Origin of the sequence: Pseudomonas songnenensis (assembly GCF_003696315.1) — a bacterium.
In the GTDB taxonomy this organism is placed as follows: Bacteria; Pseudomonadota; Gammaproteobacteria; order Pseudomonadales; family Pseudomonadaceae; genus Stutzerimonas; species Stutzerimonas songnenensis.
In genome coordinates this window covers 112,233-320,723 of the sequence record NZ_RFFN01000005.1, presented here as the reverse complement: position 1 = coordinate 320,723, position 208,491 = coordinate 112,233, and the positions used below count along the sequence as shown (strand labels likewise).

General features: G+C 62.0%; 213 protein-coding genes, 1 other RNA gene, 1 pseudogene and 1 riboswitch (1 of these 216 cut by a window edge). Of the genes and pseudogenes, 88 read left to right on the top strand and 127 right to left on the bottom strand.

Features of this window, described 5'->3' with window-relative positions:
* A partial coding sequence (locus EA798_RS21005) for a hypothetical protein (RefSeq protein WP_167462964.1) occupies nucleotides 1-140 on the bottom strand: 140 nt, incomplete at its 3' end.
* Between the two features lie 209 nt (nucleotides 141-349).
* On the bottom strand, nucleotides 350-2,371 hold the full coding sequence (locus EA798_RS15565; protein ID WP_122099501.1) for a TonB-dependent receptor: 2,022 nt from the start codon (nucleotides 2,369-2,371) through the stop codon (nucleotides 350-352).
* A gap of 227 nt (nucleotides 2,372-2,598) precedes the next feature.
* Between EA798_RS15565 and EA798_RS15560 the strand changes: the two genes are divergently transcribed.
* Nucleotides 2,599-2,823: a DUF3203 family protein gene (locus tag EA798_RS15560; RefSeq protein ID WP_014819536.1), complete on the top strand. Its 225-nt coding sequence runs from the start codon at nucleotides 2,599-2,601 to the stop codon at nucleotides 2,821-2,823.
* Between the two features lie 173 nt (nucleotides 2,824-2,996).
* On the opposite strand, the gene putP is transcribed toward EA798_RS15560, so the two are convergent.
* The 3 genes from putP to EA798_RS15545 all read right to left on the bottom strand — a co-directional run bounded on the left by putP (nucleotide 2,997) and on the right by EA798_RS15545 (nucleotide 8,861).
* On the bottom strand, nucleotides 2,997-4,481 hold the full coding sequence (putP, locus tag EA798_RS15555; RefSeq protein ID WP_122099500.1) for a sodium/proline symporter PutP: 1,485 nt from the start codon (nucleotides 4,479-4,481) through the stop codon (nucleotides 2,997-2,999).
* A gap of 199 nt (nucleotides 4,482-4,680) precedes the next feature.
* Nucleotides 4,681-7,842 (bottom strand): bifunctional proline dehydrogenase/L-glutamate gamma-semialdehyde dehydrogenase PutA, encoded by a 3,162-nt coding sequence (gene putA, locus EA798_RS15550; protein WP_122099499.1) that lies wholly within the window; start codon nucleotides 7,840-7,842, stop codon nucleotides 4,681-4,683.
* A gap of 263 nt (nucleotides 7,843-8,105) precedes the next feature.
* Nucleotides 8,106-8,861 carry a helix-turn-helix domain-containing protein gene (locus tag EA798_RS15545; RefSeq protein ID WP_122099498.1) on the bottom strand — a complete coding sequence of 252 codons (756 nt, stop codon included), beginning with the start codon at nucleotides 8,859-8,861 and terminating at the stop codon, nucleotides 8,106-8,108.
* A gap of 125 nt (nucleotides 8,862-8,986) precedes the next feature.
* Between EA798_RS15545 and lon the strand changes: the two genes are divergently transcribed.
* The 5 genes from lon (at nucleotide 8,987) to cmoB (ending at nucleotide 14,343) form a co-directional block, all read left to right on the top strand.
* The gene (lon, locus tag EA798_RS15540) at nucleotides 8,987-11,374 is read left to right on the top strand and encodes an endopeptidase La (RefSeq protein ID WP_122099497.1); all 2,388 of its coding nucleotides are present in this window, start codon (nucleotides 8,987-8,989) and stop codon (nucleotides 11,372-11,374) included.
* Nucleotides 11,375-11,521: 147 nt separating this feature from the next.
* A complete protein-coding gene (locus tag EA798_RS15535) occupies nucleotides 11,522-11,923 on the top strand; it encodes a protease inhibitor I42 family protein (protein ID WP_106155560.1) in 402 nt (133 codons plus the stop codon).
* 86 nt (nucleotides 11,924-12,009) lie between these two features.
* On the top strand, nucleotides 12,010-12,579 hold the full coding sequence (locus tag EA798_RS15530) for a hypothetical protein (protein WP_106155561.1): 570 nt from the start codon (nucleotides 12,010-12,012) through the stop codon (nucleotides 12,577-12,579).
* Between the two features lie 61 nt (nucleotides 12,580-12,640).
* A complete protein-coding gene (cmoA, locus tag EA798_RS15525; RefSeq protein ID WP_106155562.1) occupies nucleotides 12,641-13,384 on the top strand; it encodes a carboxy-S-adenosyl-L-methionine synthase CmoA in 744 nt (247 codons plus the stop codon).
* Nucleotides 13,381-14,343: a tRNA 5-methoxyuridine(34)/uridine 5-oxyacetic acid(34) synthase CmoB gene (gene cmoB / locus EA798_RS15520; protein ID WP_122099496.1), complete on the top strand. Its 963-nt coding sequence runs from the start codon at nucleotides 13,381-13,383 to the stop codon at nucleotides 14,341-14,343. Before cmoA ends, cmoB begins: the two co-directional genes overlap by 4 nt.
* A 12-nt stretch (nucleotides 14,344-14,355) precedes the next feature.
* Here the strand turns inward: cmoB and EA798_RS15515 are convergent, their stop codons facing one another.
* Nucleotides 14,356-14,631 (bottom strand): hypothetical protein, encoded by a 276-nt coding sequence (locus tag EA798_RS15515; RefSeq protein WP_204156829.1) that lies wholly within the window; start codon nucleotides 14,629-14,631, stop codon nucleotides 14,356-14,358.
* Between the two features lie 136 nt (nucleotides 14,632-14,767).
* On the opposite strand from EA798_RS15515, the gene EA798_RS15510 reads away from it, so the two are divergent.
* Both EA798_RS15510 and EA798_RS15505 read left to right on the top strand, forming a co-directional pair.
* Nucleotides 14,768-15,724 carry a LysR substrate-binding domain-containing protein gene (locus EA798_RS15510; protein ID WP_122099495.1) on the top strand — a complete coding sequence of 319 codons (957 nt, stop codon included), beginning with the start codon at nucleotides 14,768-14,770 and terminating at the stop codon, nucleotides 15,722-15,724.
* The gene (locus EA798_RS15505) at nucleotides 15,709-15,915 is read left to right on the top strand and encodes a DUF2905 domain-containing protein (protein ID WP_106155565.1); all 207 of its coding nucleotides are present in this window, start codon (nucleotides 15,709-15,711) and stop codon (nucleotides 15,913-15,915) included. Before EA798_RS15510 ends, EA798_RS15505 begins: the two co-directional genes overlap by 16 nt.
* Nucleotides 15,916-16,013: 98 nt before the next feature.
* Here the strand turns inward: EA798_RS15505 and pdxJ are convergent, their stop codons facing one another.
* The 12 genes from pdxJ to rpoE form a co-directional block, all read right to left on the bottom strand.
* Nucleotides 16,014-16,760, bottom strand: coding sequence for a pyridoxine 5'-phosphate synthase (gene pdxJ / locus EA798_RS15500; protein WP_122099494.1), 747 nt, complete (start codon nucleotides 16,758-16,760; stop codon nucleotides 16,014-16,016).
* Nucleotides 16,753-17,442, bottom strand: a complete 690-nt coding sequence (recO, locus tag EA798_RS15495) for a DNA repair protein RecO (protein WP_122099493.1) — start codon at nucleotides 17,440-17,442, stop codon at nucleotides 16,753-16,755. The genes pdxJ and recO overlap by 8 nt, the downstream gene beginning before the upstream one ends.
* 48 nt (nucleotides 17,443-17,490) lie before the next feature.
* Nucleotides 17,491-18,402, bottom strand: coding sequence for a GTPase Era (gene era / locus EA798_RS15490; RefSeq protein WP_106155568.1), 912 nt, complete (start codon nucleotides 18,400-18,402; stop codon nucleotides 17,491-17,493).
* Nucleotides 18,395-19,084 (bottom strand): ribonuclease III, encoded by a 690-nt coding sequence (gene rnc / locus EA798_RS15485; protein ID WP_003302298.1) that lies wholly within the window; start codon nucleotides 19,082-19,084, stop codon nucleotides 18,395-18,397. The genes era and rnc overlap by 8 nt, the downstream gene beginning before the upstream one ends.
* Nucleotides 19,081-19,458 (bottom strand): DUF4845 domain-containing protein, encoded by a 378-nt coding sequence (locus EA798_RS15480; RefSeq protein WP_106155569.1) that lies wholly within the window; start codon nucleotides 19,456-19,458, stop codon nucleotides 19,081-19,083. Before EA798_RS15480 ends, rnc begins: the two co-directional genes overlap by 4 nt.
* Nucleotides 19,459-19,549: 91 nt before the next feature.
* Complete coding sequence (gene lepB / locus EA798_RS15475; protein WP_106155570.1) at nucleotides 19,550-20,404, bottom strand: signal peptidase I; 855 nt, start codon at nucleotides 20,402-20,404, stop codon at nucleotides 19,550-19,552.
* A gap of 1 nt (nucleotide 20,405) precedes the next feature.
* Nucleotides 20,406-22,205: a translation elongation factor 4 gene (lepA, locus tag EA798_RS15470; RefSeq protein ID WP_015277831.1), complete on the bottom strand. Its 1,800-nt coding sequence runs from the start codon at nucleotides 22,203-22,205 to the stop codon at nucleotides 20,406-20,408.
* A 190-nt stretch (nucleotides 22,206-22,395) separates the two neighbouring features.
* Nucleotides 22,396-23,811 (bottom strand): DegQ family serine endoprotease, encoded by a 1,416-nt coding sequence (locus EA798_RS15465; protein ID WP_106155571.1) that lies wholly within the window; start codon nucleotides 23,809-23,811, stop codon nucleotides 22,396-22,398.
* 34 nt (nucleotides 23,812-23,845) lie between these two features.
* Complete coding sequence (locus tag EA798_RS15460) at nucleotides 23,846-24,298, bottom strand: SoxR reducing system RseC family protein (RefSeq protein WP_106155572.1); 453 nt, start codon at nucleotides 24,296-24,298, stop codon at nucleotides 23,846-23,848.
* Nucleotides 24,295-25,236, bottom strand: a complete 942-nt coding sequence (locus tag EA798_RS15455) for a MucB/RseB C-terminal domain-containing protein (protein WP_106155573.1) — start codon at nucleotides 25,234-25,236, stop codon at nucleotides 24,295-24,297. Before EA798_RS15455 ends, EA798_RS15460 begins: the two co-directional genes overlap by 4 nt.
* Before the next feature lie 8 nt (nucleotides 25,237-25,244).
* On the bottom strand, nucleotides 25,245-25,832 hold the full coding sequence (locus EA798_RS15450; protein WP_122099492.1) for a sigma-E factor negative regulatory protein: 588 nt from the start codon (nucleotides 25,830-25,832) through the stop codon (nucleotides 25,245-25,247).
* 31 nt (nucleotides 25,833-25,863) lie between these two features.
* Entirely contained in the window at nucleotides 25,864-26,445 is a 582-nt protein-coding gene (rpoE, locus tag EA798_RS15445) for an RNA polymerase sigma factor RpoE/AlgU (RefSeq protein ID WP_003282114.1), read from the bottom strand.
* A 349-nt stretch (nucleotides 26,446-26,794) separates the two neighbouring features.
* Here rpoE and nadB point away from each other — a divergent pair, with 349 nt between their 5' ends.
* The gene (gene nadB, locus EA798_RS15440) at nucleotides 26,795-28,411 is read left to right on the top strand and encodes an L-aspartate oxidase (RefSeq protein WP_106155575.1); all 1,617 of its coding nucleotides are present in this window, start codon (nucleotides 26,795-26,797) and stop codon (nucleotides 28,409-28,411) included.
* Here nadB and EA798_RS15435 read toward each other — a convergent pair.
* Together EA798_RS15435 and EA798_RS15430 are read right to left on the bottom strand one after the other, a co-directional pair.
* Nucleotides 28,380-28,835: a protein YgfX gene (locus tag EA798_RS15435; RefSeq protein WP_122099491.1), complete on the bottom strand. Its 456-nt coding sequence runs from the start codon at nucleotides 28,833-28,835 to the stop codon at nucleotides 28,380-28,382. The genes nadB and EA798_RS15435 overlap by 32 nt on opposite strands.
* Nucleotides 28,819-29,073, bottom strand: a complete 255-nt coding sequence (locus tag EA798_RS15430; RefSeq protein ID WP_015277838.1) for an FAD assembly factor SdhE — start codon at nucleotides 29,071-29,073, stop codon at nucleotides 28,819-28,821. Before EA798_RS15430 ends, EA798_RS15435 begins: the two co-directional genes overlap by 17 nt.
* Before the next feature lie 148 nt (nucleotides 29,074-29,221).
* Here EA798_RS15430 and ygfZ point away from each other — a divergent pair, with 148 nt between their 5' ends.
* The 3 genes from ygfZ to EA798_RS15415 all read left to right on the top strand — a co-directional run bounded on the left by ygfZ (nucleotide 29,222) and on the right by EA798_RS15415 (nucleotide 31,775).
* The gene (gene ygfZ / locus EA798_RS15425; RefSeq protein WP_122099490.1) at nucleotides 29,222-30,169 is read left to right on the top strand and encodes a CAF17-like 4Fe-4S cluster assembly/insertion protein YgfZ; all 948 of its coding nucleotides are present in this window, start codon (nucleotides 29,222-29,224) and stop codon (nucleotides 30,167-30,169) included.
* 111 nt (nucleotides 30,170-30,280) lie between these two features.
* Entirely contained in the window at nucleotides 30,281-31,117 is an 837-nt protein-coding gene (locus EA798_RS15420; RefSeq protein WP_122099489.1) for an HDOD domain-containing protein, read from the top strand.
* A 142-nt stretch (nucleotides 31,118-31,259) separates the two neighbouring features.
* On the top strand, nucleotides 31,260-31,775 hold the full coding sequence (locus EA798_RS15415; protein ID WP_106155579.1) for a DUF4142 domain-containing protein: 516 nt from the start codon (nucleotides 31,260-31,262) through the stop codon (nucleotides 31,773-31,775).
* Nucleotides 31,776-31,809: 34 nt separating this feature from the next.
* Here the strand turns inward: EA798_RS15415 and ung are convergent, their stop codons facing one another.
* Entirely contained in the window at nucleotides 31,810-32,505 is a 696-nt protein-coding gene (gene ung / locus EA798_RS15410; protein WP_106155580.1) for a uracil-DNA glycosylase, read from the bottom strand.
* Between the two features lie 250 nt (nucleotides 32,506-32,755).
* On the opposite strand from ung, the gene EA798_RS15405 reads away from it, so the two are divergent.
* The 3 genes from EA798_RS15405 (at nucleotide 32,756) to EA798_RS15395 (ending at nucleotide 36,126) form a co-directional block, all read left to right on the top strand.
* On the top strand, nucleotides 32,756-34,000 hold the full coding sequence (locus EA798_RS15405; protein WP_106155581.1) for an ABC transporter substrate-binding protein: 1,245 nt from the start codon (nucleotides 32,756-32,758) through the stop codon (nucleotides 33,998-34,000).
* 155 nt (nucleotides 34,001-34,155) lie between these two features.
* On the top strand, nucleotides 34,156-34,974 hold the full coding sequence (locus tag EA798_RS15400) for an enoyl-CoA hydratase (protein WP_122099488.1): 819 nt from the start codon (nucleotides 34,156-34,158) through the stop codon (nucleotides 34,972-34,974).
* A 48-nt stretch (nucleotides 34,975-35,022) separates the two neighbouring features.
* A complete protein-coding gene (locus tag EA798_RS15395) occupies nucleotides 35,023-36,126 on the top strand; it encodes an enoyl-CoA hydratase/isomerase family protein (protein WP_122099487.1) in 1,104 nt (367 codons plus the stop codon).
* Nucleotides 36,127-36,129: 3 nt separating this feature from the next.
* On the opposite strand, the gene EA798_RS15390 is transcribed toward EA798_RS15395, so the two are convergent.
* The gene (locus tag EA798_RS15390) at nucleotides 36,130-36,552 is read right to left on the bottom strand and encodes a hypothetical protein (RefSeq protein ID WP_122099486.1); all 423 of its coding nucleotides are present in this window, start codon (nucleotides 36,550-36,552) and stop codon (nucleotides 36,130-36,132) included.
* Nucleotides 36,553-36,784: 232 nt separating this feature from the next.
* Between EA798_RS15390 and rsxA the strand changes: the two genes are divergently transcribed.
* The 8 genes from rsxA (at nucleotide 36,785) to EA798_RS15350 (ending at nucleotide 44,368) form a co-directional block, all read left to right on the top strand.
* Nucleotides 36,785-37,369, top strand: a complete 585-nt coding sequence (gene rsxA / locus EA798_RS15385; RefSeq protein WP_003282096.1) for an electron transport complex subunit RsxA — start codon at nucleotides 36,785-36,787, stop codon at nucleotides 37,367-37,369.
* On the top strand, nucleotides 37,366-37,941 hold the full coding sequence (gene rsxB, locus EA798_RS15380; protein WP_003282093.1) for an electron transport complex subunit RsxB: 576 nt from the start codon (nucleotides 37,366-37,368) through the stop codon (nucleotides 37,939-37,941). Before rsxA ends, rsxB begins: the two co-directional genes overlap by 4 nt.
* Nucleotides 37,938-40,811 (top strand): electron transport complex subunit RsxC, encoded by a 2,874-nt coding sequence (gene rsxC / locus EA798_RS15375; protein WP_122099485.1) that lies wholly within the window; start codon nucleotides 37,938-37,940, stop codon nucleotides 40,809-40,811. The genes rsxB and rsxC overlap by 4 nt, the downstream gene beginning before the upstream one ends.
* A 105-nt stretch (nucleotides 40,812-40,916) precedes the next feature.
* Nucleotides 40,917-41,945: an RnfABCDGE type electron transport complex subunit D gene (locus tag EA798_RS15370; RefSeq protein ID WP_122099484.1), complete on the top strand. Its 1,029-nt coding sequence runs from the start codon at nucleotides 40,917-40,919 to the stop codon at nucleotides 41,943-41,945.
* A 2-nt stretch (nucleotides 41,946-41,947) separates the two neighbouring features.
* Nucleotides 41,948-42,721 (top strand): electron transport complex subunit RsxG, encoded by a 774-nt coding sequence (gene rsxG, locus EA798_RS15365; protein ID WP_122099513.1) that lies wholly within the window; start codon nucleotides 41,948-41,950, stop codon nucleotides 42,719-42,721.
* Nucleotides 42,718-43,431, top strand: a complete 714-nt coding sequence (locus EA798_RS15360; protein WP_106155588.1) for an electron transport complex subunit E — start codon at nucleotides 42,718-42,720, stop codon at nucleotides 43,429-43,431. Before rsxG ends, EA798_RS15360 begins: the two co-directional genes overlap by 4 nt.
* A gap of 10 nt (nucleotides 43,432-43,441) precedes the next feature.
* Complete coding sequence (gene nth, locus EA798_RS15355; protein WP_122099483.1) at nucleotides 43,442-44,080, top strand: endonuclease III; 639 nt, start codon at nucleotides 43,442-43,444, stop codon at nucleotides 44,078-44,080.
* A gap of 108 nt (nucleotides 44,081-44,188) precedes the next feature.
* Nucleotides 44,189-44,368 carry a PA3496 family putative envelope integrity protein gene (locus EA798_RS15350; RefSeq protein ID WP_003282969.1) on the top strand — a complete coding sequence of 60 codons (180 nt, stop codon included), beginning with the start codon at nucleotides 44,189-44,191 and terminating at the stop codon, nucleotides 44,366-44,368.
* Between the two features lie 53 nt (nucleotides 44,369-44,421).
* Here the strand turns inward: EA798_RS15350 and gloA are convergent, their stop codons facing one another.
* The 3 genes from gloA to EA798_RS15335 all read right to left on the bottom strand — a co-directional run bounded on the left by gloA (nucleotide 44,422) and on the right by EA798_RS15335 (nucleotide 47,105).
* Entirely contained in the window at nucleotides 44,422-44,814 is a 393-nt protein-coding gene (gloA, locus tag EA798_RS15345) for a lactoylglutathione lyase (RefSeq protein WP_003282968.1), read from the bottom strand.
* A gap of 95 nt (nucleotides 44,815-44,909) precedes the next feature.
* A complete protein-coding gene (locus EA798_RS15340) occupies nucleotides 44,910-46,127 on the bottom strand; it encodes an argininosuccinate synthase (RefSeq protein ID WP_106155590.1) in 1,218 nt (405 codons plus the stop codon).
* Between the two features lie 60 nt (nucleotides 46,128-46,187).
* Nucleotides 46,188-47,105, bottom strand: a complete 918-nt coding sequence (locus tag EA798_RS15335) for an OmpA family protein (RefSeq protein ID WP_122099482.1) — start codon at nucleotides 47,103-47,105, stop codon at nucleotides 46,188-46,190.
* 163 nt (nucleotides 47,106-47,268) lie between these two features.
* Between EA798_RS15335 and pyrC the strand changes: the two genes are divergently transcribed.
* Both pyrC and rnt read left to right on the top strand, forming a co-directional pair.
* On the top strand, nucleotides 47,269-48,312 hold the full coding sequence (pyrC, locus tag EA798_RS15330; RefSeq protein WP_122099481.1) for a dihydroorotase: 1,044 nt from the start codon (nucleotides 47,269-47,271) through the stop codon (nucleotides 48,310-48,312).
* Nucleotides 48,309-48,983, top strand: a complete 675-nt coding sequence (gene rnt, locus EA798_RS15325; protein ID WP_015277856.1) for a ribonuclease T — start codon at nucleotides 48,309-48,311, stop codon at nucleotides 48,981-48,983. Before pyrC ends, rnt begins: the two co-directional genes overlap by 4 nt.
* Nucleotides 48,984-49,092: 109 nt before the next feature.
* On the opposite strand, the gene thrC is transcribed toward rnt, so the two are convergent.
* The 10 genes from thrC to ffh form a co-directional block, all read right to left on the bottom strand.
* Complete coding sequence (thrC, locus tag EA798_RS15320; RefSeq protein ID WP_122099480.1) at nucleotides 49,093-50,502, bottom strand: threonine synthase; 1,410 nt, start codon at nucleotides 50,500-50,502, stop codon at nucleotides 49,093-49,095.
* Between the two features lie 74 nt (nucleotides 50,503-50,576).
* Nucleotides 50,577-51,881, bottom strand: coding sequence for a homoserine dehydrogenase (locus EA798_RS15315; protein ID WP_122099479.1), 1,305 nt, complete (start codon nucleotides 51,879-51,881; stop codon nucleotides 50,577-50,579).
* A 111-nt stretch (nucleotides 51,882-51,992) separates the two neighbouring features.
* Nucleotides 51,993-52,481: a GFA family protein gene (locus tag EA798_RS15310; RefSeq protein ID WP_122099478.1), complete on the bottom strand. Its 489-nt coding sequence runs from the start codon at nucleotides 52,479-52,481 to the stop codon at nucleotides 51,993-51,995.
* A 101-nt stretch (nucleotides 52,482-52,582) separates the two neighbouring features.
* Entirely contained in the window at nucleotides 52,583-53,308 is a 726-nt protein-coding gene (gene dsbC, locus EA798_RS15305; protein WP_106155596.1) for a bifunctional protein-disulfide isomerase/oxidoreductase DsbC, read from the bottom strand.
* A 130-nt stretch (nucleotides 53,309-53,438) separates the two neighbouring features.
* The gene (gene xerD / locus EA798_RS15300; RefSeq protein ID WP_122099477.1) at nucleotides 53,439-54,335 is read right to left on the bottom strand and encodes a site-specific tyrosine recombinase XerD; all 897 of its coding nucleotides are present in this window, start codon (nucleotides 54,333-54,335) and stop codon (nucleotides 53,439-53,441) included.
* A 176-nt stretch (nucleotides 54,336-54,511) separates the two neighbouring features.
* On the bottom strand, nucleotides 54,512-54,862 hold the full coding sequence (gene rplS / locus EA798_RS15295) for a 50S ribosomal protein L19 (protein WP_015277862.1): 351 nt from the start codon (nucleotides 54,860-54,862) through the stop codon (nucleotides 54,512-54,514).
* 42 nt (nucleotides 54,863-54,904) lie between these two features.
* On the bottom strand, nucleotides 54,905-55,657 hold the full coding sequence (trmD, locus tag EA798_RS15290) for a tRNA (guanosine(37)-N1)-methyltransferase TrmD (protein WP_106155598.1): 753 nt from the start codon (nucleotides 55,655-55,657) through the stop codon (nucleotides 54,905-54,907).
* A gap of 5 nt (nucleotides 55,658-55,662) precedes the next feature.
* Nucleotides 55,663-56,199 carry a ribosome maturation factor RimM gene (rimM, locus tag EA798_RS15285; protein ID WP_106155599.1) on the bottom strand — a complete coding sequence of 179 codons (537 nt, stop codon included), beginning with the start codon at nucleotides 56,197-56,199 and terminating at the stop codon, nucleotides 55,663-55,665.
* Nucleotides 56,200-56,204: 5 nt separating this feature from the next.
* Nucleotides 56,205-56,456, bottom strand: a complete 252-nt coding sequence (gene rpsP, locus EA798_RS15280) for a 30S ribosomal protein S16 (RefSeq protein ID WP_106155600.1) — start codon at nucleotides 56,454-56,456, stop codon at nucleotides 56,205-56,207.
* A gap of 199 nt (nucleotides 56,457-56,655) precedes the next feature.
* A complete protein-coding gene (ffh, locus tag EA798_RS15275) occupies nucleotides 56,656-58,032 on the bottom strand; it encodes a signal recognition particle protein (RefSeq protein ID WP_003282952.1) in 1,377 nt (458 codons plus the stop codon).
* Nucleotides 58,033-58,278: 246 nt separating this feature from the next.
* Here ffh and EA798_RS15270 point away from each other — a divergent pair, with 246 nt between their 5' ends.
* Entirely contained in the window at nucleotides 58,279-59,079 is an 801-nt protein-coding gene (locus tag EA798_RS15270) for a cytochrome C assembly family protein (protein WP_106155601.1), read from the top strand.
* A 16-nt stretch (nucleotides 59,080-59,095) separates the two neighbouring features.
* Nucleotides 59,096-60,382: an HlyC/CorC family transporter gene (locus EA798_RS15265; protein WP_122099476.1), complete on the top strand. Its 1,287-nt coding sequence runs from the start codon at nucleotides 59,096-59,098 to the stop codon at nucleotides 60,380-60,382.
* Between the two features lie 30 nt (nucleotides 60,383-60,412).
* Here the strand turns inward: EA798_RS15265 and purT are convergent, their stop codons facing one another.
* Genes purT through EA798_RS15245 form a run of 4 tightly spaced genes read right to left on the bottom strand, consistent with a single transcriptional unit; the run spans nucleotide 60,413 to nucleotide 63,013 of the window.
* On the bottom strand, nucleotides 60,413-61,594 hold the full coding sequence (gene purT, locus EA798_RS15260) for a formate-dependent phosphoribosylglycinamide formyltransferase (protein WP_122099475.1): 1,182 nt from the start codon (nucleotides 61,592-61,594) through the stop codon (nucleotides 60,413-60,415).
* Nucleotides 61,595-61,637: 43 nt separating this feature from the next.
* The gene (locus tag EA798_RS15255; protein WP_106155604.1) at nucleotides 61,638-61,829 is read right to left on the bottom strand and encodes a DUF1289 domain-containing protein; all 192 of its coding nucleotides are present in this window, start codon (nucleotides 61,827-61,829) and stop codon (nucleotides 61,638-61,640) included.
* Complete coding sequence (locus EA798_RS15250; protein WP_015277870.1) at nucleotides 61,826-62,347, bottom strand: gamma carbonic anhydrase family protein; 522 nt, start codon at nucleotides 62,345-62,347, stop codon at nucleotides 61,826-61,828. The genes EA798_RS15255 and EA798_RS15250 overlap by 4 nt, the downstream gene beginning before the upstream one ends.
* A 48-nt stretch (nucleotides 62,348-62,395) precedes the next feature.
* Nucleotides 62,396-63,013, bottom strand: a complete 618-nt coding sequence (locus EA798_RS15245; protein WP_041757041.1) for a CoA pyrophosphatase — start codon at nucleotides 63,011-63,013, stop codon at nucleotides 62,396-62,398.
* A 215-nt stretch (nucleotides 63,014-63,228) separates the two neighbouring features.
* Between EA798_RS15245 and EA798_RS15240 the strand changes: the two genes are divergently transcribed.
* Nucleotides 63,229-63,792 (top strand): NUDIX hydrolase, encoded by a 564-nt coding sequence (locus EA798_RS15240; protein WP_106155605.1) that lies wholly within the window; start codon nucleotides 63,229-63,231, stop codon nucleotides 63,790-63,792.
* A 60-nt stretch (nucleotides 63,793-63,852) separates the two neighbouring features.
* A complete protein-coding gene (locus EA798_RS15235; protein WP_122099474.1) occupies nucleotides 63,853-64,356 on the top strand; it encodes a L,D-transpeptidase family protein in 504 nt (167 codons plus the stop codon).
* Nucleotides 64,357-64,407: 51 nt separating this feature from the next.
* Here EA798_RS15235 and EA798_RS15230 read toward each other — a convergent pair whose 3' ends face one another.
* The 6 genes from EA798_RS15230 to EA798_RS15205 all read right to left on the bottom strand — a co-directional run bounded on the left by EA798_RS15230 (nucleotide 64,408) and on the right by EA798_RS15205 (nucleotide 73,126).
* Nucleotides 64,408-64,725 (bottom strand): YqfO family protein, encoded by a 318-nt coding sequence (locus tag EA798_RS15230; protein WP_122099512.1) that lies wholly within the window; start codon nucleotides 64,723-64,725, stop codon nucleotides 64,408-64,410.
* A gap of 201 nt (nucleotides 64,726-64,926) precedes the next feature.
* On the bottom strand, nucleotides 64,927-68,823 hold the full coding sequence (gene purL, locus EA798_RS15225) for a phosphoribosylformylglycinamidine synthase (RefSeq protein ID WP_122099473.1): 3,897 nt from the start codon (nucleotides 68,821-68,823) through the stop codon (nucleotides 64,927-64,929).
* 124 nt (nucleotides 68,824-68,947) lie between these two features.
* A complete protein-coding gene (locus tag EA798_RS15220; RefSeq protein ID WP_106155608.1) occupies nucleotides 68,948-69,715 on the bottom strand; it encodes an amino acid ABC transporter ATP-binding protein in 768 nt (255 codons plus the stop codon).
* A gap of 9 nt (nucleotides 69,716-69,724) precedes the next feature.
* Entirely contained in the window at nucleotides 69,725-70,822 is a 1,098-nt protein-coding gene (locus EA798_RS15215) for an amino acid ABC transporter permease (RefSeq protein WP_106155609.1), read from the bottom strand.
* 4 nt (nucleotides 70,823-70,826) lie between these two features.
* Nucleotides 70,827-72,011: an amino acid ABC transporter permease gene (locus EA798_RS15210; protein WP_106155610.1), complete on the bottom strand. Its 1,185-nt coding sequence runs from the start codon at nucleotides 72,009-72,011 to the stop codon at nucleotides 70,827-70,829.
* Nucleotides 72,012-72,097: 86 nt separating this feature from the next.
* The gene (locus EA798_RS15205; protein WP_122099472.1) at nucleotides 72,098-73,126 is read right to left on the bottom strand and encodes an amino acid ABC transporter substrate-binding protein; all 1,029 of its coding nucleotides are present in this window, start codon (nucleotides 73,124-73,126) and stop codon (nucleotides 72,098-72,100) included.
* Between the two features lie 341 nt (nucleotides 73,127-73,467).
* On the opposite strand from EA798_RS15205, the gene EA798_RS15200 reads away from it, so the two are divergent.
* The 4 genes from EA798_RS15200 (at nucleotide 73,468) to EA798_RS20640 (ending at nucleotide 77,037) form a co-directional block, all read left to right on the top strand.
* On the top strand, nucleotides 73,468-74,124 hold the full coding sequence (locus tag EA798_RS15200; RefSeq protein WP_122099471.1) for an alpha/beta hydrolase: 657 nt from the start codon (nucleotides 73,468-73,470) through the stop codon (nucleotides 74,122-74,124).
* 155 nt (nucleotides 74,125-74,279) lie between these two features.
* Nucleotides 74,280-75,215, top strand: a complete 936-nt coding sequence (locus tag EA798_RS15195) for a GGDEF domain-containing protein (RefSeq protein WP_244221279.1) — start codon at nucleotides 74,280-74,282, stop codon at nucleotides 75,213-75,215.
* Between the two features lie 94 nt (nucleotides 75,216-75,309).
* Nucleotides 75,310-76,743 carry an ATP-dependent RNA helicase RhlB gene (gene rhlB, locus EA798_RS15190; protein ID WP_122099470.1) on the top strand — a complete coding sequence of 478 codons (1,434 nt, stop codon included), beginning with the start codon at nucleotides 75,310-75,312 and terminating at the stop codon, nucleotides 76,741-76,743.
* 129 nt (nucleotides 76,744-76,872) lie between these two features.
* A complete protein-coding gene (locus tag EA798_RS20640; RefSeq protein WP_165362517.1) occupies nucleotides 76,873-77,037 on the top strand; it encodes a hypothetical protein in 165 nt (54 codons plus the stop codon).
* A 4-nt stretch (nucleotides 77,038-77,041) separates the two neighbouring features.
* Here the strand turns inward: EA798_RS20640 and moaE are convergent, their stop codons facing one another.
* The 5 genes from moaE to dmeF all read right to left on the bottom strand — a co-directional run bounded on the left by moaE (nucleotide 77,042) and on the right by dmeF (nucleotide 80,946).
* A complete protein-coding gene (moaE, locus tag EA798_RS15185; protein ID WP_122099469.1) occupies nucleotides 77,042-77,500 on the bottom strand; it encodes a molybdopterin synthase catalytic subunit MoaE in 459 nt (152 codons plus the stop codon).
* 2 nt (nucleotides 77,501-77,502) lie between these two features.
* The gene (locus EA798_RS15180; RefSeq protein WP_106155615.1) at nucleotides 77,503-77,751 is read right to left on the bottom strand and encodes a MoaD/ThiS family protein; all 249 of its coding nucleotides are present in this window, start codon (nucleotides 77,749-77,751) and stop codon (nucleotides 77,503-77,505) included.
* A complete protein-coding gene (gene moaC / locus EA798_RS15175) occupies nucleotides 77,748-78,218 on the bottom strand; it encodes a cyclic pyranopterin monophosphate synthase MoaC (RefSeq protein WP_122099468.1) in 471 nt (156 codons plus the stop codon). Before moaC ends, EA798_RS15180 begins: the two co-directional genes overlap by 4 nt.
* Before the next feature lie 99 nt (nucleotides 78,219-78,317).
* Entirely contained in the window at nucleotides 78,318-79,706 is a 1,389-nt protein-coding gene (locus EA798_RS15170) for a PhoH family protein (RefSeq protein WP_106155617.1), read from the bottom strand.
* Nucleotides 79,707-79,965: 259 nt separating this feature from the next.
* On the bottom strand, nucleotides 79,966-80,946 hold the full coding sequence (dmeF, locus tag EA798_RS15165) for a CDF family Co(II)/Ni(II) efflux transporter DmeF (RefSeq protein ID WP_122099467.1): 981 nt from the start codon (nucleotides 80,944-80,946) through the stop codon (nucleotides 79,966-79,968).
* A gap of 137 nt (nucleotides 80,947-81,083) precedes the next feature.
* Between dmeF and yaaA the strand changes: the two genes are divergently transcribed.
* The 3 genes from yaaA to EA798_RS15150 all read left to right on the top strand — a co-directional run bounded on the left by yaaA (nucleotide 81,084) and on the right by EA798_RS15150 (nucleotide 84,589).
* Nucleotides 81,084-81,863, top strand: a complete 780-nt coding sequence (yaaA, locus tag EA798_RS15160; protein ID WP_122099466.1) for a peroxide stress protein YaaA — start codon at nucleotides 81,084-81,086, stop codon at nucleotides 81,861-81,863.
* 741 nt (nucleotides 81,864-82,604) lie between these two features.
* Nucleotides 82,605-84,050 (top strand): mannose-1-phosphate guanylyltransferase/mannose-6-phosphate isomerase, encoded by a 1,446-nt coding sequence (locus EA798_RS15155; protein WP_122099465.1) that lies wholly within the window; start codon nucleotides 82,605-82,607, stop codon nucleotides 84,048-84,050.
* 317 nt (nucleotides 84,051-84,367) lie between these two features.
* A complete protein-coding gene (locus EA798_RS15150) occupies nucleotides 84,368-84,589 on the top strand; it encodes a hypothetical protein (RefSeq protein WP_106155621.1) in 222 nt (73 codons plus the stop codon).
* A 77-nt stretch (nucleotides 84,590-84,666) separates the two neighbouring features.
* Here EA798_RS15150 and EA798_RS15145 read toward each other — a convergent pair whose 3' ends face one another.
* Genes EA798_RS15145 through purU form a run of 3 tightly spaced genes read right to left on the bottom strand, consistent with a single transcriptional unit; the run spans nucleotide 84,667 to nucleotide 87,215 of the window.
* On the bottom strand, nucleotides 84,667-86,118 hold the full coding sequence (locus EA798_RS15145) for a helicase HerA-like domain-containing protein (protein WP_420849559.1): 1,452 nt from the start codon (nucleotides 86,116-86,118) through the stop codon (nucleotides 84,667-84,669).
* 20 nt (nucleotides 86,119-86,138) lie between these two features.
* Complete coding sequence (locus EA798_RS15140; protein WP_122099463.1) at nucleotides 86,139-86,348, bottom strand: hypothetical protein; 210 nt, start codon at nucleotides 86,346-86,348, stop codon at nucleotides 86,139-86,141.
* A 15-nt stretch (nucleotides 86,349-86,363) separates the two neighbouring features.
* Nucleotides 86,364-87,215, bottom strand: a complete 852-nt coding sequence (gene purU / locus EA798_RS15135) for a formyltetrahydrofolate deformylase (protein ID WP_015277908.1) — start codon at nucleotides 87,213-87,215, stop codon at nucleotides 86,364-86,366.
* Nucleotides 87,216-87,568: 353 nt separating this feature from the next.
* Here purU and mvaT point away from each other — a divergent pair, with 353 nt between their 5' ends.
* Nucleotides 87,569-87,949 (top strand): histone-like nucleoid-structuring protein MvaT, encoded by a 381-nt coding sequence (gene mvaT, locus EA798_RS15130; protein ID WP_015277909.1) that lies wholly within the window; start codon nucleotides 87,569-87,571, stop codon nucleotides 87,947-87,949.
* A gap of 139 nt (nucleotides 87,950-88,088) precedes the next feature.
* Here mvaT and sbcB read toward each other — a convergent pair whose 3' ends face one another.
* Complete coding sequence (gene sbcB / locus EA798_RS15125) at nucleotides 88,089-89,525, bottom strand: exodeoxyribonuclease I (protein ID WP_122099510.1); 1,437 nt, start codon at nucleotides 89,523-89,525, stop codon at nucleotides 88,089-88,091.
* Between the two features lie 264 nt (nucleotides 89,526-89,789).
* On the opposite strand from sbcB, the gene EA798_RS15120 reads away from it, so the two are divergent.
* From EA798_RS15120 to EA798_RS15095, 6 genes are read left to right on the top strand one after another with little or no spacing between them, the layout of a single operon-like run.
* Nucleotides 89,790-90,497, top strand: coding sequence for an RDD family protein (locus tag EA798_RS15120; RefSeq protein WP_122099462.1), 708 nt, complete (start codon nucleotides 89,790-89,792; stop codon nucleotides 90,495-90,497).
* On the top strand, nucleotides 90,494-91,474 hold the full coding sequence (locus EA798_RS15115; protein WP_122099461.1) for a stage II sporulation protein M: 981 nt from the start codon (nucleotides 90,494-90,496) through the stop codon (nucleotides 91,472-91,474). Before EA798_RS15120 ends, EA798_RS15115 begins: the two co-directional genes overlap by 4 nt.
* Nucleotides 91,461-93,005, top strand: a complete 1,545-nt coding sequence (locus EA798_RS15110) for a DUF4129 domain-containing protein (RefSeq protein ID WP_122099460.1) — start codon at nucleotides 91,461-91,463, stop codon at nucleotides 93,003-93,005. Before EA798_RS15115 ends, EA798_RS15110 begins: the two co-directional genes overlap by 14 nt.
* The gene (locus EA798_RS15105; RefSeq protein ID WP_122099459.1) at nucleotides 93,002-94,174 is read left to right on the top strand and encodes a DUF4350 domain-containing protein; all 1,173 of its coding nucleotides are present in this window, start codon (nucleotides 93,002-93,004) and stop codon (nucleotides 94,172-94,174) included. Before EA798_RS15110 ends, EA798_RS15105 begins: the two co-directional genes overlap by 4 nt.
* Nucleotides 94,171-95,184, top strand: coding sequence for an AAA family ATPase (locus EA798_RS15100; RefSeq protein WP_106155627.1), 1,014 nt, complete (start codon nucleotides 94,171-94,173; stop codon nucleotides 95,182-95,184). Before EA798_RS15105 ends, EA798_RS15100 begins: the two co-directional genes overlap by 4 nt.
* Nucleotides 95,181-96,509 carry a DUF58 domain-containing protein gene (locus EA798_RS15095; protein WP_122099458.1) on the top strand — a complete coding sequence of 443 codons (1,329 nt, stop codon included), beginning with the start codon at nucleotides 95,181-95,183 and terminating at the stop codon, nucleotides 96,507-96,509. The genes EA798_RS15100 and EA798_RS15095 overlap by 4 nt, the downstream gene beginning before the upstream one ends.
* A 5-nt stretch (nucleotides 96,510-96,514) precedes the next feature.
* Here EA798_RS15095 and EA798_RS15090 read toward each other — a convergent pair whose 3' ends face one another.
* Genes EA798_RS15090 through EA798_RS15080 form a run of 3 tightly spaced genes read right to left on the bottom strand, consistent with a single transcriptional unit; the run spans nucleotide 96,515 to nucleotide 97,815 of the window.
* Nucleotides 96,515-96,943, bottom strand: coding sequence for a PilZ domain-containing protein (locus EA798_RS15090; RefSeq protein ID WP_122099457.1), 429 nt, complete (start codon nucleotides 96,941-96,943; stop codon nucleotides 96,515-96,517).
* A 47-nt stretch (nucleotides 96,944-96,990) separates the two neighbouring features.
* The gene (locus tag EA798_RS15085; protein WP_106155630.1) at nucleotides 96,991-97,413 is read right to left on the bottom strand and encodes a DUF4124 domain-containing protein; all 423 of its coding nucleotides are present in this window, start codon (nucleotides 97,411-97,413) and stop codon (nucleotides 96,991-96,993) included.
* 24 nt (nucleotides 97,414-97,437) lie between these two features.
* Nucleotides 97,438-97,815 (bottom strand): tetratricopeptide repeat protein, encoded by a 378-nt coding sequence (locus tag EA798_RS15080; protein ID WP_122099456.1) that lies wholly within the window; start codon nucleotides 97,813-97,815, stop codon nucleotides 97,438-97,440.
* A 149-nt stretch (nucleotides 97,816-97,964) separates the two neighbouring features.
* Here EA798_RS15080 and pyk point away from each other — a divergent pair, with 149 nt between their 5' ends.
* Nucleotides 97,965-99,413 (top strand): pyruvate kinase, encoded by a 1,449-nt coding sequence (gene pyk / locus EA798_RS15075; protein WP_106155631.1) that lies wholly within the window; start codon nucleotides 97,965-97,967, stop codon nucleotides 99,411-99,413.
* 70 nt (nucleotides 99,414-99,483) lie between these two features.
* Here the strand turns inward: pyk and EA798_RS15070 are convergent, their stop codons facing one another.
* Complete coding sequence (locus EA798_RS15070; RefSeq protein ID WP_122099455.1) at nucleotides 99,484-100,425, bottom strand: iron-sulfur-binding ferredoxin reductase; 942 nt, start codon at nucleotides 100,423-100,425, stop codon at nucleotides 99,484-99,486.
* Entirely contained in the window at nucleotides 100,418-101,548 is a 1,131-nt protein-coding gene (locus EA798_RS15065) for a GGDEF domain-containing protein (RefSeq protein WP_122099454.1), read from the bottom strand. The genes EA798_RS15070 and EA798_RS15065 overlap by 8 nt, the downstream gene beginning before the upstream one ends.
* 195 nt (nucleotides 101,549-101,743) lie before the next feature.
* On the opposite strand from EA798_RS15065, the gene EA798_RS15060 reads away from it, so the two are divergent.
* Nucleotides 101,744-103,267 carry a fumarate hydratase gene (locus tag EA798_RS15060; RefSeq protein WP_106155634.1) on the top strand — a complete coding sequence of 508 codons (1,524 nt, stop codon included), beginning with the start codon at nucleotides 101,744-101,746 and terminating at the stop codon, nucleotides 103,265-103,267.
* A 69-nt stretch (nucleotides 103,268-103,336) separates the two neighbouring features.
* Here the strand turns inward: EA798_RS15060 and EA798_RS15055 are convergent, their stop codons facing one another.
* The 4 genes from EA798_RS15055 to EA798_RS15040 all read right to left on the bottom strand — a co-directional run bounded on the left by EA798_RS15055 (nucleotide 103,337) and on the right by EA798_RS15040 (nucleotide 106,628).
* Entirely contained in the window at nucleotides 103,337-103,558 is a 222-nt protein-coding gene (locus EA798_RS15055; RefSeq protein WP_106155635.1) for a VF530 family protein, read from the bottom strand.
* Nucleotides 103,559-103,645: 87 nt separating this feature from the next.
* Nucleotides 103,646-104,227 carry a DJ-1/PfpI family protein gene (locus EA798_RS15050; protein ID WP_122099453.1) on the bottom strand — a complete coding sequence of 194 codons (582 nt, stop codon included), beginning with the start codon at nucleotides 104,225-104,227 and terminating at the stop codon, nucleotides 103,646-103,648.
* 52 nt (nucleotides 104,228-104,279) lie between these two features.
* Nucleotides 104,280-105,437 (bottom strand): phospholipase D-like domain-containing protein, encoded by a 1,158-nt coding sequence (locus EA798_RS15045; RefSeq protein ID WP_122099452.1) that lies wholly within the window; start codon nucleotides 105,435-105,437, stop codon nucleotides 104,280-104,282.
* A gap of 288 nt (nucleotides 105,438-105,725) precedes the next feature.
* The gene (locus tag EA798_RS15040) at nucleotides 105,726-106,628 is read right to left on the bottom strand and encodes an acyl-CoA dehydrogenase family protein (RefSeq protein WP_167462962.1); all 903 of its coding nucleotides are present in this window, start codon (nucleotides 106,626-106,628) and stop codon (nucleotides 105,726-105,728) included.
* A gap of 183 nt (nucleotides 106,629-106,811) precedes the next feature.
* On the opposite strand from EA798_RS15040, the gene olsB reads away from it, so the two are divergent.
* The 3 genes from olsB to EA798_RS15025 are packed head-to-tail and all read left to right on the top strand — an operon-like array spanning nucleotide 106,812 to nucleotide 108,939.
* Entirely contained in the window at nucleotides 106,812-107,558 is a 747-nt protein-coding gene (gene olsB / locus EA798_RS15035; protein WP_106155639.1) for an L-ornithine N(alpha)-acyltransferase, read from the top strand.
* Nucleotides 107,559-108,332, top strand: a complete 774-nt coding sequence (locus EA798_RS15030; protein WP_106155640.1) for a lysophospholipid acyltransferase family protein — start codon at nucleotides 107,559-107,561, stop codon at nucleotides 108,330-108,332.
* A gap of 34 nt (nucleotides 108,333-108,366) precedes the next feature.
* On the top strand, nucleotides 108,367-108,939 hold the full coding sequence (locus tag EA798_RS15025) for an acyl carrier protein phosphodiesterase (RefSeq protein ID WP_122099450.1): 573 nt from the start codon (nucleotides 108,367-108,369) through the stop codon (nucleotides 108,937-108,939).
* Between the two features lie 15 nt (nucleotides 108,940-108,954).
* On the opposite strand, the gene EA798_RS15020 is transcribed toward EA798_RS15025, so the two are convergent.
* Nucleotides 108,955-109,731 (bottom strand): class II aldolase/adducin family protein, encoded by a 777-nt coding sequence (locus tag EA798_RS15020; RefSeq protein ID WP_122099449.1) that lies wholly within the window; start codon nucleotides 109,729-109,731, stop codon nucleotides 108,955-108,957.
* A 104-nt stretch (nucleotides 109,732-109,835) separates the two neighbouring features.
* Nucleotides 109,836-110,288 (bottom strand): flavodoxin, encoded by a 453-nt coding sequence (locus tag EA798_RS15015; protein WP_106155643.1) that lies wholly within the window; start codon nucleotides 110,286-110,288, stop codon nucleotides 109,836-109,838.
* Between the two features lie 229 nt (nucleotides 110,289-110,517).
* On the opposite strand from EA798_RS15015, the gene EA798_RS15010 reads away from it, so the two are divergent.
* From EA798_RS15010 to cysZ, 6 genes are all read left to right on the top strand, one after another.
* Entirely contained in the window at nucleotides 110,518-111,144 is a 627-nt protein-coding gene (locus EA798_RS15010) for a PilZ domain-containing protein (RefSeq protein WP_106155644.1), read from the top strand.
* 65 nt (nucleotides 111,145-111,209) lie between these two features.
* Nucleotides 111,210-111,914 carry a dihydromonapterin reductase gene (gene folM / locus EA798_RS15005; protein WP_106155645.1) on the top strand — a complete coding sequence of 235 codons (705 nt, stop codon included), beginning with the start codon at nucleotides 111,210-111,212 and terminating at the stop codon, nucleotides 111,912-111,914.
* Nucleotides 111,915-111,932: 18 nt separating this feature from the next.
* Nucleotides 111,933-112,307: a dihydroneopterin triphosphate 2'-epimerase gene (gene folX, locus EA798_RS15000; RefSeq protein ID WP_003285881.1), complete on the top strand. Its 375-nt coding sequence runs from the start codon at nucleotides 111,933-111,935 to the stop codon at nucleotides 112,305-112,307.
* Nucleotides 112,308-112,383: 76 nt separating this feature from the next.
* Entirely contained in the window at nucleotides 112,384-112,677 is a 294-nt protein-coding gene (locus EA798_RS14995; RefSeq protein ID WP_106158747.1) for a DUF1244 domain-containing protein, read from the top strand.
* A complete protein-coding gene (locus tag EA798_RS14990) occupies nucleotides 112,674-113,012 on the top strand; it encodes a HopJ type III effector protein (RefSeq protein WP_106155646.1) in 339 nt (112 codons plus the stop codon). Before EA798_RS14995 ends, EA798_RS14990 begins: the two co-directional genes overlap by 4 nt.
* A gap of 225 nt (nucleotides 113,013-113,237) precedes the next feature.
* Nucleotides 113,238-113,993, top strand: a complete 756-nt coding sequence (gene cysZ / locus EA798_RS14985) for a sulfate transporter CysZ (RefSeq protein ID WP_106155647.1) — start codon at nucleotides 113,238-113,240, stop codon at nucleotides 113,991-113,993.
* Nucleotides 113,994-114,204: 211 nt separating this feature from the next.
* Here the strand turns inward: cysZ and EA798_RS14980 are convergent, their stop codons facing one another.
* The 4 genes from EA798_RS14980 to EA798_RS14965 all read right to left on the bottom strand — a co-directional run bounded on the left by EA798_RS14980 (nucleotide 114,205) and on the right by EA798_RS14965 (nucleotide 117,191).
* Entirely contained in the window at nucleotides 114,205-115,314 is a 1,110-nt protein-coding gene (locus EA798_RS14980; protein WP_122099448.1) for an NADH:flavin oxidoreductase, read from the bottom strand.
* Nucleotides 115,311-115,970 (bottom strand): TetR/AcrR family transcriptional regulator, encoded by a 660-nt coding sequence (locus EA798_RS14975; RefSeq protein ID WP_122099447.1) that lies wholly within the window; start codon nucleotides 115,968-115,970, stop codon nucleotides 115,311-115,313. The genes EA798_RS14980 and EA798_RS14975 overlap by 4 nt, the downstream gene beginning before the upstream one ends.
* 138 nt (nucleotides 115,971-116,108) lie before the next feature.
* The gene (locus tag EA798_RS14970) at nucleotides 116,109-116,591 is read right to left on the bottom strand and encodes a glutathione peroxidase (RefSeq protein ID WP_106155650.1); all 483 of its coding nucleotides are present in this window, start codon (nucleotides 116,589-116,591) and stop codon (nucleotides 116,109-116,111) included.
* A 114-nt stretch (nucleotides 116,592-116,705) separates the two neighbouring features.
* Nucleotides 116,706-117,191, bottom strand: coding sequence for an FKBP-type peptidyl-prolyl cis-trans isomerase (locus tag EA798_RS14965; protein WP_003302716.1), 486 nt, complete (start codon nucleotides 117,189-117,191; stop codon nucleotides 116,706-116,708).
* 237 nt (nucleotides 117,192-117,428) lie between these two features.
* On the opposite strand from EA798_RS14965, the gene EA798_RS14960 reads away from it, so the two are divergent.
* The 3 genes from EA798_RS14960 (at nucleotide 117,429) to EA798_RS14950 (ending at nucleotide 121,917) form a co-directional block, all read left to right on the top strand.
* Nucleotides 117,429-118,616: an acetate kinase gene (locus tag EA798_RS14960; RefSeq protein ID WP_106155651.1), complete on the top strand. Its 1,188-nt coding sequence runs from the start codon at nucleotides 117,429-117,431 to the stop codon at nucleotides 118,614-118,616.
* A 163-nt stretch (nucleotides 118,617-118,779) separates the two neighbouring features.
* Nucleotides 118,780-120,876 (top strand): phosphate acetyltransferase, encoded by a 2,097-nt coding sequence (gene pta / locus EA798_RS14955; RefSeq protein WP_122099446.1) that lies wholly within the window; start codon nucleotides 118,780-118,782, stop codon nucleotides 120,874-120,876.
* Nucleotides 120,877-121,008: 132 nt separating this feature from the next.
* Nucleotides 121,009-121,917 carry an acyltransferase gene (locus EA798_RS14950; RefSeq protein ID WP_122099445.1) on the top strand — a complete coding sequence of 303 codons (909 nt, stop codon included), beginning with the start codon at nucleotides 121,009-121,011 and terminating at the stop codon, nucleotides 121,915-121,917.
* 25 nt (nucleotides 121,918-121,942) lie between these two features.
* On the opposite strand, the gene EA798_RS14945 is transcribed toward EA798_RS14950, so the two are convergent.
* The 6 genes from EA798_RS14945 to EA798_RS14915 form a co-directional block, all read right to left on the bottom strand.
* The gene (locus EA798_RS14945) at nucleotides 121,943-124,057 is read right to left on the bottom strand and encodes a two-component system response regulator (protein ID WP_122099509.1); all 2,115 of its coding nucleotides are present in this window, start codon (nucleotides 124,055-124,057) and stop codon (nucleotides 121,943-121,945) included.
* Nucleotides 124,058-124,181: 124 nt separating this feature from the next.
* Nucleotides 124,182-127,901, bottom strand: a complete 3,720-nt coding sequence (locus tag EA798_RS14940) for a CHASE domain-containing protein (protein ID WP_122099444.1) — start codon at nucleotides 127,899-127,901, stop codon at nucleotides 124,182-124,184.
* Nucleotides 127,902-128,049: 148 nt separating this feature from the next.
* Entirely contained in the window at nucleotides 128,050-128,703 is a 654-nt protein-coding gene (locus EA798_RS14935; protein ID WP_106155655.1) for a YiaD family glycine zipper/OmpA-like lipoprotein, read from the bottom strand.
* A gap of 130 nt (nucleotides 128,704-128,833) precedes the next feature.
* Nucleotides 128,834-129,484: an MBL fold metallo-hydrolase gene (locus EA798_RS14930; RefSeq protein WP_122099443.1), complete on the bottom strand. Its 651-nt coding sequence runs from the start codon at nucleotides 129,482-129,484 to the stop codon at nucleotides 128,834-128,836.
* A 371-nt stretch (nucleotides 129,485-129,855) separates the two neighbouring features.
* The gene (locus EA798_RS14920; RefSeq protein WP_106155658.1) at nucleotides 129,856-131,541 is read right to left on the bottom strand and encodes a fatty acid--CoA ligase; all 1,686 of its coding nucleotides are present in this window, start codon (nucleotides 131,539-131,541) and stop codon (nucleotides 129,856-129,858) included.
* A 105-nt stretch (nucleotides 131,542-131,646) separates the two neighbouring features.
* On the bottom strand, nucleotides 131,647-132,276 hold the full coding sequence (locus EA798_RS14915) for a LysE family translocator (protein ID WP_106155659.1): 630 nt from the start codon (nucleotides 132,274-132,276) through the stop codon (nucleotides 131,647-131,649).
* Between the two features lie 68 nt (nucleotides 132,277-132,344).
* Here EA798_RS14915 and EA798_RS14910 point away from each other — a divergent pair, with 68 nt between their 5' ends.
* The 4 genes from EA798_RS14910 to EA798_RS14895 all read left to right on the top strand — a co-directional run bounded on the left by EA798_RS14910 (nucleotide 132,345) and on the right by EA798_RS14895 (nucleotide 135,774).
* Nucleotides 132,345-133,304, top strand: a complete 960-nt coding sequence (locus EA798_RS14910) for a 2-hydroxyacid dehydrogenase (protein ID WP_122099442.1) — start codon at nucleotides 132,345-132,347, stop codon at nucleotides 133,302-133,304.
* A gap of 93 nt (nucleotides 133,305-133,397) precedes the next feature.
* The gene (locus EA798_RS14905; RefSeq protein WP_106155661.1) at nucleotides 133,398-134,396 is read left to right on the top strand and encodes a class I SAM-dependent methyltransferase; all 999 of its coding nucleotides are present in this window, start codon (nucleotides 133,398-133,400) and stop codon (nucleotides 134,394-134,396) included.
* Between the two features lie 54 nt (nucleotides 134,397-134,450).
* A riboswitch (yybP-ykoY riboswitch) is annotated at nucleotides 134,451-134,567 on the top strand.
* 90 nt (nucleotides 134,568-134,657) lie between these two features.
* Entirely contained in the window at nucleotides 134,658-135,245 is a 588-nt protein-coding gene (locus EA798_RS14900) for a TMEM165/GDT1 family protein (RefSeq protein ID WP_106155662.1), read from the top strand.
* 85 nt (nucleotides 135,246-135,330) lie between these two features.
* Nucleotides 135,331-135,774 carry an ester cyclase gene (locus tag EA798_RS14895; RefSeq protein WP_106155663.1) on the top strand — a complete coding sequence of 148 codons (444 nt, stop codon included), beginning with the start codon at nucleotides 135,331-135,333 and terminating at the stop codon, nucleotides 135,772-135,774.
* A gap of 22 nt (nucleotides 135,775-135,796) precedes the next feature.
* Here the strand turns inward: EA798_RS14895 and EA798_RS14890 are convergent, their stop codons facing one another.
* Nucleotides 135,797-136,615, bottom strand: coding sequence for a M48 family metallopeptidase (locus tag EA798_RS14890; RefSeq protein ID WP_106155664.1), 819 nt, complete (start codon nucleotides 136,613-136,615; stop codon nucleotides 135,797-135,799).
* A gap of 129 nt (nucleotides 136,616-136,744) precedes the next feature.
* On the opposite strand from EA798_RS14890, the pseudogene EA798_RS21000 reads away from it, so the two are divergent.
* Both EA798_RS21000 and EA798_RS20995 read left to right on the top strand, forming a co-directional pair.
* Nucleotides 136,745-138,016, top strand: a pseudogene (locus EA798_RS21000) (methyl-accepting chemotaxis protein); the annotation flags it as partial.
* Nucleotides 138,017-138,031: 15 nt separating this feature from the next.
* Nucleotides 138,032-138,874 (top strand): methyl-accepting chemotaxis protein, encoded by an 843-nt coding sequence (locus tag EA798_RS20995; RefSeq protein WP_376780569.1) that lies wholly within the window; start codon nucleotides 138,032-138,034, stop codon nucleotides 138,872-138,874.
* A gap of 31 nt (nucleotides 138,875-138,905) precedes the next feature.
* On the opposite strand, the gene EA798_RS14880 is transcribed toward EA798_RS20995, so the two are convergent.
* From EA798_RS14880 to EA798_RS14870, 3 genes are read right to left on the bottom strand one after another with little or no spacing between them, the layout of a single operon-like run.
* Nucleotides 138,906-139,523, bottom strand: coding sequence for an SOS response-associated peptidase (locus EA798_RS14880; protein WP_122099440.1), 618 nt, complete (start codon nucleotides 139,521-139,523; stop codon nucleotides 138,906-138,908).
* Nucleotides 139,524-139,535: 12 nt separating this feature from the next.
* Nucleotides 139,536-139,796 carry a putative signal transducing protein gene (locus EA798_RS14875; protein WP_015277957.1) on the bottom strand — a complete coding sequence of 87 codons (261 nt, stop codon included), beginning with the start codon at nucleotides 139,794-139,796 and terminating at the stop codon, nucleotides 139,536-139,538.
* Nucleotides 139,796-139,978, bottom strand: coding sequence for a CPXCG motif-containing cysteine-rich protein (locus tag EA798_RS14870; RefSeq protein WP_106155667.1), 183 nt, complete (start codon nucleotides 139,976-139,978; stop codon nucleotides 139,796-139,798). Before EA798_RS14870 ends, EA798_RS14875 begins: the two co-directional genes overlap by 1 nt.
* Nucleotides 139,979-140,218: 240 nt before the next feature.
* Between EA798_RS14870 and EA798_RS14865 the strand changes: the two genes are divergently transcribed.
* A complete protein-coding gene (locus EA798_RS14865) occupies nucleotides 140,219-141,385 on the top strand; it encodes a 1-acyl-sn-glycerol-3-phosphate acyltransferase (RefSeq protein WP_122099508.1) in 1,167 nt (388 codons plus the stop codon).
* 61 nt (nucleotides 141,386-141,446) lie between these two features.
* On the opposite strand, the gene EA798_RS20990 is transcribed toward EA798_RS14865, so the two are convergent.
* A complete protein-coding gene (locus tag EA798_RS20990; protein ID WP_122099439.1) occupies nucleotides 141,447-141,722 on the bottom strand; it encodes a hypothetical protein in 276 nt (91 codons plus the stop codon).
* Between the two features lie 391 nt (nucleotides 141,723-142,113).
* Between EA798_RS20990 and EA798_RS14855 the strand changes: the two genes are divergently transcribed.
* Nucleotides 142,114-143,463, top strand: a complete 1,350-nt coding sequence (locus EA798_RS14855; protein ID WP_122099438.1) for a DUF1329 domain-containing protein — start codon at nucleotides 142,114-142,116, stop codon at nucleotides 143,461-143,463.
* A 140-nt stretch (nucleotides 143,464-143,603) separates the two neighbouring features.
* Here EA798_RS14855 and EA798_RS14850 read toward each other — a convergent pair whose 3' ends face one another.
* Nucleotides 143,604-144,188 carry a YajG family lipoprotein gene (locus EA798_RS14850; protein ID WP_106155670.1) on the bottom strand — a complete coding sequence of 195 codons (585 nt, stop codon included), beginning with the start codon at nucleotides 144,186-144,188 and terminating at the stop codon, nucleotides 143,604-143,606.
* A 169-nt stretch (nucleotides 144,189-144,357) separates the two neighbouring features.
* Here EA798_RS14850 and EA798_RS14845 point away from each other — a divergent pair, with 169 nt between their 5' ends.
* A complete protein-coding gene (locus EA798_RS14845) occupies nucleotides 144,358-144,549 on the top strand; it encodes a hypothetical protein (protein WP_122099437.1) in 192 nt (63 codons plus the stop codon).
* 89 nt (nucleotides 144,550-144,638) lie between these two features.
* Here the strand turns inward: EA798_RS14845 and mqo are convergent, their stop codons facing one another.
* Nucleotides 144,639-146,144 carry a malate dehydrogenase (quinone) gene (mqo, locus tag EA798_RS14840; protein WP_256075813.1) on the bottom strand — a complete coding sequence of 502 codons (1,506 nt, stop codon included), beginning with the start codon at nucleotides 146,142-146,144 and terminating at the stop codon, nucleotides 144,639-144,641.
* Nucleotides 146,145-146,482: 338 nt separating this feature from the next.
* Complete coding sequence (locus EA798_RS14835) at nucleotides 146,483-146,770, bottom strand: PA4642 family protein (protein WP_106155673.1); 288 nt, start codon at nucleotides 146,768-146,770, stop codon at nucleotides 146,483-146,485.
* A gap of 190 nt (nucleotides 146,771-146,960) precedes the next feature.
* Between EA798_RS14835 and dauA the strand changes: the two genes are divergently transcribed.
* Nucleotides 146,961-148,691: a C4-dicarboxylic acid transporter DauA gene (gene dauA / locus EA798_RS14830; protein WP_122099436.1), complete on the top strand. Its 1,731-nt coding sequence runs from the start codon at nucleotides 146,961-146,963 to the stop codon at nucleotides 148,689-148,691.
* A gap of 44 nt (nucleotides 148,692-148,735) precedes the next feature.
* On the opposite strand, the gene EA798_RS14825 is transcribed toward dauA, so the two are convergent.
* The gene (locus EA798_RS14825; RefSeq protein ID WP_122099435.1) at nucleotides 148,736-149,647 is read right to left on the bottom strand and encodes an SDR family oxidoreductase; all 912 of its coding nucleotides are present in this window, start codon (nucleotides 149,645-149,647) and stop codon (nucleotides 148,736-148,738) included.
* 692 nt (nucleotides 149,648-150,339) lie between these two features.
* Here EA798_RS14825 and EA798_RS14820 point away from each other — a divergent pair.
* The 10 genes from EA798_RS14820 to EA798_RS14780 all read left to right on the top strand — a co-directional run bounded on the left by EA798_RS14820 (nucleotide 150,340) and on the right by EA798_RS14780 (nucleotide 157,201).
* Nucleotides 150,340-150,927, top strand: coding sequence for an LOG family protein (locus tag EA798_RS14820; protein ID WP_106155676.1), 588 nt, complete (start codon nucleotides 150,340-150,342; stop codon nucleotides 150,925-150,927).
* Between the two features lie 408 nt (nucleotides 150,928-151,335).
* A complete protein-coding gene (locus EA798_RS14815) occupies nucleotides 151,336-151,812 on the top strand; it encodes a DUF2726 domain-containing protein (protein ID WP_122099434.1) in 477 nt (158 codons plus the stop codon).
* A 119-nt stretch (nucleotides 151,813-151,931) separates the two neighbouring features.
* Nucleotides 151,932-152,414, top strand: a complete 483-nt coding sequence (locus EA798_RS14810) for an SgcJ/EcaC family oxidoreductase (RefSeq protein WP_106155678.1) — start codon at nucleotides 151,932-151,934, stop codon at nucleotides 152,412-152,414.
* A 160-nt stretch (nucleotides 152,415-152,574) separates the two neighbouring features.
* Nucleotides 152,575-153,597 carry a DUF5924 family protein gene (locus tag EA798_RS14805; protein WP_122099433.1) on the top strand — a complete coding sequence of 341 codons (1,023 nt, stop codon included), beginning with the start codon at nucleotides 152,575-152,577 and terminating at the stop codon, nucleotides 153,595-153,597.
* A gap of 59 nt (nucleotides 153,598-153,656) precedes the next feature.
* Nucleotides 153,657-154,175, top strand: a complete 519-nt coding sequence (locus EA798_RS14800; RefSeq protein ID WP_106155680.1) for an MgtC/SapB family protein — start codon at nucleotides 153,657-153,659, stop codon at nucleotides 154,173-154,175.
* A gap of 32 nt (nucleotides 154,176-154,207) precedes the next feature.
* A complete protein-coding gene (locus tag EA798_RS14795; RefSeq protein WP_122099432.1) occupies nucleotides 154,208-155,521 on the top strand; it encodes a PQQ-dependent sugar dehydrogenase in 1,314 nt (437 codons plus the stop codon).
* Between the two features lie 120 nt (nucleotides 155,522-155,641).
* The gene (gene osmE / locus EA798_RS14790) at nucleotides 155,642-155,983 is read left to right on the top strand and encodes an osmotically-inducible lipoprotein OsmE (RefSeq protein ID WP_106155682.1); all 342 of its coding nucleotides are present in this window, start codon (nucleotides 155,642-155,644) and stop codon (nucleotides 155,981-155,983) included.
* Between the two features lie 59 nt (nucleotides 155,984-156,042).
* Complete coding sequence (locus tag EA798_RS14785) at nucleotides 156,043-156,441, top strand: Rho termination factor N-terminal domain-containing protein (protein WP_122099431.1); 399 nt, start codon at nucleotides 156,043-156,045, stop codon at nucleotides 156,439-156,441.
* Nucleotides 156,442-156,450: 9 nt separating this feature from the next.
* Nucleotides 156,451-156,588, top strand: coding sequence for a hypothetical protein (locus tag EA798_RS20635; protein WP_167462960.1), 138 nt, complete (start codon nucleotides 156,451-156,453; stop codon nucleotides 156,586-156,588).
* A gap of 79 nt (nucleotides 156,589-156,667) precedes the next feature.
* Nucleotides 156,668-157,201 carry a ferritin-like domain-containing protein gene (locus tag EA798_RS14780; protein ID WP_122099430.1) on the top strand — a complete coding sequence of 178 codons (534 nt, stop codon included), beginning with the start codon at nucleotides 156,668-156,670 and terminating at the stop codon, nucleotides 157,199-157,201.
* Between the two features lie 116 nt (nucleotides 157,202-157,317).
* On the opposite strand, the gene lpxC is transcribed toward EA798_RS14780, so the two are convergent.
* The 18 genes from lpxC to rsmI form a co-directional block, all read right to left on the bottom strand.
* A complete protein-coding gene (gene lpxC / locus EA798_RS14775) occupies nucleotides 157,318-158,229 on the bottom strand; it encodes a UDP-3-O-acyl-N-acetylglucosamine deacetylase (RefSeq protein WP_003302766.1) in 912 nt (303 codons plus the stop codon).
* Between the two features lie 115 nt (nucleotides 158,230-158,344).
* On the bottom strand, nucleotides 158,345-159,535 hold the full coding sequence (gene ftsZ / locus EA798_RS14770; protein WP_106155685.1) for a cell division protein FtsZ: 1,191 nt from the start codon (nucleotides 159,533-159,535) through the stop codon (nucleotides 158,345-158,347).
* A 48-nt stretch (nucleotides 159,536-159,583) separates the two neighbouring features.
* Nucleotides 159,584-160,831, bottom strand: coding sequence for a cell division protein FtsA (gene ftsA, locus EA798_RS14765; protein WP_122099507.1), 1,248 nt, complete (start codon nucleotides 160,829-160,831; stop codon nucleotides 159,584-159,586).
* 12 nt (nucleotides 160,832-160,843) lie between these two features.
* On the bottom strand, nucleotides 160,844-161,701 hold the full coding sequence (locus tag EA798_RS14760) for a cell division protein FtsQ/DivIB (protein WP_106155686.1): 858 nt from the start codon (nucleotides 161,699-161,701) through the stop codon (nucleotides 160,844-160,846).
* Between the two features lie 3 nt (nucleotides 161,702-161,704).
* The gene (locus tag EA798_RS14755) at nucleotides 161,705-162,649 is read right to left on the bottom strand and encodes a D-alanine--D-alanine ligase (RefSeq protein ID WP_106155687.1); all 945 of its coding nucleotides are present in this window, start codon (nucleotides 162,647-162,649) and stop codon (nucleotides 161,705-161,707) included.
* Nucleotides 162,646-164,103 carry a UDP-N-acetylmuramate--L-alanine ligase gene (gene murC, locus EA798_RS14750; RefSeq protein WP_122099429.1) on the bottom strand — a complete coding sequence of 486 codons (1,458 nt, stop codon included), beginning with the start codon at nucleotides 164,101-164,103 and terminating at the stop codon, nucleotides 162,646-162,648. Before murC ends, EA798_RS14755 begins: the two co-directional genes overlap by 4 nt.
* Complete coding sequence (murG, locus tag EA798_RS14745; RefSeq protein ID WP_122099428.1) at nucleotides 164,096-165,166, bottom strand: undecaprenyldiphospho-muramoylpentapeptide beta-N-acetylglucosaminyltransferase; 1,071 nt, start codon at nucleotides 165,164-165,166, stop codon at nucleotides 164,096-164,098. The genes murC and murG overlap by 8 nt, the downstream gene beginning before the upstream one ends.
* Nucleotides 165,156-166,379, bottom strand: coding sequence for a putative lipid II flippase FtsW (gene ftsW / locus EA798_RS14740; protein WP_106155690.1), 1,224 nt, complete (start codon nucleotides 166,377-166,379; stop codon nucleotides 165,156-165,158). The genes murG and ftsW overlap by 11 nt, the downstream gene beginning before the upstream one ends.
* Nucleotides 166,379-167,722, bottom strand: a complete 1,344-nt coding sequence (gene murD / locus EA798_RS14735; protein WP_122099427.1) for a UDP-N-acetylmuramoyl-L-alanine--D-glutamate ligase — start codon at nucleotides 167,720-167,722, stop codon at nucleotides 166,379-166,381. Before murD ends, ftsW begins: the two co-directional genes overlap by 1 nt.
* Nucleotides 167,723-167,728: 6 nt before the next feature.
* On the bottom strand, nucleotides 167,729-168,811 hold the full coding sequence (gene mraY, locus EA798_RS14730; protein WP_015277986.1) for a phospho-N-acetylmuramoyl-pentapeptide-transferase: 1,083 nt from the start codon (nucleotides 168,809-168,811) through the stop codon (nucleotides 167,729-167,731).
* The gene (locus EA798_RS14725; RefSeq protein ID WP_122099426.1) at nucleotides 168,811-170,187 is read right to left on the bottom strand and encodes a UDP-N-acetylmuramoyl-tripeptide--D-alanyl-D-alanine ligase; all 1,377 of its coding nucleotides are present in this window, start codon (nucleotides 170,185-170,187) and stop codon (nucleotides 168,811-168,813) included. Before EA798_RS14725 ends, mraY begins: the two co-directional genes overlap by 1 nt.
* A complete protein-coding gene (locus tag EA798_RS14720; RefSeq protein ID WP_122099425.1) occupies nucleotides 170,180-171,643 on the bottom strand; it encodes a UDP-N-acetylmuramoyl-L-alanyl-D-glutamate--2,6-diaminopimelate ligase in 1,464 nt (487 codons plus the stop codon). The genes EA798_RS14725 and EA798_RS14720 overlap by 8 nt, the downstream gene beginning before the upstream one ends.
* Nucleotides 171,643-173,370: a peptidoglycan D,D-transpeptidase FtsI family protein gene (locus EA798_RS14715; protein WP_122099424.1), complete on the bottom strand. Its 1,728-nt coding sequence runs from the start codon at nucleotides 173,368-173,370 to the stop codon at nucleotides 171,643-171,645. The genes EA798_RS14720 and EA798_RS14715 overlap by 1 nt, the downstream gene beginning before the upstream one ends.
* Entirely contained in the window at nucleotides 173,370-173,651 is a 282-nt protein-coding gene (gene ftsL, locus EA798_RS14710) for a cell division protein FtsL (protein WP_276539382.1), read from the bottom strand. Before ftsL ends, EA798_RS14715 begins: the two co-directional genes overlap by 1 nt.
* Nucleotides 173,652-173,656: 5 nt before the next feature.
* Nucleotides 173,657-174,604, bottom strand: coding sequence for a 16S rRNA (cytosine(1402)-N(4))-methyltransferase RsmH (gene rsmH / locus EA798_RS14705; protein ID WP_122099423.1), 948 nt, complete (start codon nucleotides 174,602-174,604; stop codon nucleotides 173,657-173,659).
* Nucleotides 174,601-175,056 carry a division/cell wall cluster transcriptional repressor MraZ gene (gene mraZ / locus EA798_RS14700; protein WP_003281171.1) on the bottom strand — a complete coding sequence of 152 codons (456 nt, stop codon included), beginning with the start codon at nucleotides 175,054-175,056 and terminating at the stop codon, nucleotides 174,601-174,603. The genes rsmH and mraZ overlap by 4 nt, the downstream gene beginning before the upstream one ends.
* 295 nt (nucleotides 175,057-175,351) lie before the next feature.
* Nucleotides 175,352-175,711: RNase P RNA component class A (rnpB, locus tag EA798_RS14695), an RNA gene on the bottom strand.
* A gap of 72 nt (nucleotides 175,712-175,783) precedes the next feature.
* A complete protein-coding gene (gene rsmI / locus EA798_RS14690) occupies nucleotides 175,784-176,647 on the bottom strand; it encodes a 16S rRNA (cytidine(1402)-2'-O)-methyltransferase (protein ID WP_122099422.1) in 864 nt (287 codons plus the stop codon).
* Nucleotides 176,648-176,764: 117 nt separating this feature from the next.
* On the opposite strand from rsmI, the gene EA798_RS14685 reads away from it, so the two are divergent.
* The 4 genes from EA798_RS14685 (at nucleotide 176,765) to EA798_RS14670 (ending at nucleotide 180,202) form a co-directional block, all read left to right on the top strand.
* Nucleotides 176,765-178,567: a penicillin-binding protein activator gene (locus EA798_RS14685; RefSeq protein ID WP_122099421.1), complete on the top strand. Its 1,803-nt coding sequence runs from the start codon at nucleotides 176,765-176,767 to the stop codon at nucleotides 178,565-178,567.
* Nucleotides 178,567-178,929: a YraN family protein gene (locus EA798_RS14680; RefSeq protein WP_122099420.1), complete on the top strand. Its 363-nt coding sequence runs from the start codon at nucleotides 178,567-178,569 to the stop codon at nucleotides 178,927-178,929. Before EA798_RS14685 ends, EA798_RS14680 begins: the two co-directional genes overlap by 1 nt.
* Before the next feature lie 107 nt (nucleotides 178,930-179,036).
* On the top strand, nucleotides 179,037-179,630 hold the full coding sequence (locus EA798_RS14675) for a phosphoheptose isomerase (protein ID WP_122099419.1): 594 nt from the start codon (nucleotides 179,037-179,039) through the stop codon (nucleotides 179,628-179,630).
* Nucleotides 179,627-180,202, top strand: a complete 576-nt coding sequence (locus tag EA798_RS14670) for a BON domain-containing protein (protein WP_122099418.1) — start codon at nucleotides 179,627-179,629, stop codon at nucleotides 180,200-180,202. The genes EA798_RS14675 and EA798_RS14670 overlap by 4 nt, the downstream gene beginning before the upstream one ends.
* Nucleotides 180,203-180,252: 50 nt before the next feature.
* Here EA798_RS14670 and EA798_RS14665 read toward each other — a convergent pair whose 3' ends face one another.
* The 7 genes from EA798_RS14665 to rplM all read right to left on the bottom strand — a co-directional run bounded on the left by EA798_RS14665 (nucleotide 180,253) and on the right by rplM (nucleotide 185,052).
* Nucleotides 180,253-180,657: a ClpXP protease specificity-enhancing factor gene (locus EA798_RS14665; RefSeq protein ID WP_106155701.1), complete on the bottom strand. Its 405-nt coding sequence runs from the start codon at nucleotides 180,655-180,657 to the stop codon at nucleotides 180,253-180,255.
* Nucleotides 180,658-180,671: 14 nt separating this feature from the next.
* Entirely contained in the window at nucleotides 180,672-181,289 is a 618-nt protein-coding gene (locus EA798_RS14660; RefSeq protein ID WP_122099417.1) for a glutathione S-transferase N-terminal domain-containing protein, read from the bottom strand.
* An 88-nt stretch (nucleotides 181,290-181,377) separates the two neighbouring features.
* The gene (locus tag EA798_RS14655; protein ID WP_122099416.1) at nucleotides 181,378-182,157 is read right to left on the bottom strand and encodes a cytochrome c1; all 780 of its coding nucleotides are present in this window, start codon (nucleotides 182,155-182,157) and stop codon (nucleotides 181,378-181,380) included.
* A complete protein-coding gene (locus EA798_RS14650) occupies nucleotides 182,157-183,368 on the bottom strand; it encodes a cytochrome b (RefSeq protein WP_106155704.1) in 1,212 nt (403 codons plus the stop codon). Before EA798_RS14650 ends, EA798_RS14655 begins: the two co-directional genes overlap by 1 nt.
* Nucleotides 183,368-183,961 (bottom strand): ubiquinol-cytochrome c reductase iron-sulfur subunit, encoded by a 594-nt coding sequence (gene petA / locus EA798_RS14645; RefSeq protein ID WP_106155705.1) that lies wholly within the window; start codon nucleotides 183,959-183,961, stop codon nucleotides 183,368-183,370. The genes EA798_RS14650 and petA overlap by 1 nt, the downstream gene beginning before the upstream one ends.
* 255 nt (nucleotides 183,962-184,216) lie before the next feature.
* Nucleotides 184,217-184,609, bottom strand: a complete 393-nt coding sequence (rpsI, locus tag EA798_RS14640) for a 30S ribosomal protein S9 (protein WP_003302797.1) — start codon at nucleotides 184,607-184,609, stop codon at nucleotides 184,217-184,219.
* Between the two features lie 14 nt (nucleotides 184,610-184,623).
* Nucleotides 184,624-185,052 (bottom strand): 50S ribosomal protein L13, encoded by a 429-nt coding sequence (rplM, locus tag EA798_RS14635; protein ID WP_015278003.1) that lies wholly within the window; start codon nucleotides 185,050-185,052, stop codon nucleotides 184,624-184,626.
* Between the two features lie 435 nt (nucleotides 185,053-185,487).
* Between rplM and EA798_RS14630 the strand changes: the two genes are divergently transcribed.
* Nucleotides 185,488-186,525, top strand: a complete 1,038-nt coding sequence (locus EA798_RS14630) for an NADP(H)-dependent aldo-keto reductase (RefSeq protein ID WP_122099415.1) — start codon at nucleotides 185,488-185,490, stop codon at nucleotides 186,523-186,525.
* 69 nt (nucleotides 186,526-186,594) lie between these two features.
* Nucleotides 186,595-187,272 (top strand): energy-coupling factor ABC transporter permease, encoded by a 678-nt coding sequence (locus EA798_RS14625; protein ID WP_106155707.1) that lies wholly within the window; start codon nucleotides 186,595-186,597, stop codon nucleotides 187,270-187,272.
* Nucleotides 187,273-187,305: 33 nt separating this feature from the next.
* Here EA798_RS14625 and yacG read toward each other — a convergent pair whose 3' ends face one another.
* The 5 genes from yacG to pilB form a co-directional block, all read right to left on the bottom strand.
* On the bottom strand, nucleotides 187,306-187,500 hold the full coding sequence (gene yacG / locus EA798_RS14620) for a DNA gyrase inhibitor YacG (RefSeq protein WP_122099414.1): 195 nt from the start codon (nucleotides 187,498-187,500) through the stop codon (nucleotides 187,306-187,308).
* Complete coding sequence (gene coaE, locus EA798_RS14615; protein ID WP_122099413.1) at nucleotides 187,497-188,105, bottom strand: dephospho-CoA kinase; 609 nt, start codon at nucleotides 188,103-188,105, stop codon at nucleotides 187,497-187,499. Before coaE ends, yacG begins: the two co-directional genes overlap by 4 nt.
* A 143-nt stretch (nucleotides 188,106-188,248) precedes the next feature.
* Nucleotides 188,249-189,118, bottom strand: a complete 870-nt coding sequence (locus tag EA798_RS14610) for a prepilin peptidase (protein WP_122099412.1) — start codon at nucleotides 189,116-189,118, stop codon at nucleotides 188,249-188,251.
* A gap of 2 nt (nucleotides 189,119-189,120) precedes the next feature.
* Nucleotides 189,121-190,338 carry a type II secretion system F family protein gene (locus tag EA798_RS14605; protein WP_122099411.1) on the bottom strand — a complete coding sequence of 406 codons (1,218 nt, stop codon included), beginning with the start codon at nucleotides 190,336-190,338 and terminating at the stop codon, nucleotides 189,121-189,123.
* 2 nt (nucleotides 190,339-190,340) lie between these two features.
* Nucleotides 190,341-192,044, bottom strand: a complete 1,704-nt coding sequence (gene pilB / locus EA798_RS14600) for a type IV-A pilus assembly ATPase PilB (protein WP_122099410.1) — start codon at nucleotides 192,042-192,044, stop codon at nucleotides 190,341-190,343.
* A 310-nt stretch (nucleotides 192,045-192,354) separates the two neighbouring features.
* On the opposite strand from pilB, the gene EA798_RS14595 reads away from it, so the two are divergent.
* The 4 genes from EA798_RS14595 to EA798_RS14580 all read left to right on the top strand — a co-directional run bounded on the left by EA798_RS14595 (nucleotide 192,355) and on the right by EA798_RS14580 (nucleotide 195,575).
* Nucleotides 192,355-192,834, top strand: a complete 480-nt coding sequence (locus tag EA798_RS14595; RefSeq protein WP_122099409.1) for a pilin — start codon at nucleotides 192,355-192,357, stop codon at nucleotides 192,832-192,834.
* 90 nt (nucleotides 192,835-192,924) lie between these two features.
* A complete protein-coding gene (locus tag EA798_RS14590) occupies nucleotides 192,925-194,109 on the top strand; it encodes a serine hydrolase domain-containing protein (RefSeq protein ID WP_167462958.1) in 1,185 nt (394 codons plus the stop codon).
* On the top strand, nucleotides 194,106-195,104 hold the full coding sequence (locus tag EA798_RS14585; RefSeq protein WP_122099407.1) for an acyltransferase family protein: 999 nt from the start codon (nucleotides 194,106-194,108) through the stop codon (nucleotides 195,102-195,104). Before EA798_RS14590 ends, EA798_RS14585 begins: the two co-directional genes overlap by 4 nt.
* Nucleotides 195,105-195,137: 33 nt before the next feature.
* Nucleotides 195,138-195,575, top strand: coding sequence for a pilin (locus EA798_RS14580; protein ID WP_122099406.1), 438 nt, complete (start codon nucleotides 195,138-195,140; stop codon nucleotides 195,573-195,575).
* Between the two features lie 77 nt (nucleotides 195,576-195,652).
* Here the strand turns inward: EA798_RS14580 and cysN are convergent, their stop codons facing one another.
* The 3 genes from cysN to EA798_RS14565 form a co-directional block, all read right to left on the bottom strand.
* Nucleotides 195,653-197,551 carry a sulfate adenylyltransferase subunit CysN gene (gene cysN / locus EA798_RS14575; RefSeq protein ID WP_122099405.1) on the bottom strand — a complete coding sequence of 633 codons (1,899 nt, stop codon included), beginning with the start codon at nucleotides 197,549-197,551 and terminating at the stop codon, nucleotides 195,653-195,655.
* Nucleotides 197,552-197,562: 11 nt separating this feature from the next.
* Nucleotides 197,563-198,480 (bottom strand): sulfate adenylyltransferase subunit CysD, encoded by a 918-nt coding sequence (gene cysD, locus EA798_RS14570; RefSeq protein WP_015278016.1) that lies wholly within the window; start codon nucleotides 198,478-198,480, stop codon nucleotides 197,563-197,565.
* A gap of 175 nt (nucleotides 198,481-198,655) precedes the next feature.
* Nucleotides 198,656-199,414 carry a Nif3-like dinuclear metal center hexameric protein gene (locus EA798_RS14565; RefSeq protein ID WP_122099404.1) on the bottom strand — a complete coding sequence of 253 codons (759 nt, stop codon included), beginning with the start codon at nucleotides 199,412-199,414 and terminating at the stop codon, nucleotides 198,656-198,658.
* A gap of 160 nt (nucleotides 199,415-199,574) precedes the next feature.
* Between EA798_RS14565 and algW the strand changes: the two genes are divergently transcribed.
* Nucleotides 199,575-200,732, top strand: a complete 1,158-nt coding sequence (algW, locus tag EA798_RS14560) for a Do family serine endopeptidase AlgW (RefSeq protein WP_106155717.1) — start codon at nucleotides 199,575-199,577, stop codon at nucleotides 200,730-200,732.
* A 94-nt stretch (nucleotides 200,733-200,826) separates the two neighbouring features.
* Here the strand turns inward: algW and hisC are convergent, their stop codons facing one another.
* The 10 genes from hisC to mlaE form a co-directional block, all read right to left on the bottom strand.
* Nucleotides 200,827-201,873: a histidinol-phosphate transaminase gene (hisC, locus tag EA798_RS14555; protein ID WP_122099403.1), complete on the bottom strand. Its 1,047-nt coding sequence runs from the start codon at nucleotides 201,871-201,873 to the stop codon at nucleotides 200,827-200,829.
* 110 nt (nucleotides 201,874-201,983) lie between these two features.
* Nucleotides 201,984-203,294, bottom strand: coding sequence for a histidinol dehydrogenase (gene hisD, locus EA798_RS14550; protein WP_122099402.1), 1,311 nt, complete (start codon nucleotides 203,292-203,294; stop codon nucleotides 201,984-201,986).
* 169 nt (nucleotides 203,295-203,463) lie between these two features.
* Nucleotides 203,464-204,096: an ATP phosphoribosyltransferase gene (hisG, locus tag EA798_RS14545; protein ID WP_045666718.1), complete on the bottom strand. Its 633-nt coding sequence runs from the start codon at nucleotides 204,094-204,096 to the stop codon at nucleotides 203,464-203,466.
* A gap of 74 nt (nucleotides 204,097-204,170) precedes the next feature.
* Nucleotides 204,171-205,436 carry a UDP-N-acetylglucosamine 1-carboxyvinyltransferase gene (gene murA / locus EA798_RS14540; RefSeq protein WP_015278022.1) on the bottom strand — a complete coding sequence of 422 codons (1,266 nt, stop codon included), beginning with the start codon at nucleotides 205,434-205,436 and terminating at the stop codon, nucleotides 204,171-204,173.
* A 103-nt stretch (nucleotides 205,437-205,539) separates the two neighbouring features.
* On the bottom strand, nucleotides 205,540-205,779 hold the full coding sequence (locus tag EA798_RS14535; RefSeq protein ID WP_106155721.1) for a BolA family protein: 240 nt from the start codon (nucleotides 205,777-205,779) through the stop codon (nucleotides 205,540-205,542).
* A 99-nt stretch (nucleotides 205,780-205,878) separates the two neighbouring features.
* Nucleotides 205,879-206,370, bottom strand: coding sequence for a phosphate-starvation-inducible protein PsiE (locus tag EA798_RS14530; RefSeq protein WP_106155722.1), 492 nt, complete (start codon nucleotides 206,368-206,370; stop codon nucleotides 205,879-205,881).
* A gap of 13 nt (nucleotides 206,371-206,383) precedes the next feature.
* Nucleotides 206,384-206,698, bottom strand: coding sequence for an STAS domain-containing protein (locus tag EA798_RS14525; protein WP_122099401.1), 315 nt, complete (start codon nucleotides 206,696-206,698; stop codon nucleotides 206,384-206,386).
* Nucleotides 206,691-207,338, bottom strand: a complete 648-nt coding sequence (locus tag EA798_RS14520; protein ID WP_106155724.1) for an MlaC/ttg2D family ABC transporter substrate-binding protein — start codon at nucleotides 207,336-207,338, stop codon at nucleotides 206,691-206,693. The genes EA798_RS14525 and EA798_RS14520 overlap by 8 nt, the downstream gene beginning before the upstream one ends.
* Before the next feature lie 11 nt (nucleotides 207,339-207,349).
* Nucleotides 207,350-207,808, bottom strand: a complete 459-nt coding sequence (mlaD, locus tag EA798_RS14515; protein ID WP_106155725.1) for an outer membrane lipid asymmetry maintenance protein MlaD — start codon at nucleotides 207,806-207,808, stop codon at nucleotides 207,350-207,352.
* A protein-coding gene (gene mlaE / locus EA798_RS14510; protein WP_106155726.1) for a lipid asymmetry maintenance ABC transporter permease subunit MlaE crosses the window boundary here: on the bottom strand, nucleotides 207,808-208,491 show its 3' portion. 114 nt of this gene lie beyond the right edge of the window; the window shows 684 of its 798 coding nt (coding positions 115-798); its start codon lies beyond the right edge, outside the window; its stop codon occupies nucleotides 207,808-207,810. Before mlaE ends, mlaD begins: the two co-directional genes overlap by 1 nt.

The following is a 208,491-nucleotide window of genomic DNA, read 5'->3' as shown; positions in this document are numbered from 1 at the left end:
GTGACGAAGCTGCCGAGGCTGCGGCCGCCGAGGATGTAGTCGGAGAAGTTCTTGGTGGCGCGGTAGGCGATGAAGCCGATCAGAATCATCGCCGCAATGTAGATCACGAAGGTGATCAGAGTGGGAGTGCTGACGTTCATGGGACTTGTTTTCCTTGTTGGTCCTGACGTTCCGCCACAGCCCGGGATGCGACCGGCACCCGCAACGGAGCAATCGAGGGGCGCAAGAATAGCGCGTCGCTGACATCCGCGCCCGTGACTGCGAAGTTCTCCCTCGCAGGGTCTGGCCTCTGCAAACGAAAAAGGGCCGGCAACCGGTGCCGACCCTTGCGCCGTGGCAATCAGCCGGATCAGAACGCCAGGCGCATGCCTACGGTCAGGTTGCGCCCGGGCAGCAGCACGTCGTCCTTGATGAAGGACGTGTGCTGGCGGGCCTTCTCGTCCAGCAGGTTGTTAGCCTTGAGGTAGAGCAGGTAATCGGTCTGGTTCAGCGAGCCGCTGTAACCCAGGCTGGCACCGAGCATGTTGTAGCCGCCGGTCTCGCTTTCGTAATCGGCCAGCTCGTCCTGACGCTGCACGCGATAGAACTCCAGCTGGCCGTTGAGCGCTGGGGTGAAGCTCTGATCCAGCCGCACACCCAGGCGATCGGCCGGGATGCGTGGCAGGTCGCCGCCACCGTCGCGCAACTTGCCGCGCACGTGATCGCCGAACAGGGTGAAGGCGGTGGCGTCGGTCGCCTGGAAGCGCACCTCCCCTTCGGCGCCGGTGAGCACGGCGTCCTGCTGGCGGTACTCGATCTCGCGGTAGCCACCACCGATGTCGTTGCCGGTATCGGCGGCATAGATGAAGTCGTCCACCTCGTTGCGGAAAACGCTGAGGCTGAAGGTCGTGCGGCCGGCGAACTTGCGCAGGGTGATCTCGGCGTTGTGCGAGGTTTCCTCCTCCAGGTCGACATTACCCAGCTCGACGGTGCGGGTCGCGGCATGCGGGCCGTTGGCGTACAGCTCTTCGGCGCTGGGCAGGCGTTGCGAGCGCGTGAGCGAGAAGCCCAGCGAGTACTGCGGAGCGAAGGTCCAGACCGCACCGGCGGACATCGAGGTGCCGCTGTGATCGGTATCCGGGCGGCCATCGGCATCGATGTCCTGCCATTCGTGGCGCAGGCCAAGTTCATAGCGCCAGGCGCCGGCGGTGTATTCCTCGAGCAGGAACAGGCCGTGATTGCGCGTCAGCGTCTGCGGCACGTAGGCCTCCTCGCCGAGGGCTTCGAAGTCACGCCGCAGGGTCTGTGCGCCGAGTACGCCGCGCCAGCCGAACAGCGGCTGATGGGTCAGTTCAAGGCGGGCGTCGGTGGCGTCATTGTTGAAGCGGGTGCCCACTTCACCGCCTTCGATTTCCTTGTGCTGATAGTCGCTGTGGCCGATGCGCAGCCGCGCCAGCTCGAAGCCCGGCAGCGGATCGCTCAGCTCGCCACGCAGATCCCAGCGTTTCTGGCGCATGTCGACATAAGGCACGCTGCCATGCTCGTCATGATCATGGTCGTCGTCATCGTCGTGATCATCATGGCCACCGCAGTGCCAGTCGCTGCCGTGGGTGTGGCAATCGGCGTGCTCATGGGCCAGCAGCCCGTAGCGGTTGTTCTGCTCACCATAGGCCATGCCGATGTAGCCACGCTCGCCGATGAAACTGGCGCCCAGGTTGAAGCTGTCGGTGTCGTTGTAGGAGCCTTCCTGCTTGCTCGGCGAGCCGGGGATTTCATAGGGATCGGCCTGGCGCTTGGTGCCTTCGGCACGTACGGCGAAGTTGCCGCTCCCGGCGGTGATGCCGAACACCCCTGCCCCTTCGTTGGCAACGCTGTTGGCGCGCAGTTCCAGCTCGCCTTCGTAGCCTTTCTCTGGCACGCGGGTGGGAATCTTCTTGTCGATGACGTTGACCACACCGCCGATGGCGCCGCCACCGTAGAGCAGGGTTGCCGGGCCCTTGAGCACCTCGATGCGCTCAGCCAGTAGCGGTTCGCTGGTCACCGCATGGTCGGGGCTTATGGTCGAAGCATCGAGCAACTCCACGCCATCGCTCAGCACCTTGACCCGGGCGCCGTCCAGTCCACGAATCACCGGACGCGCCGCACCGGCACCGAAGCTGCTGGAGCGTACACCCGGCAGGCTTTCCAGCGTTTCACCCAGCGTCGCCTCACGACGCAGCACCAGCTCGTCTCCCTCCATCACGGCAGCCGGCGTGGTCATCTCATGGCTCTGCTTGGCCAGGCCGCTGGCGCTGACCACGACCGATTGCAGTTCGACCGGCTCGGCGGCCCAGGCAGCCGGTACCAGGGCCAGGCTGATCGCCCAGGCCAGGGGGTGACGCTTCAGTTTCATGTGATTCTCCAGACAGTGGCGGTTGCCTTGCGAGGCAACCGAAGACGGCTGTGCGCCGGCAACCGGTAGCGGTGCCAGCTTCGCCGGACGAGAACTTAACATGTTATATCGTAACGTTTAACACTGTTTTTCTGGCGACGAGCACAACGGAAGGGCCTTCGATGTGGTCGAAATGGAAACGCCGTGCGACCCGCGCCCGGCTTTTGCACCGCTTCGGGAGACAGATCATGACCGTAGACATCGATACCACCACCGGCACCTGCGCCGTGGTTATCAACGGCAATACGCACCGCAGCGCCTTGATGGACGTCCGCATCACCACCGATCCCCAGGCACGTATGTCGGTGATGAATATCGACGGCACCAGCATCCACGTGCCGGAAGACGAAGCCGAACACCTGATCGCAGCAGGTGCCGTGGACGACCGTTCCAATCTGGTAGCGGACGACTGACACCAGGACCGGAAACGCAGAACCCCGGCTAGCCGGGGTTCTGCTGCGCAAGTACCGGCCGATGACCGAAACCGGCCACCTGCCTATGGTGGGCCTAGGCGCTCATACCACCTGCGCTGGTCAACCGGCGTGGTAATCCGCATCGGCTTCTNCGCTCATACCACCTGCGCTGGTCAACCGGCGTGGTAATCCGCATCGGCTTCTTCGAAGCGCTTGACGATGCTCGGGGCCGGCGCAGCGCCCAGCGTGCTCACGACATAGATGGCGATGCTGGCGAGGATGAAGCCCGGGATGATTTCGTACAGGCCCAGGCCGATGAACTCCTTCCACACCACCACGGTGACGGCACCGACCAGCATGCCGGCCAGCGCGCCATTGCGGGTCATGCGCTTCCACAGCAGCGAGATCAGCACCACCGGGCCGAACGCCGCACCGAAGCCGGCCCAGGCGTAGGACACCAGCCCCAGCACCTTGCTCTCCGGGTTGGAGGCGATGCCGATGGCGATCAGGGCGATCAGCAGCACCATCGCCCGGCCGACCCAGACCAGCTCGGTCTGCGACGCGCTTTTGCGCAGCATCGCCTTGTAGAAGTCCTGGGTTAGCGCGCTGGAGCTGACCAAGAGCTGCGCACTGAGGGTGCTCATCACCGCCGCCAGTACGCCGGAGAGGATGATGCCGGCAACCCACGGGTTGAACAGGATCTTCACCAGCTCCATGAACACGCGCTCACCGTTCTGGGTTACAGGGCCCGCCTGTTCCGGATGGCCGGCGAAATAAGCGATACCGAAAAAGCCCACCGCCACGGCGCCAGCCAGGGTGAGGATCATCCACGCCATGCCGATACGGCGGGCGTTGGGGATGGTCTTGATCGAGTCCGCCGCCATGAAGCGCACCAGGATGTGCGGCTGGCCGAAGTAACCCAGGCCCCAGGCCAGCAACGAGATGATCGCGACGAAGGAGAGCCCGCTGAACATGTCGAAGGCAGCCGGGTTCTGGGTGGCGATCGTATCCATCGCAGCGCCCATGTCACCCAGGGCGAGAATGACGAACACCGGGGTGATCAGCAGCGCGAAGATCATCAGCGTCGCCTGCACGGTGTCAGTCCAGCTCACCGCGAGAAAGCCACCGATGAACACATAGAGGATGGTCGCCGCCGCGCCGATCCACAGTGCGTATTCGTATGGCACGCCGAAGCTGCTCTCGAACAGCCGCGCACCGGCGACCACGCCCGAGGCGCAATAGATGGTGAAGAACACCAGAATCACCAGCGCAGAGAAGATCCGCAGCATGCGGCTCTCGTCCTCGAAGCGGTGCGAGAAGTAATCCGGCAGCGTCAGGGCGTTGTGGTTGTGCTCGGTGTGCACGCGCAGGCGACCGGCGACGAACAGCCAGTTGAGCCAGGCGCCGACGATCAGGCCGATGGCGATCCAGCTTTCAGACAGACCGGCGACGAAGATCGCACCGGGCAGGCCCATCAGCAGCCAGCCGCTCATGTCCGAGGCACCGGCCGACAGCGCGGTGACGAAGCTGCCGAGGCTGCGACCGCCGAGGATGTAGTCGTCGAAGTTCTTGGTGGCGCGGTAAGCGACGAATCCGATCAGGATCATCGCCGCGATGTAGATCAGAAAGGTGATCAGCGTGGGTGTACTGATGCTCATGTGTGTCCCTCGTTAGTTGTTGTTCGGCGCAACGCGAGCGGACCCGCACCGCACCTTGGCAGAGGGCGATGGCGAAAAGGCCATCACCTGTGACAGGCCCAACGGGGCCCGTCAGTGGCGGAAGAGCGTCCGCCAACTGTCCAATTGTTGTTGTGATCCGGCCGCGTGTGCGGCCGGTGACTGATGCATGGGCGAGTGTTCAGTCGTCGCCCAGAGACAGCAGCGAGGCGTTGCCGCCCACCGCCGTGGTATTGGTGGAGGTGGTGCGCTCGTTGGCGAAGCGCAGCAGGTAGCTGGGGCCGCCCGCCTTCGGACCGGTGCCGGACAGGCCACAGCCGCCGAACGGCTGCACGCCGACTACGGCACCAATCTGGTTGCGATTGACATAGAGGTTGCCGACCCGCGCCAGTTGCTCGATGCGTTCGGCGGTTTCCTCGTTGCGGCTGTGTACGCCGAGGGTGAGGCCGTAGCCGGTGCCGTTGATTGCCGCGACGACCTTTTCCAGGTCCGCCGCGTCGTAACGCACCACGTGCAGCACCGGGCCGAACTGTTCCTTCTTCAGCTGGTGAATGCCGTCGATCTCGAAGGCCACCGGTGCCACGAAGTGACCGTTCAGGCCAGCCGGTAATGACGCCTCGGCGATCAGGCGCCCTTCGCTCTTGAGCTGCTGGATATGCGCCAGCAGGCCTTCGCGGGCTTCCTGGTCGATCACCGGGCCGATGTCGTTCTCGCGCAGATGGGTCGGGCCGATCTTCAGCTCGGCCATGGCGCCCTTGAGCAGCTCGATCACGCGGTCGGCGATATCACGCTGCACGTAGAGCACGCGCAAGGCCGAACAACGCTGGCCGGCACTGGTGAAGGCGGAGCCGACGGCATCCTTGATCACCTGCTCGGGCAGCGCCGTGGAGTCGACGATCATCGCGTTCTGCCCGCCGGTCTCGGCGATCAGTGTGGCGATCGGGCCTTCCTTCTCGGCCAGCTGGCGATTGATGATGCGCGCCGTGTCGGTCGAACCGGTGAAGCACACACCGACCACCCGCGGATCGCGACAGAACACGCCGCCCAGGGTGGCGCCGTCGCCCGGCAGGAAGGCGATCGCCTCCTTCGGCAGGCCGGCTTCGAACATCAGTTCAAGCGCACGCGCAGCGATCAGGCTGGTCTGCTCGGCCGGCTTGGCCAGCACGGTGTTGCCGGCCACCAGTGCCGCGCTGATCTGGCCGAGGTAGATCGCCAGCGGGAAATTCCACGGGCTGACGCAGACGAACACGCCGCGGCCTTCATGGAACAGCTCGTTGCGCTCGCCGGTCGGGCCTTTCAGCTCTTCGCGGCCGAGTTTCTGCCGCGCCTGCTGCGCGTAGTAACGGCAGAAATCCACCGCCTCGCGCACCTCGTCGATACCGTCCTGCAGCGACTTGCCGGCTTCCACGGTACACAGCGCCATCAGCTCGGCGCGGTGCTGCTCCAGCAGATCACCCAGACGCTCCAGCACGGCGGCACGGGCTTCCACCGGCGTGGCATTCCAGGTCGGCCAGTAAGCTGCCAGGCGATCAACGGCCTGGCGCGCCTGCTCGGCGCTGGCGAACTGGGCCTGGCCGACAACCTTGTTCAGGTCATAGGGGCAATGCACCTCGGACGGCGTACCGGCCAGGGTCCGCCCGGCGATGACCGGTGCGGCCTGCCACTGGCGCTCGAGGAAAGGTTGGTAGGCGCTGGCCAGGTCGTTCCATTGGTTCTGGATATTCATGTTGATCCCTTGGGAGTTCTTGCGATTGCCGAACAGCGCCGGCGGCAGCGGAATGCGCGGGTTGCCAGGTGCGGCGAATCTGCGTAGCTGGGTTACCGGGTGATCGATCAGCGATTCGACCGGCACGCGCGGGTCGACCAGCTGGTGGACGAACGACGAGTTGGCGCCGTTCTCCAGCAGGCGACGCACCAGATAGGGCAGCAGGTCCTTGTGCGCACCGACCGGCGCATAGATGCGCACGTTCTTGCGGTACTTCTCGATCACCGTGTCGTACAGCGCATCGCCCATGCCGTGCAGGCGCTGGAACTCGAACTCGCGCGGCTGTGAGGTTTCCTCGGCCATGGCCAGGATGCAGCTGACGGTGTGCGCGTTGTGGCTGGCGAACTGCGGGTAGATCACCCCACGGGTGTGCTCGGACAACAGGTAGCGCGCGCAGGCCAGGTAGGAGGTGTCGGTACCTTCCTTGCGGGTATAGACGGGGTAGCCATCCAGGCCCTGGACCTGGCACTGCTTGATCTCGCTGTCCCAGTAGGCGCCCTTTACCAGTCGCAGCGGAATGCGCTCGCCAAGCTCGCGACCGAGCAAGGTCAACCAGACCAGCACCGGCAGGCAGCGCTTGGAATAGGCCTGGATGACCAGGCCGAACTCACCCCAGCCGGCGATGGCCGGGTCGCGCAGGAGTTTTTCGTACAGCTCCAGCGACAGCTCGAGGCGATCGGCCTCTTCGGCATCGATGGTGATCCCGACGTTCAGCCGTCGCGCGAGGACGGCCAGTTCACGGACGCTGGCGAACAACTCGCTCAGCACGCGTTCGCGTTGGGCGACTTCATAGCGCGGATGCAGCGCCGACAACTTGATCGATACCGACGGCCGCGGGCCCTTGCCGACCTGCGGCTCGGCGCCCACGGTTTCCACGGCCTGACGGTAGTCGGCCATGTACTTGGCGGCGTCTTCGGCGGTCAGCGCCGCCTCACCGAGCATGTCGAACGAATAGGTGTAGCCCTTCTCGCGCTCGGGACGACCGTTCTTCAAGGCTTCGGAAATGGTGCGGCCAAGCACGAACTGCTTGCCCATCAGCTTCATCGCCTGGTTCATTGCGCTGCGGATCACCGGCTCACCGGAGCGCTTGAGCAAACGACCGATGACGTTCTTCGGCCGGCCATCGGCGGTTTCCGGATCGACCACCTTACCGGTCATCACCAGCCCCCAGGCGGCGAAGTTGACCAGCACGTTGTCGCTCTGGCCGAGGTGGCGTTCCCACTCGGCGGCGTTGAGCTTGTCGCGGATCAGCGCGTCAGCCGTGGCGGCATCCGGCACGCGCAGCAGCGCTTCGGCCAGGCACATCAGCATCAGCCCTTCCTGGGTGTCCAGGCTGTACTGGCGCAGCAGCGCGTCGAGGGTGTCGACGGCATTGTCGCGTCCGCGCACGGCTTCGATCAGGCTGCGGGCACGCTCGCGAATGGCGGCGATGCCTGCCTCGCCGGGATCGGCAAGCTGCAGCAGTTCGGTGAGATATTGCGCCTCGTCAACGGCGTAGTTGGCGCTGATGGCGGGAAAGAATTCCGCGGCTTTCTGGTTGGCAAAGGCGCCATCCAGCACGTGACCGGCCTTGAACATGCGCCGCTCCTCTTGTGATTGTGTCTGCTTATAGGTCTAGTCCACGGCCAGGCTGTTGGTGCAGCACAAGACAATGAGCCAGGTCGGGAGACGGAATGTAGGGGCAGCGTGAGGCGTCGTTCTTGCGCAAAACTACGGAAGTTTTACGAAAAACTACGAAAGCCGGACGCCGAAATACGGCGGCAATGAAAGCGCACCAGGATGGCGCAGGAATATGCGCCTGATAGCTGAAGAGCCCGGAAACAGGGCGATCAGGAGAACGCTCAGGAATCGGACTTGCGCAATCCGCGAGGGGTCAGACCGAGGTAGCGGCGGGTCGCCGTGGTCAGTGCGCTCTGACTGGAGAAGCCGCACTCCTCGGCAATCCGCACCAGTGGCAGCGGCGTTTCGCGCAGCAGGCGGGCGGCGCGATCGAGGCGGGTCTTGAGCAGGTACTGGTGCGGCGTAAGGCCGACGCAATCCTTGAACTGGGCGTGGAAGTGGCTTGGGCTGAGGCAGACCACCTGGGCCAACTCGGCGACGGTGATGCGCCGCGCCAGATTGTCCTGGATATGGTTGTCGAGGCGCTGCAGATCGAGCGGACCGGCCGGTCGCTGCTGGGACTCGCCGAACAACCGCAGATGCAGTGCCCGCAACAGCACACCACCCAGCGCGCGGGCCAGCAGCGGATCGCTGCCGTAGCGCGCCAGCTCGGCACCGGCGTAGGCCAGCAGGTTCTGGAAATCAGCATCCAGCGCCGGGTAGCGTGGCGCCTCGAACAGGCGGGCCAACAGCGCAGGGTCGTCGGTGACGACATCCTGCTCGTCCAGATCGATGATCAGCATGCGGTTGTCGCCCATGCCGGCGAAGCCATGATCGGCATCGCCCGGCACCAGACAGGCGCGCATCCGGCAGACTTCGCCACCCGAGCCATTGACCTCGAATTCCGCGCGCCCAGAGAGCGACATCACCAGCTGGTGATAGTCGTGGGCGTGCTGGTGAGTCTGGTCATCCAGGCGAAGCAGACGGGCGTTGAGCATGATGGGCACCTGTGCGTGCAAGCACTGTACCGAAGCCGGCATGAAGTGCCCACCCCCAAGCGACGGGATTGAAATCATCTGCGCCACCACCCATCTAAGGTGCACGTATTCGCAACGGGTGCCGCATGAACGACGACGTCAATCAGGATCATATCGAGCAGGAAATCATCTCCTCCAACGGTCTCGTACTGCCCGATCAACAGCAGCCGGACAAGCTCTACATCATCCCGGTGCACAACCGGCCGTTCTTCCCGGCGCAGGTGTTGCCGGTGATCGTCAACGAAGACCCCTGGGCCGAAACCCTGGATCGCGTGGCGAAGACGCCGCATCAGCGAGTGGCCCTGTTCTTCGTCGATTCGCCAGTGCTGGACATGGCCACGTTCGACCCGGACAGCCTGCCCGAACACGGCACCATGGTTCGCGTGCACCACGCCTCACAGGAGGGTGGCAAGCTGCAGTTCGTCGCCCAGGGCCTGGCGCGGGTGCGCATCCGCGGCTGGCTGCGGCGCAAGCCGCCGTATCTGGTAGAAGTCGATTACCCGAAGAGCGATGACGACCCGCGTGACGAGGTGAAGGCCTACGGCATGGCGCTGATCAACGCGATCAAGGAGCTGCTTCCGCTCAACCCGCTGTACAGCGAGGAGCTGAAGAACTACCTGAACCGCTTCAGCCCCAACGACCCGTCGCCGCTTTCGGACTTCGCTGCCGCGCTGACCACCGCGCCTGGCGTGGAGTTGCAGGAAGTGCTGGATACCGTGCCAGTGCTCAAGCGCATGGAGAAGGTGCTGCCGCTACTGCGCAAGGAAGTGGAAGTCGCCAGGCTGCAGAAGGAGCTGACCGGTGAGGTGAATCGCAAGATCGGCGAGCGTCAGCGCGAGTTCTTTCTCAAGGAACAGCTGAAGATCATCCAGCGCGAGCTGGGTATCACCAAGGACGACAAGAGTGCCGACGCCGACGAGTTCCGCGCGCGCCTGGAAGGCAAGGTGGTGCCACCGGCCGCGCAGAAGCGCATCGACGAGGAACTGAACAAGCTGTCGATCCTCGAGACCGGCTCGCCGGAATATGCCGTCACCCGCAACTACCTCGACTGGGCCACCGCCCTGCCCTGGGGTGTGTACGGCCAGGACAAGCTCGACCTCAAGCGTGCGCGCAAGGTACTGGACAAGCACCACGCCGGGCTCGATGACATCAAGAACCGCATTCTCGAGTTTCTCGCCGTCGGTGCTTTCAAGGGCGAGATCGCCGGCTCCATCGTGCTGCTGGTCGGCCCGCCGGGCGTGGGCAAGACCAGTATCGGCAAGTCCATTGCCGAATCACTCGGCCGGCCGTTCTATCGTTTCAGCGTCGGCGGGATGCGCGACGAGGCGGAGATCAAGGGTCACCGTCGTACCTACATCGGTGCCCTGCCCGGCAAGCTGGTGCAGGCGCTCAAGGATGTCGAGGTGATGAACCCGGTGATCATGCTCGACGAGATCGACAAGCTCAGCAGCAGCTACCAGGGCGATCCGGCCTCGGCGCTGCTGGAGACGCTGGACCCGGAACAGAACGTCGAATTCCTCGACCATTACCTGGACCTGCGCCTGGACCTGTCCAAGGTGCTGTTCGTCTGCACGGCCAACACGCTGGATTCGATCCCTGGTCCGCTGCTCGACCGCATGGAGGTGATCCGCCTGTCCGGCTACATCGCCGAGGAGAAGCTGGCCATTGCCAAGCGCCACCTGTGGCCGAAGCTGCTGGACAAGACCGGCGTGCCCAAGCAACGCCTCGCCATCAGCGACAGCGCCATGAAAGCGGTGATCGAAGGCTATGCCCGCGAGGCGGGTGTGCGTCAGCTGGAGAAGCAGCTGGGCAAGCTGGTGCGCAAGGCGGTGGTCAAGCTGCTGGAAGACCCGCAAGCGGAGCTGAAGATCACGCCGAAGGACCTGGAAAGCTACCTCGGCAAACCGGTGTTCCGCAGCGAACAGGTGCTCTCCGGCGTCGGCGTGATCACCGGTCTGGCCTGGACCAGCATGGGCGGCGCGACTCTGCCGATCGAGGCCACGCGCATCCACACGCTCAACCGCGGCTTCAAGCTCACCGGTAAGCTCGGTGACGTGATGAAAGAGTCGGCAGAGATTGCCTACAGCTACGTCAGCTCGAACCTGAAAACCTTCAAGGGCGACCCGCAGTTCTTCGACCAGGCCTTCGTGCACCTGCACGTGCCGGAGGGCGCCACACCGAAGGACGGCCCCAGCGCCGGCATCACCATGGCCAGCGCGCTGCTGTCGCTGGCACGCAACCAGCCGCCGAAGAAGGGCGTGGCCATGACCGGCGAGCTGACGCTGACCGGCCACGTATTGCCGATCGGCGGGGTACGCGAGAAGGTCATCGCCGCGCGGCGGCAGAAGATCTTCGAGCTGATCCTGCCGGACGCCAACCACGGTGACTTCGAAGAACTGCCGGACTACCTGAAGGAAGGTCTGACGGTGCACTTCGCCAAGCGCTTCGCCGACGTGGCCAAGGTGCTCTTCTGAAGGTAACGCCAGGCAAGCGGTACGCCTGCCTGGCGGCAACCGCCATCAGTGCTCGAGCGTTCGGAGCCCGGCCACTGGGAGTCAAGGCTTGGGCTGAGACACCGGGGCGGCTATCCTCTTGGCAAACCATCCGACTGGTGCCGCTCCATGCCCTTCGTCCGTCGCGCGTTATTGCCTGCCGCCGCGCTTCTGCTCAGCGCTTGCGCACAGCAGGCGCCCAATACCCTCACGCTGGATAATCAGGCCCGCAGCTGCCAGCCCATGCAGCTGAGCCAGGGTCAGGAATTCAACCTGCGCCTGCCGAGCAACCCGACCACGGGCTTTCGCTGGTCGCTGCGCTCCGACGGCGCGCCGCAGCTTAAACTGCTCGGCCCCGAGGTCTATACCGTTCCCGAAAAAGCCGGAGTCGTCGGTGGTGCCGGGGTGTCCACCTGGCGTTTCCGCGCGGCCACCAGCGGCGAGGCGAACCTGGCGCTCGAGTACGCAAGGCCATGGGAGCGCGACGTCGCCCCGGCTCAGCGCTTTGACTGCCGTATCCGCGTGAAATAATCGATACCAGCGGTGCCGTTCCCCTGCGCCACAGCCGAAAATCGCCTATACCGATTACAGGGACAACGTAGTCGGGGGGACATGTCATGGACGGCTTCAGATTGTGCCTGCTCTGCTGTGCGCTGCCGTTGCTTGCCGGCTGCGGCAACCTGCTACCCAGTGAACGCGCCGAGGTCAGCTCCGGTTTCCGCGACTATCTCGACGCCGAGACCAGCTTCGCCCGTGCCACTCCGGGCAGTACGACCCGCGCCGAATTGTTCAAGCTGGGTTTCGACCCGCAGCATGGCGGCAACGGCCGCATCCTCTCGTTTCTGGATGTCAGGCAGCTGTTCGTGCAACCGAACATTCCGATCGAATACCTGCCTGACAGCCTGGTGACCTGTCTACAGGCCAAGGACCGCTGCACCGGCTACGCCTTCGAATATACCCAGACCGACAGCCAGCGCGTCGGCAGCTTCTGGGCGGACGTGCTGAACTTCCGCAAGAACCGTCAGGTACAGGGCTGGAACCTGCGAGCGGTGTTCGTGCTGGTGGACGACACGCTGGTGCACAAGGTCAGTAATGGCGAGCCGCAGATCCGGCGCTATCAGGTTCAGCGCAACCCGCTCGGACCACTGCAGGGTGCCGGCGAGTTTCTTTCCGACCAGCTGAAATAAGCGAACCTGGCGCGCACTTGGGCTAAAATGCGCGCCTTTTTTGCTTCGCCGGAACACAGCTGTGACGCAACTTCCCGACCGAATCTATGCCACCCCGCAGGCGCAGATCGCCGACTTCGTATTCAACGAGGACGTGGTGCGCGTGTTTCCCGACATGATCAAGCGCTCCGTCCCCGGCTATCCAACGATTGTCGAAAACATCGGCGTGATCGCCGCGCAGTTCGCGCAGCCGAATACCCACCTGTACGACCTCGGCTGCTCGCTGGGTGCGGTCACCCAGGCCCTGCGTCGCCACGTGAAGGTCGACAACTGCCAGGTGATCGCCGTGGACAACTCTGCGGCGATGGTCGAGCGCTGCCGCGAGTACCTGCACGGGCAGGATTCGATGTTCCAGGAGCTGCTGCCGGTCGAGGTTATCGAGGGCGACATCCTGGCTTTGCAGTTCCGGCCGAGCTCACTGGTGGCGTTGAACTTCACGCTGCAATTCATTGCGCCGGAACATCGCCCGGCGCTGCTCGGCCGCATTCGCCAGGCGCTGGTGCCTGGCGGGGCGTTGATCCTGTCGGAGAAACTGCGCTTCGAGGACGACAGCGAACAACAACTACTGACCGACCTGCACGTCGCCTTCAAGCGTGCCAATGGCTACAGCGAACTGGAAATCGCGCAGAAACGCAGCGCCATCGAGAACGTGATGAAGCCGGACAGTCTGCAAACCCATCGCCAACGACTGCTGGACGCCGGCTTCTCCCAGGTTGTGCCCTGGTTCCAGTGCCTGAACTTCGCTTCACTGATCGCTCTGCCATGAATCTCGACCTGACTCCCCTCGCCTGGCGCCTGGCCGGCACACCTCTCGCCGCCTGGGCCAACGACGTTCAACAGCAACTGGACGCCAAACTCGCCATCGGTCATGGCGATCTGCCGCGCTGGCGGCGTGCCGTCGATGCGCTGCCAGCCCTGGCCCCCGTGCAGGTCGAGCTGCGTGATGGCTTCCGCCTCGACGCAACCTGTGACGAGGCCACGCGCGAAGCCACCCGCGAGGCCTTGATGGGCCTGTCGCCATGGCGCAAGGGCCCATTCGATGTGTTCGGCGTGCACGTCGATACCGAATGGCGTTCGGACTGGAAATGGGACCGCGTTGCACCGCACCTGGATCTCGTCGGCAAGCGCATCCTCGATGTCGGTTGCGGCAACGGCTACTACATGTGGCGCATGCTCGGCGCCGGCGCCGACAGCGTGGTCGGGGTGGACCCGAACTGGCTGTTCTTCTGCCAGTTCCATGCAATGAAGCGCTACCTGCAGGAGCTGCCGGTCTGGCATCTGCCCTTCGCCCTGGAAGAGCTGCCGGCCAGGCTGGAAGGCTTCGAGACGGTCTTTTCCATGGGCGTGCTCTATCACCGCCGCTCACCGGTCGACCACCTGCTCGACCTCAAGGATTGTCTGGTACGCGGCGGTGAGCTGGTTCTGGAGACGCTGGTGGTCGAAGGCGACGAGAACACTGCACTGGTGCCGGAAGACCGCTATGCACAGATGCGCAACGTCTGGTTCCTGCCCTCGGTAAAAGCGCTGGAATGCTGGCTGCGCCGCGCTGGCTTCGTCGACGTGCGCTGCGTGGACGTCAGCGTGACCAGCATTGAGGAACAGCGCAGCACCGAGTGGATGCGCTATCAGTCACTACCCGACTTCCTTGATCCAGAAGACCACGGCAAAACCGTCGAAGGTCTGCCGGCGCCCATGCGCGCCGTACTCCTCGCCCGCAAGCCTTAGCCGGCTAACCGCTCAGCGTCGGCGCCTCGATGCACGGCGCTGCGCTACGAGTTGCTGCAAGGGCACGTCAGCCATCGCACTGATGCGTTGCCGATCCAGATCGCGCGCGGCCAGCTCGCGATCATCCAGTAGCAGCAATTGCCGATACAGCCGCCGTTGCCGCCAGGCGCAGAACCAATCGTGCACGCTGCGCTGCAGATCCAGTGGCCACATGGCTGGCATATAGAAGTCCGGCACCTGGGGTTCGGCCTGTTGCCGAGCGGCGTTCTTGCGTTGTTCGACCATCATGCTCACCTCCGCTTCGCTCGGGTGACAGCTCACTGGTTGTGGCGCCACCGGTTGCCGACAGGATGAGCGGGAGTTGATCGTTCAAACAAACGACTAATATGAAACTCTTCGTTCAGAAAAACTGAAGCATGGACACATGACAGAGCCACTCGAGCAAACGCCTGCCACCGCTACGCCGCTGCTGGAAAGCGATGTACTGCGCACCTTCGTCGCGATCGCGGAAAGCGGCAGCTTCACCCGTGCCGCCGGACAGATCTATCGCAGCACTTCCGCCGCCAGCATGCAGATCAAACGTCTTGAAGAAACCCTCGGGCACTCTTTGTTCGTACGCGAAGCCAGGCAGGTACGCCTGACACCGGCCGGCGAGACGCTGCTCGGCTATGCGCGGCGCCTGCTCAAGCTCAACGAAGAAGCGGTCGCCCAGTTCCGGCAGCCGACGCTGCAGGGGCGGGTACGCTTCGGCACCCCGGCGGATGTCGGTACGCGTATCCTGCCCGGTCTGCTGGCCCTATTCGCGCGCAGTCATCCTGGCGTCGAGGTGGACGTCTCGGTAGCCCGCAGCATCGACATGATCGAACGCATCGACACCGGCGAACTGGACCTGGCCTTGGTCACCATCGGCAACCTCGGCCAGGATGATTCGCGGGGCGAGCCGGTGCATAGCGAACCACTGGTGTGGGCCGGACGCAGCGGTGGCATTGCGGCGCTGCACTCACCGCTTCCACTGGCGCTGGCCAGCCCCGACTGCGCCTGGCGTCGGCAGGCGCTGGATGCGCTCGATCGGATCGGCCGCCACTACCGTATCGCCTATTCGAGCGAGCAGACCTCCGGCCAGGAAGCGGCGATGATCGCCGATCTCGCCATCGCGCCCTACCCCGCGAGCCTGCTCCGCCCTCCCCTGCAACGCCTGGATGGGCAGTACGGACTACCGCCGCTGGGTGACTATCGAATCAACTTGCTGCGTGGCAGCAATCGGAGCGAAGCGGTCGACATCCTGGCAGAACAGGTGATCGCCGCCTTCGTCGAATATCGAAACCCGCGCAGCGGCCGTCGGGCCGAGCCAAGCGAGGAAATGAAATGGCACGCTGGATGATCATCGCAGGCGCGGCCCTACTTCTGCTTGGCGTTGCCTGGCACTACTTTCCCTGGTTGCTGAACTGGTTCGGCCGGTTGCCCGGCGACATTCGCATCGAGTCCGAGCGCAGCCGGGTATTCATTCCGATCACCTCAATGGTGATTCTGAGCGTTGTGCTGACCGTACTGATCAACCTGTTCCGCCGCTGAGGCCTCGCCGTATTCGCTGAGGAGCAGCTTGCCCGCGAATCACGCTGTCTACGCAGCGGCTCCGGGGACGTCACCGTACCTCAAGTACCCTAGCTCGCTCAGCCCCGTGCCGCCGCGCTCAGGATCAGGTGCTTCATTTCCTTGACCGCCTGCTTGAAGCCAACGAACAGCGCATGGGCGACGATGGCGTGGCCAATGTTCAGTTCATTTACGCCACGAATGGCGGCAATGGCCTCGGCATTGTGGTAATGCAGGCCATGCCCGGCATTGACGATCAGCCCGTGGCTTAGCCCGGCTTCGACGCCATCGCGAATGCGCGCCAGCTCGCAGGCACGCTCCGCCACGCTGTGTGCATCGGCATAGCGGCCGGTGTGCAGTTCGATGGCCGGCGCACCGACCCGCGCCGCCGCCTCGATCTGCCGCGGATCGGCATCGATGAACAGCGACACTTCCGCGCCACAGGCACGCAAGCGCTCCACCGCCTCGCGAATGCGCACCTCCTGGCCGGCAACATCCAGCCCGCCCTCGGTAGTCAGTTCCTGGCGGGTTTCCGGAACCAGGCAGACGTGCTCCGGGCGCAGCTGCTCGGCAAAGGCCAGCATCGCCTCGGTGACGCCCATTTCGAAGTTCATTCGTGTCTGCAGCGCGTCCTTCATCATCAGCACATCGCGTTCCTGGACATGCCGGCGATCTTCACGCAGGTGCACGGTGATGCCGTCCGCGCCGGCTTCTTCAGCGTCCAGCGCGGCCTTGACCGGGTCCGGATAGCGGGTACCGCGAGCCTGACGCAGGGTGGCGACATGGTCGACGTTGACGCCGAGCAGGATTCGATTGGCTTCAGTCACGCGGGGCCTCCTTCAGATTCATGAACAGTTCGCGGCTGACCAGCGGTCGACCGCCCAGATGAGGTGCGAGGGCTTGGCGCATCAGCCGCTTGGCCGCCGCGAGCGCGCCGGGAACCTGCCAGTCGGCCTCGGCCATAGCGAGGAGTTCAGCGCCATTGAACAGCCCCGGCTGAAACCCGGCGACCACTTCCAGGCCGGCATCGGGCAGCAGGCGGTACTGCCGTCGCGGGTCGATCGGCTCCCCGGCAATATCCACATCAAGGGCAAAACCATAGCCCAACTCGTCAAGCAGCCGCCATTCGAAGGAACGCAGCAGCGGCTCGAGGGGGCGGTGTGCGGCCAGGGCTGGCAGGGTGGCGACGTAATGCTCGAACAGTGCGGGGTGTGCGTCTTCCATGGGCAGCAGGCGTATCAGCAGCTCGTTGAGGTACATGCCGCTGAACAACGCCTGACCATCGAGCCAGTGCGATGGCCCAGCACTTTCGAGACGAGCAACCGTCTTCAGCTCCGATTTGCCGCGCAACTCCACTTCGAGGGTCACGAACGGACGGATCAAGCTACCGGCCTTGCCTCGCGCCGCACGCATGACCGCACGCAGCCGACCCTGTGGCGTGAACAGGTCGACCAGCGCGCTGCTTTCCTTGTAGGGGCGACTGTGCAGAACGAAAGCAGGCTGGTGCATGTCAGGCCAGAAGGTGCGCGATGCGCACGGGTGATTGCCGTTCGGCGCTTACTGGTAGCCCAGCGAATGCAGCGCACGCTCGTCGTCGGACCAGCCGCCCTTCACCTTGACCCACAGGTGGAGCATGACCTTGGAGTCGAACAGCACCTCCATGTCCTTGCGCGCTTCCTGGCCGATGCGTTTGATGCGCTCGCCCTTGTCACCAATGATGATCTTCTTCTGCCCGTCACGCTCGACCAGAATCAGCGCGTGGATGTGCAGCACGCGGCCTTCCTGCTTGAAGTCCTCGATCTCCACGGTGATCTGGTAAGGCACCTCGGCGCCAAGCTGACGCATGATCTTCTCGCGCACCAGCTCGGCGGCGAGGAAGCGGCTGCTGCGGTCGGTGATCTGGTCTTCCGGGAAGAAATGTTCGCTCTCGGGCAAACGGTCGGCGACCAGCTTTTCCAGCGTTTCGAGATTCTGTCCATGCTGCGCCGATATCGGCACGATCTCGGCATTCGGCAGTTGTTCGGCGAGCCAGCGCAGGTGCGGCAGCAACTCCGCCTTGTCTTCGACACGGTCGGTCTTGTTGACGGCGACGATCAGCGGCCCGGTAACGTATTGCACGCGCTCCAGCACGGCCTGGTCTTCATCGGTCCAGCGGGTGCGGTCGACAACGAAGATGACCACGTCTACGTCCTTCAACGCCGATGCCGCCGTGCGGTTCATATAACGGTTCAGCGCGGTTTCACCGTTCTTGTGCAGCCCTGGCGTATCGACATAAACCGCCTGCACACTGCCTTCGGTCTTGATGCCGAGCATGTTGTGGCGGGTGGTTTGCGGTTTGCGCGAGGTGATCGCAAGCTTCTGCCCGAGGATATGGTTGAGCAGCGTCGACTTGCCGACGTTCGGCCGGCCGACGATCGCGACATAACCGCAACGGCTGACGTCTTCGGGTTGTAGCTGTTCGTCAGTCATGTCCGTTCTCCACGCCGAGGGCGATCAGTGCGGCTGCCGCGGCAACCTGTTCGGCAATGCGGCGACTGGCGCCCTGCCCATGCGTTTTTTCGTTCAGCAAAGCCACCTGACACTCGACGAAGAAGGTGCGGCAATGCGGTTCGCCCTGGATGTCCACCACCTCGTAACGCGGCAGCTCGCAGGCACGCGACTGCAGAAATTCCTGCAGTCGTGTCTTCGGATCCTTGTTGGTATCGACCAGGGTCAGCCCCTGCAGCTCGTTAGCCAGCCAGGCAACGACCCGCTCGCGAGCCACGTCCATCCCGGCGTCAAGGTAGATGGCCCCGATCAGTGCCTCGAGCGTGTCGGCCAGAATCGATTCGCGACGGTAGCCACCGCTCTTGAGTTCACCGGAGCCCAGGCGCAGGTATTCGCCAAGCTCGAAACCACGCGCCAGCACTGCAAGCGTCTCACCCTTGACCAGCCGCGCGCGCAGCCGCGACAGCTGCCCTTCACGGGCCTGCGGGAAGTGATTGAACAGAGCCTCGCCGGCGACGAAGTTGAGGATGGCGTCGCCAAGGAACTCCAGACGCTCGTTGTTGCGTCCGGCGTAGCTACGATGGGTCAGAGCCAGGAGCATCAGCTCCTGGTCCTTGAATTGATAACCGAGCCTGCGCTCGAGACGGGCTAACGAAGTGCTCACGGCATCCTTAGGCGATATTCTTTGTCGAAGTTCGCCACCAGATCGAGATTGCGGATCAGCGGCTCGCGTTTTTCGTATTTCAGGTGCGCCCTGAACTCGTTGTTCTGGATCTCGACCTTCAGTGCATCCCTGAGATCAATGTTCTGGATGCCGTTGACCTGCATCCCCTTGCTGACATGACTATAGAACTCCCCAACGCTGCGAATCTCAAGCGCTTCGTCGGTTTCCACGGACTGGATGATCTTGTCCATGGACATGTAGTCAAAATAATGCGGGAACATCTTGAACCCGGTGCTGGCCACAAACGCCACAACCGCCAGGACCATGATCCAGCTCAGCATGGACAGCCCTTTTTGCGAACGCGCAAAACTCATGTCGACCTCTATGTCGTTGCGATACCCACCGATCGGGGCAGGACAAATATAGCGAGCCCGGCTCGCCCAGCGAGGGCCCCAATTCACAGCTTCAGTGAATCAGGCCCACGCGGGAGAAATTCGGCAGGTTGCTGAGCTTTGGATCAGGCCAGCTCATCCAGACCGCAAAAGCCTTGCCGACGATATTGCGATCCGGGACCATGCCGGCGAGCTCGGCGGGAATCGACTCGTCCTGCCAATAACGGCTGTCGTTCGAATTATCGCGGTTGTCGCCCATCATGAAGTAATGCTCGGCCGGAACGGTCCATTGCCGGCTCGGCTCGATGCGGTAACGCCCCATTTCCTTGCGAATCAGGTGCTCGACCTCACCCAGCCTCTCGCGATACAGGACGGCGCTGCCGAGGCTACCCGGCTCTTCGCCGACCAGGGTCTCGGCGACCGGCTGGTCGTTGACGAACAGACGGCGATCACTGCTGTAGCGCACAACGTCGCCAGGCACGCCGACAACCCGCTTGATGTAGTTGATGCTCGGTTCGTTGGGATAGCGGAACACCATGACGTCGCCGCGTTTCGGATCACTGACCTCGATGACCTTGGTATCCGCCACCGGCAGGCGAATACCGTAGGCGAATTTGTTCACCAGGATGAAATCGCCAACTTCCAACGTCGGGATCATCGAACCGGACGGAATCTGGAAAGGTTCGACAAGAAACGAACGCAGCACCAGCACGATAGCCAGTACCGGGAAGAACGATTTGCCGTACTCGATCAGTACCGGTTCCTTGTTCAACGCTTCGAGCGTCGATGGATCGATTTCCCCGGTGCGCCCTTCATAGTTGGCGATCGCAGCCCGGCGGCGAGGTGCGAAGAACAACAAATCGCTCAACGCCAACAGGCCACACACGGCCACCGCAATAACCAGCAACAACGGGAAGTTGATCGACATGTCAGCTATCCACCTTCAGCACGGCGAGGAAGGCCTCTTGCGGGATTTCGACGTTGCCGACCTGCTTCATGCGCTTCTTGCCCGCCTTCTGCTTCTCAAGCAGCTTGCGCTTACGGCTGACGTCACCGCCATAGCACTTGGCCAAAACGTTCTTACGCAGCGCCTTGACCGTGCTGCGCGCGACAATCTGGCCGCCGAGCGCCGCCTGAATCGCCACGTCGAACATCTGCCGCGGAATCAGCTCTTTCATCTTCTCTACGAGGATGCGGCCTTTGTAATGGGCGTTGTCGCGATGAACGATCAGCGCCAGCGCGTCGACCTTGTCACCGTTGATGAGGATGTCCAGCCGCGTCAGGTTGGCCGACTGGAAGCACTCGAAGCTGTAATCCAGCGAGGCGTAACCGCGACTGCAGGACTTCAGGCGATCGAAGAAGTCCAGCACCACCTCGCTCATCGGCAGGTCGTAGCGTACCTGCACCTGAGTCCCGAGGAACTGCAGGTCGCGCTGCACCCCGCGCTTCTCGATGCACAGCGTGATGACGTTACCCAGATGCTCTTGCGGCACGAGGATGTTGGCGCGCACGATCGGCTCGCGCATATCCTCGATGGACGACATATCCGGCAGCTTGGAAGGGCTGTCGACATAGATGGTGTCGCCGTTCTTCAGCAGAATCTCGTAGACCACGGTGGGCGCGGTGGTAATCAGATCCAGGTCGTATTCGCGCTCCAGGCGCTCCTGGATGATTTCCATGTGCAGCATGCCGAGAAAGCCGATACGGAAGCCGAAGCCCAGCGCATCGGAGCTTTCCGGCTCGTACTGCAGCGCGGCGTCGTTCAGGGTCAGCTTTTGCAGCGCTTCGCGGAAATCCTCGAAATCGTCCGAGCTGACCGGGAACAGGCCGGCATAGACCTGCGGCTTGACGCGCTTAAAGCCGGGCAGCATTTCCACATCGGGTGTGCTTGACAGCGTCAGGGTGTCGCCCACGGGGGCGCCGTGGATATCCTTGATGCCGGCGATGATGAAGCCGACTTCACCGGCCTTCAGATCAGCCGTGGCGGTGTGCTTGGGATTGAATACGCCGACGCTGTCGACCTGGTGGACCTTCCCGGTGGACTTCACCAGCACCTTGTCGCCCTTCTTGATACGACCGTGACGTACCCGCACCAGCGAGACGACGCCCAGGTAGTTGTCGAACCAGGAATCGATGATCAGCGCCTGCAAGGGCGCCTCGATATCACCGGTTGGCGGAGGAATCACTGCGACCAGACGCTCGAGTACTTCATCGACGCCCATACCGCTCTTGGCACTGCAGGCAACCGCGTCGGTGGCATCGATACCGATGATGTGCTCGATCTCGTCCTTGACCTTCTCCGGGTCGGCCTGCGGCAGATCCATCTTGTTCAGCACAGGCATCACTTCCAGGCCCTGCTCGATCGCTGTGTAGCAGTTGGCGACCGACTGCGCCTCGACGCCCTGGCCGGCGTCAACCACCAGCAACGCACCCTCGCAGGCGGCCAGCGAACGGCTGACTTCATAGGTGAAGTCGACGTGGCCGGGCGTGTCGATGAAGTTCAGCTGGTAGGTTTTGCCATCGCGAGCAGGGTAGTAAAGCGTGACGCTGTGGGCCTTGATGGTAATGCCGCGCTCGCGCTCGAGATCCATCGAGTCCAGCACCTGGGCTTCCATTTCACGCTCGGTCAGACCACCGCACATCTGGATGAAACGGTCTGCCAAGGTCGACTTACCGTGATCGATATGGGCGATGATGGAAAAATTGCGGATATGACTCAGGTCACTCACAGCTCAACACTCGGAAAAGACGCGGACCGATTGCCCGCCGAAAATAGCCGCGAAGTGTAACTGATCAGCCCCGGCAGTGCCACGCACAAGCCATCCGTGCGCCGACCGACAGTGCTGACGCTCGTTTCAAGTACGCCAGAAACAACAAAGGGCGGTTCGAGGACCGCCCTTTTGTTTTCCTTCACCGATCTTATTCGGCCAGCTTGAAGGTGATGAAACTGGCACGCCCCTGCCGCAGAACGCGCATCGAAACCGAGCGGTTCTTCGGCAGTTGCTCGGCCACCCGGCCGAAGGTCGCTGCGGAGTTGATCGCCTGATTGTTGAGGTGGGTGATCACATCGCCGGGACGCAGACCAATCATCGCCGCCGGTCCATTAAGGATCTCGGTGATCACTACGCCGCCGGGCAGATCGAGGCTTTTCTTCTGCTCCTCAGTCAACTCGGTCACCTTGACGCCCAGGCGATTGTCGCTACGCTCCTGGCCGCCACCCGATGCCGCAACCGGCTCACCCTCTTCCGGCATGGCACCGATACTGACATCCAGCATCTTGCGATCACCGTCACGCACGACTTCCATTCGCGCTTTGCTGCCCGGCTTGAGCGCGCCAACCAGATGCGGCAGGTCTGCGGACATGACGATCGGCTTGCCGTTGAGGCTGAGGATCACATCACCGACGCGCAGCCCACTGCGCGCGGCCGGCCCACCATCCATGACCTGCGCAACCAGAGCACCCGCCGGTCGCTCGAGCCCGAAGGACTCGGCCAGATCCTTGTTCACTTCCTGTATCACCACGCCAAGCCAGCCTCGGTTGACCTTGCCGTCCGTGCGCAACTGGTTGGCCACATCCATCGCCACATCGATCGGAATGGCGAAGGACAGGCCCATGAAGCCGCCTGAGCGGGTGAAGATCTGCGAATTGATACCAACCACTTCGCCCTTCAGATTGAACAGCGGCCCCCCCGAATTACCGGGATTGATCGCAACGTCCGTCTGAATGAATGGAACATAGCTTTCATTGGGCAGGCTACGGCCAGTGGCACTGACGATACCGGCTGTCACGGTGTGATCGAAACCAAACGGCGAGCCTATGGCGAGTACCCACTCGCCTGCCTTCAGCTCGTCGGAGCGCCCGATCTTAACGGTCGGCAGCCCCTTGCCCTCGACTTTAAGTACCGCCACGTCGGAGCGCGGATCAGCACCTATCAACTTTGCCTCGAGCTCGCTGCGATCTGGCAGGCGCACGATGATCTCGTCGGCGCCAGCGACCACATGATTGTTGGTCAACACGTAGCCGTCGTCAGAAATGATGAAACCCGAGCCCAGGGATTGCGCCTCACGCTGCTGCCCGCGGCCAGGCGCGCCTGGCATCTGCGGGATGCTGTGCTCGAAGAATTCGCGAAAGATTGGCGGCAGACCTTCCAGCTCTGGAATCTGGGCCGTTGCGCCCCGCGCCGGGACCTTTTGCTTGGTGCTGATATTGACTACTGCCGGCGAGGCACTTTCCACCAGCGGCGTGAAGTCAGGCAAATTCGCCTGCGCCAGCGCGGCCTGCCCCAGCAATGCCAGCCCCGCCACGAAAGCGAAGCAGCCGTTTCGATTGAACATGACTACAAGTCTCCCCACTTACAAAACAAGAAGCTCAGGGACTCGCTGGCCCCGCGAGCATGGCGCGTAGAACCACTGCCTGCAGCTTCGGATCGCCTGCTGTATGCCGGCTCCGCATGCGCACGAAAAGCCAGGATATGCAGAATCCTCCGAGCCCGGCCAGAATGACGACAGGCTCACGCGCCGAAAACTGGGCCGCAGTCGCGGCCGCAGCCATCAGCATGATCAAGGGCAGAAGATAGACAAGGACAGCACCGCGCAGCAATACATCCTCGCGAATGCCAACAATCACAGCGTCACCGACCTGCAGGTGAAGGTCGCTCAGCGCTCGAATCAAACCTCGGCGCTCGCGGACACCGAGGCTATCCATCAGCCCTTGGCCGCAACCGCTTTTGGCCGAGCAACCGGAACAGGTGCTTTTACGCCGCGTCTCGACCCAAACCGCGCCACGATCCAGCGCAACCACCCGCCCCGGCTCTTCGATCATCGCTGCGCCTGTTCTGCACCGGTCCGCATGGAGAGTGCTACTCGCTCAGCCGTGCCGAGCGGTATTTCACCGACCACCGTGACCATCACATCGCCATCGGCAGTGCTGATACGTTTGGAGACGGCGACCGTCGGCCCCATCTGGCTACGCGCATCTTCAACCAACGCACCCCGCAGAGGCTCCATAAATACGGAGAACTTCGCCAGACCATCGCCATAAGAAAGCCATGACACAGTCTCAGAAGATGCAGGGCTTGGTCGCTGGTTGGCGTCCAGCAGCTTGAACCCTGCGGGCAACCAATCGGATCTCCACCCGGAAGACAGATTGGCCTCTCGCTTGCTGATGGAAACAGTCTTGCAGCCGGAACTAGCGGTCAGCTGCTGCTTATCGATGTCAGTGGAGAAATGCGTGAACTGGAAGCGTTCGAGCAATTGCCCCTTTTCATTGAGCATCAGCGACTTGAGCGGCAAGGCGGTGTCGCGATCAAGGTGCAGCTCGAACCCGTAACGATGCTGGTCTCGCGGAACGACAGCGAGCGCGACAGCTGGGCGACCCGCGACTCGTGAATCGCCAATCTGGCGAAACTCGTACCATTCGGAGAGCGCTTTCGGATCGAGACGCTGCCCGTGCCATGCCTGGGCTTCACGCACTTGAGCAGCCAGTTCATCGGTTGCGCATTGCATTTGCCCATCAACCAGCACGACTTCAGCAGGCGCACCGTCAAGCTGCAGCAACCGCTCCTGCACGCGACCTGCCTCGACCTGCTGCCACACAGCATGGCTGGAAAAGCTACCGTTGCGTTCGTAAACGAACGTACCCTCATAACTCTGCTTCTGCTCCGCCATTGCGAGGCGGCCCATCCAGGATTCAGCATCAGCAGCAAGGGCCGGCATCGATAGCCAGCCCCCAATCACCACATACAGCGGTAATACGCGCATGTTTCTCCCTAACGTTCTTCCATGCTGGCCGCGCGAGCGTACGGCAGCGCGCTCTCCGATCCGTTACTAAAGGCAGCTTGCTGGGCATGCTGGCGCACATAGGACGGCAGACGCTCTTCATGCCAGCGCTCAACCGGGGCGCTATCCGCGGCAGCCTGAGCAGGAGCTTCCGCCTGCTCACTGTAACCCGCGAGCACCGTCGGGCCCTGGCTGGTCTGCGGAACAGCGATGCTCGGCTGCGGTGCCTGCTGAGCGAGCTGCGGCCCCGCCACCTCGTTCTGATTGTACAGACGCACACCGGCCAGAACAGCTACGGTAACCGAAGCTGCGACTGCCAGACGACCCAGGCTCTTCCAGCCATTGCGCTGTGTCTTGACTGGAGCTGCCTCATCGGCCAGCGCAGCAGACACTGCTGCCGCGATGTCCAGGCGTGGCTCGATCAACTCCTTGTGCATGGCGGCACGGGCAAGTTGATAACGCGACCAGGTAGCACGCAGCTCCGGGTTGTCGCCTGCGAGCATGCGACGTAATTCCAACTCGTCCGCTTCGTTATCCATCACCGCGGACAGCGATTCATGCAGGGCTTCACGACTCATGGCGGTTCCTCTCTTGGCTGTCGCCGCTGTCTCAGGATTCATGCAACAAGGGTTGCAACGCTTTATCTATGGCTTCACGTGCCCGGAAGATCCGAGAACGTACTGTGCCCACCGGACATTGCATGACGCTCGCAATGTCTTCATAACTAAGACCATCAAATTCGCGCAGTGTTAGAGCAGTACGCAAATCTTCCGGCAAAAGTTGAATGGTTCGATGAACGGTGTCTTCAATCTCATCCCTGAGCAGCGAGCGCTCCGGTGACTCGATATCCTTGAGGGCATGATCACCTTCATAGAACTCGGCATCCTCGGAACTCACATCACTGTCTGGCGGCCGCCTTCCACGCGCCACCAGATGATTCTTCGCCGTATTGATGGCGATGCGGTACAGCCACGTATAAAAAGCGCTGTCGCCGCGAAAATTTGCAAGTGCACGATAGGCTTTGATAAACGCCTCTTGAGCAACATCCTGAGCTTCATGGGAGTCATGCACGAATCGCACAATCAACCCAAGGATCTTGTGCTGGTATTTCATTACCAGCAGATCAAACGCCCGCTTGTCCCCACGCTGCACTCGTTCAACCAGTTGCTGGTCCTGCTCCTGAGTCAACATGAGCGCACCTCCCCAGTAACGGAGTGGCGTCGCTCACACCAGTGAACCGACCTGCCAGAATAGACCCGGGCTTTACGCAAAAGTTCTCCCCCTCCTAGCAAGCTATCCTGCAATACCTGACGGCGATTGCACCACAGCGTTGCGCCAGCCCTGCTGACGACGCCGTCCTGGTGTCCATAGCAAACTCGCACCGCCCATACACGATGGCCAGCTGGTTTGCATTCATAACTGCCTATTGAGCGGCCTGATAACGAAAAGTTCCGTCTCGTTAGAAGACAACTACACAGTCGGCTATTTTGGCGCTACATCCCGTCTATATACTAGGGCTCGTTTTTCCGCGGAATTGGACATGAACCAGGTTCTACGATACGACGTGTTGGTTATCGGAAGCGGCGCCGCCGGCTTGACTCTCGCACTCAACCTGCCAGCCGATCTGCGCATCGCGGTGCTGAGCAAAGGTGATCTATCCAACGGCTCGACCTACTGGGCCCAGGGTGGCGTGGCTGCGGTCCTCGACACGACCGACACCGTGGAATCACACGTCGCGGACACGCTGATCGCTGGCGGCGGCCTGTGCCATGAAGATGCCGTTCGCTTCACCGTCGAGCACAGCAACGAAGCGATCCAGTGGCTGATCGAGCAAGGCGTGCCATTTACGCGGGACGATGCACCGGATCGCGAGGATGGCAGTTTCGAATTCCATCTGACCCGCGAAGGCGGTCATAGCCATCGGCGCATCATTCACGCCGCCGACGCCACTGGCGCGGCGATATTCAACACGCTGCTCGGTCAAGCCAGGCAAAAGGACAATATCGAACTGTTGCAACAGCGTGTCGCGGTTGACCTGATCACCGAGCACAAGCTTGGCCTGCCCGGCAGGCGCTGCCTGGGCGCATATGTGCTCGATCGCAACACCGGCGAAGTGGAAACCTTCCAGTCACGCTTTGTGGTATTGGCCACTGGTGGAGCCGCAAAGGTCTACCTGTACACCAGCAACCCTGACAGTGCCTGCGGCGACGGCATTGCCATGGCCTGGCGTGCAGGCTGCCGCGTGGGCAATCTGGAGTTCAACCAGTTTCATCCGACCTGCCTCTACCATCCGCAGGCAAAGAGTTTCCTGGTCACCGAAGCCCTGCGCGGAGAAGGCGCACTGCTCAAGCTGCCGAATGGCGAACGCTTCATGCCGCGCTTCGATACCCGTGAGGAGCTGGCGCCGCGCGACATCGTCGCACGCGCCATCGACCACGAGATGAAGCGATTGGGCATTGACTGCGTCTATCTGGATATCAGCCACAAGCCGGCCGACTTCATCAAGAGCCACTTCCCCACCGTCTACGAACGCTGCCTGGAATATGGCATCGACATCACCAGCCAGCCGATCCCGGTGGTTCCGGCAGCCCATTACACCTGTGGCGGCGTGGTCGTCGACCAGGCCGGACGAACCGACATTCCGGGCCTGTACGCCATTGGCGAAACCAGCTTCACTGGGCTGCACGGCGCGAACCGCATGGCCAGCAACTCACTGCTGGAGTGCTTCGTCTATGGTCGTGCCGCCGCCCAGGACATCCTCCGCGAGCTGCCCCATATCACCCACAGCGCGACGTTACCCGCCTGGGATGCCAGTCAGGTCACCGATTCCGATGAAGACGTCATCATCGCGCACAACTGGGACGAGCTGCGGCGCTTCATGTGGGACTACGTCGGCATTGTTCGCACCAACAAACGTCTGATGCGCGCCCAGCACCGGGTACGCCTGCTGCTCAGTGAGATTGACGAGTTCTACAGCAACTACAAGGTCAGCCGGGATCTGCTCGAGTTGCGAAATCTCGCCCTCGTGGCCGATCTGATGATCCGCTCAGCCATGGAGCGCAAGGAAAGCCGTGGCCTGCACTACACGCTCGACTATCCGCAGCTACTACCCCAAGCGCTTGACACTATCCTGGCGCCGCCCACCTTCGCCGACTGAACTTGAGCCGCACCCGCAAACGGCGATGCTGCTCGCGCGGCAGCGCGTCACGCGGGATGCAGATACTGTCAGCGCAGCGCCGGCCAGGTAAACGAAAGCGCAGGACCACCACCTGAGGCAGGGCGAGGCTGTCAGGCAACAGCTGGATCGGCTGCCAGCCCTGCTGCTGGCTCCACAGATGCCAACCATCCTCATCGTGACGCAGACCGCGCCACGAGCCGCGACTGGACAGCAGGACGCTGCGCGGCACCACATAACCCGCATGGGCAAGGCATGAAAGCAGGCAAATGAGCTGCAGCCAGACCGGCGCAGCCGACGTGAGGATTGCCGCCAGCGCAAGCACCTGAGCGGCAATGTAGAACGTCAACAGCAGACCTGACGGCTGCCATTGGCATTCGAAGGGCGAATTACTCGGGCTGGACACGATCCAGAATCATGCGGACCATGCGCCGCAGATCCTCGTCCTCCGGCTCACCGCGCTGCATGAACCACCCGAACATGTCCTGATCCTCACAGCTCAGCAGCTTGCGGTAGCGGCGCTGATCTTCCTCATCGAGGCCTGGATAGACCTCCTTGACGAAAGGCACCAGCAAAACATCCAGCTCCAACATGCCACGACGGCTCTGCCAGAACAGGCGATTGAGTTCGGATTGCTCAGCCATACATCGGCTCCTTTTGAGAAGGCGCGCATTATAGCGACTGCGCCGAGCTCATCAGTTGCTTTTTTCATCGCACGGCAAACCGGCCACCACGCAACCGTTTTCATCGGCCTGCTATGATGCCCACCCCGGATTCTGACGACGACCGATCATGACCGACACTGCTTATTTCTGCGTTCTGTCGCATGAAGGCGTCCTTGCCGTGCGCGGCCCGGATGCCAGCAAATTTCTTCAAGGTCAGCTGACCTGCAACCTCAACTACCTCAATGCCGAAACCTCCAGCCTCGGCGCACGCTGCACACCCAAGGGGCGCATGCAGTCGAGCTTCCGCATCGTACTGGACGGGGATGGCTACCTGCTCGCGATGGCCAGCGATCTGCTGCAACCGCAACAGGCCGACCTGAGCAAGTACGCAGTGTTCTCCAAGTCTCGCCTGAGCGATGAAAGCGGCGCATGGTGCCGATTCGGTCTTGCCGGTGGCGATGGCTCGCTGGTCAGCCTTGGTCTGGACCTGCCACAGACCGCGGATAGCGTCGTGCGCAACAACGGCATGATCGCCATCCGCCTGGCAGACGGTCGCTCAGAGCTCTGGGTATCAAGCGGCGAAGCGAACCAGGCTCGCATGCGCCTGGCCGCGCAACTACAGGAAGCGCCGGTGGACCGCTGGCTGCTCGATCAGATCCGTGCAGGCATCGGCCAGGTGTTCGGAAGCACACGTGAGCTGTTCATTCCTCAGATGATCAACCTTCAGGCACTCGGCGGGGTGAGTTTCAAGAAAGGCTGCTACACCGGACAGGAGATCGTGGCGCGCATGCAGTACCTGGGCAAACTCAAACGCCGCCTGCATCGCCTGGCCATCGACGGCGCCCAGGAAGATTTGCCGGCGCCGGGCGTGGAGCTTTTCTCTCCGGTGCACGGCTCAAGCGTTGGCGAGGTGGTCCTGGCGGCGGCCTGTCCCGAGGGAATCGAACTGCTCGCAGTGGTACAGGAGGATGCCGCAGCAGATGGCCGCCTTTACCTCGGCTCGCCCGACGGTCTGCCCTTGAGTCTGCTGGATATCCCCTACAGTCTGAATCCGGACCAGGAAATCCAGCGCTAGTGCGAACCGGAGCCAGAAAGCAAATCCCTAGAGGCGCACCATAGGCGGATGCCAAAAACCGGCTGGCCAGAAGCGCCCGAGCGACACTGACCGACACCATAAAGGAATGACATGAGCACCCTTGCCGAGAAAGTCCAGCGTGAACTGACCCTGGCGATCGAGAATGATGAGCTGGTTCTGCCCACCCTGCCCGAAGTCGCCCTGCGGGTGCGCGAGGCAGCTGAAGATCCGGACATCAGCATTCCGGCGCTGAGTAAAGTGATCGGTAACGATGCGGCGGTTACTGCCCGCATCATCAAGGTGGTCAACAGTCCGCTGCTGCGCAGCAGCCGTGAGATCGATGACCTGCAGATGGCAATCAGCCGTCTGGGCATCAACTACACCTGCAACCTGGCCACCGGTCTGGCAATGGAGCAGATGTTTCAGGCCACCACAGACGTCGTCGACCGCAAGATGCGCGAGGTATGGAACAAGAGCACCGAGGTTGCCGCGATCAGCCACGTGCTCTGCCGACACTACACGCGACTGATGCCGGATCAAGCGACACTTGCGGGCCTGGTTCACCAGATCGGGATACTGCCGATCCTGACGTACGCCGAAGAACACAGCGCCTTGCTTGCAGACTCGTTCAGCCTCAACCATGTCATCGATAAGATCCACCCCATGGTGGGGGAGAAGATCCTGCGCGCCTGGGACTTCCCGGATGCCATTGCGTCGGTCGCCGGCCAGTACACCAATTTCCAGCGCGACTCGGCCAAGGTCGACTACGTCGACATCGTGCAGGTCGCGACGCTACAGAGCTACATGGGTACCCAGCATCCCTATGCGCAACTGGACTGGAGCGCAGTTCCGGCTTTCGCCAAGCTTGGGCTCGACCCCAGTGAGCTGATGCAGGAAGACGAGGATTTGTCCGCAGCCATGGACGCGGCGATGACCATGCTTCAGTAAGCGCCCCTGCACCACCGTTCGCCCGAAAGCGAGGAACCGTCCCTCATGACGCCTAGTCACAAAAGGGACGGCAATTTCGCCGCATCGCGCCTTGTGTCGAGCCTGCCGGTCGGCACGAGCCTGGTGAAGTAAGGAGAACGCAATGACCAAAACAACCAAGACAATCTTCTCGGGCGCCTTCGCCTTACTGGTCGGCCTGGCCGCCAACATGGCGGTTGCTGCCGAAGGCGATAATTTCGTCGACGAGGCGTCGGCCAAGGGCATCGCGGAAATCGAAACCGCCCGGATGGCGCTGGACAAAGGTACGTCCGAGGACGTGAAACAATTTGCCCAAAAGATGATCGACGACCACACCAAGGCCAATCAGCAGCTAGCTCAGCTAGCCCAGCAGAAGAACCTGGAAATGTCCGACGAGGCAACGCTGATGGACAAGGCCAAGGCCATGATCCTGAAGCTGCGCGATGGCGAGAACTTCGATCAGGCCTATGCCAACAACCAGGTCGTGGCGCACGAACAGACCATCGAGCTGTATCAGGATTATGTGAACGATGGCGAAAATGCGGATCTGAAACAGTTTGCCCAACAGGCGCTACCGAAGCTGGAAGAGCATCTGAAACACGCCAAGGACCTGCAAGCCAAGCATGGCAACAAGAACTGAACCGAAGGCCCGATGTCCCCCGGCAGGCATCGGGTCACACCTCCGCCGGCAGTCGCCAGTCGATCGGCTGAATCCCTTGCTGGATCAGAAACTGATTGGCTCGGCTGAAGTGCCCATTGCCGATAAATCCACGATGCGCCGACAACGGCGACGGATGTACCGACTTCAGCATCAGATGCCGTGTCGCATCGATGAGCTTCGCCTTGGACTGCGCATGCGCACCCCATAGCATGAACACCAGGTGCGGGCGGCGCTCGCCAACCACCTCGATGATGCGGTCTGTGAACCGCTGCCAGCCCGCCTTGGCGTGCGACCCCGCAATTCCCTGCTCGACGGTAAGGGACGTGTTCAGCATCAGCACCCCCTGCTCCGCCCAGGACTGCAGATAACCGTGGCGCGGAATCTCCAGATTCAGATCGCGCTTCAGTTCCTTGAAGATGTTCTGTAGTGATGGCGGTGGCGTTACGCCGGGTTGCACCGAGAAGCACAGGCCGTGAGCCTGACCGGGACCGTGGTAGGGGTCCTGCCCGAGAATGACAATCTTGACCTGCTCCAACGGAGTCGAGTTGAGTGCGTTGAAAATCATAGGCCCCGGCGGATAGATCGTCTTGCCTGCCGCCTTCTCGTTCCGAAGAAACGCGCCGAGCTCGCGCATGTACGGCTTGTCGAACTCATCGCGCAATGCGTCCTTCCATCCTGCTTCGAGCCTGATGCGGTCGTCCTGGGTCATGAGCTATTTCCGGGTGGCCAAGCCGCCGAACCCTAAAAAACCCGGCCATCGATGTCAACGGCTAAACGGCGCCGTCGTTGCGCTACCGCAATATCAACCCCCCTCCTTTAGTCATAATCGCACCTGGCTCACGTACTGATGCGGACGCGGCTTCCAGAGCTCACATAAAGAGTGACGCAAGCCCCGGCCGCAGGTTAAAAAAGCCCACTGCCAATAAACCAATAACAAAAGCGATAACAAGGAACATGCAATGAACCGGATTACCCTTTTGGCGCTAGGGCTGGGGTTCTGTCTTACGGCTCAGGCTGCCGACCCCATCACGCTCGGCCTCAACTATCCCCGTACTGGCAGCTACAAGGAAGAAGGTCTGGCGCAGATGCGCGGCGCCCTGATGGCCATCGACGAGATCAACGAGGCTGGTGGCGTTCTGGGCCGCCCTCTGCAGCTGATCAGCCGTAATACCGCCTCGCGCCCGGACAAGGCCATCGCCAACGTCGACAAGATGGCTGACGAAGGTGTGGCGATGCTCTTCGGCGGCGTTTCCAGCGCCGTGGCGATTGCCGCGAGCAAGCGGGCCAAGGAACGCGGCCTGCTTTACTTCGGCACGCTGACGTATTCCAACGACACCACGGGCAAAGACGGACACCGCTACATGTTCCGTGAATGCAACAACGCCTGGATGAGCGCCCGGGTGCTGGGGCAGTACCTGAACGAGAACATGCCCGGCAAGACCTACTTCTACATCACGTCCGATTACACCTGGGGCCATACCAGCGAAAGCTCGCTGCGCCAGGCCACGGGCACGGTCGACCAGAACAGGCATCAGGGCGTCAAGACCGCGTTCCCCGGCGCACGCCTGTCCGACTACCGTGCGGCTTTGGAGAAAGCCTCCAACAGTGGTGCCGAGGTATTGGTGCTGGTTCTGTTCGGCGAAGACATGGTGCGTGCCATGCGCATCGCCGATGAGCTTGGTCTGAACAAGAAGATGCAGATCGCAATCCCCAACCTGACGCTTTCCATGGTCGAGCTGGCCGGCCCTGACATCATGCGTGGCGTGCTTGGAACGGAGCCCTGGACCTGGCGGGTTCCCGAGCTGGAAGGTTCCGAGCGCGGCAAAGCGTTCGTGCGCAACTTTGGCGAGCGTTATCAGACCCACCCCTCCAGTTCCGCCGCATCGGCCTACAGCATCGTCTACCAATGGGCGGATGCCGCCACCCGTGCCAAGAGCATCGGCAGCGAGCAGGTCATCAGCGCACTGGAGAACCACAGCTATAGCCTGCTCAAGGGGCAGCAGCAGTGGCGCGGGTTCGACCACCAGAACGTGCAGACCGTCTATGCAGTTCGCGTGAAACCCCGCGAGGAAGTGCTCAAGGACCGCTTCAAGCAGGACTATTTCGAAATCGTCCACCGCCTCTCCGGCGAACAGGCCGCGCCGACCTTGGCCGAGTGGCAGGAAGAGCGTCGCGCCGGCGGCCAGCCGACTAGACTACAGTGATCGATGCGGTGCGCCTGAGAGAGGCTCAGGCGCACCGCCCGGCTCTGCTGATGGATCGAAACGCTGCAACCTCCGCAGCGCAGAGGGACTCTGAAGAGCAGCGGCGCTAGCGCGTCGCACATCGGCCGAGCCTGACACGCCACGAGGATTTCGACATGAGCACTGCTGTAGAGCCCTATCAAGCCGGTGTCTTCGATCTGACACACAAACTGACCGTGGAAAAACACGGCCACACCGCCCTCATCACCATCAATCATCCGCCCGCCAACACTTGGGACCGTGAGTCGCTGATCGGCCTCAAGCAGGTCGTCGAGCACCTTAACCACGATGACGATATCTATGCGCTGGTAATCAGCGGCCAGGGCGAGAAGTTCTTCAGCGCAGGCGCGGATCTCAAGCTGTTTGCCGATGGCGATCGAAATCGTGCCCGCGAGATGGCCCGCCGCTTCGGCGAAGCGTTCGAGGCGCTACGGGATTTTCGCGGCGTATCCATTGCCGCCATCAACGGCTTTGCCTTGGGTGGCGGGCTTGAGTGTGCGCTAGCTTGCGACCTGCGTATCGCCGAGCAGCAGGCGCAGATGGGACTGCCTGAAGCCTCCGTCGGACTGTTGCCCTGCGCAGGTGGCACACAGGCGCTGGCATGGCTCGTTGGCGAAGGCTGGGCCAAGCGCATGATTCTCTGTGGCGAGCGCATCACCGCCGAAACCGCGCTGCGCATCGGCTTGGTGGAGCAGGTGGTGGAGCCGGGCCAGTCACGCGGGCACGCCCTGCTGCTGGCCTCCCGTGTCGCACGGCAGAGTCCCGTGGCGGTAAGGGCAATCAAACCTTTGATCGACGGCGCTCGGCAGCGCTTGCCGCATACCTTTGGAGCAGCTGAGCGCGAGGCCTTCGTCGAGCTGTTCGAGGCTGAGGATACCCTTGAGGGTGTCAACGCCTTCCTGGAAAAACGGGACCCACGCTGGCGCAACCGATGACCGCCTGAGCGGGCATCAGACCGCAAGCTCCCGGCGATGAGGCTGCCCATGAAAGTCATTTTCGAAGAACGCCCTGCACTACATGACGCGCGGATCGCCATAGCCACCCTGGACGCGGAGCAGCAGCTCAACGCGCTAAGCCTGCCGATGATTGAAGCATTGCTCGATCGGTTCGCTCGTTGGGCCGCCGACCCGGATGTCGTCTGCGTACTGTTGCGTGGAAACGGCATGAAGGCATTCTGCGCCGGCGGCGACGTTCGCCGCCTGGCCGAGGCGTGCCGAGCGGCACCTGGTGTCGTGCCAGCACTGGCCGAACGCTTCTTTGCCGATGAATATCGTCTCGTCCACCTGATGCACCACTATCCCAAACCACTGCTGTGCTGGGGCCACGGCTATGTCATGGGCGGTGGCATGGGGCTGCTGCAGGGCGCAACGATCCGTATCGTCACACCGGACAGCCGTTTGGCGATGCCGGAAGTGGCCATCGGCCTGCATACCGATGTCGGCGCGAGTTGGTTCCTGCCACGCCTGCCCGGCAGACTGGGCTTGTTTGCCGGCCTCACCGGCACCCAGATCAATGCCCGCGACGCGCTGGATGTTGGCCTGGCCGACCGCTGCCTGACAAATGAACAGCAGTCCGACCTGATCGAGGGATTGGTGCAGATCAATTGGCAGGAGTACGCCGCCGGACAGCTCCACAGCTTGCTGCGCGCCCTGGGCAAGCAGGCGGCTGACAAACTGCCCGAGGGGCGCCTGCTCAAGCGGCGCGGGCGGATAGATGAGCTGCTGGATGTGGCCGAGCTGGCACACGCCTGGCACGCACTGCTCGCCCTGCACAGCGACCCGGACGACGTTTTTGCCGGGGCTGCTCACGCCGTGAGCAACGCCTGCCCGCTCAGTGCCCACCTGATATGGCGTCAGCAGGCGCACGGACGCAAGCAATCGCTGACGCAGGCGCTGCAGACGGAATACGCGCTGAGCCTCAATTGCTGTCGTCACCCCGAATTCGCCGAAGGGGTGCGGGCCCGCCTGATCGATAAGGACAACCAGCCAAGCTGGCACTGGCCGGACGTATTCAACATCCCGCAAGCGGTGATCGACGCCCATTTCCAGGCGACATGGGCGGGGGCGCACCCACTGGCTGAGCTCTAGTTCTCAGCGCCGATAGTACTGGTGCCGCCCGCCTCGCTCGTAGTGTGGCCGCAGTCGATGGTCGCGCCCATCCCTGACTACCGGCGGGCGCTGATGGCGATGCTCCTGCCGCCAGTGGTCTCGGCGCTCGAAACCGCGATGACGGTCGTAGTACTGCGGCGGCAGCTGGCTCTGATAGCGCGGCGGCAGGTTCCGTGGATACTGCGGGTAATGAGAATAAGGGCTGCGCGGATCGTACTGCTGCGGACGGCTGTCATGCCGGTACCCACGGTTGTAGCCCTGGCCGTAGTAACGCGAACTCTGGCTGTTGTAGTAGCGAGGGTTTTCGGCCTGGAAAATCCATACGCCATCTCGGCGGTCCGCCTGTGCCGGCAGGCTCGTGCCCAGCCCGAGACAGAGCAGGACGAATAGCGAACGAATGCTCATGGCTACCACCTCCGATGGTTTCACAGGCTTCGAATCATCAGACCACAACCGCGCCTTGACTGCTGAAACAGCAGACAACCGGCGCTTGCAGCATTTCTTCAGCCTTGTCCGGACGTCGCTCAATCGACGCGACGGACTGCCGCAGCTTGTATGGCTGCGACGGCTTCCCGATAATAGCGGCCCTTTAGCCCCACAGCTCTCGCAAAGCGCGACGGAACGGGACAAATCCTAGATGACCGAACTCGCCCTGATCATGGTTAGCGCCATCCTGGTCAACAATTTCGTGCTGGTGCAGTTCCTCGGTCTGTGCCCGTTCATGGGCGTTTCGAAGAAGATCGAAACAGCCATCGGCCTGTCGCTGGCGACCACCTTCGTGCTGACGCTTGCGGCCATGTGCAGCTACCTGGTTCAGCAGTACGTGCTCAAACCGCTGGACCTGGAATTCCTGCGCACCATCAGCTTCATTCTGGTGATTGCCGTAACCGTTCAGTTCACCGAGATGGTGGTAAACAAGACCAGTCCGCTGCTCTACCGTGTACTCGGCATCTTCCTGCCGCTGATCACCACCAACTGCATCGTCCTAGGTGTGGCGCTGCTCAATGCCAACAAGGCCGAATTCACCTTCCTGACCGCCACCGTCAACGGCTTCGCCGCGGGGCTGGGCTTTTCCCTGGTGCTGGTGCTGTTCGCCGCCATGCGTGAGCGCATCGCCATCGCCGATGTGCCGAAGTCGTTCCAGGGCGCGGCGATCGGCATGGTCACCGCCGGGCTGATGTCCCTGGCCTTCATGGGCTTTACCGGGTTGATCAAGCTATGAGTGCGGTTCTCATCGCAGTGCTTGCACTGCTCGCCCTGTGCCTGCTTGGCGGTGCCATCCTCGGTTTCGCCGCCGTGCGCTTTCGCGTCGAAGGCGACCCCATCGCCGAACAGATCAATGCCCTGCTGCCCCAGACCCAATGTGGCCAGTGCGGCTATCCGGGCTGCAAGCCCTACGCCGAGGCCATCGCCGGCGGCGACAAGATCAACAAGTGCCCGCCGGGCGGCGAGGCAACCATCCAGGCGCTGGCTGACCTGCTCGACGTCGAGGCAGAGCCGCTGGATGCCGAAGGTGGAGAAAAGCCGCAGATGGTCGCCTACATCCGCGAAGCGGAATGCATCGGCTGTACCAAGTGCATCCAGGCCTGCCCGGTGGATGCCATCGTCGGCGCGGCGCGACAGATGCACACCGTGATCATTTCCGAATGCACCGGCTGCGACCTCTGTGTCGAGCCCTGCCCGGTGGACTGCATCGACATGATCGAAGTCGGCAGCAACCTGCAGAGCTGGAAGTGGAACCGGCCGTTGGCGCCCGGCCAGCTGATCGCGACTGACCGGGAGCAGGCCGCATGACCTCATTGAAGATATGGGACATCCACGGTGGCATCCATCCACCGGAGCACAAGGAGCTGTCCAACCGCACGCCGATCCAGCCGGCACCGCTGCCCCAACGCCTGATTCTGCCGCTGGCGCAGCACCTGGGCGCCCCGGCGGAGCCTTGTGTCACGCCCGGCGAGCGGGTGCTCAAAGGCCAACAGATCGCGACCGCCAGCGGCTTCGTCAGCGCACCTCTGCACGCCCCCACGTCCGGCGTGGTCAGCCTTATCGGCCCACAACCCTTTCCTCACGTATCGGGCATGCTCGCCAATGCGATCGTCATCGACAGCGATGGCGAGGACAAATGGATTGATCTGCATCCGCAGCCCGATTACCAGAAGCTCGAGCGCAGCGCGCTGCTCGAATTGATTCGCCAGGCCGGTATCAATGGTCTGGGTGGCGCGGGTTTCCCCACCGCAGTAAAGCTCAGCCCCCCGCCGACCCAGACGATCCGCACGCTGATCATCAACGGCACCGAGTGCGAGCCGTACATCACCGCCGACGATCTGCTGATGCGTGAAAAAGCCGCCCAGTTGGTAGCAGGTATCGAGATCCTCGCGCACCTGATCCAACCGCAGGACGTGCTGATCGGCATCGAGGACAACAAGCCCGAAGCCATCGCCGCGGTGCGCGCGGCCATCGGTGAGCGCCCCTTCGTGCTCAAGGTCTTTCCGACCAAGTACCCCTCCGGCGGCGAAAAGCAGCTGATCCAGATCCTCACTGGCGAAGAGGTGCCCAGCGGTGGTCTGCCAGCGGATATCGGCATGCTCTGCCAGAACGTCGGCACCTGCGTTGCCATCCATGACGCCGTGCTGCTCGGCAAGCCGCTGATCTCGCGCATCACCACCCTCACTGGCGAAGCACTGGCGCGGCCGATGAACGTCGAGGCACTGATCGGCACGCCGGTCGGTGAACTGCTGGCGTTCGCCGGACTCGAGCAGAACAGGCTCAACCGTCTGATCATGGGCGGCCCGATGATGGGCTTCACCCTGCCGTCCCTCGAGGTACCGGTGGTCAAGACCACCAACTGCCTGCTGGCCAGCACGCTTGAAGAACTGCCGCCGCCACCACCAGCGCTGCCCTGTATTCGCTGTGGTGAATGCGCCGAAGCCTGTCCGGTCAGCCTGCTGCCACAGCAACTGCACTTCTTCGCTCTCGGCCAGGAACACGAACAGCTCAAGGCACATCACCTGTTCGACTGTATCGAATGCGGCGCCTGCGCCTACGTCTGCCCATCGAGCATCCCGCTGGTGCAGTACTACCGCGCCGCCAAGGGCGAGATCCGCGAGCTGGAGCAGAAGCAGCAGAAGGCCGAGCACTCCAAGCAGCGCTTCGAACTGCGCCAGGAGCGTCTGCGCCGTGCCGAGGAACAGAAGGAGGCCGAGCGCAAGGCCCGCGCCGAACGCGCCGCACGTGCCAAGGCGGCGCAAGGCGAAAGCGCGCAGGTGGCCTCTGATACCGCCGCTGCAACCCCCAGCGCAACGCCCAAGTCGGGGCTCTCGGAAACTCAGAAGAAGCTGAAGATCGACGCCAGCATGGCCCAGGTCGCGCTGAAGAAAGCCGAAAAGCAACTCGCCTCTCACGACACGCCCGAACTGCAAGCCCAGGTCGCCGATCTGCGCAAAGCCGCCGAAGCGGCGCAGCAGGCGCTCGATGCCGCCATCCAGCAGAGCGCCAGCGCCGCGCCTACCGCCAAGCCAGCAGACGACGAGGCGCTGAAGAAGGCCAAGATCGAAGCGGCCATGCTCAAGGCGCAGATCCGCAAGCTGGAGAAGCTCGAAGTACCGGACGACGACCAGCAGGCCGAGCTCGCTCGTCTGCGTCAGCAGCTGCACGAAGCCGAACAGGCGCTGGCCGCCGCACAGAGCGCCGCGCCTGCCTCCACCGCCAAGCCGGCCGATGACGAGGCGCTGAAGAAAGCCAAGATCGAAGCGGCCATGCTCAAGGCACAGATCCGCAAGCTGGAGAAGCTCGAAGTACCGGACGATGACCAGCAGGCCGAACTTGCTCGCCTGCGCCAGCAACTGCACGACGCCGAACAGGCGCTGGCCGCCGCGCAGAGCGCTTCGCCTGCCCCCACCGCCAAGCCGGCCGATGACGAGGCGCTGAAGAAGGCCAAGATCGAAGCCGCCATGCTCAAGGCGCAGATCCGCAAGCTGGAGAAGGTCGAGTCACCGGACGACGACCAGCAGGCCGAACTTGCTCGTCTGCGTCAGCAGCTGCACGACGCCGAACAGGCGCTGGCCGCCGCACAGAGCGCCGCGCCTGCCTCCACCGCCAAGCCGGCCGATGACGAGGCGCTGAAGAAGGCCAAGATCGAAGCGGCCATGCTCAAGGCACAGATCCGCAAGCTGGAGAAGGTCGAGTCACCGGACGACGACCAGCAGGCCGAACTTGCTCGCCTGCGCCAGCAGCTGCACGAAGCCGAACAGGCGCTGGCCGCCGCGCAGAGCGCCGCGCCCGCCCCCACCGCCAAGCCGGCGAACGACGAGGCGCTGAAGAAGGCCAAGATCGAATTGGCGATGAAACGCGCCGAACTAAAGAAAGCTGAGAAGGCCGGTGCAGAAGAGGCGGAGCTCAATCGCCTGCGCGACGCACTGGGCGCAGCCGAGCAAGCCTTGCATGCCGCAGAAGACGCCTCGAAAAAGCCTGCGCCGGAACTGGTACGCACCAGCAAGCCAGGCGTCGATAATCGCCAGCGAGAGCTCAAGACCGAAGTCGCCTTCGCCCGCGCCGATCTGCGCAAGCTGGAGCGCGACGAGAATGCAGAGCCAGCCGAGGTAGAAGCGGCCCGCACACGGTTGAATGAAGCGGAGCGACAGCTCGCGGACTACCAAGACTCATGAGCGCTGCGCAGCATGGAACAGGCGCGTCGCTGCGCCATTAACGGATCTGATTCGTCGGAAGGTTGCTTAGCCTTCCAATGACAACGTTTTAAACCCGGAGAGCCAATGGCCCTGCCCCGCATCACCTCACCCCATGCCAAGGGCCCCAGCCGTACCCAGCGGGTCATGCTGCTGGTGCTTGCAGCCACGCTGCCCGGCGTGGTCGTCCTGACCTGGCTTTACGGTGCCGGCACGCTGATCAACCTGGCCTGGGCCTGCGCCGCGGCGCTGGGTTTCGAAGCCGCAATTCTCCGGCTGCGCCAGCGGCCGGTGGGCTTCTTTTTGCGCGACGGTAGCGTGCTGGTGACCGCGGTGTTGCTGGCACTGGCTTTGCCGCCCTACTCACCCTGGTGGCTGACACTGATTGCCACTGGCTGCGCCGTGGTTTTCGGCAAGCAACTGTATGGCGGACTCGGCCAGAATCCTTTCAACCCGGCGATGATCGGTTACGTGGTGGTGCTGATTTCCTTCCCGGTGGAAATGACCACCTGGCCGGTGCCGCACAGCGTCGGATTTAGCGCCGGCTTGCAGCACATCCTCGGCATCGCCTCGCTTCCCGATGGCTGGACCCAGGCCACAGCCCTTGATGTATTGAAGGTAAACAAAAGCCTGACCATCGACGAACTGTGGAGCAACCCGGCCTTCGGCCACTTCGGCGGCATCGGCTCGGAAGTGGTGAACCTGGCGTTCCTGGCTGGCGGCCTGTTCCTGCTGCACAAAAGGCTGTTCAGCTGGCACGCGCCGGTTGGCATGCTTGGTGCCCTGCTGTTGATGAGCCTGGTGTTCTGGAATGGCTCGGGCTCCGATAGCAATGGGTCGCCACTGTTCCACCTGCTCAGCGGTGCCACCATGCTCGGCGCCTTCTTTATCGTCACCGATCCGGTCAGCAGCGCCACCAGCCCGCGCGGACGCCTTATCTTCGGTGCTGGCGTCGGTATTCTGGTGTATGTCATCCGCGCCTGGGGCGGCTATCCGGACGGCGTGGCCTTCGGCGTGCTCCTGATGAACCTGGCGGCCCCCACCATCGACTACTACACCCGCCCGCGCACCTACGGTCACCGTAAGGCCGAGCGCGGCTTCAAGCTGGGCGAATGATCATGATGCTTCCGGAAATCAGCCGCTCGATGCTGAAGAACGCCGCCGTGCTGGGCTTGTTCGCGATCGTCACGGTAGGAGCGGTCACCTTGCTTCAGCAAGGCACCGCCGAACGCATCCAGGCAGCCGAGCGCGCCGCGCAGGTACGCGCTCTCGGTGAAATCCTGCCCGCCGCCAGCTATGACAATCATCTGCTCGATAACAGCGTGCTGATCCAGGACCGCTTGCTGGGCAACCGAAGCCCTCTGCCGGCCTATATCGCCATCAAGGACGGTCGGCCGACCGCCGTGATACTTCAGGCTATCGCCCCGGATGGCTACAGTGGCGCCATCCATCTACTGGTCGGTATTCGTGCCGACGGCCGTGTCGCCGGAGTCCGGGTCATCGGCCACCGGGAAACGCCAGGCCTGGGTGACAAGATCGACCTGGCCAAGAGCCAGTGGATTCGGGGTTTCGAAGACAAATCGCTGAACAACCCGGAGGCTGAGGGCTGGGCCGTGAAGAAGGATCGCGGCGAGTTCGACCAGTTCGCCGGCGCCACCATCACACCGCGGGCCGTGGTCGGCGCAGTGCACCGCGCGTTGCAGTACTTCGATGCGCACAAGGCCGAACTGCTGAAAAGCGGCGGCGAGACGACCGAGGCCACTGGCGATACCCTGGAAAGCCGCAGCGAACCCGAGGGAACCACCGTACATTCCCGGGCCGGCAGTGCCGCCACGCGCGACGAACTGCGCACCACCGAGCCGGCCGCCGAGCCGCAAGGGGATCAGCCATGAGCACACCCAGCTACCGCGAACTGACCGTCAACGGCCTGTGGAAGAACAACCCTGCACTGGTGCAGCTGCTCGGTCTCTGCCCGCTGCTCGGCGTCAGCAACTCGGCGGTCAACGCTCTCGGCCTCGGCCTGGCGACAATGCTGGTGCTGACCTGTTCGAACATCGGCGTCTCGCTGGTGCGCGGCGTGGTCAACACCGCGGTACGCCTGCCCGCATTCGTGATGATCATCGCCGCGCTGACCACCTGCATCGAACTGCTGATGCAGGCCTTCACCTACGAGCTGTACCAGATTCTCGGCATCTTCATCCCGCTGATCACCACCAACTGCGTGATCCTCGGCCGCGCCGACGGCTTCGCCGCCAAACACAATCCGCTGATTGCGGGCTTCGACGGCCTGGTCATGGGCATCGGTTTCTGCCTGGTGCTGGTAGTGCTCGGCGGCCTGCGCGAGCTGTTCGGCACAGGGGCGCTGTTCGCCAACATGCACCTGCTGTTCGGCCCGATCGCCGCTGACTGGCAGATCACCCTGTTCAGCGACTACAAGGGTTTCCTGCTGGCCATCCTGCCGCCTGGCGCATTCATCGTCCTCGGGCTGCTGATTGCGCTGAAGAACCGGATCGACCACCAACTTGCAGAGCGCGCCCGCGCCGCCCAGCCAGCCACGCCAGCCGCCAGTCGTCGTGTGCGCGTAACCGGCGTGATCGAGTGAGCCTGGCCGGATGAACAGCGAAAAACGCCGGGAGATTTTCCGACGCTTGCATGAAGACAATCCCGAGCCGAAGACCGAGCTGGCCTACACCACGCCCTTCGAACTGCTGATCGCGGTGATCCTCTCGGCTCAGGCCACCGATGTCGGAGTCAACAAGGCCACTGCCAGGCTGTTCCCGGTGGCCAATACCCCAGAGGCTATCTACGCGCTTGGCTACGACGGACTGTGCGAGTACATCCGCACCATCGGCCTGTATCCGAGCAAGGCGAAGAACGTCATCGAGACCTGCCGCATCCTGATCGAGCGGCATGGCAGCCAGGTGCCCGACAACCGCGAAGCTCTGGAAGCCCTTCCCGGGGTAGGCCGCAAAACCGCGAATGTGGTGCTCAATACCGCATTCCGCCAGTTCGCCATGGCCGTGGATACCCATATCTTCAGGGTCAGCAACCGCACAGGCATCGCTCCCGGCAAGAACGTGCTTGAGGTCGAGCGCAAGCTGATCCGCTTCGTGCCCAAGGAATATCTTCTCGATGCGCACCACTGGCTGATCCTGCATGGGCGCTATGTCTGCAAGGCGCGCAAGCCGCAATGTGGCAGCTGCCGGATTGAAGATCTGTGCGAATACAAGCACAAGACTTCCGACGATTGAGCGGGCCAGCAAAAAGCTTGCACCGCGATTGAAAAAAACTTTTTTACCGGCTTCGATTTTGCGGCTATAAGGTGCGCCAAGAGCGCCCCGTAGCCTTGGAGTGAACAAGTGGCCGAGAAAGAAGACATTCAGATCGAAGACGATTTCATCGCCGAAGATGACGACGAGAGCAGCGAAGCGCCCGTCGAGGTCGCCAAGACCAATCTGACCAAGCGCCGTATCATCGACAACCTGCTCGAGGAACGCCGCCTGCAGAAGCAGTTGAACGACTTCGACTTCGATCTGTAAAAGAAAAAGCCCCGAAAGGGGCTTTTTCACATCCGCTTGTTCCATGCCGCCGATCAGTCGGCGCGCTTGGGCGAAAGCAACTCAATCTTGTAACCGTCCGGGTCCTCGACGAACGCCAGGATGCTGGAACCATGCATCATCGGTCCCGGCTCACGGGTGATCTTGCCACCGCGCGCCCGGATATCTTCGCAGGCCTTGTAGACGTCCTCGACCTCCAGGGCGATATGGCCATAGCCGTTGCCCAGTTCGTAGGTCTCGACACCCCAGTTGTGGGTCAGCTCGATGACGCTGTTGTGCGCTTCGTCGCCGTAGCCGACGAAGGCCAGGGTGAACTTACCGTCCGGATAGTCTTTGCGGCGCAGCAGGGTCATGCCCAGCACTTCGGTGTAGAAGGCGATGGACTTTTCCATATCGCCGACACGCAGCATGGTATGCAGCAGTCTCATGATTCAGGTCTCCTCGTTCGGCAGCGCTTGTGGCAATGCAGAAAGTACAACCCCGGCACATGGCCGGGGTCGGTGGGCTCAGGCGCGCCAGCTTATCAGAACTGGGTGCGGCCCTTGCCGGCAGCGATGCGCATGCGCAACGCATTGAGCTTGATGAAGCCGCCAGCGTCCGCCTGGTTGTAGGCGCCGCCGTCTTCTTCGAAGGTTGCGATGTTGGCATCGAACAGCGAGTCGTCCGACTTGCGGCCGACGACGATGACGTTGCCCTTGTACAGCTTCAGACGCACCACGCCATTCACGTTGACCTGAGAGGCATCGATCATCTGCTGCAGCATGCTGCGCTCGGGGCTCCACCAGTAGCCGTTGTAGATCAGGCTGGCGTACTTGGGCATCAGCTCGTCTTTGAGGTGCGCAACTTCACGGTCGAGGGTGATCGACTCGATGGCGCGGTGGGCCTTGAGCATGATGGTGCCGCCCGGGGTCTCGTAGCAGCCGCGGGACTTCATGCCGACGTAGCGGTTTTCGACGATGTCCAGACGACCGATGCCGTTTTCACCGCCGATGCGGTTCAGCTCGGCCAGTACCTGGGCCGGAGACATGTCCTTGCCGTCGATGGCGACGATATCGCCCTTGCGGTAGGTCAGCTCGATGTAGGTCGGGGTGTCCGGCGCCGCTTCCGGCGACTTGGTCCAGCGCCACATGTCCTCTTCGTGCTCGGTCCAGGTGTCTTCCAGCACGCCGCCTTCATAGGAGATGTGCAGCAGGTTGGCGTCCATGGAGTACGGCGACTTCTTCTTGCCGTGGCGCTCGATCGGGATGGCATGCTTCTCGGCATAATCCATCAGCTTCTCGCGCGACAGCAGGTCCCACTCGCGCCACGGAGCGATCACCTTTACGCCGGGCTTGAGTGCATAGGCGCCCAGCTCGAAACGCACCTGGTCGTTGCCCTTGCCGGTGGCGCCGTGGGAGATGGCGTCGGCGCCGGTCTCGTTGGCGATCTCGATCAGGCGCTTGGCGATCAGCGGACGGGCGATGGAGGTACCCAGCAGGTATTCGCCTTCATATACGGTGTTGGCGCGGAACATCGGGAAGACGAAATCGCGGACGAACTCTTCGCGCAGGTCATCGATGTAGATTTCCTTGACGCCCAGAGCCTGCGCCTTGGTGCGCGCCGGCTCGACTTCTTCGCCCTGGCCGAGGTCGGCGGTGAAGGTCACCACTTCACAGTTATAGGTGTCTTGCAGCCACTTGAGGATCACCGAGGTGTCCAGGCCACCGGAATAGGCCAGAACTACCTTCTTAACGTCCGCCATGCCATCAGCTCCACGGGTTTGTACGGAAAGCCTGCGATTCTACCGGTCATGGCCTGGCTTTTACAGGGGCGCGCCGTTGGCAGGCGCCTCGGACGACGGCGCGGCAGCCGTCGCTGGCGCCGGAGGGGTAGCTTCTCGAGCCAGACGCATGGTGACTCGGCGATTCTTGGCGCGGTTTGCCTCGCTGCTGTTGGCCACCAGCGGATAGCGTTCACCATGAAAGCGCAGCGTGATCTGCTCCACCGGGACGCCGTTGGCGACCAGGTATTCCTGCACCGCCAGCGCGCGACGACGTGACAGGTCGCGATTGAGCAAGCGGTTACCGCTGTTGTCGGAGTGACCGTCAAGCTCTATGCGGTTCACGCTGGGGTCGGCACGCATGTACTGCAGGATGATATCGAGCTTGGCGCGACCCAACGGATCGAGCACCACATCGCTACTGGGAAAGCCGATCTGCGACTGGCGGACCTGATCGAAGTTGACCGGCAGCAGCTTGGCCGTACAGGCGCGATAATCTTCGTAGGCCTTGCCGAAGCGCGCCGGCAACAGGCGAATCTCCAGCGTGTCGCCGCCATGCAGCGTGCGATGCCTGACGACCGGGCTACGCCCTTCGAGCAGACCGGCCAGCAACCTCCCGGCCTGTAACTGGGTACTGTTGAACGGAATCTCGCCGCCGCCCACCGAAACCACGCCGAGATTGATGTCGCCACGGGCAGGCTGCCAGGGTGCAGCCGCCGCAAGCAGCGTCGCCGACCCGGCACTCAGCCAGCGTTCCGGTGATTGCAGGCGGAAAATCGCCTGCTCGCCGGCCCGCCGGACGAACTCGCCACTGCCAAAACCGGCAATCGGCTGAATCAGCCGGCACTCGAACTGATCCCCTTCCACCTGCCACTGCACACGCTCCAGCCGAGTCTGAAAGGTCAGGGCATTGGCCGGTGAAGCGAGCAGGCACAGCAGGACGAGGGGGCGCAGGCGCACGATGAGCTCCGAGAGGATGCGTATTCCTCCTAGGTATCGGTGCCAGGCCGGCAAACTTGAGCAAGCCCCCGTGGCGCCCCGCGTTTCACAGACGAAGGCAAGATGCCGCGCCCCGGCTTTTCCGGTAGCATTCGCGCACGTTTCACCCGCCTGGAAAGCCCGCATGTCCGACCGACTTACCCTGCTGCGCCCCGACGACTGGCACATTCACCTGCGCGATGGCGCCGTCCTGCCTCACACCGTCGCGGATGCTGCTCGCCAGTTCGCCCGCGCCATCATCATGCCGAATCTGGTGCCCCCGGTGCGCAAAGCCGACGAGGCGGAAGGCTATCGCCAGCGCATCCTTGCGGCCCGCCCCGCAGGCAGTGACTTCGAGCCACTGATGGTGCTGTACCTCACCGACGCTACCAGTCCTGACGATATCCGCCGGGCCAAGGCCAGCGGCTTCGTGCATGCTGCCAAGCTCTATCCGGCCGGAGCGACCACCAACTCGGCATCCGGCGTGACCGCTATCGACAACATCTTCGGTGTGCTGGAAACCATGGCCGAAGTCGGCCTGCCATTGCTGGTCCACGGCGAAGTCACCCGTGGCGAGATCGATATTTTCGATCGTGAGAAATACTTCATCGACGAGCAGCTGAGCCGGGTTACCGCACGCTTCCCGACCCTGAGGGTAGTGTTCGAACACATCACCACCCGCGATGCCGTGCAATTCGTCCAGGCCGCCGACAGCAATGTCGGCGCCACCATCACGGCGCACCACCTGCTCTACAACCGCAACCACATGCTGGTCGGTGGTATTCGCCCGCATCTGTTCTGCCTGCCGGTGCTCAAGCGCAACGTCCACCAGGAAGCGCTGCTGGATGCGGCCACCAGTGGCAGCCCGAAGTTCTTCCTCGGCACCGACTCCGCACCGCATGCGCAACACGCCAAGGAAGCCGCCTGCGGTTGCGCGGGCTGCTATACCGCTCACGCGGCCATCGAACTGTATGCCGAGGCGTTCGAGCAACGCCAGGCGCTGGACAAGCTGGAACCCTTCGCCAGCCACTTCGGTCCTGACTTCTATGGCATGCCGCGCAACACCACACGGATCACCCTGGTGCGCCAGGATTGGGACGTCCCGGCGAGCCTGCCATTCGGCGAACAGGTCGTCGTGCCGCTGCGCGCCGGTGAGCGGCTGCATTGGCGTCTGGAGGCAAGCGCATGAGTGAAGATCACTTCGAAGATGAACTCGAGGAGCATCTGCCCGGCAGAGCGCGCTCGCCCATGGCGCGGCGCTTTCGTGGCTTCCTGCCCGTGGTGATCGACGTGGAATGTGGCGGCTTCAACAGCGCCACGGACGCCCTGCTGGAGATCGCCGCGGTCACCATCGGCATGGACGAACAGGGCCTGCTCTACCCGCAGGACACCCTCTTCTACCGTGTCGAGCCGTTCGCTGGCGCCAACATCGAGCCCGCGGCACTGGAATTCACCGGGATCAAGCTCGATCATCCGTTGCGCATGGCGGTACCGGAGTCCCAGGCTCTGACCGATATCTTTCGCAGTGTACGCAAGGCCGTGAAATCGGCCGGTTGCAAACGCGCCATTCTGGTGGGGCACAACAGCAGCTTCGACCTCGGCTTCCTCAACGCTGCCATCGCTCGCTGCGAGATCAAGCGCAACCCGTTCCATCCCTTCTCCAGCTTCGACACCGCCACTCTCGCCGGCCTCGCCTACGGCCAGACCGTGTTGGCGAAAGCCTGCCAGGCAGCCGGTATCGATTTCGATGGACGCGAGGCGCACTCCGCCCGCTACGACACGGAAAAAACCGCGGAGCTGTTCTGCGGCATCGTCAATCGCTGGCGGGAAATGGGCGGCTGGGAAGAGTTCGACGAGTGACGTCAGACGCACTGTGAGTACGGCCGGCGCGCTACGTAGCGCCGTTACCGTGATCGACACTTGAAACAAAAAAGGCCAGTCGTTGACTGGCCTTTTTTCAACTGCAGCGTTAAAGCGGCTTGCCACGGTTGCCGTGCTGGCCAACAAATGCCTGGACGGCTTTCAGCTCGTTGGGCAGCACCGTGCAGCGCTCGGTGCGCTCGAACAGATCCGCCAGGTGCGCAGGCAGAGCAAGCGCCTGGCCGATACCCGCCTTCTCCACCGCATCCGGGAACTTCACCGGGTGCGCGGTACCCAGTGTCACCATCGGAATACTCAGACTGCGGCGGCATTCGCGCGCAGCGTGAACGCCGATGGCGGTGTGCGGGTCGAGCACTTCGCCCGTCTCCTTGAAGACCTGAGCGATGGTGGTGCAGGTCTGCTCGTCATCCACTGCCAACGAGTCGAACAACTTGCGCGCTTCGGTCCAGCGATCCTCTTCCACCGACAGTTTGCCGCTGGCGCGGAAGCCATCCAGCAACTCGGCTACGGCCTTGCCATTGCGGCCATGCAGGTCGAACAGCAGGCGTTCGAAGTTGGACGACACCATGATGTCCATCGAAGGCGATAGCGAAGCATGCAGCGTGTCCTTGTCGTAGCGATTGCCGGACATGAAGCGATGCAGGATATCGTTGCGGTTGGTGGCAACGATCAGCTGGTTGATCGGCAGCCCCATGTTGCGCGCCAGATAGCCGGCAAAGATATCGCCGAAGTTACCGGTCGGTACCGAGAACGCCACCGAGCGAGCCGGACCGCCGAGCTGCAGCGCAGCGTGGAAGTAGTAAACGATCTGGGCCATGATCCGCGCCCAGTTGATCGAGTTGACCGCGACCAGCCGGGTGCCCTTCAGGAAGCCCTGGTCGGCGAAGCTGGCCTTGACCATTTCCTGGCAGTCATCGAAGTTGCCTTCGATGGCAATGTTGTGGATGTTGTCGCCGGCAATGGTGGTCATCTGCCGCCGCTGCACTTCCGATACCCGCTGGTGCGGGTGCAGGATGAAGATGTCGACGTTCTCGCAACGACGGCAGCCCTCGATGGCGGCCGAACCGGTATCGCCAGAGGTCGCCCCCATGATCACCACACGCTCGCCGCGCTTGGCCAGCACGTAATCGAGCAGGCGACCGAGCAGCTGCAGGGCGAAGTCCTTGAATGCCAGGGTCGGACCGTGGAACAGCTCCAGCACCCACTCGTTGCCGTTCAGCTGGCGCAGCGGGGCGATGGCGCTGTGAGCGAAAACGCCATAGGTCTCTTCCAGGATCTGCTTGAAGTCGGCATCGGGAATGCTGCCGGCAACGAACGGGCGCATGACCCGAAAGGCCAGCTCGTGATAAGGCAGGCCGGCCCAGGAGGCGATCTCCTCCACGGTGAAGCGCGGCAGATTCTCCGGCACGTACAGGCCGCCATCGCTGGCCAGGCCCGCCAGCAGAACGTCTTCGAAATTCAGGGCCGGCGCCTGGCCACGGGTGCTGATGTAACGCATGGTTCAAACCTTCGGTGTTGGCAGCAGCGGCAGGCGGCAGGCAGAAGCCCTGCAGCCAGACACCGCTACCGGAGTTAATTCAGCTGTTCGACGCGAATACGTACGACCTTGTCCACCACATCGTCGAGCTTTTCCAGGGCGGCGATTGAATCATCGATGCGCTGCTCGACCACTCGATGGGTAACGAGAATGACCGGCACCAGACCGTCCTGCTCCTCTGCCTCTTTCTGCATGATCGACTCGATGTTGATCCCACGCTCGGAGAGGATGCTCGCAACCTGGGCCAGCACGCCCGGATGGTCCTTGGCCTGGATGCGCAGGTAATAGGCACTTTCGCAGGCGCTGATCGGCAGGATCGGGTGATCGGACAGGGAGTCCGGCTGGAACGCCAGATGCGGCACGCGATTGTTCGGGTCAGTGGTCAGCGCACGGGTAACATCGACCAGATCCGCCACCACCGCCGAGGCGGTTGGCTCCATGCCAGCACCCGCGCCGTAGTAGAGCGTACTGCCGACGGCATCGCCATTCACCATTACCGCATTCATTACGCCGTTGACGTTGGCGATCAGCCGGTCGGCCGGAATCAGCGTCGGATGTACGCGCAACTCGATGCCGGCATCGGTGCGGCGAGCGACGCCCAGGTGCTTGATGCGGTAACCCAGGGCCTCGGCATAATTCACATCGGTCGTGGTCAGCCGAGCGATGCCCTCGGTGTACGCCTTGTCGAACTGCAACGGAATGCCGAAGGCGATGGAGGCCAGAATGGTCAGCTTGTGCGCGGCATCGATACCCTCGACGTCGAAGGTAGGGTCGGCCTCGGCATAACCGAGCTCCTGCGCTTCCTTGAGCACCTCCTCGAAGGTACGGCCCTTTTCACGCATCTCGGTAAGAATGAAATTGCCGGTGCCGTTGATGATCCCAGCCAGCCAGTTGATGCGGTTGCCAGCCAGACCTTCACGAATCGCCTTGATGACCGGAATACCACCTGCGACCGACGCCTCGAACGCGACGATGACGCCTTTCTCGCGCGCCTTGGCGAAAATCTCGTTGCCGTGCACCGCAATCAGCGCCTTGTTGGCGGTCACGACGTGTTTGCCATTCTCGATGGCCTTGAGCACCAGTTCCTTGGCAAGGGTGTAGCCGCCGATCAGCTCGACAACGATGTCGATCTCGGGATTGTTCACGACATCAAAGATGTCTGCGGTAATGGGTGTAGCACCGGTGTCGCACTTGGCATTCGGATGGCGGGTGGCAATCTGCGCAACCTCGATTCCGCGCCCGGCACGGCGGGCAATCTCCTCGGCGTTGCGTTTGAGCACATTGAAGGTACCGCCACCGACGGTTCCCAGCCCACAGATGCCAACTTTCACCGGTTTCAAGCTGAACTCCCCATTCACAGCGAAACGACCGGACCTGCCGGTCGACAAAAGAGTCGCACATTACGAAGCGAGCAGCTTTTAGTCAATCAGCCGAAGCCCTGCCCGTCGCGATCAGCCACCAAGCCCCAGTCGCTGGTGCCATTGCGCAAGCGACTCGTCCGGGTACTCGGCAAAACAGCGATCACACCCCTGCACCTGAGGTTCCACCCAGCTTGCCTTGGAGTCGAGCATCAAGTGCGTATGTTCGGGCGGCACGGGCAGCTCTGTGTCGATGGCCGATGCGAATGGATGCACAAGGTCGGGCCAGGACGGATCCCAAAGCCACAACGCGCTGGCACAGAGCCTGCAAAAATGTCGACGCGCCTCACTGATGCGAACCTCTTCCGTAGCGGGATCGGCCAGGCGCGCCTGGTAAACGGAGACATGCTCGCGACCTTCGACCCGCAAGGTGCGGTAGTCGCCGCCGAGGTTGATGGCATAACCGCCGCCGCCCGCCGTCTTGCGGCAGATCGAGCAGTAGCAACGCATGAAAGGATAGGGCTGGGCGGATTCAAGACTGAACCGCACGGCCTGACAGTGACAGGAGCCTTCGAGCTTCATCGCGACCTACCTTGTTCAAACCCAGGACTGAACAAGGTAGGTCGCCCGGTGCCACTCGGAGCCATCAGACAAAGGCAATCGGACCAACGGCTCCGGCGACGTCACTCGGCAGCGAGCGCCACCTCAGCGAGCTGTTTTGCCGGCTGATAGCCGGGAATCATCTGGCCATTGGCGAGAACGATGGCCGGAGTGCCCTGAACACCGATCATCTGACCCAACTGATACTGCTTGGCAATCGGCGTCTCACAGCTGGCGGCCGGCAGATCCTCGCGAGCCTTGGCCTTGTTCATCGCATCCTGACGGTCCTTGGCGCACCATACGCTGGTCAGCGTATTGGCTCCATGACTACCCATGCCCTGCCGCGGGAATGCTACATAACGCACTTCCACACCGAGACGGTTGAGCTGCGGTACTTCGCTGTGCAGCTTCTGGCAATAACCACAGTCGGTGTCGGTGAACACCGTGATATGCGTCTTCGGCGTCTTGGGCGCGAACACAACCATTTCGCTCGCCGGGATCGCATTGATCTGCTTGGCAACCGACTTGCTCTGCGCCTGCTCGGTCAGATTGACAGCCTGACCATTCTGGAACTGATACAGATAGCCCTGGATGATGAACTGGCCATCAGCACTGGCGTACAGCTGCCGACCACCTTCCAGTTGAACCTGATAAACGCCTGGCATCGGACTCTCAGCGACCGCCTCGATGGGCATGTCTGGCTGGATTTTCTGCAGGGCCTGACGAATTGCCTGATCCGGATCGGCGGCCATTGCAACGGTGCTGACCAGCCCGACGACGGCGGCAGCGAACAAACGAATCACGCCCATGGAAACTCCTGGCAGCGACGATCAAGGGAAGGCGCAAAGACTACCATAGCCATCCTGCGCAGACTGCTAGCGGCTTCTCCAACAGACGCCACCAACCGCCCCCGAGGATGGGGCTAACCAGCCGGCCCCACTACCCGCGAGGATGATGCTGCGCATGCAGCTCCTGCAGACGCGCACGGGCAATATGGGTGTAGATCTGGGTGGTCGAGAGATCGCTATGACCGAGCAGCATCTGCACAGTACGCAGATCTGCACCGTGGTTGAGCAGATGCGTTGCGAAAGCGTGGCGCAAAGTATGCGGCGATATCGACGTAGCGATACCCGCAACCTTGGCGTGCAGCTTGATTCGATGCCAGAAGGTCTGACGCGTCATCTGGTCGCCACGCAGGCTGGGGAACAGCACATCGCTGGCCTTGCCACCAAGCAAGTGCTCTCGCCCGTCGCGCTGATAACGCTCCAGCCAGTGCAAGGCTTCGTCCCCCAGCGGCACTAACCGCTCCTTGTTACCCTTCCCGAAGGTGCGCAGCACACCCTGACGCATGCTGACCTGCTCCAGCGTCAGGCTGATCAGCTCCGTCACGCGCAAACCACAGGCGTAGAGCACCTCGAGCATGGCTCTATCACGCAACCCCAGCGGGTCGCCGAGATCTGGCGCAGCCAGCAGCGCCTCGACATCAGCTTCGGACAGCGCCTTGGGCAGCGGGCGACCGAGCCGAGGCAGGTCGACGCGCAAGGTTGGGTCGACAGCGATTTCGCCTTCGCGCAGCAGGTAACGATAGAAGCCGCGCAAACCGGAGAGGAAGCGTGCGGTGGAGCGCGCCTTGTAACCATTGTTCAGACGCCATGCGAGGTGGTCGAGAATGACCTCGCGACCCGCGAAGGCAAGCCGGACGCCCCGCTCGCTCAACCAGCCATTGAACAGTGCAAGGTCGCTGCGATAGGCCTCCCGGCTGTTATCGGCCAGTCCTTTTTCCAACCAAAGGGCATCGAGGTAGCGATCGATAACGGAATCGTCGAGTGCAGGCATGACAGCTTCGGTAAAAAGGAAAGGGGCCGTCTTCCATATTGGAAGCGGGCAAGCACACACGCAATATGGGTGAACCCGTCAACACAGTGTCGTCTTGATTTCAGCTGGAGATCAAACGGTCAGCCAGAAACGAAAAAAGCAGCCCGCAGGCTGCTTTCTCGTTCAGAAATGCGGTCTTAGACCAGCTTTTCCTTGATGCGGGCGGCCTTGCCGGACAGCGCGCGGAGGTAGTACAGCTTGGCCTTGCGCACGTCACCGCGGCGCTTGACGCTGATGCTGTCGACCATCGGGCTGTAGCTCTGGAAGGTACGCTCGACGCCAACACCGTTGGAAATCTTGCGAACGGTGAAAGCGCTGTTCAGGCCGCGGTTACGCTTGCCAATCACGACGCCTTCGAAGGCCTGCAGACGCTGACGCTCGCCTTCCTTTACCTTCACCTGAACGATAACAGTATCACCCGGCGCGAACGGCGGGATTTCTTTGGTCATCTGCTCGGCTTCGAGCTGCTGAATGATCTTGTTGGTCATGCTGTGCTCCTAAGGTCAACCCACCGGGTTGCCATCGATACGTTAACTATCGTCCCGCTGACGGATGTATTCCGCCAGCAGCTTCTGTTCTTCTCCAGAAAGCGAGCGGCTATCCAGAAGATCGGCGCGTCGCTCCCAGGTCCTTCCAAGGGACTGCTGCAAGCGCCAGCGTCGGATGTGTTCATGGTTACCGCTGAGCAGCACTTCAGGAACACATTTACCCGCATACACCTCAGGTCGCGTGTAGTGCGGACAGTCGAGCAGGCCGTCGGTAAACGAGTCCTCCTCGGCGGAACCAGCATGACCCAGGGCGCCCGGAAGCAGCCTGGTCACGGCGTCGATCAGCACCATTGCCGGCAGCTCGCCGCCGGACAACACGTAATCACCGATCGACCATTCCTCATCCACGTGCGCCTCAATGAAACGCTCGTCGATGCCCTCATAACGACCGGCGATCAGGATCAGTGCATTCTCCTGCGCCAGTTCGCGGACCGCTGCCTGATTCAGGCGGCGCCCCTGCGGCGACAGGTAGATCACCTTCGCCGTTTCCCCCGCGGCTTGCTTGGCATCAGCCAGGGCAAGCTCAAGCGGCTTGATCTTCATCACCATTCCCGGACCTCCGCCGAATGGGCGGTCATCCACGGTCTGGTGGCGGTCTTCGGTGTAGCTTCGGGGGTTCCAGCAATTCAACTGCAACAACCCTTGCTTCACTGCACGACTGGTAATCCCGAAGTCACATATGGCTGCGAACATATCGGGGAAGAGGCTGATGACCTCAACGCGCAAAGCGGCCATGCCGTTCAGAAATCCGCGTCCCAATCGACCTGCATCTCACCCACGTCCAGATCGATCTTCAACACGCACTGATCGGTATAAGGCAGCAGACGCTCGCGATCATCCAGGCTTCCAGCACAAGGCTTTACAACCAGAACGTCGTTGGCTCCGGTTTCGAGCAGATGATCGATCTTACCGAGCAACTGCGCCGCCTGATTGACGACCTTCAAACCCTGGAGCTGATACCAGTAGTACTCACCGTCGTCCAAGGCGGGCAGTTCGCTGCGCGGGATGCAGATTTCGAAATCGGCGTAGGTACGCGCGATTTCGCGATCATCCAAGCCCTTCAGCGTTGCCACCAGAATCTTCCCCTGGAGGCGCCCCTTGACCAACTCGACCTGCTTCACCTCGTCGCCTCGCCTTAGCGTCCAGCGTCGATAGTCCAGCAGGTTGTCGATCGGATCGGTAAAGGAATAGACCTTTACGTCACCGCGCACGCCATGCACCGAAACGATCTTGCCGATGACAACCAGGTCATCGACCGGAGCAGACGTTGCGTTCATGCGATTCAGGCAGCGGCCTTGGCAGCTTCCTTCAGCAGCTGAGCAACACGCTCAGACGGCTGTGCGCCCTGGCTCAGCCAGTAGGTGACGCGCTCCTGGTTTACAGAAAGCTTCACTTCCGCACCAGTGGCGATCGGGTTGAAGAAACCGATGCGCTCGACGAAGCGACCATCGCGCGGGTTGCGGCTGTTGGTCACGGTCAGGTGGTAGAAAGGGCGCTTCTTGGAGCCGCCACGGGCGAGACGAATAGTTACCATGTGAACATCGTTCCTGTAGTCGGTGCTAACTTAAGGCACACACTTACTTAAAATGGGCCTAGGCCCGAAAGGCCGCACATTTTAAGGAATGCCGGGGATTTTGCAAACTCTTTTACCAAAGCGACAGGGCGGCTCAAAGCTATTGCCGGCGCCGCGCCGTAGACGACCGCGCCGGCGCCCTGCCGCAGTGCCATGATCACTAGAACTTCGGCATGCCTCCACCGGGAAGCATCCCGCCCATGCCGCGCATCATCTTGGCCATGCCACCCTTGCCGGTGACCTTCTTCATCATCTTCTGCATCTGCTTGTGCTGCTTGATCAGCCGGCCTATATCCTGCACCTGAGTACCCGAACCCATGGCGATTCGGCGCTTGCGCGAGCCGCTGATAATATCGGGATTGCGGCGCTCTGCGGGGGTCATCGAGTTGATGATCGCCTCCATCTGCTTGAACTGCTTTTCCGCTGCGCCCTGGGCGTGGCCCATCTGCGACAGATTGACGCCACCAATCGATGGCAGCTTGTCCATCAGCCCGCCCAGCCCCCCCATGTTCTTCATTTGCTGCAACTGATCGCGGAAGTCTTCGAGATCGAAGCCCTTGCCCTTCTTGAGCTTCTTGGTGAGCTTCTCGGCCTTTTCACGATCGAGGGTCTGCTCGGCCTGCTCGATGAGGCTGAGCACATCGCCCATGCCAAGGATGCGCGACGCGATACGATCCGGATGGAAAGGCTCCAGAGCGTCGCTCTTCTCCCCCATACCGAGAAACTTGATCGGCTTGCCGGTCACGTGCCGTACCGACAGCGCCGCACCGCCACGGGCATCACCGTCGACTTTGGTCAGCACTACACCAGTCAGGGGCAACGCCTCGCCGAACGCGCGCGCAGTATTGGCCGCGTCCTGACCAGTCATGGCGTCGACAACGAACAGCGTTTCAGCCGGATTGATCGCTGCGTGAACGGCCTGGATCTCGGCCATCATCTCGGCATCAATCGCCAATCGCCCGGCGGTGTCCACCAGCACGACATCGATAAACTTGAGCTTGGCTTCGCGAATCGCGGCCTGCGCGATATCTACCGGCTTCTGGCTGATATCGGACGGAAAGAAGGTAACGCCGACTTCAGCTGCCAGCGTCTCGAGCTGCTTGATGGCTGCCGGACGATAGACGTCAGCCGAAACGACCAGCACGGTCTTTTTCTTGCGCTCTTTGAGGAAGCGCGCCAGTTTGCCCACGGTGGTGGTCTTACCCGCGCCCTGCAGCCCCGCCATGAGCACGACAGCCGGAGGCGTGACCTGAAGCGCCAGATCCTCGTTGGCTGCCCCCATCAATTCTTCCAGCTCGGCGCGGACGATCTTCACGAACGCCTGCCCAGGCGTCAGGCTCTTCGACACCTCAGTGCCGACGGCGCGCTCCTTCACCCGATTGACGAACTCCTTGACCACCGGCAGCGCGACGTCGGCCTCGAGCAGCGCCATGCGCACTTCACGCAGGGTGTCCTTGATGTTGTCCTCGGTCAGCTTGGCCTTGCCGGTAACATGGCGAAGCGTTTGTGAGAGGCGGTCGGTTAGGTTTTCGAACATGAGCCATTCCACGCTGGATGTGCTGAAGGACGGGATTATAGAAGGTGGAGGTGCCCCGCCGGTACCCCGCCCGCATTGCTTTTCGTTCCAGTTGCTCCCAGGTCACGGATCTGCGAACGCCGTGCGATTAGGAACGGAGAGAATCGAGAGCCAACCCTGCCGCGACGATACGTAACCTTGACGCAGCTTTTGCCCCTCGGGTGTTTGTGCCACACTCACGACCTTTCGAGCCCGTTACCGGAACCTATGCACCCTCTGCTACCCAGCCTTGCCGCCGCCGCTCTTTATGCCGGCGTCACGGGTTATCAAAGTTTGCGTCTGGCACAGCGCGCCGCACCGGACAAGCGTCTTTTGCTCGCCCTCGGCCTGCTTGCCCTGCTTGCCCACGGCATCAGCCTTTTCATTCAGCTGCTCTCCCCCAGCGGCCTGCACCTCGACTTCTTCACCGCATCGAGCCTGATCGCCGCCGCCGTCATTCTCCTGATTCTCCTGGCACTGCATCGAATGCCGGTGGAGAACCTGCTGCTGCTTCTGTTTCCGCTGGGCTGCCTGACCGTGCTGTTCGCCCAGTTCGCGCCGTCCGGCACCACACCGGCGATCGCCGAGGAACCTGGGATTCTTGCGCACATCCTGCTCTCGATCCTCGCCTATGGAATGCTCACGATCGCGGTGTTCCAGGCCTTGCTGCTCTTGCTGCAGGATCATCACCTCAAGCACAAGCACCCCTCGGGCTTGATCCGCAACTTCCCACCACTGCAAACAATGGAGAGCCTGCTGTTCGGCTTTCTCTGGGCGGGCTGGGTACTGCTGTCCGCCTCACTGCTCTCGGGCTGGTTGTTTCTCGACGATCTTTTTGCCCAGCATCTGGTCCACAAGACACTCCTCTCAGTGACCGCCTGGGTCGTGTTCGGGCTACTGCTGTGGGGCCGACAGCAACTCGGCTGGCGCGGTTACAAGGCCATCCGCTGGACGCTGGCTGGCTTCTGCCTGTTGATGCTGGCGTACTTCGGCAGCAAGCTGGTCCGCGAATTCATCCTGCATATCTGACGCGAACAGGTAACCCGTGGAAAATCTCCATCCCGGCTTTCTGGTCGGACTGCTGGTCTTTCTGCTGCTGTGCTCGGCTTTCTTCTCCAGCTCCGAGACCGGCATGCTCAGCCTCAATCGCTACCGCCTCAGGCACCAAGCCAAGGAAGGTCACCGAGGCGCGATACGCGCCAGCGAGCTGCTGGCCCACCCGGACCGCCTGCTGGGCACCATCCTGGTCGGCAACAACTTCGTCAACATCCTCGCCTCCTCCATCGCCACGGTTCTGGCCATGCAGCTCTGGGGCGAAGCGGGCATTGCGATTGCCACCATCGGCCTGACCATCATCCTGCTGATATTTGGTGAGATCACGCCCAAGACCCTGGCCGCGCTGCGCCCGGAAATCGTCGCCTACCCGGTCAGCCTGCCGCTGAAGATGCTGCAGAAGGTGCTTTACCCGTTGGTCGCGATGCTGAGCTGGGTGAGCAACGGCTTGCTCAAGCTGCTCGGCGTCGACCTGTCGAACAAGGGTAACGACAGCCTATCGACCGAGGAACTGCGCAGTGTGGTGCGCGAGTCTGGCAGCGACCTGCCATTGAACCGCCAGAGCATGCTGCTGGGCATTCTCGACCTGGAGCGCGTGACCGTCGACGACATCATGATTCCGCGCAACGAGGTCACCGGCATCGACCTCGACGACGACCTGGAATCGATCGTCAGCCAGCTGCGCACCACACCTCACACCCGTTTGCCGGTGTTTCGCAACGATATCAACCAGATCGAAGGCATCGTCCACATGCGGCAGATTGCACGTCTGCTCAGCCATGATCAGCTGACAAAGGAAAGCTTGCTGGCCGCCTGCAGCGAGCCTTATTTCGTGCCGGAAAACACCCCTCTTTCGACCCAGCTGCTGAATTTCCAGAAGCAGAAGCGACGGATCGGCATCGTGGTAGACGAATACGGTGACGTGCGCGGCGTAGTGACGCTCGAGGACATCCTCGAAGAAATCGTTGGCGAGTTCAGCAATCAGGACACCCTGCGCAGTCCCGATATCCACCCGCAGGACGATGGCACACTGGTCATCGACGGCGCAGCCTACATCCGCGAGGTGAACCGCGCTCTGGACTGGCAGCTGCCTTGTGACGGCCCAAAGACGCTCAACGGCCTGATCACCGAAGCCCTGGAGCACATGCCGGATGCCGGCATCTGCTTGCAGATCGGTAACTACCGACTGGAAATTCTGCAGGCAGCCGACAATCGGGTGAAAAGTGTACGCGCCTGGACAATTGGCGACGCACGGGCGGCCGACCAGCAACCGGAATGATGGAGCCGGCAGGTGCCGACTCCACAACCGTTATAACTCGACCTTTACCGCAGCAGCGGCGCGCAGCGCCTTCTGCCTTGCTGCGTCGATGGAAACGTCGCGCGCCAGCGCCACGCCCATGCGCCGCTGCCCGCTGACGCCTGGCTTACCGAACAGACGTAGCGCCGTATCCGGCTCCGCCAGCACGTCGGCCAGGTTACCGAAGCTCACTTCGGCGGACTCTCCTTCCACCAGAATCACCGCCGACGCTGCTGGGCCGAGCTGACGGATTACCGGAATTGGCAGCCCGAGGATGGCCCGCGCATGCAGGGCGAACTCGGACAAGTCCTGCGACACCAACGTAACCAGCCCGGTATCGTGAGGACGCGGCGATATCTCGCAGAACCAGACCTGATCGCCCTTGACGAACAGTTCGACGCCGAAGATGCCACGTCCACCCAATGCATCGGTGACAGCCAGCGCGATCCGCCGTGCCTCGGCCATTGCCACGGACTCCATCGGCTGAGGCTGCCAGGATTCCTGATAGTCGCCTTTCTCCTGACGATGTCCAACCGGTTCGCAGAAACTCGTCCCACCCGCGTGCCGGACCGTCAGCAAGGTGATTTCGTAATCGAAATCGATGAACCCCTCGACGATGACCCGACCGCGACCTGCGCGACCGCCCGCTTGCGCGTAGTCCCAGGCGGCGTCAATGTCCGCTTCGCTGCGCAGCACCGACTGGCCCTTGCCGGACGAACTCATCACCGGCTTGATCAAGCAGGGGAAGCCCAGCGCGAGGGCGGCGGCGCGGCACTCGTCCAGGGAATCAGCAAAGCGATAGGGTGAGGTCGGCAGGCCGAGCTCTTCGGCGGCGAGGCGGCGAATGCCCTCGCGATTCATTGTCAGCTGCGCAGCCCGTGCGGTGGGGATCACGTTGTAGCCTTCGCGCTCCAGCTCAACCAGTGTGGCCGTGGCGATGGCTTCGATTTCCGGAACAATGTAGTGCGGACGCTCCTGCTCGATCACGGCACGCAATGCGGCGCCGTCGAGCATGTCGATCACATGGCTGCGATGCGCGACCTGCATTGCCGGTGCATTAGCGTAGCGATCCACGGCGATCACCTCGACGCCGAGGCGTTGCAGTTCGATGACCAGTTCCTTTCCCAGCTCGCCGCAACCGCAAAGCAGGACGCGCGTAGCGCTGGGAGACAACGGGGTGCCTATACGTGGCATGGAATTCCCTCAAACGTCGAAAAACGGGCGCGCAACGCGCCTGCTACATCAGCTGGCCGCCAAGACGAGCTCTCTCATCACAACGTTGCAGCACTTCGCGGCGCTCTGCATTGCTCATCAACCCCCAGCGGCGGATCTCATCCGCGCTGCGCTGACAACCAACGCACAGGTCGCCGTCATCCAGGGCGCAAAGGCTGACACACGGCGAGGCTACTGGCTTTTCCTGCGTACTCACTCATCAGGCTCCAGATCGCGTGCGTAGCGCTGGGCGTTATGCACGTAATGGGCTGCGCTGGCCTCGAGCATCTTCTTCTGCTCATCGGTCAGTTCTCGCACCACCTTGCCTGGCGAGCCGACCACCAGCGAACCATCGGGAATCTCCTTGCCTTCCGCGATCAGCGTATTGGCGCCGATGATGCAGTGTTTGCCGATCTTCGCCCCGTTGAGGACCACAGCGTTGATGCCGATCAGGCTGTAATCACCGACCGTGCAACCGTGCAACATGGCGTTGTGGCCAACCGTGACGCCGGTGCCCAGCGTCAACGGGTGCCCCATATCGGTATGCATAACGCTGCCATCCTGGACGTTGCTGTTCTCACCAATATGGATCAGCTCGTTGTCACCGCGTAGCACGGCGCCGAACCACACACTGGCGCCGGCATCCAGCCTGATCTTGCCGACCAGCGTGGCACTGGGCGCAACCCAGCTCTGCGGATGCGCTTGGACGCGCGACTCTCCCAGACGGTATTTCACGACACACCTCTTCTTGTCAGTACGGATGGATCAGCCAAGCGGCGCGGCTCAGGGCTCGCTACGCCCGGACAGATCGATGAATGCCGCTGGCGCACGGCGCATTTCGATCCCAGCGTCGTATATGACGTTGACCAGCTCGACGATCATGATCGCCGTCAGGCCCCATATCTGGTACTCGCCATAGCGGTAGGACGGGATATACCAGCTCTGCCCCTGGTAATCGATGCGATGCGTGACTTCGCGCGGATCCTCACAGAAGAACTCCAGGGGCACCGAGAAGACCGAGGCGATTTCCGCATCATTGGCGCGGTACTCGACATAGTCCGGAACCAGCCCGACATAGGGCGTGACATGGATGCCATGCACCGATACCAGACTGCTGAGCGGGCCGACGACCTCGACCATGCCCGGCGCCAGCCCGACTTCTTCCTCGGCCTCACGCAGCGCGGTGTGCAACAGGTCACGGTCTTCCGGATCGCGGCGCCCGCCCGGAAAGGCCACCTCACCGCCATGGGTGGACAGACCGGCTGCGCGAAGCGTCAACACCAGCTCCGGCGACTCGCTGCGGGTGATCGGCATCAGCACGGCCGCCTCGGGCAGGCGGTCTTCCGGCTCCAGAAGATGCGGAGAATAGGCGCGCACCCGGTGGAGTATTTTGTCCAGCATGAATTTTCTCGTTTCGTCTTTGACCGGCATCATGGCATGAAAGGCGTAACGGCCCAAGGCCCCGAAATGGCCAATCGAGCCGCTCGAACGGATCGCCTGGATGTCCATTGCTACAACTGCAAACCGTAGGTCTGTCAGCCAACAGGAACCCGTACCGTCCTTGCTCAATCGCCCATGACACACCAAGATTTGCCTGAACCAACAGGAATACGCTCATGAAATACTGCAACCAGTGCGGCAATCCGGTGCTGGTCCGTATCCCCGACGGCGACAATCGCCCACGCTTCGTCTGCGACGCCTGCCAGACCGTGCACTACCAGAACCCTCGCATTGTCGCCGGTTGCGTACCCGTCTGGGACGACCGCGTGCTGCTCTGCCGGCGCGCGATTGAGCCACGGCGAGGTTACTGGACCTTGCCGGCAGGCTTCATGGAGAACGGCGAAACCCTGCAACAGGCAGCCGAGCGCGAAACATTCGAGGAAGCCTGTGCCAGGGTTCGTGACCTGCAGCTCTACACCCTGTTCGATCTGCCGCATATCAATCAGGTCTACATGTTCTTCCGCGCTCAGCTGGTCGATCTGGACTTCTGTGCCGGGGATGAGAGCCTGGAAGTGAAGCTGTTTGAGCAGGAGAATATCCCTTGGTCCGAGCTGGCTTTTCCCACCATTGGCCGTACCCTAGAATGCTTCTTCGCCGACCGGGTGCAGCAGACCTTCCCGGTGCGCAATGAAGCCGTGGCCGGCTATCGAAACCGCCAGCAGAACCGGATTACAGACTGAAGCGTCTGTCGGCCACACTGGCACAAACAGGTCTGATGAAGTCTTTCAGGAAATGCCTCGATGCGCTGGCTGTTCGCCCTGCTCTGCCTCACCTTTACCGCGCTGTCCCACGCCAATGCGACCCCCAGCCTCGGCAGCACGCCTATCGACAAGGTTCTGGTAATCAAATCCGAACGCAAGCTGCATCTGGTCAGCGCCGGCCAGACGCTCAAGAGTTATCGAGTGTCGCTGGGCAAGCAGCCAAACGGTGCGAAGCTGCGCGAAGGCGACCTGCGCACGCCCGAAGGCTTCTATTGGATCGACTGGCGCAAGACCAGCGACAAGTACAACCTGTCGATGCACATCTCCTACCCCAATGCTCGCGATCTCGCCCGCGCGCAGCAGGAGGGCGTACCGCCCGGCAACATGATCATGCTGCACGGCACGCCGCTGGATGAGGAGTATCCAGAGTGGTTCTTCCACACCCTAGACTGGACCGAAGGCTGCATCGCATTGAGCAACAGTGACATGCGAGAGATATGGCAACTGGTGAAGGACGGCACGCTGATCGAGATTCGTCCGTAGCAAGCCCGAGGCACCCTGCCAACGCGCCTCAACGACAGCCGTCGAATCTCTTCAGAACTGCATGTCGGACAGCCGCCACACGTCGTAGGCAGGCGTCTCGTAGGGATGGGCCTTTTTCATGGCCTTGACGCTGTCGTGAATGAGTTCATCCGCCACCACCATCTCGACCTTCCACTCGGGTACATGCTGCACCTGACCCGTCTGCCCGATGAATGGCTGGCTGCCCTCCAGCGGCCGATATTGTCCCTGGCCCATGACTTGCCAGCAGCAACTGTCGTAAGCGCCTATACGCCCCGCACCAGCCGCGAACACTGCTTTCTTGACCGCCTCCAGATGACTGTCTGGAACATAGAAACACAGCTTGTACATCGACCTCTCCGTGCAGATGAACCCGGCCTTGTTCGGCAGGTGAAGTGGCATTCTGCCATCCACGCCCGCACCAAATGGTGCGGCGCGTCATAGCTCAGACGACGCTCAGGCTCGGCGGTTCATAGACCATCGTCACAAATGAAAAAGCCCGCCGATATGCTATCGGCGGGCTTTGGGGGTGGGCTCGGCTGACCGAAGCGATCAGTCCACCCAGACCCGAGCATTGCGGAACATGCGCATCCAGCCGCCGTCTTCCTGCCACTCGTCAGGGCGCCAGGAGTTGGTCACGGCGCGGAAAACCCGTTCCGGATGCGGCATCATGATGGTCACACGGCCGTCGCGGCTGCTGAGACCGGTGATGCCACGCGGCGAGCCGTTCGGGTTCGCCGGGTAGCGCTCGGTGACCTTGCCGTGGTTGTCCACATAACGCAGCGCCACAGTGCCGGACAGGTCCGCCTGCAGCATGGCCTCTTCGCTCTCGAACTCCGCATGGCCTTCGCCGTGGGCGATGGCGATCGGCAGGCGGGAGCCGGCCATGCCCTGCAGGAAGATCGATGGCGAATCCTGCACCTGGACCATCGCCACCCGTGCTTCGAACTGCTCCGAGCGGTTGCGCACGAAGTGCGGCCAGTTCTCGGTGCCCGGAATCAGTTCGTGCAGGTTGCTCATCATCTGGCAACCGTTGCACACGCCGAGCGCGAAGCTGTCCTTGCGCTCGAAGAAGGCCTGGAAACCGTCCCGCGCACGCGCGTTGAACAGAATCGACTTGGCCCAGCCTTCACCGGCACCCAGCACATCGCCGTAGGAGAAGCCGCCGCAGGCGACCAGGCCCTTGAACGCCTCGAGGCTGACGCGGCCGGAAAGGATATCGCTCATGTGCACATCGACCGCGGCAAAACCGGCACGATCGAACGCTGCTGCCATCTCCACCTGGCCGTTGACACCCTGCTCGCGCAGCACCGCAATCTGCGGACGAACGCCACGCTTGATGTAGGGCGCCGCGATGTCTTCGTTCACCTCGAAGCTGAGCTTGGCACTGAGACCCGGGTTGTCCTCTTCGAGGAGCGCGTCGAACTCCTGATCGGCACACTCGGCGTTATCGCGCAGGCGCTGGATCTGGTAGCTGGTTTCCGCCCACTGACGCTGCAGCAGACGGCGCTCACCGGCGAAGACTTCCTCCTCGCCGTGCTTGATCGACACATGGCCGTTGTTGACCGGCTGGCCGATGACCGCGACGCAGTCGCCCAGACCGGCTGCGCTGAACTGCGCCAGCACGATCTCGGTGTCATCCTGACGCACCTGGATCACCGCGCCGAGCTCTTCGTTGAAGAGCATGGGTGCGACATCTGCGGCGCTTTCCAGCAGACCATCGAGATTGAGGTTCAGGCCGCAGTGACCAGCAAACGCCATTTCCAGCACGGTGGTCAGCAGACCGCCATCGGAACGGTCGTGGTAGGCCAGCAACAGACCGTCGGCATTCAGTCCCTGGACCACGGCGAAGAACGCCTGCAGGTCTTCGGCATCGTCGACGTCAGGTGCCTGGCGACCAAGCTGCCCGTACACCTGCGCGAGGATCGAAGCGCCCATGCGGTTCTGCCCGCGCCCCAGATCGATCAGGATCAGGTCCGTGGCACCCTTGTCCAGGCGCAACTGCGGGATCAGGGTCTGGCGGATGTCAGTGACCGGGGCAAAGCCGGAAACGATCAGCGACATCGGCGAGGTCACGCTTTTCTCGGCGCCCTCCTCGCTCCAGCGGGTCTTCATCGACATCGAGTCCTTGCCCACCGGAATGGTCAGACCCAGCTGCGGGCACAGCTCCATGCCGACGGCGCGCACGGTGTCGTACAGCCGCGCGTCTTCGCCGGGGTGGCCGGCGGCGGCCATCCAGTTGGCGGACAATTTGATGTCGGAGATCTTCTCGATGCGTGCCGCTGCCAGGTTGGTCAGCGTTTCGCCAATGGCCATGCGGCCCGACGCCGGGGCGTCCAGCAATGCCAGCGGAGTACGCTCGCCCATTGCCATGGCTTCGCCGGTGTAAACATCGTAGCTGGTAGCCGTGACGGCGCAGTCAGCGACCGGCACCTGCCAAGGGCCGACCATCTGATCACGCGCTACCTGGCCGGTGATGCTGCGGTCGCCGATGGTGATCAGGAAGCTCTTGCTGGCGACCGCAGGGTGGCGCAGCACGCGGGTGACCGCCTCGTTCAGATCAACCGCAGCCGCATCGAAGTCATCACCCAGTTCCGCTTCGCGGCTGGCGCTGCGATGCATGCGCGGCGGCTTGCCGAGCAGCACTTCGAGCGGCATGTCCACCGGGGTGTTGCCGAAATGGCTGTCGGTGACGGTCAGTTGTGGCTCTTCGGTCGCCTCGCCGACGACCGCGAACGGGCAGCGCTCTCGTTCGCAGATGGCCTGGAAACGCTCGAAATCGGCGGCACTGACTGCCAGCACGTAGCGCTCCTGGGACTCGTTGCTCCAGATCTCGTGCGGGGCCATGCCCGGCTCGTCGTTGGGCACGTTGCGCAGTTCGAAGCGGCCACCGCGGCCGCCATCGTTGACCAGCTCCGGGAAGGCGTTAGAGATGCCACCGGCGCCAACGTCATGGATGAAGGCGATGGGGTTCTGGTCGCCCAGCTGCCAGCAACGGTCGATGACCTCCTGACAACGGCGTTCCATTTCCGGGTTCTCACGCTGCACCGAGGCGAAATCCAGATCGGCAGAGCTGGCACCGGTCGCGACCGAGGAAGCGGCGCCGCCGCCCAGGCCGATCAGCATGGCCGGGCCGCCAAGCACGATCAGCTTGGCGCCAACGGTAATCTCGGCTTTCTGCACGTGATCTTCACGGATGTTGCCCATGCCACCGGCGAGCATGATCGGCTTGTGATAACCACGCACCTCGTCGCCGCGCGGCGTGCTGACCGACTGCTCGAAGGTACGGAAGTAACCGGTCAGCGCCGGGCGGCCGAACTCGTTGTTGAACGCGGCGCCGCCCAGCGGGCCTTCGATCATGATGTCCAGCGGCGTGACGATGCGTTCCGGCTTGCCATAGGCCTGTTCCCACGGCTGTTCGAAGCCGGGAATGTTCAGGTTGGAGACGGTGAACCCAGTCAGACCGGCCTTGGGCTTGGCTCCGCGGCCGGTGGCGCCCTCGTCGCGAATCTCGCCACCGGAACCGGTGGAAGCACCGGAGAACGGCGAGATGGCGGTCGGGTGGTTGTGGGTTTCCACCTTCATCAGGATGTGCACCGGCTCCTGCACCGCGCCGTACTGGCGGGTTTCAGGATTGGGGAAGAAACGCCCTGCGGTGTGGCCAACGATGACCGACGCGTTGTCCTTGTAAGCGGACAGCACGTTCTCGCTGTGCATCTGGTAGGTGTTCTTGATCATGCCGAACAGCGATTTGTCCTGGCTTTCGCCGTCGATGTCCCAGCTGGCATTGAAGATCTTGTGACGGCAATGCTCGGAATTGGCCTGCGCGAACATCATCAGCTCGATGTCGTGCGGGTTGCGCTTGAGGCCCTGGAATGCACTGACCAGATAATCGATTTCGTCTTCGGCCAGGGCCAGGCCCAGTTCGATATTGGCCTTTTCCAGCGCGGCGCGGCCGCCACCGAGGATGTCCACTGCAGTCAGCGGCTTGGGCTCGGCATGGCTGAACAGGTTGGCGGCTGCTTCGAAGCGATCGAGCACCATTTGCGTCATGCGGTCGTGCAGCGCTGCGGCAATCAGCTGTGCCTCGCTATCGGAAAACTCGCCCTGCACGTAATAGGCGATGCCCCGCTCCAGCCGCTGGACCTTCTCCAGCCCGCAGTTGTGGGCGATATCGCTGGCCTTGCTCGACCACGGCGAAATAGTGCCGAAGCGCGGCACTACCAGGAAAAGCCGCCCGGCAGGTTCCTGCACCGGCACACTGGGGCCGTACTTCAGCAGACGGGTCAGTACGTTCTGCTCATCCGCGCCAAGCGTGCCGGAAACCTCGGCGAAATGGGCGAACTCGGCATACAGCCCGCTGACGGCGGGGACCTTGTCGGTCAGTTGTGCCAGGAGCTTGCCATGACGGAAGGCGGAAAGAGCGGGAGCACCGCGCAGGATCAACATCGTCGGAACAGCCTCGGAGGGGGGAGCAGTCGGGGCGCGTATTCTAGCCCATGACGGCGGCCGAGGCTAAGGCTGAACACAGCCAGGCGCTGGCGGCTCCGACGGCCGCCTGACCTGGCTTGGATCAGTGCAGGATCTGACTGAGGAACAGCTTGGTCCTGTCGTTGACCGGGTTGGTGAAGAACACCTCTGGCTCGGCCTGTTCGACGATCTCGCCCTTGTCCATGAAGATCACCCGATCCGCTACGGTGCGGGCGAAGCCCATCTCATGGGTCACGCAGAGCATGGTCATGCCGCTTTCGGCGAGGCTGACCATGGTGTCCAGCACCTCCTTGACCATTTCCGGATCGAGCGCCGAGGTCGGCTCATCGAACAGCATGATCTTCGGCTTCATGCACAGCGCACGGGCGATCGCCACGCGCTGCTGCTGGCCTCCGGAGAGCTGGCCGGGAAACTTGTTGGCCTGCTCCGGAATGCGTACCCGCTCCAGATAATGCATGGCGACTTCCTCGGCCTGCCGGCGTGGCAGCTTGCGCACCCACATGGGCGCCAGCGTGCAGTTCTGCAACACGGTGAGGTGCGGGAACAGGTTGAAATGCTGGAAGACCATGCCGACTTCGCTGCGGATCGCCTCGATCTGCTTGAGGTCGCTGGTCAGCTCGACGCCATTGATGACGATGCGCCCCTGCTGGTGTTCCTCCAAACGATTGAGGCAGCGAATGGTGGTGGACTTGCCCGACCCGGACGGCCCGCACAACACGATGCGCTCGCCCTGCCGCACGGACAGGTTGATGTCCTTGAGCACATGAAACTGCCCGAACCACTTGTGCACGCCCTGCATGCGGATGACCGGCTCGCTCGCCTGCCCGGCCTGCGCGACTGAATCACTCATATCTCACTCCTAACGCTTGTGGCCGGTGTCCAGCTTGCGCTCCAGGCGCATGGAATAGCGGGACATGCCGAAACAGAACATCCAGTACACCAGCGCGGCGAACACATAGCCTTCGGTTGACATACCCAGCCAGGCCGGGTCCGCCGTAGCGCGCTTGATGCTGTTGAGAAAGTCGAACAGGCCGATGATGATCACCAGGCTGGTGTCCTTGAACAGGGCGATAAAGGTATTGACGATGCCCGGAATCACCAGCTTCAGCGCTTGCGGCAGAATCACCAGCAGCGTGCTGCGCCAGTAGCCCAGACCCATGGCGGCCGCCGCCTCGTATTGCCCTTTGGGGATCGCCTGCAGGCCGCCGCGCACCACTTCGGCGATATAGGCGGCCTCGAAGAACACCACCATCAGCATCGCCCGCAACAGCTTGTCGAGGTTCATGCCTTCGGGCAGAAACAGCGGCAGCATCACTGACGACATGAACAGCACGGTGATCAGCGGTACGCCGCGCCAGAACTCGATGAAGGTCACGCAGAGCACACGGATGGCCGGCATGTCCGAGCGTCGCCCGAGCGCCAGCAGGATGCCCAGCGGCAAGGCACCGGCGATGCCCACGGCGGCGATCACCACCGTCAGCATCAGGCCGCCCCACTGGCTGGTCGGCACCGTCTGCAATCCGAAGAAGCCACCGTGCAGCAACCAGTAGGCCAGCAGCGGATAGACCAGCAGATAGCCCAGTCCGTAGCGAAGCTTGTGCGGCATCTGCCGCAGGAACAGCGGCGCCGCGCCGATGATCGCCAACCATGCTGCCGCATCCACCCGCCAGCGCAGCTCCGTGGGGTAGAAGCCGTACATGAACTGGCCGAACCGCGTTTGAATGAACACCCAGCAGGCGCCTTCGCGGCTGCAATCGGCGCGCGTCTCGCCGGTCCAGTCAGCCTTGAAGATGGCCCACTCGAGCACCGGCGGCACGATCAGCCAGAGCAGATACAGGCCCACCAGGGTCAGCAGCGTGTTGATCCAGCTGGAAAACAGATTCGCCCGCAGCCAGCCGAGCGCACCGATGCTGATCGTTGGTGGCGGCAGGTCGGGCTTGAAGGTATGAATGGTCATGCGCTCACCGCTCGATCAGCGCAATGCGCTTGTTGTACCAGTTCATCAGCAGCGAAATGCTGATGCTGATGGCCAGGTAGACACTCATGGTGATGGCCATGGTTTCGATGGCCTGCCCGGTCTGGTTGAGCACCGTGCCGGCGAACAGCGAGACCATGTCCGGATAGCCGATGGCAGCGGCGAGCGACGAGTTCTTCGCCAGGTTCAGGTACTGGCTGGTCAGCGGCGGCACGATCACCCGCAGTGCCTGCGGCACGATGACCAGCCGCAGCACCTGACCCGGGCGCAGGCCGAGGGATGCCGCAGCCTCGGTCTGGCCGTGGCTGACCGACTGGATGCCCGAGCGCACGGTCTCGCCGATGAACGCAGCGGTATAGACCGACAGCGCCACGACGATCGAAACCAGCTCCGGGATCACCACCCAGCCACCGCGAATGTTGAAGCGCTGCAGCTCCGGCACTTCCCAGGTGAAAGGTGCGCCTGCAATGAAGGTCATCAGCCAGGGGATGGCGAGAAACAGCCCGAGGCTGGTCCAGAACACCGGAAACATCCGCCCGGTCGCGTGTCGCCGCGCGCGAGCCCAGCGGTTGAGCACCACCACCGCCACCAGCGCGACGAGCAGCGCCAGCCAGAACGCCCAGAAGCCATCGACAGCGCTGGGTGCCGGCATCTGCACGCCGCGGTTGTTGACGAATACCACGTCCCACAGGCTCAGGCTGTTGCGCGGTCCTGGCAGCGGGCTGATCACGGCGAAGTAGACGAAGAAGATCAGCAGCAGCGGCGGGATATTGCGGAAAATCTCGATGTAGAGCGTCGCCAGCTGGCGGATCAACCAGTTGCTGGATAGGCGCCCTACGCCGAGGATAAAGCCCATGATGGTGGCCAGAACGATCCCGATTACGCTGACCAGCAGTGTGTTGAGCAAGCCGACCCAGAAGACGCGACCGTAAGTGTCGCTCTCGCTGTAGTCGATCAGATGCTGGGAAATGCCGAAGCCGGCGGCATTGTTAAGGAAGCCGAATCCGGACGTGATGCCGCGATGGGCAAGATTGGTCTGTGTGTTATGAAACAGGTACCAGCCGAACGCCACCACCGCCAACACCGCAAGCACCTGGAACACCCAGGCGCGTATTCGTGGATCGGTGAAAGGCGAACGTCGGGGCACAGTGCCTCTGGCGATCGAACGCATCGAAATTCCTCATGCCGCATGGCCGGTCACCTGGACCGGCCATGCTCATCCGTGAAACGGGCCGGCACGAGGCCGGCCACGCGGGCTCAGCGCACCGGAGGTGCGTATTGCAGGCCACCGTTGTTCCACAAGGCATTGAGGCCGCGCTCGATCTTCAGCTCGCTGCCGGCGCCTACGTTGCGATCGAAGATCTCACCATAGTTACCCACCTGTTTGACGATCTGCACCGCCCAGTCCTTCGGCAGCTTGAGATCCTTGCCGTATTCGCCCTCGGCGCCAAGCAGGCGCGCCACGTCAGGATTCTTGGTGCTCTTGGCCATGTCCTCGACATTCGCCGAAGTGATGCCCAGCTCCTCGGCGTTAAGCATGGCGAAAAGGCTCCAGCGCACGATATCGAACCATTCCTCGTCACCCTGACGCACCGCAGGGCCAAGGGGCTCCTTGGAGATGACCTCGGGCAGCACGACATACTGGTCGGGATTGGCCAGCTTGATGCGCTGCGCATACAGCTGCGACTGATCCGAAGTGAGCACATCGCAGCGGCCGGATTCGAGCGACTTGGCGCTTTCGTCCGACGTGTCATAGGTAATCGGGGTGTATTTAAGGCTGTTGGAGCGGAAGTAGTCGGACAGATTGAGCTCGGTCGTCGTCCCGGCCTGGATGCACACGGTCGCACCATCCAGCTCCTTGGCACTACCGACCCCTAGCTCCTTGTTCACCAGAAAGCCCTGGCCGTCGTAGTAGGTCACGCCGGTGAAATTCAGCCCCATGGCCGCGTCTCGCGAACTGGTCCACGTCGTGTTTCGCGACAGCACGTCCACTTCGCCCGACTGCAGCGCGGTGAAGCGCTCCTTGGCGGTCAGCGGGCTGTACTTGACCTTGCCGGCGTCGCCGAAGACCGCCGCCGCTACTGCGCGGCAGACGTCGACATCGATCCCCTGGTAGTTCCCCTTGGCATCGGCAAAGGAAAAGCCCGGAAGGCCATCGCTGATGCCGCACTGCACGAATCCTTTCTTCTGCACTGCATCGAGGGTCGCCCCCGCCTGCACCAGCCCGCTGATGCCCAGCAGTGACGCAGCACCCAGCACAGCCAGTGTGGATTTCACCCTAATCATCGAAACCTCCAGTTTGCTTTCTTATTCTCGGGTTCGGGCGTTCGGCCCTTCGACGCCAGTGGCAGCAGCGAAGCGGCGGCAGCCTGACCTGAGTCTAGTCGCCCATAGGTGATCGGCAATGTTGATTGCTCACAACGCCGCGACCCGTCGCAACAGGCCATTCCGGCTGGAGCCGGACTGCATAAAGCAAGCCGCATACCAGTTCGCGGCCACGTCGCGGGCCGGCCGCAATTGCGGGTTCTATCGCCGTGCCGGAGCAGGTAACCTCGCGCCACTGCCTCGTCTGCAGCGATCCCCGCTGCCCCAACACGAGGCGACCTGCCCCCAACTGGAGCTGATTCATGAGCGAACCGTTGATCCTGGAACCTACCGGCGCTGCGGACGCCTGTGTCATCTGGCTGCACGGCCTGGGTGCCGATCGATATGACTTCCAGCCCGTCGCCGAAGCGCTGCAGCAGCGCCTGCAGAGCACCCGCTTCGTGCTGCCCCAGGCACCGACACGCCCGGTAACCATCAACGGTGGCTGGAGCATGCCGAGCTGGTACGACATCCTTGCCATGAGCCCGGCGCGCGCCATCAATCGCGAGCAGCTGGAAGCCTCTGCGCAGCAGCTCATCACGCTGATCGAGGCACAACGCGATTGCGGCATTGATCCGGCCCGCATATTCCTCGCGGGGTTTTCCCAGGGTGGCGCGGTGGTCCTGCACACCGCCTTCCTTCGCTGGCGCGGCCCGCTGGGGGGAGTCATTGCCCTTTCGACATATGCGCCGACCTTCGGCGAGTCACCGACCTTCGCCCCGGAGGCGCTGCGTTATCCGGCGCTGTGCCTGCATGGCAGCCGCGACGACGTAGTACCAACGGCGATGGGCCGTGTGGCTTACCAGTGCCTGCACGATGCGGGGGTCAACGCTACCTGGCGCGATTACCCTATGGGGCACGAGGTGCTTGGAGAGGAAATTCAGGACATCGGCGATTGGCTCTCCACGCATCTGGACTGAGCGGCCAGCGCCTGCATAAAAGACTTAATCCCAGCAGGGATATCAGGACTACGCTTGTGCGTGGAGGACCGGACCGTCGCCCGTCCTGCCAACGATAAGCGGGAGGTCGTCATGAATGGCGCGAGGGAGGCAGACTCGTCCGGCCAGTCGCTGCCATGAAGCGAATAACCGGTATGCCGACCGTGGAACAGCTGCAAAGCATTCGACTGTTTCGCGGTGTGGAGCGCCCTGTGCTCTTGGCGCTGCTGGCAAGGCTGGAAACCTGCGAAGTCGACGCAGAGGAACTCCTCCTTTCACCACATACGCTGAACCGCCATCTATATATGCTCGTGCGAGGCCAGCTAAGCGTCCAGCTGGCCTCGCGAGACAACCCGCCCGTACGCTACGTTGAGGTCAACGACTGCGTTGGCGAGGTCAGCTTCTGCGATCATCGACCACCTTCTGCCTATGTCATCGCCAGCGAGCCGAGCCGTATTCTCAGGCTGCACAGCCGGGAACTGCCTTTCCTCACGCAATCGCCCCAGCTGATGCAGAACCTGATCGAACTGCTGTGCGACCGGGTGCGGCTGACCGATCAACTGATCATCAACAGCGAGCACAACGCCAACATCGATGTGCTCACCGGCGTGTTCAACCGACGCTGGCTGGAACACATCTTCGAACGTGAAAGTGCCCGCTGTGCCTTCAACGGGCGCCCCTTGTGCATGCTGATGATCGATGTCGACGAGTTCAAGCCGTACAACGATCGCCATGGGCATATCGCTGGCGATCATGCGCTCTGCCAGGTGGCACGGCTGCTGGGGACGCAACTGCGACCGAAGGACAGCCTGGTGCGTTTCGGTGGCGAAGAGTTCGTCATCCTGCTTCCGGAGCTGGACCTGCGCACCGCACGCCTTATTGCCGAGCGCTTGCGTCAGGGTGTCGCACAGAACGACACCATCGACACGCCGATCGGGTCTTTGCCGGGCGTGACGATCTCGGTAGGCCTGGCGCGCATGCGCGCATCCGACACGCTGGAGGACCTCGTAGGCCGCGCGGACAAGGCGCTGTACCTGGCCAAGGCACGGGGACGAAACCGTGTCTGCGGCTGAACGCCCATGGGCCTGCAAGCGCGATGCTTCGCCGCGCCTGCGTCTTGCATTACACTGGCGCGCGACACTTTCCTAATTCGACGACGAGAAGACCGTGCTCAAAGCACTCAAGAAAATATTCGGCAAGGCCCCCGATGAGCGGGCCGGCACAACCGACAGCAGCCCGGCTGCCGTCAACGCGGCACCGCAGCAAAGCGCCCCCGCAGCGCAGCAAATTGCGACACCTGATGCTCCGTCCAAGCCGCAAGCAGCCGAGCGTACAACCGAGAAACCGCGTCGCCAGCGCAGCAAGCCAGCCAAGCCCGCAGCCCCGACCTGGAAGCTGGAAGACTTCACCGTAGAGCCGGCCGAAGGCAAGACCCGCTTCCATGACTTCAAGCTCGCCCCCGAACTGATGCATGCCATTCACGATCTGGGCTTTCCCTACTGCACCCCGATTCAGGCTCAGGTACTGGGTTACACCCTCGCTGGCCGAGATGCCATTGGCCGCGCCCAGACCGGCACCGGCAAGACTGCCGCCTTCCTTATCTCCACCATCACGCAACTGCTCGACACACCGCCGCCGAAGGACCGCTACATGGGCGAGCCGCGTGCGCTGATCATCGCGCCGACCCGGGAGCTGGTGGTGCAGATCGCCAACGACGCGCTGGATCTGACCAAGTACACCAACCTGAACGTGATGAGCTTCGTCGGCGGCATGGATTTCGACAAGCAGCTCAAGCAGCTGGAATCGCGCTACTGCGACATCCTGGTTGCCACCCCCGGGCGCCTCCTGGACTTCAACCAGCGCGGCGAAGTGCACCTGGACATGGTCGAGGTGATGGTGCTGGACGAAGCCGACCGCATGCTCGACATGGGCTTCATTCCGCAGGTTCGCCAGATCATTCGCCAGACGCCACCCAAGAGCGAGCGCCAGACGCTGCTGTTCTCCGCCACCTTCACCGACGATGTGATGAACCTGGCGCAACAGTGGACAACCAACCCCGCCATCGTCGAGATCGAACCGGAAAACGTGGCCAGCGATACCGTCGAACAGCACGTCTTCGCGGTGGCCGGCAGCGACAAGTACAAGCTGCTATACAACCTGATCACTCAGAACGACTGGACCCGGGTAATGGTTTTCGCCAACCGCAAGGACGAGGTGCGGCGGATCGAAGAGCGCCTGACCCGCGACGGCATCAGCGCCGCGCAGATGTCCGGCGACGTGCCGCAGCACAAACGCATCCGCACGCTGGAAGGCTTCCGAGAAGGCAAGATTCGCGTGCTCGTGGCGACCGATGTCGCTGGTCGCGGCATTCATGTCGATGGCATCAGCCACGTAATCAACTTCACCCTGCCGGAAGACCCGGACGACTACGTGCACCGCATCGGTCGTACCGGACGAGCCGGCACCAGTGGCACTTCGATCAGTTTCGCCGGGGAGGATGATGCGTTCGCGCTCCCACCTATCGAAGCGCTGATCGGCCGCAAGATCCAGTGCGAGATGCCGCCGGCCGAACTGCTTGCGCCGGTTCCACACTCACGCTGAACCTCTAGGACGCGGCATTCGTCGCGTCCTTTCCAGGTTCCGCCTGCCCCATCAATGACCTGAATCAGGCCGCAAACAAGGCAACGCGGCTAGAGTTGTAGCTAGATTCCCAACGCAAGGAAAAAACCAATGGATAGCATGCACTGGCTACTGTCGCTCATCGTCATTGGCTTCGTTCTGCTCTGCGTAGGGTTCAACTACCGGGACAGTAACTGGGGTGTAGGGCTGCTGGCCGTGGGTGTGCTGACCATGTTCTCGACACTGGCCTTCAAGATGTACATAACCTTCTATTGAAGGCTCAGCGTTTTTCGTCCCAGCGCTCAGCGGCTATCTGGTCGCTTGCGCGGCCCTCGACCCAGCGCGCACCAGATGGGGTGCTCTCCTTCTTCCAGAATGGTGCCCGCGTCTTCAGATAATCCATCACGAAGCGACAGGCATCGAAGGCGGCATCGCGATGGGCACTGGCCGCACAGACGAAAACGATGGGCTCACCCGGTTCCAGCGGACCGACCCGGTGCAGCACATCGAGCCGTAGCAACGGCCAGCGCTGCTCGGCCTCGACCACGATCTTCTCCAGGGCTTTTTCGGTCATTCCCGGCGCATGCTCGAGGAACATGCCGGCAACATCCTGGCCATCATTGAAATCACGCACATACCCGACGAAGCCGGCCACCGCGCCGATACCAAGATTGGCTGCGTGCAACGCATTGAGTTCGGCGCCAGGATCGAAGGCGGCCGTCTGTACACGTACAGTCATGCTCAACCTCCGGTCACGGTTGGAAAGAAGGCCACTTCGTCGCCATCTGACACCGGCTCGTCGAGCCCGCAAAGTTCCTGATTGCGCGCGCACATCAGATTCTGTTCAGCAAGCACCTCCCAGGCGCCTCCGCGGGCCAGAAGATGCTGGCGCACGTCGTTCACGCTGGCAAGCGATGCATCCCACTGCAGTCGCTCGCCATCACTGCCGAGCGCTTCTCGATAACGGGCAAAAAACTGGATACTGATCATGCCTGCACCTGCCAGTGACCGCTCTTGCCACCCAGTTTCTCCAGCAGACGCACGCCTTCGATAACCATGCCGCGATCCACTGCCTTGCACATGTCGTAGATGGTCAGCGCCGCGACGCTGGCAGCGGTCAACGCTTCCATCTCGACACCGGTCTGCCCGGCCAGCTTGCAGGTTGCGCGAATCAGCACGCTGTCCTCGCCCTCTGCTGCCAGCTCGACCTTGATGCTGGTGAGCAGCAGCGGATGACACAGCGGGATCAGTTCGTAGGTCTTTTTCGCTGCCTGGATGCCGGCGATGCGCGCCACGGCGAAGACGTCGCCTTTGGGATGGCCACCCTGCTGGATCATCTGCAGAGTCTGCGGCAGCATGCGCACGCGCGCCTCGGCTACCGCTTCACGGGCGGTGACGGCCTTGTCGGTGACATCGACCATGCTGGCCCGGCCTTGGGAATCGAGATGGGTGAGCATTCGGCGCTCCTGATCGGAAAATCACGAGTCTACCGCAGCCGCCGACGATGAACCCGCCCCCGTAAGAGGTACTACCGGGCATCGTCGCGCGCCTCTCCGCTACATGTGCGCTTCGGCGTATTCGGCCAGTACCGAACGCGGCACCCCCTGCAGGGTGATGTGAACGCCGTGGGAGAAGTCCTTGAAGCGTTCGGTCAGGTAGGTAAGTCCCGAACTGGTCGCCGACAGATACGGCGTGTCGATCTGCGCCAGGTTACCCAGACAGACCACCTTCGAGCCGTTGCCCGCACGGGTGATGATGGTTTTCATCTGGTGCGGCGTGAGGTTCTGACATTCGTCGATCAGGATCAGGCTCTGCTGGAAGCTGCGACCGCGGATGTAGTTCAGCGATTTGAACTGCAGCGGCACCTTTTGCAGGATGTAGTCGATGCTGCCGTGGGTGTTCTCGTCCTCCATGTGCAGCGCTTCAAGGTTGTCGGTGATCGCGCCCAGCCAGGGCTCCATCTTCTCGGCCTCGGTGCCGGGCAGGAAACCGATGTCCTCGTCCAGCCCCTGTACGCTGCGGGTGGCGATGATGCGCCGGTAGCGCTTGCTCACCACGGTCTGCTCGATGGCTGCAGCCAGCGCGAGAATGGTCTTGCCGGAACCGGCCGCGCCGGACAGGTTGACCAGATGGATATCCGGATCGAGCAAGGCGAACAGCGCCAACGCCTGATGGATGTCCCGCGGACGCAAGCCCCAGGCTTCCTGATGCAGCAGCGGCTCCTGATGCAGGTCGAGCAGCAGCAGCTCATCGGCCTTGATGCCCTTGATCCAGCCAACGAAGCCCTGCTCGTCGATGATGAACTCGTTGATGTGCACCGCGGGCAGGTTGTCGGTCAGCTGCACGCGGTGCCAGGTGCGCCCATGGCCCTGATGGGTCTCGACCTTGCTCACGCGGTCCCAGAACGAGCCGCTGACGCTGTGATAGCCAGGAGAAAGCTGGCCGACGTCATCGACCAGCTGATCGGTATGGTAGTCCTCCGCCGCTACGCCACAGGCTCGCGCCTTCAGACGCATGTTGATGTCCTTGGTGACCAGCACTACAGGCACGCCGGGACGCTGTTTGCTCAGCTCGACCACCTGGTTGATGATCTTGTTGTCGTTCAGATCTTCCGGCAACGTGTTGGGCTCGCCGCGCTTGCTCATGAGGATCGACAGGCTGCCGGACGGCCCACTCTTGCCACGCTGGATCGGTACGCCGAGTTCGACCTCTTCCGGCGTTGCATCACCGAGCAGCTTGTCGATCAGACGAATCGCCTGCCGGCACTCGGCTGCCACGCTGTGCTTGCCGGCCTTGAGTTGATCGAGCTCCTCCAGCACGGTCATCGGGATGGCGACCTGATGTTCCTGGAAGTTCAGCAAAGCGTTGGGATCGTGGATCAGTACATTCGTGTCGAGGACGTAGAGCGTGGGCTGGGTCGCGCGAGATCTGCCGTAGTCATCCATACCGATCACCTTCTTCTGGGGCCAGAAACGAAGAGCCGAAAGCGCTTCGCTGCAGAGTGACCGCCATGCGATTCAGGTGAGCGGACGAGGGAAGCCGGTGGATTCGGGGCTGCCCAGGAGCCGCCACCTGTGTCGCAGGGTTCGGCGGTCTGAATTCGGTAATACCGTAAAAGTTATGACAGGCAAAAGTCTTTTCAGTTGAATACGGCTTTTTTTCACGAATCGACCAAACGGCCTTGGCCCGCGCCTTTTGGGCGCGTTATTGTCGGGGATCAAGGTGTGCGCTTTCGTCGCAGCGGTTCACCTCGGCGGTCACATGCACCAGCTGGGGAAACGCCTGCAACGCCGCCTTGTACTGGTCCGCGGTATGCGTCTGGTGGGTCACAACGCTCAGGATGCAGCTGTATTGCGCCCGCCCCACTCGCCACAGGTGCAGGTCGGTAACCTCGGTATCGGGTACCTGCTGCAACGCCTCCCGAATCTTGTCTACCAGCGGGTCGTCCATCTCCCGATCCAGCAATGCCTTGCCCGTGTCGCGCAGCAGGCCGCGCGCCCAGATCAGAATGACCAGCGCACCGACGATCCCCATTGCCGGGTCCAGCCAGCCCCAGCCGAAGAACTTGCCACCCAGCAGCGCAACGATCGCGGCCACCGATGTCAGCGCATCGGTCAGCACATGGATGAAGGCGGCGTGCCGATTCAGGTCCTTGCCACCGCAAGCGTGCTCATGCGAATGGGCATGCGGGTGCTCACCGTGACCGTGACCGTGACCGTGACCGTGGTCATGCTGATCGCGTAGTAACCAGGCGGACAGCAGATTCACCAGCAAGCCGATCACGGCGACCATCAGCGCCGCATCGAAACCGATCTCTGCGGGCGACCAGAATCGAATCAACGACTCGCCAATCATGAACAGCGCCACCACGACCAGCAGCAGTGCACTGGTAAAACCGGCCAGCACCTCGATTTTCCAGGTTCCGAATGCGAACCGATGGTCCGCCGCATAGCGCCGAGCCAGCAGATACGCCAGCGCCGCCAGGCCAATGGCGACCATGTGCGAGGCCATATGCCAACCGTCCGCCAGCAACGCCATGGAGTTGAACCAGTACCCGGCGACGATCTCTATCAACATGGTCAAGCCGGTCAGAATGACCACTGCCCAGGTCTGACGCTCGGAGCTGTGCTCCAGCGGACGGTAGTCGTGGGGCGGTTGCCATTGCACGTGATTGCATTCAGCCATACGAACTCCTTGCTTCAACTCCCATCAGCTTGTGCCTTGCCGCGTGAGGAAGGTCAACACCGTTGCCTATGGCGCCTATAGCTGGAGCCATGTCTGCAGTACCCCTACAATCGCGCCACCAGACAGGAGACCCGTACATGCTGATGGTGATTTCCCCCGCCAAGACGCTCGACTACGAAACACCCCCGATTACCGAACGCTTCACCCAGCCTCAATACCTGGAGCACTCGCAGCTGCTGATCGACCAGTTGCGCGATTACTCGCCAGCGCAGATCAGCGAACTCATGCACCTGTCCGACAAGCTGGCCGCCCTGAACGTCGCGCGCTACGGCAGCTGGTCCGCTGACTTCACGCCGGAGAATGCCAAACAGGCCCTGCTCGCCTTCAAGGGCGACGTCTACACCGGACTGAGCGTCGAAGACTTCACCGACAGTGACCTGCTGTTCGCACAGCAGCACCTGCGCATGCTCTCCGGGCTCTACGGTTTGCTGCGACCGCTCGACCTGATGCAGCCGTATCGTCTGGAAATGGGTACCAAGCTGGCGAACCCGCGCGGCAAGGACCTGTATGCGTTCTGGGGTGAGCGAATCAGCGAATGGCTCAACGAAGCACTCGCTGAACAAGGCGATGACGTTCTTCTCAATCTGGCCTCGAATGAGTACTTCAGCGCCGTCAAGCGCAAGGCGCTGAATGCACGGGTCATCAACGTCGACTTCAAGGACATGAAGAACGGTCAGTACAAGATCATTTCCTTCTACGCGAAGAAGGCACGTGGCCTGATGGCACGCTGGGTGATCAAAGAGCGCGTCAGTGCCCCAGCCCAACTGAGCGCATTCGACTACGAAGGTTATCGCTACAGCCCAGACGCATCATCCGAAGACCATCTGGTCTTTCTGCGCGACACGACTCACCAATAACTGCCAGTTCTCGGCGGCGGCCATCGGCTGCCGTCGCCTCCCCTCGATCCCGCGATGGCCGCCCGGCTTGACCAAAAGTGGCACCCGCAGTTCATCACCCTGCCCCTCCTGGATTTTCCGCCGAGTCGTGAAAACTCACCGATCAACGGTTGCCGACTTGGGAACTATCGAGCACGGCTGACAATCATAAGCGCGTACCGGCAATTCCAGGTGGAAAGGGACGTCGCACATGAACGTGCATTGGGTCATCAATCTTGTAATCCGCTCCGCCCCGGGTCGCAAAGCGGCTTCGGCGGTAGCGCAATCTCAGCCAGCGATACGGCTGAACATCCGGCCGATGGCCGAGGCGTCGACCACTGCCAAAGCGGCATCTGGTACGACCAATGCCGAGCAAGGCACGAACAGAGGGTTACGGCCATGCAAACGCACCACCCCTTTTCGACACACCTCAGATGTCGCATTCCATGCGCGACGACGGCGCTCCTCACCTCATCACGAGTCAGCCGCAGGCGTTCGATGCCCGTCGCCCGGATTGGCGCCACGCAATAGGCACATCAAGCCCTTGCCATGACGCCGCGATAACGAACTCAGCACCGATTTCAACCTCGAAGCAACGCTTCGGGCGGGACGATTTCGTTCCAGCTGGCGAGCTCGCCGGCGAACAGAACACGAACATTCAGGCGCTACGACTGGCGCCACGGACAAGTAGAACGACCTTCGAAACGATTCAGGAGAAGCAATATGATCCCGGTTATTCTTTCAGGTGGCAGCGGCTCCCGGCTGTGGCCCCTTTCCCGCAAGTCGTTCCCCAAGCAATTCCTCGCGCTGACCGGCGAACAGACACTGTTCCAGCAGACAGTCGAGCGCCTGGCCTTTGACGGCATGCAGCAGCCACTGCTGGTGTGCAATCAGGAGCACCGTTTCATCGTCAAGGAGCAGCTGGCCGCCCGCAAACTCGGCGTCCAAGGCCTGCTGCTCGAGCCATTCGGCCGCAACACCGCACCAGCGATCGGTATCGCGGCGATGAAGCTGATCGAAGAAGGTCGCGACGAGTTGCTGCTGGTGTTGCCGGCCGACCATGTGATCGAGGATCAGAAAGCGTTCCAGCGCTCTCTGGCGCTGGCGACCAATGCTGCCGAGAACGGCGAGATGGTCCTTTTCGGCGTTCCGCCAACCCGCCCCGAAACCGGCTTCGGCTATATCAAGGCCAGCCAGGATGCCAACGCCGGTCTGCCGGATGGTATCAAGCGGGTCGCCCAGTTCGTCGAGAAGCCGGACGAGGCGCGCGCCCAGAGCTACGTCGAGTCAGGCGACTATTTCTGGAACAGCGGCATGTTTCTGTTCCGTGCCAGCGTTTTCCTGGAGGAGCTTAAAAAGCACGATCCGGATATCTATGACACCTGCTGGCTGGCGCTCGAACGCAGCATCAAGAACGGCGATGAAGTGCTGATCGATCCGGCCACCTTTGCTTGCTGCCCGGACAACTCCATCGACTACGCGGTGATGGAAAAGACTCAGCTGGCCTGCGTGGTTCCGATGTCCGCCGGCTGGAGCGACGTTGGCTCCTGGTCATCGATCTGGGACGTGCACCAGAAGGACGACAACGGCAACGTTCTCAAGGGCGACGTGATCGCCGAGGATTCGCGCAACTGCCTGGTTCACGGCAACGGCAAGCTGGTAACTGTACTGGGGCTGGACGATATCGTTGTGGTTGAAACCAAAGACGCCATGATGGTTGCCCACAAGGACAAGGTGCAGGACGTCAAGAAGCTCGTCAGCAAACTTGACGCCCAGGACCGCAGCGAGACCAAGAACCATTGTGCCGTCTATCGTCCCTGGGGCTGGTACGACTCGGTGGACATGGGTGGCCGCTTCCAGGTCAAGCGCATCTGTGTAAACCCCGGTGCCAGCCTCTCGCTGCAGATGCATCATCATCGTGCCGAGCACTGGATCGTCGTTTCTGGAACCGCGCAGGTCACCTGCAACGACAAGACGTTCCTGCTCACCGAGAATCAGTCGACCTATATCCCGATTACCTCGGTGCACCGTCTGGCCAACCCAGGGAAGATTCCGCTGGAAATCATCGAAGTTCAGTCCGGCAGTTATCTTGGTGAGGATGACATCGAGCGCTTCGATGACGTTTATGGCCGCGCCGAACAGAGCAACGAAGTCAAAGTGGCTCGTTAACAGCCTACAGAGTGAAAAGAAAAACCCGCCGCGGCGGGTTTTTCTAATTCTAAGCCTGGCCCAGTAACGGCATGGAAAGGCATACTTCAATGCCGCGAGACGCTGCGCCGAACTGAACGCGCACTCGCACTCGCTTTTTTTGAACTGCCCCTCGTTTTTCAAGCTTGCTCGTAAACGGAAAAAACCTTTTCAATTGCTTCTCGTCCAAACAGACGAGCAAGTGCGAGAGCGCATAGCAAATTTCCGGTTACAACTGCAGACGCATCTTTCTCAATTCAGTTGCGTCTTACAAGAACTTCCTAAGAAGGGTTGCTTACGTGACGAAAGATCAACTGCGCGCCGAACTTGAGCGCCAGGCCCAGCGCTTTACCAATGTGTACGGTGGTGAAATCACGACTTATGCCGCTGAACGCGAACCCGAGCGCAAACCATGGCGAAAAAAACCCACTGTCCTCGATCAGGTCTTCAAGCAGGAATTGCAGAAGCTCGAGCAGGAAAAGCAATCCAGTTGCGAAAGCGCAGTTACTGAGCAGGCGTAATCACCTCGCCCGCTCAGACGAGTCCTGAAGTATTTTCGAGAGCCGCATTCAATTGGGGCGGTCACACTCGCCAACGATCAGCGCTTGCCACCCAATAACGAGCCGAGTAAGCCTCTGGCCAACTGACGGCCCAACTGGCTGGCTGCCTGGCTCAAGGCACTTTTCACGACACGTCCGGCCAGATCGCCCAAGTCTCCACTTGCAGTGCTCTGCCCTCGCCGACTCTTTTCGGCAACAGCTTTAGACTGCTCGACCGTTTGTGCAGCGCGCGCGGCCAGGATTTCATAGGCGGACTTCCGATCGACCGGCTGGTCATAGCGACCACGCAGCCCGGACCGCGCGATGAGCGTCGCACGCTCGGCTTCGCTGAGTGGCCCGACACGTGACTGTGGCGGGGCGATCGCCACGCGCTGCACCATTGCCGGCGTGCCTTTTTCCTCAAGCCCACCGACCAGGGCCTCGCCGATCCCCAACTGGGTCAGAACATCCAGCGTCGCAAACGCGGGATTGGAACGAAAACCGTCGGCCACGGACCGCAGCGCCTTCTGCTCCCTCACGGTGTAAGCGCGCAAGCCATGCTGAATACGCAGGCCAAGCTGTGCCAACACCTGGTCCGGCAGATCCGCAGGAGACTGGGTGACGAAATAGACGCCTACGCCCTTGGAGCGGATCAATCTCACAACCTGGACCAACCGCTCCTGCAACGCCTTGGGCGTATCGCCAAACAGCAGATGCGCCTCATCGAAGAACAGGGCCAGCACGGGTTTGTCGGCGTCCCCACGCTCCGGAAGCTGTTCGAACAGCTCGGCGAGCAGCCAAAGCAGAAAGGTTGCATAGACCTTAGGTGCCTCATGCACCAGCACACTGGCGTCCAGCAGATGGATAGCGCCCCGGCCGTCCGCTGCCGGACGGAGCAGGTCTTCGAGCTGCAGTGAAGGCTCACCGAACAGCGCTTCGATACCTTGCTGCTCAAGGGTCGCCAGGCGCCGCAGAAGCGCCTGCGACGAGGCGCCGGTAAACAGGGCGCTGTCCTCGCCCAGCAGCTGCGGTTCGGCCTTGAGGTGCGCCAGCAGCGCCTTGAGGTCTTTCAGATCAAGCAGCAACAGGCCTTCACGATCCGCCACTTTGAACGCGGCATACAGTGCAGCCTGCTGACTGTCGGTCAGCTGCAGCAGATTTCCGAGCAGCAATGGCCCCATCTCGCTCAGAGTGGTACGTAACGGATGGCCGGTGCGGCCATGCACATCCCAGAGAGTCACCGGATAGGCCTGCGGCTGATGATTCAGCCAGGGCATGCTGGCAATCCGCTCGGCGATCTTGCCCTGAGGTGTGCCGGCAGCACCCAGACCGCAAAGGTCGCCCTTGATGTCGGCAGCGAACACCGCAACGCCCGCATCACTGAACTGCTCAGCCAGACGCTGCAGGGTCACGGTCTTGCCGGTGCCTGTAGCCCCGGCAATCAGCCCGTGTCGATTGGCCAGCCGCAGAGACTGGGTGTTCGGCTCGCCAGTCGCGTCCGCGCCGAGCATCAAACGATCCACCGCTGCAGTCATTCGCCAGTCTCCTGCCCGTCGAGCGCGCGCGCATGCTGCAGCTCAGCCTGATCCTGCTCGGCCTGCAGACGAGCCCAGAGCGCCGCGGCATCAGCGAACTCGGTGCCCTGATCGGACGACAGGGCCTGTGGATCGTATCGCTGAGTACAACCGCTACCGATGATCGGTGGCGCTTTGGCTACGGCACGCTCGAGAGGATCGGTCACGGCGACTCCGGATTGTCAGTTGAACACCATTGTCTTGTTGCTATGCACCAGCACACGGTCTTCCAAGTGATAGCGCAGGCCGCGCGAAAGCACCATCTTCTCTACGTCCTTTCCGAGACGGACCATGTCTTCGATGCTGTCGCGATGACTGACTCGGACCACGTCCTGCTCGATGATCGGGCCAGCATCGAGCTCCTCGGTAACGTAGTGACAGGTCGCACCGATCAGCTTCACGCCACGCAGTGAGGCCTGATGATAGGGCTTGGCACCGACGAACGACGGCAGAAAGCTGTGATGGATATTGATCACGCGCTGAGCAAACTCGTCGCACAACTCCGACGGCAGAATCTGCATGTAACGCGCCAGCACAATCACATCGGCACGTTGTTCGCGAACCAGACGGGTGACTTCGGCGAAGGCCTCCTGCTTGTTGGCGGGATCGACCGGCACGTGAATGTAAGGAATGCCATGCCATTCGACCATGCTGCGCAGGTCGTCATGGTTGGAGATGACGCACGGTATGTCGCAATCCAGCTCACCGCTATGCCAGCGATGCAGCAGATCGGCGAGACAATGCGATTCACGACTGGCCATCAGCACCACGCGTTTGCGCTGCTCGGAGTCGGTGATGCGCCACTCCATGGAGAACTCGCGCGCAATCGGCGCGAACGCCTGACGAAAACCTTCAAGATCAAAAGGAAGCGAGTCTGCGCGGATTTCATGGCGCATGAAGAACCAGCCACTCTGGTGATCCGAGTGGTGGTTGGCTTCAGTGATCCAACCGTTGTAGGTAGCGAGAAAATTACTGACCTTGGCGACAATGCCAACGCCATCGGGACAGGCAATGACCAGCCTGAAAGTGCGCATTAACGGTTACTCCGGCTCAAAGGAAACGCGGCATTCTAGCCCAGCAGTCAAAAGCGCAGCCATCGCGTTTGACGGCAAACCAGCGAAGGGCAACTAAACGGCGCGTTGGACCGGGCCGTACGCCGGCTGCGCCTCTTTGGGAAACTGCATAAACCCATCGAAAAAACTTGTCCGATAAAACAAGGATTGCGTTTGTTTTAAGGCCCAAACTCACGCATCAGTAGCGCTTGCCGCGCATGAAATATCCCTTCAAAAAAAGGTCCGTCTTTTTAACAAACTCTATATTTACTTGCCCATTACGCAGGACTATGATTGCTGCCACTTGCGTTCAAAACCTATCCCAAGGAAGTCATATGTCACTTATCAACGAGTATCGCGCCACTGAAGAGGCCATCAAGGAACTTCAGGAGCGACTGAAGTCCCTTTCCGAAGATGACAAACTGAAGAAGGAACTGGAGTTCGAAGGCAAGCTGCGCGAACTCATGGGCGAGTATCAGAAGTCGCTGCGCGACATCATCGCACTGCTCGATCCAGAAGCCTCGCGCAACAGCAAAAGCCCGCGCACTGCCAAAGCACCGGCGACCAGCAAGCGTGCTCGCCGCGTTAAGCAATACAAGAACCCGCACAGCGGCGAAGTGATTGAAACCAAAGGCGGCAATCACAAGACATTGAAAGAATGGAAAGCCCAGTGGGGCTCCGAAACCGTGGAAAGCTGGGCCACCCTGCTCGGCTAAGCGATAACGGTTTAAACCGAACGCCAGTTCTCGACATTAATCATTGCTGCGGGAACTGGCGTTTTTTATTGCAGGCCTCTTCCTTTACTCGGCATTACGCGCCGCCACTTCCTCAGCATCCCACCCGCCTTTCAGCGAACTAGCTGGCCAGTCCGTAATGCTCGCGCAGCCCCTGCCCGTATTCATGCCATTGCTGTAACAGTTGTTGCTGCGCCGGCGTGGCGGTAACCAAGAGCTGTTGAATACCCGCCTCGAATTGATCAAGCGTGTTGGGCGCTCCGAAGGCACCGTCGCTCAGCCGCTGCCGACAGAACTGATACCAAAGCGTCTGCTCCTCGGAGGATAGAGCCTCGGGGAAATTACGTGCGCGGTAGCGGAACAACAGCTCCTGCAGGCGGACATCGTCGAACCGGGACGGATGCCTGGCCAGTTCGGCTGGCGCAAGACCACGAATCTCGTCACACAACCGCCGGTCACGCTCGCCAAGAAAGCCGTCATACAGCTGCTGCTCGGGATCGTCGCTACCAGGGAAACCCTCCTCGCGGTAGATCTCGTCCAGCTTCTGGCTCCAGAGCTGGCGTTGCTCGCGCAATGCGGCGGCACGTTCCTGGCAGAGCGGCATATCCAGGCCCAACCGCTGAATATCGCCTTCCCGCAGCACCTTGAGCGGCGTCAGCACCGGGCACTTGTTGACATGTACCAACTTCAAAGGCACAGGCAGTACGCCCTCTGCCAATTGATCTCGCCGGGTATATAGACGCTGCCGCAATGTTTCGGCGCTCTCCTGCAAGAGCGGCTGAGGTTCCGCCTGCAGGTCGCAGACGATCAGCGCGTTGCGGTTGCGTGGATGCCAGCCCAGCGGCAGCACCACCGAAAGAAAATGCCGCGCGGCCGAAAAACGACCAGACACATGCACCAGCGGTTCAAGCAGGGTGATCTGTTCGAGCACTGCCTGTTTACGCCGCAGGTTGTAGAGATAGTCATACAGCCGCGGTTGGCGATCACGGATGAGCCTGGCCAAGCCGATGGTGGCACGCACGTCGGAGAGTGCGTCGTGAGCATTCAGATGCTCCAGTCCGTTGGCGACGCTCAGGCGTTCGAGCTTGAGCGTCACCCGGCCATCCTCCTCCGGCCAGACGATCCCTTCCGGACGCAGCGCATATGCGGTTCGCACCAGGTCGATCAGATCCCAACGACTGTTGCCCCCCTGCCACTCCCGCGCGTAAGGATCGTAGAAATTGCGGTACAAGCTGTAGCGAGTGACCTCATCGTCGAAACGCAGGCTGTTGTAGCCTGCGCCACAGGTCCCCGGGGTGGACAGCTGCTGATGCAGGCGCTGAATGAACTCTGCCTCGCACAACCCTTTCTGTTGCAGGATCGCCGGCGTGATACCCGTAACCAGGCATGCCGCGGGATGCGGAAGGATATCGTCGGAGGGGCGACAGTAGATGTTCAGCGGCTCGCCAATTTCCTCAAGCGCCTCGTTGGTGCGGATGCCCGCCACCTGCAGCGGACGGTCGCGGCTGGGCGAAATGCCTGTGGTTTCGAAGTCGTACCAGAAGATGCTTGGAGTCACGGGAGAATCCTTCTCGATCAGCATGGCAGTCTATCAGCCGGGCCGGCACCTCGCCGACCCGACCCGACCCGCTTCCAGCGTGCCGGTTGCACATGCGTTGTAGCGACGCGCCGCTCTGCGAACGGCATCCTGCAATCGAGCAGGCATTTCGCCATAATCGCGTTCCATCTGCGCGCGGGGCTCAAGTACCAGCCTCAGGCGCATTGCCGCAGCGGCGGATGCCGCATAGCATCGCCCTTTGCCTGATCTCAGACGAACTTGCCTTTGTATTCCACACTCGACCGACAAGACCTGCTCGACACCAGCCTGCGCGTCGAGACGCCGGAGGGCATTGATCTGCTCCTGCGCCCGGCCGGACTGGTGCCCCGCGCCCTCGCCTTCGCTATCGACCTGGTGATTCGCGCCGCCATCCTGCTGGTTCTGTTTTTCACCCTGGGCCTGCTCGGCAAATTCGGCATGGGCCTGGGAACGCTACTGCTGTTCCTCGTTCAGTGGTGGTACATGGTGCTCTTCGAAGTGCTGAATCAAGGCCGCACGCCGGGAAAATACTGGCTGGGGCTACGCGTCGTGCATGACGACGGCACACCGGTCGGCTGGTCTTCCTCGCTCACCCGTAATCTGCTGCGCTTCGTCGACATGCTGCCGTTCGGCTATTTCCTCGGCGCTCTGAGTTGCCTGGGTCACCCTGCCTTCAAGCGCCTCGGCGATCTGGCGGCAGGGACACTGGTGATCTATCAGGAGAAGCCGCAGGCTCGCCCGGCGCTTCCCGACGTCGAGCCGGTAGCCCCTCCCGTCGCGCTGACCCTGGATGAACAACGCGCGCTGATCGGCTTTGCCGAACGTCATGGGGCTCTTTCTGCCGAGCGCCGCCAGGAACTGGCCTCGATTCTGGCCGAGCCGCTGGGGAGCAACGAGGAACATGCCGAGGCCAAAATTCACGGCATTGCCCGCTCCTTGGTGGGCTCGTCATGAAGCAGGCAGTATTCGAGCGGCAACATCAGGCCGACTGGCAGGAGTTCGCCGCTCAACTTGACGCGCTAGAGGGCGGCAAACCGCGCAGCACGCAGCCCGGAACATTTCCCGCCGCCTACCGCCGGCTCTGCCAGCAGCTGGCCTTGGCGGAGTCGCGCGGTTACAGCAGTCAACTGATCGAGCAGTTGCGGCAGCTTGCGCTGCGGGGCCATCAACAACTGTACCGCCATCGCAGTCCACTGCTCGGTCGACTGCTGGGCTTCATCAGCGGCGGTTTCGCCCGCACGGTGCGTGCACAATGGCGCTATGTTCTGGCCGCCAGTGTGCTGTTCTACGGCAGCCTGCTCGGCATGGCCACGCTGGTTTACCTGTTTCCCGATCTGGTCTACAGCGTCCTGCCAGCCGACCAGGTCGCCCAGATGGAACAGATGTACGACCCGGACGCCAGTCGATTGGGGCGTTTTGCCGAGCGAGGCGCAGGCGACGACTGGCTGATGTTCGGCTACTACATCATGAACAATATCGGCATCGCGTTTCAGACGTTCGCCAGCGGCCTGCTGTTTGGCCTCGGCACATTGTTCTTCCTGCTGTTCAATGGCCTGACGATCGGTGCCGTGGCTGGCCACCTGAGCGGCATCGGCTATCACCAGCCGTTCTGGTCGTTCGTCATCGGTCACGGTGCCTTCGAACTGACGGCCATCACCTTCGCGGGTGCGGCTGGGCTGCAGCTTGGCGTCGCGCTGCTCGCCCCAGGCCGACTGACGCGGGGCAATGCGCTCCGTCAGGCGGCCAGACAGGGCATACAGCTGGTCGGTGGTGCCACGCTTTTCCTTCTGATCGCCGCATTCGTCGAAGCCTATTGGTCCTCCATGACCCTCGCCACGCCCGCGATCAAGTACATCGTCGGTGCACTGCTGTGGCTGATCGTGGCCATCTATTTCTGCCTGGCCGGGCGAGGTCAGCATGCAGCTGAGTAATGCCAGCGTCTCGATCCGTCCACGCAGCCCATGGGAAGCACTGGACCTTGGCACCCTGCTGGCCAGACGCCACGGGACGTTGCTGATGGCGACCTGGGCAGCCGTCACGCTGCCGGTTTTCGCGCTGATCAGCGTGCTGCTGTGGCAGCACCCAAGCGTGGCGTTGCTGCTGTTCTGGTGGTTGAAGCCGCTGTATGAACGGTTGCCGCTGCATATCCTGTCCAGAGCGTTGTTCGGCGAAACTCCAAACTTCAGGGAAAGCCTGAAGGCCTTCCCGGGCCTGTTGCGCTCGCAGTGGTTCGCCAGCCTGACCTGGCGCCGCCTGAGCATGACACGCAGCTTCGATCTGCCTGTGCAACAACTCGAGGGGCTCGACGGCAAAGCACGAGCCCAGCGTCTGATCACGCTCAATCTGCGCAATGGGCGCGCGGCAAGCTGGCTGACCGTCGTCGGCGTCCATCTGGAAGGTGCGCTCTGGCTCGGGCTGCTAGGGGTGCTGTATTTTTTCCTGCCGGCACCGCTGGTGCAGCGCTGGAACTGGGAAGATCTGCTGGGGCTTAGCGGGGAGTGGCTCTGGCTCGAACATCTGTCCAACCTGCTCTATGTTCTGGTGCTCATTGTCTGGGAGCCCATCTACGTTGCCTGCGGCTTCAGCCTCTATCTCAACCGGCGTACTCATCTGGAAGCCTGGGATGTCGAACTGGCCTTCCGCCGGCTGCGCCAGCGCCTGCTCGGTGCTCTGCCAGCAATGGCGCTCGCCTGCGGCCTGCTGCTCTGGCCCGCACCCCATGAGGCCTGGGCCGCGCCCACTGCCCAGCCAGAGGCCGGCCCCGAAAGTAAGCGCCTGCTCAATCAGCCATTGACCAGCGAAGCAGCCCACGAACGAATCGATGCCTTGCTCGACCAGCCCCCCTTCCAGCACCGCGAAACAGTGACGCGCTGGCGGCTGGGCGACGCCGATGACCCACAGCAGCCCGGTGCGCTGGCTCGCCTGATCGAACGCCTGCTGCAGGGCGGCTCGTTCTGGCATGGCCTGGAACGTCTGGCACAGGTCCTCGAGGTCCTGCTCTGGGCAGCCGTGGCACTGCTCGTTGCGCTTGTGCTGTGGCGCTACCGCGAATGGTTGCAGACCTTCGGCGGCCGTGTACGGCTGCCGAACCGGCGCCGTACGGAGCCGCCGACGCAGCTGTTCGGCCTTGAGGTCGCCCCGCAAAGCCTGCCGGATGATATCGCTACCGAGGCCGAACGACTCTGGCAGTTCGATCCACGCGCGGCGCTGGCGCTGCTGTATCGCGGCTTGCTCTGCCGCCTGCTGCACGACTTCCAGTTGCCCTTGAAGGCAGCGCATACCGAAGGTGAGGTTCTGCGGCAGGTGCATGAACTGCAGCTGGAACCCCTGGCCCGATTCGCCGAGCAGCTCACCGCTCACTGGCAGCGTCAGGCTTACGGACACGACCCAGCCAACGAACAGGTGCGTGACGCGCTGTGTGCCGATTGGCGGGCGCTGTTCGCCGAGGGGCGGCCGTCATGAATCGCCTGCACGTGCGTCTCCTCGTCGCTGGGGCGGTCCTGCTGCTCGCCCTGCTGACCATCTGGTTGGGCAGCCAGCTGCAGCGCTATGAAGATGTCGTCGAACATGGTCCTGCTCCACAGGCCCGCAGCAATGACTATCTGGCCGCCGAGCTATTCCTGCGTGCTCTCGGCTTGCAGGTCGCCCGCCACGACGGCATCGCCGGTCTGGAGACGCTGCCCAACAGTGGCCAGACGCTGCTTTTGCTCGGTGATCGCCGCAACATGACGCCTCGCCAGACCGAACGCCTGCTCGACTGGGCCGCTGCCGGCGGTCATCTGGTGGTGGTCGCCGAGCGCCTGTGGGACGAGAAAACCGGCAAGAGCGGCGACCTGCTGCTCGATCGGCTCAACTTGCAGCAGTACTCCACCAGGGATCTGGATGAAGAGGCCCAGTCGCCTCAGTCATCCACTGCCGAACAGCATCCGCAATTGACCAAGCTGTACCTGGAGAATGAAAGCGCGCCGGCCTATCTCGCCTTCGATACGGATTTCCATCTCTACGACGCCGACAACCGCGCCCACGCCTGGGCCAACAGCGCAGGCGCGACGCACATGCTGCAACTGCAGCACGGCAACGGGCTGGTCACCGCGCTGACCGACAGCTGGATCTGGCAGAACCGCAATATCGACGAATACGACCATGCCTGGCTGCTCTGGTATCTGACGCAGGACAGCGAAGTCACCCTGGTCCACCGCAGCGAGCACGACGGCCTGCTGGCGCAGCTGCGCAAGCATTTCCCGGAAACGCTCACCGCGCTGGGCCTGCTCATACTGTTTGCGCTGTGGCATGTCGGGCAGCGCTTCGGCCCGTTACTGCCTGCCGCCAGCCCGGCACGTCGCCAGCTCCAGGAGCATCTACGCGGCTCGGCGGAGTTCCTGCTTCGCCATGGGCGCGAGCAAAGCCTCTTGCAGCGACTCCAGCAGGACATTCAGCGCAGAGCCAACGTTCGCCATCCCGGCTTCGAGCAGCTCCCGCTCAGCGGACAGCTGACCCTGCTCGCACAGCTTTCCAGCCTGCCGCCCGCCAGTATCGAGCAGGCCATGCGCCCCACGCCGCAGCAACGCCTGTCGGCCACCGAATTCACCCGACAGGTCGCCTACCTGCAAACCCTCAGGAATGCCTTATGAGCGAACAACCCTCCGAATCGAACAGCGCTGCTTCGAGCACCAACCCAGTGAGCCAGCGTGTGCGCGCCAGCCAGTTGGCCCAGGCCCTGCGCGACGAACTGCACAAGGCAGTGATTGGCCAGGACGAGGTCATCGACGGTGTTCTCACCGCGCTCATCGCCGGTGGCCATGTGCTGATCGAGGGTGTGCCCGGATTGGGCAAGACGTTGCTGGTTCGAGCCCTTGCGCGCTGCTTCGGTGGCGAATTCTCGCGAATCCAGTTCACCCCGGACCTGATGCCCAGCGACGTGACCGGCCACGCGGTCTACGACATGCAGACCGAGCAGTTCAAGCTGCGCAAGGGCCCGGTATTCACCAACCTGCTGCTGGCCGATGAGATCAATCGGGCCCCAGCCAAGACCCAGGCCGCGCTGCTCGAGGTGATGCAGGAGCGCCAGGTCACCCTTGAAGGCAAGGCCCTGGCCGTGCCACAGCCGTTTCTGGTCATGGCGACCCAAAACCCCATCGAGCAGGAGGGCACCTACCCTCTGCCCGAAGCCGAGCTCGACCGCTTCATGCTGATGCTGCGCATGGACTACCCGCAAGCCGATGAGGAGCTGGAGCTGGTACGCCAGGTTACCCGTTCGGCACGGGCTGACATGCTCGATGTCAGCGCCCTGCGCCAACTGGTACAGCCCCGCGATGTGCTGGCCCTGCAGAAGATCGCCAGCGAGCTGCCGCTGGACGAGCAGGTGCTGGACTATGCCGTGCGCCTGACCCGCAGCACACGCAGCTGGCCGGGCCTGGCACTGGGTGCCGGCCCGCGCGCATCGATCGCACTGGTTCGCGGTGGGCGCGCCAGGGCACTGTTGCGCGGCGCCGAGTTCGTCACGCCGGATGACATCAAGGGCTGCGCATTGGCCGTACTGCGCCACCGCGTGCGGCTCTCGGCAGAGCTGGATATCGAAGGGCTGTCGGTAGACCAGGTGCTGCTGCAGGTGCTCGACCAGGTGGCGGCGCCGCGCGCATGACGCCATCCCGTCGCCTGCTCGTTGCGCTGGCAGCACTGGTGTTGCTGGCCATCCCGCTCGGCACGCTCGCTGCACTGGGAATCGAAGCCGAAGGTTGGCGCTCGGCCTGGTGGGGGCTTTTGCTGGCCTTGGGGATGATCGCTGCGCTCGACGCCCGCAACCTGAAACGGTTGCCTTCGCCGGCGTTGCAACGCAGCCTGCCGGGCAATCTGCCCCTGGGGCACTGGAGCCACGTGCAGCTTCTGGCTCGCAACGACGACAGCCATCCGGTCGAACTGGAGCTGTTCGACCACGTGCCGGACGGCATGCTCTTCGAGCAGTTGCCGCAGCGCATACGCCTGCAACCCGGAGAGCATTGCCAGCTCAGCTACCGACTGCGACCGGTTCGCCGTGGACGCTTTTCCTTCCAGCGCTGCGACATGCAGCTTTTCAGCCCTCTGGGGCTGTGGCGCAGCAAACGACAGTTGCAACTGGCCGACGACACGCGGGTTTACCCCGACTTTGCCCAGCTGCACGGCGCTGGCCTGCAGGCGATCGATGTCTGGCTGAACCGTCTCGGCGTGCGCCAACAGCCAAGACGCGGGCTGGGACTGGAGTTTCATCAGCTGCGCGAATTTCGCGAGGGCGATACGCTGCGCCAGATCGACTGGAAAGCCACAGCGCGCTCGCGAACACCCATTGCCCGCGAGTACCAGGATGAGCAAGACCAGCAGATCGTGCTGATGCTCGACTGCGGCCGCCGTATGCGCAGCCAGGATGCGCAACTCACCCACTTCGACCACGCGCTCAACGCAGGCCTGCTGCTCGCCTACGCCGCGCTACGCCAGGGCGATGCGGTCGGCGCCTGCACCTTTGCCGGTGAACAGCCACGGCACATTACGCCGGCCAAGGGCCAACAGCAGCTGCGCATACTGCTGAACGGCCTGTACGACCTGCAGCCCACCCAGCAGCCAGCTGATTACGGCGCAGCGGTCGATCAGCTGCTGGCGCGCCAGCAGCGCCGGGCTCTGGTGATCGTCATGAGCAATCTGCGCGACGAGGACGATGCCGAGCTGCATGCCGCGCTGCGCCGACTTTCGCGACGGCACCGGGTGCTGCTGGTGAGCTTGCGCGAGGAAGTGCTGGACCAGCTACGCCTGCGGCCGGTGCAAAGCCTGGACGACGCGCTCGATTACTGCGGTACGCAGGACTACCTGAATGCACGCCAGCAACTGCATAAACGCCTCACCGCCAATGGTTTGCCGGTGCTTGACGTCCAACCTTGCGATCTGGGGCCGGCGCTGGTCGGGCGCTATCTGGCGTGGAAGAAAACCGGAACGCTGTAGCTGCCTCACAGGCCGTGACAGCAATCCTTGTCGGTGAAGCGATCCGACGCCGCACCGGCGTGATGCGCCAGCGGAATGTGAGGCATCGGCTGAAAGCTGAAGTAGTGATGTAACGCGGCGATCATCTCGCGGATATCGCCGGGTGGCTCGATCAGAGAGAATCCGGTGTCGTAGCTTCCCGGTGTGACGTCCTCGCTGGACCACAGGCTGAACGCGCTGAAGTCCACATGGCGCAGCTGGCCGGTCTGGCCAGGAATCTTCAGGCGCATCTCGAAGCGCACGCCGAGCATCATCGGATAGGGACTGATCAGCATCAGCCCGCCCTCGGAGAGATTGCCGATAAAACCCAGCGGCTTCTCGGTAAACCGGTTGAATACATTGAGGTAGTACGGCAGCTGATGCCGCTGGATACGACGCTGGTTCGCCATGTTCATGTCGTCGGAGCCTTCAACCTTTGCCCTGCAATTCGAATCCCCTCGGCTCAGTTGCATTCCTGGCCGATACGAGCGGCCAGGCGCTGTCGAGCCGCCTCTACTTCACTGTCACTGTAGTAGACGCGCTCTCCCGCCGCATCGTTACGAAAAAAACGTCCGCCGAGCTGCAGCTGTGACAACTGCCTGCGCAGACCTTGGCATTCCTGCTCCCGGGCCGCCTGCGCCTGGCTGGCCTGCTCGCGCGCCGCCTGCTGTTCCTGCCGACGCGCATCGAAGAACCGTTCACTGCGTGCCTCGCGCGCTCGGGTCTGCTCGTCTCGTTCGACCACTTGCGGCCGCACTTCAACCTGCTCGGCGCCGGCCGGTGGGCGCTGACCGAAATGCACGCGACCGTCGGCGTCGGTCCAACGGTAGATCTGCGCGGATGCCAGTGTCGGCAGCAGCATGATGATCAGAAGCAACGCTCGCATGTTCCCTCACATGATTTCACGGCATCAGCGCTTGGCCGGCTGAACCACCGCAGGCGGCTCGACATGATAGTGGCCAAGCTGCCTCAGCGTCTCCAGGCGCGCCCGTGCGCGATAAGCATATTCGCTGGCCGGGTAACGCTCGACGATGAAGCGGTAGGTTTCGCCGGCGTCGACGAACAGCCCCTGCCGTTCCAGGCATTGCCCACGCAGCAGGGAAATCTCCGGCTGCACCTGGCTACGCGGCTTGCTGCGGCGCTCCGCCTGCGACAGCGATTGCATCACCCGATCGCAGTTGTCGGCCTCGTAATGCTGGTAAGCGGCATCCAGGTGGCGATCGGAAGCATGTCGGCTGCTGCAGCCGACGGTCAGAAGACTCAGAAAAATGATGATCAGGGTGCGCATGGGTTCCTCCGTATGCCTCCTGTATCGACCGTATCGGAAAAACCTGCAGACAGCCCGTCAGACGGGCCGAAAGAGTAGTGCCCGCCGGGCGATGACTACATCCGGCGAGCATAGTAGCCTCGGGGCCAGCCAGAAGAAGGAGCTATTGAATGATTCCGCGTCGCACCAAGATCGTCGCCACCCTGGGCCCAGCGAGCAGTTCGCCGGAGGTACTGGAAAAGATGATCGTCGCCGGGCTGGATGTCGCCCGCCTGAACTTCTCCCACGGCAGCCCCGATGAGCACCGTGCCCGGGCCGAACTGGTGCGTGAAATAGCCGCCCGCCATGGCCGCTTCGTCGCGCTGCTCGGTGACCTGCAGGGCCCGAAGATCCGTATCGCCAAGTTCACCGACAAGCGCATCGAGCTGAAGGAAGGTGACCGCTTCCGTTTCTCCGTGACCCATCCGCGCGACGCCGGCAACCAGGAAGTGGTCGGTATCGACTACCCGGATCTGGTCAAGGATTGCGGCGTCGGCGATGAGCTCTTGCTTGACGACGGTCGTGTGGTGATGCGCGTCGACAACGCCACCGCCGACGAACTGCACTGCACCGTACTGATTGGCGGCCCGCTCTCGGACAACAAGGGCATCAACCGCCGCGGTGGCGGCCTGACAGCCCCGGCGCTGACCAACAAGGACAAAGCCGACATCAAGCTGGCCGCCGACCTGCAGCTGGATTACCTGGCCGTTTCCTTCCCGCGCGATGCGGCTGACATGGACCTGGCCCGCCGCCTGCGCGACGAAGCCGGCTCCGATGCCTGGCTGATCGCCAAGATCGAGCGGGCCGAAGCGGTTGCGGACGACGAGGCACTGGACGGCCTGATTCAGGCCAGCGACGGCGTGATGGTGGCGCGCGGTGACCTGGGCGTGGAAATCGGTGATGCCGAGCTGGTCGGTATCCAGAAGAAGATCATTCTGCACGCCCGCCGCCACAACAAGGTGGTGATCACGGCGACGCAGATGATGGAGTCGATGATCCACAGTCCGATGCCAACCCGCGCCGAGGTATCCGATGTAGCCAACGCGGTGCTCGACTACACCGACGCGGTGATGCTTTCGGCCGAGAGCGCCGCTGGCGAATACCCGATCGAAGCCATCAAGGCCATGGCGCGAGTCTGCTGCGGCGCGGAGAAGCATCCGACCAGCACCAAGTCCGGTCATCGTCTCGGCCAGCAGTTCGAGCGCTGCGACGAGAGCGCAGCCCTGGCCGCGATGTACACGGCCAACCACTTCCCGGGCGTCAAGGCGATCATCGCCCTGACCGAGAGTGGTTACACGCCGCTGATCATGTCGCGCATACGTTCTGCGGTTCCAATCTTCGCCTTCTCTCCACACCGCGCAACCCAGGCGCGCGTTGCGCTGTTCCGTGGCGTCCAGACCGTACCTTTCGATCCGGCCGCGATGCCGGCAGACAAGGTCAGCCAGATGGCGGTCGAGGAGCTGCTCAAGCGCAATATCGTGCAACCGGGTGACTGGGTGATCCTGACCAAGGGCGACAGCTACCACGACAGCACTGGCGGCACCAACACCATGAAGATCCTGCGGGTCGGCGATCAGTAAGCTCGACGGGGTTAGACACGAGGCCGGCTTATGCCGGCCTCATGCTTTCCATGTTCAGGAAATGGAGCGCTCAGGGCGGAGGACTTGCGCCAACGAACGCATCGCTGAATATCTGCCCGCGCGGCAAGCCGGCAAGAAACAGCTGGCGCGCGCCCGCTTCGACAAACGCCGAGCCACCACACAGCAAGGCGATCTCCTGACGCGTTACGGGGCGCAGCGCCCTTAACGCACGATCACGCTCACCGGCGTCAATCCACTCCAGACGCAGGTTCGCATGCCTGCTCGCCAGTTCCTGCAGTGGCCCGCTCAGGTAGTGAGCCTCGCTAGCGACATGCAACAGCCTGACAGGCCCGCTATGGCCGTGCCGCAGACTCTCGCGCAGCAGCCCCCAAAATGGCGCCAGCCCGGTTCCGGCCGCCAGTAGCAACAATGGCCGCTCGGACCAGTCCGGCTCGTAGTGCAATGCCCCACCATGCAGTTCGCCCAGCTGCAACATATCGCCCGGGCGCAGCTGCCGGGCGATATCGCAAAAAGCGCCCGGTCGACTGCAGTCGAGGTGGAACTCCAGCCATGGATCATCACCCGGCAGGCTGGCCAGTGAATACGGTCGAGCGATACCGGTTGCCGTCCACAACAGCAGATGCTGCCCTGCGCGATAGCGCAGCGGGCGTTCAGGTACCAGCCGCAGGCGCAGCACGTTGCTACTCAACCACTCCACGCTCTCGACGCGAGCGGCCTGTCCATCGCGGCGAGGATCGAAGACCTGCACGCCAAGGTCGCCGCCGACGCGACATTGGCAGGCCAGTCGCCAGCCCGCCGCGCGCTGTTCGGGCGCCAGCAGGTCCGGCTGAAGATCGTTCGGTTCACCATCGACACAGCGCACCAGACAAGCGTGACAGCTCCCGGCCCGACAGCTGTACGGCACCGGCACACCCGCACCGATCAAGGCATCGAGCAGATTCGTACCCGGCGCGACCGTCCAGCCTTGCCCGGCGCAGCGCAGCTCAGGCATCGCTGGTAATCCATGCCGGCTCGCAGCGATTGCGCCCGGCTCGCTTGGCGCGATAGAGCGCTTCGTCAGCACGCTGCAACGCTGCATCCAGGTCGTCCCCTGCATTCACCAGGGTGAGGCCGATGGACAGGCTGAGGTGTCCGGCAGCGATATCGACCTCCTCCGGTTCCGCCTTGGCAAAGGCTTCACGTAGCCGCTCGCAACAGGCGCTGAACTGCTCGGCATCGGTGTCCGGCAATAGCAGCACGAATTCCTCGCCGCCGTAACGGGCCAGCACGTCACCATCACGCAGGCAGGAACGGGCTACGTTGGCAAAAGTCTGCAGCACCCGGTCTCCAGCGGCGTGGCCGTGAATGTCGTTGACGCGCTTGAAATGGTCCAGATCGATCAGCGCCAGCCCGAACCGGTGGCCCTTGCGCAGCCGGCTCAGCTCCCCTTCTGCGATGCGCAGGAAGCGCCGACGGTTGTACAGGCCGGTCAGCTCGTCGGTGGAGGCCAGATCCTCGAGCTGGCGCATCATGCCGCGCAAGGTGTCCTGGTGCGCCTGCAGGGCAAAGCGCCGCTGGCGCATGCGCTGGCGCAGTCGATAGACATGACCGGCAAACAGACACATCCAGATCAGCGTCACCAGCAGGACGCTGGCCTGAAGCAGGAACACCGTCGAGTCCACCGCGCGCTGCAGGTAGTAGTCCAGCGCGGCCAACCCGACGAAGCTGAGAAAGGCCAGAGCGGCGTAGCGAATGAACACCTTTGGCGGCAGGAATACGGCAAACATCAGCACGAGCAGATAGAGCACCAGCAGCGAACCACGCGCGCTGCCGAGGTTGAAAAGGAAATAGGTCAGCCAGAGCAACGCCACCAGCACCTGCGGCTCGGTAAGGCTGGGGTCCTTGAAACGCAGATTGATGCCGCGGTGAAAAAGCCAGAAAAACAGCAGCTGACTCACCACAATCAATGCCGAGTGAGTGATTGCACTGGCAGTGGACGCCTCGTAAAACCCACCCGCCACCGCTACCCAGGTCAGCATCAGAGCGAGGCCATAGGTCACCGAGGCCATTGCGAATCGCCGAGTGACTAGCTGCTGTATGGCCAGCTCCCCGGTCTCTTCCCGCATCGCGCTCATAGGGATCCGTCCCGCTGTGGCAATTTGCCGCACTTTACGCTTACCGAAAACAAAAACCTAGCTGGCATTCCCATCGCTCCTGGTCCATCCGTGTACCGCGCAGCTCGACGCGTTATACTGCCGCGCATTTTTTCGCGGCGCGTCGACTGCCACTCCCGATGCGCCTCCTACCGCCCCGCCATGAGGACGCGCTGCATGACCGTGATCAAGCAAGACGACCTGATTCAAAGCGTCGCTGACGCTTTGCAGTTCATTTCGTACTACCACCCCGTGGATTTCATTCAGGCAATGCACGAAGCCTACCTGCGTGAAGAATCCCCGGCCGCGCGCGACTCCATGGCGCAGATCCTGATCAACTCGCGCATGTGCGCCACCGGCCACCGTCCGATCTGCCAGGACACCGGCATCGTTACCGTCTTCGTTCGCGTCGGCATGGACGTGCGCTGGGACGGCGCGACCATGAGCCTGGACGACATGATCAACGAGGGCGTCCGCCGCGCCTACAACCTGCCGGAAAACGTCCTGCGTGCTTCGATCCTGGCCGACCCGGCAGGTTCCCGCAAGAACACCAAGGACAATACGCCAGCCGTCATCCATTACTCCATCGTTCCCGGCGACAAGGTTGAAGTGGACGTGGCAGCCAAGGGCGGCGGTTCCGAAAACAAGTCGAAGATGGCCATGCTCAACCCGTCCGACTCCATCGTCGACTGGGTGCTCAAGACCGTGCCGACCATGGGCGCTGGCTGGTGCCCGCCGGGCATGCTCGGTATCGGCATCGGTGGTACCGCCGAAAAGGCCGCGGTCATGGCGAAAGAAGTGCTGATGGATCCGATCGATATCCACGAGCTCAAGGCTCGCGGCCCGCAGAACCGCATCGAAGAAATGCGTCTGGAGCTGTTCGAGAAGGTCAACCAGCTCGGCATCGGCGCTCAGGGCCTGGGCGGCCTGACCACCGTGCTCGACGTCAAGATCATGGACTACCCGACCCACGCGGCCTCGCTGCCGGTGTGCATGATCCCCAACTGCGCAGCCACCCGCCACGCGCACTTCGTGCTCGATGGTTCCGGCCCAGCCGAACTGACCCCGCCGCCGCTGGATGCCTATCCGGAAATCGTCTGGGAAGCCGGTCCGAGCGCCCGTCGCGTGAACCTCGATACCATCACGCCGGAAGAAGTGCAGAGCTGGAAGCCGGGCGAAACCATCCTGCTCAACGGCAAGATGCTGACCGGCCGCGACGCTGCGCACAAGCGCATGGTCGACATGCTGAACAAGGGTGAAGAGCTGCCAGTGGACCTCAAGGGTCGCTTCATCTATTACGTCGGCCCGGTCGATCCGGTTGGCGACGAAGTAGTCGGCCCGGCAGGCCCGACCACGGCGACCCGCATGGACAAGTTCACCCGCCAGATCCTGGAAAGCACAGGCCTCTTGGGCATGATCGGCAAGTCCGAGCGCGGCCCGATCGCCATCGAAGCAATCAAGGACAACAAGGCTGTGTACCTGATGGCTGTTGGCGGCGCCGCCTACCTGGTCGCCCAGGCGATCAAGAAGTCCAAGGTGCTGGCCTTCGCCGAGCTGGGCATGGAAGCGATCTACGAGTTCGAAGTGCAGGACATGCCGGTCACTGTTGCGGTCGACACCAACGGCGAGTCGGTGCACATCACCGGCCCGGCGATCTGGCAGAAGAAGATCGCCGACAGCCTGGCGGTCGAAGTGCAGTAATCGCAGAAGCGAAAAAACGAAAAGCCCGGCCTAGTGCCGGGCTTTTTGCTTTCGCATCGTGCTGACCGATCAGCCGCGGCGACGCAACTGCACGAACAGCGCTTCCACCTTCTGCCGCGCCCAGGGGGTGCGGCGCAGGAAGGTCAGACTCGACTTGATGCTCGGCTCGCTCTTGAAGCAGCGAATATCGATGCGCTGGGCCAGGCCGTCCCAGCCGTAGTGAGCCTGCAGCTCGGTGAGCATCGTTTCAAGGGTGACACCGTGCAACGGATCGTGGGGAGTAGCGGACACAGACAGCGCTCTTGCTGGGGCGGCCAAAGCCGCAGACGTTGATTGGCGCGGCCGCCCCGCTGTTTGCGGGACGGCGCGGCGCGCATCCTACAGTTTAATTTCGGTGCCGAGCAGCTTGAGAAAGCCCGCCAGCCAGGCCGGATGCGCGGGCCACGCCGGCGCGCTGACCAGATTGCCTTCGGTGTGCGCCTGATCCACAGGGATATCCACATAGTCGCCACCGGCCAGCTTCACTTCCGGCGCGCAGGCGGGATAGGCACTGCAGGCGCGGCCCTTGAGCACGCCGGCAGCAGCGAGCAGCTGGGCGCCGTGACAAACAGCGGCGATTGGCTTCTTGGCTTCGTCGAATGCACGCACCAGTGCCAGTACCTGCTCGTTCAGGCGCAGGTACTCCGGCGCGCGGCCACCGGGGATCAGCAGCGCGTCATAGTCCTCGGCACGCACGGCAGCGAAGTCGAAGTTCAGCGCAAAATTGTGGCCCGGCTTCTCGCTGTAGGTCTGGTCGCCTTCGAAATCGTGAATCGCCGTACGCACGCTGTCGCCGGCCTTCTTGTCCGGGCACACGGCATGCACGCGATGACCGACCATCTGCAGCGCCTGGAACGGCACCATGGTCTCGTAGTCTTCGGCGTAGTCGCCGACCAGCATCAGAATGTTCTTTGCCGCCATTGGATCGTCCTCCTTACGCGGTTTTGGAGCTTCGCTCCGATACGCGACAGCTTCAGCCGCCGCGATTGAAAATGTTCACCAGCAACCGGTCCAGCAAGCCCCACATCCGCTGATACAGCCGCAGATGCAGCGGCCGGGCGTACCAGCTGGCCAGGTCGATTTCGATGCTGTCGTGAAAGTCGCGCTCGAAACACGCCTGCACCTGTGCGCTCAGCGAAGCGTCGATCGCCTCGAGATTGGCCTCCAGATTCCAGCGCAGGTTCCAGTGATCGAAGTTGCACGAACCGACGCTGACCCAGTCATCGACCAGCACCATTTTCAGGTGCGAGAAGTGTGGCTGATATTCGTGGATTCGCACGCCGGCACGCAGCAGGCGCGGATAGAAGCGCTGCCCGGCGTAACGCACCGGCGGATGATCGGTATTACGGCTGGTCAGCAGCAGGCGCACATCAACGCCGCGACGCGCTGCGCGGATAAGCGCCCGCCGCACTTTGCCGGTAGGCAGGAAATACGGCGTCGCCAGCCAGATGCGTGTCTGCGCGCGGCGCAGGTTGCGCAGCAGACTGAGGAGGATGTCGCGGTGCTGACGCGCCGCTGCATAGGCGACACGCCCCAGCCCCGAGCCATCAGGCAGCAGCGGTATGCGCGGCGCCCTGCTGGGCAGAGGCAACTGCCAGATCCGCCGCTTCAGGCAATGCACCCACTGGCTGTCGAACAGCTCCTGCCAATCCTGCAGCAAGGGACCGGTCATCTCGACCATCACCTCATGCCAATGCACGGCCGGCTTGCGTGGATTCCAGAATTCGTCGGTGACGCCGGTCCCGCCGACATAACCAATGCAACCATCTACCAGCAACAACTTGCGGTGGTCACGATGCAGATTGCGCAGTTTCAGGCGCAGCGAAAGCGGGTTGTACAAACGCAACTCCACGCCGGCCGCGGTAAGGCGGTCGCGATTGGCCTGGCTCATCTTCAGGCAACCGAAGCCGTCGAACAGGCAACGCACCCGTACGCCACGCGCCGCCGCGCGCAACAGGGGCTCCAGCAGCCGATCGAGGCAATACCCGTCTTCCACCAGATAGAGTTCCAGGTCGATACGGCGCGCGGCGCGCTCGATCGCCTCGAACATGGCCAGGAAGAATTGTGGCCCATCGACCAGCAGCCGGAAGCGATTGTCGCTGCGCCAAGGGAAAACCGATCCGGCCAACATCACAAGGCTTTACCCAGAACGGAGCCGGTCGCAGGCCAAAGAAACGTCGAGCAGGACAAACAGCGAAATGACATGAAATCCCTTTTTCCAGTCGGCACGCGAGGCGCAACGGAGTGATGCCACGGTCATGCATGCAAACAAACAAGCGAACCGCGCGGTAGCTTACCCAGTCCCTTCAGCAAGACAAGGCCGTCGCCGCTGTGGCGTTGCGCGGCAACTCGGCCGTGGCGAGCGCCCTCATAAGGCCAGGCGCGATGGCGCAGAGTTCCCGAGACCTTCGCCGACAAGTCAGCCCGCCTCGCTGAGCCCAAGCGCCTCGACAGCTTGCTGCAGACGCCGCGCCTGGGCTTCACGCGCAAGGCCGAGCACCGCCCGATCACGCTGCCATAGCACAGCACAGGCACCCTCGCTGGCCGATATTGCAGCGTCCAGTTCCGGCTGCAACGTCGCGAACTGCTCGAGTACGGCCGCCAGCAACAAATGGCTCGCCGGTTCGCCCGCCGGCTGTCGCGCCACCTCGGCCGCCCCGCCGAGAACGCCCAGAAGACGCAGCATCAAGCTGCGCGGCCAGCCTTCCTGCAGCGCCACACCATAGAGCCAGGCGGTAAGCGCGGCTAGCACGTGGATATCTTCGTGGGTACGGAAGGGTTTGACGTAATCGCCCCAGCCATCGCCGGGCAAGCGTGTGCCGACGGCGCCCTCCAGGCGCAAGCGCCCATGGGCGATGTCCGGCACGATAGGCAGTTGCGCTGCAGGTATCAGCGATACGCCTGCAGCGGCCGGCTCGACTGCGAACAGCCCGAGCCGCGGCGACTCCCCGGCACCCTCCTCCCTTGCCGATACCAACAACCATTGCACCGCGTCGCCAGCCGTGACGAAATCCTTGCTGCCGCTCAGATAACCGTCATCCCAGCGCGTCGCCATGTCGGCCGGGCGCAACTTGCGCCGTTCGGTCGTGCAAAGCGCGCCGAGCCCTGGCGGGGCGTCGGGCCAGAGCGCGCGCAGCGCAGCCTGATAGCCACCGAGAAAAGCCAACCCCGGCGTGGCCGCCAGCCGGCCACCATAGACCGCCAGGCTGAAGGGGGCGGTTGTGCCGGCGCCCTCGCATACACCCGCAAACCAGGCCGCAAGGCCAGCATTCGCCGCAACCGGCTGCAACGGGCCGATCAGTCGTTTCCACGGCATGTTCATCTCCAAAGTCCCACGCACACAGGCAGCTGGCCCACCGTCATCCAACCATCATCCGATCGTAACAACGGCGACATGCCCTGCTCCTAGCCTGATCAAGCCAAACACTCGAGCCCAACGATAACAACCAGACGCTCGCGTTGCATCGCCAACCCGCCACAGCCACGGCGGCCAAGGAGACAGAGCATGAATGCCATCGTCGACCCCCGCAGCACGCGTCAACTTCGAGCCGAACGCCTGGAAGGCGATGCGGCTCTGCGCGAAGCTCAGGCTTTGCGCTATCGGGTATTCAGCACCGAGTTCGATGCCAAGCTACAGGGTGCGGAACACGGGCTGGACATGGATGACTTCGATGTTCACTGCCGGCACATCGGTGTACGTGATCTGGCCAGTGGAGAGCTGGTCGCCACGACGCGCCTGCTGGACCACCTGACAGCAAGGCGGCTGGGGCGCTTCTATAGCGAAGGAGAGTTTGCCCTGCATGGCCTGGCGGACATCGACGAACCCGTGCTGGAGATTGGGCGCACCTGCGTGACACCAGCCTATCGCACTGGCGCGACCATCGCGGTGCTCTGGAGCGAGCTGGCAGAAGTGCTCAACGAGGGCCGTTATCGTTACCTGATGGGCTGCGCCAGCATCCCCATGCGTGACGGAGGCATACAGGCTCGCGCGATCATGCAGCGGTTGCGCGACAGTCACCTGTGTACCGAGCTGCTGCATGCGGAGCCGCGGACGCCACTTCCCGAGCTGGATCTACCGGACAACGTCACCGCCCAGCTGCCCCCGTTGCTCAAGGCATATATGCGCCTTGGCGCGAAGATTTGCGGCGAACCCTGCTGGGACCCCGACTTCCAGGTCGCCGACGTCTTCATCCTGCTCAAGCGCGAGGAGCTTTGCCCGCGCTATGCCCGCCACTTCAAGGCTGCGGTATAGATGACACGGGTGCGCCTGCACTGGCGCCTGCTGCGGCTGAGCGTTGTGATCCTGCTGGGTTTACTGGTGGCGGCGGCACTGGGGCTCGGCGAGCGCTTCGCACCTCGTGCCTCCCTGCAACGCAGGCAAGGGCTGACGCGCTGGTTCATGGTTCGCCTGGCCGCCGCGCTGCCCTATCGGGTACGCATCATCGGTGAGCTACCACCTCAGCCGATGCTCTGGGTCGCCAACCATGTGTCCTGGTGCGACATCCCGCTGCTGGGCATGCTGCAGCCGCTGTCGTTCCTGGCCAAGGCCGAAGTTGCAAGCTGGCCCGTGCTGGGCTGGCTGGCCCGCCAGGCCGGCACGCTGTTCATCCGTCGTGGCGCCGGCGATGCCGCGCAGATCAATCAGCAACTGGCCAATCATCTCCACCAGGGTCGTCATCTGCTGATCTTCCCCGAGGGCACCTCGACCGATGGCAGCAGCGTACGTACCTTCCACCCCCGGCTGTTCGCCTGCGCGATAGAGGCCGGCTGCGCCGTTCAACCCGTGGCTATCCGTTACCTGCGCGACGGCAAGCCCGACACCGTGGCCCCCTTCGTAGGCGATGACGAACTGTCTGCGCACTTGCGCAGGCTGCTGGCCAGCGACATGGCAGAAGTGGAAATCCATCTGCTGCCACCAATCCCCGTCGCCACACTCAGCCGCAAAGCAATTGCCGAGCGAGCGCAACTGGCGGTCGAGCGCGCACTGTCTTGCCAGTCGCAGGAGGCCGCGAGAGATGCTGCATAGCCACCTCCTGTCGAGGCTGCGCTAAGCTTGAACCATGAATTATCTTGCTCACCTTCATCTCGGCGGCCCTGGCCCGGAGGACATGCTCGGCAGCCTGTACGGCGATTTCGTCAAAGGCTCGCTGCAGGGACGCTGGCCAGCGCGGATCGAGGCCGGCATTCGCCTGCATCGGCAGATCGATGCCTACACCGACAGCCACCCGCTGGTGCTGCAGGCGAAAGCGCGCTTTCCCACTGAACGCCGCCGCTACGCCGGAATCCTGCTCGATCTGTTCTTCGATCATTGCCTGGCGGCGAACTGGGCGGATTACTCCAGCGAGCCGTTGGACCGCTTTACCCGGCGGGCCTACCGGGCGCTGACCGAAGAGCCCGAGCTACCGGGCAAACTCGCCGTCATCGCGCCGCATATGGCCGCGCACGACTGGCTGGGCAGTTATCGCCAGTTCGATGTACTGGAGCGGGTGCTGGCCAACATGAGCCGCCGGCTCAGCCGGCCGGATGGCCTGGCCGGCGGACTGGAAGAGCTGGAGCAGCTGTACGATCCGCTGCTCGAGGATTTTCGTCTTTTCTATCCGCAGCTGCAGCAGTTCGCCAAGGCGGCGATGTAGCGCAGCCGCGTCGCGTCATGCAGCGTAGCCGGGACTCTGCGCATCCAGCTTGCGCAACAGACCCGGCCAGGCCAACGCTCCGCCCATACCTGAACGGCTACGGGTCACACCGGCAGCCATGGCCTTGGCACCCGCGAGAATCTGCTCGGGAATGGCGATGAGCTCTGCGCCACCCCCCTGGGCCATGACCTGGATTTCACAGGCGCGCTGGAAGATGAACATCATCAGAAAGGTGTCGGCGACGCTGCCACCGCAGGTCAGCAGACCATGGTTGTGCAGCACCATGAAGCCGGTCTCTCCCAGATCTGCCTGCAGCCGTGCTTTCTCGTCGTGGTTCAGCGCCACGCCTTCGTAGCCGTGAGTGGAAAGGCTGGCCAGCACGAACAGCGACTGCTGGCTGATTGGCAACACGCCCTGGCGCTGCGCCGAGACCGCCACCCCGGCCGCGGTATGGGTGTGCATGACGCAGGCGACGTCGTGGCGAACTTCATGCACGGCACTGTGGATGGTGTAACCGGCGGGATTGATCTCGTACGGGCTGTCCATCACCTTGTTGCCGGCCAGATCGACCTTGACCAGACTGGACGCGGTGATTTCGTGAAACATCAGCCCGTACGGATTGATCAGGAAGTGATCGGTATCGGGAATCTTGACCGAGATGTGCGTGAAGATCAGGTCATCCCAGCCATGCAGCGCGACCAGCCGGTAACAGGCCGCCAGATCGACCCGTGCCTGCCATTCGGCGGGGCTGACTCGGGTTTCCAGGGAAGGCAAAGCATGCAGCGCAGTCATCGAGGGCACCTCTTCTTATTGTCGTGAAGATGCCCTGGATTCTAGCCAGCCGCTTCCGCCCCGGCAGTTGCCCTTGCAGCCAGGCCGCTGACCTGGCGAGCCACTCAGGCGCGCAAGGCCGCAGCAAAAGTTTCCAGCCAGGGTTCGGCGTCGCTTTCCGGCGTGACCGTCTCGCTGGCGTCGAGGCGCAGCATCTCCACGACTTCCCGCACGCCGAGCTCGGCATAGAGCTCGCGAATCAGCTCGCCACCACCACAGAAGGTGTCGCCGTAGCTGGCATCACCAAGGGCGATGACACCACCGGGCAGGCCGCTCCACGCGGGAAACTGATCACGGATGGTCGAGTACAACGGAATGAAGCTGTCAGGCAGTTCGCCCATGCCAGTGGTCGAGGTCACGACCAGCAGCGCTTCGGGGGCGAAGTCGAGAATCTGCGGCAACTGGGCGCGGGGATCATGCCAGGTTTCGAAACCGGCGGCTTTCAGCTGGCGTTCGGCGTGACGGGCAACATCTTCGGCGGTGCCGTAGACGCTCCCGGAAAGAATGGCGACTTTCATGTGCGCTCCGAGGCATTCAAAGCTGCGCATTATGCCGCATCTAGCCTTGCCGAGTTCTGCCGGGCGGAGCGACCGTACCGTACATCCAGCAAAGGCGCAGAGAAGGAACCAAACTTCAAGGAGAGAGTCCTAGGGGCGATTGCCCCACCGCGTCCAACCGGCGCAGGCGCAACGTGGCCCACGCCACGATGCCAGAACCATGGAGGCACCATCCTCCGAGGGTATCCGCATGGCGGAAGATACGATTCTCAGCAAAGACGAACTGACGTTCATCCGCAAGTTGATGCAGCGCAACGGCGCAACCACCGCGGAGCGCGCTACAGGCTTCCGGATCGATGGCGGCGCGCAATCCAACGAACTGCTGATGCAGCTGGCGGCAAGGGCCAACCTGTCATTACAGGCCGAGTTCGAAGACTTTCGCATGTCGTTCCCGATCCAGCTTCGCGAAGATGAACTGCACAGCCTCGATCTGCAACTGGCGCCACCGGTGATCTACGAGCGCGGGCCGACTACCCGCGCCTGGCGTCTGCACCTGGATGAGCCACTTGCGTTGCTGAAGAACGATGGCGGCGAAAGCTCGCTCAGCGTCCATGAGCTGTCTCCGCACGGTCTCCTGGTAGATGCCGGCAAGGATCGCAAGCCGCCCAAGCACTTCCACTTGCGCCTGGCCCTTCCGGATGACACCCCGCTTGAGATCGACGCCCACCGTGTTCGTGAACTCAAGGGCGGGATGGCTGCCTACGAAGTGGAGTTTCCCCAGGAAAAGGACGCCGAACGCATCCGCTCCTTCCTCTATCGCCAGCACCAACGTCTGCATCCCGATTTGCAGCCTGAGGTGCCCGCCGATCTGGTGTAAGCTGCCACGCCAGTAGTGACCGCCTCCGAGCTCGGCGGACCACCCATTTCCGGCAGTGGACACACATGCACCAGGCCCCGATTCTCATCACCGGTGCCAGCCAGCGGATCGGATTGCATTGCGCCGAACGGCTGCTGGAAGACGGCTTTCCGGTTATCGTCACCTACCGCCGCGAACGCGACAGCATCGAGCGACTGCGCACACTCGGCGCCCACACGCTGAAGGCGGATTTCAGCGATGAAGCAGGCATCACGGGCTTCATCGGCGCACTCCGAGAGCAGACCGACAGCCTGAGAGCGATCGTGCACAACGCCTCCGAATGGCGCCCCGACGCTCCCGGCCAGGAAGCCGAGGCGTTTCGCCAGCTGTTCCAGGTGCATATGCTCGCGCCCTATCTGATCAATCTGCACTGCGCCGACCTGCTGCGTCACGGCGGGCCTGCCGATATCGTGCACATCGGCGACGACGTGACCCGCAAGGGCAGCAAAAAACATATCGCCTACGCGGCAAGCAAGGCGGGACTGGACAACCTCACACTGTCCTTCGCCGCCAGTCTGGCCCCCGCGATCAAGGTCAACGGCATCGCCCCGGCGCTGATCCAGTTCAATCCGGACGACGACGAGGAATACCGGCGCAAGGCACTGGCCAAGTCGGCGCTGGGTATCGAACCCGGTGCCGAGGTGATCTACCAGAGCCTGCGCTACCTGCTCGACAATCCGTATGTCACCGGCACTACACTGACCGTGAACGGCGGCCGCCACCTGATCTGAAGACTGCAAGGAGTCCCCATGCCCAGACTGGAACCTGCTATGGCGCGCATCCGCGTCAAGGACCTGCGGCTGCGCACCTACATTGGCATCAAGGAAGAGGAAATCCTCAACCGCCAGGACGTGCTGATCAACCTGACCATGCTCTACCCGGCCGCCGAGGCGGTGCGCGAAAACGACATCGAACAGGCGCTGAACTACCGCACCATCACCAAGGCGATCATCCAGCACGTCGAAGACAACCGCTTCGCTCTGCTCGAACGCCTGACACAGGAGATTCTGGACCTGGTCATGCGCTATCCGCAGGTGCGCTATGCCGAGGTGGAGGTCGACAAACCCCACGCGCTGCGCTTTGCCGAGTCGGTATCGATCACTCTGGCAGCACACCGGGATTGACCCTGCTCAAGGCTGGCCGGCTCAACGAGGCAAGGTTATGATCCGGCCGACCTCAGCCAACGCCGAGACCCACGAGATGAACGAGCAAGAACGCACCGAACTGGAAGCCGCCGCCTTCCGCCGCCTGGTCCAGCACCTGCGCACCCGCCCCGACGCCCAGAACATCGATCTGATGAACCTGGCTGGCTTCTGCCGCAACTGCCTGTCGAAATGGTACAAGGCGGCCGCGGACGATCTGGAAATCGAAGTCAGCATCGACCAGGCCCGCGAAGAGGTGTACGGCATGCCGTACAGCGAATGGAAGAAACGCTATCAGAAGGAAGCGACAGCCGACCAGCAGGCGGCTTTCGACAAGGCCCAGAAAGAATGAATGACCTGAAAGACTTCCGCGCGAGCCTGCGCAATCGCAACCACGCGTTCAGCGACACGCTCGCCTTTATCGCGAGCGCCTATGACTATCAGCCGAGCCGCTTCGTCAACGGCACCCTGGAAAATGCCGCCGGCGAGAACGAAGGCTCCTGCAAGACGCTAGGCATGGCTGTGCTGGAAGGGTTCAGCACGGAAGAAGCGCTGCTCGCGTTCGGCGAACACTATCAGGCAGTGCTGGCCAACCCGAACGGCAGCGATCACCGCAACATCCGCGCACTGATGGAAACCGGCCTGCCCGGCGTGCGGTTCGACAGCCAACCGCTCAAGCGCAAGTAACCACGCATCCGCTCTGCGAGCCGGCGACGCCCGGCTCAATGGGAATAAAAAGGGTCATCCCAGGCACTTGGGGAAGGCTGATAACGCGGATGACCCGAAAACCGTTGAGCGCTACGTTAGCCATCCGCCGCCGCTGCGGATAATTCAGGCTCTGCATACGTCCCATAGTCATCGACTATCCCTCGCGCCACCTTCCCTCGAATCCGCTGTTTACAGGAGACGCCAATGCCCGTATCCGCCCTCTCCGGCCCGCAATACCTGCGCGAAGGCCTGCGACTGGTGCTCAGCCCGGGGCTGCGTCTGTTCGTGATCCTGCCGCTGACGGTCAACGTGTTGCTGTTCTTCGGCCTGATCTGGTTTGCGGTCGGCCAGTTCAGCGGCTGGGTCGATACCTTCATGCCCAACCTGCCGACCTGGCTCGCGTTTCTCGAGTACATTCTCTGGCCGTTGTTCGTCGCGCTTGTGGTGCTGATGGTGTTCTTCACGTTCACCATGCTGGCCAATATCCTCGCCGCACCGTTCAACGGCTTCCTGGCAGAAAAGGTCGAAGTGGTGGTACGTGGCGAAGATGCTGCGCCGCCGTTCAGCTGGGCCGAACTGCTGGCCATGCTGCCACGCACCATTGGCCGCGAGCTGCGCAAGCTGGCCTATTTCGCGCCGCGCGCCCTGGCGCTGCTGGTGCTCTCGTTCATCCCCGTACTGAACCTGGCTGCCGCGCCCCTTTGGCTGTTGTTCGGCGTGTGGATGATGGCGGTGCAGTACATCGACTATCCGGCGGACAACAACAAGCTGAGCTGGTCTGACATGATGGGCTGGTTGCGCCAGCGTCGCTGGCAGAGCCTGAGCTTTGGTGCGGTGACCTATGCGGCGCTGCTGGTGCCGGTACTGAACCTGCTGATCATGCCGGCGGCGGTCGCGGGAGCGACGCTGTTCTGGGTGCGGGAAGGCGGGCCGAATCGGCAGCTGGATCGGCAGGCGTGAATCTGCATAGCCTGCAGGCATAAGGCAAAGAACTTTCTTTTTGGGAGCCGGCCATTCGGGGCGGTCACATCGTCCACCGCCTGCAGGAAATCGCCCAGGGGGGCGAGACCTGGCCATCTAGCCACTCGCTAGACACCGCACGCCGAAACTCCCGGTGCCTCATCGCACCGCAAGAAGCCGGCAGCCAGATCACCCTGGCTGCCGTCGTCACTCATGCCAGCGTCTTCAACGCCTCACGGCTGAACGGCAGAATCTCTTCCATCCGCCCTTCACGTACCTTAACCGCCCAATCCGGATCGCAGATCAGCGCACGTCCCACCGCCACCAGATCGAACTCCTGCCTGTTCAGACGCTCCAGCAATCCCTCGATATTGGCTGGCTGCGCCACCTTGTCGGTCTTGACCATGAACTGCAGGAACTCACCATCCAGGCCAACGCTACCGACGGTGATGGTTGGCTTACCGGTCAGCTGACGGGTCCAGCCGGCCAGGTTGAGATCGGAGCCTTCGAACTCCGGCTCCCAGAAGCGGCGCGTCGAGCAATGGAAGATATCCACCCCGGCTTGCGACAACGGCGCGAGGAACTCGCCAAGCTCCTCGGGCGACTGCACCAGGCGCGCGGTGTAGTCCTGCTGCTTCCACTGCGAGAAGCGGAAGATGATCGGAAAGTCAGGGCCGACCGCCGCACGCACGGCCTGCACCAACTCGACGGCGAAGCGCGAGCGGTTGGCCAGGCTGCCACCGTACTCGTCGGTACGCTGGTTGCTGCCCTCCCAGAAGAACTGATCGATCAAGTAACCGTGGGCACCGTGGATTTCCACGCCGTCCATGCCGATAGCCTGGGCATCGCGGGCTGCCTGGGCGAACGCCTCGATCACATCCTGGATGTCCTGCTTGGTCATGCCGTGGACGACGACCTGGCCGTCCTTCTGCTTCTCCATCGGGCCGTAACCGACGACCTCCGGCTCGGGCTCGGTGCCCTTGCGGCGCACATTACCGACATGCCAGAGCTGCGGAACGATCTTCCCGCCAGCGGCATGCACCGCATCGACCACAGCCTTCCAGCCAGCCAGGGCATCCTCACCGTAGAAACGTGGCACATGCGGATAGCCATTGGCAGCGGCGTGGCCAACCGTGGTGCCTTCGGTGATGATCAGCCCCACCCCGGACGCGGCACGACGGCGGTAGTACTCGACCACATCGGCAGTGGGTACACCGTTGGGCGAGAACGAACGGGTCATCGGCGCCATGACCACACGGGTCGGCAAACGGAGAGCACCCAACTCGAAGGGCTGAAACAAGGCTTGTACGCTGGCGGTCATCGATCGACTCCTGTGGCATTGGTCAAGGCAGCCGGGCGCTCATGCCCCGGCGAATTTGTTGCAGCCGGCGCCAACTGGCGTTCGAGCTGCTGGAAAAACACCTGCAACGGCGCAACGCTGCCGCTCACTTTCATGCGCAACAGCGCGCCTTCCCAGGCGTTGCTTATGAACTCCGCCAGCACTGCACAATCACTGTCTGCCGCGATCTCGCCAGCGAAACGCGCCTGTTCGAGGCAGGCCGTAAGCAGCTCGACCGATTGCGTCAGTATCGCGCTGAGCCGTCTGGCGATGGGTGGGCACAGCTCGGCCATCTCGAAGCTCAGGCTGCCGATGAAGCAGTGATACTCAGGCCTTTCCTGGCGAGCGAAGTGCGCAACGAGATCGGCGTAGTGATCGAGGATGCGCTGCCGTGGCGCGAGCGCACCGTTACTCAGCGCCGCCCGATAGCGCTCAAGTCGAGGCACATAGATGTGGTCCAGCGCCTGCAGGGCGAAATCTTCCTTGCTGGCGAAGTAGTGATAGAAGGATCCCTTGGGGATACCGGCTGCCTGGACGATTTCCTGGACCCCGGTGCCGTGATAGCCGCGACGGGTCATCACCCGGGCGCCCTTGGACAGGATCAGATCGCGCTTGTCGTTGCGTGCTGTTTGGCTCATGGCCCAAGAATATGACCGGTCGTCTCGCCGGCACAGCATCATCCACGACGCTTATCCAGCGCTAACAGGGCAACGATGTTTTCAGGATGGCAACAACGGGAAAGAAAGCGGCCGCGCAGATGCGGCCGCCAACGGCGATCAGGCCAGTGCGCTTTCGATGGCGTGAATCAAGGCGGGATCGTCGGGTGCGGTGCGTGGCGAGAAGCGCGCCAGTACACGCCCGTCCTTGCCGACCAGGAATTTCTCGAAATTCCAGGTGATGTCGCCCGGAAAGTCGGCTCCCTCCCCAGCCAGCAAGCGATACAGCGGATGCCGCTGCGGACCGTTCACCTCGAGCTTGCCACTCAAGGGAAAGGTGACGCCGTAGTTGAGACTGCAGAACGAGCGGATCTCCTCGTCGCTGCCCGGTTCCTGCGCAGCGAACTGATTGCATGGCACCCCCAGCACGCTGAATCCACGGGACGCGTACTGCTGCTGCAGCCGCTCGAGGCCGGCGTACTGCGGCGTCAGCCCGCACTGCGAGGCGACATTGACCACCAGCGTGATCTGATCGCCGAACTGCGCCAGAGGCAGCTCCTCACCGCCCAGGCCTGGCAACACCAATTGGTGGAATGCGCTCATGTCATCTCTCCTAACGAAAAAAACGCCCCGGCAAACGACCGGAGCGCTCTTCTTTCGATCGGCACAGCAGCCGTTCCTGCCGCTGTGCGTGCGGACGCCTAAACGGCGACCGGATCAGTGGTGGTGACCACCTTCGCCATGAACGTGGCCGTGGGCCACTTCTTCTTCACTGGCGTCGCGCACGTTGACGACCTTGACGTCGAAGTTCAGACGCTGGCCTGCCAGCGGATGATTGCCGTCGACGATCACGTCATCGCCTTCGACGTCGCGGATGGTAACGATCTGCATGCCGCCGTCAGGACCGGAAGCGTGGAACTGCATGCCCACCTCCAGTTCGTCGACGCCTTCGAACATGGCGCGATTGAGGGTAGCAACCAGCTCCGGGCTGTACTCGCCGTAAGCGTCCTGAGGCTCGATGGCGACCTGGATCTGGTCACCGCCCTGCTTGCCCTCGAGGGCCTTCTCCAGACCCGGAATGATGTTGCCTGCGCCGTGCAGGTAGACCAGCGGCGCGCCGCCGGCCGAGCTGTCGATCACCTCACCGGCGTCGTTGGTGAGCGTGTAGTCGATGGAGACAGCCTTGTTAGCGGCAATCAGCATGGGGCAGAACCTTTGCTTTAGAGAATGGATGTCGAAGTTTAACCATCCACCGCGCCGAATGCGAACCGGCCGTGGATGAACGGACCGCTGCCGTTTGTCGCCGGACGCCAAATGTAGTGCCATGGAATATGTGACTACAACCTTTGGATGGCATCGCTTTCACGGCCGATGTGCAAGAATCGGCGAAAAGTATCTTTGGCACCCATTTCAATAACATTAGAGAACCAAGGAGCACCGATGTCGGCTCGTAACATCCTGGTGATTAACTGTGGCAGCTCGTCGATCAAGTTCGCCCTGGTCAACGAAGCGCAAGCGACCTTCCCGCTACAAGGCCTGGCCGAATGCATCGGCAGCCCGGAAGCCGTAATCCACTTCGAGAGCGCCGCTGGCAAGGAAAGCGTCAAGGTGCCCAACGCAGATCATCAGGCTGCCCTCGCCCAGATTCTGCCGCGCGTGGAAGAAGCCGCTGGCGGCCACCTCGACGGCATCGGTCACCGCGTCGTGCACGGCGGTGAGAAATTCTTCGCATCCTCTCTGCTCAACGACGAAACCCTGGCTGGCATCGAAGCCAACATTCAACTGGCTCCGCTGCACAACCCGGCAAACCTCAGCGGCATCCATGCCGCCATCAATCTGTTCCCCGAACTGCCGCAGGTAGGCGTGTTCGATACCGCCTTCCACCAGACCATGCCGGAACACGCTTACCGCTACGCGGTGCCGGATGTGCTCTACAAGGAGCATGGCGTACGCCGCTATGGCTTCCATGGCACCAGTCATCGCTTCGTCAGCAAGCGCGCCGCCGAGCTGGCCGGTGTACCGGTCGAAAACAGCAGCTGGCTGGTCGCGCACCTGGGCAACGGCTGCTCCACCTGTGCGGTGGTCAATGGCGAAAGCCGCGACACCAGCATGGGCCTGACGCCGCTCGAAGGCCTGGTAATGGGCACCCGCAGCGGCGACGTCGACCCGAGCCTGCACAACTTCCTGAACAAGACCCTGGGCTGGGACCTGGCCAAGATCGACAACATGCTCAACAAGGAGAGCGGCCTGAAGGGGCTGTCCGGCCTGTCCAACGACATGCGCACCCTGGCCGATGCCCGCAACGCCGGTCATCCGGGCGCCGTGCTGGCCTTCGAAGTGTTCTGCTACCGCCTGGCCAAGTCGCTGGCCGCCATGTCCTGTGCGCTGCCGCAGCTGGACGGCCTGGTGTTTACCGGTGGTATCGGTGAAAACTCCTCGGCGGTGCGCGAGCGCACCCTGGAACACCTCAAGCTGTTCGGCTTCAAGCTCGACGCCGAAGCCAATGCCCGTTGCACCCGTGGCGTCGCTGGCGAAATCCAGGCCGAAGGCAGCCCGCGCGTCATGGTGGTTCCGACCAACGAGGAGCGTCAGATCGCCCTCGATACGCTGGCCCTGCTGGACGCCTGAGAGCGAACGCAGGCAGCGATTCAGAGACCCGACAGCCTCCGGCCGTCGGGTCTTTGCACATGAGCGCCGCGGCAATCAGGCAGTTCCCGCCCCGGCACAAGTGCCCTAGCCTAGCCGGCGCCCAGCACCGTTATCCCGAGCACCCTGTCCTCAAGGAGATGCCATGCACACAATCTTCCTCGCCCCTACCGGTTTCGGCGGCGGCCTCAACTCCATCAGCCTCGGCCTGATCCGTGCGCTGGAAAGCGCTGGACTGAAAGTCGGCTTCTTCAAGCCGATCGCGCAACCCTTCCCCGTCGACCAGGGCCGCGAACGCTCCTGCATTCTGGTCGAACGCACACTGAAGCTGACCTCCCCCGAGCCGCTGCCGCTGGAACAGGTAGAGCGCCAGCTCGCCGATGGCGAGATCGATCTGCTGCTCGAGGACGTGGTCAGCCGCTACCAACAGGTTGCAGCCGGCAAGGACGTAGTCATCGTCGAAGGCATGGTGCCGACTCGCGAATCGAACTACACCCAGCGCATCAACACCCAACTGGCGAAGAGTCTCGACGCCGAAGTGATCCTGATCGCCGCTCAGGGCAATGACAGCCTCAAGCGTCTGGCCGAGCGCATCGAAATCCAGGCACAGCTGTATGGCGGCGCCAAGGATCCCAAGGTGCTCGGCGTCATCCTCAACAAGGTGAAGACAGAGGAAGGCCTGCCGGCCTTCATCGACAGCCTGAAGCAGCACCTGCCACTGCTGGGCAGTGCCGACTTCCAGCTGCTCGGCGCCATTCCGTTTTCCGAGGAACTCAACGCCCTGCGCACCCGTGACATCGCCGAACTGCTCGGCGCGCAGGTGCTCAATGCCGGCGAAGCCGATCAGCGCCGCGTCAACAAGATCGTGCTGTGTGCACGTGCCGTTCCAAACACCGTGCAGCTGCTGCAATCGGGCGTTCTGGTGGTCACACCCGGCGACCGCGACGACATCATCCTCGCCGCCAGCCTGGCCTCGCTGAATGGCGAGAAGCTCGCCGGCCTGCTGCTGTGCAGCGACTTCGCGCCGGACCCGCGCATCCTCGAACTGTGCAAGGCCGCACTGGACGGCGGCCTGCCGGTGATGACCGTGGAGACCAACTCCTACGACACGGCCAACAACCTGTTCGGCCTGAACAAGGAAACCCCGGCGGACGATATCGAGCGCGCCACCCGCGTGACCGACTTCATCGCCAAGCACCTGCACCCCGAGTTCCTGCACACCCGCTGCAGCGTGCCACGTGGCGAGCTGCGCATGTCGCCGGCCGCGTTCCGCTATCAGCTGGTCAAGCGCGCCCAGGATGCCAACAAGCGCATCGTGCTGCCGGAAGGCAACGAGCCGCGCACCATTCGCGCCGCCGCCATCTGCCAGGAGCGTGGCATTGCCCGCTGCGTGCTGCTGGCCAAGCCGGAGGAAGTCCAGCAGGTCGCCCGCGAACAGGGCATCAGCCTGCCGGCCAGCCTGGAAATCCTCGATCCGGACAGCATTGCCAACCGCTACGTCGAGCCGATGTGCGAGATGCGCAAGGCCAAGGGCCTGACGCCCGACGATGCCCGCGAGCAGCTGAAGGACACTGTGGTGCTCGGCACCATGATGCTGGCGCTGGATGAAGTCGACGGCCTGGTTTCCGGCGCCGTGCACACCACCGCCAACACCATCCGCCCGGCCCTGCAGCTGATCAAGACCGCACCGGGCTATAGCCTGGTGTCCTCGGTGTTCTTCATGCTGCTGCCGGACCAGGTACTGGTCTATGGCGACTGCGCGGTGAACCCGAATCCGAGTGCCACCGAGCTGGCCGAGATCGCCCTGCAGAGCGCCGAGTCCGCCGTGGCACTGGGCGTCAACCCGCGCGTGGCGATGATCAGCTACTCCACCGGCAGTTCCGGCAGCGGTGCGGAAGTCGAAAAGGTCGCCGAAGCCACGCGTATCGCCCAGGAACGTGCACCGCAGCTGCCGATCGACGGCCCGCTGCAGTACGACGCCGCCTCCGTGCTCAGCGTCGGCCGGCAGAAGGCGCCGAACAGCAAGGTGGCCGGCCAGGCCACGGTGTTCATCTTCCCCGACCTGAACACCGGCAACACCACCTACAAGGCCGTTCAGCGCAACGCCAACTGCCTCAGCGTCGGCCCGATGCTGCAGGGCCTGGCCAAGCCGGTGAACGACCTGTCGCGTGGCGCCCTGGTGGACGACATCGTCTTCACCATCGCGCTGACCGCGCTGCAGGCCGCCAACCAGAAGGCCTGATCGGCCATCGACGATTGCTGCCGCCGCGCCTGCGCGCCGGCGGCAGCGATCAACCCTCCCTCTCGATAGTTGCAGTTCAGCGCATAATCGCTACTCTTGGCGCCTCGAATCAGCCGTATCGATGAGAATTTCATGCTGAGCTTCCTCCCCGCCCCGCTGCGCGGCAGCCTCGCCGCCCTGATGCTGGCGCTCAATACCCTGTTCTGGTGCTGGCCGCTGTTCGCCCTGTCACTGCTCAAGCTGGCAGTCCCCATTCCAGCGGTACAACGCAGCCTGCGCTTCGGCATGCACTGGATCGCCGAGTCCTGGATCGCGATGAACAGTTTCTGGATGGACCTGGTTCGCCCGATCCGTTGGGACGTGCAGGGGCTGGATCAGGTCGACATGCATCACTCCTATCTGGTGACCAGCAACCACCAGAGTTGGGCGGATATCCTCGTGCTGCAGTACCAGCTCAACCGGCGCATGCCGTTCCTCAAGTTCTTCCTCAAGCAGGAGCTGATCTGGGTTCCGGTGATCGGCCTGTGCTGGTGGGCGCTGGAGTTTCCCTTCATGAAGCGCTTCAGCAAGGAGTACCTGGCCAAGTACCCGGAGAAACGGGGCGAGGACCTGGCCACGACCCGCAAGGCCTGCGAGCGCTATCGGACCAACCCGGTGTCGGTATTCAACTTCCTCGAAGGCACACGCTTCACCGAAAACAAGCACAGCGAGCAGGCTTCGCCCTACCGTTACCTGCTAAAGCCCCGAGCCGGCGGCATCGCCTTCGTCATCGACGCCATGGGCGAGCAGCTGACAGCGCTGATCAATATCACCATCCACTACCCCGACGGCCGGCCCAGCTTCTGGGATCTGCTTGCCGGCAACATTCATCAGGTGGTGGTGCGGATCACGGCGCAGCAGTTGCCAGCCGAGTTTCTCGGCAGGAACTACGATCAGGACGAAGCGTACCGGCTGGCGTTTCAGCAGTGGGTGAACGAACTCTGGAACCAAAAGGATCTGCACCTGGCGCAGCTGCATGAGCAGTTTCCGGTCCGGCGCTGAGCGACGTCACACCACTCAGCTGGACCTACCAGTTGAGCTGTGAGGGGAACGCGCGGGCCTGCTCGGCCGTTACCGCAGGCGATACCAGAAAGCCCTGCATGACATCGCAACCGTTCGCTATCAGCCAGTCGCGCTGTGCGACGGTTTCGACGCCCTCGGCCACCACTTCCAGCTCAAGGTTGCGCCCGAGGTCGATGATGGTACTGACGACCGCTGCATCGCGCGGGGAATCCATCATGTTGGCGATGAACAGGCGGTCAATCTTCAGCGTATCCAGCTCGAAATGCCGAAGATAAGCCAGCGATGAATAACCGGTGCCAAAGTCGTCGATAGCCACCCGCACGCCGAGCTTGCGCAGCTGACGGAGCTTGTCGCAGCTCTGCTCGAGGTCTTGCATCAGCGTGCCCTCGGTGACTTCCAGTTCCAGCTGCGCCGGATCGAGCTGATATTCGTCGAGCAATCGACGAAGCGAGTCGAACAGTCCGGCACGGCTGAACTGCACCGGACTGACGTTCAGGCTGAGAATCAGATCGCTACCGAACGATGGAAGCCATTGGCCGTACTGGTTCATGCCCTCGCGCAGCACCCAGTCGCCGACCCGCTCGATGAGGCGCGTCTCCTCCAGCAGTGGAATGAACACGCCAGGCTCGTTTTGGCCAACGTCGCCCTGCGGCCAGCGCAGCAAGCCCTCGAACCCCCTGAGCTTGCCGCTGGCGAGCATGACCTGCGGCTGATAGAGCAGCTCGAAATCGTTGCGCTCGGTGGCGCTGCGCAGGTTCTCCTCCATCATCAGGCGGGCATGGGCACGCTCGTTCATGTCGCTGGAGAAGAAACGGTACTGTCGGCGACCAGCACGCTTGGCCTCGTACATGGCCATGTCAGCCGAGCGCAACAGCTGATCGACACTGACGCCGCAATCGGGGAAATGCGCGATGCCGATACTGGCCCCCAGCGTCACCTCGGTGCCGTCGACCTTGTGCCGCACCGAGATCAGCTCGATCAGCTTTTCTGCCACCCGTGCCGCATCTTCGGGGTGATCCAGCGAATCCAGCAGTGCGGTGAACTCATCCCCGCCCATGCGCGCGATGATGTCGTAGGGGCGCATGCAGGTTTCCAGCAGACGCGCCACCTTGCAGAGAATCTCGTCGCCGGCATCATGGCCGAGAGAATCATTGATGCGCTTGAAGCCGTCCAGATCGATATAGAGGATCGCCATGCGCTTGCCATTACGGTCCACCCGCGCCAGCGAGGACTCCAGCGCCTGGTGGAAGCCACGCCGGTTCAGCAGGCCGGTCAGCGAATCGGTGACCGCCTGCGTCTCGAGCTGAACGTGCAGGTTGCGCACCACCGACATATCCAGCGCGATCACTACCATGGAGCGCTGCTGGCGGGGCAGCGGCGAGCTCGACAGCGCCACCGGCAGTGGTGTGCCATTGGCGGTATGCAGCTGCGCCTCGTGAAGACGATAGGTGGAGCCGCTGCGCCAGTAGCGATAGAAATCCGACTCGTGCCAGCTAGCCGGCATTTCCGGGGCTGCGAGGTGCGACAGCAGCGCCGTGCCCTGCAGATCCTCGACGCGACGGTGCAGCATCCCGGCGATGGCAGGGTTGGCAAAGCTGATGTAACCGTCCTCGCCGACCACGAGGATACCCTCGGCTGCATTGCTCAGCACCGAGGCATTGAAGGCGCGGGCGCTATCGAGCTGCTGGGTAAGCAGTTGCAGATCCCGGCGATTGTGCTCATGGGCGAGCAAGGTATTGATCTTGTGCTTGAGCACCTGCGGATCGAATGGCTTGAGGATGAAGTCCACCGCCCCGGTGGCGTAGCCGCGCAGCACGGAGTCACGGGTATGGGCAATCGCCGACACGAAGATGATCGGCGTATAGCGGGTGTGCGGACTGCCGCGCATCAGCCGGGCAACCTCGAAACCGTCCATGCCTGGCATCTGCACATCCAGCAGCACCAGTTCGACATCCAGCTCCAGCAGCGCCTTGAGCGCCGCCTCGCCGGAGTTGACCGTATGCACCTGCCAGTCGCCGTCGCCCAGCAGCGCTTCCATCGCGACCAGATTTGCTTCACGGTCGTCCACCACCAGCAGCGTACGGCTGCGTGACCTGGGCTTAAGCTGCGTTTGCATTATCGCCAACCTCCAAGCCAACTAAGTCAAACCGCCGGCAATGCACACCACTCGTGGCAGTCACGCACCGCACGCACCCCGGGCAGACCAACGCCACGGCACTGTCATGTTCCGCCTGCACCAATCGCTACTCCTTTCCCGACTCGTCCGTACCCGACTCCAGGCCCAGCCGGCGTCGCAACAATTCACGCAGGGCCGTCGCCTCGACCGGCTTGGTGAGCACCTCATCGGCATCGGACGCGATACACCGTTCACGTGCGCCTTCGTCGTTCGCCCCCACCAGCGCAATGATCGGCGCGCGGCAGTCGTGATCCTGCTTAAGCCGCCGCGCCAACTCCGGACCTTCCGCGTCGGGCCGGCTCATGTCCAGCACTACCAGATCGAAGGCATCCTCGTCGAAACGCTCCAGCGCTTCCGCAGCACTGGTGGCAGGCACGACCTGGATGCCCAGCTCGTCCAGCTGGGCGGTCAGCGAGTAGATCAGGCGCACATCCTCGTCGACCAGCAGCACTCGCTGGCCGGGCGCCGCGAGATGCAGCGAAGCAGCGGCAGTCGGGGCAGGCAGAGCAGGCTCCGGGCGTACCAGTGCACCCAGGCGTTCCACCGCTTCCTCTTTGGACAGCACGGTGGCCGCGTAGCCATGCAAACGTTGCAGATCCTTTTCCGAAAGCGGCTCGCGACTGTTCACCAACACCGTCACGCCCTCCAGCGAGCGCAGTCGCTCGAAGGCGTCCAGCAGGTCAAGCCCGCTGCCGTCCGCCAGCTCGCTATCGACCACCACGACAGAGAATGTCTGCTCGGCATAGGCCAGTCGGGCGCTATCGCCACTGGCAGCCAGCGTGACGCTGTAACCGAGCCGCTCGAAGTAATCACGGATCAGTACGCGGCGCCGCGGCTCGGTCTCTACCAGCAGCAGGCGCAGCGGGTTGTGCTCGTGCCGCGCCAGCTCGATGAAGATGCGCTCCAGCTCCGATTGCGCGACCGGCTTGACCAGATAGCGCGAACCATCGTCGTGCCAGTCGTTGGGCTGCGGCACACAGGAGATGATGATCACCGGCATGCCCTGGTGGCGCTCATCGCCACGCAGCTCCCGATGGATCTGCCAGCCGCTGATATCCGGCAGCAGAATGTCGAGGATCACCGCAGCGAAATGCTCGCGTCTCAGAGCTTCCAGCCCCTGCTCGCCGGTATTGCAGATCAGGCTGGTGAAACCATGGCTCTGCCCGACCTCGGCGACCACGGAGGCAAAGTCCGTATCGTCCTCGATGATCAGCAGGCCGGGACCGCGACCGCGCCGCTGCGGCTGAGGTGGCAGCAATGATTGTGTTGGCGCACCCGATGCCGCGGCGATAGGCAACAGCACGGTGAACGTCGCGCCCTGGCCCAGCTCGCTTTCGACGGTCACCTGGCCGCCCAGCACCTCCACCAGCTGGCGGGTGATCGCGAGCCCCAGCCCGGTACCACCGTAGTGCCGGCTGATCGAACCGTCGATTTGCTGGAAAGCCTGGAAGATCCGCTCGTGCTGATCTTTCGCAATGCCAATGCCGCTATCGCGCACCTGCAACTGCAGCGTCTGGCCTGGACCGTCTTCGGCGCAGCGGCAGCTCGCCAGCAGTTCCACCTCACCCTGCTCGGTAAACTTCAGCGCATTGGTGAGCAGGTTGCGCAGGATCTGCTGCAGCCGTGCCCGATCGGAATTCAGCGTGACCGGCACATCGGCGTCGACTTCGATCTTGAGCAGCAACCCTTTCTGCTCGGCCATCGGCCCGAGCGATGCCTGCTGCTCGGCGAGCATTTCCCGCAGGTTCAGCGGCTCCAGCTTGAGCTGCATGTGACCGGACTCGATCTTCGCAAGGTCCAGCACGTCGTTGATCAGTTGCAGCAGTTCATGGCCGGCGCGGTGGATGATGTCGGCATGCCGAACCTGCTTCTCGTTCAGATTGCCAGCCCCGTTCTGCCGCAGCTGATCGCTGAGGATCAGGATGCTGTTCAGCGGCGTGCGCAGCTCATGGGACATGTTGGCAAGGAATTCGGACTTGTAGCGATTGGCGACGGCCAGCTGATCGGCCTGCTCGCGCAAGCGACGCTCGGCGGCCTTGCGATGACTGATGTCGATGATCACTGCCTGCACCAGCTGCTCGTCGCCACTGCGCAAGGGCGACAGGCCGATCTCCACCGGCAGCGCGCTGCCATCACGATGAAGGCCGAACAGCTCGCGATTGCTGCCCATGCGCCGTGGTTCGGGATGCTCGGTGTAGCCTTGGCGCAAGCCGCGATGGGCTTCACGCAACGCTTCGGGCAACAGTCGCTCCACCGGCTGGCCGAGCAGTTCCTGTCTCGTGTAGCCGAACAGCACCTCGGTCTGACGGTTGACCATGACGATATCGCCGTGAACATCCACCAGCACGAACGCGTTGGGAGATGCCTCCACCACATTGCGGAAGCGTTCCTCGTCACGCTTGCGCGCCTGCAGATCGAGCAGGTTCAGCACGTAGTACAACGCATCGTCATGGTTGAAGCTGGTCAGACTGACCGCCACTGGTATGGACCTGCCATCCTCGCGCTGGGCCTGCAGCTCGAGCTGGCTGGTCTCCCGCAGCTGCCGCAGTACCTGCTCGCCGAGCACGCCAGGCACGTAACGGCTCACCCGCTCGCCGGCCAGCAGCTCCGCCGTGCTGCCAAACAGCTGTGCCGCACTCTGATTGGCCAGTTCGATACGGCCGCCAGCGTTGCATAACAATGTCGCTACCGGCAGTTGCTCGATCAACTGGCGGAAACGTGCTTCGCGCTCCTGCAGTTGCAGGCTCAACATCTGGCTGTTGCGTAACGCGCGTTCGCGCAGATACAGATAGCCACCGACCAGCAAGGAAAAGAGCGCCGCCGCGGTAAGCGCCGCCGCGAGGCTGAAGGCCCGGTTATTGTCACGCAGCACCGCCTCGTACTCCGGTGTACTCGCGACCTGCAGCTGCCAGCTACGGCCATACATGTAGATATTACGGATCCGCTGGAACTTGGCATCGGCGCTGACCGGCGCACGCCCCGCCAGCAGCGGAGAGTCCGGATTGGCGGCATCGAACAGCTGCAGCTGCAGCATCCGGCTCCGCGAACCGAGGATGCCCTCCATCAGATCGGTGAGGCGGAACGCGCCGTGCAACGTTCCGACGAAGGCGCGCTGACGCTCTTCCTCGGTGGTCACCGGCGCAGTTGCGGCATAGAGCGGGAAGAACAGCAGCACGCCAACCTGGACGTTCTGTTCGGTTTCCTGCTTGAGACGCAGCGGCCCGGTAAGAACCGGATTACCGCTGTTACGGGTGCTGACGATCGCCTCGCGACGGGTTGCCTCGCTGAACAGATCGAAGCCGAGCACCCTCCGGTTACGCCAATCGGTCGGGTGGATGTAATCGGTCACGACATACTCGTCGCGCACGCCCGACGGGTACATGCGAAAGCGCTCGCGACCCGAGCTGCGGATCTGCTCGATAATGCCGTCAAGGGTGTCTGAAGTCGCATGGCGTGCCAGCGCAACGGCCTGGATACCGGGATAGAAGTCCTGCAGCTGCAACTGGTCCGCGGCACGCGCCCAGTCGTCCACCTTCACTTCATCACTACCCGCCACCACGCCAGCCAGGCCACGCAACACCATCTCGTAGGCGCGCATCCGCTCGCGAAGGGTGTGCTCGATATCATCGACGGCAAAGGTGAAGCGCTGCTCCTGCTCGACCTTGCTGCGCTGCTCCTGGACGTGCCATTGCCAGCCAATCCATCCACCCAGCCCCGCCATCAGGGCCAGTGCGACCAGTAATGGCAACCAGGACCTGCGGGAATGGAGAGCGGGACGATCATCCATTCGACCTCCTCTGTGCCACTACTGGCGTGCTATCGAATGTCAGATTCGAATAGTGCAGAGAGGTTCAATGGCGCGAAGGATTAACGGATTAGTGGCGTCTGTTTTTCGTCAACAGCGAGGCCATTGCAGCCCCGCTGTCTATCAGCGCTTACAGCGGACGCAGATTGATCTCGACGCGACGGTTCTGCGCACGACCGGCCGCGGTGTCGTTACTGGCAATCGGCTGACTCGGGCCGGCACCGTAGGACGAGATACGCGCGGGTGCTACACCATTGGAGATCAGGTACGACGCGACGCTCTGGGCGCGGCGGTTGGACAGATCCTGGTTCAGCTGCAGCGAGCCGGTACTGTCGGTATGGCCGACGATATCGACGCCGTTCTTGTTGAACTCCTTGAAGACCTGCACCAGCGAATTGAGCGTCGGGTAGAAGCTGCTGGAAATGTCAGCGGAGTTGCTGGCAAAGGTGATGTTGCCGGGCATGATCAGCGTCAGGTTGTCGCCGTTGCGCTGAACCTGAACGCCGGTGCCTTGCAGCGTCTGGCGCAGCTTGGCTTCCTGGGTGTCGACATAGTAGCCGTAGCCACCGCCAGCCGCGCCACCGACCGCAGCACCGATCAGTGCACCCTTGGTGCGATCCTTCTTGCTCGAAGTCGCAGCACCGATGACCGCACCGCTGACGGCACCGATACCGCCATATACGCCCGCCTTGCCGGCCTGCTGCTCGCCGGTGTAAGGGTTGGTGGTACAACCGACCAGCAGCGCAACGCCCGCTGCGAGAGCGGTCATGTTCAGCATTTTCATAGGTACTTCCTTCTCTCGTCAGTTACCAGGGCAGCGCGCTTCGTAGACACGAACCCTGAATGCAGCGCTAGATTACCACTGCCCACCAGCAGGGATAGGAACCGTGCAACAGAACCGGTCCAACGGCTCGTCAGGCGCCGGCGCGCACGAAGGGATTGTCACGCATCTCATCGCCCAGACGGGTGTCCGGGCCGTGGCCGGTGACCACTGTGGCCTCCTCGTCGAGCGTATAGAGGCGCTGCTTGATGGAGCGCTCGATACTCGCATAATCGCCGCCCCACAGATCCGTGCGACCGATCCCGCGGCGAAACAGCGTATCGCCGGCGATCAGCAGCTTGGCATCGGCAAACCAGAAGCTCATCGAGCCAGGAGTGTGTCCCGGTGTGTGCAGCGCCACGCCACAGCCGCAGGCCAGCTCCTCATCATCGGCCAGCCATTGGTCCGGCGCCGGGACCGGCGTGTAAGGCACGCCGAACATGCGGCATTGCATCTCCAGGTTATCCCAGAGGAACTGGTCGGCCTTGTGCAGATGCAGCGTGGCGCCGGTCTGCTCCTTCATCCGACCGGAAGCCAGAAAATGATCCAGATGCGCATGGGTATGGATGATGCTCACCACTTTCAGGCCGTGAAAGTCCAGCCGCGCCATGATCTTCTCGGGATCGCCACCCGGGTCGACGACAATGGCCTTCTTGCTCACAGGATCGCCAATGATCGTGCAGTTGCACTGCAACGGGCCGACAGGGAAGGTCTCGCGGATCAACATCGGTTGGGTGACAGCCATGTGGCGTCCTCTGGTTTCTGCATGTTCACTGCGCCGGGGCGCCGGCCAGCAGGATGCCGACTGCTCGCGCTCCCGGCAATGGCGGATGCCTGACCATTGGCGCCGAAGTCACGATTGCTCGCCTGCGCATGTCCCTGTTTGCAGATTACCCATATCGGTCTGCCGGGCTGCATGAACGGCCATCAAGTTGCCGAACATGCACGCCAGCTGCGCCCAGCGCTGAATAGCCTGCTCGTCAGCGGCTAAGCCGAGGACACATTGCAGCTCCGTAGCCGCGACCGACCCGAGCACCAGCTGCACGGCAAACCCTTCACTCTGGGTGCCAAGCCGAGCCGAGTACAAACCTACTCAATGCCGACTGGAGCCTCGGCTCAGCTCGGCGAGGGCTGCGCCGCCACGGCGTCTTCCTGCCAGCGAGCGATCTCGCTGCGGATGCGCTTCTTGTCCAGCTTGCCGACGCTGGTCTTGGGGATTTCCGAAACCACGGCGATCTGCTGCGGAATCGCCCACTTGTTGATATGCCCTTCGGCCACCGCCGGCTCGAGGAACGCCTGCAAGTCGGCAGCGCTCAGTTCACGGCCTTCACACAGCACCACCAGGGCAAAGGGCCGCTCGCCCCAACGCTCGTCCGGCACACCAACCACGGCGACATCACGCACCGCCTCGTGACGGCTGATCAGCCCTTCAAGGGTAAGGGACGACAGCCATTCGCCGCCGGTCTTGATCACGTCCTTGATGCGGTCGCGAATCTCGATATTGGCCATCTCGTCTATGACCGCGACGTCGCCGGTGTGCAGCCAGCCATCGGCCCACAGCTCTTCGCTCTTCTCCGGCTCGTTGTAGTAGCCCTGGGTCAGCCAGGGTGCACGCAGCACCAGCTCGCCCTGAGAGCTTCCATCCGCCGGCAGGAAGCTGCCGTCCGCTGCCTGGATGGCCGCATCGACCAGCACCACGGGAACGCCCGCCTTGAGGTGGAAGGTACTGCGGGTGTCTTCGTCAGCCTCGAGTAGCTCGTCGTTGATGTGCGCGCCGGAAATCAGCGGGCAGGTCTCGGACATGCCGTACGCGGCGATCAGGTTCATACCGGACGCCTTGGCCTGGTCGTAGAGGCCGCGGGTCAGCGCGCTGCCGCCAATGGTGATCTTCCAGCCCTTGAAGTCGGTACCCTGGGCCGCCTTGGCGTTGAGCAGCATCTGCACGATGGTCGGCACGCAATGAGAGAAAGTCACCTGCTCACGGCGCCACAGGTCGATCAGGTACTCAGGGTCGTAGCGGCCCGGATAGACCTGCTTGAGGCCGAGCATGGTGGCGACATAGGGCAACCCCCAGGCATGCACATGGAACATCGGCGTGATCGGCATGTAGACGTCGTCCGAGCCCATCAGCCGCGGATTTTCCCGACAGCCGACGGTCACCGCCGCGGCCAGGGTGTGCAGCACCAGCTGGCGGTGGGTGAAGTACACGCCCTTTGGGTTACCGGTGGTGCCGGTGGTGTAGAAGGTCGTGGCGACCGAGTCCTCGTCGAAATCGGGAAAGTCGTAGCTCGGCGCGGCGGCAGCCAGCAGGCTTTCGTACTCGCCGACGCAGTCCGGCAGGCCAACATCGTGCGCATCGCTGTCGGTGAGCAGCAGGGTCTTCTGCACGGTGGTCAGCTGGCCGGCGATCGCCTGATACAGCGGCACGAACTCGCTGTTGACCAGTACGAAGCGGTCGTCGGCGTGGTTCATGGTGTAGAGGATCTGATCCGGCGACAGCCGCACGTTGATGGTGTGTACCACCGCGCCGATCATGGGGATGGCGAACATGCATTCGAGGTAGCGATGGCTGTCCCAGTCCATCACCGCCACCGTATCGCCCGGCTTGACCCCGGCTTCGGTCAGCACATTGGCCAGCCGCGCCACACGCTGGGTGAGGGTGCGGTAGTCATAACGCAGATGATCGCGGTAGACGATCTCGCGACTGCGCTCGTAACGCACACCGGACAACAGAAGACGCTTGATCAGCAGAGGGTACTGGTAGGCGTTAGCCGCGGGCTTGATCACACGGGTCTGCAGCATGGGGGCATCCTGTTCTTGTTGGAGTTGTAAGCTGCACTCTAGAGCGTCCGGCCCCGTGCAAAATCAGTCCAAAGGATTATTTTCCCCGCACCTCGTTTCAGCGTGTTAACCGATTTCGCTCACCGCCAGGCGTACACCAAGGCCGATCAACACCGCGCCGGTCAGCCTGTCGAACCAGTGGCCCATCCGCGCAAAGCCAGCGCGCACGCGGCCTCGGCTGAACAGCCAGGCCACCAGCAGGAACCACAGCGCGGTTGCACCGGCGAGATAGACGCCGTAACCGGCCTGCACCAACAGCGGTGTATCGGGGCTGATCACGACGGTGAATAGCGAGAGGAAGAACAGCGTGGCCTTGGGATTCAGGCCGTTGGTAACGAAACCGACAGCGAACGCCTGCCAGGCCGAACGCCCCGCACGCGCATGTGTTTCATCGGTCACATCCAGGTTCATCGGCCGCGCGCGAAGCGCACGCCAGCCGAGGTACAGCAGATACCCAGCCGCCAGCCACTTGAAGAGGTTGAACAGCACAATCGACTGCGAGACGATCAGGCCAATGCCGAGCAGGGAATAGGCGACATGGACGAATATCCCGCAGCCGACCCCCAAGGCAGTCCAGCTTCCGACACGCCGGCCCTGGGTCACGCTTTCGCGCACCACCACCGCAAAATCCGGTCCGGGGCTCGCCACCGCGAGTAGATGCACCAGCGCCACGGTCATAAATTCGATCCAGTACACAGTCTATCTCCACGCCATGCCAGCCCACATTGTCGGCCAGCCCCGGTTTCCTCGAAAAGGTACAGTTGATGCCCAATCGCGCCGTTTTTCTCGATCTCTCTCCCCTCGAACAAGGCGATCTCGACCTCGACCCGCTGCGGAACGCTTTCAGCGAACTCGTCTGTCATGAGCAAAGCACAACCGACCAGATCGTCGAGCGCTTGCAGGGCGCCCAGGTCGCAATCGTCAACAAGGTTTCCCTCTCGGCCGAGATCCTGGCCGCCTGCCCCGAACTGAAGCTCGTCCTGGTCTCGGCCACCGGCGTCAACAACATCGACCTGCAGGCCGCCCGCGAGCGAGGCATCGTGGTCAGCAACTGCCAGGCCTACGGCACACCCACCGTCGCCCAGCACACCCTGATGCTGCTGCTGGCGCTGGCCACGCGGCTGCCCGACTACCAGGCCGCCGTCGCCCGCGGACGCTGGCAGGAAAGCGGACAGTTCTGCCTGCTGGACTTCCCCATCGTCGAGCTGGAGGGCAAGACCCTTGGCCTCCTCGGCCACGGCGAACTCGGCAGCGCCGTAGCCCGGCTCGCGGAAGCATTCGGTATGCGCGTGCTGGTCGGCAATCTGCCGGGCCGACCAAAGCGCCCGGAGCGTCTGGATCTGGACGAGCTGCTCCCACAGGTGGACGCACTCACGCTGCACTGCCCCCTGACTGAGCAGACGCGCAACCTCATCGGCGCACGCGAACTGCAGCTGATGAAACCGACCACCTTTCTGATCAACGCCGCACGGGGCGGTCTGGTGGACGAACAGGCATTGGCCGATGCCCTGCGCCGCGGTCACCTGGGTGGTGCTGCCACCGACGTGCTGACCAGCGAGCCGCCACGGGACGATAACCCCCTGCTGGCGCCTGATCTGCCGCGGCTGATCATCACCCCGCACAGCGCCTGGGGCAGCCGCGAAGCGCGTCAGCGTATCGTTGTCCAGCTGACCGAGAATGCCACAGCCTTCTTTGCCGGCACCCCGCTGCGTCAGGTCAACTGACAGAAGTGGCCTGGGGCAGCTGTGCCGCTGCCCCGAGCTTGCGAGTACCGGCCCATAGCACCTAAGCTCGCCGACTTTTCCAGGGAGACGCTCATGGACCCTCGAAGCGAAGTACTGCTGCGTCAGGCCGAGCTGTTCCAAGGCAGCCTGCTGTTGGCCGGACTGCCCGCCGACGACCTGCTGGGCAGGTTGCCCGGCGCCGTCGGCTGGAGCTGGCACGCCGGCGAACAGCAGCTGCTGAACAAACGCTTCAGCGGACGCTGCAGCTTCGGCGTCGCTCCACCGCCCGGCGAATACGTCGCCGCCGTGCTGTTCCTGCCAAAGTCCCGCGAGTTGACTGACTACGTGCTGCAGGCGCTGGCAGCACAGTTGGCAGGCCGCCCGCTTTATCTGGTCGGGGAAAAGCGCGCGGGTGTCGAACGCGCCGCGAAACAGCTCGCCAGTCTCGGCCGAGCCCGCAAACTCGACAGCGCGCGCCACTGCCAGCTCTGGCAGGGCGAGATAGAACAGACACCGGCCGTTCCGGACCTCGATGCACTGGCTCACCAGTTCACGCTGGAGCTGGACGACGGGCCGCTGCAGGTGATCAGCCTGCCCGGGGTATTCAGTCACGGGCGCCTGGACGTCGGCAGCGCCCTGCTACTCGAGCACCTCGACAATCTGCCCAGCGGGCGGGTACTCGATTTCGGCTGCGGCGCCGGTGTTATCGGCGCCACGCTGAAGCGCCGTTATCCGCAAAGCGAGCTGGTGCTGCTGGACGTCGACGCCTTTGCCGTCGAGAGCAGTCGCCGGACGCTCGCCGCCAATGGGCTCGAAGCTGAAGTGATCGCCGGCGATGGCATCGATGCCGCCCCTCGGCAGCTGGCGGCAATCATCAGCAACCCACCGTTCCACCAGGGCGTGCACACCAACTATCACGCCAGCGAAACGCTGATCGAGCGGGCCGCCGAGCATCTGTCGAGCGGCGGCGAGCTACGCTTGGTGGCCAACGCTTTTCTCCGCTATCCGCCACTGATCGAGCAGCATCTCGGTGCCTGCCAGACCGTTGTCGAGCGCAACGGCTTTCGCATCTACCGCGCCATATGCTCCTGACGCCGGCGACAGGCGGTTGCACCGGCCGGCCGCTTGCGGCAAACTCGCCGCCGTCCTTGGGGGAGTAGTCTCCGACGAGCGCCCTGCTCGTCCGGCATGCGTCAACATACTTGGTCCGCAGACCATGGCGCATGCGACCGGCCAGCGCGTAACGATACGCCAGGCCAGGTTTGACAAGACTCATGACATGTACACCTGACCCGGGCGGGCAGGCTGCGCATGTCATGGTGAATCTGTCGACCCGCCCTAAAGGAATGCCGCTTGGAATCGTTTTTCGTTCCCACTCTGATCGTTGCCCTGGCCGAAATCGGCGACAAGACCCAGCTGCTCGCATTGTTGCTGGCCGCGCGCTATCGCCGGCCGTGGCCGATCATCTGGGGCATCGTCGTGGCCACGCTGGCCAATCATGCCGCCGCCGGCGCGGTTGGCAGCTGGGTATCGGGGCTGTTCTCACCCGTGACCCTTAGCTGGATTCTCGCCGCGAGCTTCGCCGCCGTCGCGCTGTGGACGCTGGTGCCGGACAAGCTGGACGACGATGATGCACGCCTGGGGCGCCCCTACGGTCCCTTCGTAGCGACCACGATCGCCTTCTTCATTGCCGAGATGGGTGACAAGACCCAGGTCGCCACGGTGATGCTGGCTGCGCAGTACCCTGAGTTCGTGCTGGTCATTCTCGGCACCACGGTGGGCATGCTGCTGGCCAACGTTCCGGTGGTGCTGGTCAGTCATTTCGCGGCGGACCGACTGCCGCTGACGCTGATTCGCCGAGTCGCGGCGGCTGGCTTCGCGGCCCTGGCGCTCTACGCCGGGTATCAGGCCCTGACCATGAGCACGATTGTCTCAGGCTGATACGCAGCGCAAATCTGCGTCTTCGGGGAGCTGATAGAGTGCGCTACCGCAGCGCACCATCAGCGCCCCGAGGAGATCAGGCTGCATGTCAGCGGATGGACGCAAGAAACGAGTCTGCAACCATATCGATCTGAGCTGGAACAAGGGCCGGCTGGCCCTCTCCGAACAGATGCAGAGCAAGTATTTCGCCTATAAGGGCTCACTCATCGGCCAGCCGCTGAGCAGCGCCGGCTTCGCCGAGCTCGTGCGCAACGTGCGCAACGCCATGCCCGATCTGGAAGTGGTAGTGGACGAGTGCATTTGCGAGGGCCACAAGGTGGTCACCTCAAGCACCGTGATGGGCACGTTGGCCACCCCGCTGTTCGGCCACTCGGTCACCGACAAGATTCTCGCCATTGCCGTCATGAGCGTCTGGACGCTCAATCCGGCCGGAGACATCGAAGAAATCAACACCCTCATCGACCTGGAGAGTGTGCACCAGCAGCTGGGTATCGAAACGCCGCTGGCTGCGCTGCTGTCGCCGGCCTGAACGGCCGGCGACAGGCCAACGGTCAACGACCGCCGCGGGCCTGCTCGTAAAGCGGCATGACTTTCGGAATATTCGCCTTCAGCGCCGCGGTGCGGGTTGTCGACGACGGGTGCGTGCTCATGAACTCGGGCGGTGCCGAACCTCCGGCAGACGCCATCTTCTCCCACAGCGTGATTGCGGCGTTCGGGTTGTAACCGGCGCGAGCGGCCAGTTCCAGGCCAATCAGATCCGCCTCGTTCTCGTTGCCACGACTGTTCGGCAGGGTCATCAGGTACTCGACACCCATGTTCGCCAGCTGCAGGCCGCCGGTGCCGACGCCCATGGCCGAGCCCAGCTGAGTCGCCATCTGCACACCATAAGCCTTGGACATGGCTTCACGTCCGTGCTCACGCAGTGCGTGGGCAATCTCGTGCCCCATCACCGCGGCGATTTCGTCGTCAGTGAGCTTCAGCTTCTCGATCAGGCCGGTGTAGAAGATGATCTTTCCACCAGGGCCGCAGTTGGCATTGAGTTCCGGGCTGTCGATGACATTGACTTCCCAGGCCCATTGGGCAGCGTCAGGACGGAACACCGGCACCTTGGCGATCAGCCGTTGGGCAATCCCATTGACGCGCTTGGCAACCGCGGTGTCCTTCTTCAGCACGCCCTGGCTCGCGGCCTTGCTGAGCGTCTCCTGGTAGGACTGCGCATACATCTGGTTGACCTGGTCGGTCGACAGCATGCTGAACATGTACTGCTTGCGTTCGACACCCACGGCACCGCCGCTGGTGGTGTTGACGGCCTGACAGCCTGCCAGCACGGCAGCGGCGATCAGCATGGACAATCTGTGCGGCTTGAACATCGAGTTTCTCCGGAAAACCTCGGCCGTATCCTAGAGCGGGCCTAACGACCAGGCAACCAGCGGTCCCACTGTAGTTGTCGCAAATCCTGCCGATAGCCTGGTTATCCGCTGCGCAACTGGAGTACGCACATGTTCAGATCCATCCAGACCGCTTTCGCGGCATTGGCCGGCGCCTGCACGCTAGCCATCATTGCGGCGCTGCTGTTGTACGCGATGGTTTCCGGCATGCGCAGTCAGGCGCTGGTCGAGGAGCGGACCCGCACGCTGATCGACGGCATGGTCGAACAGCGCGTCACCGCGTTGGCACAATCGCAGGTCAGTCGCATCCAGGCACAGCTGCAGGCGCCCTTGCAGATCGCTACCGGCCTGGCCCGCGTGCACACCCTCACCGGCCTCAGCGACGACGAGGGTATGCCGATGGCAAACCTGACCCGCGAAGAGCTGATCAACCTGGCGCGCCAGACGCTGATCGAGAACCCCAGCCTGACCAGCACCTATATCGCCTGGGAACCCAACGGCGTGGACGCCAATGACGTGATGTACCGCGGCGATGTCCCGGGCATGCTCGAGGGCCGCTTCGCCAGCTGGATATACCGCGACGCCAGCGGCAAGCTGCTGACCGAGCGACTCACCGATATCGAGGACACAACATTGCTGGAAACGGGCGTCCGTGCCGGCGAGTACTATCTGTGCCCACGTGAACAGCTCAAACCCTGCGTCGGCGACCCTGCGCCGTACGAAATGAACGGGCAGACCCAGCTGCTTTCCTCCTTCAATGCACCGATCATCATCGATGGCACGTTTCACGGCATCGTTGGTGCGGACATCAGCGTCGACTTCATGCAGCAATTGCTGAGCAGCGCCAACAGCGAGCTGTACGGCGGCGTCGGGCAGATCGCGCTGATCTCCAGCAACGGCCGTCTGGCTGCCTACAGCCGCGACCAGAACCTGCTCGGCAAACCCGCAGCACAGCTTCTGGACGCCGACGAGCAGAGGTTGGTCAAGCAGCTGCCTGCCGGCCAGACCCACTACCGAATCGACCACGCTCGCGGCCGCGTCGCACTGTTCCTGCCGTTTTCATTCCCCGGCACTGACGCGCGCTGGGTGCTGATGCTGGAGCTGCCAACCGCAGAAGTGATGAAGGAGCTGGACCAGCTGATGGTCGCGCTCGGCGAGGAAAGCCGCAGCAACCTTGCCACCATGCTCGTCATCGGCATGCTCATCGCCTTCGCCGGGCTGCTCGCGATATGGCTGATCAGCCGCCGTATCACCCGGCCGCTGCGCGACATGGTGGTCATGCTCGACAACATCAGCCAGGGCGAAGGCGACCTCACCCAGCGCCTGAATATCAACAGCCGCAACGAGCTTGGCCAGATCGCGGCCGGGTTCAACGCGTTCCTCGCGCGCCTGCAAGGCATGATCAGCGAAGTGGTCAGCTCGGTGCAGAAGGTCAGCGATGCATCCGAACACACCGCCGACATCGCCATTCGAACCGACAAGGGCGTGCAGACGCAGCTGGCCGAAATCGAACTGGTTGCCACGGCCGTGCACGAGATGACCGCCACTGCCCAGGACGTGGCACGCAATGCGACCCAGGCTGCCGAAGCCGCCAACAATGCCGATCGCGCTGCCAATCAGGGCCGGCACATCGTCCAGGACACCGGCGCGACCATCGCCGAACTGGCCAGCGAGATCGGCCGAGCGGTGGATGTGGTACAGACGCTCGCCCGCGACAGCGAAAACATCGACGCCATCCTGATCACCATCCGCAGCATCGCCGAGCAGACCAACCTGCTCGCCCTGAACGCCGCCATCGAGGCGGCCCGGGCCGGCGAGCAAGGCCGTGGTTTTGCAGTCGTGGCCGATGAAGTCCGCAACCTGGCGCAAAAGACACAGCAGGCGACCGGCGAAATTCAGCAGATGATCCAGCAGCTGCAGGGCGGCACGCGTGACGTCGTACAGGTGATGGAGCAGAGCCAGAACCGCACGCGCCGCAGCGTCGAACAGGCCGATGCCGCCGCAGAAGCGCTACAGGCGATCACCCAGGCGGTCTCGCTGATCAATGACATGAACAATCAGATCGCCAGCGCCGCCGAGGAACAGAGCGCGGTAGCCGAAGACATCAATCGCAACGTCACCAATATCGGGCAGGTCGCCCAGCAGGTCGCAGCCGGTGCCGACGAGGCCAGCCAGGCGAGCGCCGGGCTGACTCGCCTGGCCGAGCAGCAGCGCCGACTGATCAACCAGTTCAGGGTCTGATACGGCCGGCACGTGCCCCTCGATATACTGATCAGGCCGGAGTCAGGCACTCCGGCCCATCGAGGCGTGGATCATTCACCAAGGTCGCCAACGGTCGTTCACGCAACGCCGGCTGCGGCTGAGCCATCAGCGCCTGCAGCGTTTCCAGCGACGTTTCAGGATCGAGCCAGGCAGCCTGCCCGGCCTCATCGAGCATCAACGGCCGGCGCAGCGTCGCCGCCGGCAGGGTTACCACCGCGGCGCTCAGGTAGGTATGGCCCTGCACCGGGTAGGCTTCCCAGAGCGCGGCCATGTACATCAGTGAACCCTCAGTGGTCATCCAGTACGGGCGCTTGCGTGCCGTACCGCGCCACTCGTAGAACCCGTTGGCCGGCAGCAGGCCGCGACGCAGGCGAAAGGCCTCGCGAAACATCGGCTGCTCGGCAATGGTTTCCGCTCGCGCCTGTGCAGGCGTCCGGGTCAGGTCAGTCATCCAGGCCGGGGTCAGCCCCCAGCGCACACGACTGAGCTGCAACTGCTGATCGATCTGGCGCAGCAACAGCACCGAAGCGCCTGGGGCGATACTCCAGTGCGGCTGCTGGTCGGACGGGAAACCGGGCAAGGCGGCGAAGTCCTGGCTCCAACGGAAAAGGGCGTAGCGACCGCACATAAGAAAGGCTCGTCAGCAGATCAGTTCGCCGGGATAACTCTCCGGTTCATCGCCCGGCAACGGCTCGGCGCCATTGTACGCAGCGATCAGCTGACGCGCCCGCTCGGCATCCTCGTCCGGCACCATGAGCCCGAGCAAGCCCGCCGCCGGCAGCTCGCCCATGGCGCCGATCAGGTGACTGCCCGCGAGGAATGCCTCGATGCCTTCCGCAATCAGCATGCCGCTGAGCATCTCGGCTTCAAGCAGGTCGCGCGGCTCATAGACCCGCCGCATCACTCGTCCTCCCGCAACGTTTCCAGTTGCCATTGCTGGCCGTCCGTGCGCAGATCGAACACCACCGGTCGACAGCACACGGCGCAATCCTCGATGTACTGCTGATCCCCTGCGCTGAGATCGAGCACAGCTTCAACCGGCTCGCCGCAGTAAGGGCAACTGAAGACCTGTGTTTCGAGCATCAAACCTCCGCGTGACTTGTCGCTATAATCGCCGTCTTTAAAGGTCGTCGATTCGGACCTTTATCAAAAGACCGACTCGGCGTGCCCGTGATGGGCACCCTGGGCCGCATGCAGGCTTCACTGACGATCAGCCGAACCAGCCGTTTACTCGATGAGTATGAGCCAGCCGGCTCCGGTCCGTTCCGCGAATCGTCGTGCCTCCGCGCTGCCGGCCCGTTCCCCGTTTCCTTTACAGAGAGCATGATGGACGAATTCGAAGCCATCCGACCCTACGCCGACGCCGAAGTACCGACGGTCATGGCACGCCTGTTCGCCGATCGCGAGTTTCTCGACATTCTGGCGCACTTCCGCTTCCCACGCCTGGCCGATAGCCTGGGCTGGCTGATCAAGCCGGTCATCTCGCGCCGGCTGCGCAAGCAGTTCGCCAGCATCCACACCGTGGATGCCCTGCAGCACAAGATCGAAGCCTATATCGACCGGACCATCGAGCGCGCTACCGACGGCGTGACCTTTTCCGGCCTGGAACAATTGCAGCAAGGCCGCGCCTATCTCTTCCTGGCCAATCACCGCGACATCGTCATGGACCCGGCATTCGTCAACTACGCCGTGTACCAGGCCGGCATCCGCACCCCACGCATCGCCATTGGCGACAACCTGTTGCAGCGCCCCTTCGTCAGCGACCTGATGCGATTGAACAAAAGCTTTATCGTGCGCCGCTCCATCACCGGCCGGCGCGAGAAGCTGGCGGCCTACCAGGTACTGTCGGCCTATATCAATCACTCGATTCGCAATGACGGCGAATCGGTGTGGATTGCGCAGGCCGAGGGCCGGGCCAAGGACGGCGATGACCGCACCGATTCGGCGATCCTCAAGATGCTGCACATGAGCCGCAAGGACGAAGCCTTCGCCGAGACGATCGAAGCGCTGCGGCCAGTGCCGGTGGCGATCAGCTACGAATACGATCCCTGCGATCAGGCCAAGGCCCGCGAGCTGTACATCCGCGCCACCACGGGGACCTACAGCAAGGCGCCCGGCGAGGATGACGCCAGCATCGCCTTGGGTATCACCGGCTACAAAGGGCGCGTGCACATTGCTTTCGGCGCGCCGATGGAGAGCGTTCCCGAGGATGCGAAGCAGATGGCGGTACTGGTGGATCGGCAGATCCTTGGCAGCTACCGGCTGTTTCCGGTGCACTACCTCGCCTATCGCTTGTGGGATGACCAGGACCCGGAAATCCAGGTGCCCAGCGCGGCCGAGCTGTTCAGTCGTGAAGAAGTGGAGCGTGCCGAAGCCGAATGGAGCAAGCGTCTGGCTGCCTGCCCGAGCGTACAGCAGCCCTATCTGATTCAGCAGTACGCCACCCCGGTACGTAATCAGTACCGCCTGAACGCTGGGCTCGAGCCCTGAAACGCAGAAGGCCCGCAGTACATCGTGCAGCGGGCCCAGCTCTGCAACCAGCAGCGTTGGCTCAGAGCGACCGTGAAGCCGCCGACAGGCCCAGACCGAGCAGAAGACCAGCCCATCCGAACCGATAAAACACCTGATTGATTCGCTGTGTCGCGGTATCGCCTGCCGTGCTACGCGAAGCCGGAGCCTGGGCGATGACAGCCCGGCGCGAAGCACCTATCTGACGGCAATGGGTGATAACCAGCAACCAGCTACCGCAAAGCGCGCAAATCAGCGCCAATCCGTTGAGAACCAATGCAGGGGTCAGGACGATCCCCAACTGCGCATGTAACGCCATTCCACCTTCCACTTCTGCAAGCCGCTGGGCAGCCGCGCAGTTTACCCGTATGCACGCAGCGCGTGAGATCTACCCGATAAAACGCGACTGAACCCGCACCATCATCAGCTCAACTTATGACGTAGTGTTCACCACTCGGCCTTGACTAACAGGCAGCCTCACCCGCACCCTCGACATACCTCGAAACGGCGTACTAGAGCGTGTGCGGGGACGGCAGCCAAGCACATTTGGCATCGCTCGGGCCAAGCCTGCTTGGCCGGCGGATAGATGTCTTCATGGCGAAGATCGCTGCCGGCACAGATCGCTATGCCGTATCACTTGGCGCCGGTTGCCATCGGCGCCCCGGGGAATCAGCTATTCAGAACGACAGGACGAGATAATGAAAATAACAATGTTCACAACCGGAGCGCTCACGCTTTCACTGCTCGCCAGCAACGTCATGGCGGCGGTTTCCGAATCGGAAGCTGCGCGCCTGGGCAACGAGCTGACGCCCGTCGGCGCGGAGAAAGCCGGCAACGCAGCAGGCACCATTCCGGCATGGACCGGCGGACTGCCGCAGGACGCCGCAGCGGTATCGGCCGACGGTTTCGTTGGCGATCCCTATCCCAACGACAAGCCAAAGTTCACCATCACGGCGAAGAACTTCGAGCAGTACAAGGACAACCTGACGCCTGGCCAGATCGCCATGTTCAAGCGCTACCCGGAGAGCTATCGCCTGCCGGTCTACGAGACCCGGCGCAGCGCAGCCATGCCGCAGCACGTGTATGACGCCGCAGCGCGCAACGCCACGCAGACCAACATGGTCCGTGGCGGCAACGGCCTGGAAAACTTCGACAAGGCCATCGCGTTCCCGATCCCGAAAGACGGCATGGAAGTCATCTGGAACCACATCACCCGCTATCGCGGCGGCTCCGCGCGCCGCGTGATCGCCCAGGCTACGCCCCAGGTGAACGGCAATTTCAGCCTGGTCAAGTTCGTCGACGAAGTGGTCTACACCGACACCCTGACCGACTACAAACCCGAGAAGCATGGCAACGTGCTGTTCTACTTCAAGCAGCAGGTCACCGAGCCATCCCGCCTCGCCGGCAACGTACTGCTGGTACACGAAACTCTGGATCAGGTGAAGGAGCCGCGCATGGCGTGGATCTACAACGCCGGCCAGCGTCGTGTGCGCCGCGCCCCGCAGGTTGCCTATGACGGCCCCGGCACAGCAGCCGACGGCCTGCGCACCTCCGACAACCTGGACATGTTCAACGGTGCGCCGGACCGCTACGACTGGAAGCTGATCGGCAAGAAAGAGCTGTACATCCCGTACAACGCCTATCGCCTGGATTCGCCGCAGCTCAAGTACAGCGACATCATCAAGGCCGGTCACATCAATCAGGACCTGACCCGCTACGAGTTGCACCGCGTATGGGAAGTGGAAGCGACCCTGAAGACTGGCGAGCGCCATATCTATGCCAAGCGCCACTTCTTTATCGACGAGGACACCTGGCAGGCCGCAGTGGTCGACCACTACGACGGTCGCAACCAGCTGTGGCGCGTGGCCGAAGCCCATGGCCTGCATTTCTATAACGTGCAGGTTCCGCTGTACTCCATGGAGACGCTCTACGACCTCATCTCCGGCCGCTACCTGGTCATGGGTATGAAGAACGAAGAGAAGAACCCCTACACCTACAACTACAAGGCCAACTCCAACCAGTACACTCCGGCCGCCCTGCGCAACTCCGGCGTTCGCTGATACTCGTCTGGATGCACCGACGCCCCGCCAATCGCGGGGCGTCTTCGTTTATGCACCGTAAAAAGAAAAACCCTGCCAGGCTGAGCCATGGCAGGGTTCTTCGATCGGCAGCCCGGTCAGACGTGCTTGCCGCTCACGCTTTACTGCGCCAGCAAACGACCGATGTTGTCGTCGCGGAAAACGCGGGTCAGTGCGTCACTCAGCACATCGGTGACCAGCTTGGTGTTGGTCTGCTCGTTTGGCGCCATGCCGAAACGCTGGTTCAGCGAAGCACCATAGCGGCCGTTGTACCGCTTGCCGGCGTTCTGCACTTCGATCTTCAACGTTGCGCCGATATTGGCTTCAGTCACGTAGAGCCCTTCTTTCGGCGACTGATACTTCAGCTCGGCCAGGGTCAGGGTCAGTTGCGGGGCGTTGTATGCGTTGGGCGATGGCGTGAAGCCAAGCAGGCGCACGGCAGCTTCGGTCTGAGCCTGCAGCTTGGGTATGACCTTGGCACTTGGCACGATCACCGCGCTGGTTTCCGGGTAAAGCCCGCCGCGCGTGCCCAGGGTTGGCGAGGGGCGCGCATCGACCACGCGCACGACCACGGGCTGGCCCTGGCCGACAGGGTTGATGGTGCCATTGAGTTTGGGGTTCGGATCGAGCTGCTGCGGGCTATGGGCACAGCCTACGAGGCTCATTCCAAGAACGGTGACAAGACCGAACAACAGGCGTTGCAGCATGCTGCTTTCTCCAGGTTAGGGACGACGAATGCCGCGCAGTATACCCAGCGGCACGAAGTGCCGACAGTGATGAGCTTCTGACCGACGGCGATGCCGCCCCGTTCAGTTCATCGGGCTGTCACAGGCATCTGCGATAAAGATCGAACCCTGTCGCCACGAGTGAGCCCCCATGCGCCAGATCCTTTCACTGCTGCGCCGCCGCAAGCCCCGCCACTTCGCCCTGCTCGACGAGGACGGCCGCTGCCGCATGCTGCTCAGCAGCACCCACAGGCCCGCCGGTGCAGCATGGATCGAAGTCCAGGAGGCTCGCCTGAGCTGGATTGGCCATGAGCTCCCCGCAGAATCCCTGCACGCCGCCTGAGCGCAGCCAGACAGTAACCATCCGCGCACAAAAAAGCCCCGTTCATTCGAACGGGGCTTTCTCGTTCAGGGCGGAACTGGCCGTGTGGCTCAGTACTCCAGGCCCAGGCGCTTGTCGGCCATCTGGCTGATCTCACGATAGGCTGCGGCGTCGTTCTGCAGCGTGGTTTCGCGCGCCGGGAATATCTCCTGCAGCTTGCTCGACCAGGCCTGGGAACGGTACTGCTCGGGGAAGCAGCGCTCGAGCAGGTCGAGCATGATCGATACGGTGACCGAAGCACCCGGCGAGGCGCCGAGCAGCGCGGCGATGGTGCCGTCCTTTGCCGCGACCAGCTCGGTACCGAACTGCAGGATGCCGCCTTTCTTCGGATCCTTCTTGATGATCTGCACGCGCTGCCCTGCGATCTCCAGGCGCCAGTCCTGCGCCTTGGCCTCAGGGTAGAAACCACGCAGGGTCTCCAGGCGATCCTCCATGGACTGCATCACTTCCTTGATCAGGTAGCGCGTCAGGTCCATGTTGTCGCGCGCGACCGCCATCATCGGGCCGATATTGCTCGGGCGTATCGACAGCGGCAGGTCCATGAAGGAACCGCGCTTGAGGAACTTGGTGGTGAAACCGGCATAAGGTCCGAACAGCAGGGACTTCTTGCCATCGACAACGCGAGTATCCAGGTGCGGCACCGACATCGGCGGCGCGCCGACTGCCGCCAGGCTGTAGACCTTGGCCTGGTGCTGCTTGACGATCTCCGGGTTGTCGCAGCGCAGCCACTGGCCGCTGACCGGGAAGCCGCCGAAGCCCTTGCCTTCCTCGATACCGGACATCTGCAGCAGCGGCAACGCCGCGCCACCGGCACCGAGGAAAACGAAGCCGGCCTGCACCTGGCGCGAATCACCGGTGCGAGTGTTCTTGATATCGACCTTCCAGCCGCTGGCCGTGCGATCGAGACCGGTGACCTTCTGGTTGTAGGAGACCTTGACGCCACCGCTACGCGCCAGATAGCCGAGCAGCTGACTGGTCACCGCCCCGAAGTTGACGTCGGTGCCGTTCATGGCGCGGGTCGCGGCGATCGGCTCGTCGGCAGCACGACCCGGCATCATCAGCGGCATCCACTCGCCCAGCGTCGCACGATCCTCGCTGTATTCCATGTCGGCGAAGGCGTGGTGGGTCTTCAGTGCATCGAAGCGGCGCTTGAGGTAGTCGATGTTCTTGCTGCCACGCACGAAGCTCAGGTGCGGCACGGCATTGATGAAATCGCGGGGAGAGCCGAAGCCTTCACGGTCGGCGAGATAGGCCCAGAACTGCTTGGAAACCTCGAACTGGGTGTTGATCAGCACGGCCTTCTTGATGTCGATCGCGCCGTCTTTGCTGTCGGGGGTGTAGTTCAGCTCGCAAAGGCCCGCGTGACCAGTACCGGCATTGTTCCACGGGTTGGAGCTTTCAATGGCTCCGGATTCCTGCAGCTCGACGATTTCCAGCTTGATATTGGGATCGAGTTCCTTGAGCAGTACCGCCAGGGTCGCACTCATGATGCCGGCTCCCACCAGCACCATATCCACTGCTTCGCTATCGTGTTGCGTCATCAACGCGTTCTCCAGAATCACAGCATTAAACTGTCGAGACCGCAGTACGCGGCCCCGTAAAACCCACCAGCCAGACGGTCAGGAACGGAGCATGTGCCTGGACCGCTGCTCGGGAACATGTGCCCGAGAACAGGCCACCAGAGGCGGCCTGCCAGCTGTCGGAAGGGCGGCTTTTGGCCTCCTTCCTCTCGCTACGATCCTTCCGGAGCGGGCCTGGCCCAGAGCTCGACGGTGGTCGCTGCGAGGAAAACGATTGCGAATCATGTTGCCGGGCCTGACCTCGGTGGCGCCGATTCGTGGCACCGAGCCGCAGCGGTGCCCGATGCGTTCGATACGAAACGGTGCCGCTCGGTTCAGCCGCGCATGGCCTCGATCAGTTCGATGTAGGGTCTGGCATGACGCTGGTCGGCGACCAGATCGATAAAGTCCTGCCCCTTGCTGTTCCTGGCTTCGAGGTCGTAGCCAGCAGCCACGAAAAAACCCAGAAAACGCTCGAAATCATCGATGCGAAGGCCTCGATAGGCCTTGATCAGCTTGTGCAGCGAAGGGGGAGTATCGTCAGCCGGCTCAGGCTGAAGAAACAGCTTGATCGACTCGTCTGCGATCTCGTCGCCAATCACCTGCTTCTTGTCTTTACGCATGCCGCCTCCGGTCCACGGGGTCTCACGGGGGCGGCAGTTTACTCCTCGCAGGCGGCTCACTCAACGCGCCAGGACGCCTTGCGACCAAGGTCGTACATCGCCATGCGACCATACCGGGCGATTGTTCGGCACAAATAACAAAAGCGCCCGCGCCTATAATGGCGCCTTCGCGTACAAGGAGCGTTCCGGCATGCAGCTTCCCCCTCTGTTTTCCGCGTGGCGTCAGGCCCTGCGCCTGGGGTACGGAACCCGCGCGCTGCGTGGTGACATCAGTGCCGGACTGACAGTCGGCATCATCGCCATACCCTTGGCGATGGCGCTGGCCATCGCCGTCGGCGTGGCGCCGCAACATGGCCTCTACACCGTACTGGTGGCCGCACCGCTGATCGCGCTGACCGGAGGTTCGCGCTTCAACGTTTCCGGGCCGACGGCGGCCTTCGTGGTGATCCTGTTGCCGATCACCCAGCAGTTCGGCCTTGGCGGCCTGTTGCTTTGCACCATGCTCGCCGGCCTGATCCTGATCACGCTTGGGTTACTACGTGCCGGCCGCCTGATCGCCTTCATCCCCTACCCTGTCACCCTCGGCTTCACGGCAGGCATCGGCATCGTCATCGCCACCTTGCAGATCAAGGACCTGTTCGGCCTGACCCTCTCCGAGCAGCCGCAGCACTACGTCGAGCAAGTCAGCCTTCTGCTGCGCTCGTTGCCGGGCGCGCATCTTGGCGACGCCGTGGTGGCGGCCATCTGCCTGGCGGTGCTGATCGTCTGGCCGCGCTGGGTTCCGAAAGTACCCGGGCATCTGGTAGCGCTTACGGTAGGCGCGTTGGCTGGCCTGCTGTTGGAGTCATCCGGATTATCCGTAGCGACACTGGGTGAACGCTTCAGCTACACGCTGGACGGCGTGACGCACCCGGGTATTCCACCGTTTCTGCCGGACTTCGCCTGGCCCTGGCTGTTGCCAGGCCCGGACGGCGAGCCGCTGCAGCTGAGCTACGAACTGTTCCGCCAGCTGCTCGCCCCGGCGTTTGCCATCGCCATGCTCGGCGCCATCGAATCGCTGCTGTGCGCCGTCGTTGCCGATGGCATGACCGGAAGCAATCACGAGCCCAACGGCGAGCTGATCGGCCAGGGCCTGGGCAACCTGGTCGCGCCGCTGTTCGGCGGCATCACCGCGACCGCCGCCATCGCCCGCAGCGCGACCAATGTCAGGGCCGGCGCGTTTTCGCCGCTGGCCTCGATGATCCATGCCGGTGTGGTGCTGGTGGCGATTCTCTGGCTGGCGCCGCTGTTCAGCTATCTGCCGATGGCGGCACTGGCGGCGCTGCTGGTGATGGTGGCCTGGAACATGAGCGAAGCGCCCCACGTCGTGCACGTACTGCGCATTGCGCCGCGCAGTGACGTACTGGTGCTGCTGACCTGCCTGGTCCTCACCGTGCTGTTCGACATGGTCCTGGCGGTGGGCGTCGGGTTGCTGCTGGCCGCGGGGCTGTTCATCAAGCGCATGAGCGAGCTGACCGACACCACCGCACTGTCGCGCGATCAGCGGCGGCTGCTGCAGGACATGCCCGCGCATGTCGCCACCTACGCGATCCGCGGGCCATTGTTCTTCGGTGCGGCGGAAAAGGCGCTGGGTGCACTGCGGCGCTTCAATCCGGAGGTCAAGGTAGTGATCGTCGACATCAGCGCGGTGCCGATGCTGGACATGACGGCGCTGGCGGCCCTGGAGAACGTCCTGGTGGATTACCGTCGGCTGGGCGTGACGCTGATCCTGAGCGGCAGTAATGCCCGCGTGCGCTTGAAACTGCGCCGCGCGGGCATCCATCGGCTGCAAGGGCATCTGCTCTATGTCCGCGACCTGAGCCAGGCCCGCGAAAAGGCGCTGCGTCTGCTACGCCCGGAGCCCGACGCGGTTGTGGGCTGAGCGCCGCCGGCTCAACCGACAGCGCCAATCAAGCCAGGGGACCGTCAACCAGCATGCTTTTGCAGGTTGGCCATCATTTCCTTCAAGGCGTCCATGTTGTCGGCCGGGTGCGCGGCGTTCTCGAAACTGCAGATCTGCTGCCACTGCGCGGCGACGTCCTCAGCATCGAAACCGGCCTTCGGATCGAAACCGACGCCGAGACTGCGCTCCCAGCGCACCTTGCCCATCCAGCCACCGCCCACTTCGAACAGGCCTGAGGTTTCCTGGCACTGCTCACTGGCCAGATAGACCACCAACGGGCTGACCAACTCCGGCTTGAGCTGCTCGAACACCTGCGGAGGAATCAGCCCCTCGGTCATCCGCGTACCGCCGGTAGGCGCAATGGCGTTGACCAGCACGTTGTTCTTGCGCCCTTCCAGCGCCAGCGTGCGAGTCAACCCGTATAGCCCGAGCTTGGCCATGCCGTAATTGGACTGGCCGAAGTTGCCGTAGATGCCGGAGGTCGACGCGGTGAAGATGACCCGTCCGTAGTTCTGCTCGCGCATATGCGGCCAGGCGGCACGAGTAACCTTGTAGGCGCCTTCGACATGCACGCGGTAAACCAGATCCCAATCGGCGTCTTCCATCTTGTGGAAAGTCTTGTCGCGCAGGATGCCGGCGTTGTTGACCACGACATCAATGCGGCCGTAGGTGTCCAGAGCCTGTTGCACGATTCGGTCGCCATCGGTGACCGAATCATGATTGGCAATAGCCGTGCCACCTGCCTGGCAAATCTCTTCGACCACCCGATCTGCCGCTGAACTGTTGGCGCCCTCCCCCTGGGTGCTGCCGCCCAGATCGTTGACCACGACCTTCGCACCGTGACGAGCGAACAACAGGGCATGCGCCCGGCCAAGCCCACCGCCGGCCCCGGTAACGATCACTACCTTGTCTTCGAAGCGGATGGCATCAGTCATGCGGGATTCCCTCGTTCTTGTTGGATGAAAGTGCCGCGAGTTTCGATCAGGTGACTGCACGTCACAACCAACCGACCAGAAATGAATGCCTGGGCATAAGGGGCGGGGATGCCCTTCGAGGTGAAGTACCGCCTATTGATCGAATTTCGACCAGCTAGAGCGCAGCCGCGCCATCACAAGCACGGAATCGCCTGTACCCAAACAACTCACAGAGTTTTCCACAGCCTTGGTGGATAAAGCTGCAGAGAAAACAGCAAGCCATTGCGCCTTACCGCAGCGCTGGAAGTTTTGCAAACCCTTCTGCAATGCGGCCTGTAGTCGCACGAAGGATATTGCATAAAAAATGAGCACCCGTCGCAAAGCCACGTGCCGCTTCGCTTACAGGCGTCGCTCCAAAGGTTATCCACAAAGGCGCACACAGCTCCCGGGGATAACAACACACCGTCGCGCATAGCCGAGTGCTATTACGGCGATGCCGAGAATCCAAGGGAACGGGATCTGTGCTTGGTCTTAGCATGAGCCATCGCCTTTCAGGAGAATGCCCATGTCCTGCCTCAACCTGATCGAACGCCTGTTCGCCAATTACGCCTGTGCTGCCAGTGGCGCACTCACCGACCGCTAGCGCACCCACCCGCTTGGCCACCGGCGCCGGCCGGCGTACCCTTCCGCGAGCCCTACGAGCGGAGTAAACGATGACCTTGCGTTCCATTTGCGTTTTTTGCGGCGCCAGCCGTGGTGCCAACCCGGTCTACGAACAAGCGGCCCAGGATCTCGGCCGCACGCTGGCAGCCAACGGCATCCGCCTGATCTACGGCGGCGGAGCTGTGGGATTGATGGGTGTGGTCGCAGACGCCACCATGGCTGCAGGCGGTGAGGTAATTGGAATCATCCCGCAGAGCCTGAAAGATGCCGAGGTGGGCCATACTGGCCTCACCCGCCTCGAGGTTGTGGACGGGATGCACGCGCGCAAAGCGCGTATGGCAGAGCTGGCAGACGCCTTTATCGCCTTGCCCGGCGGGCTGGGTACGCTGGAGGAGCTGTTCGAGGTCTGGACCTGGGGTCAGCTCGGCTACCATCCCAAGCCGCTGGGCTTGCTGGATATCAACCATTTCTACAGCAAGCTCAGCCACTTCCTCGACCACCTCGTCGATGAAGGCTTCGTGCGACCTCAACATCGGCAGATGCTGCAGCGCAGCGATCAGCCGCAAGGGCTCATCGAACTGCTCGATGCCTGGCAGCCGCCGGCGCATAGTCGTTGGGATAAAACGGCGCCGCAGTGACCCGAACAGGATTGATCAAATATCATCCAACTCCCTGCAGGCCATATAGGGCATGGCCTGCAGCGTTGCACCCCCATGTTATCCACACCTGAATGCACAGCTGACGTGGATAAGGCCTCGGGGCGCCGGCGAAGCCGCCGCGAAAGCTGGTTCTTTCACCCCTCCCGGCCCCTGCCAGCGCAAAAGCGCAAATTTTGATCAACTGGCTGAAACACTAGTGCCGCACTGCCTGTAGAAAGTCTTACAGCGGTTATCCACAAGTCGACGCACAACTATCGTGGATAAGCACACCAACGAACGAATCAATCGATTCATGCTCACAACCTGTAGGTTTCTTTCACACGGAGGCTTGTACATGCACCAGTTGAAAAGGCTTCGCCACGTCCCGTTACGCCAGAGGGCTGACTCATGAGCTGGCTCGCCCTGACGCTGGTGGCATTCGTCTGCTTCGTGCTGGTTTTCTTCGTCAAGAACCGCCAGCTGAACCATCCCGCGCTGCAGTACCCCTACAGCCTGAAGGTCCCGTTGTTCTCTCCAGCAGAGCGCGAGCTGCTGGAAATGCTGGAGCGGACATTTGCTGAGCGGTACCTCATCCTCGCGAAGGTAAGCGTCGCCGATGTCGTCGAGATCACTGCAGTGCCGCGGCGCGCCTACTGGTACCAAGCCCACAACCGTATCGCTGCGGCGCGCTTTGACTTTCTGCTATGCGAGAAGAACGACCTGACGCCGGTTTGCGTGATCAATCTGGACGATCCGGAAGCCGAGCAGGATTTCCTGGATCGGCTCTGCGAAACCGTCCGGTTGCCGCAGGTGCGCCTGGCGCCACAGGCGGCCCGCTCTTATACCGAGGTCCGCGAGGCCATCGAGTCCGCGCTTGGCCATTGATCGACCACTGGCGGGAATAACCACGGTAGCGGGTGGTCACAAGGCTGCATGACGTATCCACGATGTGCAGTACCGCTGCGGAATGATCCGCAAATCGACCACCGGCTACGAGTGACAGCATGAAATACGCCCTCCCCCTGCTTTTCTCCCTCACCCCGCTCGCCGCACTGGCGGATGACCAAGCCTGCCAGAAGACCGACGAAGCGCAGATCAGCGCCCTGTTCGACCGTTGGAATGCCGATGTGCAATCGGGTGAACCGCAACGGGTCGTGGAAAACTATGCACCTGATTCGATGCTGTTGCCGACTGTGTCCAACACCCCAAGGCAGACGCCGGAAGCCAAGCTGGATTACTTCGAGCATTTCCTGGCGCTGAAACCGAAAGGCGAAATTGTCGAACGGATGATCATGATCGATTGCAACAGCGCGCTCGACACCGGGCTTTACAGCTTCAAGCTGGGCGATGGCAGCACAGTCCCAGCGCGCTACACCTTCACCTACAAGTGGTTCGATGACGCCGGCCAGTGGCTTATCACCAGCCATCACTCTTCGGCGATGCCGCAACAGGTATCATCGCAGCAGCTGCCGCAAGTGGCGCACTGAACGCTCTCCACCCACTGCGCTGCGGTTGGCCGCAGCGCAGTCCTTACCTGACAGCGAATGCATCGGCACCGGCCCTGCGCGCAATCACCACCACAAGCTTGCGCCCGGGCAGGCGTGCTCGATACTGCTAACTGGCACGCCGTATTCGGACTAGACCTATATGTCTCTCAAACCGCTGCTGTCGCGCCTGTTCGAGCTGGTAAGCCGGCTGATCCGCCGCTATCCAGGCACCGTGGCGCTGTTCGGGTTCGCATCCGGCGTCGCCAGCTTCGTTCTGGTGGAACGCCATGCCGGTCTGGCCAAGGTTGTTGCCCTGGTGATGCTGGTCAGCTGGCTCTGGCTGGTTCTCGAATCCAGCCTGCGTCGCGCCCTGCAGCGCTGTTTCGGCTGGCAGATACCACCACCGCTGCTGCGCTATGCGACGCAGATGGTGCACCAGGAAAGCCTGTTCTTCATCATCCCGTTCTTCGCCATCACCACGACCTGGAACAGTGGCCAGGCCGTCTTCACCGGACTACTCGGCATGGCGGCACTGGTGTCGCTGATCGACCCGCTGTACTACCGCTGGCTGGCACCACGACGCTGGGTATACCTGGGTTTTCACACGCTGACGCTGTTCGCCGTACTGCTGACCGCGCTGCCAATCATCCTTCACCTGTCTACCCCGCAGAGCTATCAACTGGCGCTAGGCGTTGCAGTGCTGCTGGCTCTGCCGAGCCTCAGCGGGCTGTTTCCAAGCTGGAGCTGGCGGACCGTGCCGGGCGTCGTGCTGCTGGCTATCGCGCTTGCCGGTGCTGGCTGGCTTGGCCGGACCTGGGTGCCGCCGGCAACACTTTGGCTTACCGATGTCGCGGTGACCATGAGTCTCGACGATCGCCAGCGCAAACCCGGCAAGGGCCTGCGCGAGCTCAGTAGTGCGGAGCTGCAGGCCAACGGCCTGTACGCCTACACGGCGATCAACGCCCCCCGTGGCCTGAAGGAGCGGATCTACCATGAGTGGACGCACAACGGGCGACGCGTCGATCGAATCGCGCTGGACATCAGCGGCGGCCGCGAAGCCGGTTACCGTGCCTGGACCCACAAGCGCAACTTTCCGGCAGAGCCCTCCGGCCGCTGGCGTGTACGTGTCGTCACCGAGGCAGGGCAAATGATCGGGATGCTGCGCTTCCGCGTCACCGACTAGCGAACCCCGGCTGCCCACAACCACTCCAAATCAGGAACCGATCCAGCCTGGAGAACAACATGGAGTGGTGGGCGATCATTTCCAGCACCGTCGCCTCGGAGTTTTCCGACATCACTGATCTGGAAGACGCGACGCGGGTCAGTAGCCGCCTGCTGATCGCAGCGATTCTGGGCGGCTTGCTCGGTTATGAGCGCGAACGCCGCCGCAAGGCAGCTGGCCTGCGTACCCACATGCTGGTGGCACTCGGCGCCGCCCTGTTCGTGCTGGTGCCGGTGCAGGCCGGCATGACCCCGGAAGACATTTCCCGGGTGATTCAAGGCCTGGTGACCGGCATCGGTTTTCTCGGCGCTGGGACTATCCTCAAGGGCAACACCGCGGAGGACGTCAAGGGGCTGACCACTGCCGCCGGCATCTGGCTGACTGCTGCGATCGGTGTGGCCGTCGGCCTTGGGCACGAAACCACCGCAGTACTGAGCACGCTGCTCGCGCTGGCCATCTTCGTCCTGATGCCACGTCTGGAGCGTCACACGGCACTGCGCGCCGCACGCAAGCGCCGCCAGGCCAGCCGCTCGCCATAGCGAACTACGGATCGATCATCTCGGGAGAAAACATGCGCAGCGCTCTGACTCTCTGTTTCGGTTTCGGTTTGCTTGCTCTGACCGGTTGCAGCGAAACCGCAAAGCTCCCGGTGGAATCAGGCTATGGCCCTGCGCCGACACTGCCTGAGCCGAACCGAACCCTGTTGCCGACAGTACACATCGCCCCGGCCAAAGGCTGGCCGCCGGGCGGCAAGCCAAAAGCAGCGCCGGGCCTGCGTGTGGACGCCTTCGCCAGCGGCCTGGATCATCCACGCTGGATTCATGTCCTGCCCAATGGAGATGTGCTGGTCGCCGAAAGCGACGCGCCACCCAAGGAACAGAGCCAGGGCCTGCGCGGCTGGATCGCCAAAAAAATCATGGCTCGCGCCGGCTCAGGCGGCCCCAGCGCCAACCGCATCACCCTGTTGCGTGATAGCGATGGCGACGGCGTACCGGAGCAGCGCAGCGTCTTTCTGGAAAACCTCAACTCCCCTTTCGGCATGGCGCTGGTTGGCAACGATTTCTACGTAGCCAATACCGATGCGCTCCTTCGCTTCCCGTATGAGCAAGGCGCAACCCGCATCACCACCCATGGCGAGAAAGTGGTGGATCTGCCTGCCGGGCCGATCAATCACCACTGGACCAAGAACGTTGTCGCCAGCCCGGACGGTTCGCGGCTGTACGTCACCAGTGGTTCGAACAGCAACGTAGCCGAAAACGGCATGCAGGCCGAAGAAAACCGCGCGGCAATTCTGGAGGTCGACCCGCAACGCAAAACGATGCGTCTGTTCGCATCCGGTCTGCGCAATCCCAACGGCCTGGCCTGGCAACCGGAGAGCGGCTCGCTGTGGACCACCGTCAATGAGCGCGACGAGATCGGCAGCGACCTGGTGCCGGACTACATGACATCGGTCCAGGACGGCGGGTTTTATGGCTGGCCGTACAGCTACTTCGGCCAGCACATCGACACGCGCGTGAGACCTCAGCGTCCGGACCTGGTCGAGCGCGCACTCGTACCGGACTATGCCCTCGGTGCACACACCGCTTCGCTCGGCCTGGCGTTCTATGAGGGTAGCTTGCTACCGCAGCATTACAGAAATGGCGCATTCGTCGGTCAGCATGGCTCCTGGAACCGCAGACCGCGCAGCGGCTACAAGGTGGTCTTCGTCCCCTTCCGCAACGGTATGCCGGACGGTCAGGCAGAAGATGTGCTGACCGGCTTCGTCAACGAAGCGGGCGAGGCACTGGGCAGGCCGGTTGGGGTTGCAGTTGACCGGACAGGCGCATTGTTGATTGCAGACGACGTGGGCAACGTAATCTGGCGCATACGCCCGGCTGAGCAGTGAACTGACGACCCTTTTGCGCCAGCTGGCCGGCCTGATGACGCTCAACCTGTATGGGATTGAACCTTGCCGGCCGCCATGTGGCCATAAATGGTACGTCTATCCGTTTACGAGGGCTTCCAAATGCTCAATCGCACCATCTACGCCATCGTTCCCACGCTGTTGCTCGTCGGCTGCTCCGGCAATGTGCAGAACCCGGTGGACCGGATCACGTTCCGAGATGAACCTCTGGTTCGCGATGTGGAAAACGGCATGTCCCAGGCGCGGGTACTGACCATCGGCGGCGAACCCTCCAGGACCAGTGGACGATCCGTGGTACCCGGCCTGTGCCACGACTACATTCTCAATCGTGACGGCAAGCAACAGCCCTACTACGTCAGCTTCGATGGAACAGGGCGGGTGGACGGCCAGGGGTTCCTGACCTGCAGGCAGCTCGAAGAAAACCAGCGCAATCTTCGCCGCTGACGACCAAGTCGGTGGCACGAGCGAACCAGCGTTCCGCGTCCGCTAAAGAGGAGACCGCCATGCCACGTGGGGACAAAACCAAGTACACCGACAAACAACAGCGCAAGGCCGAGCACATCGAGGAAAGCTACGAGGAACGTGGCGTACCCGAGCAAGAGGCCGAAGCACGCGCCTGGGCCACCGTCAACAAACAATCCGGTGGCGGCGAACGCAAAGGCGGCTCTGGCAAAAGCAAGAGCGAAACCGCCAAACGCGCCGACCGCAGGGACTCGGCTCATCGTGCTGCTGATACGCGCCAGGGAAAGTCGCCCAACAAGAGCTCGGCACGCGGCGCGAAGTCGTCCAGTACAAGCCTTGCCGAGATGACCCGCGACCAGCTGATGGACAAGGCCCGCGAGCGGGACATTCGCGGCCGTTCGAAGATGCGCAAGGACGAACTGCTGAAGGCCCTCAGCTGAGATGCAACCATGACCAATCAACAGCCTCTGCCGCCGTCGCCCAGCAATCCCAAGCGCGAGGACCCGGACAACCCGGTGCCGATCGACGACCCCGCCCCCGACCAATCCGAGCCGGAGCCTCCACCGCCGGAAGACGTCGCCGGCTAAACTTTTTGCCAGCATCCCGATCTCAATTGGCGAACCGTGATGAACCGTGACAGCGGTCAAACCAGACCAGGAGATGGCGATGAGTTATGTACAACTGAGCGACAAACAGAGCCTGCGTGAACGGGCCCGCCAACATGTCGAGAATGGCGCCGTCACCGAGAGCTATTCGGCCGACCGCGAAGTCGTGATCAATCTGCTCAACGAAGCACTGGCGACAGAGCTGGTCTGCTACCTGCGCTACAAGCGCCACTACTACATGGCCACAGGGTTGAAATCCAGCGCAGCTGCCGCCGAATTTCTCGAGCACGCCAACGAGGAGCAGGAACACGCAGACCGGCTCGCCGAGCGTATCGTCCAGCTCGGTGGCGAGCCCGATTTTAATCCCGACAGCCTCACCGAGCGTTCACACGCCCAATACGCCGAAGGCAACGGCCTGCGTGACATGGTTTTCGAGAACCTGGTCGCCGAGCGCATCGCAATCGACAGCTACCGGGAGATCGTGCAGTACATCGGTGATAAGGACCCGACGACCCGGCGCATCTTCGAGGACATCCTCGCTCAGGAAGAAGAGCACGCCGACGATCTGGCAGGCCTGCTGGACGGCATGAACTGACGGAGCCTGAGCAGCCTTCCGACCTGGACGTTACACGCCCCACCAGCAACGGCTCGGCGATTGGAAAAAAAAGGCCACCCGAGGGTGGCCTTAAACTTTAGGAAGAGAGGTACAGCTTAGCCGGCTGCCACCGGACGCATGTAGGAGATCGGTGCGGTCTGCGGGTCATCGAAGGTCACCAGTTCCCACGCATCCTTTTGTTCCATCAGGGTGCGCAGCAAGCGGTTGTTCAACGCGTGGCCGGATTTGTAGCCGCGGAATTCGCCGATCAGGCTGGTTCCCAGCAAGTAAAGATCACCGATGGCATCGAGAATCTTGTGCTTCACGAATTCGTCTTCATAACGCAGACCGTCTTCGTTGAGCACACTGGTTTCGTCCACCACGATGGCGTTCTCAACGCTGCCGCCGAGCGCCAGATTGTGCGAGCGGAGGAACTCGATGTCGCGCATGAACCCGAAGGTACGTGCACGGCTCACTTCCTTGACGAAGGAAGTACTCGAGAAGTCCACACTGGCAGTCTGGGTGCGACCCTTGAAAACCGGGTGATCGAAATCGATCTCGAAGCTCACCTTGAAGCCGTCGAAAGGCAGGAAGGTAGCGCGCTTGTCACCCTCCTCGACCGTTACTTCACGCTTGATGCGGATGAACTTCTTGTGGGCGTCCTGCTCCTGCAGGCCGGCGGATTGAATCAGGAATACGAAAGGCCCAGCGCTGCCGTCCATGATCGGCACTTCCGACGCGGAGAGTTCGACGTAGGCATTGTCGATCCCCAGGCCGGCCATTGCCGACAGCAGATGCTCCACTGTGTCGACCTTGACGTCACCATTGACCAGTGTCGTGGACATGGTGGTTTCGCCAACATTCTCGGCCCGCGCAGGAATCTCCACAGGCGGGTTGAGGTCGGTGCGACAGAACACGATTCCGGTGTCCACCGGTGCCGGTTTCAGGGTGAGATAAACCTTCTCTCCCGAATGCAAGCCGACGCCGGTGGCGCGAATGATGTTCTTCAGGGTGCGTTGTCTGATCATGGCCTTTTGCTTCGCTATAGCACTAGTTGCGAATAGTTTTCAACAATTGAGGGCGATAATAGCAGAAGCCCACTTTGCTGAACACCAATCACACCAATACTCCTGATAACTTCAATCAATCGGCCTGACGACGCAGAAACGCAGGAATATCCAGATAATCCAGATCTTCCTGAGGGTTCAGCTTGGCTGCAGTGGCCGCTGCATGTGCCTGATTACGCATGACGGTCGGGCGCTCGAGGTCCCGATAGTTCACTGCGGCCTGCTCGTGCTGACGCGGAGCCGGAGCGGCGGCGGAAGCAGCAACGGTGGTCTGCACGGTATTGTCGACGACCTTGACCGGCTTCTCGTTGCGCGGACCAAGACCGGTGGCAACGACGGTGACATGCAGCTCATCGGCCATATCCGGATCGATGACAGCACCGACCTTGACGGTGGCTTCATCGGACGCGAAGGCTTCGATGATTTCACCCACTGCAGCGTATTCGCCCAGCGACAGGTCCAGACCAGCCGTGATGTTGACCAGAATGCCACGTGCACCCTGCAGGTTGACGTCTTCCAGCAACGGGTTGCGGATGGCCGCTTCGGTGGCCTCGCGAGCACGGTTCGGGCCGGTGGAGCAGCCGGTGCCCATCATCGCCATGCCCATTTCACCCATGACGGTCTTCACGTCGGCGAAGTCGACGTTCATCAGGCCCGGGCGCTGCATGATGTCGGAGATGCCGCGCACGGCGCCGGCCAGCACGTCGTCCGCCTTGGCAAAGGCGGCCAGCAGGCTGGCATCCTTGCCGAGAATGGTCAGCAGCTTTTCGTTGGGGATCGTGATCAGCGAGTCGACACACTCGGACAGCGCACGGATGCCTTCATCGGCAACCTGCATGCGACGGCGGCCCTCGAAGGGGAACGGACGGGTAACCACGGCCACGGTCAGGATGCCCATTTCCTTGGCGACCGAAGCGATGATCGGAGCAGCGCCGGTACCGGTACCGCCGCCCATGCCGGTGGTGATGAACACCATGTCAGCGCCTTCCAGCACTTCGGCGATGCGCTCACGGTCTTCCATCGCGGCCTGGCGGCCGATGTCAGGGTTGGTACCAGCGCCGAGGCCCTTGGTGATGGCGGAGCCGAGCTGCAGCACGGTGCGTGCTTCGACCTTCTTCAGCGCCTGAGCATCGGTGTTGGCGCAGATGAATTCGACGCCTTCAACATTATTGCGAACCATATGGTTCACGGCATTGCCGCCACCGCCACCGACACCGATGACCTTGATGACTGCACTTTGCGGGGTATGATCTACGAGTTCGAACATTTCCCTCTCTCCTTCCAGCTTTCTAGTTTTGGTTTTACAGCGCACTGCTTAAAAATTGCCCTGGATCCAGCCTTTGAGCCGATCCAGAACAGACGTCTTTGATTCTTCGGCGAAACTGCCGATACCGGGCACGGGAATGCCGTCGGCCTGCTTGTGCAGTCCGTACAGCAACAGGCCCACGCCGGTCGAATAGATTGGATTACGTACTACGTCGCTCAGTCCCTTGACGCTGTGCGGCACGCCAAGGCGCACCGGCATGTGAAAGATTTCCTCGGCCAGGTCGACGGCTCCTTCCATCTTCGCTGTACCGCCTGTGAGAACGATCCCGGCCGGGACCAGATCCTCATAACCACTGCGCCGCAGTTCGGCCTGGATCAGGGTGAAGAGTTCGTCATAACGCGGCTCGACCACCTCTGCCAGAGCCTGCCGCGAGAGTTCGCGCGGCGGGCGATCGCCAACGCTGGGGACCTTGATGGTCTCGCCCGCGCCGGCCAGTTTGGCAAGCGCGCAAGCATAGCGAATCTTGATCTCCTCGGCATACTGCGTCGGTGTACGCAGAGCCATGGCGATGTCATTGGTGACCTGGTCGCCAGCAATCGGGATGACCGCGGTGTGGCGGATCGCGCCTTCGGTGAAGATGCAGATGTCGGTGGTGCCACCGCCGATATCCACCAGGCAGACACCCAGCTCCTTCTCGTCATCGGTCAGCACGGCATGGGCCGAGGCCAACTGTTCGAGGATGATGTCGTCAACCTCGAGACCGCAGCGACGTACGCACTTCTCGACATTCTGCGCGGCATTCACAGCGCAGGTGACCACGTGGACCTTGGCTTCCAGACGCACGCCGGACATGCCAAGAGGCTCACGCACACCTTCCTGATTGTCGATCACATAATCCTGCGGCAACGTGTGCAGCACACGCTGGTCGGCGGGGATTGCCACGGCCTGGGCGGCATCGAGTACGCGCTCCAGGTCGGCGGTGCTGACCTCGCGATCACGGATTGCCACGATGCCGTGGGAGTTCAGGCTGCGGATATGGTTACCGGCCAGACCGACAAAGGCCGAATGGATACGGCAGCCAGCCATGAGCTGGGCTTCTTCGATAGCGCGCTGGATCGACTGGACGGTGGACTCGATATTGACCACCACGCCCTTCTTCAGGCCGCGTGAAGGGTGGGTACCGATACCCACGATCTCCAGCTCGCCGTCCGCGGTCACTTCACCCACCAGCGCCACTACTTTGGAGGTGCCAATGTCCAGGCCGACGATCATCTTGCCGCTTTGCACGCTCGACATGTGTTTCATTCCTCAATTCCTCGCAGCGACGGTCGTATCCGTCGCAGTCGGGACCGGCTCATGCCAGGCGACGGCCAGGCCGTTCGCGTAGCGCAGATCGATCCGTGCGATTTTCTCGCTTTCTTGCTCCAGTGCCTTTTGATAGATGGCAGTGAAACGACGCATTTTTTCTACAACCTGGTCCCGGCCCAACAGCAACTCGATGCCCTGGTTGGTGGTCAGAAACCAGCTCCCGCGCTCACGCAACTCGAGACGGGAGATGGAGAACCCCAGCGGACGCAGCATCTGGCTGAGCATCTGGTACTGCTGCATGACCCGCTGCTGGGCCCGCTTCGGACCATATAAATGTGGCAAGTGTTCATATCGGCTCAGGTCATCCGGCGCGAAAGCCTGTCCTTTATTGTTAAGCAATGCTTCACCGCCCCAACGGGCGATCGGCAATTGCTCGTCCAGACGCACCATTACCTGGTCCGGCCAGACGCGACGCACTTCGACATGGGCGATCCATGGCATCTGTTCGAGTTGGTGACGCATGCCGTTCAGATCAACCTTGAAGAAGCTCTGCTCGACGAAAGGCGCGATGCGCTGCTGCACCGCTTCACGACTGACATAGCCCAGCTCGCCCTGCACGCTGACCTTGGCGATAGGCCGATCGGCGTAGGGCAACAGGCGCTCACCCAGCTCATACAGACCGACCGCCAACCCGACCAACAGTACCGGCCAGACGAAACGCTTCAGTCCGGCCAAGTTCGGCTTCGGCAGGCGCTGCGACAGCGGCTGCGGTTGCACCAGGCGGCTCGCACCCCGTTGCGCGGGCTTGCGTGAAGCTCGGCCGCCTGCGGGTTGCGAATGACGCAGCGTGGCGATCATGGCTTAGCTCCCCGCCTCGAGGCTGTCATCGAGAATGCTCAGAACCAGCTGCTGGAAATCCAGACCAGCAGCGCGTGCCGCCATCGGCACCAGGCTGTGGTCGGTCATGCCCGGCACGGTGTTCACTTCCAGCAGCCAGAAATCTCCGGCCGCGTCCTGCATGACATCGACCCGCGCCCAACCACGGATACCGACGGCCTCACAAGCGCGGGCCGAGAGAAGCTTGAGCTCGTCTTCACGGGCAGCGTCGAGGCCGCAGGGAATCCGGTACTGGGTGTCGGAGGCCAGGTACTTGGCGTCGTAGTCGTAGAAGCTGTGGGGTGTGCCCAGGCCAATCGGCGGCAGCACTTGGCCATGCAACACGGCCACGGTGAACTCCGGCCCCTGAATCCACTGTTCGACCAGCACTTGCGAGTCGTAGCTACTGGCAGCGCGCCACGCATCAATCAGTTCCGCGAGCTCAGCAACCTTGGCCATGCCAATGCTCGAACCTTCATGCGCCGGCTTGACGATCAGCGGAAAGCCCAGCGTTTCGGCCGCTGCCCGGCAATCGTCCTCGCTAGCCAGCACGGCATGTTGCGGCGTCGGCAGGCCGAGGCTCTGCCAGACCTGCTTGGTACGCAGCTTGTCCATGGCCAGCGCCGAGGCCAGGATGCCGCTGCCGGTATAGGGAATGCCGGCACACTCCAGCAGCCCCTGCATGCTGCCGTCCTCACCGCCACGGCCGTGCAGGACGATGAAGGCGCGATCGATCCGTTCGTTGCTCAGGCGCTGCAGCAGGTCGTCGCCCGCATCGATGCCAAAGGCGTCCACGCCTGCTTCCTGCAAGGCGGCAAGCACCGCTGCGCCGGATTTCAGGGACACCTCGCGTTCGGCACTCTTGCCGCCGAAGAGTACGGCGACGCGGCCGAACGTCTTTGGATCACGAGTCGAATGCAGAGCGGTCATTGGGATTTCCTCGTGGAGCCGTCGCCACCGAACAGCGGGCTTCTCAGCAGTTGCGGCGCAAGTCCGCCGATATCGCCGGCGCCTTGGCAGAGCAGGATGTCGCCCGCGCGCAGCAGCGGCTTGACCAGTGGCGCCAGATCGACGCCGCGCTCGACGTAGATCGGATCGAGCTGCCCACGCTGTCGAATGCTGTGGCACAGCTGGCGGCTGTCAGCGCCGGGAATGGGGTCTTCACCGGCCGGGTAGACCTCCATCAGCAGCAGCACGTTGGACTCGCCTAGCACCTGCACGAAGTCGTCGTAGAGGTCACGGGTGCGGCTGTAACGATGTGGCTGGTAGACCATCACCAGACGCCGCTCCGGCCAGCCGCCGCGCACAGCCTTGATTACCGCAGCCACTTCACGCGGATGGTGGCCATAGTCATCGACCAGCATCACGCTGCCATTCTCGACCGGCAGATCGCCATAGACCTGAAAGCGGCGGCCGACGCCCGCGAACTCGGCCAGGCCCTGGATGATGGCCTCGTCTTCGATGCCTTCGTCGGTGGCAATGGCGATCGTCGCCAGGGCGTTGAGGACGTTGTGATTGCCGGGCATGTGTACCGACACGTCCAGCGGTTCGCAGCCGTCACGCAGCACGGTGAAATAGGTACGCATGCCTTCCTGGCGAACATTGATGGCGCGCACGTCGGCATCTTCGCTGAAACCGTAGGTGGTGGTCGGCCGGCCAATCTGCGGAATGATCTCGCGGACCACCGGATCGTCGACACAAAGCACAGCCAGGCCGTAGAACGGCAGGTTGTGCAGGAACTCGACGAAGGTCTTCTTCAGCTTGCCGAAGTCGCCGCCATAGGTGCTCATGTGGTCGGCGTCGATATTAGTCACCACCGCCACCATCGGTTGCAGGTGGAGGAAGCTGGCATCGCTCTCGTCCGCCTCGGCGATCAGGTACCGGCTGCTACCCAGCTGAGCGTTGGTGCCGGCAGCGGTCAGACGGCCGCCGATGACGAAGGTCGGATCGAGCCCACCGGCAGCAAATACCGACGCCAGCAGGCTGGTAGTGGTGGTCTTGCCATGGGTGCCGGCAACAGCGATACCGTGGCGATAGCGCATCAGCTCGGCCAGCATCTCCGCGCGCGGCACGACCGGGATGCGCTGCTCGAGCGCCAGGGCGACTTCCGGGTTCGCCGAGTTGACGGCGCTGGACACCACCAGCACGTCGGCGCCGGCAACGTTGCCGGCCTGATGGCCGATGAAGATCTGCGCACCAAAGCTCTGCAGGCGGTCGGTACTGGCCGACTCCTTGAGATCGGAACCCGAAACCTCGTAGCCGAGATTGAGCAACACCTCGGCGATGCCGCACATACCAACCCCGCCGATACCGACGAAGTGGATGCGGCGAATGCGACGCATGCGACGGACTTCCGCTTTCACCGCGGCGGGAGACTTAGCCATGGGCCACCTCCAGGCAGATATCGACCACGCTGCGGGTGGCGTCGGGCCGGGCCAGGCGGCGCGCAGTGGCCCCCATGGCCTTGAGTTTTTCCGGCTGCATCATTACCTCGGTCAGCTGAGCGGCGAGCGTGGCCGCGTCAGTCTTGGCTTGCGGCAGAAGGACGGCAGCGCCCTCCTTCGCCAGATATTCGGCATTGCGGGTCTGGTGATCGTCGATCGCGTGGGGCAACGGCACCAGGAACGACGGCAGGCCAGCGGCGGCCAGCTCGCACACGGTGAGCGCACCGGCGCGGCAGATCACCAGATCGGCCCAGGCATAGGCGCGCGCCATATCCTTGATGAAAGGTGCGACCTCGGCCTCGACCGCAGCTTCGGCGTAGCGCTGCATGGTCAGTTCGGCATGCTGTTTGCCCGCCTGATGGAACACGTCCGGGCGCAGCTCCAACGGCAGTTGGGCCAAAGCGGCAGGCAACAGCTTGTTCAACGGTTCGGCACCCAGGCTGCCGCCCAGCACCAGCAGACGGGGTCGGCGACCGACAAGGGTGTCGCGCGGGGTTTCCAGGAATAGCTCTTCACGTACAGGGTTGCCGGTGGTGCGGCGCTTGGCACTGGCCTTGAAGGTATCCGGAAAGGCTTCGCAGACGCGACTGGAGAGCGGCGCAAGGCTGCGGTTGGCAGTGCCGGCCACGGCGTTCTGCTCGTGAATCACCAGCGGCACGCCCGCCAGTTTGGCCGCCAGCCCACCCGGACCGGTGACATAGCCGCCCAGGCCCAGCACACACACCGGACGCAGCTCACGGATGATGCGGCGCGCCTGGAACAGCGAACGGACCAGCTGCAGCGGCGCCTTGATCAGCGACGCCAGGCCTTTGCCGCGCAATCCACTGACCTGAATCAGGTGCAACGGCAACCCGGCCGCAGGCACCAGTTCGTTCTCGATGCCACGCGGCGTACCGAGCCAATGCACGGCATAGCCACGCGCCTGGAACTCGCGCGCGCAGGCCAGCGCTGGGAACACGTGCCCACCGGTACCGCCGGCCATGATCAGCACATTAGCGGCCATGAGCGACCTCCTTGGCCGAGGGCTCGGCAAAGTCGGACTCGTCGAACTCGGTGTCCTCGCTGCCCAGTACGGTGCGGCTTTCCCACTCGATGCGCAGCAGCAGCGCCATGCTCGCGCAGGTCACCACCAGCGAGCTGCCGCCATAACTGAGGAACGGCAGCGTCAGGCCCTTGGTCGGCAACAGGCCGACATTCACCCCGACGTTGATCAGGAACTGACCGAGCCAGAGGAACGCCAGGCCCCAGGCGACATAGGCGGCGAAGAACTGCCGAGCCTTCTCTGCCCAGAGGCCGATGTAGAGGGCTCGCACGCCGACGAAGGCAAACAGGGCGATGGTCGCCAGCGCACCGATCATGCCCAGCTCTTCGGCAAGTACCGAGAAGACGAAGTCGGTGTGCGCTTCGGGCAGGTAGAACTGCTTCTGTACGCTGTTGCCGAGGCCGACGCCGAACCATTCGCCACGCCCGAAGGCGATCAGCGCCTGGGTCAGCTGATAGCCGGCACCGTATTGATCGGCCCAGGGGTCGGTGAAAGTAATCAGGCGCTGCAGACGGTATTCCTGGGTCTGCACCAGCACTACCACCGCGCCGACTGCCGCGATCACCAGCAGACTGAAGCGGATCATCCCGACGCCACCAAGAAACAGCATGGCCACCGCAGCGCCCATCATCACCACCGTGGCGCCGAAGTCAGGTTCCATCAGCAGCAGAAAGGCCATCGGCAGGAGTACCAGGAACGGCTTGGCGAAGCCCCACAGGCTTTCACGAACTTCTTCCTGACGACGCACCAGATAACCGGCCAGGTAGATCACCACGAATACCTTGGCCAGCTCCGACGGCTGCACGTTGAATGCGCCGAAGCCGATCCAGCGCATGGAACCATTCACCTCGCGACCGATGCCCGGTAGCAGTACCAGGATCAACAGCCCGAATGCCGCCAGCAACAGCATCCAGTCCAGCCGCTGCCAGACCGAAAGCGGGACGAGCAGCATCGCGGCACCGGCACCAAGGCCGAGCAGCACATAAATGAGGTGACGAATCATGTGGTACAGCGGACTACCGGAATTGACCGCGGCGACCTCGGAGGAAGCCGAGGTGATCATCACCAGCCCCAGACCAAGCAACGCCAGGCACCCGGCAAGCATCGGGAAATCCAGATCCACACCGCGGCGGCCAAACAAAGGTGAGGGTGCGTTGCGCAGGAAGGCGAGCATCAGCTGAGCGCCTCCACCGCAGCGGCAAACAGGCGGCCGCGCTCTTCGAAATTCTTGAACATGTCCAGGCTGGCACAAGCCGGCGAGAGCAATACCGCATCGCCCGCCTCGGCACAGTCGGCGGCACGCCGCACCGCTTCTTCCAGGCTGGCTACATGCAGCAGCGTCGTCGCATCGCCCAACGCTTCAGCCAGACGCTGCGCATCACGGCCGAGCAGCACCACGGCACGACAGTAGCGCGCCACGGGTGCACGCAATCCTGAGAAGTCCGCTCCCTTGCCGTCGCCACCGGCAATCAGCACCAGCTTGCCTTCGATATCGGCGCCCAGGCCTTCGATCGCGGCCAGCGCAGCACCGACGTTGGTTGCCTTGGAGTCGTCGTAATAGCTGACACCTGCACGCTCACCGACCCACTGGCAACGGTGCGGCAAACCAGTGAAACGACGCAGCGTCTCCAGCATGGGGCCGAACGGCAGCCCCACCGCGTGGCCGAGCGCCAGCGCAGCCAGGGCATTGGACTGATTATGCGCACCGCGCATCTTCAGTTCGCGCACCGGCATCAGCGCCTCGAACTGGAACGCCAGGTACTTCTCGCCTTTTTCCTCGAAGAGCCCGAAGCCCTTGAAGTCCGGCTTGCCGAGACCGAAGGTCCAAGTAGGCACATCCTCCCCCACCAGCGGCCGGCTGAGGCGGTCATCCCGACTGACCACCACCTGGCGCGCGCCACGGAAGATGCGGTGTTTGGCCTGGTGATAAGCCGGCAGCCCGCTGTAGCGGTCCATGTGGTCTTCGCTGATATTCAGGCAGGTCGCCACCTCAGCGTTGAGTTGCCCGGTGGTCTCCAGCTGGAAGCTGGACAGCTCCAGGACATAGAGTTCGACATCATCAGCAAGCAGATCGAGCGCCGGCGTACCGAGATTACCGCCGACCGCCACCTTGCGGCCGGCCGCTGCGGCCATCTCGCCGACCAGGGTAGTCACCGTGCTCTTGGCATTGGAGCCAGTGATCGCAACGATCGGGGCCTTGGCTTCCCGGGCGAACAGTTCGATATCGCCTGAAAGCTTGACACCGCGAGCTGCAGCTTCCTGCAGTGCGGGGGTGCTGACCGCGAGCCCCGGGCTCACCAGCAACTCGCTGGCGGTGCAGAGGAACTCAACATCCAGCTCGCCACAGCGCACCTGCACGTCGGGGTACTCGGCCTTGAGCGTCGCCAGTTCCGGCGGGTTCGCACGAGTATCGGCAACGGCGAACGGCAGGCCGCGGCGCGCCAGATGGCGTACCAGGGACATGCCGCTCTTGCCGAGGCCGACAACGATGCGGAACTGGTCGGAAGCGATGAGCACTCTTGATTACCTCAACTTCAGGGTGGCAAGGCCAACGAGCACCAGGATCACGGTAATGATCCAGAAGCGCACGATTACCCGAGGTTCGGGCCAGCCTTTGAGTTCGAAATGGTGATGGATCGGCGCCATGCGGAACACGCGCTTGCCGGTCAGCTTGAAGCTGGCGACCTGGATCATCACCGACAGGGTTTCCATCACGAACACGCCGCCCATGATGAACAGCACCACTTCCTGGCGAACGATCACGGCAATGGTGCCCAGCGCGGCGCCCAGCGCAAGTGCGCCGACATCGCCCATGAAAACCTGCGCCGGATAGGTGTTGAACCAGAGAAAGCCAAGGCCGGCGCCGATCAGCGCGCCGCAGAACACGATCAGTTCGCCAGCGCCCGGGATATACGGGATCAACAGGTACTCGGCGAAATTCACGTTGCCGGACAGATAGCAGAAGATACCCAGGCCGCCGCCGACCATCACCGTCGGCATGATCGCCAGACCATCCAGTCCGTCGGTGAGGTTGACCGCATTGCTCGAACCGACGATGACGAAATAGGTCAGCACCACGAAGCCGATGCCCAGCGGAATCTCGATATTCTTCAGCAGCGGCAGGATCAGCGTGGTTTCGACCGGGGTCTGCGCGGTCATATAAAGGAAGACGGCGGCGCCAAGGCCGAACACCGACTGCCAGAAGTACTTCCAGCGGCTCGGCAGCCCGCGGGAATTCTTCTCGATCACCTTGCGATAGTCATCGACCCAGCCGATGGCGCCGAACAGCAGCGTCACCGCCAGCACGACCCACACGTAGCGGTTGGACAGGTCGGCCCATAACAACGTGCTGATGCCGATGGCGCTGAGGATCAGCGCACCACCCATGGTTGGTGTGCCGGATTTCGACAGGTGAGACTGCGGACCATCGGTACGTACCGACTGCCCGATCTGGCGCAGCTGCAGCGTGCGGATCAGCCAAGGCCCCATCCACAGCGACAGCACGAGCGCAGTGAGTACGCCGAGGATTCCACGCAGCGACAGGTACTGGAAGACCGCGAAGCCCTTGTGGAACTGTTGCAGATACTCGGCGAGCAGCAGGAGCATCAGTGTTTCTCCATGGATGGCCCGGCGAGCGCATCGACGACTTTGTCCATCGCCGCGCTACGCGAGCCCTTGATCAGAATGGTGGTGCCGCTTCCCTGTTCGGCGCGCAGGCTCTCGATGAGGCTGGCCTGGTCGGCAAAATGCCGCGCCCCGGGGCCGAACGCCTGAACCGCATGAGCCATCAGCGGCCCTACCGCATAGAGGGTGTCGACCTTGCCTACCGCGTACGCGCCCACTTCGCGATGGCCCTGTTCAGCCCACTCGCCCAGCTCACCCATGTCGCCCAGTACCAGGATGGTGCGCCCGGCAAAGCTGGCCAGCACGTCGATCGCGGCGCAGATCGACGCCGGATTGGCGTTGTAGCTGTCATCGATCAGTCGCACGCCATTGGCCAGCATCTGTGCCACGGCGCGGCCCTTTACCGGTTGCAGCTGCTGTAGCCCGGCAACCACGGCGTCGGCGTCGACACCGAGCGCATAAGCCGCCGCGGCTGCCGCCAGGGCATTGGCGACGTTGTGCCGGCCGAGCAAATTGAGCTGTATGCGAAGATTGCCCAGCGGGCCAGTCAGCACGAAGCTCGGACAGCCTCGCTGGTCGTAGGCAATCGAACCAGCGGAAAAATCGGCAAGCGGGTTGTCCAGACCAAACGAAACGATTCGCTTGCCGGCGACACGCTCAGCCCAGATCGGATAGGCCTTGTCATCGCGATTCAGCACGGCAATGCCGCTTTCACTCAAGCCGTCGAGAATCTCGCCCTTGGCTTCGACGATCTTGTGCGGGCCGCCGAACTCGCCAACATGGGCGGTCCCGGCATTGGTGATCAGGCTGACATCCGGGCGCACCAGTTTCACGGTGTAGGCGATGTCTCCAGGCCGCGACGCGCCGAGTTCGATGACCGCAGCACGGTGCCCTTCGCTCAGCTCGAGCAGAGTCAGTGGCGCCCCCAGATCGTTATTGAGATTGCCGCGAGTCGCCAGCACGGCATTCTGTCCGTGCTCGCTACGCAGAATGCTGGCGAGCATTTCCTTGACGCTGGTCTTGCCGCTGGAACCGGTGATCGCAGCCACCGGCCCGCTGAACGCGTTGCGATTGCGGGCCCCCAGCAGTCCAAGCGCCAGGCGGGTATCGGCGACAACCAACTGAGGCAGCGCGGAGGTCTCGATTTCGCGCTCGACGAGCGCAGCGACGGCACCCTTCGCGGCGACATCTGCCAGGTAGGCGTGTCCATCGAAACGTGGCCCGGTCAACGCGATGAACAGCTGGCCCGGCTCGATCGCCCGGCTATCGGTACTGACCGCTGCGAAGCGGGTATCCGCCCCGACCAGGCGGCCAGACAACGGCTGCTGCAGCTCGCTCAGGCGCATCGCTTCAAGCATTGGGTTTCTCCCAGATGGAAAGTGCCCTACAGGCTTCTTCTATGTCGGAGAACGGCAGGCGCTCGCCGCGGATCTCCTGATAATCCTCATGGCCTTTGCCAGCGAGAACCACGACATCCTCGGCGCGGGCTGTCGCTATCAGGTCGGCAATCGCCTGAGCACGGCCATGAGCGAACGTCACCGCCGCAGGATTGACGAAACCTGACCGGATATCCTCGACAATGCGTTCCGGCGCCTCGTTGCGCGGATTGTCATCGGTAACCACGACGCCATCGGCCAGGCGCTCGGCCACCTCGGCCATCAGCGACCGCTTGCCGGTATCACGATCGCCGCCGCAACCGAACAGGCAGAGCAGCCGGCCACGCGCATGGGGACGCAGCGCAGTCAGAACTTTTTCCAGGGCATCGGGCGTATGCGCATAGTCGACGACGATAAGCGGATGATCACCGCCGCCGAGGCGCTGCATGCGGCCAGCAGGGCCTTCCAGCTCTGGCAGCACTGCGAGGATTTCATCCAGCGCATAGTCCATCCCGAGCAGGGCGCCAACGGCAGCCAGCACGTTGCTCACATTGAAGCGCCCCAGCAGGGCGCTGCGCATGGAGCGCTCGCCCTGCGGGGTGATCAGACGCGCATGGATGCCGTCATCATCGAGCCGGGCCTCGGGGCAGTAGAGGTACGCCGAGGGGTCCTCCAGGCTGTAGGTGATCAGCCGCGACTCGCGGTCCTCGCCGGCCAGCGCACGACCGAAGCCATCGTCGAGATTCACGACCCGGCAGCGCAGCCCGGGCACGTTGAACAGGCGCGCCTTGGCGGCCCCGTAGGCCTCCATGGTGCCGTGATAATCGAGGTGATCACGCGACAGGTTGGTGAACACGGCGACATCGAAATCCAGTGCAGCGACGCGGCCCTGATCCAGCCCGTGGGAAGACACTTCCATCGCCACCGCACGCGCGCCTTCCTGCTTCAGGTTGGCCAATGTCGCCTGCACACCGATCGCGTCCGGCGTGGTATGCCGTCCCAACTCCAGCTGGCCATGGAAGCCGGTGCCGAGCGTGCCGATGATGCCGCAGGGCTCACCGAGACGGTCGAGCGCCTGGGCGATCAGCTGGCTGACACTGGTCTTGCCGTTAGTCCCGGTGACACCGACCAGGCGCAAATTGCGGCTCGGCTCGCCGTAGAAGCGTCCGGCAATTGCAGACAGCTGGCTTGCCAGATGCTGCACTGGCACCATCACAGCGTCGCCGACCAGCGGCTGAGCGAGCCCTTCCGCCTCATATGCAACCGCGGCAGCACCGCGAGCAATGGCATCCTGCGCGTGATCCCGACCATCGAACTGCAAGCCTGGCACCGCCAGGAACAGATCGCCGCCACGGACCTTGCGACTGTCGAGCGTGAGCTCGCGGATCAGCACATCGCTGCCAGCCTGAGGCAGCAGGTGATTCAGTGACATCGGCATCAGATGCGCCCTCCCTTGCCTTTTGCCGCTTCGGCAGTCTGCAGCTCGGCAGGCGGAGGCAGATTGTCCGGCGCAACGTTCATCAGGCGCAGGGCACGGGCCATGACTTTGCCGAATACCGGCGCCGCAACCAGACCGCCGTAGTACTGCCCCTTGCTTGGCTCATCCACGACGACCACCGCGGCGATCCGCGGATTGGAAAGCGGCGCAACGCCAGCAAAGAACGAGCGATAGGCATCCTTGGTATAGCCGCCGGTGCCGGAGATCTTCTTCGCGGTACCACTCTTGCCGCCTACCTGATAGCCCGGCACCTTGGCACGCGCACCACCGCCGCCTTCCTCTTCGACGACGGCGCGCAGCATCTGCAGGACGATGCCGGAGATCTGCTTGTCGATGACCTGAACGCCATCCTGAGCCCGATCCAGGCGCAACAGAGAAAGCGGAACGTTGGAGCCCTGGTTACCCAGCACGGCATAGGCATGGGCAAGCTGAACCGCAGTCACCGACAGGCCATAGCCATAGGCCAGCGATGCGGTCTCGGCGTCTCGCCATTTGCGGTGGTTGGGCAGGTTGCCGACGCGCTCGCCAGGAAAGCCGAGCCCGGTGTCCTGACCGAAACCTGCCTGCTGCATCACGGCATATACAGGCTCGGCGCCGATATCCAGAGCGATCTTGCTGATACCCACGTTGCTCGACTTCATCAGAATGCCGGTCAACGAAAGCATGCCGCCGCGGGAGACGTCGCGGATGGTGTAACGGCCAATGCGCATCCAGCCGGGCAGCGTGTTGACGACTGAATCCGGCTGATATTTGCCGGTGCCCAGCGCAGCGGCAATGCTGAACGGCTTGACCGTCGAACCCGGCTCGAAGACGTCGATCATGGCCCGATTGCGCATGGCAGCCGGCTGCAGGTTGCGACGATTGTTCGGGTTGTAGGTGGGCTGGTTGGCCATGGCGAGAATTTCGCCGGTCTTGACGTCGACCATCACCAGACTCGCGGCCTTGGCCCCATACTCATGTACGACATTGCGCAGCTCGCTGTGGGCGAGGTACTGCAGTCGCAGGTCGATCGAAAGCGCCATGGCCTTGCCCGCCTTGGCGTTCTTCGTTACCTGGACATCCTTGATCAGGCGTCCGCGGCGGTCCTTGAGCACTTGGCGCTTGCCCGGCACGCCAGCAAGCCACTCGTCATAGGCGAGCTCCATGCCTTCGCGGCCACGATCATCGATGTCGGTGAAGCCCACCACGTGAGCAGCCACTTCGCCAGCCGGATAGAAGCGGCGAAATTCTTCCTGGGCATAGACCCCTGGGATCTTCAGGTCGAGTATGTCCTGCCCCTGCTCCGGGGTCAGGCCGCGTACCAGATAGATGAACTCACGGGACGCCTGCGACTGCAGACGCTCGCTCAGGGTAGCGGCATCCTGGCCCAGCGCTTTGGCCAGCTCAGGCCAGCGTGCGCGGGCCGCCTGCAGCTCCTTCGGATTGCCCCAGAGCGTTGTCACCGGCGTGCTCACCGCGAGAGGCTCGCCGTTACGGTCAGTGATCAGGCCACGGTGCGCCGGAATCGGGATATGCCGAACGCTGCGCGCATCCCCTTGCCCCTTGAGGAAGCCCTGGTCCATTACCTGAAGGTCGACGATGCGCCAGGCGATCGCACCCACGAGCAGCGCCAGCAACGTCAGTACGATGCGAAAACGCCACGGATAGAGCGCGCCCTGAAGACTCATCATGGCTTCACCAGCCTGACGTCTGCAGCCGCAGGGATATGCATGCGCAGCTGATCAGTCGCCAACGTCTCGATGCGGCTGTGCGCGGTCCAGGTGCTCTGTTCGAGGATCAGACGACCCCACTCTGCCTGCGCCTTGTCTCGCACGCTGAGCTCACCATAAAGCTCGTTGAGCAGCTGGCGGTTCCAGTGCGCGCAGTAAGCGACCGCAATCGCCGATAGCAAAACGCCAACGAACAGCACCAGCATCAGCAGGCTGCCGTTGGGCATGGATCGCAACATGCGGCTCACCGTAGCTTCTCCGCCACGCGCATCACGGCGCTGCGAGAACGCGGATTGGCCTTGACCTCGGCGTCCGAAGCGTACTGGGGCTTGCCGAGCAGTTTCAGCCGAGGCTCGAACGCTTTCGGGATGATTGGCAGATCGCGCGGCAACTTGTCCGCTTCCCCTTTGGCATGCCGGCGCATGAACTGCTTGACGATACGATCCTCCAGCGAATGGAAGCTGATGACGACCAGCCGACCGCCAACCTCCAGCGCTTCCAACGCAGCATCGAGGCCGCGCTCCAGATCGCCCAGCTCGTTGTTGATGTAGATACGCAACCCTTGAAAGGCGCGCGTTGCCGGATTCTTGCCCTTCTCCCAGGCGGGATTGGCCTCGGTCAGCACCTTGGCAAGATCAGCCGTACGCTCAAACGGTGCTTCCGCACGGCGCTGCACCACGGCACGCGCCATGCGTTTGGCAAAACGCTCTTCGCCGTACTCCTTGAATACCCGGGCAATTTCTTCTTCGTCGGCCTGGGCGATCCATTCCGCAGCGCTGAGACCACGACTGGGGTCCATACGCATGTCCAGCGGACCATCATTGAGGAAACTGAACCCTCGCTCGGCATCATCCAGCTGAGGCGACGAGACACCAAGATCCAGCAAAACACCACTGACAGTCCCGGCCCAGCCGCGTTGAGCGACTTCTTCACCCAGCTCGGCAAAACTTCTCTGTACAACGACAAAGCGGCCGTCCTCGGCCGCCAGTGCTTGCCCCGTAGCGATGGCTAACGGGTCCTTGTCGAAACCCAGCAATTGGCCATCAGGACCGAGCTGCTGCAGTAGCAAGCGGCTGTGGCCGCCGCGACCGAATGTTCCATCCAGATAGCGCCCATCCGGACGTACGCCCAGCGCCGCGACGGCTTCGTCGAGCAACACGGTGATATGTCGCAGGCTGCTGATCTGGCTCACAGGATAAGGTCACGTAGTTCTTCCGGCAGACCGCCGGGTTGCTTGATGGCCGCCAGGTCCGCGTCAGAAATCGCGTTCCAGTCGTCCTCGTTCCACAGTTGAAACTTGTTCAGTTGCCCGACGAGCATCGCGCGCTTGTCCAGCCGGGCGTATTCGCGAAGACGTGGCGGCACCACCACACGACCGCTGCCGTCCATCTCGAGATCGACCGCGTTGCCTATCAGCAGCCGCTGCAGGCGGCGTGCCTCCTCACGAAGAGAGGGCAACTCGCGAAGTTTCGCTTCGATCAGCTCCCATTCGGGCAAGGGATAGATACAAAGGCAGCGGTCTACGGCATCGATCGTGATGATCAGCTGGCCATCGCCACGGGAATTCAGCTCGTCGCGATACCGGCTGGGCATGGCTAGCCGGCCTTTGGCGTCGAGACTGATGGCGTTAGCTCCGCGAAACACGGCTGCGCTTCCCCTGAATTAGCTATCCATGCCCATATTTACCCACTTTGTGCCACTTCCTACCACTTGTGCGCACTATAGAAACGCAGCCGCCCCACCGTCAAGGCGAGCTGGAAGGGAAAAAGCCTTACGGAGCGGCAATTTAGCGACGCTAATGAGCGATAAGGACAGATCGAGGGGAACTCAGAAAGTTGCCCGGCATGATGCGCAGGGACTTACGAAACAAAGTTAAAGTACTTTGTTAAGAGCAAGAATCTTTCGGAATTAAAAACGGGTCTTACGGAAGGAAGTAAAGAAGGAGAGTCGATCTGTAAGCCGGGTTCTGTCGAGGACAGCCATTCCTCTACGACAGCCATCACTGACTGCCTCTAGCAACCTACCCGGATCCAGCGCGGGCCACGCCAATGGATCCCTATTTGGTCTTGCTCCAAGTGGGGTTTACCTAGCCACGGACTGTTGCCAGCCGTGCGGTGCGCTCTTACCGCACCTTTTCACCCTTACCGGCGCCGAAGCGCTTAGGCGGTTATTTTCTGTGGCACTTTCCGTAGGCTCACGCCTCCCAGGCGTTACCTGGCACTTCGCCCTATGGAGCCCGGACTTTCCTCCCTCCCTTCTTGCCGGAACAAAAAGAGACAGCGACTGTCCGATCGACTCTCCAGGCGTCAGAGTATCGTCGCGAGCCGCTACCTGCAAGCACGCTGCCCGCAAGCACAAGTCCAATCGCGATCTATTTCCGCTCCAGCGCCGCCTGGTAGAGCAGGTTCTTGCGCACACCGGTGATCTCCGCCGCTATGGCTGCCGCCCGCTTGAGCGGCATTTCAGCCAGGAGCAGATCAAGCACCCGAAGTGACTCTGCGCTCACCGCACTTTCATCCTGCGGCGCATGCCAACCCTCAACGAGGACGACGCATTCGCCACGCTGCTGGTTGCTGTCAGCCTCGACCCAGGCACGCAGTTGACCCAGCGGCAGACCCTTAAGCGTTTCGAACGTTTTGGTCAGCTCACGCCCGAGCACAGCGATTCGACCTCCGCCGAATACATCCTCGAAATCGCGGAGCGATTCGAGTATCCGGTGCGGCGCCTCATAGAAAATGAGCGTGCGCGGTTCTTCCTTCAGCGTCTCCAGACGGGCGCGGCGAGCGGCGGCCTTGGCAGGCAGGAAGCCTTCGAAAATGAACCGATCCGATGGCAAGCCAGCCGCCGATAACGCAGCGATCAGCGCGCAAGCGCCCGGCACCGGAACAACGGCAACACCCGCAGCACGTGCCTGACGCACAAGGTGATAGCCCGGATCAGAGATCAAAGGCGTACCCGCATCGGAAATCAGCGCAATGTTCTCCCCGGCCTGTAGCCGACCGAGGAATCGCCCGCCCTCTTCACGCTCGTTGTGCTCGTGACAGGCCGCCAGAGGCGTCTGAATGCCAAAATGCGCAAGCAGACGGGACGAGTGCCGGGTGTCTTCCGCAGCAATCAATGACACCTCTTTCAGTACGCGCAGCGCCCGGGCGCTGATGTCCTCAAGATTGCCAATTGGCGTAGCGACGACATAAAGCGTACCTACCCCGGAATTCGCACCATTGCTGGCAGTCACAAGGGCTTACCTCCGTCACGGAAATGCGCATTGTAGCCCGATTCACCGCCGCAGCATCGCGGCCACTCCAGTGCTTGGGTACAATCCACCGCCAGTGCTTTCAGGAACGAACAACCAATGGCCTGCTTACGCCCACTCCTCCTTCTCTGCCTCGCCGCCATGCTGGCGGCCTGCGCCAGCTCGCCCTCGTCGTCACTTGGCGAACTGCCCCGCACTCCGCAGGCCTCGACTCAGCAATTGCTGCAGAAGGCCGACCAGAGCGACCCCGAACAAGCCGCTCAACTGCGCCTGGCCGCGGCAGACCAGAGTGTCCAACAGGGCAATCACGCTCAGGCCCGCAGCATTCTTGAACAGGTGCAAGTGGAAGCGCTGAAGCCAGCGCAGCAGATTTTTGCACTGACCTTACAGGCCGAGATTGCACTTGCCGATGGTGAAGCCGAGCGAGCCGTGCAGGCACTCCGACACCCATCGTTCGAGCGCCTGGGCGAACTACCCGTGGAGCAGCAGATTCGCAGTCAACTGGTGCGCGCCGAAGCACTGGAGGCAACCAACAAGCCCCTAGCGGCTGCACGCGAACGAGTTTTCACGGCCCCCTTGCTGAGCGGCGAGCAAGCCCGAGCGAACCACGAAAGCATCTGGAAACTCATTTCCGCTCTACCTGAAAAACAGTTGCAGAGCGCAGCGGAGGCAGACCTCGCCGGGTGGCAAGCGCTTGCGCTTTCACTGAAGCGAGCAGGCACGGTCGCTCAGCAGCAACGAGCAATGGACGACTGGATAGCACAGCATCCGCAGCATCCTGCGGCACAGCAGCTGCCAGAGCCCCTGCAGAAGCTACGAGAGCTGGCCGACCAGCCCTTGAATCACGTCGCCCTTCTGCTACCCATGGAGGGTCAGCTGGCGAGCGTAGCCCGCGCATTGCGCGACGGGTTTCTGGCGGCCCATCTGCACGCACAACAAGCTGGGCAGGCACTGAATATCGAGCTTTACGACAGCAGTCGCATGACCTCCATCGATGACTTCTATCGCAAGGCGCAGGCCGCTGGCGTGCAATTAGTGGTAGGCCCCCTGGAGAAGGATCTGGTTCGTCAGCTCGCCGAGCGAGATCAGCTACCTATCACCACATTGGCACTGAACTACAGCGACGCCGGGCAGCACACGCCACCGCAGCTCTTCCAGTTCGGGCTCGCCGCCGAAGACGAAGCCCGCGAGGTCGCCCGCCGCGCCTGGGCGGACGGCCATCGCCGCGCGATCGCGCTGGCGCCCCGGGGCGACTGGGGTGGCCGCATTCTCGATGCGTTCCGCCAGAGCTGGCAGGAGGCCGGCGGAACCCTGGTAGCAGCCGAGCCGTTGGCCGAACCCGTGCAGCTTGCCAATCAGATCGCCGACCTGCTGCAACTTCGCAATAGTGAGAATCGTGCCGGTCGAGTCAGCAGCATTACCGACGCCTCAACCGCCAGCCAACCGACACGCCGCCAGGACGTCGATTTCATCTTTCTTGCCGCCACGCCGCAGCAGGCCCAGCAGGTCAGACCCACCCTGATCTTCCAATATGCGGGCGATCTTCCGGTGTACGGCACCTCACACCTGCACTCGGCCAGCCACGACCGCACCCAGTATCTGGACCTCGAAGGCATACGCTTCGCAGAGACACCCTGGTTGCTGGACGACAGACTACCGCTGCGCCAGGAAGTCGAACAGAAATGGCCGCAGGCGGGCGGGAGCCTTGGACGCCTGTATGCGATGGGCGCTGACGCCTACCTTCTGGCCCCACGCCTGAATCAACTGCTGGCACTTCCCGATACCCAGCTGAACGGACTATCCGGGACCCTTAGCCTGAATCCCCAGCAGCGCATCGAACGCCAGCTTCCCTGGGCGCAGTTTCGTGATGGCGCGGTCGAGCGCCTGGAAGATGCGCAGTAATGAGCGATAGCCAGAGCAGCGGACGCTCTGCCGAAGCCCTTGCGCTGCATCACCTCAGCAGCAAAGGGCTTCGACTGCTCGAGCGCAACTGGTCCTGTCGCAGCGGCGAGCTTGATCTGGTCATGCTCGACGGCGATACAGTAGTATTCGTCGAAGTCCGCTACAGACGCCACGCCGCCTGGGGTGGCGCCCTCGAAAGCGTCGATATGCGCAAGCAGCACAAGCTGATAAAGACCGCGCAATTGTTTCTGCAGAAGGAAAGCCGCTGGGCGCGGAGCCCTTGTCGCTTTGACGTCGTCGCGATCGCAGCAGCCGGACAAACCGAGAACCTGAACTGGATCCGCAACGCATTTGACAGCTGAACGATCATTCCGCAGCGACCGCTGCTGGAGGCCGCCAGCCCTAGCGAACCGCAAGCATAACGCCCGATCGACATCGGACGCGCCTGCCACTTGAAGGTCGATCACCAATGGACATGCAAACCCGAATCCGCCAGCTGTTCCAGGCCAGCATTGAAACCAAGCAACATGCCATGGAAGTGCTAGCGCCAAGTATCGAGCAAGCCGGCCAGGTGATGGTCAACGCACTGCTGAGTGAAGGCAAGATCCTCACTTGCGGTAACGGCGGCTCCGCCGGCGATGCACAGCATTTTTCCTCCGAGCTGCTCAATCGCTTCGAGCGCGAGCGCCCGAGTCTGCCCGCCATTGCCTTGACCACCGATAGCTCAACGATCACCTCGATCGCCAATGACTACAGCTACAACGAAGTATTTTCCAAACAGATTCGCGCACTCGGCCAACCCGGTGACGTGCTGCTGGCCATCTCTACCAGCGGCAACTCCGCCAACGTGATCCAGGCCATCCAGGCGGCTCACGATCGCGAGATGGTGGTGGTCGCGCTAACCGGTCGAGACGGTGGCGGAATGGCTTCCCTGCTACTGCCTGAAGACGTGGAGATCCGCGTGCCTGCCAAAGTCACCGCCCGCATCCAGGAAGTGCACCTGCTGGCGATTCACTGCCTGTGCGACCTGATCGACAACCAACTGTTCGGGAGTGAGGAATGAACGCGTTCCGCTTGGCTTTCACCCTAGGGCTGTGCATCGCTGTCAGCGGCTGCAGCTCCGTGCTGACCGCGACCCGCGACGATCCAATTGCCGACAATCGGGGCACGCGCACCATTGGCAGCAAGATTGATGACTCTCTTATCGAGACCAAGGCCGCAGTCAATATCGCCAAGGCCCATCCGGATCTCGATCAGGGCTCGCACGTGGTGGTCGCCAGTTACAACGGCGTGGTACTTCTTGCCGGACAAACACCACGAGCAGAACTAAAGGAAATGGCCGAGCGGGCGGCGAGCGGCGTGCAGCGGGTCAAGCGCGTTCATAACGAACTGCAGATCCTGCCACCCTCCTCGGCACTGGCACGCAGCAACGATTCCTGGCTAACCACCAAGATCAAGACCCAGATGCTCGCTGACAACAGCGTGCCAGGCTCGAGAATCAAGGTGATCACGGAGAACGGGATTGTCTACCTGCTGGGACTGGTTACTCGCCAGGAAGGCAACCGCGCAACCAATCTCGTTCAGGGCGTTGCCGGCGTGCAACGGATCGTCAAGCTGTTCGAATACATCGACTGAGGCCGCTGCCGACGCCCGGGCAGCAAGTTAGCCACCTGGGCGTCGATCGCTTACTTAACCACCTTCAAGCTCGGACGGCCACCCGGTCGTGGCCCCTCATCATCCGAACCACCGCTATTGGTAGGCGAATCGTCCTCCGGCGGTGTTGGCTCGATCTCGAACACCATACCCTGGCCATTCTCTCTGGCATAAATAGCCATCACCGCCGCAGACGGTACGTTCAGCGAATGCGAAATACCGCCAAAACGGCCCTCGAAGCTAATAGCTTCGTTATCCATGTGCAGGTGGCGAACCGCACTTGGCGCAACGTTCAACACAATCTGGCCGTCACTCGCAAAACCGGCGGGCACCTGCACCCCGGGGTAGTCAACATTGACCAGCAAGTGCGGCGTGCAATCGTTGTCGACGATCCACTCATAGAGCGCTCTGACCAGATACGGGCGACTTGAATTCATGAACACATCCTCTCTCAACGCATGCTGCGCTCGACCGCGGAAAGACTGGCCTGGAAAGCCTCGCGGGCGAAATTGCGCTCCATGTAATCCAGCAGCGGCTTGGCAGCTCGCGGCAACTCGATACCGAGTCTGGGCAAACGCCAGAGGATAGGCAACAGGCAGCAGTCTACGAGGCTCATCTCGTCACTCATGAAGTACGGTTTCTCCGCGAATATCGGCGACACGCCGGTAAGGCTTTCGCGAAGCTCCTTGCGCGCCTGCACACGCCCTGATTCCGCCGTGCGCTGATCGAGAATCCGATCGGCCAGCGAACACCAATCACGCTGAATGCGATGAACCAGCAAACGCGTGTTCGCCCGGGCGACCGGATACACCGGCAGCAACGGAGGATGCGGGTAACGCTCCTCCAGATACTCTAGGATCACGCCCGGCTCGTAGAGCGCCAGATCGCGATCTACCAGCGTCGGAACGGTGGCATATGGATTCACTTCCGCCAGCTTGACTGGACACTGCCCCGCCTCGACATCGAGGATGTCGACGCTGACGCCCTTCTCGGCGAGCACGAGACGAACACGGTGGGAGTAGTGGTCGGCAGGATCGGAATAGCAGCCCAACCGATTGGTTGTAGCCATAGGTCCTTCCTCACTCTTTTATCTGAGGCAGAAAAAACACGCGCGCCCATGGGGCGCGCGCAAGGTACAGCGAATTGAATCGAAGCGCTTAGTGAACGTCTTTCCAATACTCACGCTTGAGCAGGTAAGCGAACACGAAGAACACAGCCAGGAACAGCAGCACATAGGTGCCGATACGCTGACTTTCCAGCTTGACCGGATTAGCCGAATAGGCGAGGAAGGTCACCAGATTCTTGATCTTCTCGTCGTACTCAGCCTCGGACAGTGAACCAGTACCAGGCTCGACCACCATCTGATCACACGCCTCTTGGGTAATTGGCGTGCCAGTCAGCGGATCGAACTGCTTGCGACCGTTTTCGACGACCTGGACCTGCTTGCAACCAACGACACGACGCCCCTGAAGAGGAGCCAGCACGTGCGGCATACCTACGTTCGGGAAAACCGTATTGTTCACGCCGTAGGGACGAGCTGGGTCTTCGTAGAAGCTACGCATATACGAGTACAGCCAGTCATTGCCACGAACGCGAGCAACCAGTGTCAGATCGGGGGGCGCAGCGCCAAACCAGACCTTGGCGTCCTCGGCTTTCATGCCGATCTTCATGTGATCGCCAAACTTGGCATCGGCGAAGACGATGTTATCCATCATGACTTCTTCGGAAATGCCGAGATCAGTGGCAACACGCTCATAACGCTGGTACTGCGCGCTATGACAACCCATGCAGTAGTTGGCGAAAGTCTTCAGGCCATCCTGCTTGGCAGCCTTGTCAGTCAGGTCGATATCAACCTTATCCAACTGCACCGCCGGACCAGCCGCGAAGGTAAAGGCCGGCAAAATTGCAAGAATCAATGCAGCAAGTTGCTTTTTCATCAGCCATCCACCCTTTGCGGAACCACTTTGGTCTTCTCGAGCTTGGTGTAGAACGGCATCAGGATGAAGTATCCGAAGTAGATTGCCGTACAGACCTGCGACAGCAGGGTGCGCCCCGGAGTCGGAGACAGCACGCCCAGTACGCCCAGGATGACGAACGAGATGCAGAACAGCAGCAGCGCAATCTTGCTCATCCAGCCCTTGTACTTCATGGACTTGACCGGGCTACGGTCCAGCCAAGGCAACACGAACAGCACGGCGATGGCAGCACCCATGGCGATCACGCCGAGCAGCTTGTCGGGTACTGCGCGCAGGATCGCGTAGAACGGCGTGAAGTACCAGACGGGCGCAATGTGCTCAGGCGTCTTGAAAGCATTCGCCACTTCGAAGTTTGGCTTCTCGAGGAAGTAGCCGCCCATCTCAGGGAAGAAGAACACCACAGCGCAGAAGACAAACAGGAACACCACGACACCGACGATATCCTTCACGGTGTAGTACGGGTGGAAGGGGATGCCGTCCAGCGGTACGCCGTTTTCGTCTTTGGACTTCTTGATGTCCACGCCCAGCGGGTTGTTCGAGCCAACCTCGTGCAGCGCAAGGATGTGCAGGACGACCAGGCCGAGGATGACGATCGGCAGGGCAACGACATGCAGGGCGAAGAAGCGGTTAAGGGTGATGCCCGAGATCAGGTAGTCACCACGGATCCACTGGGTCAGGTCCGCACCGATAACCGGGATGGCACCGAACAGCGAGATGATCACCTGGGCACCCCAGTAGGACATCTGGCCCCACGGCAGCAGGTAGCCCATGAAGGCCTCGGCCATCAGCGCCAGGTAGATCATCATGCCGAAGATCCACACCAGCTCACGCGGCTTCTGGTAGGAGCCGTAGAGGATGCCGCGGAACATGTGCAGGTAGACCACCACGAAGAATGCCGAGGCACCGGTGGAGTGCAGATAGCGCAGAATCCAGCCGTATTCAACGTCGCGCATGATGTATTCGACGGAGGCGAAAGCACCTTCAGCGGACGGCTCGTAGCTCATGGTCAGCCAGATACCGGTCAGGATCTGGTTGACGAGAACCAGCAGCGCCAGCGAACCGAAGAAGTACAGCACATTGAAGTTCTTGGGCGCGTAATACTTGGAAAGATGGTCTTCCCACATTTTTGTAGCGGGGAAGCGGGCGTCAACCCATTCCATGAACTTGCTCATCAGGCGTTCTCCTGGTCCACACCGATGATGATTACACTATCGGTCTCGTACGAGTGCGGGGGCACCGGCAGGTTCAAGGGAGCTGGCTGTGCCTTGTAGACACGACCGGCCATATCGTATTTGGAACCGTGGCAGGGGCAGAAATAACCACCGAGCCAGTCAGCGCCAAGATCGGCCGCAGCCACTTCAGGACGGAAGGACGGCGCGCAGCCAAGGTGAGTACAGAGGCCAACCACCACCAGAAGCTCCGGCTTAATAGCCCGAGTCTTCGGATCGACATAAGATGGCTGCTCAGAAGCCTTGGACTCTGGATCAGCTACCTGGCCAGCAACTTTCTCCAGATTTCCGAGAATCTCTTCGGTTCGACGCACGATAAATACCGGCTGACCGCGCCATTCGGCGACCATCTGCTGCCCCGGCTCGATCTTGCTGATATTTACCCTTACCGGCGCACCGGCAGCCTTGGCCTTGGCACTCGGGAACCACGATCCCACGAACGGGACCGCGGCACCCACCGCTCCTGCTGCACCCACCACCGAAGTGGCGGCCACAAGGAAGCGACGCCGGCCTGCATTCACGCCGTCATTGCTCATTCAGTCGTCTCCCATCAGCTTCTTATGGCCTGCCCTAAAGCAGGCATGTACTACGTAAAATTGAGCCGCGAAAAATTCGCCAAATGGTAAAGAAAAGACCCTCTTCTGACAAGGTAATAGGCAGTCACAAAGCCTCTAACACCTAGACAGACCAGGCCCTCCAATGCGCGACACACTGTCGCACCACCATAAATCACAGCCCAAAAAAAACGCCCAGCTCCGAACGAAACTGGGCGTTTCTTTTGAAAGCGCGAATTAGCGCTTGGAGTACTGCGGACGCTTGCGTGCTTTACGCAGACCGACCTTCTTACGTTCAACTTCACGAGCATCGCGAGTGACGAATCCGGCCTTGCGCAGCGGGCTACGCAGGGTCTCGTCATACGAGATCAGAGCGCGAGTGATACCGTGACGGATCGCACCAGCCTGACCACTGACACCACCACCCAGAACGGTGACGTAGATATCGAACTTCTCGACAGTCTCGGTCAGCTCCAGCGGCTGACGAACGACCATGCGGGCGGTTTCGCGACCGAAGAAGTTATCCAGCTCACGGTTGTTGATGGAGATCTTGCCAGTACCCGGACGCAGGAAAACGCGCGCGGTTGCAGTCTTGCGACGGCCAGTGCCGTAATTTTGAGTCGCCGACATAATGAACTATTCCGTTAAATCTTCAGTTCTTGGGGCTGCTGAGCGGTGTGCGGGTGATTGGCACCCTTGTACACCTTCAGCTTACGATACATGTCGCGACCCAGCGGATTCTTCGGCAGCATGCCTTTGACCGCAGTCTCGATCACACGCTCGGGCGCCTTGGCAATCAACTTCTCGAAGTTGATCGACTTGATGCCACCCGGGAAACCGGAGTGAGAGTAGTACATCTTGTCGGTGGTCTTGGCACCGGTAACACGCACTTGCTCAGCATTGATCACAACGATGTAATCGCCGGTATCTACGTGAGGGGTGTATTCGGGCTTGTGCTTGCCACGCAGGCGGCTAGCGATTTCGGTTGCCAGACGACCCAGGGTCTGGCCGGCAGCGTCGACGACGAACCAGTCGCGCTTGACGGTTTCCGGTTTAGCAGTAAATGTCTTCATTCGTTATAGCCTCAGGGGCCGCCCTGAAAATAAGACGGCGAATCTTACTGAATGGTGCTCGCCCTGGCAAGACCAGGGCAGCCGGAAACAGACGCTATCGGGGGCTCGGGTCAGCGCGTCCGCTACGGCAATTATTCGGTAGGCTAGGCATCCCCTACCTTTGACTTGCGTCGACAGGCTAGGCATCCCCGCCGACAGGCTGCGGAATTATCCTGATTGGCAGAAAAATAGCAACCAACATTTGCGAGTCGTCGAGCCGGCATCACGGACATCGCTACTCAGTTACCTCGGTGCTCACTCGCAACCGCCGAACCCCAGCCCCCTCCTCGCTGTAACCACCCGGGCACTTCGATACGCCCCGCTACTCTCATGACCGGAACCAGCTTATCTTCGTTAAGCTTCTGCGTACTTGCACCCTTCCGCACGAGGTATCCGATGGAGTTTCGTCCACTAGGCCGCACGGACCTGAAAGTTAGCTCGCTTTGCCTGGGCACAATGACATGGGGCGAGCAGAATGACCAAACCGATGCATTCGCCCAGATTGACCAAGCGAAAGCCGCTGGCATCAACTTCTTAGATACGGCCGAGATGTACCCGGTACCACCTCGCCGTGAAACCTATGCCACCACCGAGCACTATATTGGCAACTATTTCAAGACGCGCGGCGGCCGATCCGACTGGGTCCTCGCAACGAAGATAGCCGGCCCCGGCAACGGCATAAGTCACATTCGCGACGGACGCCTCAAGTTCAATCGCGCGCATATCCGCTCCGCACTGGACGAGAGCCTCCGTCGACTGCAGACCGACTGGATCGATCTTTACCAACTGCACTGGCCTGAACGCAGCACCAACTTCTTCGGACAGCTGGGCTATCGCCATCAGGAAGACGACTTCACCCCGCTCGAAGAAACACTGGAAGCGCTGGATGACGAAGTTAGAGCCGGCAGGATTCGCCACATCGGGTTATCCAATGAAACCCCCTGGGGTCTGATGAAGTTTCTGCAACTAGCCGAAGCTCGCGGCTGGCCGCGCGCAGTCTCGATACAGAACCCTTATAACCTGCTAAACCGCAGCTTCGAGGTTGGCCTGGCAGAAATTAGCATTCGTGAGCAGTGCGGCCTACTCGCGTACTCACCGCTGGCATTCGGCATGCTCAGCGGCAAATACGAGGACGGCGCACGCCCCGCCAACGCGCGCCTCACGCTTTTTCAGCGCTTTGCTCGCTATAACAACGCTCAAGCACGAGCTGCCTGCTCCGGCTATATTGCAGTTGCCCGAAAACATGGGCTGGATCCAGCACAAATGGCACTCGCCTACGTGACAGCGCAGCCCTTCGTCACCAGCAACATCATCGGCGCCACGACAGTGGAGCAGCTTGAGTCCAACATCAATAGCTCCAAGCTGAAGCTATCGAGCGAAGTACTGTCCGAAATCGAGAGCATTCACACGAAGCATCCAAATCCAGCGCCCTGATTCGCTCACCTAACCAGACTCACCACCCATACACCCGTCACACGCACATCAGCGCAAAGGACCGTAAGGATGATTGCCTCACACCTGCTTGCCCCCGCCACGCTCTCAATAGGCTGGATGATCTACGCAGCTGCGCTGATATGGGCCGCATGGCGAGCGCCATGGGTGGAACTATTCAGCGATACGCGCCGGCAGCATCTTCTGTGCGGCGCAATGCTGTCCGTTTTCTTGCTCTGGCTCGTCCGACGGGACTTCGACTCAGGCCTATCCTTTCACTTTATAGGCCTGACAGCCGTCACGCTTTTGCTGGACTGGCCGCTAGCCATTCTGGCCGCCCTCGCCGCACAGCTCGGCTTGACGCTGACCGGCCATCAACATCTCGCTGCACTCGGCATAAACGGCATTCTGCTGGTACTGATCCCGGTGATGGTTACGGTCATTTGCGCCCGCCTGGTGGAGCGGGCCCAGCCACGCAACCTGTTCGTGTTCATATTCTTTGCCGGTTTCTTTCCCGCAGCACTCGCTGCGCTGGCGTGCATTCTCGCATCGCTGGGCGTACTGCTATTCGATGGCCGCTTTCCGATGCCGCCATGGCTGGAAGACTTCGCAGGGTACATCTGGCTGGTAATGTTCCCCGAGGCCTTTATCAACGGCACGGCGATCACAGCACTGGTGGTCTTCTACCCAGACTGGATGGAAAGCTTCAACCAGAGCCGGTACCTGCAGGCGCCCTGGAAAGAGGAGTAACGAAGGGACGCAGGCGAGCCCTGCAAAGGAAACCTAGTGCTCACGCGGGGGCATGTCACCCGAAAACAAATCGTCCTCCAGCTCGTTTCCCGGAATGGCATGCGCTTCTGCAGCCCAGGCGCCCAGATCAATCAGCTTGCAGCGTTCGGAGCAAAATGGCCGGTTCGGACTCCGCGGCCCCCACTCTACTGGCGCCCTGCAGGTGGGGCACTCAACTGTTGCGGTCATTTCTGAGCTCCTCGCAATGTCAGATAAAAACGGTGCAAACGCTCGACCTCAGCCGCGAGCCAAGACAGATCGCGATCATTCACAAGCACGTCATCGGCATGCTTCAAGCGCTCTTCACGCTGAGCCTGAGCATTGAGAATGGCGCGCACCTGCTCCTCGCTGGCCTGATCTCGGGCCGTCGTGCGTGCGATCTGGAGCGACTCTGGCACATCCACGACCAGCACTCGACCGACCTGACGATACTGCCCGGACTCGACAAGCAGCGGAGAGACCATGATGGCGTAAGGCGATTCGGCCAGGGCGAGATGCCGGGCGACCTCGGCGCGAATCAAAGGATGCAGGAGCTTTTCGAGCCACTGACGCTCGGCCCCGTCAGCGAATACTTTCTGACGCAACCCAGCGCGGTCCAGCTCACCGCTCTGCAGCAAGACCTCTTGACCAAAGCGCTCAACAATCTGCTGCAGGGCCGGCCGCCCAGACTCAACCACCCAGCGGGCAGCCTGGTCCGCATCGACCACATGCACGCCCAGGCTGGCGAACCGATCTGCAACCGCGGTCTTTCCACTACCGATACCGCCAGTCAACCCGAGAATCCAGGGCTTCATCCGTCAACCGCACCCTAGCCAAGAAACAGGACGAGCAGTAGTAACCACTCAGAGGAGGAAGCGCAAGCCTATAGGTAGGCTATAAAGACGGTAGCCTGACTCATACAAACAGGCCGCACATGCGCCAGCCAACATGACAGGGGTCAGAAGCGCGCAAACTGCAGGTAGCTTTGCGTAATCCAATCACCCCAAAGCAATGCAATCCAGCCTGCGATAGCCAGGTATGGACCGAAAGGAATCGGCGTATTGCTTTCTGCACGCTGCATTCGCAGGAGGATGCTACCAAGCACAGCACCAACAACCGAAGACAACAGGATAGTCAGCGGCAGTACTTGCCACCCGCCCCAGGCGCCAAGCATGGCCAGCAGCTTGAAGTCACCGTAGCCCATACCCTCTTTGCCGGTGACCAACTTGAACAGCCAGTACACCGACCAAAGAGTCAGGTACCCCGCCACCGCGCCCCAGAGCGCACTCTCCAGCGGCACGAATAAACCGAAGTTATTTAGGATAAGGCCAAGCCACAATAGCGGCAGCACCAAAACGTCTGGCAACAATTGGTGATCGACATCGATCATGCTCATCGCCAGCAGACCCCAGGTCAGCATCAGCATTGCACCGGCCTGCCAGGAGAAGCCGAAATGCCAAGCGACATAGCCTGACAATAATCCGCAAGCCAGCTCCACCAATGGATAACGACAACTAATTGGTGCCCGACAAGATGAGCACTTGCCGCGCAGGGCCAACCAGCTGACTAGCGGGATATTCTCCCAAGACCGTATTTGGTGATTACAGTGCGGACACCGGGAGTTTGGCAGCAACAGATTGAAGCGCTCACCGGCAGGCTCCGCCGGTCTCTCGAGATATTCAAGTGCCTGCATACGCCACTCACGCTGCATCATGATCGGCAGGCGGTAAATTACGACATTTAGAAAGCTTCCAACCAATAAGCCGAGCACTGCGGCAGACAAAACAAAGGCCAGCACGTGGCTGGCCAAATAATCGACCAAGAACATATTTAAACGACAGCGCCCAATTGAAAAATCGGGAGGTACATGGCAATGATCAAACCGCCGACCAGCACACCCAGCACCGCCATGATCATCGGCTCCATGAGAGCAGTCAGCCCGTCGACCATATTGTCGACTTCGTCTTCATAGAATGTCGCCACCTTCGCCAGCATCTCATCAAGAGAGCCGGACTCCTCACCAATCGCTGTCATCTGGACAGCCATTGTGGGAAAGACGCCAGTGGTGCGCATAGAAAAATTCAGCTGCATACCCGTTGATACATCATTTTTCACCTTCATCGTCGCACTCCGAAATACCACATTGCCCGTCGCACCAGCCACGGAGTCCAGTGCATCTACCAGCGGCACGCCCGCAGCAAAAGTGGTTGCCAAAGTGCGCGCAAAACGGGCAATAGACGATTTGTAAATGATGTCTCCGACAATTGGGAGTTTCAATAGCGTACGGTCAACCCAATTGCGAAATTTTTCCGACCTCCTATGAGCCTCCTTGAAAGCAAAGCCAGCGCCAATCAACCCTGCAAGAACCACGAACCACCACTCTTGCAAAGCCTCAGACATTGTAATGACCATCAAAGTAAAAGCAGGCAATTCAGCGCCAAAATTGGAAAATACCTCTTGAAACTGCGGGACCACTTTTATTAGCAAGATTGCAGAAACGATAACAGCCACCACTACAACTGCGATTGGGTAGTTCATCGCTTTTTTGATCTTCGCCTTTAGCGCTTCCGTTTTCTCCTTATATGTCGCTACACGATCAAGCAACGTTTCAAGCGCACCAGACTGCTCCCCAGAGTCAACCAAGTTGCAATACAGATCGTCAAAGTACTGAGGCTTTTTACGCAATGCTGTCGCAAAACTATTACCCGCAGCAACCTCTTGCTTCAAGTCATCCACTAGCTTGCGCATGTTCTGATTGTCAAAGCCCTCACCAATAATATCGAAGGACTGCAGCAATGGAACACCAGCTTTCATCATCGTTGCCATCTGCCGAGTAAACAACGCGATGTCCATCGGCTTGATTTTCTTCCCCGAGCCGAGAAGCGAAGGAGACTTCTTGCGTACTTTCTGTGGATTGATGCCCTGCTTGCGCAACTGTGCCTTTACAAGCGCCGGGTTCGCCCCACTCAGCTCGCCCTTGACCTTTCCACCCTTTCGGTCAGTCCCCTCCCAAGTGAACGTACTAGTCTTGATCGCTTTCTGCGCCATGCTTAATCCTTGGTAACCCGGTTGACTTCTTCGAGGCTAGTCACGCCCTGCATGGCCTTCAGCAATGCCGAGGTTCGCAGGTCGTTGTAGCCGTCTTTACGCATTTGGGTAGAGATATCAATGGAATTTCCGTCCTCCATGATAATCCGCTGCAGCGACGGCGTGTTTTTAACCACTTCATAAATACCGACACGCCCTTTGTAGCCGCCCTTGCAGCTATCGCACCCGACCGGGCCAAAAATCTTGAAGGTTCCTATCTTGTCCACAGGGAAACCTTCTCGCAGCAGCGCCTCTCTTGGAACATCGACCTCTTTTTTGCAGCTACCACATAGTTTCCGGGCCAGCCGTTGCGCGATGATCAGGTTCACCGAGGTAGCGATATTGAAAGCAGGCACACCCATATTACGAAGACGGGTTAGGGTTTCCGCGGCGCTATTGGTATGCAGCGTTGACATCACCATATGCCCAGTCTGCGCGGCCTTGATGGCTATTTCCGCCGTCTCCAAGTCCCGGATTTCACCCACCATGATGATATCCGGGTCTTGCCGCAGAAACGCGCGCAGAGCCTGAGCGAAGTCCATGCCCTGCCGGGGATTGACATTAACCTGGTTGATGCCTTCAAGGTTAATTTCCACCGGATCCTCCGCTGTGGAAATGTTGACATCCACGGTGTTGAGGATATTAAGGCCGGTGTATAGCGAAACCGTCTTGCCCGACCCGGTTGGGCCGGTCACAAGGATCATACCCTGCGGTTGTCGCAACGCATTCATATAGAGGTCTTTCTGCTCTACCTCATAACCCAACGCATCAATTCCCATTTGCGCACTGGATGGGTCGAGAATACGCATAACGATCTTCTCGCCCCACAGGGTGGGCAGAGTATTAACCCGAAAATCAATGGCTTTGGTCTTGGATATCTTCATCTTGATCCGACCATCCTGCGGCTTGCGTCGCTCGGAGATATCCAACCCCGCCATCACCTTGAGGCGCGCAGAAATGCGCGGCGCAAGCTGTATCGGCGGCCGCGCAACCTCATGCAGGATGCCATCGGTACGCAACCTCACCCTATAGGCCTTCTCGTAGGGCTCAAAGTGAAGATCGGAAGAGCCACCTCGGATTGCATCGAGCAGCATCTTATTGACAAAACGCACCACTGGCGCGTCATCAGCGTCACCGCCCCCTTCATCCCCTTTTGGATCATCTGACGCAGTCTCGACATCCACACCGTCGAGATCGATGTCGCCCAAATCCTCCAGCCCCGTCGAACCACTATCGAAAAATACATCGATAGCCTGACCCAGCTTGTCGTCCTCCACCAGGATCGCTTCGGTATTCAGGCCCGAACTGAACTGAATATCGGTAACAGCCTGGTGATTAGCAGGATCAGAAACGGCCACGAAAAGCTTGTTGCCACGCTTGGAGAGAGGCAATACACGATGCTGACGAGCCAGCTTCTCACTGACCACATCTTTAGGCAGCGAATCCTTGTCGACTGCTGATAGATCGAGCAACGCGACACCGAACTGCTCGGACGCCACCTCCGCGACCACGCGACCAGTCGCAAGCTTATTCTGTACAACGTAGGTGACCAAAGAGGACTTACTGCGCAGAGCCTGCACCTGCGCCTGCTGCGCCGTCTTCTCGTCCAGCGCACCGGCCAGCACCATCTGACGGGCCAAGCCGGAAAGGGAAATATTATCGCTCATGGCGGTCTCGCTCTAATCTGTCCCCGCCTTATAGCGCAGATGTCGGCGAGAGCAAACAACGCCACCACAGAGGTGACGCTATTGGTCACAAAACGCCACGAAGCAAAAGCCCAATATCGACCAACATGGTAATTTTGCAACGAGCGCCCGCTGGCAAGAACGCGCGTCCCTCTTCAGGCTCAGCATCTTGCCCACAAATAAGTTGAAACAGCTCACATATGGTCGTGTGACGAACACGACCAGCAAAAGCTGGCACGACTACTGCTAAACCCCTAGCAGGCTCAAAGCCTTCACACTCAAGGAGATTCAAATGAAAGCTCAAATGCAAAAGGGTTTCACGCTAATCGAACTGATGATAGTGGTAGCGATCATCGGTATTCTGGCTGCTATCGCTATCCCGCAGTACCAGAACTACGTTGGAAAATCGCAGGTTAGCCGTGTTATGAGCGAAACTGGCGCAATTAAGACCGCCGTAGAAAGCTGCATGATGGACGGAACAGCTGAAAACGATTGCAACATCGGCTGGGCGCTTAGCAACCTCATCGGCGAAGGTGGAGTTGACGTGGGTGAGCAAGAAGGCCTTGAGGTTACCTACGATCTGGATGACGGCTCTGCTTCCATCGTAGCCAGCTTCGGCACTAACGCTTCTTCTGCTATCCGTGGCGAGAACTTGACTTGGACTCGTGCTGATAACAGCGCCGATAACGCTGGCTCCTGGAGCTGCACCACTTCTGTAGAGAACAAGTTCCGTCCGTCCGGATGCGCTGCCGAGGAAGGTGGAGAGGGTTGAGAGTAGCAGCTAAACCCAGCGCAGTTATCTGATCAAAAAACCCGCCATTGGCGGGTTTTTTAAGTTCGAGTATTTAGTATGTGCTTCAGGGTGATTCGCCTTCTAGGGCTGGTCGTGGCGGGAGGCCTGCTGCTGGGCCTGCCTGCTTATTTCTGGATCGGAGATCGCCAGCAGGTACTACGTTTTCTCTATCCAGCGCAGGCTCTGCTGACGGCACCATCTCTCTCCTGCTCCGTCGGAGCGCCCGCCTGGCTGGCATCCGCTGCCAACTTTTCACTACGCGACAACTCATCACCATCCGGCCAGTTGGCGCATGTCACACCCGACGGAACGCTGCATGAATGCCACTACGGCTGGCATAGCATCCCCCTGCTTTCCTCCCGCGTGACTAAAGAAAGCCGCTTTCGCTACGCCAGCATGACCAAAGCACTGACCGCTGACGCAGTCCTGCGCCAAGTAAGCACCGGTAGGCTTTCGCTGGATGACCATCTTCTAGATTTGCTGCTACCGGACGTGGCGATCACTGACACCCGATTACAATCAGTGACGATAGAACATCTTCTCCGGCATAGTGCCGGTTTTGATCGCCTGCGCTCAACAGATCCGATGGTGGTCAGAAATCGAAAACCCTGGTGCCCGTACACCGCCGAACCGTTGACAAAGGTGACACTGGACTTCGCACCAGGTGAGCGATATGCCTACTCGAACCTGAATTACTGCTTGTTAGCCATGGTTCTAGAGCGGGTTTCTGAACAGCCGTTCCGGCAACTTATTGAGCGGGAGTATGGCCTACAACCGCGAGATATACGGTTTGTCGACGGACCGTATCGCGCTGACGAGGTGAGCTACGACTTTCGCAATAGCAACTTTTACGGTGACGATTACTGGCGCTATTTCGACTTCCAAGCGCTGTCGTCTTCGGCGGGTCTTTCTGGCAGCGCATCGGCGCTCGCGTCTCTATGGGCGACGCTGCGTGACCAGCGAGGGTTCTCCGTTGAACATGCCGCTGCGGAGGAAATCTGTGAGCCGAACCGGTTACGGGGTTGTTATGGTCACGGTGTGTTCAGCTACCGAGAATCCGGCAGCACGCTGACGCTTCATGCTCAACCAGGTTTTCTGTATGGCAGCCCGTCCGTCTTGCTTCTTGACAATCATGGAGGCGTCACAGTCTGGGTCGGCAATGGCATGAGACACAAGGGAAGTTCGACCGACTCTATGACCCAATTCCTCTATCGGGAGTTGAACGCCTTCTATGCATCGAGGGTACCGCAATGAGGGCTCAAGCTTATAGTCCACCGCTCGACGGCATCCGTGCGCTAGCGGCATTAACAGTGGTGGCCTATCACGCCCATCTCCCAGGGCTGCCGGGTGGCTTTTTTGGCGTTGATGTATTTTTCGTGCTGTCTGGGTACCTAATTACCCGCTTGCTCGTGAATGAACATGCGCGGGAGACCGGCTTGACGCTTGACCGCTTCATTCTTAGGCGCATGCGTCGTCTATTGCCGGCATTACTGGTGATGTTGCTGGCATACCTCTTGACAGCACCTTGGCTGTTTCCCGATGTAGCCTTCTCCAAGCACCTGCGCGATTCGCTCCTGTCTGCCGTTTATATTGTGAACTATGCCACAGTGCTGGGGGCGCCAGTGTCAGTGCTGGGACATGTGTGGAGCCTAGCGGTGGAGATGCAGTTCTACCTGCTTTGGCCGCTAGTTTTACTGGGCTTGCTTCGCTTACCCCGACATTTAGCGATAGGACTAATTTTCATACTCTATTTGCTCGCTACCGCTCTGCGCTGGTGGGGCGGCGTGGGTCTAGCAGCATGGGCTTTTTATCCCCGCACGGAAACCCATTGCAGTGGATTGTTGCTTGGATGCTTACTGGGATACGTAGGGGTGACCATTCACCGTTACTGGGCGGTAGTTGGCCTAACTATATTGTTTGTTTCGATGACCTTCTTCAGCACGATATGGATGCCAACGGTTTTGTATGGTTTCACCATCGTCGAAGTTGGGGCAGCGCTATTGATAGCGGCGCAGCCCTCCTGGCTTGGCGGAAGTCCTCTGGCCTGGTTGGGGCGAATGTCCTACGGCCTCTATTTATGGCATTACCCAATCATGCGCCTAGTCAGGGACAAAGATGGCTGGGAATGGCCGGAAATTCTATTGCTGGGCGGAGGATTAGGACTGTTGTTGGCTGCGCTAAGCCACTATCTCTTCGAGCGTCGCTTTTACCAATCTCACTTTTCAAGGCAGCGTAATGGCCTGGCCTGATGTTTGCTGAGAGATTGAAAAGGGAGGACGCTAATGCAAAGTAACAGCAAGGGTTTTACATTAATTGAGCTGATGATTGTGGTCGCAATCGTCGGCATTCTGGCTGCTATAGCTATTCCGGTGTATCAAGACTATGTTGCACGCTCGCAGGTTACGCGCGCCTATACAGAACTGGCCGCCTACAAATCCGCTGTCGAGGAGCATTTGAGCAGAGGCCGTAATGTCGTCAGCAATACGGATCTGGGCTATGTTCCCTCCAATGTCACAGTGGCCGCTTCCGGCGATATCGCCAACTTCCTGCTCGACGGCTCCGGCTCTTTAGGAGTGACAATTGGTGGCAATGTCAGCCCGGTTGTGTCGGGCGCCCACATATCCATCTCACGTTCTGCGGGTGGCGCCTGGAATTGCGATATCGATGAGTCGGGAGCAGGAGCCTGGAAGGACTTCTACATGCCGGCAGGATGTTTCTAACTCGCAAGTCCCCGTGGCAGTTACAACCGCACCCTACGCCATCGGCATAGGGCACGGGCTGCAAAACTACTGCGAAATCAGATTGCCCCACGCTCGCGCAACAACTGAATAACCTGCCTAACCCCCTCTTCCAGAGCCGACGTTTCGCTGTCGACGACCAGATCCGCATTCGGTGGCACATCGTACGGGAAAGACTCACCCGGAATGTTATCCCCCCCTGCCGCATACAACCCCTGCGGATCGCGCTGACGGCAGGCTTGCGGCGAGGCCTGGACGTAGACGGTGATCAGACGCTCAGCGCCGATCAACGCCTTGGCCTGTTCGCGACCTTCGGCGTCAGGGGCGACGAACGCGGCCAGGGTGATCAGCCCCGCCTCGTTGAACTGACGTGCGACATGGGCGGCACGGCGCCAGTTTTCAGTGCGGCCGGCGCGGTCCTGCGGTAGGCCTTTGTTGAGGTCGTGGCGCAGGTTCTGGCCATCGAGTACATAGACCGCACGCCCCATATCGAACAACTTGCGTTCCACCGCATAGGCCAGGGTGCTCTTGCCAGCGCCAGACAGGCCGGTAAACAGCACGGTCGCCGGTTGTTGGCCAAAGCGAGTGGCGCGTTCTTCGGTAGAGACGTGTGCCAGCGCGCCGTGATGACCGCCCGATCCATGGACAACCGGCTCGGCGATGATCATGCCGGCGCCGACGGTGCCATTGGTAAGGCGATCGATGACGATGAAAGCGCCGGTCGTGCGGTTCTGCGCGTAGCCGTCCAGGGCGATCGGCGCGTCCAGGCTAACCTTGACCTTGCCGATCTCGTTGAGCTGCAGACTGCTCGCAGCCCCCTTCTCCAGCGTGTTCACATCCACTTTATGGATAATGCTGGCGATGGAGCCCGGCACGTAGCTGGTGGCGCGCTTGATGTCGTATTTCTTGCCCGGCAGCATCGGCTCTTCGCCCATCCAGACGAGCATCGCCTCGAAGCTGTCGGCGATGCGCGGACGGCTATCGGCATGCACCAGCATGTCGCCGCGAGATACGTCGATCTCGTCTTCGAGCGTCAGGGTGACGGCCTCACCCGGAGTCGCCTGTTCCAGCTCACCATCAAAGGTGACGATGGATTTAACCCGGCTGATCTTGCCGGACGGCAGCACGGCGATCTCGTCGCCCTTGCGCACGATGCCGCTCGCCAGGGTGCCGGCGAAACCGCGGAAGTTCAGGTTCGGGCGATTGACGTATTGCACCGGGAAGCGTAGGTCGTCGAAGTTGCGGTCGCCAGCGATCTCGACACTCTCGAGAATCTCCATCAGCGACTGCCCCTCATACCATGGCGCACGTTCGCTGCGATTGACCACGTTGTCGCCCTTGAGCGCCGACATAGGCACGAAGTGCAGGGACGACGGCTTGAGCTCGATACGATCGGCGAAGGCCAGGTAGTCGGCCTTGATCTTCTCGAACACATCCTGATCGAAGTTCATCAGGTCCATCTTGTTGATGGCGACCACGATGTGCTTGATGCCGAGCAGCGAGGTGATGAAGCTGTGGCGCTTGGTCTGGGTCTGCACCCCGTAACGGGCATCGACCAGAATGATCGCCAGGTCACAGGTGGAGGCGCCAGTCGCCATGTTGCGCGTGTACTGCTCATGGCCAGGGGTGTCGGCAATGATGAACTTGCGCTTGGCCGTCGAGAAATAGCGGTACGCGACGTCGATGGTGATGCCCTGCTCGCGCTCGGCCTGCAGGCCGTCGACCAGCAGTGCCAGGTCGACGTCTTCGCCAGTGGTGCCGACCTTCTTCGAATCGCGGGTGATGGCCTCGAGGTGGTCCTCGTAGATCATCTTCGAGTCGTGCAGCAGACGGCCGATCAGCGTGCTCTTGCCGTCATCGACATTGCCGCAGGTCAGGAAACGCAGGAGTTCCTTGCGCTCGTGTTGCGCCAGGTAGGCGAGGATGTCCTCGCTGATCAGTTCGGATTGGTGACTCATGATGCGTTTCCTTAGAAGTAACCCTGGCGTTTCTTTTCTTCCATCGAGCCGGTGGCGTCATGGTCGATGACGCGCCCCTGACGCTCGGAAGTACGGGTCAGGAGCATCTCCTGAATGATCTCCGGCAGGCTGGTCGCGGTGGATTCGACGGCACCGGTCAATGGGTAGCAGCCCAGGGTGCGGAAGCGCACCATCTTCTTGTGGATGCTAGCCTTCTGCTCTGGCGTCAGATGTTGAAGGATGCGCTCGTCATCGATCATCACCAGCGTGCCGTTGAGCTCGACCACCTCCCGCTCGGCGGCGAAGTACAGGGGCACGATCGGGATCTGCTCAAGGTAGATGTACTGCCAGATATCCAGTTCGGTCCAGTTCGACAGCGGGAAGACACGGATCGACTCGCCCTTCTTGACCTTGCCGTTGTAGAGATTCCACAGCTCGGGACGCTGATTCTTCGGGTCCCAGCGATGCTTGCTGTCGCGGAAGGAGTAGACGCGCTCCTTGGCGCGTGACTTTTCCTCGTCGCGTCGAGCACCGCCAAAAGCAGCGTCGAAACCGTACTTGTCGAGCGCCTGCTTGAGACCTTCGGTCTTCATCACGTCAGTGTGCTTGGCACTACCGTAGGTGAAGGGATTCATGTCCTGCGCGACGCCGTCGGGGTTGATGTGGGTGATCAGTTCCAGCCCCATCTCCTCGACCATTTTGGCGCGGAAACTGTACATCTCCTGAAACTTCCAGCGCGTATCGACGTGCAGGACCGGGAACGGCAGCTTGCCCGGGAAGAAGGCCTTGCGCGCCAGGTGCAACATCACGGCCGAATCCTTGCCAATGGAATAGAGCATCACCGGGTTGCCGAACTCGGCTGCAACCTCACGGATGATATGGATGCTTTCCGCCTCCAGCTGTTTCAGATGCGTCAGTTTGTCGACCATGGCTACTCACGATTTGGCAGGTGGACGGCCGGTGGGCCGTTGATTGGGCGCAACTCTAACACGGCTTTAGATTCTAATCAGGCGGCCAGTTAGACCTAAAAGCTATAGATTTATATCGACTAGCAGGGCGCGATTCCCGGCCCACCCAAGTTGCGTCGAGCCGGCAAATCCGGGTTCACGCAGGGTTGGGGCAGTCGATGAACCGGTGCTCGATGTCGAACCGGCCGGCAAGGTATTCGCCCAGCGCCTGGACGCCATAGCGCTCGGTGGCGTGATGCCCAGCGGCAAAGAAGCTCAGGCCATTTTCACGCGCGACATGTGCAGTCGGCTCAGATATTTCACCGGTGATATAGGCGTCCACGCCAGCCGCTACAGCCTGTTCGATATACCCCTGAGCACCACCAGTACACCACGCCACGCGCTCAATCCGACCACTGCCTTCGACCATCAGTGGCGCACGGCCTAGCGCATCATGTATCCGTTGCTGAAATTCGGTTGCAGTCAGGGGTTTCTCCAGAGAGCCAACCAGGCCCACCGAACGAGGATTGCCCGGCTCGAGCGGCCCCTCGGTCTGCAGGCCGAGCAGCGCCCCCAATCGCACGTTATTGCCCACTTCAGGATGCACATCCAGCGGAAGATGATAGGCCAGCAGACTGATCCCGTTTACCAGCAGCGTCTTCAGGCGGCGCTGTTTCATGCCGATGATGCGGGCGTCCTCGTTCTTCCAGAAATAACCATGGTGCACCAGCACCACGTCGGCATTCGCCTCGACCGCCGCATCCAGCAGTGCCTGGCTGGCCGTAACGCCGCTGACGATCCGCGTGACCTGTGAACGCCCCTCGACTTGCAGGCCATTAGGGCAATAGTCGGCAATCCTCGCGGCATCCAGATAACGGTCTGCCTCCTGAACCAGAGTGGTAAGCGCAACTGTCATGGGGATACCTCTTGATGGCGCGGCAGGCACGACCGGTGCCCGTCGAACCGCCGCAGCAAAACATGCACGCATGAAGCTGCATTTCAGTTGCAGCTTCGTATAATGCCGCCACCTTAAGGGCCGCTTTGCGCGCCCGCAACTCTGTCCGGACCCCTGCGCGATGTTCAATGCCCTACGTTTCTTTGGCTGGCCGTTGCTGGTCGGCCTGCTCGTAGCTCTGCTGATCATCCAGCGATACCCGCAACTGGTCGGCATCAAAGAGCGCGACATCGGTCTACGGCAGGCGCCGTTGGTTGCCACCACACCGCAGCAGGGCCCGTATTCCTATGCCAACGCGGTCGCTGGCGCCGCTCCGGCAGTTGCCAATCTCTATACCACCAAGCTCATCGAGAAAACCGAGCAGCAGGCGCCGCTGTCAAAAGACCCGTTGTTTCAACGATTCTTCAACGACAACCTGCCGAGGCAGCGGCGGATGGAGTCGAGCCTCGGCTCAGCGGTGATCATGAGCCCGGAAGGCTATCTGCTGACCAACAACCATGTAACGGCGAACGCCGAGCAGATCGTGGTGGCGCTCAAAGACGGACGGGAGACGCTGGCTCGGGTAATCGGCAGCGACCCGGAAACCGACCTCGCCGTATTGAAGATCGACCTGGCGGACCTGCCGGCCATCACCGTCGGCCATTCCGACCGCATACGCGTCGGCGACGTCACGCTTGCGATCGGCAACCCGTTCGGCGTCGGCCAGACCGTCACCATGGGCATCATCAGCGCGACTGGCCGCAACCAGCTGGGCCTGAATACCTATGAAGACTTTATCCAGACCGACGCGGCGATCAACCGAGGCAACTCCGGCGGCGCATTGGTGGATGCCGAGGGCAACCTGATCGGCATCAACACCGCCATTATCTCCGAGTCGGGTGGCTCGCAGGGCATTGGTTTCGCGATTCCGGTGAAGCTTGCGCTGGAGGTGATGAAGTCGATCATCGACCACGGTCAGGTCATCCGCGGCTGGCTGGGCGTGGAGGTGCAGTCGCTGACCCAGGAGCTGGCGGAATCCTTTGGTCAGGAAGGTCGTCCCGGTATCGTCGTCGCGGGGGTGTACCGCGACGGTCCTGCCGCCCGTGCGGGGCTGCAGCCCGGAGATCTGATTCTGAGCATCGACGGCGTGCAGTCAGCCGACGGCCGCAGCTCGATGAACCAGGTCGCCCGCGCCCGCCCGGGCGAAAAGATCGATATCGACATTCTGCGCAACGGCAAGCCGCTAACGCTGACTGCAGAAGTGGGCATGCGCGCCCCGGTGAGCACGGCTCCGAAATAGCGCGCCCACTGCCTGACGCTACAGTCACCCAGGCACGACGCGCTTCTCGGCTCCGGCAGCTTCGCAGGCCTGCCGCCGCCCGCCTCGCTCAGCCTTAGCCGAGCGCCTCCAACAGCGCCTGATTCTGTTCCGGCTTGCCAATGGTGATACGCAGGAACTGCTCGATACGACGCTGCTTGAAGTGACGGACAATGACGCCCTGCTCACGCAGGCTGGCGGCGATGGCGGCCGCATCACGCTGCGGGTGGCGGGCAAAAATGAAGTTGGCCGCCGACGGTAGCACCTCGAAACCCAGCCCCTGCATGGCAGCCACCACCGCCTCGCGGCTGTCGATGACCTGTTGGCAGGTCTGCTGGAAATACGCGCGATCTTCGAAAGCTGCGGCCGCACCGGCAATGGCGATGCGATCCAGCGGATAGGAATTGAAGCTGTTCTTGATCCGCTCCAAGGCCTCGATCAGATCGGGATGGCCAACCGCCAACCCTACGCGCAGCCCGGCCAGCGAACGCGACTTGGACAGCGTCTGCGTCACCAGCAGATTCGGGTAGCGATCGACCAGCGCGATGGCGGACTCACCGCCAAAATCCACATAGGCTTCGTCGACCAGCACCACCGATTCGGTATTTGCCTTCAGCAACCGCTCGATTGCCTCAAGCGCAAGCAGACAGCCGGTTGGAGCATTCGGATTCGGGAAGATGATGCCGCCATTCGGACGGTTGTAGTCGGCTACGTCGATCTGGAACTGCTCATCGAGCGCAACGGTTTCGTAGGCGATGCCGTACAGCCCGCAGTAGACCGGATAGAAGCTGTAGCTGATATCCGGAAACAGCAATGGACCGGCATGCTGGAACAGCCCATGGAAAGCGTGCGCAAGCACCTCGTCCGAGCCGTTGCCGACAAACACCTGAGCCGGCTGCACACCGTAATAATCGGCCACCGCCTGCTTCAGCCGCTCGCCGTTGGGATCGGGGTACAGCCGCAGACTGTCGTTAAGCTCCGCCTGCATCGCAGCGATCGCACGCGGCGACGGGCCGTAGGGGTTCTCGTTGGTGTTGAGCTTGACCAGCTTGCTCAGCTTCGGCTGCTCACCCGGCACATAGGGCACCAGGTCTTTGACGAAGGGGCTCCAGAATTTGCTCATCTGCCCTTCTCTCCTTGAATGTGATCGATTTGCCGTGGGGCGATAAATGGCGAAGTCTTGGCGACCGCGAGGCGGACACGCGACACGCTGTCCGCCCCGCACGAACGCCATTAGCCCTTGATACGGTACTCGGCGCTACGGGCGTGGGCAGTGAGCGACTCACCGCGGGCCAGCACAGACGCCACCTTGCCCAGCGTCGAAGCCCCCTCGGCCGAGCAATTGATGATCGACGAACGCTTCTGGAAGTCGTACACGCCCAGTGGCGAGGAGAAGCGCGCGGTGCCCGAGGTCGGCAGTACGTGGTTGGGCCCGGCGCAGTAGTCGCCCAGCGCCTCAGCGGTGTAGCGACCCATGAAGATCGCCCCGGCGTGACGGATCTGCGGCAGCCACTGCTCCGGCTCAGCGACCGACAACTCCAGGTGCTCCGGCGCGATGCGATTGGCCACGTCGATGGCCTGCTGCATATCGGCAACGAGGATCAGCGCACCCCGCCCCTCGATCGAAGTACGAGCGATGTCGGCACGCTCAAGCGTGGGCAGCAAGCGAGCAATGCTTTCGGCGACACGATCGAGAAATTCGGCGTCAGGGCTGACCAGAATGGACTGGGCGTCCTCGTCATGCTCGGCCTGGGAGAACAGGTCCATGGCAATCCAGTCGGGGTCGGTCTGACCGTCGCAGACCACCAGGATTTCCGATGGGCCGGCAATCATGTCGATGCCGACCTTGCCGAACACGTGACGCTTGGCGGTCGCCACGTAGATGTTGCCCGGACCGACGATCTTGTCCACCGGCGGCACGCTCTCGGTGCCGTAGGCCAATGCCGCGACGGCCTGCGCCCCGCCAATGGTGAACACCCGGTCGACGCCGGCGATACAGGCTGCAGCAAGCACCAGTTCGTTGAGCTCGCCACGAGGCGTCGGTACGACCATGACGACCTCGGGCACACCGGCGACCTTGGCCGGAATGGCATTCATCAATACCGACGACGGATAGGACGCCTTGCCGCCCGGCACGTAGAGCCCGGCGCGATCCAGCGGGGTGACCTTCTGCCCAAGTACCGTGCCGTCGGCTTCGGTATAGACCCAGGAATCCTGCTTCTGCCGCTCGTGATAGCTGCGCACGCGCTCGGCGGCGATCTCCAGGGCCTCGCGCTGCGCTGGCGTGATGCGCTCAAGGGCCTGCTCCAGGCGCGCGCGCGGCAGGATCAGATCGGCCATCGAAGCGACCTGCAGCCCATCGAAGCGCTGGGTCAGTTCGACCAGCGCAGCATCGCCCCGCTCGCGTACAGCCTTGATGATCTCCAGCACCCTCTCGTTCACGCCGTCATCGGAAACGCTTTCCCAGCTCAACAGATGATCCAGATGACGAGCGAAATCGGCATCGGCAGCGTTGAGTCGGCGAATGGCGGAGGGAGCGGTCATAGCGGGCCTCATGATTGGCTGGGCATCGGAAGCGGCCGGCTTCACTGCAATGGCACGAAGCGCAGGCCGGGCTCTCAGGCGCCGCTAGAATATCAAGCCCACCGTGCGGGCACCTGAGAATTTCAGCTATGGCACGGATAGGCAGGCGCGGTGGTGACCGCGAGATTCATCAATGCTGATGCTGCTGGACTGCCGCGTGCAGGGTATCGATCAGCGCCTGGATGCGCGCGTGCTGCATTTTCATCGAAGCCTTGTTCACCACCAGCCGCGAACTGATGTGTGCGATCAGTTCCTGGGGTTCCAGACCGTTGGCGCGCAGTGTATTGCCGGTGTCGACCACGTCGATGATCTTGTCCGCCAGCCCCACCAGCGGAGCGAGTTCCATGGAGCCGTACAGCTTAATGATGTCGACCTGCCGGCCCTGCTCGGCGTAGTAGCGCTTGGCGACGTTGACGAACTTGGTGGCCACGCGCAGGCGGCCCTTGGGCTCTGGCGCGCCGACCTTGCCAGCGGTCATCAGCTTGCAGTTGGCGATACGCAGATCCAGCGGCTCGTACAGCCCCTGGCCACCGTATTCCATCAACACGTCCTTGCCAGCGACCCCAAGATCGGCTGCGCCATGCTCGACATAGGTAGGCACATCCGTAGCCCGAACGATCAGCAGACGAACGTCATCCTGGGTAGTCGGGATGATCAGCTTGCGGCTCTTGTCCGGATTCTCGGTGGGTACGATACCCGCAGCAGCCAGCAGCGGCAGAGTGTCGTCGAGAATGCGGCCTTTCGACAGGGCGATGGTGAGCATGGAGCACATTTCCTTTGGAACCTCGGGTGGGCCCCCGCTAGTCAAGGGCCCGCTAGCCATCCGTCTCGCGAAGCCTAGCCCGGAACGCGGCGAATCTTCGCGCCGAGCAACTGCAACTTCTCTTCGATGCACTCGTAACCACGATCGATGTGGTAGATGCGATCGATCAGCGTATCGCCTTCGGCCACCAGGCCGGCGATCACCAGACTTGCCGAAGCGCGCAGATCGGTCGCCATGACCGGTGCGCCTTTGAGGCGCTCGACACCCGTGACGATGGCGGTGTTGCCTTCGACCAGAATCTGCGCACCCATGCGATTCATCTCATAGACGTGCATGAAGCGGTTCTCGAATACCGTCTCGATCACCGTACCAGTACCTTCGGCGATGGCATTCAGGGCAATGAACTGCGCCTGCATGTCGGTCGGGAAGGCCGGGTACGGCGCCGTGCGAACGTTGACCGCCTTGGGCCGCTTGCCTTTCATGTCCAGCTCGATCCAGTCGCTGCCGGTATCGATATGCGCACCGGCCTCGACCAGCTTGTGCAGCACGGCTTCGAGCAGCGTCGCATCGGTGTCCTTCAGGCGAACACGACCTCCGGTGGCAGCGGCAGCTACCAGATAGGTGCCGGTCTCGATGCGGTCGGGCATGACGCTGTAGCGCCCGCCACCGAGGCGTTTGACGCCATCGATGGTAATGGTGTCAGTGCCGGCACCGGAAACCTTGGCGCCCATGGCGTTGAGGAAATTGGCCAGATCGACCACTTCAGGCTCGCGCGCGGCGTTTTCCAGCACGCTGCGGCCGTTGGCCAGCGCGGCGGCCATCATGATGTTCTCGGTACCGGTCACGCTGACCGTGTCGAAAAAGAAATGCGCACCACGCAGACCACCAGCAGGCGCCTTCGCCTTGATGTAGCCGCCTTCGACGTCGATCTGTGCGCCCATGGCTTCCAGGCCACGGATATGCAGGTCAACCGGACGCGAGCCGATCGCGCAGCCGCCGGGCAGAGCCACCTCGGCTTCACCGAAACGCGCCACCATCGGGCCGAGCACCAGGATCGATGCACGCATGGTCTTCACCAGCTCATAGGGCGCGACCAGCGTCTTGATGCTGCTGGCATCGACCTCGACGCTGAGCTTCTCGTCGATGACCGGCTGTACGCCCATGCGGCCGAACAGTTCGATCATCGTGGTGATGTCGTGCAGGTGCGGCAGATTGCACACCGTGACCGGAGTGTCGGCCAGCAACGTGGCGGCCAGGATCGGCAGGGCGGAGTTCTTCGCACCGGAAATGCGGATTTCGCCATCGAGGCGAATGCCGCCGGTAATGATCAATTTGTCCATGGATAATCCCGTAAGCCGCAGGCTGGAAGCACTGCCAAAGGGGGCGGCGCAGTCAACGAGACGCGCTCTGCCTGGAATGATTGGTGGCGTTAGCCGGCGGCGATCAGGCGCGCCCGGCCCAGTCGGTGCGACTGAAGAACTTCATGGTGACGGCATGAATGCTGCCATCAGCGATCCAGGGGTTGAGGTGTGCATAGATCTGCTGCTGACGCTTGACCGGGCTCAGACCCGCCAGCTCGTCACTGATCACGTTGAGCTGGAAGTTGCAGCCTTCGCCTTCCACTTCTACCTGGGCACCTGGAATCTTCTCTTCCAGGAAACTCTTCACTTCTTGGGCCTGCATGTTCAACCTCGATCGGCGCAGCACGCGCACGGGCCGGCCATCATACAAAAAAGCCTGGAAGCTGCGAACCCCGAACCTTGCCGAACCGACGGAGATGTCTCAATCAAGCGTCTCGGCACCCTGATCACGACTGGAGCGATGCCGCGAACGTCCGCTATCGCTCTGCACGGCGGGGAAACGCGAGGATGCAAAGCGCACCACCAGGATTGCCAACGCCAGCAGCAGGATCGCGCCGGACACGTAGACCACGCCCATATCGGGCCGGTGATGATGCGAGATGTCGGAAATCAGCAAACGGGTCAGCGCGGTGATGGCGACATAGATCAGGAAACGCACCGGCATATGGTTGGTCTTGAAATAGATCCCAACCATCGCGCCAAGCTCGAGATAGATGAACAGCAGCAGGATGTCATCAACAGTGATGTGGCCTTTCTCGACCATGCCGAGGAACGCCATGACTGCCGCCCAGGCTGTGACGGCGCCAATGGCGAACAATGCCAGATAGTGAAAGCTCTCGACCAGCAGGTTGCCCAGCGATTCGGCCAGCTCATGCAAGCTGTCACGCAGGCTTTCAGCCCAACGCAGCTTCATACGACGATTCCTTTCAAGCCAGGGATGTTTCCAGCGGGATAATATCCAACAATCCGGACACCTTGGCGATCTTCAGCATATCGGCTGGCAACGCAGCGACACGCAGCCCGACCCCGGCGGCCTTGGCGTCACGCATGAAAGCCAGCAGCAACGAAAGCCCGACACTACTGGAGCGCTCGACCGCCGAGCAATCCAGCGTAAGCGGAACACGGCTGCCACTGATCAGCGCCCGCCCGGCCTCGCGAAGAGCCGGACCTGTACGGTAGTCCAGCACGCCGGCCAGGCGTAATTCACCTTCGACACCTGGCTCGATCCGCGCCTCACTCATCGCCAACCGCCTGCTGCCCGGCCTCGGTATCCTTGGCGCGCGCTACCACCTCGGCCCAACCATCAATGGTCTTGTCCAGATCGTTGCCGTTGCGCTGCATGGAGTCGGCGAACTGATCGCGGAACAGCTTGCCGATATTGATGCCATTGATGATGACGTTGCGCACACGCCATTCGCCATCGTTGACCATGGTGTAGGACACCGGATAGATCTCGCCCTGACGCCCCACCACTTCCATACCAACGCTGGTGCGCTTGGGGTCCTGCTTGCCGCTCGGCGGCAATACCCGAATCTGCTGATTGTTGTACTCCAGCAGAGCGTTGCCATAGAACTGCATCAGGCTGCGCTTGAAGTTTTCCTGGAAGCGCTGCATCTGCTCGGGAGACGCATTGCGCGAGTATTTGACGGTCATGATGCTGCGCGAAATGCCATCAGCATCGACCACCGGACCAAGAATCTCATTGAGCGAATCGTAGAAGGCCGCCGGATCGCTGCGGTACTGCTCCTTGTTAGCCTTGAGGTCGGCCAGCAACTCGTCCGTGGTTTTCTGAATCACCTGGTGCGCGGTCAGTGCGGCCTGGGAATACATGGGCAATATGGCCAGCAGAATCAGCAGGCCGCGACGCAAGGCAGTCATCATGTTCATCTCCTTCAGTCTCTATTTACCGAGTTGAGCAGGAATTTGCCGATCAGATCCTCCAGCACCAGCGAGGACTGGGTGTCCTGAATGGTGTCACCATCCTTCAGCAGCTCATCGTCGCCACCCACGCTGATGCCGACGTACTTCTCGCCCAGCAGGCCGGCAGTCAGGATCGAAGCGGTAGAGTCAGCCGGCAGGATGTTCACGTCCTGCTGGATTTCCATGGTCACCCGACCGGTGTAGCTATCACGATCCAGATCGATCGCCGTGACCTTGCCGATGGTCACACCGGCCATGGTCACCTTGGATCGGACCGTCAAACCGGCGATATTGTCGAAATAGGCATACAGCTTGTACGTGTCGGCGCTGCCCACACTCAGCCCGCTAACGCGCAGCGACAGCAGCAGCAGGGCCAGCAAGCCGGCAAGCAGGAACAGCCCGACACCCATTTCCAGTGTGCGGATACGCATCAGAAATCTCCAAACATCAACGCGGTCAAAATGAAATCGAGGCCGAGCACTGCCAGCGAGGCATACACCACGGTCCGGGTGGTGGCACGACTGATACCTTCAGAAGTGGGCTCACAGTCGTAGCCCTGGAACACGGCGATCCAGGTGACCACCAGCGCAAACACCACGCTCTTGATCACGCCGTTGAGTACATCCGAGTGGAAGTTGACACTGTTCTGCATGTTGGCCCAGAACGACCCCTCATAGACACCCAGCCAGTCCACCGCGACCATCGCCCCGCCCCAGATGCCGACCACATTGAAGATCAATGTCAGCAGCGGCAGCGAGATGAAGCCGGCCCACAGACGTGGCGCGATGATGTACTTGAGCGGATCGACACCAATCATCTCCAGGCTCGAGAGCTGCTCGGTGGATTTCATGTTGCCGATCTCAGCCGCCAGCGCCGAGCCGGCACGCCCCGCGAACAGCAGCGCAGTCACTACCGGCCCGAGCTCGCGCAGCAAGGTCAGCGCAACCATCTGTCCAACCGCCTGCTCCGACCCGTAGCTGCTGAGGATGTTGTAGCCCTGCAGCGCCAGTACCATGCCAATGAAAATGCCGGACACCACGACGATCGCCAGCGACAAAACGCCGACCGAATAAAGCTGCTTGACCAACAGCGAGAAGCCGTTGTGCAGGCCGCT

What these genes read in the sequence shown, in the direction of transcription:
- EA798_RS14870 (WP_106155667.1), bottom strand. Translation starts at nt 139,978, where the DNA reads ATGCTCGAAACACAGGTCTTCAGTTGCCCTTACTGCGGCGAGCCGGTT.
- era (WP_106155568.1), bottom strand. Translation starts at nt 18,402, where the DNA reads ATGACTGACGAACAGCTACAACCCGAAGACGTCAGCCGTTGCGGTTAT.
- EA798_RS14585 (WP_122099407.1), top strand. Translation starts at nt 194,106, where the DNA reads ATGAGGGCTCAAGCTTATAGTCCACCGCTCGACGGCATCCGTGCGCTA.
- ftsZ (WP_106155685.1), bottom strand. Translation starts at nt 159,535, where the DNA reads ATGTTCGAACTCGTAGATCATACCCCGCAAAGTGCAGTCATCAAGGTC.
- rpsI (WP_003302797.1), bottom strand. Translation starts at nt 184,609, where the DNA reads ATGTCGGCGACTCAAAATTACGGCACTGGCCGTCGCAAGACTGCAACC.
- hisG (WP_045666718.1), bottom strand. Translation starts at nt 204,096, where the DNA reads ATGCTCACCATCGCCCTGTCGAAAGGCCGCATTCTCGACGACACTCTG.
- EA798_RS14685 (WP_122099421.1), top strand. Translation starts at nt 176,765, where the DNA reads ATGGCCTGCTTACGCCCACTCCTCCTTCTCTGCCTCGCCGCCATGCTG.
- EA798_RS15400 (WP_122099488.1), top strand. Translation starts at nt 34,156, where the DNA reads ATGAGCACTGCTGTAGAGCCCTATCAAGCCGGTGTCTTCGATCTGACA.
- EA798_RS14930 (WP_122099443.1), bottom strand. Translation starts at nt 129,484, where the DNA reads ATGGCTGTCACCCAACCGATGTTGATCCGCGAGACCTTCCCTGTCGGC.
- EA798_RS14720 (WP_122099425.1), bottom strand. Translation starts at nt 171,643, where the DNA reads ATGCCGATGTCACTGAATCACCTGCTGCCTCAGGCTGGCAGCGATGTG.
- EA798_RS15220 (WP_106155608.1), bottom strand. Translation starts at nt 69,715, where the DNA reads ATGAGTGATTCAGTCGCGCAGGCCGGGCAGGCGAGCGAGCCGGTCATC.
- EA798_RS15200 (WP_122099471.1), top strand. Translation starts at nt 73,468, where the DNA reads ATGAGCGAACCGTTGATCCTGGAACCTACCGGCGCTGCGGACGCCTGT.
- murG (WP_122099428.1), bottom strand. Translation starts at nt 165,166, where the DNA reads ATGGCCGCTAATGTGCTGATCATGGCCGGCGGTACCGGTGGGCACGTG.
- EA798_RS14910 (WP_122099442.1), top strand. Translation starts at nt 132,345, where the DNA reads ATGCCCAATCGCGCCGTTTTTCTCGATCTCTCTCCCCTCGAACAAGGC.
- EA798_RS14725 (WP_122099426.1), bottom strand. Translation starts at nt 170,187, where the DNA reads ATGCTTGAAGCGATGCGCCTGAGCGAGCTGCAGCAGCCGTTGTCTGGC.
- EA798_RS14995 (WP_106158747.1), top strand. Translation starts at nt 112,384, where the DNA reads ATGAACGAGCAAGAACGCACCGAACTGGAAGCCGCCGCCTTCCGCCGC.
- folM (WP_106155645.1), top strand. Translation starts at nt 111,210, where the DNA reads ATGCACCAGGCCCCGATTCTCATCACCGGTGCCAGCCAGCGGATCGGA.
- EA798_RS14810 (WP_106155678.1), top strand. Translation starts at nt 151,932, where the DNA reads ATGAAATACGCCCTCCCCCTGCTTTTCTCCCTCACCCCGCTCGCCGCA.
- EA798_RS15310 (WP_122099478.1), bottom strand. Translation starts at nt 52,481, where the DNA reads ATGAAGCTCGAAGGCTCCTGTCACTGTCAGGCCGTGCGGTTCAGTCTT.
- ftsL (WP_276539382.1), bottom strand. Translation starts at nt 173,651, where the DNA reads ATGTTGCGATCCATGCCCAACGGCAGCCTGCTGATGCTGGTGCTGTTC.
- EA798_RS15180 (WP_106155615.1), bottom strand. Translation starts at nt 77,751, where the DNA reads ATGATCAGTATCCAGTTTTTTGCCCGTTATCGAGAAGCGCTCGGCAGT.
- EA798_RS14935 (WP_106155655.1), bottom strand. Translation starts at nt 128,703, where the DNA reads ATGAAAATGCTGAACATGACCGCTCTCGCAGCGGGCGTTGCGCTGCTG.
- folX (WP_003285881.1), top strand. Translation starts at nt 111,933, where the DNA reads ATGCCCAGACTGGAACCTGCTATGGCGCGCATCCGCGTCAAGGACCTG.
- pyk (WP_106155631.1), top strand. Translation starts at nt 97,965, where the DNA reads ATGATTCCGCGTCGCACCAAGATCGTCGCCACCCTGGGCCCAGCGAGC.
- EA798_RS14675 (WP_122099419.1), top strand. Translation starts at nt 179,037, where the DNA reads ATGGACATGCAAACCCGAATCCGCCAGCTGTTCCAGGCCAGCATTGAA.
- EA798_RS14625 (WP_106155707.1), top strand. Translation starts at nt 186,595, where the DNA reads ATGATTGCCTCACACCTGCTTGCCCCCGCCACGCTCTCAATAGGCTGG.
- EA798_RS15060 (WP_106155634.1), top strand. Translation starts at nt 101,744, where the DNA reads ATGACCGTGATCAAGCAAGACGACCTGATTCAAAGCGTCGCTGACGCT.
- EA798_RS15230 (WP_122099512.1), bottom strand. Translation starts at nt 64,725, where the DNA reads ATGTACAAGCTGTGTTTCTATGTTCCAGACAGTCATCTGGAGGCGGTC.
- osmE (WP_106155682.1), top strand. Translation starts at nt 155,642, where the DNA reads ATGCTCAATCGCACCATCTACGCCATCGTTCCCACGCTGTTGCTCGTC.
- EA798_RS15545 (WP_122099498.1), bottom strand. Translation starts at nt 8,861, where the DNA reads ATGCTCAACGCCCGTCTGCTTCGCCTGGATGACCAGACTCACCAGCAC.
- EA798_RS14815 (WP_122099434.1), top strand. Translation starts at nt 151,336, where the DNA reads ATGAGCTGGCTCGCCCTGACGCTGGTGGCATTCGTCTGCTTCGTGCTG.
- ftsW (WP_106155690.1), bottom strand. Translation starts at nt 166,379, where the DNA reads ATGCTCGCCTTCCTGCGCAACGCACCCTCACCTTTGTTTGGCCGCCGC.
- algW (WP_106155717.1), top strand. Translation starts at nt 199,575, where the DNA reads ATGTTCAATGCCCTACGTTTCTTTGGCTGGCCGTTGCTGGTCGGCCTG.
- EA798_RS14780 (WP_122099430.1), top strand. Translation starts at nt 156,668, where the DNA reads ATGAGTTATGTACAACTGAGCGACAAACAGAGCCTGCGTGAACGGGCC.
- EA798_RS14950 (WP_122099445.1), top strand. Translation starts at nt 121,009, where the DNA reads ATGCTGAGCTTCCTCCCCGCCCCGCTGCGCGGCAGCCTCGCCGCCCTG.
- EA798_RS14825 (WP_122099435.1), bottom strand. Translation starts at nt 149,647, where the DNA reads ATGACTGATGCCATCCGCTTCGAAGACAAGGTAGTGATCGTTACCGGG.
- murC (WP_122099429.1), bottom strand. Translation starts at nt 164,103, where the DNA reads ATGGCTAAGTCTCCCGCCGCGGTGAAAGCGGAAGTCCGTCGCATGCGT.
- rpoE (WP_003282114.1), bottom strand. Translation starts at nt 26,445, where the DNA reads ATGTTGACTCAGGAGCAGGACCAGCAACTGGTTGAACGAGTGCAGCGT.
- rimM (WP_106155599.1), bottom strand. Translation starts at nt 56,199, where the DNA reads ATGAACGCAACGTCTGCTCCGGTCGATGACCTGGTTGTCATCGGCAAG.
- EA798_RS20995 (WP_376780569.1), top strand. Translation starts at nt 138,032, where the DNA reads ATGATCAGCGAAGTGGTCAGCTCGGTGCAGAAGGTCAGCGATGCATCC.
- coaE (WP_122099413.1), bottom strand. Translation starts at nt 188,105, where the DNA reads ATGAAGCCCTGGATTCTCGGGTTGACTGGCGGTATCGGTAGTGGAAAG.
- EA798_RS14665 (WP_106155701.1), bottom strand. Translation starts at nt 180,657, where the DNA reads ATGAATTCAAGTCGCCCGTATCTGGTCAGAGCGCTCTATGAGTGGATC.
- EA798_RS15340 (WP_106155590.1), bottom strand. Translation starts at nt 46,127, where the DNA reads ATGGCGGACGTTAAGAAGGTAGTTCTGGCCTATTCCGGTGGCCTGGAC.
- cysD (WP_015278016.1), bottom strand. Translation starts at nt 198,480, where the DNA reads ATGGTCGACAAACTGACGCATCTGAAACAGCTGGAGGCGGAAAGCATC.
- EA798_RS14595 (WP_122099409.1), top strand. Translation starts at nt 192,355, where the DNA reads ATGAAAGCTCAAATGCAAAAGGGTTTCACGCTAATCGAACTGATGATA.
- EA798_RS14970 (WP_106155650.1), bottom strand. Translation starts at nt 116,591, where the DNA reads ATGAGCGCATTCCACCAATTGGTGTTGCCAGGCCTGGGCGGTGAGGAG.
- EA798_RS14975 (WP_122099447.1), bottom strand. Translation starts at nt 115,970, where the DNA reads ATGAGCCAAACAGCACGCAACGACAAGCGCGATCTGATCCTGTCCAAG.
- xerD (WP_122099477.1), bottom strand. Translation starts at nt 54,335, where the DNA reads ATGCCTGCACTCGACGATTCCGTTATCGATCGCTACCTCGATGCCCTT.
- murA (WP_015278022.1), bottom strand. Translation starts at nt 205,436, where the DNA reads ATGGACAAATTGATCATTACCGGCGGCATTCGCCTCGATGGCGAAATC.
- EA798_RS15370 (WP_122099484.1), top strand. Translation starts at nt 40,917, where the DNA reads ATGGCCCTGCCCCGCATCACCTCACCCCATGCCAAGGGCCCCAGCCGT.
- EA798_RS14905 (WP_106155661.1), top strand. Translation starts at nt 133,398, where the DNA reads ATGGACCCTCGAAGCGAAGTACTGCTGCGTCAGGCCGAGCTGTTCCAA.
- ygfZ (WP_122099490.1), top strand. Translation starts at nt 29,222, where the DNA reads ATGACCGACACTGCTTATTTCTGCGTTCTGTCGCATGAAGGCGTCCTT.
- EA798_RS15395 (WP_122099487.1), top strand. Translation starts at nt 35,023, where the DNA reads ATGAAAGTCATTTTCGAAGAACGCCCTGCACTACATGACGCGCGGATC.
- EA798_RS14655 (WP_122099416.1), bottom strand. Translation starts at nt 182,157, where the DNA reads ATGAAAAAGCAACTTGCTGCATTGATTCTTGCAATTTTGCCGGCCTTT.
- EA798_RS14800 (WP_106155680.1), top strand. Translation starts at nt 153,657, where the DNA reads ATGGAGTGGTGGGCGATCATTTCCAGCACCGTCGCCTCGGAGTTTTCC.
- EA798_RS14980 (WP_122099448.1), bottom strand. Translation starts at nt 115,314, where the DNA reads ATGACCGCCAGCGTACAAGCCTTGTTTCAGCCCTTCGAGTTGGGTGCT.
- ffh (WP_003282952.1), bottom strand. Translation starts at nt 58,032, where the DNA reads ATGTTCGAAAACCTAACCGACCGCCTCTCACAAACGCTTCGCCATGTT.
- rsxG (WP_122099513.1), top strand. Translation starts at nt 41,948, where the DNA reads ATGATGCTTCCGGAAATCAGCCGCTCGATGCTGAAGAACGCCGCCGTG.
- rnt (WP_015277856.1), top strand. Translation starts at nt 48,309, where the DNA reads ATGAGTGAAGATCACTTCGAAGATGAACTCGAGGAGCATCTGCCCGGC.
- rplM (WP_015278003.1), bottom strand. Translation starts at nt 185,052, where the DNA reads ATGAAGACATTTACTGCTAAACCGGAAACCGTCAAGCGCGACTGGTTC.
- EA798_RS14580 (WP_122099406.1), top strand. Translation starts at nt 195,138, where the DNA reads ATGCAAAGTAACAGCAAGGGTTTTACATTAATTGAGCTGATGATTGTG.
- EA798_RS20990 (WP_122099439.1), bottom strand. Translation starts at nt 141,722, where the DNA reads ATGGCGTTACATGCGCAGTTGGGGATCGTCCTGACCCCTGCATTGGTT.
- EA798_RS15360 (WP_106155588.1), top strand. Translation starts at nt 42,718, where the DNA reads ATGAGCACACCCAGCTACCGCGAACTGACCGTCAACGGCCTGTGGAAG.
- EA798_RS14960 (WP_106155651.1), top strand. Translation starts at nt 117,429, where the DNA reads ATGTCGGCTCGTAACATCCTGGTGATTAACTGTGGCAGCTCGTCGATC.
- EA798_RS15430 (WP_015277838.1), bottom strand. Translation starts at nt 29,073, where the DNA reads ATGGCTGAGCAATCCGAACTCAATCGCCTGTTCTGGCAGAGCCGTCGT.
- EA798_RS15560 (WP_014819536.1), top strand. Translation starts at nt 2,599, where the DNA reads ATGACCGTAGACATCGATACCACCACCGGCACCTGCGCCGTGGTTATC.
- EA798_RS14605 (WP_122099411.1), bottom strand. Translation starts at nt 190,338, where the DNA reads ATGGCGCAGAAAGCGATCAAGACTAGTACGTTCACTTGGGAGGGGACT.
- EA798_RS15215 (WP_106155609.1), bottom strand. Translation starts at nt 70,822, where the DNA reads ATGACCATTCATACCTTCAAGCCCGACCTGCCGCCACCAACGATCAGC.
- EA798_RS15565 (WP_122099501.1), bottom strand. Translation starts at nt 2,371, where the DNA reads ATGAAACTGAAGCGTCACCCCCTGGCCTGGGCGATCAGCCTGGCCCTG.
- EA798_RS20640 (WP_165362517.1), top strand. Translation starts at nt 76,873, where the DNA reads ATGGATAGCATGCACTGGCTACTGTCGCTCATCGTCATTGGCTTCGTT.
- rpsP (WP_106155600.1), bottom strand. Translation starts at nt 56,456, where the DNA reads ATGGTAACTATTCGTCTCGCCCGTGGCGGCTCCAAGAAGCGCCCTTTC.
- EA798_RS15100 (WP_106155627.1), top strand. Translation starts at nt 94,171, where the DNA reads ATGAGCGAACAACCCTCCGAATCGAACAGCGCTGCTTCGAGCACCAAC.
- EA798_RS15155 (WP_122099465.1), top strand. Translation starts at nt 82,605, where the DNA reads ATGATCCCGGTTATTCTTTCAGGTGGCAGCGGCTCCCGGCTGTGGCCC.
- EA798_RS15025 (WP_122099450.1), top strand. Translation starts at nt 108,367, where the DNA reads ATGAATTATCTTGCTCACCTTCATCTCGGCGGCCCTGGCCCGGAGGAC.
- thrC (WP_122099480.1), bottom strand. Translation starts at nt 50,502, where the DNA reads ATGCGTTACATCAGCACCCGTGGCCAGGCGCCGGCCCTGAATTTCGAA.
- EA798_RS15090 (WP_122099457.1), bottom strand. Translation starts at nt 96,943, where the DNA reads ATGAACATGGCGAACCAGCGTCGTATCCAGCGGCATCAGCTGCCGTAC.
- EA798_RS15405 (WP_106155581.1), top strand. Translation starts at nt 32,756, where the DNA reads ATGAACCGGATTACCCTTTTGGCGCTAGGGCTGGGGTTCTGTCTTACG.
- yaaA (WP_122099466.1), top strand. Translation starts at nt 81,084, where the DNA reads ATGCTGATGGTGATTTCCCCCGCCAAGACGCTCGACTACGAAACACCC.
- EA798_RS14610 (WP_122099412.1), bottom strand. Translation starts at nt 189,118, where the DNA reads ATGTTCTTGGTCGATTATTTGGCCAGCCACGTGCTGGCCTTTGTTTTG.
- lon (WP_122099497.1), top strand. Translation starts at nt 8,987, where the DNA reads ATGAACGACGACGTCAATCAGGATCATATCGAGCAGGAAATCATCTCC.
- EA798_RS14670 (WP_122099418.1), top strand. Translation starts at nt 179,627, where the DNA reads ATGAACGCGTTCCGCTTGGCTTTCACCCTAGGGCTGTGCATCGCTGTC.
- EA798_RS15530 (WP_106155561.1), top strand. Translation starts at nt 12,010, where the DNA reads ATGGACGGCTTCAGATTGTGCCTGCTCTGCTGTGCGCTGCCGTTGCTT.
- EA798_RS15145 (WP_420849559.1), bottom strand. Translation starts at nt 86,118, where the DNA reads ATGCTCGGCGCGGACGCGACTGGCGAGCCGAACACCCAGTCTCTGCGG.
- moaE (WP_122099469.1), bottom strand. Translation starts at nt 77,500, where the DNA reads ATGACTGTACGTGTACAGACGGCCGCCTTCGATCCTGGCGCCGAACTC.
- EA798_RS15105 (WP_122099459.1), top strand. Translation starts at nt 93,002, where the DNA reads ATGAATCGCCTGCACGTGCGTCTCCTCGTCGCTGGGGCGGTCCTGCTG.
- pyrC (WP_122099481.1), top strand. Translation starts at nt 47,269, where the DNA reads ATGTCCGACCGACTTACCCTGCTGCGCCCCGACGACTGGCACATTCAC.
- ftsA (WP_122099507.1), bottom strand. Translation starts at nt 160,831, where the DNA reads ATGTCGAGCGTGCAAAGCGGCAAGATGATCGTCGGCCTGGACATTGGC.
- EA798_RS14940 (WP_122099444.1), bottom strand. Translation starts at nt 127,901, where the DNA reads ATGGATGATCGTCCCGCTCTCCATTCCCGCAGGTCCTGGTTGCCATTA.
- purU (WP_015277908.1), bottom strand. Translation starts at nt 87,215, where the DNA reads ATGCGCACTTTCAGGCTGGTCATTGCCTGTCCCGATGGCGTTGGCATT.
- mlaD (WP_106155725.1), bottom strand. Translation starts at nt 207,808, where the DNA reads ATGCGTATCCGCACACTGGAAATGGGTGTCGGGCTGTTCCTGCTTGCC.
- trmD (WP_106155598.1), bottom strand. Translation starts at nt 55,657, where the DNA reads ATGGCCGCTTTGCGCGTTGAGGTCATCAGCCTCTTCCCCGATATGTTC.
- nth (WP_122099483.1), top strand. Translation starts at nt 43,442, where the DNA reads ATGAACAGCGAAAAACGCCGGGAGATTTTCCGACGCTTGCATGAAGAC.
- EA798_RS14660 (WP_122099417.1), bottom strand. Translation starts at nt 181,289, where the DNA reads ATGGCTACAACCAATCGGTTGGGCTGCTATTCCGATCCTGCCGACCAC.
- rsxB (WP_003282093.1), top strand. Translation starts at nt 37,366, where the DNA reads ATGAGTGCGGTTCTCATCGCAGTGCTTGCACTGCTCGCCCTGTGCCTG.
- lepB (WP_106155570.1), bottom strand. Translation starts at nt 20,404, where the DNA reads ATGTCGATCAACTTCCCGTTGTTGCTGGTTATTGCGGTGGCCGTGTGT.
- EA798_RS14805 (WP_122099433.1), top strand. Translation starts at nt 152,575, where the DNA reads ATGTCTCTCAAACCGCTGCTGTCGCGCCTGTTCGAGCTGGTAAGCCGG.
- purT (WP_122099475.1), bottom strand. Translation starts at nt 61,594, where the DNA reads ATGCCACGTATAGGCACCCCGTTGTCTCCCAGCGCTACGCGCGTCCTG.
- mvaT (WP_015277909.1), top strand. Translation starts at nt 87,569, where the DNA reads ATGTCACTTATCAACGAGTATCGCGCCACTGAAGAGGCCATCAAGGAA.
- EA798_RS15420 (WP_122099489.1), top strand. Translation starts at nt 30,281, where the DNA reads ATGAGCACCCTTGCCGAGAAAGTCCAGCGTGAACTGACCCTGGCGATC.
- cysN (WP_122099405.1), bottom strand. Translation starts at nt 197,551, where the DNA reads ATGAGTCACCAATCCGAACTGATCAGCGAGGACATCCTCGCCTACCTG.
- EA798_RS14990 (WP_106155646.1), top strand. Translation starts at nt 112,674, where the DNA reads ATGAATGACCTGAAAGACTTCCGCGCGAGCCTGCGCAATCGCAACCAC.
- moaC (WP_122099468.1), bottom strand. Translation starts at nt 78,218, where the DNA reads ATGCTCACCCATCTCGATTCCCAAGGCCGGGCCAGCATGGTCGATGTC.
- EA798_RS20635 (WP_167462960.1), top strand. Translation starts at nt 156,451, where the DNA reads ATGACCAATCAACAGCCTCTGCCGCCGTCGCCCAGCAATCCCAAGCGC.
- petA (WP_106155705.1), bottom strand. Translation starts at nt 183,961, where the DNA reads ATGAGCAATGACGGCGTGAATGCAGGCCGGCGTCGCTTCCTTGTGGCC.
- dauA (WP_122099436.1), top strand. Translation starts at nt 146,961, where the DNA reads ATGCAGCTTCCCCCTCTGTTTTCCGCGTGGCGTCAGGCCCTGCGCCTG.
- EA798_RS15030 (WP_106155640.1), top strand. Translation starts at nt 107,559, where the DNA reads ATGACACGGGTGCGCCTGCACTGGCGCCTGCTGCGGCTGAGCGTTGTG.
- rplS (WP_015277862.1), bottom strand. Translation starts at nt 54,862, where the DNA reads ATGACCAACAAGATCATTCAGCAGCTCGAAGCCGAGCAGATGACCAAA.
- ung (WP_106155580.1), bottom strand. Translation starts at nt 32,505, where the DNA reads ATGACCCAGGACGACCGCATCAGGCTCGAAGCAGGATGGAAGGACGCA.
- lpxC (WP_003302766.1), bottom strand. Translation starts at nt 158,229, where the DNA reads ATGATCAGACAACGCACCCTGAAGAACATCATTCGCGCCACCGGCGTC.
- EA798_RS15465 (WP_106155571.1), bottom strand. Translation starts at nt 23,811, where the DNA reads ATGTTCAATCGAAACGGCTGCTTCGCTTTCGTGGCGGGGCTGGCATTG.
- EA798_RS15450 (WP_122099492.1), bottom strand. Translation starts at nt 25,832, where the DNA reads ATGAGTCGTGAAGCCCTGCATGAATCGCTGTCCGCGGTGATGGATAAC.
- EA798_RS15110 (WP_122099460.1), top strand. Translation starts at nt 91,461, where the DNA reads ATGCAGCTGAGTAATGCCAGCGTCTCGATCCGTCCACGCAGCCCATGG.
- EA798_RS14890 (WP_106155664.1), bottom strand. Translation starts at nt 136,615, where the DNA reads ATGTTCAAGCCGCACAGATTGTCCATGCTGATCGCCGCTGCCGTGCTG.
- EA798_RS15510 (WP_122099495.1), top strand. Translation starts at nt 14,768, where the DNA reads ATGACAGAGCCACTCGAGCAAACGCCTGCCACCGCTACGCCGCTGCTG.
- EA798_RS15065 (WP_122099454.1), bottom strand. Translation starts at nt 101,548, where the DNA reads ATGAGCGCGATGCGGGAAGAGACCGGGGAGCTGGCCATACAGCAGCTA.
- olsB (WP_106155639.1), top strand. Translation starts at nt 106,812, where the DNA reads ATGAATGCCATCGTCGACCCCCGCAGCACGCGTCAACTTCGAGCCGAA.
- EA798_RS15040 (WP_167462962.1), bottom strand. Translation starts at nt 106,628, where the DNA reads ATGAACATGCCGTGGAAACGACTGATCGGCCCGTTGCAGCCGGTTGCG.
- EA798_RS14865 (WP_122099508.1), top strand. Translation starts at nt 140,219, where the DNA reads ATGATGGACGAATTCGAAGCCATCCGACCCTACGCCGACGCCGAAGTA.
- EA798_RS14565 (WP_122099404.1), bottom strand. Translation starts at nt 199,414, where the DNA reads ATGACAGTTGCGCTTACCACTCTGGTTCAGGAGGCAGACCGTTATCTG.
- cysZ (WP_106155647.1), top strand. Translation starts at nt 113,238, where the DNA reads ATGCCCGTATCCGCCCTCTCCGGCCCGCAATACCTGCGCGAAGGCCTG.
- hisD (WP_122099402.1), bottom strand. Translation starts at nt 203,294, where the DNA reads ATGACCGCTCCCTCCGCCATTCGCCGACTCAACGCTGCCGATGCCGAT.
- EA798_RS14785 (WP_122099431.1), top strand. Translation starts at nt 156,043, where the DNA reads ATGCCACGTGGGGACAAAACCAAGTACACCGACAAACAACAGCGCAAG.
- EA798_RS15080 (WP_122099456.1), bottom strand. Translation starts at nt 97,815, where the DNA reads ATGCGCACCCTGATCATCATTTTTCTGAGTCTTCTGACCGTCGGCTGC.
- purL (WP_122099473.1), bottom strand. Translation starts at nt 68,823, where the DNA reads ATGTTGATCCTGCGCGGTGCTCCCGCTCTTTCCGCCTTCCGTCATGGC.
- yacG (WP_122099414.1), bottom strand. Translation starts at nt 187,500, where the DNA reads ATGACCGCAACAGTTGAGTGCCCCACCTGCAGGGCGCCAGTAGAGTGG.
- EA798_RS14795 (WP_122099432.1), top strand. Translation starts at nt 154,208, where the DNA reads ATGCGCAGCGCTCTGACTCTCTGTTTCGGTTTCGGTTTGCTTGCTCTG.
- EA798_RS14920 (WP_106155658.1), bottom strand. Translation starts at nt 131,541, where the DNA reads ATGCTGCAGACCCGTGTGATCAAGCCCGCGGCTAACGCCTACCAGTAC.
- EA798_RS15020 (WP_122099449.1), bottom strand. Translation starts at nt 109,731, where the DNA reads ATGACTGCGCTGCATGCTTTGCCTTCCCTGGAAACCCGAGTCAGCCCC.
- EA798_RS15050 (WP_122099453.1), bottom strand. Translation starts at nt 104,227, where the DNA reads ATGGCGGCAAAGAACATTCTGATGCTGGTCGGCGACTACGCCGAAGAC.
- EA798_RS15415 (WP_106155579.1), top strand. Translation starts at nt 31,260, where the DNA reads ATGACCAAAACAACCAAGACAATCTTCTCGGGCGCCTTCGCCTTACTG.
- EA798_RS14845 (WP_122099437.1), top strand. Translation starts at nt 144,358, where the DNA reads ATGCGCCAGATCCTTTCACTGCTGCGCCGCCGCAAGCCCCGCCACTTC.
- EA798_RS14715 (WP_122099424.1), bottom strand. Translation starts at nt 173,370, where the DNA reads ATGAGTCTTCAGGGCGCGCTCTATCCGTGGCGTTTTCGCATCGTACTG.
- EA798_RS15460 (WP_106155572.1), bottom strand. Translation starts at nt 24,298, where the DNA reads ATGATCGAAGAGCCGGGGCGGGTGGTTGCGCTGGATCGTGGCGCGGTT.
- recO (WP_122099493.1), bottom strand. Translation starts at nt 17,442, where the DNA reads ATGCACCAGCCTGCTTTCGTTCTGCACAGTCGCCCCTACAAGGAAAGC.
- EA798_RS14535 (WP_106155721.1), bottom strand. Translation starts at nt 205,779, where the DNA reads ATGCAGGCCCAAGAAGTGAAGAGTTTCCTGGAAGAGAAGATTCCAGGT.
- gloA (WP_003282968.1), bottom strand. Translation starts at nt 44,814, where the DNA reads ATGAGACTGCTGCATACCATGCTGCGTGTCGGCGATATGGAAAAGTCC.
- EA798_RS15015 (WP_106155643.1), bottom strand. Translation starts at nt 110,288, where the DNA reads ATGAAAGTCGCCATTCTTTCCGGGAGCGTCTACGGCACCGCCGAAGAT.
- EA798_RS15455 (WP_106155573.1), bottom strand. Translation starts at nt 25,236, where the DNA reads ATGCGCGTATTACCGCTGTATGTGGTGATTGGGGGCTGGCTATCGATG.
- putP (WP_122099500.1), bottom strand. Translation starts at nt 4,481, where the DNA reads ATGAGCATCAGTACACCCACGCTGATCACCTTTCTGATCTACATCGCG.
- EA798_RS14530 (WP_106155722.1), bottom strand. Translation starts at nt 206,370, where the DNA reads ATGAAGCTGCGTTGGGCTGAAAGCCTGCGTGACAGCTTGCATGAGCTG.
- EA798_RS15535 (WP_106155560.1), top strand. Translation starts at nt 11,522, where the DNA reads ATGCCCTTCGTCCGTCGCGCGTTATTGCCTGCCGCCGCGCTTCTGCTC.
- EA798_RS14680 (WP_122099420.1), top strand. Translation starts at nt 178,567, where the DNA reads ATGAGCGATAGCCAGAGCAGCGGACGCTCTGCCGAAGCCCTTGCGCTG.
- EA798_RS15515 (WP_204156829.1), bottom strand. Translation starts at nt 14,631, where the DNA reads ATGATGGTCGAACAACGCAAGAACGCCGCTCGGCAACAGGCCGAACCC.
- EA798_RS15095 (WP_122099458.1), top strand. Translation starts at nt 95,181, where the DNA reads ATGACGCCATCCCGTCGCCTGCTCGTTGCGCTGGCAGCACTGGTGTTG.
- EA798_RS15270 (WP_106155601.1), top strand. Translation starts at nt 58,279, where the DNA reads ATGCACCCTCTGCTACCCAGCCTTGCCGCCGCCGCTCTTTATGCCGGC.
- EA798_RS15070 (WP_122099455.1), bottom strand. Translation starts at nt 100,425, where the DNA reads ATGCCTGAGCTGCGCTGCGCCGGGCAAGGCTGGACGGTCGCGCCGGGT.
- EA798_RS14755 (WP_106155687.1), bottom strand. Translation starts at nt 162,649, where the DNA reads ATGACCGCTCTGCATTCGACTCGTGATCCAAAGACGTTCGGCCGCGTC.
- EA798_RS14820 (WP_106155676.1), top strand. Translation starts at nt 150,340, where the DNA reads ATGACCTTGCGTTCCATTTGCGTTTTTTGCGGCGCCAGCCGTGGTGCC.
- EA798_RS14855 (WP_122099438.1), top strand. Translation starts at nt 142,114, where the DNA reads ATGTTCACAACCGGAGCGCTCACGCTTTCACTGCTCGCCAGCAACGTC.
- EA798_RS15505 (WP_106155565.1), top strand. Translation starts at nt 15,709, where the DNA reads ATGGCACGCTGGATGATCATCGCAGGCGCGGCCCTACTTCTGCTTGGC.
- EA798_RS15210 (WP_106155610.1), bottom strand. Translation starts at nt 72,011, where the DNA reads ATGCGTTCGATCGCCAGAGGCACTGTGCCCCGACGTTCGCCTTTCACC.
- EA798_RS14650 (WP_106155704.1), bottom strand. Translation starts at nt 183,368, where the DNA reads ATGAGCAAGTTCATGGAATGGGTTGACGCCCGCTTCCCCGCTACAAAA.
- pta (WP_122099446.1), top strand. Translation starts at nt 118,780, where the DNA reads ATGCACACAATCTTCCTCGCCCCTACCGGTTTCGGCGGCGGCCTCAAC.
- dmeF (WP_122099467.1), bottom strand. Translation starts at nt 80,946, where the DNA reads ATGGCTGAATGCAATCACGTGCAATGGCAACCGCCCCACGACTACCGT.
- EA798_RS14880 (WP_122099440.1), bottom strand. Translation starts at nt 139,523, where the DNA reads ATGTGCGGTCGCTACGCCCTTTTCCGTTGGAGCCAGGACTTCGCCGCC.
- EA798_RS14835 (WP_106155673.1), bottom strand. Translation starts at nt 146,770, where the DNA reads ATGCGTAAAGACAAGAAGCAGGTGATTGGCGACGAGATCGCAGACGAG.
- EA798_RS15010 (WP_106155644.1), top strand. Translation starts at nt 110,518, where the DNA reads ATGGCGGAAGATACGATTCTCAGCAAAGACGAACTGACGTTCATCCGC.
- EA798_RS15170 (WP_106155617.1), bottom strand. Translation starts at nt 79,706, where the DNA reads ATGGATGACTACGGCAGATCTCGCGCGACCCAGCCCACGCTCTACGTC.
- EA798_RS15085 (WP_106155630.1), bottom strand. Translation starts at nt 97,413, where the DNA reads ATGCGAGCGTTGCTTCTGATCATCATGCTGCTGCCGACACTGGCATCC.
- EA798_RS14875 (WP_015277957.1), bottom strand. Translation starts at nt 139,796, where the DNA reads ATGCGGCGGGTCTATGAGCCGCGCGACCTGCTTGAAGCCGAGATGCTC.
- EA798_RS15480 (WP_106155569.1), bottom strand. Translation starts at nt 19,458, where the DNA reads ATGAGTTTTGCGCGTTCGCAAAAAGGGCTGTCCATGCTGAGCTGGATC.
- pilB (WP_122099410.1), bottom strand. Translation starts at nt 192,044, where the DNA reads ATGAGCGATAATATTTCCCTTTCCGGCTTGGCCCGTCAGATGGTGCTG.
- EA798_RS15195 (WP_244221279.1), top strand. Translation starts at nt 74,280, where the DNA reads ATGAAGCGAATAACCGGTATGCCGACCGTGGAACAGCTGCAAAGCATT.
- EA798_RS15245 (WP_041757041.1), bottom strand. Translation starts at nt 63,013, where the DNA reads ATGCTGGACAAAATACTCCACCGGGTGCGCGCCTATTCTCCGCATCTT.
- EA798_RS14520 (WP_106155724.1), bottom strand. Translation starts at nt 207,338, where the DNA reads ATGATGACTGCCTTGCGTCGCGGCCTGCTGATTCTGCTGGCCATATTG.
- dsbC (WP_106155596.1), bottom strand. Translation starts at nt 53,308, where the DNA reads ATGGGCGTGATTCGTTTGTTCGCTGCCGCCGTCGTCGGGCTGGTCAGC.
- EA798_RS14965 (WP_003302716.1), bottom strand. Translation starts at nt 117,191, where the DNA reads ATGCTGATTGCCGCTAACAAGGCTGTCTCCATCGACTACACGCTCACC.
- rsxC (WP_122099485.1), top strand. Translation starts at nt 37,938, where the DNA reads ATGACCTCATTGAAGATATGGGACATCCACGGTGGCATCCATCCACCG.
- cmoB (WP_122099496.1), top strand. Translation starts at nt 13,381, where the DNA reads ATGAATCTCGACCTGACTCCCCTCGCCTGGCGCCTGGCCGGCACACCT.
- EA798_RS15235 (WP_122099474.1), top strand. Translation starts at nt 63,853, where the DNA reads ATGCGCTGGCTGTTCGCCCTGCTCTGCCTCACCTTTACCGCGCTGTCC.
- EA798_RS14760 (WP_106155686.1), bottom strand. Translation starts at nt 161,701, where the DNA reads ATGATCGCCACGCTGCGTCATTCGCAACCCGCAGGCGGCCGAGCTTCA.
- rsxA (WP_003282096.1), top strand. Translation starts at nt 36,785, where the DNA reads ATGACCGAACTCGCCCTGATCATGGTTAGCGCCATCCTGGTCAACAAT.
- EA798_RS14895 (WP_106155663.1), top strand. Translation starts at nt 135,331, where the DNA reads ATGTCAGCGGATGGACGCAAGAAACGAGTCTGCAACCATATCGATCTG.
- putA (WP_122099499.1), bottom strand. Translation starts at nt 7,842, where the DNA reads ATGTTCAAGGCCGGTCACGTGCTGGATGGCGCCTTTGCCAACCAGAAA.
- EA798_RS14525 (WP_122099401.1), bottom strand. Translation starts at nt 206,698, where the DNA reads ATGAGTGAGGCGCGGATCGAGCCAGGTGTCGAAGGTGAATTACGCCTG.
- EA798_RS15205 (WP_122099472.1), bottom strand. Translation starts at nt 73,126, where the DNA reads ATGATTAGGGTGAAATCCACACTGGCTGTGCTGGGTGCTGCGTCACTG.
- mraY (WP_015277986.1), bottom strand. Translation starts at nt 168,811, where the DNA reads ATGCTCCTGCTGCTCGCCGAGTATCTGCAACAGTTCCACAAGGGCTTC.
- EA798_RS15240 (WP_106155605.1), top strand. Translation starts at nt 63,229, where the DNA reads ATGAAATACTGCAACCAGTGCGGCAATCCGGTGCTGGTCCGTATCCCC.
- EA798_RS14850 (WP_106155670.1), bottom strand. Translation starts at nt 144,188, where the DNA reads ATGCTGCAACGCCTGTTGTTCGGTCTTGTCACCGTTCTTGGAATGAGC.
- nadB (WP_106155575.1), top strand. Translation starts at nt 26,795, where the DNA reads ATGAACCAGGTTCTACGATACGACGTGTTGGTTATCGGAAGCGGCGCC.
- EA798_RS14630 (WP_122099415.1), top strand. Translation starts at nt 185,488, where the DNA reads ATGGAGTTTCGTCCACTAGGCCGCACGGACCTGAAAGTTAGCTCGCTT.
- EA798_RS15115 (WP_122099461.1), top strand. Translation starts at nt 90,494, where the DNA reads ATGAAGCAGGCAGTATTCGAGCGGCAACATCAGGCCGACTGGCAGGAG.
- EA798_RS15045 (WP_122099452.1), bottom strand. Translation starts at nt 105,437, where the DNA reads ATGTTGGCCGGATCGGTTTTCCCTTGGCGCAGCGACAATCGCTTCCGG.
- hisC (WP_122099403.1), bottom strand. Translation starts at nt 201,873, where the DNA reads ATGAGCAAATTCTGGAGCCCCTTCGTCAAAGACCTGGTGCCCTATGTG.
- EA798_RS15390 (WP_122099486.1), bottom strand. Translation starts at nt 36,552, where the DNA reads ATGAGCATTCGTTCGCTATTCGTCCTGCTCTGTCTCGGGCTGGGCACG.